This window comes from Streptomyces shinuiensis (assembly GCF_043660855.1).
Classification (GTDB): Bacteria; Actinomycetota; Actinomycetes; order Streptomycetales; family Streptomycetaceae; genus Streptomyces.
Genome location: NZ_JBIHML010000001.1, coordinates 4,388,212 through 4,618,052 on the forward strand (window position 1 = coordinate 4,388,212; position 229,841 = coordinate 4,618,052).

General features: G+C 73.7%; 191 protein-coding genes, 1 pseudogene and 1 riboswitch (1 of these 193 running past the window's edge). Of the genes and pseudogenes, 114 read left to right on the forward strand and 78 right to left on the reverse strand.

The window, feature by feature from the left end; all coding sequences use genetic code 11:
* Window positions 1–220: 220 nt before the first annotated feature.
* On the forward strand, window positions 221–442 hold the full coding sequence (locus ACGRHY_RS19940) for a hypothetical protein (RefSeq protein WP_394636680.1): 222 nt from the start codon (window positions 221–223) through the stop codon (window positions 440–442).
* Here the strand turns inward: ACGRHY_RS19940 and ACGRHY_RS19945 are convergent.
* The 3 genes from ACGRHY_RS19945 to panB form a co-directional block, all read right to left on the reverse strand.
* A complete protein-coding gene (locus ACGRHY_RS19945; protein WP_394636681.1) occupies window positions 429–1,205 on the reverse strand; it encodes a site-2 protease family protein in 777 nt (258 codons plus the stop codon). The genes ACGRHY_RS19940 and ACGRHY_RS19945 overlap by 14 nt on opposite strands.
* A 62-nt stretch (window positions 1,206–1,267) precedes the next feature.
* Entirely contained in the window at window positions 1,268–1,729 is a 462-nt protein-coding gene (locus ACGRHY_RS19950) for an Hsp20/alpha crystallin family protein (protein ID WP_394638127.1), read from the reverse strand.
* 168 nt (window positions 1,730–1,897) lie between these two features.
* Window positions 1,898–2,758, reverse strand: a complete 861-nt coding sequence (panB, locus tag ACGRHY_RS19955; RefSeq protein WP_394636682.1) for a 3-methyl-2-oxobutanoate hydroxymethyltransferase — start codon at window positions 2,756–2,758, stop codon at window positions 1,898–1,900.
* Window positions 2,759–2,929: 171 nt separating this feature from the next.
* Between panB and ACGRHY_RS19960 the strand changes: the two genes are divergently transcribed.
* The 4 genes from ACGRHY_RS19960 to ACGRHY_RS19975 all read left to right on the forward strand — a co-directional run bounded on the left by ACGRHY_RS19960 (window position 2,930) and on the right by ACGRHY_RS19975 (window position 8,095).
* Complete coding sequence (locus ACGRHY_RS19960) at window positions 2,930–4,630, forward strand: MFS transporter (RefSeq protein WP_394636683.1); 1,701 nt, start codon at window positions 2,930–2,932, stop codon at window positions 4,628–4,630.
* The gene (locus ACGRHY_RS19965) at window positions 4,627–5,229 is read left to right on the forward strand and encodes a TetR/AcrR family transcriptional regulator (protein ID WP_394636684.1); all 603 of its coding nucleotides are present in this window, start codon (window positions 4,627–4,629) and stop codon (window positions 5,227–5,229) included. Before ACGRHY_RS19960 ends, ACGRHY_RS19965 begins: the two co-directional genes overlap by 4 nt.
* A 309-nt stretch (window positions 5,230–5,538) precedes the next feature.
* Window positions 5,539–6,585, forward strand: a complete 1,047-nt coding sequence (locus ACGRHY_RS19970) for an endonuclease/exonuclease/phosphatase family protein (protein ID WP_394636685.1) — start codon at window positions 5,539–5,541, stop codon at window positions 6,583–6,585.
* A 187-nt stretch (window positions 6,586–6,772) separates the two neighbouring features.
* Entirely contained in the window at window positions 6,773–8,095 is a 1,323-nt protein-coding gene (locus tag ACGRHY_RS19975) for an MFS transporter (RefSeq protein ID WP_394636686.1), read from the forward strand.
* 386 nt (window positions 8,096–8,481) lie between these two features.
* Here ACGRHY_RS19975 and ACGRHY_RS19980 read toward each other — a convergent pair whose 3' ends face one another.
* Window positions 8,482–10,236, reverse strand: coding sequence for an NAD+ synthase (locus ACGRHY_RS19980; RefSeq protein WP_394636687.1), 1,755 nt, complete (start codon window positions 10,234–10,236; stop codon window positions 8,482–8,484).
* A gap of 385 nt (window positions 10,237–10,621) precedes the next feature.
* Here ACGRHY_RS19980 and ACGRHY_RS19985 point away from each other — a divergent pair, with 385 nt between their 5' ends.
* The 4 genes from ACGRHY_RS19985 (at window position 10,622) to ACGRHY_RS20000 (ending at window position 16,949) form a co-directional block, all read left to right on the forward strand.
* Window positions 10,622–11,602 (forward strand): zinc metalloprotease, encoded by a 981-nt coding sequence (locus ACGRHY_RS19985; RefSeq protein WP_394636688.1) that lies wholly within the window; start codon window positions 10,622–10,624, stop codon window positions 11,600–11,602.
* Window positions 11,603–11,731: 129 nt separating this feature from the next.
* Window positions 11,732–12,361, forward strand: coding sequence for a GNAT family N-acetyltransferase (locus ACGRHY_RS19990; RefSeq protein WP_394636689.1), 630 nt, complete (start codon window positions 11,732–11,734; stop codon window positions 12,359–12,361).
* Window positions 12,362–12,457: 96 nt separating this feature from the next.
* The gene (glnA, locus tag ACGRHY_RS19995; protein WP_093852419.1) at window positions 12,458–13,819 is read left to right on the forward strand and encodes a type I glutamate--ammonia ligase; all 1,362 of its coding nucleotides are present in this window, start codon (window positions 12,458–12,460) and stop codon (window positions 13,817–13,819) included.
* Window positions 13,820–13,874: 55 nt separating this feature from the next.
* Window positions 13,875–16,949, forward strand: a complete 3,075-nt coding sequence (locus tag ACGRHY_RS20000) for a bifunctional [glutamine synthetase] adenylyltransferase/[glutamine synthetase]-adenylyl-L-tyrosine phosphorylase (RefSeq protein WP_394636690.1) — start codon at window positions 13,875–13,877, stop codon at window positions 16,947–16,949.
* Window positions 16,950–16,980: 31 nt separating this feature from the next.
* On the opposite strand, the gene ACGRHY_RS20005 is transcribed toward ACGRHY_RS20000, so the two are convergent.
* The 3 genes from ACGRHY_RS20005 to ACGRHY_RS20015 form a co-directional block, all read right to left on the reverse strand.
* The gene (locus ACGRHY_RS20005; RefSeq protein ID WP_394636691.1) at window positions 16,981–17,826 is read right to left on the reverse strand and encodes a phosphatase PAP2 family protein; all 846 of its coding nucleotides are present in this window, start codon (window positions 17,824–17,826) and stop codon (window positions 16,981–16,983) included.
* A 36-nt stretch (window positions 17,827–17,862) separates the two neighbouring features.
* The gene (locus ACGRHY_RS20010) at window positions 17,863–18,933 is read right to left on the reverse strand and encodes a LacI family DNA-binding transcriptional regulator (protein ID WP_394636692.1); all 1,071 of its coding nucleotides are present in this window, start codon (window positions 18,931–18,933) and stop codon (window positions 17,863–17,865) included.
* 117 nt (window positions 18,934–19,050) lie between these two features.
* The gene (locus ACGRHY_RS20015; RefSeq protein WP_394636693.1) at window positions 19,051–20,391 is read right to left on the reverse strand and encodes an extracellular solute-binding protein; all 1,341 of its coding nucleotides are present in this window, start codon (window positions 20,389–20,391) and stop codon (window positions 19,051–19,053) included.
* A 239-nt stretch (window positions 20,392–20,630) separates the two neighbouring features.
* On the opposite strand from ACGRHY_RS20015, the gene ACGRHY_RS20020 reads away from it, so the two are divergent.
* The 7 genes from ACGRHY_RS20020 to pulA all read left to right on the forward strand — a co-directional run bounded on the left by ACGRHY_RS20020 (window position 20,631) and on the right by pulA (window position 34,093).
* Window positions 20,631–21,911 carry an extracellular solute-binding protein gene (locus ACGRHY_RS20020; protein ID WP_394636694.1) on the forward strand — a complete coding sequence of 427 codons (1,281 nt, stop codon included), beginning with the start codon at window positions 20,631–20,633 and terminating at the stop codon, window positions 21,909–21,911.
* A 38-nt stretch (window positions 21,912–21,949) separates the two neighbouring features.
* Window positions 21,950–22,969 carry a carbohydrate ABC transporter permease gene (locus ACGRHY_RS20025; RefSeq protein WP_394636695.1) on the forward strand — a complete coding sequence of 340 codons (1,020 nt, stop codon included), beginning with the start codon at window positions 21,950–21,952 and terminating at the stop codon, window positions 22,967–22,969.
* 5 nt (window positions 22,970–22,974) lie between these two features.
* Window positions 22,975–23,916, forward strand: coding sequence for a sugar ABC transporter permease (locus ACGRHY_RS20030; RefSeq protein WP_394636696.1), 942 nt, complete (start codon window positions 22,975–22,977; stop codon window positions 23,914–23,916).
* A 58-nt stretch (window positions 23,917–23,974) separates the two neighbouring features.
* Window positions 23,975–25,630: a glycoside hydrolase family 13 protein gene (locus tag ACGRHY_RS20035; protein ID WP_394636697.1), complete on the forward strand. Its 1,656-nt coding sequence runs from the start codon at window positions 23,975–23,977 to the stop codon at window positions 25,628–25,630.
* Window positions 25,627–26,721 carry a LacI family DNA-binding transcriptional regulator gene (locus tag ACGRHY_RS20040; protein ID WP_394636698.1) on the forward strand — a complete coding sequence of 365 codons (1,095 nt, stop codon included), beginning with the start codon at window positions 25,627–25,629 and terminating at the stop codon, window positions 26,719–26,721. Before ACGRHY_RS20035 ends, ACGRHY_RS20040 begins: the two co-directional genes overlap by 4 nt.
* Before the next feature lie 449 nt (window positions 26,722–27,170).
* A complete protein-coding gene (locus ACGRHY_RS20045) occupies window positions 27,171–28,550 on the forward strand; it encodes an alpha-amylase (protein WP_394636699.1) in 1,380 nt (459 codons plus the stop codon).
* A 149-nt stretch (window positions 28,551–28,699) separates the two neighbouring features.
* The gene (gene pulA, locus ACGRHY_RS20050) at window positions 28,700–34,093 is read left to right on the forward strand and encodes a pullulanase-type alpha-1,6-glucosidase (RefSeq protein WP_394636700.1); all 5,394 of its coding nucleotides are present in this window, start codon (window positions 28,700–28,702) and stop codon (window positions 34,091–34,093) included.
* Between the two features lie 133 nt (window positions 34,094–34,226).
* Here the strand turns inward: pulA and ACGRHY_RS20055 are convergent, their stop codons facing one another.
* The 9 genes and pseudogenes from ACGRHY_RS20055 to ACGRHY_RS20095 all read right to left on the reverse strand — a co-directional run bounded on the left by ACGRHY_RS20055 (window position 34,227) and on the right by ACGRHY_RS20095 (window position 45,227).
* Entirely contained in the window at window positions 34,227–35,069 is an 843-nt protein-coding gene (locus ACGRHY_RS20055; protein WP_394636701.1) for a DUF4253 domain-containing protein, read from the reverse strand.
* 10 nt (window positions 35,070–35,079) lie between these two features.
* A complete protein-coding gene (locus ACGRHY_RS20060; protein WP_394636702.1) occupies window positions 35,080–35,775 on the reverse strand; it encodes a TetR/AcrR family transcriptional regulator in 696 nt (231 codons plus the stop codon).
* 139 nt (window positions 35,776–35,914) lie between these two features.
* The gene (locus ACGRHY_RS20065; protein ID WP_394636703.1) at window positions 35,915–39,100 is read right to left on the reverse strand and encodes an alpha-N-acetylglucosaminidase; all 3,186 of its coding nucleotides are present in this window, start codon (window positions 39,098–39,100) and stop codon (window positions 35,915–35,917) included.
* A gap of 205 nt (window positions 39,101–39,305) precedes the next feature.
* A complete protein-coding gene (locus ACGRHY_RS20070) occupies window positions 39,306–40,349 on the reverse strand; it encodes a phosphatidylinositol-specific phospholipase C domain-containing protein (RefSeq protein ID WP_394636704.1) in 1,044 nt (347 codons plus the stop codon).
* Between the two features lie 164 nt (window positions 40,350–40,513).
* Window positions 40,514–41,574, reverse strand: a pseudogene (locus tag ACGRHY_RS20075) (alkaline phosphatase PhoX).
* Window positions 41,575–41,809: 235 nt separating this feature from the next.
* Complete coding sequence (locus ACGRHY_RS20080) at window positions 41,810–42,253, reverse strand: subtilase-type protease inhibitor (RefSeq protein WP_394636705.1); 444 nt, start codon at window positions 42,251–42,253, stop codon at window positions 41,810–41,812.
* A gap of 346 nt (window positions 42,254–42,599) precedes the next feature.
* Window positions 42,600–44,243, reverse strand: a complete 1,644-nt coding sequence (locus ACGRHY_RS20085) for a phytoene desaturase family protein (RefSeq protein WP_394636706.1) — start codon at window positions 44,241–44,243, stop codon at window positions 42,600–42,602.
* A gap of 55 nt (window positions 44,244–44,298) precedes the next feature.
* Window positions 44,299–44,763: a hypothetical protein gene (locus tag ACGRHY_RS20090; RefSeq protein WP_394636707.1), complete on the reverse strand. Its 465-nt coding sequence runs from the start codon at window positions 44,761–44,763 to the stop codon at window positions 44,299–44,301.
* Window positions 44,760–45,227, reverse strand: coding sequence for an SRPBCC family protein (locus ACGRHY_RS20095; RefSeq protein WP_394636708.1), 468 nt, complete (start codon window positions 45,225–45,227; stop codon window positions 44,760–44,762). Before ACGRHY_RS20095 ends, ACGRHY_RS20090 begins: the two co-directional genes overlap by 4 nt.
* Window positions 45,228–45,444: 217 nt before the next feature.
* Here ACGRHY_RS20095 and ACGRHY_RS20100 point away from each other — a divergent pair, with 217 nt between their 5' ends.
* Window positions 45,445–46,365: a Gfo/Idh/MocA family protein gene (locus ACGRHY_RS20100; RefSeq protein ID WP_394636709.1), complete on the forward strand. Its 921-nt coding sequence runs from the start codon at window positions 45,445–45,447 to the stop codon at window positions 46,363–46,365.
* On the opposite strand, the gene ACGRHY_RS20105 is transcribed toward ACGRHY_RS20100, so the two are convergent.
* Window positions 46,346–46,897, reverse strand: coding sequence for a hypothetical protein (locus ACGRHY_RS20105; protein ID WP_394636710.1), 552 nt, complete (start codon window positions 46,895–46,897; stop codon window positions 46,346–46,348). The genes ACGRHY_RS20100 and ACGRHY_RS20105 overlap by 20 nt on opposite strands.
* Window positions 46,898–47,477: 580 nt before the next feature.
* On the opposite strand from ACGRHY_RS20105, the gene ACGRHY_RS20110 reads away from it, so the two are divergent.
* Window positions 47,478–48,680 carry an ATP-binding protein gene (locus tag ACGRHY_RS20110; protein WP_394636711.1) on the forward strand — a complete coding sequence of 401 codons (1,203 nt, stop codon included), beginning with the start codon at window positions 47,478–47,480 and terminating at the stop codon, window positions 48,678–48,680.
* 184 nt (window positions 48,681–48,864) lie between these two features.
* On the opposite strand, the gene ACGRHY_RS20115 is transcribed toward ACGRHY_RS20110, so the two are convergent.
* Window positions 48,865–49,233: an arsenate reductase family protein gene (locus ACGRHY_RS20115; RefSeq protein WP_394636712.1), complete on the reverse strand. Its 369-nt coding sequence runs from the start codon at window positions 49,231–49,233 to the stop codon at window positions 48,865–48,867.
* A gap of 86 nt (window positions 49,234–49,319) precedes the next feature.
* Entirely contained in the window at window positions 49,320–50,780 is a 1,461-nt protein-coding gene (locus ACGRHY_RS20120; protein WP_394636713.1) for an MFS transporter, read from the reverse strand.
* A 1,698-nt stretch (window positions 50,781–52,478) separates the two neighbouring features.
* Between ACGRHY_RS20120 and ACGRHY_RS20125 the strand changes: the two genes are divergently transcribed.
* From ACGRHY_RS20125 to ACGRHY_RS20135, 3 genes are all read left to right on the forward strand, one after another.
* Window positions 52,479–54,431 (forward strand): CoA transferase, encoded by a 1,953-nt coding sequence (locus ACGRHY_RS20125; RefSeq protein ID WP_394636714.1) that lies wholly within the window; start codon window positions 52,479–52,481, stop codon window positions 54,429–54,431.
* Window positions 54,428–56,080, forward strand: a complete 1,653-nt coding sequence (locus tag ACGRHY_RS20130; RefSeq protein WP_394636715.1) for a class I adenylate-forming enzyme family protein — start codon at window positions 54,428–54,430, stop codon at window positions 56,078–56,080. The genes ACGRHY_RS20125 and ACGRHY_RS20130 overlap by 4 nt, the downstream gene beginning before the upstream one ends.
* Before the next feature lie 129 nt (window positions 56,081–56,209).
* Entirely contained in the window at window positions 56,210–57,448 is a 1,239-nt protein-coding gene (locus ACGRHY_RS20135) for an acyl-CoA dehydrogenase family protein (RefSeq protein WP_394636716.1), read from the forward strand.
* A gap of 68 nt (window positions 57,449–57,516) precedes the next feature.
* Here the strand turns inward: ACGRHY_RS20135 and ACGRHY_RS20140 are convergent, their stop codons facing one another.
* Complete coding sequence (locus ACGRHY_RS20140) at window positions 57,517–58,659, reverse strand: sugar ABC transporter permease (RefSeq protein ID WP_394636717.1); 1,143 nt, start codon at window positions 58,657–58,659, stop codon at window positions 57,517–57,519.
* Between the two features lie 519 nt (window positions 58,660–59,178).
* Window positions 59,179–60,375: an MFS transporter gene (locus tag ACGRHY_RS20145; RefSeq protein ID WP_394636718.1), complete on the reverse strand. Its 1,197-nt coding sequence runs from the start codon at window positions 60,373–60,375 to the stop codon at window positions 59,179–59,181.
* A gap of 61 nt (window positions 60,376–60,436) precedes the next feature.
* On the opposite strand from ACGRHY_RS20145, the gene ACGRHY_RS20150 reads away from it, so the two are divergent.
* The 6 genes from ACGRHY_RS20150 (at window position 60,437) to ACGRHY_RS20175 (ending at window position 71,079) form a co-directional block, all read left to right on the forward strand.
* Window positions 60,437–61,090 (forward strand): TetR/AcrR family transcriptional regulator, encoded by a 654-nt coding sequence (locus ACGRHY_RS20150; protein WP_394636719.1) that lies wholly within the window; start codon window positions 60,437–60,439, stop codon window positions 61,088–61,090.
* Between the two features lie 149 nt (window positions 61,091–61,239).
* Entirely contained in the window at window positions 61,240–63,498 is a 2,259-nt protein-coding gene (locus ACGRHY_RS20155) for an MMPL family transporter (RefSeq protein WP_394636720.1), read from the forward strand.
* Between the two features lie 759 nt (window positions 63,499–64,257).
* Window positions 64,258–66,747 carry a hypothetical protein gene (locus ACGRHY_RS20160; protein ID WP_394636721.1) on the forward strand — a complete coding sequence of 830 codons (2,490 nt, stop codon included), beginning with the start codon at window positions 64,258–64,260 and terminating at the stop codon, window positions 66,745–66,747.
* A 93-nt stretch (window positions 66,748–66,840) separates the two neighbouring features.
* Entirely contained in the window at window positions 66,841–69,441 is a 2,601-nt protein-coding gene (gene pigE / locus ACGRHY_RS20165) for a prodigiosin MAP biosynthesis aminotransferase PigE (RefSeq protein ID WP_394636722.1), read from the forward strand.
* Window positions 69,442–69,577: 136 nt separating this feature from the next.
* A complete protein-coding gene (locus ACGRHY_RS20170; RefSeq protein WP_394636723.1) occupies window positions 69,578–69,838 on the forward strand; it encodes an acyl carrier protein in 261 nt (86 codons plus the stop codon).
* Window positions 69,835–71,079 (forward strand): beta-ketoacyl-[acyl-carrier-protein] synthase family protein, encoded by a 1,245-nt coding sequence (locus ACGRHY_RS20175; protein WP_394636724.1) that lies wholly within the window; start codon window positions 69,835–69,837, stop codon window positions 71,077–71,079. Before ACGRHY_RS20170 ends, ACGRHY_RS20175 begins: the two co-directional genes overlap by 4 nt.
* A 393-nt stretch (window positions 71,080–71,472) precedes the next feature.
* Here ACGRHY_RS20175 and glnA (ACGRHY_RS20180) read toward each other — a convergent pair whose 3' ends face one another.
* Entirely contained in the window at window positions 71,473–72,882 is a 1,410-nt protein-coding gene (gene glnA, locus ACGRHY_RS20180; protein WP_394636725.1) for a type I glutamate--ammonia ligase, read from the reverse strand.
* Between the two features lie 263 nt (window positions 72,883–73,145).
* On the opposite strand from glnA (ACGRHY_RS20180), the gene ACGRHY_RS20185 reads away from it, so the two are divergent.
* Window positions 73,146–73,613 carry an RDD family protein gene (locus ACGRHY_RS20185; protein ID WP_394636726.1) on the forward strand — a complete coding sequence of 156 codons (468 nt, stop codon included), beginning with the start codon at window positions 73,146–73,148 and terminating at the stop codon, window positions 73,611–73,613.
* 105 nt (window positions 73,614–73,718) lie between these two features.
* On the opposite strand, the gene ACGRHY_RS20190 is transcribed toward ACGRHY_RS20185, so the two are convergent.
* From ACGRHY_RS20190 to lipB, 3 genes are all read right to left on the reverse strand, one after another.
* Window positions 73,719–74,408: a DUF4191 domain-containing protein gene (locus tag ACGRHY_RS20190; protein WP_394636727.1), complete on the reverse strand. Its 690-nt coding sequence runs from the start codon at window positions 74,406–74,408 to the stop codon at window positions 73,719–73,721.
* A gap of 117 nt (window positions 74,409–74,525) precedes the next feature.
* Window positions 74,526–75,464, reverse strand: coding sequence for a lipoyl synthase (gene lipA / locus ACGRHY_RS20195; RefSeq protein ID WP_394636728.1), 939 nt, complete (start codon window positions 75,462–75,464; stop codon window positions 74,526–74,528).
* A 74-nt stretch (window positions 75,465–75,538) separates the two neighbouring features.
* Complete coding sequence (gene lipB, locus ACGRHY_RS20200; protein WP_394636729.1) at window positions 75,539–76,336, reverse strand: lipoyl(octanoyl) transferase LipB; 798 nt, start codon at window positions 76,334–76,336, stop codon at window positions 75,539–75,541.
* 297 nt (window positions 76,337–76,633) lie between these two features.
* Here lipB and ACGRHY_RS20205 point away from each other — a divergent pair, with 297 nt between their 5' ends.
* Window positions 76,634–78,127, forward strand: coding sequence for an NsdA family TPR-like regulatory protein (locus tag ACGRHY_RS20205; protein WP_394636730.1), 1,494 nt, complete (start codon window positions 76,634–76,636; stop codon window positions 78,125–78,127).
* A 63-nt stretch (window positions 78,128–78,190) separates the two neighbouring features.
* Here the strand turns inward: ACGRHY_RS20205 and ACGRHY_RS20210 are convergent, their stop codons facing one another.
* Together ACGRHY_RS20210 and ACGRHY_RS20215 are read right to left on the reverse strand one after the other, a co-directional pair.
* Window positions 78,191–79,576: an FAD-dependent oxidoreductase gene (locus ACGRHY_RS20210; RefSeq protein WP_394636731.1), complete on the reverse strand. Its 1,386-nt coding sequence runs from the start codon at window positions 79,574–79,576 to the stop codon at window positions 78,191–78,193.
* A gap of 291 nt (window positions 79,577–79,867) precedes the next feature.
* Entirely contained in the window at window positions 79,868–80,758 is an 891-nt protein-coding gene (locus ACGRHY_RS20215; RefSeq protein WP_394636732.1) for a TIGR01777 family oxidoreductase, read from the reverse strand.
* 50 nt (window positions 80,759–80,808) lie between these two features.
* Between ACGRHY_RS20215 and ACGRHY_RS20220 the strand changes: the two genes are divergently transcribed.
* A complete protein-coding gene (locus tag ACGRHY_RS20220) occupies window positions 80,809–81,333 on the forward strand; it encodes a GNAT family N-acetyltransferase (RefSeq protein ID WP_394636733.1) in 525 nt (174 codons plus the stop codon).
* Window positions 81,334–81,387: 54 nt separating this feature from the next.
* On the opposite strand, the gene ACGRHY_RS20225 is transcribed toward ACGRHY_RS20220, so the two are convergent.
* Window positions 81,388–81,915, reverse strand: coding sequence for a DUF4240 domain-containing protein (locus ACGRHY_RS20225; RefSeq protein WP_394638128.1), 528 nt, complete (start codon window positions 81,913–81,915; stop codon window positions 81,388–81,390).
* Window positions 81,916–82,117: 202 nt separating this feature from the next.
* Here ACGRHY_RS20225 and ACGRHY_RS20230 point away from each other — a divergent pair, with 202 nt between their 5' ends.
* Window positions 82,118–83,053 (forward strand): SDR family oxidoreductase, encoded by a 936-nt coding sequence (locus tag ACGRHY_RS20230; protein WP_394636734.1) that lies wholly within the window; start codon window positions 82,118–82,120, stop codon window positions 83,051–83,053.
* Window positions 83,054–83,071: 18 nt separating this feature from the next.
* Here the strand turns inward: ACGRHY_RS20230 and ACGRHY_RS20235 are convergent, their stop codons facing one another.
* Window positions 83,072–84,037, reverse strand: coding sequence for a helix-turn-helix transcriptional regulator (locus ACGRHY_RS20235; protein WP_394636735.1), 966 nt, complete (start codon window positions 84,035–84,037; stop codon window positions 83,072–83,074).
* Between the two features lie 90 nt (window positions 84,038–84,127).
* Here ACGRHY_RS20235 and ACGRHY_RS20240 point away from each other — a divergent pair, with 90 nt between their 5' ends.
* Window positions 84,128–85,717 carry a sodium-dependent transporter gene (locus tag ACGRHY_RS20240; RefSeq protein WP_394636736.1) on the forward strand — a complete coding sequence of 530 codons (1,590 nt, stop codon included), beginning with the start codon at window positions 84,128–84,130 and terminating at the stop codon, window positions 85,715–85,717.
* Window positions 85,717–85,821 carry a methionine/alanine import family NSS transporter small subunit gene (locus ACGRHY_RS20245; RefSeq protein ID WP_107436737.1) on the forward strand — a complete coding sequence of 35 codons (105 nt, stop codon included), beginning with the start codon at window positions 85,717–85,719 and terminating at the stop codon, window positions 85,819–85,821. The genes ACGRHY_RS20240 and ACGRHY_RS20245 overlap by 1 nt, the downstream gene beginning before the upstream one ends.
* Before the next feature lie 115 nt (window positions 85,822–85,936).
* On the opposite strand, the gene aceE is transcribed toward ACGRHY_RS20245, so the two are convergent.
* The 8 genes from aceE to ACGRHY_RS20285 form a co-directional block, all read right to left on the reverse strand.
* The gene (gene aceE, locus ACGRHY_RS20250) at window positions 85,937–88,618 is read right to left on the reverse strand and encodes a pyruvate dehydrogenase (acetyl-transferring), homodimeric type (RefSeq protein ID WP_394636737.1); all 2,682 of its coding nucleotides are present in this window, start codon (window positions 88,616–88,618) and stop codon (window positions 85,937–85,939) included.
* A 147-nt stretch (window positions 88,619–88,765) separates the two neighbouring features.
* Window positions 88,766–89,389 (reverse strand): GntR family transcriptional regulator, encoded by a 624-nt coding sequence (locus ACGRHY_RS20255; protein WP_394636738.1) that lies wholly within the window; start codon window positions 89,387–89,389, stop codon window positions 88,766–88,768.
* Window positions 89,390–89,506: 117 nt separating this feature from the next.
* A complete protein-coding gene (gene sucB, locus ACGRHY_RS20260) occupies window positions 89,507–91,294 on the reverse strand; it encodes a 2-oxoglutarate dehydrogenase, E2 component, dihydrolipoamide succinyltransferase (protein ID WP_394636739.1) in 1,788 nt (595 codons plus the stop codon).
* A 59-nt stretch (window positions 91,295–91,353) separates the two neighbouring features.
* A complete protein-coding gene (gene lpdA, locus ACGRHY_RS20265) occupies window positions 91,354–92,742 on the reverse strand; it encodes a dihydrolipoyl dehydrogenase (RefSeq protein ID WP_394636740.1) in 1,389 nt (462 codons plus the stop codon).
* Window positions 92,743–93,152: 410 nt separating this feature from the next.
* Entirely contained in the window at window positions 93,153–94,712 is a 1,560-nt protein-coding gene (locus ACGRHY_RS20270; protein ID WP_394636741.1) for a leucyl aminopeptidase, read from the reverse strand.
* A 188-nt stretch (window positions 94,713–94,900) separates the two neighbouring features.
* Window positions 94,901–95,731 carry an adenosylcobinamide-GDP ribazoletransferase gene (locus ACGRHY_RS20275; protein ID WP_394636742.1) on the reverse strand — a complete coding sequence of 277 codons (831 nt, stop codon included), beginning with the start codon at window positions 95,729–95,731 and terminating at the stop codon, window positions 94,901–94,903.
* 112 nt (window positions 95,732–95,843) lie between these two features.
* On the reverse strand, window positions 95,844–96,971 hold the full coding sequence (locus ACGRHY_RS20280; RefSeq protein ID WP_394636743.1) for a nicotinate-nucleotide--dimethylbenzimidazole phosphoribosyltransferase: 1,128 nt from the start codon (window positions 96,969–96,971) through the stop codon (window positions 95,844–95,846).
* Window positions 96,972–97,012: 41 nt separating this feature from the next.
* On the reverse strand, window positions 97,013–98,224 hold the full coding sequence (locus ACGRHY_RS20285) for a bifunctional adenosylcobinamide kinase/adenosylcobinamide-phosphate guanylyltransferase (RefSeq protein ID WP_394636744.1): 1,212 nt from the start codon (window positions 98,222–98,224) through the stop codon (window positions 97,013–97,015).
* Between the two features lie 191 nt (window positions 98,225–98,415).
* Here ACGRHY_RS20285 and ACGRHY_RS20290 point away from each other — a divergent pair, with 191 nt between their 5' ends.
* Window positions 98,416–98,628: a hypothetical protein gene (locus tag ACGRHY_RS20290; RefSeq protein WP_394636745.1), complete on the forward strand. Its 213-nt coding sequence runs from the start codon at window positions 98,416–98,418 to the stop codon at window positions 98,626–98,628.
* Between the two features lie 57 nt (window positions 98,629–98,685).
* Here the strand turns inward: ACGRHY_RS20290 and ACGRHY_RS20295 are convergent, their stop codons facing one another.
* The 3 genes from ACGRHY_RS20295 to ACGRHY_RS20305 form a co-directional block, all read right to left on the reverse strand.
* The gene (locus tag ACGRHY_RS20295; protein ID WP_394636746.1) at window positions 98,686–99,750 is read right to left on the reverse strand and encodes a S1C family serine protease; all 1,065 of its coding nucleotides are present in this window, start codon (window positions 99,748–99,750) and stop codon (window positions 98,686–98,688) included.
* Between the two features lie 155 nt (window positions 99,751–99,905).
* Window positions 99,906–100,673: a class I SAM-dependent methyltransferase gene (locus tag ACGRHY_RS20300; RefSeq protein ID WP_394636747.1), complete on the reverse strand. Its 768-nt coding sequence runs from the start codon at window positions 100,671–100,673 to the stop codon at window positions 99,906–99,908.
* Between the two features lie 61 nt (window positions 100,674–100,734).
* Window positions 100,735–101,337 carry a DUF3043 domain-containing protein gene (locus ACGRHY_RS20305; protein ID WP_394636748.1) on the reverse strand — a complete coding sequence of 201 codons (603 nt, stop codon included), beginning with the start codon at window positions 101,335–101,337 and terminating at the stop codon, window positions 100,735–100,737.
* Window positions 101,338–101,595: 258 nt separating this feature from the next.
* Between ACGRHY_RS20305 and ACGRHY_RS20310 the strand changes: the two genes are divergently transcribed.
* On the forward strand, window positions 101,596–102,393 hold the full coding sequence (locus ACGRHY_RS20310; RefSeq protein ID WP_394638129.1) for a PspA/IM30 family protein: 798 nt from the start codon (window positions 101,596–101,598) through the stop codon (window positions 102,391–102,393).
* A gap of 76 nt (window positions 102,394–102,469) precedes the next feature.
* The gene (gene pspAA, locus ACGRHY_RS20315; protein ID WP_394636749.1) at window positions 102,470–102,760 is read left to right on the forward strand and encodes a PspA-associated protein PspAA; all 291 of its coding nucleotides are present in this window, start codon (window positions 102,470–102,472) and stop codon (window positions 102,758–102,760) included.
* Window positions 102,761–102,789: 29 nt separating this feature from the next.
* On the opposite strand, the gene ACGRHY_RS20320 is transcribed toward pspAA, so the two are convergent.
* Window positions 102,790–103,704: a GNAT family N-acetyltransferase gene (locus ACGRHY_RS20320; RefSeq protein ID WP_394636750.1), complete on the reverse strand. Its 915-nt coding sequence runs from the start codon at window positions 103,702–103,704 to the stop codon at window positions 102,790–102,792.
* 62 nt (window positions 103,705–103,766) lie between these two features.
* Window positions 103,767–104,987 (reverse strand): quinolinate synthase NadA, encoded by a 1,221-nt coding sequence (nadA, locus tag ACGRHY_RS20325; protein WP_394636751.1) that lies wholly within the window; start codon window positions 104,985–104,987, stop codon window positions 103,767–103,769.
* Between the two features lie 244 nt (window positions 104,988–105,231).
* Between nadA and erpA the strand changes: the two genes are divergently transcribed.
* On the forward strand, window positions 105,232–105,588 hold the full coding sequence (erpA, locus tag ACGRHY_RS20330; protein WP_394636752.1) for an iron-sulfur cluster insertion protein ErpA: 357 nt from the start codon (window positions 105,232–105,234) through the stop codon (window positions 105,586–105,588).
* A 177-nt stretch (window positions 105,589–105,765) separates the two neighbouring features.
* On the opposite strand, the gene ACGRHY_RS20335 is transcribed toward erpA, so the two are convergent.
* Window positions 105,766–107,241, reverse strand: coding sequence for a hypothetical protein (locus tag ACGRHY_RS20335; protein WP_394636753.1), 1,476 nt, complete (start codon window positions 107,239–107,241; stop codon window positions 105,766–105,768).
* Between the two features lie 214 nt (window positions 107,242–107,455).
* Here ACGRHY_RS20335 and ACGRHY_RS20340 point away from each other — a divergent pair, with 214 nt between their 5' ends.
* Window positions 107,456–108,430, forward strand: coding sequence for a carbohydrate kinase family protein (locus tag ACGRHY_RS20340; protein WP_394636754.1), 975 nt, complete (start codon window positions 107,456–107,458; stop codon window positions 108,428–108,430).
* 42 nt (window positions 108,431–108,472) lie between these two features.
* Here the strand turns inward: ACGRHY_RS20340 and ACGRHY_RS20345 are convergent, their stop codons facing one another.
* Window positions 108,473–109,933, reverse strand: coding sequence for a cysteine desulfurase/sulfurtransferase TusA family protein (locus tag ACGRHY_RS20345; protein WP_394636755.1), 1,461 nt, complete (start codon window positions 109,931–109,933; stop codon window positions 108,473–108,475).
* A gap of 332 nt (window positions 109,934–110,265) precedes the next feature.
* Here ACGRHY_RS20345 and ctaC point away from each other — a divergent pair, with 332 nt between their 5' ends.
* The 4 genes from ctaC to ACGRHY_RS20365 all read left to right on the forward strand — a co-directional run bounded on the left by ctaC (window position 110,266) and on the right by ACGRHY_RS20365 (window position 114,667).
* Complete coding sequence (ctaC, locus tag ACGRHY_RS20350; RefSeq protein WP_394636756.1) at window positions 110,266–111,210, forward strand: aa3-type cytochrome oxidase subunit II; 945 nt, start codon at window positions 110,266–110,268, stop codon at window positions 111,208–111,210.
* A 3-nt stretch (window positions 111,211–111,213) separates the two neighbouring features.
* On the forward strand, window positions 111,214–112,956 hold the full coding sequence (gene ctaD / locus ACGRHY_RS20355) for an aa3-type cytochrome oxidase subunit I (protein WP_394636757.1): 1,743 nt from the start codon (window positions 111,214–111,216) through the stop codon (window positions 112,954–112,956).
* The gene (locus ACGRHY_RS20360) at window positions 112,953–113,351 is read left to right on the forward strand and encodes a cytochrome c oxidase subunit 4 (protein WP_394636758.1); all 399 of its coding nucleotides are present in this window, start codon (window positions 112,953–112,955) and stop codon (window positions 113,349–113,351) included. The genes ctaD and ACGRHY_RS20360 overlap by 4 nt, the downstream gene beginning before the upstream one ends.
* Before the next feature lie 122 nt (window positions 113,352–113,473).
* Window positions 113,474–114,667, forward strand: coding sequence for a L,D-transpeptidase (locus ACGRHY_RS20365; RefSeq protein WP_394636759.1), 1,194 nt, complete (start codon window positions 113,474–113,476; stop codon window positions 114,665–114,667).
* 104 nt (window positions 114,668–114,771) lie between these two features.
* On the opposite strand, the gene ACGRHY_RS20370 is transcribed toward ACGRHY_RS20365, so the two are convergent.
* Window positions 114,772–115,173, reverse strand: a complete 402-nt coding sequence (locus tag ACGRHY_RS20370) for a hypothetical protein (RefSeq protein ID WP_394636760.1) — start codon at window positions 115,171–115,173, stop codon at window positions 114,772–114,774.
* Window positions 115,174–115,419: 246 nt separating this feature from the next.
* Here ACGRHY_RS20370 and ctaE point away from each other — a divergent pair, with 246 nt between their 5' ends.
* The 5 genes from ctaE to trpD all read left to right on the forward strand — a co-directional run bounded on the left by ctaE (window position 115,420) and on the right by trpD (window position 120,874).
* Window positions 115,420–116,028 carry an aa3-type cytochrome oxidase subunit III gene (ctaE, locus tag ACGRHY_RS20375; RefSeq protein ID WP_206346386.1) on the forward strand — a complete coding sequence of 203 codons (609 nt, stop codon included), beginning with the start codon at window positions 115,420–115,422 and terminating at the stop codon, window positions 116,026–116,028.
* 55 nt (window positions 116,029–116,083) lie between these two features.
* On the forward strand, window positions 116,084–116,902 hold the full coding sequence (qcrC, locus tag ACGRHY_RS20380; protein ID WP_394636761.1) for a cytochrome bc1 complex diheme cytochrome c subunit: 819 nt from the start codon (window positions 116,084–116,086) through the stop codon (window positions 116,900–116,902).
* A complete protein-coding gene (qcrA, locus tag ACGRHY_RS20385) occupies window positions 116,899–117,966 on the forward strand; it encodes a cytochrome bc1 complex Rieske iron-sulfur subunit (RefSeq protein ID WP_394636762.1) in 1,068 nt (355 codons plus the stop codon). The genes qcrC and qcrA overlap by 4 nt, the downstream gene beginning before the upstream one ends.
* Window positions 117,963–119,606 carry a cytochrome bc1 complex cytochrome b subunit gene (qcrB, locus tag ACGRHY_RS20390; RefSeq protein ID WP_394636763.1) on the forward strand — a complete coding sequence of 548 codons (1,644 nt, stop codon included), beginning with the start codon at window positions 117,963–117,965 and terminating at the stop codon, window positions 119,604–119,606. The genes qcrA and qcrB overlap by 4 nt, the downstream gene beginning before the upstream one ends.
* Before the next feature lie 203 nt (window positions 119,607–119,809).
* Window positions 119,810–120,874 carry an anthranilate phosphoribosyltransferase gene (trpD, locus tag ACGRHY_RS20395; protein WP_394636764.1) on the forward strand — a complete coding sequence of 355 codons (1,065 nt, stop codon included), beginning with the start codon at window positions 119,810–119,812 and terminating at the stop codon, window positions 120,872–120,874.
* A 150-nt stretch (window positions 120,875–121,024) separates the two neighbouring features.
* Here trpD and ACGRHY_RS20400 read toward each other — a convergent pair whose 3' ends face one another.
* Entirely contained in the window at window positions 121,025–121,306 is a 282-nt protein-coding gene (locus tag ACGRHY_RS20400) for an Lrp/AsnC family transcriptional regulator (RefSeq protein WP_093848456.1), read from the reverse strand.
* A gap of 427 nt (window positions 121,307–121,733) precedes the next feature.
* Here ACGRHY_RS20400 and ACGRHY_RS20405 point away from each other — a divergent pair, with 427 nt between their 5' ends.
* The 5 genes from ACGRHY_RS20405 (at window position 121,734) to ACGRHY_RS20425 (ending at window position 127,458) form a co-directional block, all read left to right on the forward strand.
* Complete coding sequence (locus ACGRHY_RS20405; RefSeq protein WP_093655134.1) at window positions 121,734–121,979, forward strand: hypothetical protein; 246 nt, start codon at window positions 121,734–121,736, stop codon at window positions 121,977–121,979.
* 22 nt (window positions 121,980–122,001) lie between these two features.
* Entirely contained in the window at window positions 122,002–123,354 is a 1,353-nt protein-coding gene (locus tag ACGRHY_RS20410; protein WP_394638130.1) for an NYN domain-containing protein, read from the forward strand.
* A 331-nt stretch (window positions 123,355–123,685) separates the two neighbouring features.
* Window positions 123,686–124,711: a C40 family peptidase gene (locus ACGRHY_RS20415; protein ID WP_394636765.1), complete on the forward strand. Its 1,026-nt coding sequence runs from the start codon at window positions 123,686–123,688 to the stop codon at window positions 124,709–124,711.
* Between the two features lie 267 nt (window positions 124,712–124,978).
* A complete protein-coding gene (locus tag ACGRHY_RS20420; protein ID WP_394636766.1) occupies window positions 124,979–126,046 on the forward strand; it encodes a C40 family peptidase in 1,068 nt (355 codons plus the stop codon).
* Window positions 126,047–126,168: 122 nt separating this feature from the next.
* Entirely contained in the window at window positions 126,169–127,458 is a 1,290-nt protein-coding gene (locus tag ACGRHY_RS20425; protein ID WP_394636767.1) for a hypothetical protein, read from the forward strand.
* 39 nt (window positions 127,459–127,497) lie between these two features.
* Here ACGRHY_RS20425 and ACGRHY_RS20430 read toward each other — a convergent pair whose 3' ends face one another.
* Entirely contained in the window at window positions 127,498–128,775 is a 1,278-nt protein-coding gene (locus ACGRHY_RS20430; RefSeq protein ID WP_394636768.1) for a glycosyltransferase 87 family protein, read from the reverse strand.
* Between the two features lie 60 nt (window positions 128,776–128,835).
* On the opposite strand from ACGRHY_RS20430, the gene ACGRHY_RS20435 reads away from it, so the two are divergent.
* The gene (locus ACGRHY_RS20435; protein WP_394636769.1) at window positions 128,836–129,993 is read left to right on the forward strand and encodes a glycosyltransferase family 4 protein; all 1,158 of its coding nucleotides are present in this window, start codon (window positions 128,836–128,838) and stop codon (window positions 129,991–129,993) included.
* Between the two features lie 145 nt (window positions 129,994–130,138).
* Here the strand turns inward: ACGRHY_RS20435 and ACGRHY_RS20440 are convergent, their stop codons facing one another.
* A complete protein-coding gene (locus tag ACGRHY_RS20440; protein WP_394636770.1) occupies window positions 130,139–131,932 on the reverse strand; it encodes an AMP-dependent synthetase/ligase in 1,794 nt (597 codons plus the stop codon).
* Between the two features lie 280 nt (window positions 131,933–132,212).
* On the opposite strand from ACGRHY_RS20440, the gene ACGRHY_RS20445 reads away from it, so the two are divergent.
* From ACGRHY_RS20445 to ACGRHY_RS20470, 6 genes are all read left to right on the forward strand, one after another.
* The gene (locus ACGRHY_RS20445; RefSeq protein ID WP_394636771.1) at window positions 132,213–132,974 is read left to right on the forward strand and encodes a metallophosphoesterase family protein; all 762 of its coding nucleotides are present in this window, start codon (window positions 132,213–132,215) and stop codon (window positions 132,972–132,974) included.
* A 136-nt stretch (window positions 132,975–133,110) separates the two neighbouring features.
* The gene (locus ACGRHY_RS20450) at window positions 133,111–133,560 is read left to right on the forward strand and encodes an SRPBCC family protein (RefSeq protein WP_394636772.1); all 450 of its coding nucleotides are present in this window, start codon (window positions 133,111–133,113) and stop codon (window positions 133,558–133,560) included.
* A 29-nt stretch (window positions 133,561–133,589) separates the two neighbouring features.
* A complete protein-coding gene (locus tag ACGRHY_RS20455; RefSeq protein ID WP_394638131.1) occupies window positions 133,590–134,867 on the forward strand; it encodes an ArsA family ATPase in 1,278 nt (425 codons plus the stop codon).
* 138 nt (window positions 134,868–135,005) lie between these two features.
* Window positions 135,006–135,551, forward strand: coding sequence for a DUF5304 family protein (locus ACGRHY_RS20460; protein WP_394636773.1), 546 nt, complete (start codon window positions 135,006–135,008; stop codon window positions 135,549–135,551).
* 185 nt (window positions 135,552–135,736) lie between these two features.
* Window positions 135,737–136,678, forward strand: a complete 942-nt coding sequence (locus ACGRHY_RS20465) for an ROK family glucokinase (RefSeq protein ID WP_394636774.1) — start codon at window positions 135,737–135,739, stop codon at window positions 136,676–136,678.
* 143 nt (window positions 136,679–136,821) lie between these two features.
* Window positions 136,822–137,514 (forward strand): endonuclease/exonuclease/phosphatase family protein, encoded by a 693-nt coding sequence (locus tag ACGRHY_RS20470; protein ID WP_394638132.1) that lies wholly within the window; start codon window positions 136,822–136,824, stop codon window positions 137,512–137,514.
* Between the two features lie 51 nt (window positions 137,515–137,565).
* Here ACGRHY_RS20470 and ACGRHY_RS20475 read toward each other — a convergent pair whose 3' ends face one another.
* Both ACGRHY_RS20475 and ACGRHY_RS20480 read right to left on the reverse strand, forming a co-directional pair.
* Window positions 137,566–138,135 (reverse strand): hypothetical protein, encoded by a 570-nt coding sequence (locus ACGRHY_RS20475; protein WP_394636775.1) that lies wholly within the window; start codon window positions 138,133–138,135, stop codon window positions 137,566–137,568.
* Complete coding sequence (locus ACGRHY_RS20480) at window positions 138,122–138,892, reverse strand: alpha/beta hydrolase (RefSeq protein WP_394636776.1); 771 nt, start codon at window positions 138,890–138,892, stop codon at window positions 138,122–138,124. The genes ACGRHY_RS20475 and ACGRHY_RS20480 overlap by 14 nt, the downstream gene beginning before the upstream one ends.
* Before the next feature lie 197 nt (window positions 138,893–139,089).
* On the opposite strand from ACGRHY_RS20480, the gene ACGRHY_RS20485 reads away from it, so the two are divergent.
* From ACGRHY_RS20485 to ACGRHY_RS20500, 4 genes are all read left to right on the forward strand, one after another.
* Entirely contained in the window at window positions 139,090–139,908 is an 819-nt protein-coding gene (locus ACGRHY_RS20485; RefSeq protein ID WP_394636777.1) for a lysophospholipid acyltransferase family protein, read from the forward strand.
* 31 nt (window positions 139,909–139,939) lie between these two features.
* Window positions 139,940–141,178, forward strand: a complete 1,239-nt coding sequence (gene macS / locus ACGRHY_RS20490) for a MacS family sensor histidine kinase (RefSeq protein WP_394638133.1) — start codon at window positions 139,940–139,942, stop codon at window positions 141,176–141,178.
* Window positions 141,178–141,891, forward strand: a complete 714-nt coding sequence (locus tag ACGRHY_RS20495; protein WP_394636778.1) for a response regulator — start codon at window positions 141,178–141,180, stop codon at window positions 141,889–141,891. The genes macS and ACGRHY_RS20495 overlap by 1 nt, the downstream gene beginning before the upstream one ends.
* Window positions 141,892–142,062: 171 nt before the next feature.
* Window positions 142,063–143,100, forward strand: a complete 1,038-nt coding sequence (locus tag ACGRHY_RS20500) for a 6-phosphofructokinase (RefSeq protein ID WP_394636779.1) — start codon at window positions 142,063–142,065, stop codon at window positions 143,098–143,100.
* A gap of 91 nt (window positions 143,101–143,191) precedes the next feature.
* Here the strand turns inward: ACGRHY_RS20500 and ACGRHY_RS20505 are convergent, their stop codons facing one another.
* Window positions 143,192–145,123 carry an anthranilate synthase family protein gene (locus ACGRHY_RS20505; protein ID WP_394638134.1) on the reverse strand — a complete coding sequence of 644 codons (1,932 nt, stop codon included), beginning with the start codon at window positions 145,121–145,123 and terminating at the stop codon, window positions 143,192–143,194.
* A gap of 353 nt (window positions 145,124–145,476) precedes the next feature.
* Between ACGRHY_RS20505 and ACGRHY_RS20510 the strand changes: the two genes are divergently transcribed.
* Both ACGRHY_RS20510 and ACGRHY_RS20515 read left to right on the forward strand, forming a co-directional pair.
* Entirely contained in the window at window positions 145,477–146,826 is a 1,350-nt protein-coding gene (locus ACGRHY_RS20510; RefSeq protein WP_394636780.1) for a class II 3-deoxy-7-phosphoheptulonate synthase, read from the forward strand.
* A 240-nt stretch (window positions 146,827–147,066) separates the two neighbouring features.
* Complete coding sequence (locus ACGRHY_RS20515) at window positions 147,067–147,690, forward strand: sulfite oxidase-like oxidoreductase (protein ID WP_394636781.1); 624 nt, start codon at window positions 147,067–147,069, stop codon at window positions 147,688–147,690.
* A gap of 48 nt (window positions 147,691–147,738) precedes the next feature.
* Here the strand turns inward: ACGRHY_RS20515 and ACGRHY_RS20520 are convergent, their stop codons facing one another.
* The 6 genes from ACGRHY_RS20520 to thiO form a co-directional block, all read right to left on the reverse strand.
* Window positions 147,739–148,689, reverse strand: a complete 951-nt coding sequence (locus ACGRHY_RS20520) for a deoxyribonuclease IV (RefSeq protein ID WP_394636782.1) — start codon at window positions 148,687–148,689, stop codon at window positions 147,739–147,741.
* A 93-nt stretch (window positions 148,690–148,782) separates the two neighbouring features.
* On the reverse strand, window positions 148,783–149,622 hold the full coding sequence (locus ACGRHY_RS20525) for a transglycosylase SLT domain-containing protein (RefSeq protein WP_394636783.1): 840 nt from the start codon (window positions 149,620–149,622) through the stop codon (window positions 148,783–148,785).
* 363 nt (window positions 149,623–149,985) lie between these two features.
* Window positions 149,986–151,965: a Stk1 family PASTA domain-containing Ser/Thr kinase gene (gene pknB, locus ACGRHY_RS20530; protein WP_394636784.1), complete on the reverse strand. Its 1,980-nt coding sequence runs from the start codon at window positions 151,963–151,965 to the stop codon at window positions 149,986–149,988.
* Between the two features lie 138 nt (window positions 151,966–152,103).
* Window positions 152,104–152,901, reverse strand: coding sequence for a thiazole synthase (locus ACGRHY_RS20535; RefSeq protein ID WP_394636785.1), 798 nt, complete (start codon window positions 152,899–152,901; stop codon window positions 152,104–152,106).
* Window positions 152,902–152,909: 8 nt separating this feature from the next.
* Entirely contained in the window at window positions 152,910–153,143 is a 234-nt protein-coding gene (gene thiS, locus ACGRHY_RS20540; RefSeq protein WP_394636786.1) for a sulfur carrier protein ThiS, read from the reverse strand.
* Window positions 153,140–154,285 carry a glycine oxidase ThiO gene (gene thiO / locus ACGRHY_RS20545; protein ID WP_394636787.1) on the reverse strand — a complete coding sequence of 382 codons (1,146 nt, stop codon included), beginning with the start codon at window positions 154,283–154,285 and terminating at the stop codon, window positions 153,140–153,142. The genes thiS and thiO overlap by 4 nt, the downstream gene beginning before the upstream one ends.
* A gap of 13 nt (window positions 154,286–154,298) precedes the next feature.
* A riboswitch (TPP riboswitch) is annotated at window positions 154,299–154,386 on the reverse strand.
* Between the two features lie 242 nt (window positions 154,387–154,628).
* Between thiO and ACGRHY_RS20550 the strand changes: the two genes are divergently transcribed.
* The 5 genes from ACGRHY_RS20550 to ACGRHY_RS20570 all read left to right on the forward strand — a co-directional run bounded on the left by ACGRHY_RS20550 (window position 154,629) and on the right by ACGRHY_RS20570 (window position 158,982).
* Window positions 154,629–155,822, forward strand: coding sequence for an NAD(P)/FAD-dependent oxidoreductase (locus ACGRHY_RS20550; RefSeq protein WP_394638135.1), 1,194 nt, complete (start codon window positions 154,629–154,631; stop codon window positions 155,820–155,822).
* 33 nt (window positions 155,823–155,855) lie between these two features.
* A complete protein-coding gene (locus tag ACGRHY_RS20555) occupies window positions 155,856–156,221 on the forward strand; it encodes an Rv2175c family DNA-binding protein (protein ID WP_394636788.1) in 366 nt (121 codons plus the stop codon).
* 137 nt (window positions 156,222–156,358) lie between these two features.
* Entirely contained in the window at window positions 156,359–157,006 is a 648-nt protein-coding gene (gene thiE, locus ACGRHY_RS20560) for a thiamine phosphate synthase (protein WP_394636789.1), read from the forward strand.
* A gap of 109 nt (window positions 157,007–157,115) precedes the next feature.
* Window positions 157,116–158,033: a methylenetetrahydrofolate reductase [NAD(P)H] gene (gene metF, locus ACGRHY_RS20565; RefSeq protein WP_394636790.1), complete on the forward strand. Its 918-nt coding sequence runs from the start codon at window positions 157,116–157,118 to the stop codon at window positions 158,031–158,033.
* Window positions 158,034–158,055: 22 nt separating this feature from the next.
* On the forward strand, window positions 158,056–158,982 hold the full coding sequence (locus ACGRHY_RS20570) for a chromosomal replication initiator protein DnaA (RefSeq protein ID WP_394636791.1): 927 nt from the start codon (window positions 158,056–158,058) through the stop codon (window positions 158,980–158,982).
* Window positions 158,983–159,058: 76 nt separating this feature from the next.
* Here the strand turns inward: ACGRHY_RS20570 and ACGRHY_RS20575 are convergent, their stop codons facing one another.
* On the reverse strand, window positions 159,059–160,570 hold the full coding sequence (locus ACGRHY_RS20575) for a phytoene desaturase family protein (protein ID WP_394636792.1): 1,512 nt from the start codon (window positions 160,568–160,570) through the stop codon (window positions 159,059–159,061).
* Window positions 160,571–161,141: 571 nt separating this feature from the next.
* Between ACGRHY_RS20575 and ACGRHY_RS20580 the strand changes: the two genes are divergently transcribed.
* From ACGRHY_RS20580 to ACGRHY_RS20590, 3 genes are all read left to right on the forward strand, one after another.
* Window positions 161,142–161,651: an SAV_6107 family HEPN domain-containing protein gene (locus ACGRHY_RS20580; protein WP_394636793.1), complete on the forward strand. Its 510-nt coding sequence runs from the start codon at window positions 161,142–161,144 to the stop codon at window positions 161,649–161,651.
* A gap of 99 nt (window positions 161,652–161,750) precedes the next feature.
* Entirely contained in the window at window positions 161,751–162,533 is a 783-nt protein-coding gene (locus tag ACGRHY_RS20585) for a methyltransferase (RefSeq protein ID WP_394636794.1), read from the forward strand.
* A 222-nt stretch (window positions 162,534–162,755) separates the two neighbouring features.
* On the forward strand, window positions 162,756–163,166 hold the full coding sequence (locus tag ACGRHY_RS20590; protein WP_394636795.1) for an SCO2097 family morphological protein: 411 nt from the start codon (window positions 162,756–162,758) through the stop codon (window positions 163,164–163,166).
* Between the two features lie 118 nt (window positions 163,167–163,284).
* Here the strand turns inward: ACGRHY_RS20590 and ACGRHY_RS20595 are convergent, their stop codons facing one another.
* From ACGRHY_RS20595 to ACGRHY_RS20610, 4 genes are all read right to left on the reverse strand, one after another.
* Window positions 163,285–165,660, reverse strand: a complete 2,376-nt coding sequence (locus ACGRHY_RS20595; RefSeq protein WP_394636796.1) for a transglutaminaseTgpA domain-containing protein — start codon at window positions 165,658–165,660, stop codon at window positions 163,285–163,287.
* A complete protein-coding gene (locus ACGRHY_RS20600) occupies window positions 165,657–167,018 on the reverse strand; it encodes a DUF58 domain-containing protein (protein ID WP_394636797.1) in 1,362 nt (453 codons plus the stop codon). The genes ACGRHY_RS20595 and ACGRHY_RS20600 overlap by 4 nt, the downstream gene beginning before the upstream one ends.
* Window positions 167,018–168,043, reverse strand: a complete 1,026-nt coding sequence (locus tag ACGRHY_RS20605) for an AAA family ATPase (RefSeq protein ID WP_394636798.1) — start codon at window positions 168,041–168,043, stop codon at window positions 167,018–167,020. The genes ACGRHY_RS20600 and ACGRHY_RS20605 overlap by 1 nt, the downstream gene beginning before the upstream one ends.
* 142 nt (window positions 168,044–168,185) lie before the next feature.
* Window positions 168,186–168,716 (reverse strand): beta-class carbonic anhydrase, encoded by a 531-nt coding sequence (locus ACGRHY_RS20610; RefSeq protein ID WP_394636799.1) that lies wholly within the window; start codon window positions 168,714–168,716, stop codon window positions 168,186–168,188.
* Between the two features lie 419 nt (window positions 168,717–169,135).
* Here ACGRHY_RS20610 and rsmH point away from each other — a divergent pair, with 419 nt between their 5' ends.
* The 16 genes from rsmH to ACGRHY_RS20690 all read left to right on the forward strand — a co-directional run bounded on the left by rsmH (window position 169,136) and on the right by ACGRHY_RS20690 (window position 187,235).
* A complete protein-coding gene (gene rsmH, locus ACGRHY_RS20615; protein ID WP_394636800.1) occupies window positions 169,136–170,092 on the forward strand; it encodes a 16S rRNA (cytosine(1402)-N(4))-methyltransferase RsmH in 957 nt (318 codons plus the stop codon).
* A gap of 137 nt (window positions 170,093–170,229) precedes the next feature.
* Window positions 170,230–170,523: a cell division protein FtsL gene (gene ftsL / locus ACGRHY_RS20620; protein ID WP_394636801.1), complete on the forward strand. Its 294-nt coding sequence runs from the start codon at window positions 170,230–170,232 to the stop codon at window positions 170,521–170,523.
* Window positions 170,520–172,463: a peptidoglycan D,D-transpeptidase FtsI family protein gene (locus ACGRHY_RS20625; RefSeq protein ID WP_394636802.1), complete on the forward strand. Its 1,944-nt coding sequence runs from the start codon at window positions 170,520–170,522 to the stop codon at window positions 172,461–172,463. The genes ftsL and ACGRHY_RS20625 overlap by 4 nt, the downstream gene beginning before the upstream one ends.
* 34 nt (window positions 172,464–172,497) lie before the next feature.
* Window positions 172,498–174,210, forward strand: coding sequence for a UDP-N-acetylmuramoyl-L-alanyl-D-glutamate--2,6-diaminopimelate ligase (locus tag ACGRHY_RS20630; protein ID WP_394638136.1), 1,713 nt, complete (start codon window positions 172,498–172,500; stop codon window positions 174,208–174,210).
* Window positions 174,207–175,610, forward strand: a complete 1,404-nt coding sequence (locus tag ACGRHY_RS20635) for a UDP-N-acetylmuramoyl-tripeptide--D-alanyl-D-alanine ligase (RefSeq protein WP_394636803.1) — start codon at window positions 174,207–174,209, stop codon at window positions 175,608–175,610. Before ACGRHY_RS20630 ends, ACGRHY_RS20635 begins: the two co-directional genes overlap by 4 nt.
* Window positions 175,610–176,668 carry a phospho-N-acetylmuramoyl-pentapeptide-transferase gene (mraY, locus tag ACGRHY_RS20640; protein ID WP_394638137.1) on the forward strand — a complete coding sequence of 353 codons (1,059 nt, stop codon included), beginning with the start codon at window positions 175,610–175,612 and terminating at the stop codon, window positions 176,666–176,668. Before ACGRHY_RS20635 ends, mraY begins: the two co-directional genes overlap by 1 nt.
* Window positions 176,665–178,110 (forward strand): UDP-N-acetylmuramoyl-L-alanine--D-glutamate ligase, encoded by a 1,446-nt coding sequence (gene murD / locus ACGRHY_RS20645; RefSeq protein ID WP_394636804.1) that lies wholly within the window; start codon window positions 176,665–176,667, stop codon window positions 178,108–178,110. Before mraY ends, murD begins: the two co-directional genes overlap by 4 nt.
* A 52-nt stretch (window positions 178,111–178,162) precedes the next feature.
* Entirely contained in the window at window positions 178,163–179,749 is a 1,587-nt protein-coding gene (gene ftsW / locus ACGRHY_RS20650; protein WP_394636805.1) for a putative lipid II flippase FtsW, read from the forward strand.
* Window positions 179,750–179,755: 6 nt separating this feature from the next.
* Window positions 179,756–180,850 (forward strand): undecaprenyldiphospho-muramoylpentapeptide beta-N-acetylglucosaminyltransferase, encoded by a 1,095-nt coding sequence (gene murG / locus ACGRHY_RS20655; RefSeq protein ID WP_394636806.1) that lies wholly within the window; start codon window positions 179,756–179,758, stop codon window positions 180,848–180,850.
* 32 nt (window positions 180,851–180,882) lie between these two features.
* Window positions 180,883–181,779, forward strand: a complete 897-nt coding sequence (locus ACGRHY_RS20660; protein WP_394636807.1) for a cell division protein FtsQ/DivIB — start codon at window positions 180,883–180,885, stop codon at window positions 181,777–181,779.
* A 276-nt stretch (window positions 181,780–182,055) separates the two neighbouring features.
* Entirely contained in the window at window positions 182,056–183,315 is a 1,260-nt protein-coding gene (gene ftsZ / locus ACGRHY_RS20665; RefSeq protein ID WP_394636808.1) for a cell division protein FtsZ, read from the forward strand.
* An 11-nt stretch (window positions 183,316–183,326) separates the two neighbouring features.
* Window positions 183,327–184,100 carry a peptidoglycan editing factor PgeF gene (pgeF, locus tag ACGRHY_RS20670; protein WP_394636809.1) on the forward strand — a complete coding sequence of 258 codons (774 nt, stop codon included), beginning with the start codon at window positions 183,327–183,329 and terminating at the stop codon, window positions 184,098–184,100.
* Window positions 184,097–184,840, forward strand: coding sequence for a YggS family pyridoxal phosphate-dependent enzyme (locus ACGRHY_RS20675; protein WP_394636810.1), 744 nt, complete (start codon window positions 184,097–184,099; stop codon window positions 184,838–184,840). The genes pgeF and ACGRHY_RS20675 overlap by 4 nt, the downstream gene beginning before the upstream one ends.
* 216 nt (window positions 184,841–185,056) lie before the next feature.
* Complete coding sequence (locus ACGRHY_RS20680) at window positions 185,057–185,701, forward strand: cell division protein SepF (protein WP_394636811.1); 645 nt, start codon at window positions 185,057–185,059, stop codon at window positions 185,699–185,701.
* A 67-nt stretch (window positions 185,702–185,768) separates the two neighbouring features.
* Entirely contained in the window at window positions 185,769–186,053 is a 285-nt protein-coding gene (locus ACGRHY_RS20685) for a YggT family protein (RefSeq protein WP_241718398.1), read from the forward strand.
* A 48-nt stretch (window positions 186,054–186,101) separates the two neighbouring features.
* Complete coding sequence (locus tag ACGRHY_RS20690; RefSeq protein ID WP_394636812.1) at window positions 186,102–187,235, forward strand: DivIVA domain-containing protein; 1,134 nt, start codon at window positions 186,102–186,104, stop codon at window positions 187,233–187,235.
* A gap of 193 nt (window positions 187,236–187,428) precedes the next feature.
* Here ACGRHY_RS20690 and ileS read toward each other — a convergent pair whose 3' ends face one another.
* The gene (gene ileS, locus ACGRHY_RS20695) at window positions 187,429–190,578 is read right to left on the reverse strand and encodes an isoleucine--tRNA ligase (protein WP_394636813.1); all 3,150 of its coding nucleotides are present in this window, start codon (window positions 190,576–190,578) and stop codon (window positions 187,429–187,431) included.
* Window positions 190,579–191,287: 709 nt separating this feature from the next.
* On the opposite strand from ileS, the gene ACGRHY_RS20700 reads away from it, so the two are divergent.
* The 3 genes from ACGRHY_RS20700 to ACGRHY_RS20710 all read left to right on the forward strand — a co-directional run bounded on the left by ACGRHY_RS20700 (window position 191,288) and on the right by ACGRHY_RS20710 (window position 193,481).
* Complete coding sequence (locus tag ACGRHY_RS20700; protein ID WP_394636814.1) at window positions 191,288–191,773, forward strand: TraR/DksA family transcriptional regulator; 486 nt, start codon at window positions 191,288–191,290, stop codon at window positions 191,771–191,773.
* A gap of 41 nt (window positions 191,774–191,814) precedes the next feature.
* The gene (gene lspA, locus ACGRHY_RS20705) at window positions 191,815–192,429 is read left to right on the forward strand and encodes a signal peptidase II (protein WP_394636815.1); all 615 of its coding nucleotides are present in this window, start codon (window positions 191,815–191,817) and stop codon (window positions 192,427–192,429) included.
* A 110-nt stretch (window positions 192,430–192,539) separates the two neighbouring features.
* On the forward strand, window positions 192,540–193,481 hold the full coding sequence (locus ACGRHY_RS20710; RefSeq protein ID WP_394636816.1) for an RluA family pseudouridine synthase: 942 nt from the start codon (window positions 192,540–192,542) through the stop codon (window positions 193,479–193,481).
* Between the two features lie 29 nt (window positions 193,482–193,510).
* On the opposite strand, the gene ACGRHY_RS20715 is transcribed toward ACGRHY_RS20710, so the two are convergent.
* A complete protein-coding gene (locus ACGRHY_RS20715; RefSeq protein ID WP_394636817.1) occupies window positions 193,511–194,641 on the reverse strand; it encodes a mechanosensitive ion channel family protein in 1,131 nt (376 codons plus the stop codon).
* 140 nt (window positions 194,642–194,781) lie between these two features.
* On the opposite strand from ACGRHY_RS20715, the gene ACGRHY_RS20720 reads away from it, so the two are divergent.
* Complete coding sequence (locus tag ACGRHY_RS20720) at window positions 194,782–195,372, forward strand: dienelactone hydrolase family protein (RefSeq protein ID WP_394636818.1); 591 nt, start codon at window positions 194,782–194,784, stop codon at window positions 195,370–195,372.
* A 48-nt stretch (window positions 195,373–195,420) separates the two neighbouring features.
* Here ACGRHY_RS20720 and ACGRHY_RS20725 read toward each other — a convergent pair whose 3' ends face one another.
* The 3 genes from ACGRHY_RS20725 to ACGRHY_RS20735 all read right to left on the reverse strand — a co-directional run bounded on the left by ACGRHY_RS20725 (window position 195,421) and on the right by ACGRHY_RS20735 (window position 198,852).
* Window positions 195,421–197,079: an alkaline phosphatase D family protein gene (locus ACGRHY_RS20725; RefSeq protein WP_394636819.1), complete on the reverse strand. Its 1,659-nt coding sequence runs from the start codon at window positions 197,077–197,079 to the stop codon at window positions 195,421–195,423.
* Between the two features lie 241 nt (window positions 197,080–197,320).
* The gene (locus tag ACGRHY_RS20730) at window positions 197,321–198,112 is read right to left on the reverse strand and encodes a thioredoxin domain-containing protein (RefSeq protein ID WP_394636820.1); all 792 of its coding nucleotides are present in this window, start codon (window positions 198,110–198,112) and stop codon (window positions 197,321–197,323) included.
* Window positions 198,113–198,159: 47 nt separating this feature from the next.
* Window positions 198,160–198,852, reverse strand: a complete 693-nt coding sequence (locus ACGRHY_RS20735) for a hypothetical protein (RefSeq protein WP_394636821.1) — start codon at window positions 198,850–198,852, stop codon at window positions 198,160–198,162.
* Between the two features lie 220 nt (window positions 198,853–199,072).
* Here ACGRHY_RS20735 and dnaE point away from each other — a divergent pair, with 220 nt between their 5' ends.
* On the forward strand, window positions 199,073–202,615 hold the full coding sequence (gene dnaE, locus ACGRHY_RS20740) for a DNA polymerase III subunit alpha (RefSeq protein ID WP_394636822.1): 3,543 nt from the start codon (window positions 199,073–199,075) through the stop codon (window positions 202,613–202,615).
* Window positions 202,616–202,762: 147 nt separating this feature from the next.
* Here dnaE and ACGRHY_RS20745 read toward each other — a convergent pair whose 3' ends face one another.
* Window positions 202,763–202,936, reverse strand: coding sequence for a hypothetical protein (locus ACGRHY_RS20745; RefSeq protein ID WP_394636823.1), 174 nt, complete (start codon window positions 202,934–202,936; stop codon window positions 202,763–202,765).
* Between the two features lie 308 nt (window positions 202,937–203,244).
* Between ACGRHY_RS20745 and ACGRHY_RS20750 the strand changes: the two genes are divergently transcribed.
* The 4 genes from ACGRHY_RS20750 to ACGRHY_RS20765 all read left to right on the forward strand — a co-directional run bounded on the left by ACGRHY_RS20750 (window position 203,245) and on the right by ACGRHY_RS20765 (window position 207,300).
* Window positions 203,245–204,612, forward strand: coding sequence for an NYN domain-containing protein (locus ACGRHY_RS20750; RefSeq protein WP_394636824.1), 1,368 nt, complete (start codon window positions 203,245–203,247; stop codon window positions 204,610–204,612).
* Between the two features lie 30 nt (window positions 204,613–204,642).
* Window positions 204,643–205,680, forward strand: a complete 1,038-nt coding sequence (locus ACGRHY_RS20755; RefSeq protein WP_394636825.1) for an ABC transporter ATP-binding protein — start codon at window positions 204,643–204,645, stop codon at window positions 205,678–205,680.
* Window positions 205,677–206,543 carry an ABC transporter permease gene (locus tag ACGRHY_RS20760; RefSeq protein ID WP_394636826.1) on the forward strand — a complete coding sequence of 289 codons (867 nt, stop codon included), beginning with the start codon at window positions 205,677–205,679 and terminating at the stop codon, window positions 206,541–206,543. Before ACGRHY_RS20755 ends, ACGRHY_RS20760 begins: the two co-directional genes overlap by 4 nt.
* 79 nt (window positions 206,544–206,622) lie before the next feature.
* Window positions 206,623–207,300, forward strand: a complete 678-nt coding sequence (locus tag ACGRHY_RS20765) for a hypothetical protein (RefSeq protein ID WP_394636827.1) — start codon at window positions 206,623–206,625, stop codon at window positions 207,298–207,300.
* A gap of 73 nt (window positions 207,301–207,373) precedes the next feature.
* Here the strand turns inward: ACGRHY_RS20765 and ybaK are convergent, their stop codons facing one another.
* The 3 genes from ybaK to ACGRHY_RS20780 form a co-directional block, all read right to left on the reverse strand.
* Window positions 207,374–207,877, reverse strand: a complete 504-nt coding sequence (gene ybaK, locus ACGRHY_RS20770; RefSeq protein WP_394636828.1) for a Cys-tRNA(Pro) deacylase — start codon at window positions 207,875–207,877, stop codon at window positions 207,374–207,376.
* 75 nt (window positions 207,878–207,952) lie between these two features.
* Entirely contained in the window at window positions 207,953–208,735 is a 783-nt protein-coding gene (locus ACGRHY_RS20775) for an LON peptidase substrate-binding domain-containing protein (RefSeq protein WP_394636829.1), read from the reverse strand.
* A gap of 80 nt (window positions 208,736–208,815) precedes the next feature.
* The gene (locus tag ACGRHY_RS20780; protein WP_394636830.1) at window positions 208,816–210,435 is read right to left on the reverse strand and encodes an oxidoreductase; all 1,620 of its coding nucleotides are present in this window, start codon (window positions 210,433–210,435) and stop codon (window positions 208,816–208,818) included.
* 174 nt (window positions 210,436–210,609) lie between these two features.
* Here ACGRHY_RS20780 and hisD point away from each other — a divergent pair, with 174 nt between their 5' ends.
* The 8 genes from hisD (at window position 210,610) to hisF (ending at window position 216,557) form a co-directional block, all read left to right on the forward strand.
* A complete protein-coding gene (hisD, locus tag ACGRHY_RS20785; RefSeq protein ID WP_394636831.1) occupies window positions 210,610–211,944 on the forward strand; it encodes a histidinol dehydrogenase in 1,335 nt (444 codons plus the stop codon).
* Complete coding sequence (locus ACGRHY_RS20790; RefSeq protein ID WP_394636832.1) at window positions 211,941–213,056, forward strand: histidinol-phosphate transaminase; 1,116 nt, start codon at window positions 211,941–211,943, stop codon at window positions 213,054–213,056. The genes hisD and ACGRHY_RS20790 overlap by 4 nt, the downstream gene beginning before the upstream one ends.
* Window positions 213,053–213,643, forward strand: coding sequence for an imidazoleglycerol-phosphate dehydratase HisB (hisB, locus tag ACGRHY_RS20795; RefSeq protein WP_394636833.1), 591 nt, complete (start codon window positions 213,053–213,055; stop codon window positions 213,641–213,643). Before ACGRHY_RS20790 ends, hisB begins: the two co-directional genes overlap by 4 nt.
* Before the next feature lie 103 nt (window positions 213,644–213,746).
* On the forward strand, window positions 213,747–213,911 hold the full coding sequence (locus ACGRHY_RS20800; protein ID WP_394636834.1) for a hypothetical protein: 165 nt from the start codon (window positions 213,747–213,749) through the stop codon (window positions 213,909–213,911).
* A complete protein-coding gene (hisH, locus tag ACGRHY_RS20805; protein ID WP_394636835.1) occupies window positions 213,908–214,549 on the forward strand; it encodes an imidazole glycerol phosphate synthase subunit HisH in 642 nt (213 codons plus the stop codon). Before ACGRHY_RS20800 ends, hisH begins: the two co-directional genes overlap by 4 nt.
* 47 nt (window positions 214,550–214,596) lie before the next feature.
* Window positions 214,597–215,328 (forward strand): bifunctional 1-(5-phosphoribosyl)-5-((5-phosphoribosylamino)methylideneamino)imidazole-4-carboxamide isomerase/phosphoribosylanthranilate isomerase PriA, encoded by a 732-nt coding sequence (gene priA, locus ACGRHY_RS20810; RefSeq protein ID WP_394636836.1) that lies wholly within the window; start codon window positions 214,597–214,599, stop codon window positions 215,326–215,328.
* The gene (locus ACGRHY_RS20815) at window positions 215,325–215,786 is read left to right on the forward strand and encodes a RidA family protein (RefSeq protein WP_394636837.1); all 462 of its coding nucleotides are present in this window, start codon (window positions 215,325–215,327) and stop codon (window positions 215,784–215,786) included. The genes priA and ACGRHY_RS20815 overlap by 4 nt, the downstream gene beginning before the upstream one ends.
* Window positions 215,787–216,557: an imidazole glycerol phosphate synthase subunit HisF gene (hisF, locus tag ACGRHY_RS20820; protein WP_394636838.1), complete on the forward strand. Its 771-nt coding sequence runs from the start codon at window positions 215,787–215,789 to the stop codon at window positions 216,555–216,557.
* A gap of 68 nt (window positions 216,558–216,625) precedes the next feature.
* Here the strand turns inward: hisF and ACGRHY_RS20825 are convergent, their stop codons facing one another.
* On the reverse strand, window positions 216,626–217,258 hold the full coding sequence (locus tag ACGRHY_RS20825; RefSeq protein ID WP_394636839.1) for a TIGR03085 family metal-binding protein: 633 nt from the start codon (window positions 217,256–217,258) through the stop codon (window positions 216,626–216,628).
* A gap of 50 nt (window positions 217,259–217,308) precedes the next feature.
* The gene (locus ACGRHY_RS20830) at window positions 217,309–218,124 is read right to left on the reverse strand and encodes a hypothetical protein (RefSeq protein ID WP_394636840.1); all 816 of its coding nucleotides are present in this window, start codon (window positions 218,122–218,124) and stop codon (window positions 217,309–217,311) included.
* A gap of 156 nt (window positions 218,125–218,280) precedes the next feature.
* Here ACGRHY_RS20830 and hisI point away from each other — a divergent pair, with 156 nt between their 5' ends.
* The 8 genes from hisI to trpA all read left to right on the forward strand — a co-directional run bounded on the left by hisI (window position 218,281) and on the right by trpA (window position 224,618).
* Complete coding sequence (gene hisI / locus ACGRHY_RS20835) at window positions 218,281–218,664, forward strand: phosphoribosyl-AMP cyclohydrolase (protein WP_394636841.1); 384 nt, start codon at window positions 218,281–218,283, stop codon at window positions 218,662–218,664.
* Window positions 218,661–220,184, forward strand: a complete 1,524-nt coding sequence (locus ACGRHY_RS20840) for an anthranilate synthase component I (RefSeq protein WP_394636842.1) — start codon at window positions 218,661–218,663, stop codon at window positions 220,182–220,184. The genes hisI and ACGRHY_RS20840 overlap by 4 nt, the downstream gene beginning before the upstream one ends.
* A complete protein-coding gene (locus ACGRHY_RS20845; protein WP_394636843.1) occupies window positions 220,181–220,849 on the forward strand; it encodes a TIGR02234 family membrane protein in 669 nt (222 codons plus the stop codon). Before ACGRHY_RS20840 ends, ACGRHY_RS20845 begins: the two co-directional genes overlap by 4 nt.
* 48 nt (window positions 220,850–220,897) lie before the next feature.
* Entirely contained in the window at window positions 220,898–221,140 is a 243-nt protein-coding gene (locus tag ACGRHY_RS20850) for an HGxxPAAW family protein (protein ID WP_394636844.1), read from the forward strand.
* 234 nt (window positions 221,141–221,374) lie between these two features.
* Entirely contained in the window at window positions 221,375–222,181 is an 807-nt protein-coding gene (gene trpC / locus ACGRHY_RS20855) for an indole-3-glycerol phosphate synthase TrpC (protein ID WP_394636845.1), read from the forward strand.
* Window positions 222,182–222,197: 16 nt separating this feature from the next.
* Window positions 222,198–222,350: a tryptophan biosynthesis modulator TrpM gene (gene trpM, locus ACGRHY_RS20860; RefSeq protein WP_394636846.1), complete on the forward strand. Its 153-nt coding sequence runs from the start codon at window positions 222,198–222,200 to the stop codon at window positions 222,348–222,350.
* A 199-nt stretch (window positions 222,351–222,549) separates the two neighbouring features.
* Window positions 222,550–223,800, forward strand: a complete 1,251-nt coding sequence (trpB, locus tag ACGRHY_RS20865; RefSeq protein ID WP_394636847.1) for a tryptophan synthase subunit beta — start codon at window positions 222,550–222,552, stop codon at window positions 223,798–223,800.
* Window positions 223,800–224,618, forward strand: coding sequence for a tryptophan synthase subunit alpha (trpA, locus tag ACGRHY_RS20870; RefSeq protein WP_394636848.1), 819 nt, complete (start codon window positions 223,800–223,802; stop codon window positions 224,616–224,618). Before trpB ends, trpA begins: the two co-directional genes overlap by 1 nt.
* 86 nt (window positions 224,619–224,704) lie before the next feature.
* Here the strand turns inward: trpA and ACGRHY_RS20875 are convergent, their stop codons facing one another.
* From ACGRHY_RS20875 to ACGRHY_RS20895, 5 genes are all read right to left on the reverse strand, one after another.
* Entirely contained in the window at window positions 224,705–226,177 is a 1,473-nt protein-coding gene (locus ACGRHY_RS20875) for a sodium/solute symporter (RefSeq protein WP_394636849.1), read from the reverse strand.
* A complete protein-coding gene (locus tag ACGRHY_RS20880) occupies window positions 226,174–226,593 on the reverse strand; it encodes a hypothetical protein (protein ID WP_394636850.1) in 420 nt (139 codons plus the stop codon). The genes ACGRHY_RS20875 and ACGRHY_RS20880 overlap by 4 nt, the downstream gene beginning before the upstream one ends.
* Window positions 226,590–227,378 carry a LytR/AlgR family response regulator transcription factor gene (locus ACGRHY_RS20885; protein WP_394636851.1) on the reverse strand — a complete coding sequence of 263 codons (789 nt, stop codon included), beginning with the start codon at window positions 227,376–227,378 and terminating at the stop codon, window positions 226,590–226,592. Before ACGRHY_RS20885 ends, ACGRHY_RS20880 begins: the two co-directional genes overlap by 4 nt.
* Entirely contained in the window at window positions 227,375–228,481 is a 1,107-nt protein-coding gene (locus tag ACGRHY_RS20890; protein WP_394636852.1) for a sensor histidine kinase, read from the reverse strand. The genes ACGRHY_RS20885 and ACGRHY_RS20890 overlap by 4 nt, the downstream gene beginning before the upstream one ends.
* A 184-nt stretch (window positions 228,482–228,665) precedes the next feature.
* Window positions 228,666–229,841 carry the 3' portion of a monocarboxylic acid transporter gene (locus tag ACGRHY_RS20895; protein ID WP_394636853.1) on the reverse strand. The gene runs 525 nt beyond the window's last position, so only the last 1,176 of its 1,701 coding nucleotides appear in the window; the start codon falls outside the window, past its right edge; it ends in the stop codon at window positions 228,666–228,668.

Below are 229,841 nucleotides of genomic sequence, written 5' to 3' on the forward strand. Positions count from 1 at the left end.
ACGCTTTAGTGTCCGGAACGTCCGCCCCTCCCCGTCCCCTCCCGCCGTCGCCCGGCTGCGGGCGGAACAGTGGCGCGCCCCGGGTGCGGGCCTGTGGCCCGCACAGGCGCGGTGGCGGGTCACGCCGGTGGGCGGAGGCGGCCCCGGCGCGGGGGGTGCGGGGGCGGATGGGGGACAATGGGGACCGTCGTAGATGCCGCAACTCCAGGAGCCCGACCTCATGGCCCCCTCGTCCCCGACCCGCCGACTCCCTCTGTTCGCCCTGGTCGTCTGCGGCCTCGCCGTCGTCGCGGCGGTGGTGTCCTTCGCGCAGGGGGCCTGGCCGGTGGGGATCGTCTGGGTCCTGCTGGCCGGGCTGGCGTCCAACATGGCCTGGTACTACGTGCGCCGCGCCAGGCTGGAGCGGGCCGCGACCGAGGCGGGCGGCGTCAGTAGGGGATGAAGACGTCCTGGGGCTCGCCCTCCCAGAAGCGGAAGTACCGCAGCCCGTGGGCGACCTCCTGCCAGGAGACGCCCAGAGCCGCCATCACGGCGTCGACGCCGTCCCAGAAGACGGCGTTGACCTCCGGGATCCACAGGCAGGCGAAGACCGCGAGGAGACCGAAGGGCGCGAAGGGCTCCACCTGGCGGCGGGCCCTGTGCGAGAGCCACGGTTCGATGACGCCGTAGCCGTCCAGGCCGGGGACGGGCAGGAAGTTGAGGATCGCGGCCGTGACCTGGAGCATCGCCAGGAAGGCCAGCGCGCAGCGGAACGCGACCGGTGCGCCGTCCAGCAGGCCCAGCAGGAAGGGCGCGACCAGCGCGAGGGCGAGGGCGGCGTTGACCAGGGGGCCGGCCGCCGAGATCAGACTGTGCTTCAGCCGCCCGCGGACGCGGTCGCGCTCGATGAAGACCGCGCCGCCGGGGAGGCCGATGCCGCCCATGATCACGAAGACCACGGGCAGGACGATGCTCAGCATCGCGTGGGTGTACTTGAGGGGGTTGAGGGTGAGGTAGCCCTTGGCCCCGACGGATATGTCGCCGCCGTGCAGCGCGGTGCGCGCGTGCGCGTACTCGTGCAGGCACAGGGAGACGATCCAGGCCGAGACGACGAAGAGGAACACCGCGAGGCCGGTGTTCACCGCGTACTCCGCCCACACGCCCCAGGCCGACACCCCCATGACGGTGACGAGCCCCAGGAACACGGGGCTGACCTGTCTGTTCATGGGGCCAGACCGTACCCGGCGCGGTTGCCGGGGCACGAGCCGGGGCCCGTGCCCCGGTCGGCCTACTGCGCGCTGATGTCGATCGTGCGCCGCTTGCCCTGGGGCGACTTCGGGACGCGCACGGTGAGCACCCCGTCGGCCAGGTCGGCCGAGACCGCCTCGTCGTCGATGTCGTGCGGGACCATGGTGCGGTAGGAGAACCTGCCGGTGCGGTGGCCGAGCACCTTCCCGTGGTGCTCCTCCTCGAGCTCGCCGGTGATGTGCAGCTCGTTGGCGTCCAACTCCACCGAGACGTTCTCGCGCGGAATGCCGGGCAGCTCGGCCCGCACCAGATAGGAGTCCTCGGTCTCCTCCTCCTCGACCAGCGGCACCCAGGGCCGCTCACCGGTGGGCGTGGTGCCCTGCTGGAAGAACCGGCCCACCTCGGACCACAGGTTCTCGAACTCGCTGCGCGGGTCGCGCCAGCCCCAGCCCGGCTGCTGCCGTGCCGGACGCTGCGTGCCCTCTCCGCGCCGTACTGGCATCTTCACGGGAGTGCCTCCCTCCTCGTCGCCTGTCCGTGCGCTGTGGCGGGTATCCGGGCATGGCCGAACATAACGGGCGGCCCGCCGACAGGGCCGGTGGAAGGCCGTCGGCGGGCCGCCGCGGGGAGCCGGTGGCGGGCCGGTGGGGGAGGGCCGGCCCGCCACCGGTCAGTGGAAGGTGTGCTCCTCGGCGGGGAAGGCGGAGCCGACCACGTCCTGGGCGAACCCGCGCGCCGCGTCGCCGAGCGTCTCGCGCAGCCGCGCGTACTGCTTGACGAAGCGCGGCATCCGGCCCGACGTCATGCCGGCCATGTCCGTCCAGACCAGCACCTGGGCGTCGCAGTCCGGGCCTGCGCCGATGCCGATGGTCGGGATGCTCAGGCAGCGGGTGACCTCGGCGGCCAGTTCGGCCGGCACCATCTCCATGACGAGGGCGAAGGCGCCGGCGTCCTGGGCGGCCTTGGCGTCGCGCAGGAGCCGGTGGGCGGCCTCGTCGCCGCGGCCCTGGACGTAGTAGCCGCCCATCGCGTTGACCGACTGCGGGGTCAGGCCCAGGTGGGACATCACGGGGATGCCGGACCGCACGAGCAGTTCGGTCTGGGCCAGCGAGCGTTCGCCGCCCTCCAGCTTCACCGCGCCGGCGCCGGCCTCCTTCACCAGCCGGGTGGCGTTGCGCAGGGCCTGGACGGGGCCCTCCTGGTACGAGCCGAAGGGGAGGTCGGCGACGACCATCGCCCGCCGGGTGCCGCGTACGACGGCGGCGGACATCATGGCCATCTGCTCCATGGTGACGGGCACCGTGGTGTCGTAGCCGAGGTGGCAGTTGCCCGCCGAGTCCCCGACGAGCAGGACGGGGATGCCCGCCTCGTCGAAGACGGACGCGGTCATCGCGTCGTACGCGGTGAGCATGGGCCACTTCTCGCCGCGCTCCTTGGCGGCGGCCAGGTCCCTCACGGTGATGCGTCGCTGCTGCGTTCCGCCGTACAGCGCCTTGCTGCTGCCGTCGGCCGCCTGCTGGGCATGCGTCATTGAGCCGGCTCCTGTGTTCGTCGTCTCGAGGCGCCCTCACGGCGTCCCCGGATCCGCGTCCATGGTGGCACCACCGCAGGGCGGGAGGGAAGGGGGCCGCTGTGGTGCGACACGGGGGAGCGCGTAACGATACGAGACGGGATCGTATCGTAAATGTCCTAATCTGTGCCGATGGGTACAGTAAGTTCCGAAGTGCCACCGAATCCGGCGGTCCCGGAGGCCGTGCACCGCAGACGCTGGGCGATCCTGGCCGTCCTGATGCTCGGTCTGCTGATCGTCGTACTGGACAACTCGATCCTCAACGTCGCGATGAAGACCATCGCGACCCCGCCCCCCACCGGCCTCGGCGCCACCCACAGTCAGCTGGAATGGGCGGTGAACTCCTACACGCTCGTCTTCGCGGGGCTGCTGTTCACCTCGGGCCTGCTCGGGGACCGCTACGGGCGCAAACGGGTGCTGCTGGCGGGCCTGGTGCTGTTCGGCGCCGGCTCGGTGCTGGCCGGGCTGTCCGACTCGCCCGGCGAGCTGATCGCCTTCCGCGCGCTGATGGGCGTCGGCGGCGCCCTCGTGATGCCCTCCACGCTCGCCGTCCTGATGAACGTCTTCGAACGCGACGAGCAGCCCAGGGCCATGGGGATCTGGACCGGGGGCGTCGGCGTGGCCATCGCCGTGGGGCCGGCCACCGGCGGTGTGCTGCTGGAGCACTTCTGGTGGGGCTCGGTCTTCATGGTCAACGTGCCCATCGTGATCGCCGCGCTGATCGCGATGGCCCTACTGGTCCCCGACTCCAGGGACCCCGCGCCCGGCCGCCCCGACCTCCCGGGCGTACTGCTGTCGGTCGTCGGCCTGGTGCTGCTGGTGTACGGCATCATCAAGGGCGGGCAGCTCGCCGACTTCACCGACCCCGAGGTGCTGCTCACGGTGGGCGGCGGCCTCGTCGTCCTGGCCGGCTTCGTGCTCCACGAGAGGCGCAGCCGGCACCCGGCCCTGGACGTCCGGTACTTCCGCGAGCCCGCCTTCTCGGCCGCCGTCACCGCCGTGGCGCTGGTGTTCTTCGCGCTGATGGGCGTGACGTTCTTCATGGTCTTCTACACCCAGAGCGTGCGCGGCTACACCCCCTTCCAGACCGGCCTGCTGCTGCTCCCGCTCGCCGCCTCGCAACTGTTCTTCGCCCCCCGGGCCGAGCTGGCCGTAAGACGCTTCGGCGCCCGGGCCACGTGCACGGCCGGCCTGCTGGCGGTCGCCGCGACCATGGCGGCGTTCCTGCTGCTCGGCACCGACACCCCGATCTGGGTCCTGGAGGTCCTCTTCGTCGTCCAGGGCGCCGGGATGGCGCACGTCACACCGCCCGTCACGGTCACGATCATGCAGTCGCTGCCGCGCGGGAAGGCCGGTTCCGGCTCGGCGGTCAACAACATCTTCCGGCAGGTCGGAGGTGCGCTGGGCGTCGCGGTGCTCGGCTCGCTGCTCTCGGCGGTCTACCGGGGCCGGATCGACGGTGAGCTTGCCGGGGTGCCGGGACTGTCGGAGGGTGCCCGGCACGCGGCGGGCGAGTCCATCGAGGCCACCCGGGCACTGGCCGAGCGGATGGGCGCGGCGGGCCGGACGCTGACCGAGCGGGCCGACGAGGCGTTCGTCCACGCCATGCACATCACGGTCGTGGCCTCCGCCGCCGTCGCTCTGGCCGGTGCGGTCGTCGTCGCGCTGTTCATGCCCGGCAGGCGGAGCGCGCCGGGCGGCCCGGACGCGGAGCGGGGGCCGCGGGAGCAGGGCGGGAAGGGCGAGGGGGAGGGGCGCGGAGAGCCGGAGGGGGCCGGCGTGCCCGGTCCGGGGCGTGAGCGGGGTGCCCTGGAGGCAGGGGCGGAGCGGTGAGGGAGGAGGGGGCCGGGGTGGTGCGCGGCAGGCCGCGCAGCGCGGCCGCGCACCGGGCGATCATCGCGGCCGCCCTGCGGCTGCTGGAGCGCGGGGCCGGCGTCGGCGCGCTGTCCGTGGAGGGGATCGCCCGTGAGGCGGGCGTGGGCAAGGCGACCGTCTACCGCCGCTGGCCGGGCAGGGACGAACTGCTGCTGGACGTCATGCGGGCCCTGGACGAGCCCCAGGTCGCGGTGCGCGGCCACTGCGTGCGGGAGGACCTGGTGGAGATCCTGGAGGGGCTGCGGCGCAAGGGCCTGGCCAAGCGGGACTCGGCGCTGCTGCGCACCATGATGAGCCACTTCCACAGCCATCCGAGGCTGTGGCAGGAGTACCACGGCACCGTGATCCGCGCCCGGCGCGAGACGCTGCACGCGGTGCTGCGGCGCGGCGTGGCCGAGGGCGGGATCCGCGCGGACCTGGACGTCGAACTGCTGGGGGAGCTGTTCGTCGGGCCGATGCTGTCGCGGGCCCTGCTGCACGAGTGGAGGGAGTTGCCCGAGGGGCTGTCCGAGCAGATCGTGGACGGGGTGCTGGACGGTGCCCGGCCGCGCGGCTGAGCGGGCCGGGTCCGGCTTTCCGGGGGAGCGCCGGGGTGCCGGGAGCCGGGGTGTTCCCGGTGGTTCCGCGTGCGGGCGGGTGTGCGTGCATGCGGGCCTGTGCGCCGTGCCGGAATGTGCGTGTTTCGTTACAGTGGCGGGTGCTGCCGAAAGGTCAGGAACCCGCCACAGGACCGCGTTCGTCCTGGCAGACGTACAGGTGTACGGGCCGCCCGGTGCGGCCGGCACGCCCAGCAAGCAAGACCGGCCGCCGCCCGGGACGCCGGACCGGGGCGGCGGCCTCGCGATGACGGCAAGTGAGGACGGCGGATGGCACGGGCGTACATGACCGAGGCGGAGTCGGAGACGACGCGGGGCGCGGTGGACGGACGCCCCGGCCCCGCCCCCTCCGCCGCCGCCCGGCTCCGGCGCGCGATCGCCCGGGCGGGCGGCGAGGGCCGGTGGCGCCGCGGCCTGCTGCTGGCCGTGCTGGCCGTGCTGGCCGCGATGGTGATGGCGCTGCACTCCCGGGTGCCCAACCGGGTCGGCAACCTGGGCAGCCTGCTGGAGACCTTCCTGCCGTGGGCCGGTCTGGCGATCCCCCTGCTGCTCCTGGCCGCGCTGCTGCGCCGTTCGGCCACCGCGCTGGTGGCGCTGCTGCTGCCCGCGGTGGTCTGGGCGGACATGTTCGGCGGTCTGGTCACCGACAAGCGCGCCACCGGCGGGGACCTGACGGTGGTCACCCACAACGTCAACGCCGACAACCCCGACCCCGCCGGTACGGCGCGGCAGTTGGCGCGCAGCGGCGCCGAGGTGCTGTCCCTCCAGGAGCTGCCGGGCCGGTCGGTGGCACAGTACGAGAAGGCGCTGGCGGACGCCTACCCCCACCACGCGGTGCTGGGCACGGTCGGGCTGTGGAGCAAGTACCCGATCGACGACGCCCGGCCGGTGGACATCGGGATCGGCTGGACCCGGGCGATGCGTGCCACCGTCGCCACGCCGAGGGGGGACGTCGCCGTGTACGGCGCGCACCTGCCGTCGGTGCGGGTGAGGTTCGAGGCGGGGTTCACCGCCCGCCAGCGCGATGTCGCCTCCGACCTGCTGGGCGAGGCCATCGTGGCGGAGCCCGTCGGACGGGTGGTGCTGCTGGGCGACCTCAACGGGACGATGAACGACCGGGCGCTGGCGTCCGTCACCTCCCAGATGCGCTCCACGCAGGGTGCGGCGGGTGACGGGTTCGGGTTCAGCTGGCCCGCGTCGTTCCCGATGACCCGGATCGACCAGATCATGGTGAAGGGGGTCGAGCCGGTGTCGTCGTGGGCGCTGCCACCGACCGGCAGTGACCATCTGCCGCTGGCGGCGTCGGTGAGCTGGTAGGGCCCGCGGGTCCCGGAGGACGGCCCGCCCCGTGCGGGGGCGGGCCGTCCGCTGTTCGTGGCACGGCCGTCACCTATTTGTTTTGCGCCGGAACAAAAAGCTGCGAGACTTGCCCGTGTCCGGGGCGGACCGGTTCCGCCTCCCGCGTCCCGCTGCGCGTACACCCTCCGCGTCGAAAGGCTCTCCCATGCCCCTGGCCCTGCTCGCCCTCGCGGTCGCGGCCTTCGGGATCGGCACCACCGAGTTCGTGATGATGGGCCTGCTGCCCAACGTCGCGGACGACCTGGGCGTCTCCGTGCCCACCGCCGGCCATCTCGTCTCCGCCTACGCCATCGGCGTCGTCATCGGCGCCCCGCTCCTGGCCGCCGTCGGGGTCCGCGTCCCGCGCAGGCGGATGCTGATCGCCCTGATGGGCCTGTTCACCCTCGGCAACCTCGCGTCCGCCCTCGCTCCCGGATACGGCACGCTGCTGGCCGGACGGGTGCTGGCCGGGCTGCCGCACGGCGCGTTCTTCGGCGTCGGCGCGGTCGTCGCCGCCCGCCTGGTGCGGGAGGGCCGGCAGGCGCGGGCCGTGGCCACGATGTTCCTGGGGCTGACCGTGGCCAACATCGTCGGTGTGCCCGGTGGTACGGCGCTGGGCCAGCAACTGGGGTGGCGTGCGACGTTCCTGGTCGTCACCGTGATCGGGCTGGCCGCGATGGGGGCGCTGGCGGCGCTGGTGCCGTACCTGCCGCTGGAGCGGCCAGGCGGTGGTGCGGGGGATGCCGGTGGCGGTGCCGGTGCCGGTGCCGGTGGCGGTGGCGTGGTGCGTGAGCTGCGCCGTGAGGTGCGGGCGCTGGGGGACCGGCAGGTGCTCCTCGGGCTGCTGACGGCCGTCTTCGGGTTCGCGGGCGTCTTCGCCCTCTACAGCTACCTCGCCTCGATGGTCACCGAGGTCACGGGGATGGCCGAGTCGTCGGTGACGGTCGTGCTGGCTCTCTTCGGCGTCGGCATGACGCTGGGTGCGCTGGCCGCGGGGCCGCTGACCGACCGTGCGCTGCGGCCCACGCTGTACGGGGCGCTGGGTGCGCTGGCGCTGGTGCTGGTGGCGTTCCGGTTCACCGTCCACGTGCCGTGGGCGGCGATGGCGACCGTGGTGGTGATCGGTGCGGTGGGGTTCATGACCACCACACCGCTGCAGATGCTCGTGATGGAGAAGGCGCGCCACGCGCCGACGCTCGCCGCGGCCTCCAACCACTCCGCGTTCAACCTGGCGAACGCGGGCGGTGCGTGGGCCGGTGGCACGGCCATCGCGGCGGGCTGGGGGTGGACGTCCCCGGCGCTGGTGGGCGCGGGCCTGGCGGTGGTGGGTCTGGCGATCGCCGTGGTGGCGGGGGTGCTGGACCGGGGGGCGTCATCCGGGCGGCGGTCGCGGGTGGTGGCCCGCGGGGCGGGCGCGCGTGAGGCGGGTGCGCGCGGGGTCGGTTCGCGGGAGGAGGCGGCTGGCCGGGGTGGGGCCGGGGTTCGCTGAGGGCGGGTTCCGCCGGGGGCGGCGGGGCGTGCGGGTGCGGGGGCGGGTGCGTGCGGGGGTCGAGGCCGGTCCGGGGCGGACGTTCCGGACGGCATGATTTACGGCCGTTGCCGTGCACCGCTGGCTGAAGCGCCTATTGGCCACAAATCACGCTTGAGTGTCCGGAACATCCGCCCCTTCCCGTCCCCTCCCGCCGTCGCCCGGGTGCGGGTGGGCGGCCTCTGCCCGGTTCTCTTCCGTCGTCGTTCGGGTGCGGGTGGACAGCCCCTTCCCGTTCCCTCCGGCGGTCGGCCGTCCGGCGGCCGGGTCCTCGCTGGGGCGGAACGGGCGGGGTCCGGAGTCCGTTGTTCTCCGGCGGCGGGCGTCCGGCGTGGTGGGGGCCGGGGTCAGCCGGTCTCGCGCCAGCGGTTGGTGATCGGCAGGCGGCGGTCCTTGCCGAAGCCCTTCGCGGAGATCTTCGTGCCCGGCGGGTACTGCCGCCGCTTGTACTCGGCGGTGTCCGTCATGCGCAGGACGCGGGTGACGGTCCTCTCGTCGAAGCCCTCGGCGATGATCTCCTCCCGCCCCCGGTCCAGGTCCACGTACAGCTCCAGGATCCGGTCCAGGACGTCGTAGTCGGGGAGGGAGTCGGTGTCCACCTGGCCCGGGCGCAGTTCCGCACTCGGCGGCTTGGAGATGGAGTTCTCCGGGATCGGCGGGGCCTGGCCGCGCTCGGCCGCGGCCTTGTTGCGCCAGCGGGCGAGGCGGAAGACGGTGGTCTTGTAGACGTCCTTGATCGGGCCGTACGCGCCGACCGAGTCGCCGTAGAGGGTCGAGTAGCCGACCGCCAGTTCGGACTTGTTGCCCGGCGCGAGCACGATGTGGCCCTCCTGGTTGGACAGGCCCATCAGCAGGGTGCCGCGCAGCCGGGCCTGGAGGTTCTCCTCCGCCAGGCCGGTGAGGTGGAGCGAGTCCATGTACGCGTCGAACATCGGGGCGATCGGCACGGTGCGGAAGTTGAGGCCGGTGCGGCGGGCCGTCTCCGCCGCGTCGTCCTTGGAGTGCTCCGAGGAGTAGCGCGAGGGCATGGAGACGCCGTACACGTTCTCCGGGCCGACCGCGTCGCAGGCGATGGCGGCGGTGAGGGCGGAGTCGATGCCACCGGACAGCCCGATGAGCACCGAGCGGAAACCGTTCTTCAGGACGTAGGCGCGCAGGCCCGTGACGAGGGCGGTGTAGACCTCCTCGTCGTCGTCCATGCGGGGGGCCTCCGCGCCGGTGACCTGCGGCTCGTACGCGGGGAGGGGGGCGGCGGAGAGGGTGCGGTGGTCGATGCGCAGGCCGTCGGAGACGTTGCCGGAGGGGGGTTCGGGCGCGGCGGCGGGCAGGTCGAGGTCGAGGACGACGCAGCCCTCCTCGAACTGCGGGGCCCGCGCGATGACCTCGCCGCCGGCGGAGACGACGATCGAGTCGCCGTCGAAGACCAGGTCGTCCTGGGCGCCGACCATGGCGAGGTAGGCGGTGGTGCAGCCGGCCTCGCGGGCCCGGCGGCGTACCAGGTCCAGGCGGGTGTCGTCCTTGTTCCGCTCGTAGGGGGAGGCGTTGACGGACAGCAGCAGGCCCGCCCCGGCGGCACGGGCGGCGGGCACCCGGCCGCCGTCCTGCCACAGGTCCTCGCAGATCGCCAGGGCCACGTCGACGCCGTGCACCCGGACCATGGGCAGGGTCTCGCCGGGAACGAAGTAGCGGAACTCGTCGAAGACCCCGTAGTTGGGGAGGTGGTGCTTGGCGTAGGTCAGCACGACCTCGCCACCGTGGAGGACGGCCGCGGCGTTCCGGGGCGCTCCGGCGGGCTGGCCGTAGCGGGGCTGGGCCTCCTCCGCCCGGTCGAGGTAGCCGACGACCACGGGGATTTCGCCGAGCCCCTCGCCGGCCAGGCGGGCGGCGAGGGCGGTGAGGGCGGACCGGCTGGCCCGGACGAAGGACGGGCGCAGGGCCAGGTCCTCGACGGGGTAGCCGGTGAGCACCATCTCGGGGAAGGCCACGAGGTGCGCTCCCTGCTCGGCCGAGTGCCGCGTCCAGCGGACGACCGCGTCCGCGTTTCCGGCGAGGTCGCCGACGGTGGAGTCGATCTGGTTCAGGGCGAGTCGTAGCTGAGGCACGCGGTCAGTCTAATCGTCTTAGTGACGTTATCCGGAGGAGCCTGTTTCGCGGTCTTCACCGGGGCAAGGGTTCGGCGGACGCACGGGTGTACGAGGGCGGGCAAGGCCGGAACCGGCCGTTCTCCGCCGGGGCCGCGACGGAGGGGGCGAGCGGCGCGAACACGCTTCCGCAGTCCGGTCCGGCATGCGAGGACGCCGGCGGCATGGGGATCCCCGGGCGTTCGGGAGGCGGAGAACCTCACGAGAAGTCCTGAGTGTCCCCGCCGTGATCGGGCTTGATCGCGTCTCGCCCGCTCTTGTCATGTACCCATAACCTCTCGCCGCGGCCGGAGGAAACGCCTCCTGGCCGCCTCCGGGAGGATCACCGATGCGCTCGTTCGTCCGTATGTCCAGGCGAGTCACCACTCGTTTCCTCGGCATCGCGGTCGTGGCCGGAACCATGGCCTTCGCCCCGATGTCCCCGTCCGCCGCCGGCACCGCCGAGGTCTCCGCCGCGCCGCACTCCGAGGAGTGCGTCGAAACAGCAGGCGGCGCCCCCGCCTCCGCCCGCGTCGTCCGGCCGCACGGCGGCGAGGGCCCGGCCCATGAGCCGAACGACGTCAGCCCCGAACAGGCCCGCAGGATGGACGCCGACCTGGAGCGCAAGCTCAAGGAGCTGGGCGGCCACAGACGTCTGGGAGCGGCCGCCTCCGTCACCGTCCCGGTCTACTTCCACGTGATCCACGACGGCGACACCGGCAAACTCACCGCCACGGACGTCTCCCGGCAGATCGACGTCCTGAACGACGCCTTCGGCGGCCAGGGCACGGACAACGCCCCCACGCCCTACACGTTCAGCCTCGCCGGAACCACCTACACCGACAACGCCTCCTGGTACCGCGGTCTGGAGCCCGGGTCGGCCGAGGAGAGGGCGATGAAGTCCTCCCTGCGCCAGGGCGGGGCCGGAACGCTCAACTTCTACACCGCCAGCCTGGGCCAGGGCCTGCTCGGCTGGGCCACCTTCCCCAGCTCGTACCGGAGCAACCCGGCCGACGACGGCGTCGTGGTGCTGGACACCTCGCTGCCGGGCGGCTCCACGGCCAACTACAACGAAGGCGACACGGCCACGCACGAGGTCGGCCACTGGATGGGCCTCTACCACACCTTCCAGGGCGGCTGCAACGGCAAGGGCGACTACGTCTCGGACACCCCGGCCGAGGCGAGCCCGGCCTACGCCTGCCCCGAAGGGCGGGACTCCTGCACCCGTTCGTCCGGCCTCGACCCGATCCACAACTTCATGGACTACACCTACGACTCCTGCATGGACCGCTTCTCCACCGGCCAGGTGGCGCGGATGAACGACCACTGGGCCGCGTACCGCGGCTGACCCGTGACCCGCATCGGCCCGCACCCCGCCCCGGGTGCGGGCCGACGCGGGCGGAAACGGTTGCCGCGGGGGCGGGGAGCAGTCAGTATGGGAGCGCTCCCAGCGTGAGCGGGCGGAAGGAGGGGCGTGGTGACGGAGGGCGGCGGGCCGTTCGTACGGCCCTACCGGCCGCAGGACCGGGAGGCGGTGTACGACGTGTGCGTGCGCACCGCCGACGCGGGCGGCGACGCGCGGGGGATCTACCGGAACCCGGACCTGATGGGCGACCTCTTCGCCGGGCCGTACCTGTGGCTCGAACCGCGTCTGGCCTTCGTGCTGGACGACGGCGGGCGCGCGGCCGGGTACGCGATCGGCACCGCCGACACCGCCGCGTTCGCCGGGGCGTTCCGCCGTGAGTGGCTGCCCCGGGTGACCGGCGGGTACCCGAGGGCGCGGCGGCCGGCCACACCGGACGAGTGGATGACCGAGCTACTGTACACGCCCGAGCGGATGGTGCTGCCCGAACTCGCCGGCCACCCGGCGCACCTCCACATCGACATCCTCCCCGAGCACCAGCGCGCGGGGCACGGGAGGGCGCTGATGTGCACGCTGCTGGACGCCCTGCGCCGGGAGGGGGCCGGGCACGTCCATCTGGGCATGCTGACGGTGAACACCGGCGCACGGCGCTTCTACGACCGCCTCGGCTTCCGCGAGCTGGCGGTGCCCGACGCCGGGCCGCTCACCTATCTGGGAAGGTCCACGGACACCGGGTCGGCGTAATGTGACGGTAACCCCTCACCGTGATACTGGTGTGCGGGCCGCTCCTTCCCCGGGCGGTACGGGGAAGGGCCGTCTGACCAGCGAGGATGGGTGACCATGGACAAGCAGCAGGAATTCGTGCTCAGGACGCTCGAAGAGCGCGACATCCGGTTCGTCCGGCTGTGGTTCACCGACGTGCTCGGCTTTCTGAAGTCCGTCGCCGTCGCGCCGGCGGAGCTGGAGCAGGCCTTCGACGAGGGCATGGGGTTCGACGGGTCCGCGATCGAGGGCTTCGCCCGCGTCTACGAGTCCGACATGATCGCCAAGCCCGACCCGAGCACGTTCCAGATCCTGCCCTGGCGCGCCGAGGCCCCCGGCACCGCGCGGATGTTCTGCGACATCCTGATGCCGGACGGCTCCCCCTCCTACGCCGACCCCCGCTACGTCCTCAAGCGGGCCCTGAACAAGACCTCCGACCTGGGCTTCACCTTCTACACCCACCCCGAGATCGAGTTCTTCCTGCTCAAGGACAAGCCGGTGGACGGCACCCGGCCCACCCCGGCCGACTCCTCCGGCTACTTCGACCACACCCCGCAGCACGTCGGCCAGGACTTCCGCCGCCAGGCGATCACCATGCTGGAGTCGATGGGCATCTCGGTGGAGTTCTCCCACCACGAGGGCGCTCCGGGGCAGCAGGAGATCGACCTGCGGTACGCCGACGCCCTGTCGACGGCCGACAACATCATGACGTTCCGGCTGGTGATGAAGCAGGTCGCGCTGGAGCAGGGGGTGCAGGCGACCTTCATGCCCAAGCCGTTCTCGGAGTTCCCCGGCTCCGGGATGCACACCCACCTGTCGCTGTTCGAGGGCGACCGCAACGCCTTCCACGAGTCGGGCGCCGAGTACCAGCTCTCCAAGGTCGGCCGCTCCTTCATCGCCGGGCTGCTCAGGCACGCAGGGGAGATCTCCGCCGTCACCAACCAGTGGGTCAACTCCTACAAGCGCATCTGGGGCGGGGCCCAGCGCACCGCGGGCGCCGGCGGCGAGGCGCCCTCCTACATCTGCTGGGGGCACAACAACCGCTCCGCGCTGATCCGCGTGCCGATGTACAAGCCGGGCAAGATGGGCTCCACCCGCATCGAGGTGCGCTCCCTGGACTCCGGCGCCAACCCCTACCTGGCCTACGCGGTGCTGCTCGCGGCCGGGCTGAAGGGCATCGAGGAGGGCTACGAGCTCCCGGCCGGCGCCGAGGACGACGTGTGGGCGCTGTCGGACGCCGAGCGCCGCGCGATGGGCATCGAGCCGCTGCCGCAGAACCTGGGCGAGGCGATCGCGCTGATGGAGCGCAGCGAGCTGGTCGCCGAGACCCTGGGCGAGCACGTCTTCGACTTCTTCCTGCGCAACAAGAAGCAGGAGTGGGAGGAATACCGCTCGGAGGTCACCGCCTTCGAGCTGCGCAAGTCCCTGCCGGTGCTGTAGCGGGACGGCGGTACGGCGGGTCGGTACGGCGGCAGCGGCGAGAGGCAAGGCCACGGTGGTGCAGGGCGGTCGGCGGGACAGCCGGTTCGGACGGTTCGTACGGCACGGGTTCACCGATCCGGGGGCGGCCGGCCGCCTGCTGGACTCGCCCGCCCTGGCCCGGGTGCGCGACGACGCGGTGCTGCTCGACGCGCTCGGCGCCACCGCCGACCCCGACCAGGCGCTGCTGTCCTTCGTCCGGCTGGTGGAGGCCCAGCCGGACGACGCCGGGCGGCAGACGCTGCTGGGCACCGTGCTGGCCGCCAAGCCGCTGCGCGACCGGCTGCTGGGCGTGCTGGGCGCATCCGAGGCGCTCGGCGACCATCTCGCGGGCCACCCGGACGACTGGCAGGTCCTCCACTCCTACGAGACGGCCGATCTGCACCCGGGCGTCGAGGAGTTCGAGGCCGCGCTCGCCGGTGCGGACGGTCCCGACGGACTGCGCGTCGCCTACCGCCGGGCCCTGCTCACCATCGCCGCCCGTGACGTCCGCGGCACCACGACGGTCGACGAGACCGCCGCCGAACTCGCCGACCTGGCCACCGCCACCCTGCGGGCCGCCCTGGCGATGGCCGGGCGCGAGGAGCCGGGGGACGCGCGGGCGTGCCGGCTGGCCGTCATCGGGATGGGCAAGTGCGGCGGCCGCGAGCTCAACTACGTCTCGGACGTGGACGTCGTCTTCGTCGCCGAGCCGGCGAGGGAGGCCGGCGGGGAGACCGGGGACGGCGGCGACGGGGAGAGCGAGGCGCTGCGCGCGGCGACCCGGCTCGCCGCGCGGATGATGCGGATCTGCTCCGACACCACCGCCGAGGGCACCATCTGGCCGGTGGACGCCAACCTGCGGCCCGAGGGGCGCAACGGCCCGCTGGTGCGCACCCTGTCCAGCCATCTGGCGTACTACCGGCGCTGGGCCAAGACCTGGGAGTTCCAGGCCCTGCTCAAGGCCCGCCCGGTGGCCGGCGACCCGGCACTCGGCCGTGAGTACCTGGAGGCCGTGGCTCCGATGGTGTGGCAGGCCGCCGAGCGGGAGAACTTCGTCACCGACGTGCAGCAGATGCGCCGCCGCGTGGTCGCCGGGATCCCCGCGGCGCAGCTCGACCGCGAACTCAAGCTCGGCCCCGGGGGGCTGCGCGACGTGGAGTTCGCCGTCCAGCTCCTCCAGCTCGTCCACGGGCGCAGCGACAGCGCCCTGCGCAGTCCCACCACGCTGGCCGCGCTCGACGACCTCGCGGCGGGCGGGTACGTGGGCCGCCAGGACGCCGCCGCGCTCGGTGACGCGTACCGCTTCCTGCGCGTCCTGGAGCACCGCATCCAGCTCCAGAAGCTGCGCCGCACCCATCTGATGCCGCGGGACGGGACCGAACTGCGCCGTCTGGGCCGCTGTCTGGGCTTCCGCCAGGACCCGGTGGCCGAACTGACCCGCGCCTGGAAGCGGCACGCGGCCGTGGTGCGGCGGCTGCACGAGAAGATCTTCTACCGGCCGCTGCTGGACGCCGTCGCCCAGCTCGCGCCCGGCGAGATCCGGCTGTCGGCCAGCGCCGCCGGGCAGCGCCTGGAGGCGCTGGGCTACGCGGACCCGGCCGCCGCCCTGCGCCATCTGGAGGCGCTGACCTCCGGGGTCAGCCGCAAGGCCGCCATCCAGCGCACCCTGCTGCCGGTGCTGCTGGGCTGGTTCGCCGACTCCGCCGACCCCGACGCCGGGCTGCTGGGCTTCCGCAAGGTCTCCGACGCGCTCGGCCAGACCCCGTGGTACCTGCGGCTGCTGCGGGACGAGGGGGCCGCCGCGGAGAACCTGGCCCGGGTGCTGTCGGCCGGGCGGCTCGCCCCCGACCTGCTGTTGCGTGCCCCCGAGGCCGTCGCCCTGCTCGGCGATCCCGGCGGGCTGCGGCCGCGCGGCCGGGAGTCGCTGACCCAGGAGGCGCTGGCGGCCGTCGGCCGGGCCGACGGGCCCGAGCAGGCCGTCACCGCCGTCCGCGGGGTGCGGCGCCGCGAGCTGTTCCGTACCGCCGCCGCCGATGTCATCGGCGCGTACAAGTCGGGGGGCGGGGGTGTGGAGGGTGGTCCGGAGGCCGGCTCCGGGGGCGGTTCCGGTAGTGGTGCGCAGGACGCCGACGGCGTCGCGGCCGCCGTGGACCGGGTGGGGGAGGCGCTGTCCGGCCTGAACGCCGCGACCGTCGCCGGTGCCCTGCGGGCGGCGGTGGACGCCCGCTGGGGCGACACCCTGCCCACCCGCTTCGCGATCATCGGCATGGGCCGCTTCGGGGGCCGCGAGCTGAACTACGGCTCCGACGCGGACGTGCTGTTCGTCCACGAACCGCGCGAGGGCGTGGACGAACGGGAGGCCGGCGAGGCGGCCCTCGCCGTCGCGGTCGAGATGCGCCGCCTCCTGCAGCTCCCCAGCTCCGACCCGCCGCTGCTCATCGACGCCGACCTGCGGCCGGAGGGCAGAAGCGGCCCGCTGGTGCGCACGCTGGCCTCCTACGGGACCTACTACCGCCGCTGGTCGCAGGTGTGGGAGCGGCACGCGCTGCTGCGCGCCGAACCGGTGGCGGGCGACACGGGCCTGGGCCGCCGCTTCGTCGAGCTGATCGACCCCCTGCGCTATCCGGAGGACGGTCTGGAGGAGGACGCGGTGCGGGAGATCCGCCGCCTCAAGGCGCGGATGGAGAGCGAGCGGCTGCCGCGCGGCGCCGATCCCACCACCCACACCAAGCTGGGCAGGGGCGGGCTGTCGGACGTGGAGTGGACGGTCCAGTTGGCGCAGTTGCGCCACGGCGCCCGGGTGCCGGGGCTGCGCACCACCCGTACCCGTGCCGCGCTGGCCGCCGCGCGGGAGGCCGCACTGATCGGTGAGGAGGACGCCGCGATCCTGGACGAGGCGTGGCTGCTGGCCACCCGGGTGCGCAACGCGGTGATGCTGGTGCGCGGCCGTCCCGGCGACACCTTCCCCTCCGAGCCGCGCGAGCTGGCCGCCGTCGGCCGCTACCTGGGCTACGAGCCCGGGCACGTGGGCGAGATGCTGGAGGACTACCGGCGCATCACGCGCCGCGCCCGTGCGGTGGTGGACCGGTTGTTCTACGGGGTGGAGTGAGGGGTTCCGCCGTCGTCCGGGCGCGGGGCGGCTACGGCGAGGCGGGGACCAGGCGGGGGAGGCGGTGGGCCGGGGCGCCGTACCAGGCGCAGGAGACCGCGAAGCCTATGCCCAGGCAGACCAGCCCGCCGACCGCGTCCAGCCAGAAGTGGTTGGCGGTGCACACGATGACCACCAGGGTGAGGGCCGGGTAGAGCCAGCCGAGGATCTTCACCCACAGCGGCGCCGCCAGCAGGGCGAGGGTGATGCCGCACCACACCGACCAGCCGATGTGCATCGACGGCATGGCCGCGTACTGGTTGGAGACGTTGGCCATGTTGCCCGAGGCCATCGAGCCCCAGGTGCCGTGGACCTTGACGGTGTCGACGAAGTGCACGCTCTCCATCAGCCGCGGCGGGGCCAGGGGGTAGAGGTAGTAGCCGAGCAGGGCGACGGCCGTGGTGGCGAACAGGACCGTACGGGTGGCGGCGTAGCGGCCCGGGTGTCTGCGGTAGAGCCAGACCAGGACGCCGACGGTGACGATGAAGTGCAGCGTGGCGTAGTAGTAGTTCATCGTCACGATCAGCCAGGTGACGCCGTTGACCGCGTGGTTGAGGGACTGTTCGACGGCGATGCCGAGGGCGTGCTCGACCTCCCACAGCCAGTCGGCGTTCCGCAGGGCCTGCGCCTCCTGCTCCGGCACGGCGTTGCGGATCATGGAGTACGTCCAGTAGCTGACCGCGATCAGCGTGATCTCGAACCAGATCCGGGGCCGGCGGGGCGCGCGGACGCGCTGGGAGACGGTGCGGCGCGGAGCCGGAACAGCCGTGTGTTCATCCACCGGAGCGACAGTGGTCACTCTGGTTTCTTCTGTCGTCCTCGCGATCGGAGCCCCCATGGTGCGCCAGTCTGCCAGAATCCGGAACCCGACCGATCATCCTCCGGTCCGGTCCCGGTCGCCCTCGGTCCTCCCCGAGACGGACCCCCGGCCCTGAGGAGCCGAGGCGGTGGATCCGCGGACGACCAGCTCGGGCAGGAAGACGAACTCGCTGTGCGGGGCGGGGGTGCCGCCGATCTCCTCCATCAGCGCCCGTACCGCCGCCTGGCCCATCGCGGTCACCGGCTGGCGGATGGTGGTCAGGGGCGGGTCGGTGAAGGCGATCAGCGGGGAGTCGTCGAAGCCGATGACCGAGACGTCGCCGGGAACGGCCAGGCCGCGCTGCCGGGCGGCCCGGATGGCGCCGAGCGCCATCATGTCGCTGGCGCAGACCACGGCGGTGCAGCCGCGGTCGATCAGGGAGCCGGCCGCCGCCTGGCCGCCCTCCAGGGTGTACAGCGAGTGCTGGACCATCCCCTCCGCCTCGCCCCGCGAGAGCCCGAGCTGCTCCTGGAGGCTGGTGGTGAAGCCCTCCGTCTTGCGCTGGACGGGTACGAACCGGGCCGGGCCCAGGGCCAGTCCGATGCGCTCGTGGCCGAGTGAGGCGAGGTGGGTGACGGCCAGTCGCATCGCGGCCCGGTCGTCCGGCGAGACGAAGGGTGCGCGGACCTTGGGGGAGAAGCCGTTGACCATCACGAACGGCACGCCCTTGCCGCGCAGATGCTCGTAGCGGTGCGTGTCGGCGGTGGTGTCGGCGTGCAGTCCGGAGACGAAGATGATGCCCGCGACGCCCCGGTCCACGAGCATCTCGGTCAGCTCGTCCTCCGTCGAGCCGCCGGGGGTCTGGGTGGCCAGTACGGGGGTGTAGCCCTGACGGGTCAGCGCCTGTCCGATGACCTGGGCGAACGCCGGGAAGATCGGGTTCTCCAGTTCGGGGGTGATCAGTCCGACCAGCCCCGCGCTGCGCTGGCGCAGGCGCATGGGTCTTTCGTATCCCAGCAGGTCCAGTGCGGCGAGGACGGACTCGCGGGTGGCCGGGGAAACGCCGGGCTTGCCGTTGAGGACGCGGCTGACCGTCGCTTCGCTGACCCCCGCCTGGGCTGCGATGTCAGCTAGCCGTGCGGTCACAGCACCGGACTGTACCGGTCATGTGTCCGACTGCCCACCGTACCCGGGAGTTCGCCCGGACAGGTGCGGTTTCGCCCCCCGGGGCCGGCCCCCGGGAGGCGAAACCGGGGACGGGTCTCACCGTTCGACGCGGTAGCCGGGCAGCAGCCCGTCACTCCACTCCTCGGCGGTGCGGGCCAGTCCCTCGCGCGCGGTCTCCTCGCCGCGCAGGATGGCCGTGTAGTGGGGCTGGAGGGCGACGAAGAGCTGTCCGCCCTCGGGGAGGGAGGGCCGGGCCACGGCCTTGGTCAGTGCCAGGTAGAAGGAGTTGCGCACCGGGTCGGACAGCACCTTCCCGGTGTAGGCGGCCGTACGGGTCGGCAGCAGCCCCAGGGCGAGGGCGGTGCTCTCCTGCTGCTTGGCGTCGGTCATGTACTTGACGAAGAGGTACGAGGCGCCGGGGTTCTCCGTCTCCGCCGAGACCACGAGGTTGTGGCCGCCGGTGGGGGAGCCCGCGGTGCCCGACCCGCCGCCCGGGACGGCGGCGATGCCCAGGTTGTCGCGGTCCTCGAACTCGGGGGAGGAGAAGATGTCGGCGGTCGCCCAGGGACCGTTGATCATCATGGCCGCCTCGCCGCTCGTGAAGGCGTTCTGCATGGCGGCGTAGGCGTCCTTCTCCGGGGGCTTGGGCGCGGCGCCGGAGGAGACCAGGTCGGCGGCGGTGGCCACGCCCCGGACCGAGTCGGGGGAGGCGACGGTGATCGTACGGGAGCCGACGTCGACCAGGTCGCTCCCCTCGCCGTACAGGAACGGCAGGGAGAAGAAGGGGTCGGGGTTGAGGGCGATGCCCTCGGCCCCCGTCTTCTCCCTGATCTCCAGCGCGACGTCCTTCAGGTCCTTCCAGGTGGACGGGGGACGGCTGATCCCGGCCTCCTCGAAGATCCTGCGGTTGTAGAGCAGGGCGAGGGTGTCGGTCACCTGGGGGACGCCGTAGATGCCGCCGTCCTCCAGCGTCACGCTCGCGGTGGTGGTCGGCAGGAAGCCGGACATGTCGGCTTCCAGGGCGGGGGTGCCGGTGAGGTCGGCGAGGTGGCCCTCGGCGGCGAAGCCGATCGTCCAGCCGACGTCCGCGCGCAGCACGTCGGGCACGCCCCGGCCGGACTCCACGGCGTCCAGGAACTTCTGCTGGGCCTGGTCGAAGGGGACGGAGACGTGCTCGACGTCGACCTCCGGGTACTTCTCCTCGAAGGCCGCGACGAGCTCGGCGAAGTGCGGGGCCTCGGCCTCACCCGAGGTGTCCCACCAGGTGACGCTGCCGGACACGGCGGAGGTCTCGTCCTCCGCGGAGCCGCCGAGGACGCCGCAGGCGGTGGCCGTCAGGGCCAGGGAGACGGCGGCGGCCAGGGCGGCGGCGGTCCTGCGGCGCCGGCGGGCCCGTCCGGCCGAACCGGACGCCCCGGGGTGTATGTGACTTTCCATCGTGATCTTCCCGTCTGTCCTCAAGCGGAGGATCCGCAGTGGAACGCGGAGGAAGGTAGCAGGGGTGCAACTTCTTGCGGAAGACGTTGCAGACTCGTTTGCAGAAAGTTGCCGCAAGGTCTTTCTAAAAGATTGCCCCGCTGTTACGTTCCTGGTCAGCCCGGCGCCGCGACCGCGCGGCCCGCGCGGAGTACGCCAGTGCCCCCGCGAGACGGGCACCGGATCATGGAGGAATTCACATGCGGCGTGGCATAGGGACCACCGCACTGGTCGCGGCCATCGCGCTCGCGGCCACCGCCTGCGGAGGCAGCGACAGCGGTGACGGTGAGAAGAAGAACGCCAACGGCGAACTGTCGGGCACCGTCGAGTTCTGGGACACGTCGGGCGACGCCGAGAAGGGCTTCTACAAGAAGGTCGCCGAGGAGTTCGAGGACAAGCACCCCGGCGTCGACGTCAAGTACGTCAACGTCCCCTTCGGCGAGGCCAGCAACAAGTTCAAGAACGCCGCGGGCGGCGGCTCCGGCGCCCCCGACGTGATGCGCACCGAGGTCGCCTGGGTGGCCGACTTCGCCAGCCTGGGCTACCTCGCCCCGCTGGACGACACCGCCGCGGTCGACGACAAGGACGACTACCTGCCGCAGGCCTGGGGCAGCACCCAGTACGACGGCAAGACCTACGCCGTGCCGCAGGTCATCGACACCCTGGCCCTCTTCTACAACAAGGGTCTGCTGGAGAAGGCCGGCGTCGAGGTGCCGCAGTCGGTCGAGGACATCAAGGAATCCACCGACGCGTTCAAGAAGAACGACGTCACCCCGTTCTACCTGCGCGGTGACGACCCGTACTGGTTCCTGCCCTTCCTCTACGGCGAGGGCGGCGACATGCTCGACGCCGGGGCGAAGAAGATCACCATCGACGACGAGCCCGGCGCGAAGGCGTTCGAGGTGATCAAGGACCTGGTGGACTCCAAGGCCGCGACCACGGACACCACCAACGGCTGGGAGAACATGCAGAAGTCCTTCAAGGACGGCAAGGTCGCGATGATGATCAATGGCCCCTGGGCCATCGAGGACACCCTCGCGGGCAAGCAGTTCAAGGACGACGAGGACAACCTCGGTGTCGCCGCGGTCCCGGCCGGCAGCGCCGGCCAGGGCGCCCCGCAGGGCGGTCACAACTACTCCGTCTACGCCGGCTCCGACAACCTCGACGCCTCCTACGAGTTCGTCAAGTACATGAGCTCCGCCGAGGTCCAGAAGCGCACCACCGAGGAGCTGAGCCTCCTGCCGACGCGCACCTCGGTGTACGGGGAGAAGGTCGTCGAGGACAACCAGATGGTCCAGTTCTTCAAGCCCGCCGTGGACAAGGCCGTCGAGCGTCCCTGGATCGCCGAGGGCAACTCCCTCTTCGAGCCGCTGCGCGTCCAGATGGCCGATGTGCTGACCGGCAAGACCAAGCCGGAGGCCGCCGCCGAGAAGGCCGGCGAGGAGTACGCCAAGCTCCTCAAGGACGGGGACTGGAAGTAAGGGACCGGGAAAGCTCAGGGAGAGGCTGACCGACGACCATGGCTGTCGAGACCGGCCAGTCGGTGGCACCGGCCGCGGGCGGAGACGCCCGCGGCCGCGGCCGCGGAACTGGCGAGAAGTCCAAGGAGGCCCCCGGACCACTGCGCCGCGCACTGGCGACGCACTGGTACGCGTGGGCCATGGTGGCCCCCGTGGTGATCGTCATCGGGGTGATCATCGGCTATCCGCTGTTCCGGGGCATCTGGCTGTCCCTGACGGACGCGGACGAGGCCAGTGTCGCCCGCACCATCGGCGTCAACGAGATCGAGGCCACCTACGAGTTCATCGGTCTCGAGAACTACCTGGCCATCCTCACCGACAACGTCTTCTGGGACCGGCTCGGCTGGACGGTGCTGTGGACGGTCGGCTGTGTCTCCGTGACCTTCCTGCTGGGCCTGGTGCTGGCCACCATGCTCAACCGGAAGCTGCGCGGCCGGGCGGTGTACCGCATCGCGATCATCCTGCCCTGGGGCATCCCCGCCTTCGTCTCCGTCTTCGCCTGGCAGATGCTGTTCAACGAGAAGAACGGCATCCTCAACAGGGTCCTGGAGGGCGGGGGCATCGAGGGCGTCCCCTGGCTGGGCGACCCCACCTGGGCGAAGATCTCCGTCATCGCGGTGAACGTCTGGCTGGGTGTGCCGTTCATGCTCGTCGCCCTGCTGGGTGCCCTCCAGTCCATCCCCTCGGAGCTGCTGGAGGCCGCCGAGGTGGACGGCGCGAACGCCTGGCAGCGCTTTCGCAACGTCACCCTGCCGGGCATCCGCTCGGTCAGCAGCACAGTGGTCCTGCTGAGCACCATCTGGACGTTCAACATGTTCCCGGTGATCTACCTGCTCACCCGGGGCGGGCCGGGCGACTCCACCGAGATCCTGGTGACCTACGCCTACCGGCTGTCCTTCCTCAACAGCCCGCGAGACTTCGCCACCTCCGCGGCCTGGGGCGTGCTGATCCTGCTGCTCCTGATGTTCTTCGCGGTGTTCTACCGCCGTTCGCTCCGCAAGCAGGGAGAGGTGTGGTGACGACGATGAACACCACGGAAACCACCACCGCGACCACGACCCCCGACCCCGCCACCACCGCGCCCGTACCGCCGGCCGGCGGCGGTCGGCCCGGTCGGCCCGGGCGGGTGCGCGGGCGCGGGCGCGGCGAGCGCGGACCGCTGGCCTCCGTCGCCCTGCACGCGGGCCTGCTGACCGCGGCCGTGGCCGCGGTCTTCCCGCCGTTCTGGCTGCTGGTGACGTCCTTCAAGCCCAAGACGGAGACCTTCACCACCTCGCTGGTGCAGAACTTCACGCTGGAGAACTACACCCACGTCCTGGGCGAGACCTACTTCCTGACCTGGTTCTGGAACTCGGTGGTGGTCGTGGCGGTGACCACGCTGCTCGGCGTGTTCATCTCCGCCACCACCGGCTACGCCGTCAGCCGCTTCCGCTTCCCCGGGATGCGCCCGCTGATGTGGACCCTGCTGATAACGCAGATGTTCCCGATGGCGATCCTGATCGTGCCGCTGTACAACCTGATGGCGCAGCTCGGCCTGCTCAACCAGCCCGTCGGGCTGATCATCACCTACCTCACCATCGCGGTGCCGTTCTGCGCCTGGATGATGAAGGGCTTCTTCGACACCATCCCCGTCTCCATCGACGAGTCGGGGCGCGTGGACGGCCTCAACCCCTTCGGCACCTTCTGGCGGCTGATCCTGCCGCTGGCCAAGCCGGGGCTGGCCGTCACCGGCTTCTACAGCTTCGTGACGGCCTGGGCCGAGGTCGCCTACGCGTCGGCCTTCATGACCGGGGAGGAGAACCTCACCCTCGCCGGTGGCCTGCAGACCTTCGTCAACCAGTACGTCGGCGACTGGGGCTCGATGACCGCCGCCGCGGTGATCATCGCCGTCCCGGCCGCGATCGTCTTCGGCATCGCCCAGCGGCACCTCGTCGCCGGCCTGACCTCCGGCGCCGTCAAGTCCTGACCCGCCGCCCCACCCGTCCGGCACCTCGCGTCCCCCCACTCACGACACCAGGGATGACATGACCCAGCACTCATCAGCCCCCGCCACCGGCACGGCCCCGGCCATCCGCACGGACGCCTCGGGAGAGCCGGCCGGCTGGTGGCGCGACGCGGTGATCTACCAGGTCTACCCCCGCTCCTTCGCCGACGGGAACGGCGACGGCATGGGGGATCTGGCGGGCGTCCGCGCGCGGCTGCCCTACCTGGCCGACCTGGGCGTCGACGCCGTCTGGCTCAGCCCCTTCTACGCCTCCCCGCAGGCCGACGCCGGCTACGACGTCGCCGACTACCGCGCCATCGACCCGATGTTCGGTGATCTGCACGACGCCGACGCGCTGATCCGCGACGCCCACGAGCTGGGGCTGCGGATCATCGTGGACCTGGTACCCAACCACTCCTCCGACCACCACGAGTGGTTCCAGCGCGCCCTGCGCGAGGGCCCCGGCTCGCCGCTGCGCGACCGATACCACTTCCGCCCCGGCCGCGGCCCGAAGGGCGAGGAGCCCCCGAACGACTGGGAGTCCATCTTCGGCGGCCCGGCCTGGACCCGCACCGAGAACCCCGACGGCACCCCGGGGGAGTGGTACCTGCACCTGTTCGCCCCCGAGCAGCCCGACTTCAACTGGGAGAACGAGGCCGTGCGGGACGAGTTCCGCTCGGTGCTGCGCTTCTGGCTGGACATGGGGGTGGACGGCTTCCGCATCGACGTCGCCCACGGACTGGTCAAGGCCGCGGGGCTGCCCGACATGGGCCGGGCCGGACAGCTGAGGCTGCTGGGCAACCAGGTGCTGCCCTTCTTCGACCAGGACGGCGTCCACGAGATCTACCGCTCCTGGCGGCGCGTCCTCGACGAGTACCCCGGCGAGCGCATCGGCGTCGCCGAGGCCTGGACGCCCAGCCCCGAGCGCACCGCTCTCTACCTGCGTGCCGACGAGCTGCACCAGGCGTTCAACTTCCACTACCTGAACACCGCGTGGAACGCCGAGGCGCTGCGGGCGGTCGTCGACCAGTCGCTGGACTCCATGCGCCCGGTCGGCGCCCCCACCACCTGGGTGCTGTCCAACCACGACGTGGTGCGCCACCGCACCCGGCTCGGCGGCGGCCTGGCCCGCGCCCGCGCGGCCTCGCTGCTGATGCTGGCGCTGCCCGGCTCGGCCTACGTCTACCAGGGCGAGGAGCTGGGCCTGCCGGAGGTCGCCGACCTGCCCGACGAGGTGCGCCAGGACCCGTCCTTCTTCAAGGACAACGGCCAGGACGGGCTGCGCGACGGCTGCCGCGTGCCCATCCCGTGGACGCCGGCCGGCCCCAGCTACGGCTTCGGCACCGGCGGAAGCTGGCTGCCCCAGCCCGAGCAGTGGGCCGAGCTGTCGGTCGAGGAGCAGACCGGCGACCCCACCTCCACGCTGGAGCTGTACCGCAGTGCGCTGGCGGTGCGCCGCGAGCACCCGGCGCTGGGCGCGGGCGAGAGAGTGGAGTGGCTGGAGGACTTCCCCGCCGGTGTGCTGGCCTTCCGCCGCCGGGCGGCCGACGGCTCCGGCCGCGGCGTCGTCTGCACGGCCAACACCACCGACCGGCCCGTCGAGCTGTCCGCGGCGCCCGGCCGGGTGCTGCTGGCCAGCGGCGAGTACGAAGGCGGTGCGATCCCGGCCGACACCACCGTCTGGTGGGAGGTATGACCGAGACCGGTACGGTGCCCGCGGCGGTCCCCCCGCAGGGTGGTCCGGCCGCGGGCACCGTCCCCGGCACCGCCCGGCTGGCCGACATCGCGGCCCAGGCCTCGGTCAGCGAGGCCACGGTCAGCCGCGTGCTCAACGGCAAGGCGGGCGTGGCGGCCGGCACCCGGCAGAAGGTGCTGGCGGCCCTGGACGTGCTGGGGTACGAGCGGCCGGTGCGGCTGCGGCAGCGCAGCGCCGGGCTGATCGGGCTGGTCATCCCGGAGCTGACCAACCCGATCTTCCCGGCTTTCGCCCAGGTCATCGAGCAGGTCCTGGCAGGGCACGGCTACACCCCGGTGCTGTGCACCCAGATGCCGGGCGGCGCCACCGAGGACGAGCTGGTCGACCAGCTCGTCGAGCGCGGTGTCAACGGCATCGTCTTCCTCTCCGGGCTGCACGCCGACACCGCCGCGGACCCGGGCCGCTATGTGCGGCTGTCCGGGCGGGGTGTGCCGTTCGTGCTCATCAACGGATTCAACGAGCACGTCAGCGCCCCCTTCGTGTCGCCCGACGACCGGGCGGCGGCCCGGATGGCGGTACGCCATCTGGCCGACCTGGGCCACGATCCGCGGCGGATCGGCCTGGCGGTCGGCCCCATCAGGTACGTCCCCGTGCGGCGGAAGGCGGAGGGTTTCACGGCGGCGCTGATCGAGCAGGGCGTGCCCGCGGCGCGGGTGCGCGAGCAGGTCCAGCACACGCTGTTCACCCTGGAGGGCGGCCACGCCGCGGCGGGCGCGCTGATCAGCGCCGGCTGCACGGGGGTGGTCTGCGGCAGCGACCTGATGGCGCTGGGCGTGGTGCGGGCGGCCCGGCAGCGCGGGCTGGAGGTCCCGCGCGAGCTGTCGGTGGTCGGCTTCGACGACTCCGAGCTGATCGCCTTCACCGATCCGCCGCTGACGACCGTGCGCCAGCCGGTCAAGGCCATGGCGAGCGCGGCGGTGAACGCCCTGCTGGAGGAGATCGGGGGGAACCCCGTCCAGCACTCGGAGTTCGTCTTCCAGCCCGAGCTGGTGGTGAGGGGCTCCACGGCCCCGCCGTCGCAGCCGTCGTAGGACCCCACACGTGCCGCCGGGCGCCGGCGGGCGCCCGGCGGTGTGTGACCTGACAGCCCGCCGCCGGGCGCCCGGCGGTGCCCGGCGGCGGGTGGCGTGCGTGTGGCGGAACACCGTGTGCCGCGGGCGGGACGCGCGCACCCGGCCCGGCCGGCCGGGCGCGTGGGGGCCATGTGTCTGGTCCCCCGGCCGACCGGACCGGGAGTGTGGCCGAACGTAGCACTGTGCAATCCCTTGCGAAAGAGTTTGCACAGAGACGACGGCTGTGTTTCCCGGGGATGTCCAAAGTCTTGACGCCCCCCCAGGGCCCGTCTACGTTCTCCTGCGCGAAGACTTTCACGCTCTTTCAGTCTTCTTGCAGCAAGAGCATTCACTGCTCCACCGCCTTACGGGCGCGGCGCGTTGCCCCCAGGCAGGCACTCGCATCTGCTTCCCCCACAGGAGGAAACGTGGCCAGGAGATCCGCAGCCGCCACACTCGCGCTTGTCGCGGGCATGGCAGGCTCTCTCATCGCCGTTCCCGGACCGGCGCAGGCGGCGCCGCCCGGGACCAAGGACGTCACCGCCGTTCTGTTCGAGTGGAACTTCGACTCGATCGCCCGTGAGTGCACCAGCAGGCTCGGCCCGGCCGGCTACGGCTTCGTCCAGGTCTCCCCGCCCCAGGAGCACATCCAGGGCGGTCAGTGGTGGACCTCCTACCAGCCGGTCAGCTACAAGATCGCCGGACGTCTCGGCAACCGCTCGCAGTTCCGGAACATGGTCAACACCTGCCACTCGGCCGGCGTGAAGGTCGTCGTCGACACGGTGATCAACCACATGTCGGCGGGCAGCGGTACCGGCACCGGCGGCTCGTCGTACTCCAAGTACAACTACCCCGGCATCTACAGCGGCGCCGACATGGACGACTGCCGGTACCAGATCAACAACTACCAGGACCGGTACAACGTCCAGCACTGCGAACTGGTGGGCCTCGCCGACCTCGACACCGGCGAGTCCTACGTCCGCAGCCGGATCGCGGCCTACATGAACGACCTGCTCTCGCTCGGCGTGGACGGCTTCCGGATCGACGCCGCCAAGCACATGCCGGCGGCCGACCTGGCGGCCATCAAGTCCCGGCTGAACAACCCGAACGTCTACTGGAAGCAGGAGGCGATCCACGGCGCGGGCGAGGCCGTCTCGCCCACCGAGTACCTCAACAACGGCGACGTGCAGGAGTTCCGCTACGCCCGGGACCTCAAGCGGGTGTTCATGAACGAGAAGCTCGCCTACCTGAACAACTACGGTGAGGGCTGGGGCTACATGAGCTCCGGCAAGTCCGGTGTCTTCGTGGACAACCACGACACCGAGCGCGGCGGCGACACCATGAACTACAAGTACGGCTCCGCCTACACCCTGGCCAACGTCTTCATGCTGGCCTGGCCGTACGGTGCCCCGGACGTCCACTCCGGGTACGAGTGGAGCAACTACGACGCCGGCCCGCCCAACGGGGGTCACGTGAACGCCTGCTGGCAGGACGGCTGGAAGTGCCAGCACGCCTGGCCCGAGATCTCCTCCATGGTCGCCTTCCGCAACGAGACGCGCGGGCAGGCCGTCGTCAACTGGTGGGACAACGGCAACGACGCCATCGCCTTCGGCCGCGGGAACAAGGGCTACGTCGCCATCAACCACGAGACGTACCCGATCTCCCGCACCTTCCAGACCTCGCTGCCGGGTGGCACCTACTGCAACCTCCAGAACGGCGGCAAGGTCAGCGTGAACGGCTCCGGCCAGTTCACCGCCACCCTCCACCCGGGCACCGCCATAGCCCTGCGCAACGGCTCCCGCTGCTAGCACGTCCGGCACTCCGGCGCCACGCGTGACGGCTCCGGAAACCGGCCGCCCGGCTCCTGCTCCTCCCCCGCCGCAGGGCCGGGCGGCCCCGGGCCTCCCCGAAGGCCCACGCACCACGCACCGATCACAGCACCCTAGGAGAGCGACCCGTGACAGGTCCCCTGGCGCGCAGAGGAGCGGCCGCGAGCATCGCGGCCGCGCTCCTGGCGACGCTCATCACCGCGGCGGCCCCCGCCAAGGCCGCACCACCGCCGCCGTCCGACGCGAAACTGGCCGCCGAGCCCACCCGGCACGACCTGACGCGGGAGCAGTTCTACTTCGTCCTGCCCGACCGCTTCGCCGACGGAGACCGCTCCAACAACCGCGGCGGGCTGAAGGGCGACCGCCTGACCACGGGCTACGACCCCACCCACAAGGGCTTCTACCAGGGCGGCGACCTCAAGGGCCTGACGAAGAAGCTCGACTACATCAAGGGCCTGGGCACCACCGCCATCTGGATGGCCCCCATCTTCAAGAACAAGCCGGTCCAGGGCGAGGGGGAGAACACCTCCGCCGGCTACCACGGCTACTGGATCACCGACTTCACCCAGGTCGACCCGCACTTCGGCACCAACGACGACCTGCGGAAGCTGATCGACGCCGCCCACGACAAGGGCATGAAGGTCTTCTTCGACGTCATCACCAACCACACCGCCGACGTGGTGAACTACGAGGAGAAGTCCTACTCCTACCTGTCCAAGGGCGCCTTCCCCTACCTCACCAAGGACGGCAGGCCCTTCGACGACTCCGACTACGCCGACCGCACCGCCGGGGGGAAGTTCCCGGAGACCGACCGGGACTCCTTCCCGCGCACCCCGACGGTCCCGGCCGCCGAGAAGGACGTGAAGGTCCCCGGCTGGCTCAACGACCCGGAGATGTACCACAACCGGGGCGACTCCACCTTCGCCGGCGAGAGCTCGCGGTACGGCGACTTCTACGGCCTGGACGACCTGTGGACCGAGCGTCCCGAGGTCGTCGAGGGCATGAAGAAGATCTACCAGCGGTGGGTGAAGGACTTCCGGATCGACGGCTTCCGCATCGACACGGTCAAGCACGTCAACATGGAGTTCTGGACCCAGTGGGCCACCGCCCTGGACGCCTACGCCGCGAAGAAGGGCCGCGACGACTTCTTCATGTTCGGCGAGGTCTACTCCTCCGACCCCGCCCAGATGGCCCCCTACGTCACCCGGGGCAAGCTGGACGCCACCCTCGACTTCGGCTTCCAGGAGGCGGCCCGCTCCTACGCCTCCCAGGGCGGACCGGCGGCCAGGCTGTCGGACCTGTTCGCCCAGGACTACCGCTACACCACCGGCCGCTCCAACGCGTACGAGCAGGTCACCTTCACCGGCAACCACGACATGGGCCGCATCGGCGCCTTCCTGCGCCAGGACAACCCCGGCGCCGACGACGCCGAACTGCTCAGCCGTGCGGAGCTCGCCAACGAGCTGATGTTCCTCAGCCGCGGCAATCCGGTGATCTACTACGGTGACGAGCAGGGCTTCACCGGCGCCGGCGGCGACCAGGACGCCCGCCAGACCCTCTTCGCCTCCAAGGTGCCCTCCTACCTGGACGAGGAGGAGAACGACCGGATCGGCACCGACGGCACCCATGCCGAGGACGCCTACGACACCTCCCACCCCCTCTACCGCTCCATCGCCGCCCTGTCGAAGCTGACCCGCGAGCACCCCGCCCTGCGCGACGGCGTCCAGACCGAGCGGTACGCGCACAGCGGTGACGGCCCCGGCGTGTACGCCTTCACCCGCACCGACGCCGAGCAGCGCACCGAGTACCTCGTCGCCGCCAACAACGGCGAGAAGGCCCGCACGGTCGAGATCCCCACCGGCTCGCCGGACACCGCGTTCCGCCAGGTCCACGGCGGCGACGCCACCGTGCGCACCGGCTCGGAAGCGAAGCTGACCGTCACCGTCCCGGCCCTGTCCACCGCGGTGTTCAAGGCGGCGAAGCCGCTGCCCGCCCCCGCCGCCGCGCCCACCGTCGAGCTGAAGGCCCCCGCGGCGGGCGCCACCGGCACCGTCGAGATCACCGCGAACGTCGACGGCGGCGGGCTGAACCGCGTCGTCTTCGCCGCCCGGACCGGCGACGGCAAGTGGCACACCCTCGGCACCGCCGACCACGCCCCCTACAGGGTCACCCAGTACATCGGCCGGGACGTGAAGGCCGGAACGCCGCTGCGCTACAAGGCCGTCGTGGTCGACGCCAGGGGCCGCACCGCGTCCGACACCGCCTCCTCGGCCGCCGGCCAGGCCCCGCCGCCGGAGAAGCCCTCGGCCGTCGAGCGGGACTGGGCCGTCGTCCACTACCAGCGTGCCGACGGCGACTACGACGGCTGGAAGCTGGTCGCCGGAGACCGCACCGCCGACTTCACCGGCCGTGACGCCTACGGCGCCTTCGCCTGGGTCAAGCCGGCCGACGGCGAGGGCAAGGTGTCCTTCACCGTCACCAGGGACGGCGTGAACGACGGACCCGAGCGCACCGTCGACCTGGCGAGGACCGGCGAGGTGTGGGTCGAGCAGGGCAGCGACGAGACGCTCTCCGAGCGGCCCGAGGGCGTCTATCCGCCGCAGGACGGGAAGAAGGCCGTACTGCACTACCACCGCGCCGACGGCGACTACGACGGCTGGGGCCTGCACACCTGGACCGGCGCCGCCGAGCCCACCGACTGGTCCAAGCCGCTGATGCCGGTGAAGGAGGACGCCTTCGGCGCCACCTTCGAGGTGCCGCTCGCCGAGGGCGCGACCTCGCTGAGCTACATCATCCACAAGGGCGACACCAAGGACGAGAACGCCGACCAGTCGCTGGACTTCGCCACCCACGGCCGCGAGGTCTGGAAGCTGTCCGCCACCCCCGGCTACCTGCTGCCCACCACCGGCAGCGCGCCCGACCTGGACCTGGGCAGGGCCGAGGCCCAGTGGATCGACCGGGACACCGTCGCCTGGAAGGTCAAGGCCACCGACGCCACCAGCCAGCAGCTCGCCCACGACACCCGCGGCACCATCGCGGTCGAGGACGGCGCCCTGACCCACGAGGGCCGCTGGCTGCGGCTGAACCCCGTGCCCGGCGGGCTGACCGACGCGCAGAAGGAGAAGTACCCGCACCTGAAGGACCACCAGGCCTTCCGCATCGACCCCCGAGACCGCGACCGGGTGCGCACCGCCCTGCGCGGCCAGATCGTCGCCACCCAGCGCAACACCGAGGGCGCGCTGCTGGCGGCGACCGGGGTGCAGATCCCCGGCGTGCTGGACGACCTCTACGGCACGAAGGCGGCCGAGGCCGACCTCGGCCCGGTATTCGACCGCAAGGGACGCCCCACCCTGTCGGTGTGGGCGCCGACCGCGCAAAAGGTCTCCCTCGAACTGGACGGCCGCACCGTGCGGATGCGCCGCGACGACGCCACCGGCGTGTGGAGCGCGCGCGGCAACCGGAGCTGGACGGGCAAGCCGTACCGCTACCACGTGACGGTCTGGGCGCCCTCGGCGGGCAAGCTGGTCACCAACAAGGTCACCGACCCCTACTCCACCGCCCTGACCACCGACTCGGGCAAGAGCCTGGTCGTCGACCTGTCCGACCCGAAGCTGGCTCCCAGGGGCTGGAAGGGGCTGGACAAGCCCGACCCGACGCCGCTGCGCGACGCGCAGATCCAGGAGCTGCACATCCGCGACTTCTCCGTCGCCGACCCCACGGTGAGCGAGAGGCACCGCGGCGGCTACCTGGCCTTCACCGAGACTTCCGCGGACGGCATGAAGCACCTGCGGAAGCTGGCGGACGCGGGCACCTCGTACGTCCACCTGCTGCCCTCGTACGACATCGCCTCCATCCCCGAGCGCGCCGCCGACCGGGCCGAACCCGCCTGCGACCTGGCGGCCCTGCCCGCCGACTCCGCGAAGCAGCAGGAGTGCATCGGGAAGATCCGCGACAAGGACGCCTACAACTGGGGCTACGACCCGCTGCACTACACCGTGCCCGAGGGTTCGTACGCCACCGACGCCGAGGGCACCACCCGCACCGTCGAGTACCGGAAGATGGTCAAGAGCCTCAACGAGGCCGGGGTACGGGTCGTGCTCGACGTGGTCTACAACCACACCATGGCCGCCGGGCAGGACGACAAGTCCGTCCTGGACCGCATCGTGCCCGGCTACTACCACCGCCTGCTGGAGGACGGCACGGTGGCCACCTCCACCTGCTGCGCCAACACCGCGCCCGAGCACACCATGATGGGCAAGCTCACGGTCGACTCCGTCGTCACCTGGGCCAGGCAGTACAAGGTGGACGGCTTCCGCTTCGACCTGATGGGCCACCACCCCAAGGCCAACATCCTGGCCGTCCGCGAGGCGCTGGACGCCCTGACGCCGAAGAAGGACGGGGTCGACGGCAAGAGCATCATCCTCTACGGCGAGGGCTGGAACTTCGGCGAGGTCGCCGACGACGCCCGCTTCGTCCAGGCCACGCAGAAGAACATGGCCGGTACCGGCATCGCCACCTTCTCCGACCGGGCCCGCGACGCGGTGCGCGGCGGCGGCCCCTTCGACGCCGACCCCGGCGTCCAGGGCTTCGCCAGCGGCCTGTACACCGACCCCAACTCCTCGGACGCCAACGGCAGCCGGGCCGAGCAGAAGGAGCGGCTGCTGCACTACCAGGACCTGATCAAGGTCGGGCTGTCCGGCAACCTCGCCGGCTACACCTTCACCGACACCTCCGGGAAGCGGGTCACCGGCTCGCAGGTCGACTACAACGGTTCACCGGCCGGATACGCCGGCGCCCCCGGCGAGGCACTGGCCTACGCCGACGCCCACGACAACGAGACCCTCTACGACGCCCTGGCGTTCAAGCTGCCCGAGGACACCCCGGCCGCCGACCGGGCCCGTATGCAGGTGATCGCCATGGCCACCGCCGCCCTCTCCCAGGGGCCGGCCCTCAGCCAGGCGGGCAGCGATCTGCTGCGCTCGAAGTCGCTGGACCGCAACTCCTACAACTCCGGCGACTGGTACAACGCCATCCACTGGAACTGCGAGGCCGGCAACGGCTTCGGCCGCGGTCTGCCCCCCGCCTGGGACAACGAGGACAAGTGGCCGTACGCCGAGCCGCTGCTGACCCTGGCCGACCTCTCCCCGTCCTGCGGGGAGATCGAGGGCGCCTCCGCCGCCTACCGCGACCTGCTGGAGATCCGCTCCACCGAGAAGGTCTTCAGCCAGTCCACGGCGGCCGGGGTCCAGCGGGCGCTGTCCTTCCCGCTGTCGGGGAAGGAGGAGACCCCGGGTGTGATCACCATGCGCGCGGCGGACGGCGACCGCGATCTGGTGGTCGTCTTCAACGCCACCCCCGAGCGGCAGAGGCAGACCGTCTCCTCGCTCGCCGGCGCCTCCTACGGCCTGCACCCGGTGCAGGCGAAGGGCTCCGACGCGGTGGTCAGGAGCGCCGCCTTCGACAGCGGCGAGGGCGCCTTCACGGTGCCGCCGCGCACGGTGGCGGTGTTCGCCGCGCGGTGACCCGCGCGGGGTAGAGGAAGGGAAACGCTTCGGGGCGGGGCCGGTGGAGACGGCACCGCCCCGAAGCGCGTGCCCCGTCCCGCTCGCCCGCCCTGCCTCCCCGCCCCGCTTCCCGCTGCCGTCGCGATCCGGCTCAGTCCCACCAGAACGACCACAGACTCCGGCCGGTCAGCCACTTGTCCGCGTAGCGCGAGACCGATCCGGCGCCCTGCCGCACCACCGAGGGGCAGAACGCGTAGTGCTCGGCCGCCACCGGCAGGGCCTGGGCCGCGGTGCGGGGCGGGTCCGGCACCGACAGGTGCAGCACGTCCGGCTCCAGCGCCACCACCCGTGTGCCGAAACGCTCCTCCCAGGAGCGCAGCACAGCGCCGTACCCCTCGAACTCCTCGCCGGACGCCAGAGTGCCCGCCCAGCCGATCGCGGCGGGTATGTCCGCGCTCCGTGCCGCCGGGACCAGGGCCACCCGCGGGCGGCGCAGGGTGCCGTGAGCGACCAGCGCACGGGCCGCCCCGGCCGCCGCCGCGTCCGGGTCGCCGCCCGCGCGGAAGGGGCGCGCGAGCTCGGGCGGGCGTCTGCCGTACGGCCGCAGCGCCGGTATCTCCCCGGCTCCGCGGCCGCCCGGCTCCCGCGCGGCGTGCCGCTTCCACCAGGCAGCCAGCACACCGGCGGCCCCGGTACCGGCCGCGGCGCCCGCCCCGCCCCCGTCATGCGGCGGGGGCAGCAGATCGTCCTCCACAGCGGTGCCGCGGACGTGCGCGCCCAGCAGCACGGGCCACAGCCCGGTGGTGTCCCGCACCGGGAGCATCCGCTCCCAGCCGTCCGGCGCGGCGGGTTCGTCGGCGCGCCACAGCAGCGGCTCGGGCAGCCCGCCGAGCACCGTCCGGCCGACCAGCGTGCCCGGCGGCAGCGCCGCCGAGGCCACGAGGGAGCGCAGGCGCGGTGCTCTGGTGCCCGGCCCAGGGGTCGCATGAGTCACGGCATCGAAACTACCCGCCGTCGGCCTTCCCGGGAACGAGTGCCAGCAGCCTGGTCACCAGCTCCGCGAACGGGCCGTCGGCGGGCTCCTGTTCCACGACGCGGCGGAGCACCCCGGCCGTCTCCTCGTCGAACGCGGCCGTCACCGCGGCCAGCGCCAGCAGATCGTGGACGAGCTGCCGTTCCAGCTCCTGGCGAGGTATCGAGCGGTCGGCCAGCCAGCTGAGCGCCGTGGTCTCGGCGACACCGACCCAGGTGCGGATCACCAGGGACATGCGGGGCCCGGGGTCGGTGAGCTCCAGATGGGCCAGGAGCTGGTCGTAGGCGGTCTGCCGCACCTCCTCGACCACGGCCTCGCTGCGCACCGAACCGCCGCGCAGCAGCGTCGAGAAGCCCGGCGCGTGCTCCTCGGCGAAGTCGAAGTAACGCCCCATCACCAGCAGCAGCCGCAGACTGAACGGGCCCTCGTGCGGTACGTGGAAACGGGTGGACAGCTCGTCGGCCGCCCGCCGTACCGCCGCCTCGTAGAGGCTGTACTTGCCCGGGAAGTAGTGGTAGACCAGCGGCCTCGATATCCCCGCCGCTGTGGCGATGTCGTCTATGGAGACGTCCTCGGGAGGACGGTCGCTGAATAACCTCAGTGCGACGTCTATCAGTTGCTGCCGACGCTTCTCGACACCCATCCTGCGGCGTACCCCGGTGGTCATGGGAACACCCTAGCGAGCGCCGCACGCCTCCGGCCGCCATCCGCGTGCGGAGGCGGCCGGAGGAGGGGCGGAAGGCGGCCGGAGAGGGCCGGCGGGGGCCGGCGGGGGCGCTCGGCCCGGGGTCTCCGGCCGCCCGGTGTCAGGCGGTCCGCCACCCGGAGAACTCCACCGTGCCCGCCGTGCCGCCCGCCGCGGTCATGCCCAGCCCGGCGTCCTGCCGTCCGGCCGCGCCCGGCACCCGCACCGTCGCCACCGTGCGCCAGCTCGCGCCGCCGTCGTCGGACAGCTCGCCGGTGTACTCGGCGCCCGCGCGCCGCAGCCGCAGCAGCACCGGGGCCTTCACCCCGGTGATCCGGCGGTAGGAGTCCAGTGTGCCGCCGCCGCTGGAGTCGTACGACAGCACCACCCCGTTGGCCGGGGTCACCGACAGGTTGACGAAGCCCGGTGAGCCGGCCCGCGACAGGCCGTCGCGGACGATGATCCCCGCCCTCGCCCACGGCCCGGTCTCCGCCTGGGAGTCGACCCGCACCGTCACCGAGCCCCGCTCGCCGAGCCCGCCCGGCCGGTACACGGCGCCGAACTCCGCGGTGCCCTTCCACAGGTCCGCGCCCCCGCCGTGCACGGCGTACCGCTCACCGAGCCGGCCGAAGACCGCCTCGTTGGTGGAGACCGTGCGCAGCCCCGCCGGCAGCGGCCCGGCCAGGAACAGCGAGCCGCCGCGGACCGCGCGCACCCGGCGCCCGCCCTCGGGCCCGTACCGCGCCGCCAGGCCGTACGACAGCTCCCTCAGCGGCGCGGTCAGCGGCCGGTCGGGTGCGGTCACCCGCCAGCGGGCCCGGGTCCGGCCGCCGGGCGGCACGCGGTCCGCGGTGGTGGGGTCCAGCGGCACCGCCTGCAGGCCGGTGGAGCCGGTGGACAGGGCGAACTCGACCGGGCCCGCGGCCCGCAGCCCGTTGGTGTTGGTGAAGGACGCGGTCAGCAGCCCGCGCCCGCCCGGTTCCAGCGCCCCCGGTTCCAGCGCGGCCTCCAGCCGCCCCTGGTAGGGCGCGCGGGCGAGACTGTCGCGCACGCGCAGCGCGGTGGCGTACGGATCGCCCGACGGTCGCAGCGGATATTCCCGGCACTCCCGCGTCCAGGGCTCCTCGACCGCGTACCAGTCGATCGGCGCGGGCCGCCGGCCCGAGGCCAGCGCGGCGTCCAGCTCGTCCAGCAGCAGCCGCCAGCGCGGCAGGTGGAAGTCGCCCGTCAGCCCGTGCCAGTCGCGGTTGGCGTAGTCGTGCAGTTTTCCGGCGTCCGAGGTGTCCCGGTCGCCCCACACCGTCAGCAAGGCCCTGGCGGTGCGCTCCAGCTCCGCCTCCTCCCCGGGGGAGGAGGCCATGCGGCGGGCGGCGTCCGTCCACGGGCCCAGCAGGAACGTCCGGTGGGTTGCGGCCAGTTCGTCGGTGAGCGTCATCAGCCGCAGCCACAGCGCCGACAGCTCCCGGAAGGCCCTCAGGTCGCCGCCCTCGTAGGCGGTGCGCAGCTGGGGCAGCAGCACCCGGCTCCGGTTGGCCAGGGCCTGCCGGGCGACGTCCACCAGGTCGTGACGGTAGGCGTCGCCGCCGCGCAGGGCGGGGGCCGCCTCCAGCAGCCCGTCCAGGGCGGCGTCGAAGCGTGCCGGGTCGTAGGTCAGCTCCGTGGGGCCGTACTGCCCGGCCCGGGTGGCGGCCAGATCGGGGCGGGCGGCGAAGAGGCTGTCGTGGGCGAAGCCGTAGAGCCCGGCGTGGTGCCGGTAGGCGGTGTCGTGCAGCGCCCGCCAGGCGTCCCGCGCCCGCGGGTCGGCGCCGCCGTAGCGGTATCCGGCGTACCGGGCGAACCAGCCGGGCAGATCCACCGGGGCGTCGCGCCAGGCCAGTTCGGAGAAGAAGTCGAAGGCGGCCGGGTCGCGGTCGGCGGCCTCCGGCAGGTACGCGGTGCCCGCCAGGGCGCTGCCGGGCTTGTCGCGCCAGGCGTGGAAGCGCTCGTTCCACACATGGGTCTTCGCCCCCAGCGTCGTGCGCCCGCCGAAGTTGGGGATCGCGCCGAAGCAGTAGGGGGTCCCGTTCCAGTCGGCCTCGCGGTCGTGGACGGTCTCGGTGCGCTCGGAGAGGCCGTCGACGATGAGCATCCGGCTCTTGTCCACGGCGTCCACCAGCTCGCGCCGCGGGTTGTCCTGCCACCCCAGGATCACCCACACCGCCTCCGGGTGGGCCCCGCGCAGTGCCCTCTCCACCCCGCGCGCGGCGTCGGCCACCGGCACGTCCCCGGCGCTCCCGCCCTCGTGCAGCAGGTCCATCTTGAAGTGCGACGCGCTGCCGAACATCTCCCGCTGGTGCCGGTAGAAGGCGGCGGCGACGTCGGCGAAGACGGAGGTGCGCGGGTCGAGCCAGTCGGGCCGGGCGAAGCCGTGCCAGGTGCCCTGCGCGACGGTGCGGGCGCCGGGGACTCGCCCGGCGAAGTCCCTGGGCACCGAGCCGTAGTAGCCGGGCAGTACCGGGTGCATGCCCAGCTCCCGCAGCCGGGCGGTGATGCGCCGGCCCAGCTCCACGCGCCGCCCGATCAGCTCCGGGCTCATCGGGCCGCCGTAGCCGCTGAGGTTCTGCAGGTGCCACCAGGGCTGGTGGGAGGGGGCGGGCAGCCAGCGGCGGGCCTCGGCGTCGGAGTAGCCGAAGTCCCGCAGCAGCCGGTGGTAGACGGCCTCCTGTCCGGCGATGACCATCACCTGGTTGCAGCCGTGCAGGGCGAGCACGTCGATCAGCCGCTCCCAGTGGGGCCAGTCGGCGTACGGGTGGGTGTAGCCGTCGTTGGTGTCGTTGAGCGCGAAGCGGTTGGGCAGCGCGGTGGAGCGCTCCAGGGGGCGCTCGGGCGCGGGCAGGGTGTCGGGCAGGCCGAGTTCGCGCCCGGCCCAGGAGATGTGCGCGGAGCAGACCTCCTTGAGGTACCAGTGGACCCCGGTGAGCAGGACGGCCGGGCTGGTGCCGGACACCTCCACCCGCCCGGCCGCGCCCGCGACCCGGAACCGCTCGGTGCCGTCCGGCGCGTCCAGCGCGGCCAGCCGGAACTGCGCGGCGTGGTCCGGCAGCAGGCGGCGCAGCGCCGCGGCGGCGGGCTCGGCCGGGAAGGGCGGCACGGCCGCCGCCGCCCAGCCACCGCCCACCGTCAGGCCCGGGCCGACCGCGGCGGCGAGGGACGCCGCCACCGTCCCGGCGCCCAGCACCGTGCGCCGGGTGAGCCCTCCGCCGCCCGTGCCCTCCACCGCCTGCGCCACCTCGGCCGCTTCCGGCCGCCCCTGAGCCAACAGTTTCATGGAACACCTTTCGGAGAAGGGAATCCGCCCTCGCCCGCCCTCGCCGCCGCGGCCTCCAAAGCCGTACGCCTGGGGCAGCCGTACCAGGACGCCGCGCGGCGGAAACGGTTCCCGGGCGAGGACGACACGCACGGTGACCGCCCCTCGCCGCACCGGGCGGTCCCGGACTCCCGCCGGGGCCGCCCGGTGCGGCGGCCAAACCCCGTCAGCCGCGCGGCAGTACGGTGGACAGCACGGACGGCAGCCGGGTCCAGTCGGAGGTGACCACGCTCGCCCGTTCGGCCGCCAGCAGCGCCACCCGGTCGCGCGCCTGATCCTCCGTCGGGCCGGTGGGGCTGATGGCGGGGGCGACGGCGTGGGCGTCGGTCATGACCAGCAGGTAGCCGTGCCGGGAGTACCAGGCGGTGTCGATGCCGCCGGAGACGTAGGCCGAGGCGTCGCCGTCGAAGACCACGAACCAGGGGCGCAGCGAGGTGTCCGCGTAGCGGGTGCGCGGGTCCCCGGCCGCGGCGCGGTGCACGGCGGGGAAGGCGGTGGCCTCGCCCAGCCGCCCGGCGGCGGCCAGGCCGCGCAGGTGGGCGGCGTACTCGCGGTCGGTCCACAGGGTGTCGAAGGGGTTGGACTCCTCGACGGTGCCGGGGATGAGGTGGATCAGGAACTTCCCCGCCAGCGCGTTTCGGGCGGGCCAGCCCCCGCTCCGTGCGGCGTCGTCGAGGGTGGCGTGGCCGGCGGCGAGGTCGCCGGGCCGGTAGAGCGCGTCGCCCAGCTCCCGGGACACCAGGGCGTCGAACTGCGCGGGCCCGCGGCCGCGGTCGCCGGCGAAGCCGTCCTTCATCTCGATCTTGATCAGGACCGGCCGGTGTCCGGGGTTGGCGTCGTGCCAGGCCCGCATGTCGGCCAGGCAGCCGGCCAGGCTCTGGTTGCGGGGTCTGGAGCGCAGTTCGGCGGGGGAGGAGGCGTTCTCGCAGTTGTTGTCGTCGACCAGCGGGCCGTCGTGGGCCACACGCCAGCCGCCCGAGTACTTGGCCCACACGTCCAGCTCCAGCAGCGAGGCGCCGGAGTCCAGGGCGTCGGCGAAGTAGGTGTACTTGTCCTTCTCGTAGGCGTTGTGCACTCCGACGGAGGTGGTGCCGGAGTACGGCAGCGCGCCGGTGTCCGCCGCTCCGGCCGGCACAGCCGCCACGAGCACCGTACCGATCCCGGCCGCCGCCACCGCCGTCGCCAGCCGGTCTCTCCACTGCTGTGCCATCTGCGCCGCCTTCCGTACGTGGGGGGTGGGTCAAATCGCGGTCACAGTAGGGGAGTTGAGCCGACCGGGGGAGGGGGTGCACATGGCTCGCGGGCGAACGGCGGGCGTACGGCCGTCCCGCGCCCCGCAGGCCGGCGGGGCGCGGGGGGCGCGGACGGGCGCGGTCAGCGCCGGAAGGGGCCGGACACCTCGAACGTCATGCCGCCCAGCCCGGCCGGATCGCCCGGGGTGCCGCGCTGGGAGGAGAGGTACAGCCGGGAGCCGTCCGGGGAGAAGGCCGGACCGGTGATCTCGGAGTCGCCGTGGCCGTCGAGCCGGATCACCGGGGCCACCGCGCCCTCGGGCGTGATCACGTTGGTCTCCATGTTGCCGCCGTCCTCCGCCACGTACAGGTCGCCGCCGGGGGTGCCGGTGATGTTGTCGACCCCGTCCAGCAGGTCCCGTCCGCGTAGTGACAGCCCTCGCCGCCGTCGAAATGGCGGGCGGCACCGACCTGGTGGCGTGTCTGCCGGCCGAACAGCGGCGCGGACGGGTCCGGGACCTCGCGCCACTCCACACCGCCGCCGGCCGACTCGCACAGCACGTCCAGCCGTCCGCGCGACAGGTCGCCCCAGACCTCGGGGACGTAGCGGTAGAAGCAGCCGTCCGACTCGTCCTCGGTCAGGTAGACCACGCGCCGGTCCGGGTCGCACGCGGCGGCCTCGTGCTTGAAGCGGCCCATCGCCCTGTGCACGACCGCCTCGCGCCGCCCGTACGGGTCGGTCTCGAAGACCCGGCCGCGCCAGGTCTCCTCGCACGACAGCCAGGTCCGCCACGGGGTCGCCCCGCCCGCGCAGTTGAGGCTGGTGCCCTCCAGGACGCGGTACGCCCGGTCGACCGAGCCGTCGGGGCGGAAGCGGATCGCCGAGGCGCCGCCGACCAGGGGGACCTCGGAGTTGGAGACGTAGATCCAGCCTCCCCCGTCGTCCGGGTAGCAGGCGCCGCCGTCGGGCGCCGGGTGCCACAGGATCCCGCCGACCGGCAGGCTGGAGCGGGCCACGATCCGGCTGCGGAAACCCTCCGGCAGCGCCACCCCGTTGGCGTCGGGCGCCCGCAGCGGTCCGTACGGGCCGGTCCCCGCGGCGGACGTGGCGGCCGCGGTGGCGGCGCCCTGCCACAGGGCGCCGGAGAAGGCGACGGCCCCCGCGCCGGCGGAGGCGGTCCTCAGGAAGGTGCGTCGCTGCATACGGACTCCTGGCGTGTGAGGGAACGTGTGAGGAGCGTGTACACGTCGCCATCGCGCGCCGTCGGCGTCGGGCGAAGGGAGCCGGGGGAGAAGGTCCGGTGAACAGCCGTTCGCGCGGGTGTGATCCGCTGTGACCCGCCGACGGGGCGGCGGCCGCGCCGCACGCACGCCGGCCCCCGGGCGCCCGCAGCACCCGGGGGCCGGTGGCCGTGGTCGCGGCCTCGCCGCGTCGGCGTCAGAAGGAGAAGACCGGGCCCGTGGCGCCCTCCATGACGCAGGAGTTGGCGAAGGTGCGCTCGTAGGAGACCTCGCTGCCCTCCCAGACGCCCTTGGCCGTGATCGTGACCGGGTCCCAGATCATCGGGCAGATCCGGTCGGTGCCGGCCTCGACCAGCGCGCCGACCTCGCCGTCCACCGAGCGCAGCGCGGCGCAGGCCCGCCCCGGGGCCGGGTGGGTGCCCCCGGGGCCCGGCGGGCAGGTGAGCACGGCGCTCCGCCGCTCGGGGGCCGTCGCCGGATCCTCGCCCTCGGCGACGGTGAGCACCAGGACCGAGGGCCCGGACGGCCTGTCGGCCCCGGAGGGGCCCGCGGGGGCGGCGGTCGCGGTGGCCGCGGACCCCGCCAGGCAGGCCGCGGTCAGCGCGGCGCCCAGGCACAGGCCCTTGGTGGCGTACCGCATGTCGAACACTCCTCGGGTCTATCGGGAACAGGTTCCGGACGAACGGCTTGCCGAAGTTCATATCGGGACACATGCGGGCGATCGAATCCGGTCACCTGCCGCCGCACCGCGCTCCGCGGCGCGGCATCCGCCCTGGCCGCAGGCGTGCCGGCGGCTCCGGCCAGGGGTCAGGGGCCGGGCGGAGGCCGGGCGGGGGGCATATGACGCCCCGATGACGTGCGGATCCTCGTCCCGACGTCACCCGCCTCGCCTCCGACTCGGCCGGAAGGCGACGTTCCCGGGCGCCGGGCGGACTGTTCGCGCGCCGGGATCCCGGGCCTCGCCCCGGGCCGTGTTCCGGGAAGCGTCAGCCGAGACGGCCCCGCGTACGCATGGCCGCGCGCTGGGCGGCGGCCTGGGCCGGGCCCGCGACGTAGTGGGCCAGGGGGCGGGCGGCGGCCAGGGCCGCGCGGGCCGCGTTGGAGCCGCAGGCGCCGTGGACGCCGCCGCCCGGATGGGCGGACGCGGAGGCGAGGTAGAGGCCGCGCACCGGGGTGGCGGGACGGCCGGTACCGGGGACGGGCCGGAAGAGGAGCTGCTGGTGGACGGCCGCGGTCCCGCCGTTCAGCGCCCCGCCGACCAGGCTCTCGTCGCGCGCCTGGAGGTCCGGCGGGGCCATGACGCGGCGCTCCTTGACCAGTTCCCGGAAGCCCGGGGCGCGGCGCTCCACCTCCTCCTCCATCCGGTCGGCCATGGCCTCCCGCTCGCCCGGCCCCCAGCGCCCCGTGATGCCGTCGCCGCCCGCGTCGCCGCGCACCCGCTGGGGCAGGTGGGTGTAGGCCCAGGCCGACTCGGTGCCCCTCGGGGAGCGGGTGGGGTCGGCGGTGGTCATCTGGCCCAGCAGGCAGAACGGCCGGTCCGGCACCAGACCGGTGGCCAGTTGGGCGCTGTGGCGGGTGAGGTGGTCCATGCCGTCGGCCAGATGGACGGTGCCCGCGCCGGCGGCCCCGGGGGCGGACCAGGGGATGGGCCCGGACAGCGCCCAGTCCACCTTGAACGTCGAGGTGTCCCACTGGAAGCGGCGGATGTCGTCCTGGAGCCGCGGGGGCAGGTGCTCCCAGTCGACCAGCCCGCCGTACAGCGACGGGGCGGGGACGTCGGCCAGGACCGCCCGCCGCGCCCGTACGGCGTCGCCGCCGGCGGTCCGCACGCCGAGCGCGCGCCCGCCGCGGACCACCACCCGCACCACCCGGGCGTCGCAGCGCACCGTCCCGCCCCGCGACCGCAGCCGGCCCACCAGGGCCGCGGTGAGCGAGCCGGCGCCGCCGACGGGCACCGGCCAGCCGTACTGCTGGCCCAGCATCGCCAGCAGCCAGCCGTAGACCGCGCCGGCGGTGGACTCCGGGAAGAGGTCGGTGTGCAGAGCGCACCCCGCCAGCAGCATCGGCCCGCCCTGGCCGCCGAACTCCTCCTCGCCCAGACGCCGCACCGGCAGCAGCAGCGTGCGCAGCAGGCGCAGCCCCCCGGCCGCGCGCAGCCGGGCCAGCATCGACAGCGCGGGGCGCACCGGCGGGAAGGGGTTGAGGAGCGCGTCGAGGAGATCCGGGCCGAGCCTGTCCCACAGGCGCGTCAGCCGCAGGTACGCCTCCCCGTCGCCGGGCGCGAAGGCCTCCAGGCCCGCGGCGGTGTCCTCCCGTTCCCGGTGCAGTACGGGGCAGCGACCGTCGGGCAGCGGATGGGCGAGGACGGACGGGGCGTGGCTCCACCCGAGGCCCCAGCGCTCCAGCTCCAGGGAGCGGATGACGGGCGAGGCCGCGGCCAGCGGGTGGAAGGAACTGAACAGGTCGCTGACGTAGTCGGGGTGGACGCCGCGGTCGCTGCGCACCGCGCCGCCGGGCTCGGGCTGGGACTCCAGGACCAGCACCCGCCAGCCCGCGTCGGCCAGCAGGTTCGCGGCCACCAGCCCGTTGGGGCCGGCTCCGACCACGACGGCGTCGTAGGCCTCGGACATCTGCGGGCAGCCTCCTGTCGGACGGCGGGTGTACGGGAGCGGGGCGGTGCGGCGGTCAGGCCCCGGGCGGGGTGGTGTCGGGGCGGGCGGTGTGGGCGGAATGGCCGTGGGTGCGCCGGGCCTCCTTCATCTCCGCCTCGTACAGGTGCTTCAGGCCATCCGTCAGCCGGTCGCGCACCCGCTCCTCGAGCCGCGCGAACGGCTTGTAGTAGTGCGAGTCGTAGCCCTCGACGATCTGGAACGTCCAGTGGCCCGGGATCACGTTGCGGCCCAGGACCTCGGTCTCCAGCAGCTCCGCCTCCTCGGCGTGCCCGGCCTCGCGCAGCAGTTCCACCGCCTCGCCCAGCAGCAGGTCGGAGCGGCCGGTCATCTGGTGGAAGGAGTACAGGTGGCCGCGCGCCCGCTCGGTCGCCTCCAGCGCCTCGGTGACCTTGCCGACGGCCTCGACCGTGGCGTCGTCCACGCCCGGCGGGCGGCGGTGCGCCCGGTCGGGCCGGTCCTCGGTGTGTCCGTCCGTCACGTGTGCCTCCCCGCTTCCCGGTCCGCCCCGCTCCGCCCGGACTCCACCACTTTCCGCAGGCGCGACAGCATCAGCCGGTGCCGCAGCTGGAGCACCGCGTCCAGGGGCGCGGTGTGCAGCTGGGCCACCGCGCCGCGCAGGGGATGCTCGTCCATGGTGATCAGCGAGCCCTCGCCCCACGGCTTCACCGAGACGGCGATGCGGGCCGTGCCCAGCCGCCCCGCCGACGCCTCCAGCTCCAGGAGCCCGGGCGGCTCACAGACGCGCACGATCGTATGACCGCGCTCGGTCAGCGGGCCCACGCCGATCGTGTAGCGCAGGGTCGTGCCCACCTCGGGCCAGCGGCCCTCCGACTCATGGGTCTCCCGGGTGCCCACGACCCATTTCTGGTACTGCTCGGCGTCGCCGAGGACGCTCCACACCCTCTCGGACTTCCTGTTCACCCACACATGTCGCACTGCCATGCGAGGCCGGGTACCCGCTTTCGCGCGGAGCACCGCCGGGGTGAGGCGGCCGCCCCCCTTACGGACGAGCCCGCCGTCTGCCCGCGCCCCGCAGCCCCCCGGCCGGAGCGGGGTGCCGCGCACCGGCGGGCGTCTGGCATGGTTGGCGGCGCCCCTCCCTTCTTTACCGGTACAGCGACCGATACGGCGGCCCGCACAGCCAAGGAGACACCGCGACATGAGATTCGGCCTGCTCGGCACCGGCCCCTGGGCGCGACTCGCCCACGGCCCCGCACTGCTCGCCCACCCCGACGCCGAGCTGGCGGGGGTGTGGGGCCGCCGCCCGGAGGCGGCGGCGGACATCGCCGAGCGGTTCGGCGGCCGGCCCTACGGCGACGTGGACGCGCTGCTGGAGGACTGCGACGCGGTCGCCGTGGCGCTCCCCCCGGACGTACAGGCGCCCCTGGCCGTACGGGCCGCCTCGGCCGGCCGCCATCTGCTGCTGGACAAGCCGGTGGCCACCACCGTCCCCGGCGCCCGCGAGACGGCCGGCGCGGCCGAGGCGGCGGGGGTGGCCTCGGTGGTCTTCTTCACCCTGCGCTTCCGTCCCGATACGGCGGCGTGGCTGGAGGAGCAGAAGCGGACGGGCGGCTGGCAGCTCGGCCGCGCCGACTGGCTCGGCGGCATCTTCGCCGAGGGCGCCGAGCCCGGTCCGTTCGCCGACTCGCCCTGGCGGCGGGAGAGGGGCGGACTGTGGGACGTCGGTCCGCACGCCCTGTCCATGCTGCTGCCGGTGCTCGGCGACGTGGCCGACCTCGACGGGTCGGTGGCCGCCGTCCGCGGTGCCGGGCAGACCGTCCAGCTCGCCCTGCGCCACGCCTCGGGCGCCTCCAGCACCTGCGCGCTCGGCCTCGCCGTCGCGCCCGCGGCGTCCGTGACCCGGGTGGAACTGCGCGGCACCGCGGGCGCGGTGGAACTGCCGGACGGGGAGACGGACGCGGTCGCAGCCCTCGGTCACGCCGTGGACGCCCTGATCGCCTCGGCCCGCACCGGTGAGCCGCACCCGTGCGACATACGGTTCGGGGCGCGGGTGACCGAGATCCTCGCGGCGGCGGAGGCCCGGCTCGGCGGGACCCCGCTCACGTCCGGCCGAGACTGACCCCGCAGCCCGCGCACAGCGTGTACGTCCAGTAGCCGTCGCGCCACAGCTCGGTGCCGGCCGGCCCGGCGCACACCCAGCACACCGGCGGGCCGCCCGGCTCCGGCCCGCCGGACGGCCGGGCGCACAGCACACGGCGCACCACCACCGGCAGCGGCTCGGCGGGGTGGCGCCGGGGGTCGGGGCAGTAGGCCAGACCGTGCCACCGGCGCCGCTCCGCCCGCCAGGCCTCGGCGCGGCCGGGCCGCCGCCTGCCCGCGCGCTTCTCGCGCACCCGGCGCCCGGCGTACGCGGCCTCGGCGGCCAGCCACACCTGCCGGGCCGCGTGGAGCTCCTCGACGGCCCGCACCAGCGAATCCGGGTCCTTCTCGGGTCTGCCCGGTATGCCCGCGCTCCCGCGCAGATGGTGGTACGTCGCCCGGAAGCCGTACGGAGCGAAGTGCTGCAGGCACGTCCGCAGATCGCTCAGCCGGCGGTGAGCGGGCCGTGCCGCGTCGTGCACACGGGCCCGGTGCGTACCGAAACTGCTCATCCTCGCCCCCCTGTCGTCCCACGGAGAGGATGACCGCACCCTGCCCCATCCGACACCTCCGGCGGGGCCGCTTTCCGCACTTTCCCGCGTTTTCCCGTACTGCCCCGGAGGCCGCGGACCGCGAGGCGGTCATCCCGGCGGGTGATGGAACGGACGCCCGGCCTTGGCCGAGGCCCTTCGGGGCGTGCGCCCGCCCAAAGCGGAACGAACGCGCAGGCTCGGGCCGCAACGCCCGCACGGTCACCCAGTGTGTCGCCGCATATTCAAAAGGTGTTTGTCAAGTCTCCGCGAGGGCTCGCCGGATGCCCCTATGCTCCCTGTCACACAGCGAGGCGCGGCCGTCACGGCGTGTCGCCGCCGCGTGCGGTGCCCTGGTGCCGCCATGCCCGGAGCGGGGCGGCGCCGGGGGCCGGCGGGGCCGGACGTCCCCTCTCCGCGAGCGGCGTATGCCGGAGGCCCTGCCCAGGGCGTGTCCTCCGCGCCGCGTCCGCAGCCCCGCCGCACAGCACAGCCGTCCCGAAGCACCGTCCGTCCCGCACCCCGTCCCACCGTCCCCCCTGAAAAACGCCAGAGGATGCCCATGGAGCCCGCCGGCTCGTTGACGGGAGGCCGACGCCCCTCTCCCGGGGGCCTGTGGCTCGCCTCTCCCGTACTGGTGGCCGCCTGCGCGGCCCTGGCCGCGCTCTTCGTCACCGCCTCCGCCCGTGCCGCGGTCGCCTGTTGCGGAGCCGTGGCGACGCTCGCGGTGGCCGCGGCCGCCTGCGAGGCGGTGCGCCGGGGCCGCGAGGGCGCCGCCGCCCGGCAGCGCGCGGAACGCCAGCTCGCCGACCTGGAGCACTACTGCCTGGAGGTCATGCCGCCCGTCGTCGAGGCCGTGCGGCGCGGCGAGGCACCCGGCGACGTACTGCCCCCCTCACTGCATCCCGCCGACTCCGACCCGCGGCTGGTGACCGCCCACGAGAAGCTGACCGACACCGTCGTGAGGGCGGTCCGGGACCGCGAGCTCCAGCGCGACTCCGCCCGCCGCGCGATCGTCGGCATCGCCTGCCGCCTCCAGGCAGAGATCCACCGCCTCCGGGCCGACCTGCGCAGGATGCGGTTCGAGCACCCGGCCCCCGAGGTCCTGGGCGATCTGATGCACCTGGAGCACGGCGTCGACGTCGCCGGCCGCGTGGCCGCCGGTCTGGCCGTCCTCGGCGGCGGCAGCCCGGCGCGCCAGTGGCAGAAGCCCGTCTCCCTCCACGACGTGCTGCGCGCGGGCAGCGCCCCCATCGCCGAGTACCTGCGCATCGAACTGCACCGCATCGCCGAGGTCGCGGTGCCCGGCCCGGCGGTCGAGCCGCTGAGCCTGGTCTTCAGCGAACTGATGGACAACGCCACCCGCTACTCGCCGCCCAGCACCAAGGTGGTCGTCGACACCGAGGAGGTGGCCTCGGGCATCGAGGTCTCCATCGAGGACAAGGGCGTCGGTCTGACCGAGGAGACCCGGCGGCACGCCGAGTTCCTGCTCACCCGGGCGCAGAACGGGCTGGACCTGGAGGACCTCGGCGAGACGGCCCGTATGGGCCTGCGCGTGGCGGGCGTCCTGGCGGGCCGCCTCGGACTGCGGGTCTCCCTGCGGCCCTCGGCCTGCGACGGGGTGCGCGCGGTCGTCCTCGTCCCGCACGACCTGCTCACCGCGCTGCCCGTGGAGGCCTGCGCCCGGGGCGGCGGCCGTCCCTCCGAACCGGTGACCCGGCGGCAGGCCGTGTCCGGACCGCCCCGTCCGCGCCTTCGGCGGTGAGGCCGGCCGCGGCCCGGTACCCCGGTACGCGGCCGGGGTGGACGCGGGCGGCACGGGGACCCCGGGCGGCAGGTCCGGTGTGTCCGGGGCGCGGAGCGGCCTGTGGCGGCACCTGCGGGGCCGCGTACAGCCGGGCCGACGGCGGGGATGGCGGCCGCAGGACGCGATACGGACGCCGCGCAGGTCAGCTCGGCCGGCGGGAGAGCGCCTCGCGTACGGCCTCCTCGCTGCGCCCCACGACCGCCGAGCCGTCGTCGGAGGTGATGATCGGCCGCTGGATCAGCCGCGGGTGCTCCGCCAGCGCGGCGATCCAGCGGGCGCGCTCGGTGGTCTCCTTCGGCCAGGACCTCAGACCGAGCTCCTTCGCCTCGGTCTCCTGCGTCCGCGTGATGTCCCACGGCTCCAGGCCGAGCCGCTCCAGCACCGCGCGCAGCTCGCCCTCGGTCGGCGGATCCTCCAGGTAGCGGCGGACGGTGTACCCGGCACCCTCCGCCTCCAGCAGCTTCACCGCGCTGCGGCACTTCGAGCACGCGGGGTTGATCCAGATCTCCATGCGCCTCACGGTAGCGGCCTCGCGGCAGGGGCGTGAGCCGGCGGCCGCCGGGAGCGGTCGGCGGGTCGGGCGTGCGGGTCCGGGAGTCACGCGTCCGCGGGCTTCATCGGGCGGTCGCCCGCCCCGCCCGCACGCTCCGTGTGCGGGCGGCGGCCGCGCCGGACCAGCCACAGGCCGATGGCCACACCCACCGTGGCGAGCAGGGCGGCCCCCAGGAAGGTGAGCTGGTACCCCTCATTGAGCGCCGCGGTGTCCTCGGGGCCGCCGACGGACTCGGTACGGGCTCCGGCCAGAGCGGCCAGGACGGCGACGCCCAGGCCCGCGCCGATGCGCTGCGCGGTGTTGACGACGGCGGAGATGACGCCGGTCTCGTGCTCCGCCACCGCCTTCACCGCCGGTACCGTCGAGCCGACGAACACCGCGGGCAGGCCGGCGGCGAAGACGATCGCGGCGGGCAGGTAGTCCGTCACGAAGTCGAGGCCGACCGGGAGGCGGCTCATCAGCGCCAGTCCGGCGGCCAGGAACGCCATGCCCAGCGCCAGCACCACGCGCGGCCCCCAGTTCGCCAGCAGCGGCGGGACGACGGTGCGGGACACCACCAGGTTGACGATGGCGACGGGCAGGACGGCCAGCCCGCTCTCCAGGGCCGAGTACTCCTGAACCTCCTGGAAGTACAGGGCCAGGAAGACGAAGGCCGGCACGTGCGCCGCGCCGACGATCAGGCTCGCCAGCGTGGCGCCGGTGATGTCGGCGTTCCTGAAGAACCGGAAGGGCAGCAGCGGATCGGCCGAGTGCAGCTCCACCACGACGAAGGCGGCACCGAGCGCCAGTCCCGCCAGCGCAAGCAGGCCGGTGTACGCGTCCACTTCGCCCTCGGCCGCGACGGTGACCACGTACACCAGCAGCAGGAGGGACGCGGTACCCGTGGTGATGCCGGGCAGGTCGAGCCGCTCACGCACCCGTGCCGCGGGGGGTGCCGCGTCCGGCGGCAGCAGCCGTCCGCTCAGCAGTAGTCCGGCCAGCCCGATCGGCACGTTGATCAGGAAGATCCAGGGCCAGCTCAGCAGCTCGACGATGAGGCCGCCGAGCACCACCCCGCCGGCGGCTCCCACCGCTCCCATGGCGCTCCACCAGCCGAACGCCCTCCGGTGCGCGGCGGGTTCGGTGAACATCACAGTCAGCAGGGACAGTTCGGCGGGGACGAGGATCGCCGCTCCGACACCCTGGAGCGCCCGTGCCGTGATCAGCATCCAGGGCTCGGCCGCGAGTCCGGCGAACAGGGAGCCGAGTGTGAAGACGGCCAGCCCCGCGCGGAAAAGCCGCCGCCGCCCCAGTACGTCCGTCGCCCGGCCGGCGCCCAGCTGGAAACCGCCGAAGGTCACCTGGTAGGCGGTGCCCACCCAGGCCAGGCCCACGACCGTCAGGCCGAGGGCGGCCCCCATGGCCGGCAGTGCCACGTTGACGATCGAAACGTCCAGGAACACCACGAGTTCCACGGAGGTGAGCAGTAAGAGGGCAGCCCTCTTCCCCTTCAGCGCACTCGCCATGACCTGGCTCCTCTCATAGATGTCATTCTCAAACTAGAGCCTGACTCTATATGAGGACTACAGCGAGAAGGCTGTGTGGTGTTTCGCCAGGTCGCGGGCCTTTCGGGGACTATCCTTGACTAGAGTCGAACGCTAGATTAAACATATAAACATTCTCACAAGAGACCTGGGCACGATGGGCGCACGTCCGCGTGAACTGTCACGCTACGCGCGTCACTGTCTGCCTTGAACGGCGTCTCGAGCGCAGCGGGGGAGTCTTATGAGGTGGGAAGGCGGCGCCGTCCACGAACCGGACGCGTCCGAGGACTGTTCGCCGGTAAGCGACGCCCCTCCGGCGCCGTGCAGGAGGCCTCGTCACCGGGTCGTCCGGACGATCACCGCAGCCGCCGTGTCGCGGCGGCCGGCCGACGGAACGGCGCATGTCCGCGTCGGTGAGGTCCGCCGGGGCCGCGTGGCCGTGCCGGCCGGTCTTCCGCCGGAGGGGGTGGCCCACGCGGCCACCGCGATCCTGGTCACCGCGCCCACCGGGGAGGCGCATCCGCCCGGGGACGGCCGCCCGGAGGCCCTCGACCGGCCGGACGGGACCACAGGGCCGCGCACCGGCCGCACCGAGCGCCAGGCGGCACGGCTGACCACGGCCTTACGCCACGGCTACCGGTCCTCGCCCCTCCTCCGAGAGGTCCCCGAGCGCTGCCCGGCCGACGAGGCGGACCTGGCGGCGTGGGAACACGACACGGCGGACTCCCGCGCCGGGAAACCCGCACAGGCGCGGCCCCCTGCCCATGACGCGCGGGTCTTTGCCACCGCGTCCCGCACCCGCCGTGTCGGCCGGCCACCGCGCGGGGTCGCTGTCCGCGTCCCGCCCCGGGAACACACCCGCGTCCGTGCGATGCGGTGGGCCTTCCCGAGCGGCGGCACCCTCCACCGGCACGGTCCGAACGGCACGCACGCACACCGGCGGGCCGTCCGGTACCTCGCGCGCGACAGGGACGTCGTCGCCCCGTCCGGCCACGGGCAGCACCGGTGGGCGCCGAGTGCGCCGGGCGCGCCCCCGGCACCGGTCCGCGCACCGTCGTGCCGAACGGCGGACCCCGCATCCCGGGCCCGGCGTGTCCGCGCTTCTCCCGGATGCCGGCCGCCCGGCTCCGTGCCGAGTCCGGCGCCGACGGGCGGCCGCTGCCCCGGACCGTCCGGGAACCCGGCCCGGCCGACGGTGAGCCGGGCCTCCCGCCGGACGCCGGGCGGCCCGCACCCGACGTCCGGGTGCGGATCCCGGGCGGGCCGGGACCACGCTCGCTGCCGCGCTCCGGTCGCCGGGTCGGGCTGAGCACGGACGGCTCACCGGAGCCGCCGGGCCTGCCCGCCCCGGGCACGGCCTCCGTGTCCGCGTCCCTCCCCTGATACCGGGCACCACGTTCCCTGAGCCTCCCGCACGCCCCTGCGGGCCCGCGGCACCGACACCTCTCCCGCCGGAAGGAGAGCCCGGCACCGCGGTGCCGAGCTCTCCTTCCGGCGCCCTCAAGACATCCACCGCTCTCGCCGACCTCGCCGGATCCGTCCACACCGGCCGCCCGGTGACGGCTGACGTGCCGTCGCGCCCGGCCGTGCCCTCACCCCCGGTCCCTGGCCCCCGGGGGCCGGTCCCCCTGGCCTGCCCGTGTACCCGCGGGCAGGCGGAGCACCCCGGAGGAGAACACCTTGCGTACCACTGCCACACCCACCGTGGAGTCCCCCGACCCGTCCGCGCCGGAGGCGGAGTGCCACGTCCGGGACGACTCCGGTCCCCTGGCGGGATACACGGCCCTGTACACCGGCCGCATACCGGCCGCCGACGTGGCCCTGCGCCATCTGTCCTGTCTGGGTGCCTCCCTGCGGAGACACCCGGATGAGGAGGCCGGCGGCGGGACGCTGCACATCACACCGCCCGGCGCCGCGGATCCCGTCCTCACCTGCCGCATCGACTGGTCCTGCCGGGACGGGCAGGATGTCGCCGACGAGACCGCCGTACAGGCCGTCACCGGGATGATGTCCGTCCACGGCAGGCGCCGCGGCGCCCCCACCCGCCTCCCGGTCGACTACGCGTCGGCCTGCGCCGGGGTCCTGGCCGTCCACGGCGTGCTGGCCTCGCTCATCGCCGGGGAGCGGGGCACCGCCGTCTCCCGGACCGGCACCTCCGTGACCCACGCGGCGCTGCTGACGGTCTCGCAGTACCTGGCGGCGGCCACCGCGGACGAGGACGAGGTCCTGCCGGAGGACTCACCCGAGGCAGGGCCGCCCTTCCGCAGCCGGGACGGAGTGTGGTTCGAGATCGAGGCACTGGACCCGGCGCCCTGGAAGACGTTCTGGACCGAACTGGAAGTGCCCCGGGAAGACATCCGCCGCGCCTGGCAACCCTTCGTTCTGCGCTACCCCAAGGCCGTCTGCCCCCTGCCCCCCTCGCTCTCGGCCGCCGTCGGAACCAGGGACTTCGCCGACCTCACCGAGACCGCCGACAGGGCCGGCATGAGCGTGTGCCGGGTGCGCACGCTCGACGAGCGCCGCGGTGACCGCGACGCGCTCGTGGACGGGAGGGCGGTACCGCCGTGGAGGTTCACCGGGACCGGCCCGCGCCCCGGCGCCCCGGCCGGGCCCGCTCCCGGCGCCGTCGTGCCTCCCGCGCCGGACGCGCCGCTGCGGGGACTGACCGTGGTGGAGGCCGGACGGCGCATCCAGGCTCCGATGGCCGCGCACGTACTGAGCCTGCTGGGCGCCCGCGTCGTGCGGATCGAGCCGCTGGACGGCGACCCGCTGCGAGGCATGCCCCCGATGGCCGGTGACTGCTCGGCGCGCTTCGTCGCCCTGAACAAGGGCAAGGAGGTCGTGCACGTTGACCTGAAGTCACCCCAGGGCCGCGCCGCGGTGCTCGAACTGGCCCGGGAAGCCGACGCCTTCCTCCACAACTGGGCCCCGGGGAAGGCCGCCGTGTTCGGGCTGGACTCCGGGGACCTGCTGGCTGTCAACCCCCGCCTGGTGTACGCCTACTCCTCCGGCTGGGGCGACGCCCTGGGTGAGAATCCGCCCCTGGGCACCGACTTCATGACCCAGGCGTACTCAGGCCTCGCCGACATGATGGCGGTCGACGGCTCCCCCCGGCCCTCGCTGATGACGATCACCGACGTGCTGGGCGGCCTGGTCGCAGCCGAGGGCCTGCTGGCCGGGCTCCTGCGACGGGAGCGCACCGGCCGGGGGCTGCGCGTCGACACCTCTCTGCTGTCCGCGTCGACCGTTCTGCAGTACCCGGCGCTCGAACACCCTCAGAACCGTTTCGCCCACGGCTGCGGCACGGCCCCCCCGCCCGTGCTCGACGGACCGTGGGAGACGTCCCGGGGATGGCTGGCCCTCTCGGCCCGCTCCCACACCGCGGTCGGGCGGCTGTGCCGGCTGTTCGGTCTGGAGCCCTCGGCACCCGAGTCCGTCCTGCGCGCCCAGCTGGCTGCCCGGTTCACGCACCGGCCCGCCTCCGAATGGGCCGGGGTGCTGGCCGACGCCGGGGTCTCCTCGGCGGGCGTGGTCACCGATCCGCGGCTGCTGGACCGTTCGCCGGCAACCCGTCACGCCCTCACCCGTGACGAGTGCGTACTCGTCACCGCTCCCTGGAGGTTCGAAGCATGACCACCGTCTTCCACGACCTGGTGCCCGTCTCCCTGCGCAAGGGCTGGGCGCAGGAGGGTCTCTACCCGGACAGGTCACTGTTCGCCCTCTTCGAGGAGCACGCGGCACGCCGGCCGGACGCGCCCGCCGTCCTGGACCACCAGGGCACCGTCACCTACGCCGGACTGCGGCGCACGGCGCTCGGCCTGGCCCGGGCGTTCGCCGACGCCGGCGTCCGGCCCGGGGACGTGGTGGCGGTGAACCTGGCCAACGGGCGCCTCGCCTGTGCCGTCGACCTCGCCGTCGCCGCCCTCGGGGCGGTCTGCCTGCCCTACCCCGTCGGCCGCCGGCGCCAGGACACCCTCGCCATGCTCCGCCGTTCCGGCGCGACGACCGCGGTGATCACCCGCCGGATCGGCGGGACGGACTACGGCGAGCTGCTGCGCGAACTGACCCCCGAGCTCCCCGAACTGCGCCAGGTGTTCGTACTGGGCGAACCGCTGCCCGGCACGCGCTCCCTCGACGCCCTGCTGGCCGGCCCGCCCGAGCCGCTGGAGCCCGTGGTGGAGCCCGACCCGGACTCGGCCGCGCGCATCCTGGTCTCCTCCGGCTCGGAGGCGGAACCGAAGATGGTCGCCTACTCGCACAACGCGCTGGCCGGCGGCCGGGGGGCGTTCATGCGGTCGCTGGTCCGCGGGGACGACCCGCCGAGGATCATGTTCATGGTCCCGCTGGCCTCCTCGTTCGGCTCCACGGGGACCTCGGTCACCGTGGCGGTCCTCGGCGGCACCCTGGTGCTGATGCCCCGGTTCGACGCCTCCGAGGCCGTACGGCTGATCGGGGAGCACAGACCCACGCACATCATGGGCGTGCCGACGATGTTCCAGGAGATGCTGGAGGACCCACGGCTGCGCCCCGACGCCGCGGACCGGGTCGACACCTCCTCCCTGACCGCTCTGGTGTGCGGCGGCGCGGGGGTGGACCCGCAGACCGTGGAGGAGTGCGTACGCGCCTTCGGCTGCGCCTTCGTCAACCTCTACGGGTCCGCGGACGGCGTCAACTGCCACACCCAGATCGAGGACGACCTGGCCACCGTGCAGACCACGGCCGGACGTCCCAACCCGAAGGTGACGGCCATCCGCATCACCGGGGAGGACGGCGGGGAGGCGCCGCACGGCGAGGTCGGCGAGGTCTGGTCGCGCGGCCCCATGAGCCCGCTGTGCTACGTCAACGCCCCCGAGCTGGACGCGCGGTACCGCACGGAGGAGGGCTGGGTCCGCACCGGTGACCTGGGCCGGATCGACGGCGACGGACGGCTGAACATCGTCGGCCGGAAGAAGGAGATCATCATCCGCGCCGGCTTCAACATCAGCCCGGCCGAGGTCGAGGCGCTGGTGAACACCCACCCCGCGGTCAAGCACGCAGTCTGCCTGGGAGTTCCGGACCAGCGGCTGGGCGAGCGGGTCTGCGTGTGGGTGGTGCCCCGGCCGGACCGGGCGGTAGTGGACCTGGAGGAGCTGCGGCGCCACCTGTTCGAGAACCACGGCCTCGAGCGGGCCAAGCTGCCCGAACTGCTGAAGGTCATCGACGAGCTGCCGATCAGCCCGGCCGGGAAGATCGACAAGCACGCCCTGCGCGCTTCGGTGACCCCCTCGTCCCTCACCCGGTGAAACCCGCCGGGCCCGAGCCCCCGCCGAGCCCCCGCCGAGCCCCGGCGAGGGGCGCGGGACCGGCTCCCCTCCCAACCACTCCGCCGACGCGCACGCGCCGGGCGGGCGGCCCGAAGGACGGAATTCGAGATGAACGCTCCAGTGGAGAACGACACGCGGGGACCTGCCGTCGCCCATGACCCCTTCTCGCCCCCGGAGACCGTGCGGGACCTGCGGGACCGGGTCCGGGGCTTCGTACGCGGCGAGGTGATCCCCGCCGAGCCCGTGCTCGCCTCCGGTGGCGAGGCGGCGCGCGAGACGCTGCGCGCGCTGCGGGACAAGGCCCGCGCCAACGGCCTGTGGGCCCTGCCCCACCCCCGGGAACTCGGTGGGCGCGGGCTCTCCCTCGGCGAGTTCGTGCACATCGGGGAGGCCGAGGGCGAGTCCGAGTACGGTCCCGCCGTCATGGGATCCGAGCACCTCCTGGACGCCCTGATGCTGCACCGCCATGCGAGCGGGGCCGTGCGCGACCACTACCTGCCCGGACTCGTCGCGGGCGAGGTGGTGCCGTGCTACGGGATGTCCGAACCCGGGCGTTCCGGCTCGGACCCCTCCCTGATGACGACCAGGGCCGAGCCGCGGGAAGGGAGCTGGACGATCCGCGGCGGCAAGTGGTTCTGCCGTGCGGCGGACGCGGACTTCATCACCGCCATGTGCCGGACCGAGCCGCTGGGCATGCCCAACGGGCGGGCCTTCACCATGTTCGTCGTCCCCACGGACGCCCCCGGCTTCGAGATCGTCCGCGAACTGCCCGTGCTGGGCACCGGCGGCGCCCATCGCGAGGTCCGTTTCAACGGTGTGCGGGTACCCGGCGAGAACATGATCGGCACCCGCGGCGGCGGTTTCGCCGTGGCCGGCGAGCGGCTCGACCTGGGCCGCACACTGCGTGCGGTCCAGTGGCTCGGGCAGGCCCGGCGTGCCTTCGACCTGATGTGCCGCCGGCTGCACGGGCGGACGGCGTTCGGGGAGAAGCTGGCGGCCAAGCAGCTGATGCAGCAGCACGTCTTCGACTCCTACACCGAGATCCAGTCGGCGCGGTCGCAGGTGCTGCGCGCCGCCGCGGCGGTGGACGCCGGCCGGCAGGCGTACGCGGAGGTCGCCACCGCCAAGGTGCTGGCCTCGCGCGCCCTGTGCCAGGTGCTGGACCGGGCGGTGCAGGTGTACGGCGCGGAGGGGCTGACCGACGACACACCGCTGAGCCGGATGTTCCGCCGGGCCCGGGCGACCCGCATCTACGACGGTCCGGACGAGCTGCACGCCCACACCGTGGCCAAGCGGCTCCTCAAGCGCTACGCGGCGGGTTCCGACACAGCGGTGGAGGTGTTCTGACCCGCCCCGGCGCACTCCGGTACGGCCGCCCGCCCCGGTCCCCCTCCGCGGCGGGCGGCTCCCGCGGCTCAGCCGTCCTCCAGGCGCAGGAGCGCCGAGAGGAGGAAGTGGTCACCCCAGACCAGTTCGTGCGCCACCGCTGTACCGGAGGCCATGTCGTAGCAGCCGTCCAGCAGCATTCCGGCCGGCGGCGCGCCGGTGTCCGCGCCCGGCCGCGTGAGGTGGCGTTCAACCAGCTCGTGCAGGAGTTCCACGGCCGCGTCGCGGTAGGTCCCGCCCCGCGGCCCTCCCAGGGCCCCGGCCAGCACCAGCATGGCCTCGGCCGCGATGGCCGCCGCGGAGGTGTCCCGCGGGCCGTCCGGATCCTCGTGGCTCCACGGCGGTACGCTCCCGGCCGTACGGTCCAGCCACCAGTCGGCGGTGCGGCTCGCCGCGGCGGCGAGGTCCCCCGCCGCCGCGGCACCTCCGGAGCCGGACGCCCCGGTGTCCGCCGCGGTGGCGAGGGCGAGCATCCCCCAGGCCTGCCCGCGGGACCAGCGGCCGGCGCCGGGCAGGTCGGCGGCGCCGTCCCCGGGCACGGCGATCGGGCGTACCGCGCCGTCGCCGTCCAGGCAGTGCTCGGCGACCGCGGTGGCGTGCTGCCGCGCGAGCATCCTCCAGTCCGGGCGGCCCTCGGTCCGTCCGGCCCACGTCAGCAGGGCGGTCACGGCGGCCGCCGCGTCCACGCTGAGCGTCGACGCCCCTCGCGAACCGCGTCCCAGGGCGGTGCCCGCCGGGACGAACCCACCGCGTGCGCCGAGGGGACGCCGGGAGGCGGCCAGTGCCGCCGCTCCCTCCAGGGCGGCCCGCGCGGCGCCTTCGTCTCCGCACAGCCGGTGGCCGGCCGCGGCGCCGTACCAGAAGATCATGGCCCGGGCGTCGGTGTCGTCCCGTGCCCTGGGCCGTAGCCGGGCGGTGCACGCCGCCGCGCGCTCGCGGTCGTCCGGGGAGCCGGAGCGGGCGGCCGTCAGCCACAGCAGGCCCGCCCAGAAGCCACCGGTCCACGACCCCCGGCGGCTGGTCGTCCAGCGGCCGGTGGCCGGGTCGGCGTACAGGGGGAAGCGGTCACCGGCCTCCTCGGCGGTGGCACGGGCACGCCGGACCAGCAGTTCCGCGGCGGTTCCGGCGCCGGGGAAAGCGGAGGCCGGCGGCGCGTCGAACGCTGCTGTCATCTCGTCACTCCTCGTCGGTCAGCAGGGTCTGGGCCGCCGAGCCGAAGGGCCCGTCCGAGTCCGGCGGTACCGTCTCCGCCGTGCCCCGCCGCCGGTTCCGGGACGGGTGCGGGCCCGCGGCGCGAACCGCCCGCCGGCGGGCGGCCGTTCGGGGCGGACCGTCAGGTCGGCGTTCGGCCGGCGGTAGCGGTTGGGCGGCAGCACGGCGCCGATGCCGTGGGCCGGGGGCCGACGCCGCCGCGGCGAGTCCGCCGCTCGGGGAGCGCCCAGCGCCCTCGACGACGACGATGGCGCCGGCGGCCGGTCCTCGCCGGAGACCTCCGGGGTCCGTGCGGCCGTCAGCACGGCGCCGGGCACCACCGCGGAGGTGCCCGGCGACCCGGGGCCCGATGACGCCCGCGTACGGCAGGTGGCGTCCGCCGGCGGCCCGGAAGAGTGCGCCGGGCACGTCGTGGGAGCCGGACGCGCCCGGGGCGCCGCGTCGCCCCGCCGCCTCACCGGTGGGCACGGCGTACTCCCTCATGAGCGCACCACCCTGCGCATCCGAGCCCCGCACAGGACGGATGCGAGGAAGGCGGCACCGACCATGGTCCAGCCGGCGCCGTAGCCGCCCGTGCCGTCCGCCAGCAGCCCGAAAGCCAGCGGCCCGACGACGAAGCCGCCGAAGAAGCCCATCGACACCAGGGCCGAGGCGTGCCCGGTGGCGCCGAACCCCGGGCCGCGTACCACGGCGACCATCGAGACCGCGTTGGCCGCCACCGCCGACCCGCCCAGGCCGATGGCCCCGATCCACACCAGCGGCGTCAGCGCGCCGGCGGCCAGCATCAGGACCACGAAGCACGCGGCGGTTCCCGCCAGGGCCAGCAGGGGGACGGAGATGTCGGTGAACCTCCCGCTGACGCGGGTCCACAGCACGCGGGCCACGATGCCCGCCGCGCCGAGCGTCGCGATGAGCGCGCCGGACGCCCGCTCCCCCATGCCGAGCTCCTCGTGCGCGTAGAGCGGGAGGTAGGTGTTGAGGGACGCCAGACCCGCGCCGACGCCGAGTGAGTAGACGATGAGCCAGCGGGCGGCGGCGTTGGGCGCCTTGGGAAGCAGCCCGCCCGTACGCCGCCCGGCCCGCGGACGGTCGGCCGGGAGCCGCAGGGCCAGGAGTGCGGCGGCCAGCGCCACCGGGACCACCAGGGCCAGAGCCGCGCGCCAGGAGAGCGCCGACGCCAGCGAGGGCAGCAGCAGGCCTGCGGCGAACGCCCCGATCTGGACGCCCGACTGCTTGACGCCCACGGCCGCGGCCCGCCGTTCGGGCGCCAGATGGGCGGCAATCAGCCGGTTCGTCGCCGGGTTGGCGAACGCCTGCGCGGCTCCCGCGAGCAGCAGGGCGAGGAGCAGCCAGACGTAGGCGCCCCCCAGCGCGAGGACCGTGAAGGCCGCCGCCACGGTGATCAGGAGCGCAACCAGGGTCCACCGGCCTCCCAGGAGGTCGGTGACGTGGCCGGTGTAGAGCGACAGTACGGAGGCGGTGCCGAAGGCCAGCGCCGTCAGGGCGCCGAACTGGGAGCGCGAGATGCCGAGCTCGTGAAGGAGCGAGGGCCCCAGCGAGCCGAGCGCGAAGAGCACGAACATCGCCAGTCCCATACCCGTCGTGAGCAGGGGCACCAGCCCTCCGGGCACCTCCGGGGCCCGGTCGCCCGCCCGCGGTCTCGGCTGCGTGGTCATGCGCGTCCCCCTGCACCGGTCCGAAAAGTTGCGTGTAGTATCACTCTAGATACTAGCTCCAATGAATGGAACGGACGGTGCCAAGGTGAAGGCCAAGCCCGGCATCAGGCAGCAGCGGGCCCAGGAGACGAGGAGGCGCATGCTGGAAGCGGCACTTCGGCTCTTCACCGCTCACGGCTACGACGGGACGACGATCGACTCCATCGCCCGGGAGGCCAAGGTCGCGGTCCAGACCATCTACTTCAGTTTCGGGAACAAGCAGACGATCCTCAAGGAACTCGTCGATGTCCGCGTCGCCGGGGACGACGAGCCGGTCCCGACGCTGGAACGCCGGTGGGTGCTGGACGCCGTGGCCGCCGAGGACTCCGAAACCCAGCTGTGCCGCCAGGTGGCGGGCGCCCGCGAGATCTACGAGCGGGTCGGCGAACTGCTGGAGGTGCTGCGCAACGCGGCGGCGTCGAACGAGGACGTCGCCCCGCTGTGGGAGCGCAACAAGCGGCAGCGCATGGAGGTCCAGAAGCACCTGGTGAAGGCCCTGGCGGAGAAGAGCCCGCTGCCCCGGTCCCTCACCTTCGACCGCGCCGTGGACATCAGCTACAGCCTGCTGGGTCCCGAGATCTACCACCTGCTGGTCACCGAGCGGGGCTGGACGCCGCAGCAGTGGGCCGCCTGGGTCCACTCCTCCCTGTGCCACCACCTCGTCGGGCAGGAGTGAGGCCGCGGGGGGAGCCGGCCGCGCGGTGCCCACCGGGGTCGGGCCGCCCCGTAGGAACATCCACGGCGCCGGGTGGCCCGACACCCGGTGCGTCCGATCGCGGCGGGAGCGGTGACGTGCCCGTGCGGAAAGCATCTGGGGGGATTCCCGTGGCTCTCTCGACGCAGGAGCAGTCCGGTCACGACACCGGGAGACCGTCGACATCACCGCAGCGCAGCCGGCTCGCGGCCCTCGCCCGGTCGCTGGCCCGGCGCAGGGTGCCGGTCTTCCTGCTGGTCGCGGCCTTCTCCGTGGCCGCCGCCCTGTTCGGAGGCGGGGTCGCCGAGCACCTCTCCAGTGGCGGCTACACGCCCGAGGACTCCGAGTCCGCCCGCGCCGAGAGGGTGCTCGCCGAACACTTCGGGGCCGGGTCCCCCAACATGGTCCTGCTCCTCGAAGCCGACGCTCCCGTGGACCGGCCGGAACTGGCCGAGGCGGGCCGGAAGTTCACCGAGCGCGTCCGCGGCTCCTCCTCCGTGGTGTTCGCGGAGTCGTTCTGGACCGCCCAGGACCCCTCAATGCGCTCGGGGGACGGACGGTCCGCCCTGGTGCTGGTCAAGCTCGCCGGTGACGAGGACGAGGCCACCGGGGCGGCGCAGGACCTGGTGCCGGAGGTCACCGGCGAGCAGGGGCCGTTCACCGTGACCGCCACCGGCGAGGCCCCGGTCAACGACCTGCTGGAGAAGCAGAGCCAGGAGGACCTCACCCGTGCCGAACTCCTCGCGGCGCCGCTGACGCTGCTCATCCTGCTGGCCGCCTTCGGCTCCCTGGTGGCCGCGTCCCTGCCGATGCTGGTGGGCGTCGTGTCGGTCGTGGGCACCCTCGCCGCGCTGCGCCTGATGGCGGAGTTCACCGACGTGTCGCTCTTCGCGATGAACATCACCACGGCCCTGGGCTTCGGTCTCGCCGTCGACTACAGCCTCTTCATCGTCACCCGCTACCGGGAGGAACTGGGCCGGGGCCTGGACGTGCACGGGGCGATCGCCGAGAGCATGCGCACCGCCGGGCGAACGGTGCTGTTCTCCGCGCTCACCGTGGCGCTCTCGCTCGCCGCGATGTTGGTCTTCCCCGTGTACTTCCTGCAGTCCCTGGCATACGCCGGAATCGCGGTGGTGGTCCTCGCGGCGGCGGCGTCCCTGGTGATCCTGCCCGCGGCGCTCGCGCTGATCGGCCGGCGGATCGACCGGCTCGACGTCTTCGCGGGCCTGCGCCGCCGGCTGCCGGGCCCCCGGCGCGACGGCGCCGGCTTCTGGCACTGGCTGGTGAGCGGGGTGATGCGCCGGCCGGTGCTGGCCGGCGGGGCCGTGGCCGTGCTCCTGATTCTCCTCGCGCTGCCCTTCGGCCATGCCAGGTTCGGCCTCACCGACGACCGGATCCTCCCGGAGGGCAGCAGCGCCCAGGTCGCCTCCGACACCATCCGCGAGGACTTCGCCGACGCATCCACCTCCCCGGTGACGGTCGTCCTGCCGGGCCTGGACCCCGTCGACCGGCGCGAGGACCTGGAGCGGTACGCCCGCGACCTCTCACGGGCCGAGGGCACCGCCCGGGTGGACGGTGCGGCCGGGAGCTGGGCCGGGGGCCGGCTCGTCGCGCCTCCCGGGCCGGCCTCCGCCGCCTACGCGGACGGCGGCGGGACCTGGCTGTCGGTGGTCTCCTCCGCCGGCCCCAACTCGGCGGAGGGCGAGGAGCACGTCCGGGCCGTGCGCGCGGTGGACACGCCGTCACCCGCGCTGGTCGGCGGGCAGGCCGCGGCCCTGGTGGACACCAAGTCCTCGCTCGGCGAACGCATCCCCTGGGCCGGCGCGGTGATCGCGCTGAGCATGTTCGTCCTTCTCTTCCTTTTCTCGGGCAGCCTGGTGGTCCCCTTGAAGGCCCTTGTGCTCAACGTACTCAGCCTCACGGCCTCCTTCGGCGCGATGGTCCACATCTTCCAGGACGGCCATCTCAAGTGGCTCGTGGGCGACTTCGTCCACACCGGGCAACTCGAGGTGACCGTGCCGCTGCTGATGTTCTGCGTAGCGTTCGGCCTGTCCATGGACTACAGCGTGTTCCTGCTCTCCCGCATCCGCGAGGAGTACCTGGCCACCGGGGACAACACCCGCGCGGTGGTCTTCGGGATCGACCACACCGGCAGGCTGATCACGGCCGCCGCCCTGGTCGTCGCCACGGTCCTGGCCGCGCTCGCGACCTCGCAGCTGAGTCTGCTCAAACTCCTGGGCGCGGGGCTGGCCCTCGCGGTGATCGTGGACGCCACCCTGGTGCGCGGCATCCTCGTGCCCGCCGGCATGAAACTGCTCGGACACGTCAACTGGTGGGCTCCGAGGCCGATGCGGAAGCTGCATGAGAAGGCCGGTCTGCGCGATGCGTGACCGGGCCCGGGCCGGCGCCCGGACCGGACACGGAACGGGTTCGGAGGAGACCTGAACCGCACCCGACCGGCATCTGGGCGGGCCCGCGGCCGCGGTGGATCCAGCTTGACTGGAGTGTGAGACTAGAGTAAAGATACATCCAGCCACCCGCCATGCGCTCGGCCTCGCGTACCGCGGGGGTGAGGGGGGTCGCCTCTCCACAGGACGGAGAGGTCCGGCCCTGCGGGTGTGTCCGTGGCCGGGGGTGGCCGTCCTCCGCCAAGACAATCGGGCCATACGTCATCACGGCGGGGCGAACGTGTGTACGACTCGCCGTCGTTGGCCGACGGGGGGATACGATTGCCTGATACAAGGGCTTTCTCGCGCGTTCAGGGCGATGCAGGGCGTTTCGCCGCACGCAGCCCCGTGTTCCGGATCCACCGCGACGCCCGAGCTCCGGGGAGCAGGCGGGAGCCGATCCCGTACCTCACGCGCGTCCGCGCCTGACGCACCCCCGGTCTCCCGCGACGGCAGACCGATTTCCAGCCCCCGTCGTCACGGTGGAGGCCGCTCCCCGCGTACCTCCCTCTCCGGCACGCGCTGACGCGTCCCGCCGGACGGAAGGACGGGCCCGGCACACCACCCGGGGAGCGCCGTCGTCCCCCTGTGCGGCCACTGCGGTCCATGCCCGGAGGAAGAGCCCCACTCCCCCTCTGCCGTCCCCCATGCGGTCTGAGGAGCACCGCCTCATGCGCTGAAAGGCCGAACGGAGTTCCGAACATGAGCACTGCAGCAACGGCCAGTTCCTCCCACCGCTTCCTCATCCTGTCCATCGGCAAACGAACCTCCTTCCACAACGCCGTGCTCAGCGCGCTCACCGACCTCACCGAGGGATCGCGGCGCCCACTGACCGGTCCCCACGCCCGTGCGCCCCACCCGGAGCCCGGCCCCCCGCGCGCCTCCCGGCCGCCCTCGTACGCACAGGTTCTGAGCAAGGCGCGCCGTCTCCTCGACGGCGCCCTGCCCACGGCCGAACTGTGCCTGGTCGCCGCCGACACCCCGGCCCAGGCGGCCCGCGCGGTGGGCGGGCTGCCGCCCGCCGCCGGCACCGAACCCGTGCCCCTGGTCCTGGTCGACGCGGCCGGTGCGGGCCTGAGCACCGCACCGTTCGAGACGTCCGTCGCCGAGGCCCTGGGCGAACTGGCCGCGGAACTGCCCGGGCACCTGGGCACCGGCATGGGCGCACGCCACGCCGCCGTCTACACCGAGGACACCGGGGAGAGTGTCCGGGTGGCACGGCCCTACCCGCTGCGGCACCTGCCGGCCGACCCGCACACCCTCGCCGCCGACGTGGTCCGCCTCCTCGGCGACCACGTGCAGCGGTGGCTCAACGACTCCGCGGCCAAGGTCGCCTCCCGCGGCCGCTCCACGGCCCTGGCGGACGCCCTGCACGACTTCCTCACCGAACGGGCGGGATCCGCCTGGGGCCTGCACTACTACACCGGCTCGGTCGTCTCCGGCGTCATCGAGGACCTCGACCGCATGGCCGAGAGGTCCGGCAACCCCGTGCTGCGCGGACCGAGCGAACACAGCCTCGCCTGCGGAGCGCTGGCCCGCTGGCAACTGGACGAGGCCCCGTTCCTCATCGTTGTGACCAGCGGCATGGTCGACGAGTTCCGCGGCACCCTGGCCAACCTCAGGGATGCCCGCGCACGCGGCTTCATCGTCTGTGCCGACTCCCCGTCCTCCGCCTGGTACCCCTTCCAGGGGACCGTCCACGGCGCTGAGGACTCGCGCGCGGTGCTCTCCGCCCGGGGCATCCCCCACGTGTACCTGGACGACCCGGAGCGGCTGCCCGCGGATCTCGGCAAGGCGTACGCGGCGTACCACGAGGGCCGCGGCCCCGTCGTCCTCCTCGCCACCCCCGCCGTCCTCCGGGCCGAAGGCCCCGCGCCGGTCCTCCCGGTGTCCGGCGCCGGGCACGACCGCCCGCGGACCGCCTCGCTCCAGGTTCGCGAGGACCAGCTCGCCCCGGTCGCGGACATCGTCAACCACGGCCCCGCCCGGCTGCTGTGGCAGGTCGGCCGGCTGGACGGAGAGGAGGCGGACCTGGTGCACGACGTCGCCCGGCGGGCGGGCATCGCCCTGGCCGACTCGCTGACCCGGCCCGGCAACGTCTCCCGGTACCGTGACGGGCACGTGGTGAAGGAGTACCTGGGAACCCTGGGGCTGTACGGCTTCTCCTGGCGCGTCCACTCCTACCTGCACCGCAGGGGCCGGCTGCGCCCCCGCTCCGAGCAGTGCCTGCTTTTCCTCAAGAGCCGCCTGGCCGAGGCCGCCACCCCCTTCTCGCCCCGCGTCCTGCAGCGTTCCCTGCGCGTCGCCCAGGTCACCCGGGAACCCGGGCATCTCGCCCCCTTCACCGACCACCCCGTGCTCGCCGACGCCCGTGCCTTCCTGCGTGCCCTGCGCGAGCGGCTGGAAGTGGACCCGGGAGTCCTCGCGGACCGGACCGAGGCCATCGCCGCCGCCCGGGAGAGCCCCTCCGACGCGGTGCACGAACTGCCGGTGCTGCCGATGAGCGCCAACTACTTCTTCCGGCAGGTCAGGCAGGTGCTCGACGACCTCATCACCACCGAGGGCTACACCTACACCGGTGTGTACGACGTGGGCCGCGGCGGCCTGTCCGCCATCCGCAACCTGCCCAGGACGGGGCCGGGCTTCTCCGGCTGGTACGGCCGCGCGCTGATGGGCGACGCCCTCCAGGCCGTTCCCGCCCTCGCGCTCACCCGCGACGACAACGTGCTCGCCTTCGTCGGCGACGGCGCCGCAGCGCTGGTGCCGGACATCGTGCCCGCGCTCGTCCAGCAGGTGTGCCTCCACGGGCACCGGTTGCGGCGCAACGTCACGGTCTTCCGGCTGGTCGACGGCGGGCACTCGGTCATCCGCACCTACCACGAGGGCCGCTCGGACGCGGAGATGAGCCGCCAGAACCAAATCGTGAGCCTGCTCGACGACGAGTGGTCCCGGTCCTTCGGGCCGCTGACCGTCCACCACCGGCACCTCACCGATCCGGCCCGCTCCGGCCTGCGCGACTGGCTGCGGCAGCCGGCCACCGTCAACATCTGCTCGGTGCCGCTGTCCCACAACAACGAGGGGGACGGCCTGAGCCTGCTGTCCTCGCACGGCTGGCAGCGCGATGAACTGTCCGACCTGACCTCGTCGATGATCCGGGCCGCGAGAAACCGCTACGGCTCCTCCGGAGCCTGACAGATCGCAGATCCGCCCGTTCCGATCCACGGGCCGGACCCCGCCGGGCACGCGCCACGGACCGGAACGGCCCTCTCCCACGGAGGCGTTTCCTTGTCCCCCGACACACCGGGTCCCGCCGGCCGTTCCCAGGACACCGGTTCCACGACGGCGTTCGGCTTCCTCGCCCACCCGATCAGCCCTGGGCACCGCAACCAGATACGCGGGCTCGACCTGTTCTCCCGTCTGCTGGACGAGCACCGCGACGCCCCGCGCCCGCCGGGGACGCGCTACAGCCTCCCGGTCCCGCTGTTCGAGACGGTCACCTCGGCCACCGGGGCGCGTTGCTCCGGCGAGGTGCGCTACCTGCCGTACACCGCCGACCAGATGCTGCGCCGCCCCGCCACGGCCAGGAGCATGGTGGCCGCCGAGGCGGCCGGGCTGCGCGACCGCGGGGCGCGGCTGGTGGGGCTCGGCGGCGCCACCTCCATCGTCGGCGACCGCGGCCTGTGGACGGCCCGTGAGGTGGGCGTCCCGGTCACCAGCGGCAACTCCCTGACCGTTTACGCCGCGCACCGGGAACTGCTGCACGTCGTCCGGCTCCTCGGCCTGGCGCCGGAGCGGACCCGGGTCGCGGTGGTGGGGTACCCCGGTTCGATCGGCCTGGCCGTGGCGAAACTCCTGCTGGAGGACGGCTTCCCGCTCGATCTGGTGTGCCGCCGCGGCAGCCGGTCGCCGCATGCACTGCTGCGGCACCTGGACGCGGCCCACCACGACCGGGTGCGGCTCGTCGACGACATCGGGCAGTGCTCGGAGGAGACCCGGCTGTTCGTCTGCGCGTCCTCCGCCGGCGGGCTGGTGGACCCCGAGCGGCTCAGACCCGGCTCCGTGGTGGTCGATGTGGCACTGCCCCGCGATGTCGCCGCACGGCCGCGCGACGGCCACGACGTGCTGGTCGTCGACGGCGGGCTGGTCAGCGCGGGCGACGGCGTCACCGTCGGGGGCGGCTCCCTGCCCAGCCCGACGCAGCAGCTCAACGGCTGCCTGGCCGAGACGGTGGTGCTGGCCCTGGAGGGGCGCGCCGAGTCGTTCTCCCTGGGCCGTGAGCTGGATCTGGGGCGGGTGCGCGCCATCGGCGCGCTGGCGGTCCGGCACGGCTTCGCCCCCGTCCCGCTCGCCTCCTTCGGCAGGCCGGTGGCGGACGAGGAGATCCTCAGGCTCGCCCGGTACTTCCGGCGTACGGACGCTCCGTCGGCCGCACCGCGGCCCGGTGCCGCCGCCTCCGCGGAGGGCGAGGACACCGCCCAGGCCACCAGGCGGCACTTCCGCAACCGTGTGAACCCGCCGATGGCCCGGCTGTTCGAGGCGCACGGCATGGACCGGGTGTTCACGCACGGCGCCGGGTGCACGCTGACCACCACCGACGGAACCGAGTACCTGGATTTCGTCGCAGGCTACGGCTGCCTCAACCTCGGCCACAACCATCCGGCGGTCACCGAGCGGCTGCGGCACTTCCTGGACCGGGGCACGCCCACCTTCGTCCAGTACGTCTCCATGCCCCTGCACACCGCCGAACTGGCCGAGCGCCTCAGCTCGGTGGCGCCCGGGCGGCCGGAGCGCGTCTTCTTCAGCAACTCCGGCACGGAGGCGGTGGAGGCGGCGCTCAAGGTCGCCCGGGCCGGCACCGGGCGCACCCGGCTGGTCCACACCGACAACAGCTACCACGGCAAGACGCTCGGCGCGCTGTCGGTGACCGGCCGGGCCCGGCACCGGACGCCGTTCGAGCCGCTGCTGCCCGACACCGTCTCCGTCCCCTACGGCGACCTGGACGCGCTCCGGGCGGTGATCGACGGGGCCGCGGCGTTCATCGTCGAGCCCGTGCAGGGCGAGGGCGGCGTGGTCCTGCCCCCCGAGGGCTATCTGAAGCAGGCACGCGAGCTGTGCCGCCGTGCCGGGGCGGCGTTCGTCCTGGACGAGATACAGACCGGTCTCGGTCGCACCGGCGCCCTCTTCGCCGCCGACCACGACGGCCTGGACCCGGACGTACTGTGCTTGGCCAAATCGCTCTCCGGCGGCCTGGTCCCCATCGCGGCGACGCTGTGCGGGGGCGATCTGTGGGACGCCGCGTACGGCAGCACCGACCGCTCGATGCTGCACTCCTCGACCTTCGGCGGCGGCAACTTCGCCGCGGCGGCCGGTCTGGCCACCCTGGACGTCCTGGCCGACGAGGACCTGCCGCGGCGCGCGCGCGAGGTCGGCGAGTACCTGCGCCGGGCGCTGCGCAAGACGTGTGAGCCGTACCGGTTCGTCAGGGAGGTGCGCGGAATCGGGCTCATGACGGCCATCGAGTTCGACGGCGACTTCTCCGGCGCGGTCAGGTCGATGGCGGACGAGCTGCTCACCCGGCTCCCCGGCGACCTGCACACCCTCGCCGACTGGCTGCCCGAGGACCTGCGCTCCGCCCTGTCCCGGGCAGGCTCCGCCCTGGAGTCCACGATGGGCGACCTGATGTGCCTGCGCTTCGTCGGCGGTCTGGCCCGCGACCACCGCATCCTCACCTTCGTCACGGCGAACCGCAACCGGGTCATGCGGATCCAGCCGCCGCTCGTCCTGACCACCGCCGAGGCGGACCGCTTCGTCACCGGCGTGGAGGCCGTCTGCCGCGACCTGGCGCTCCACTCCGACCTGGAGGCCTGGCTGCCGCCCGAGGTCTGACGGCACACCGCTGTCGCACCCGGAGGCGGGCCCGTCCCCGCACCCGGCCCACCACCCCCCTCGCACGCCGAGTCCACACACCGAATCCACGTACGGGCCCACGCGCCGGCACGGGCCCGGCAGGAAGAGAGACGAGATGAGCATCGACGACCCCAGGCAGAAGATCATCGGCTACATGGTGGAGCGGCTCGGCCTGGAACCCGGGGAGATCACCGACACCGCCCGGTTCAAGGAGGACTTGGAGCTGGACTCGCTGGACATGGTCGAGCTGGTCACCATCCTGGAGGGAGAGGCCGGCGTGCAGCTGGACGACGACGCGATCGGTTCCCTGGCGACCCTCGGCGACGTCGTCGCGTTCATCGAGTCCCGCAGCATCTCCGACAGGAGCCCGGCGTGACCGCCCGCCGCGTCGTCGTCACCGGTCTGGGGCCGGTGACATCGGCGGGGGTCGGAGCCAGGGAGTTCCACCGGAACCTGCTCGACGGGCTCAGCGCCGTACGGACCGTCAGACGCTTCGACCCGGCGGGCCTCCCGGTGCGGATAGCGGCCGAGGTGGACCTGCCGGAGCACCTGGCACCGTCCCGGCGGGACGCGGTCTCCACCGACCGGTTCGCCCATCTCGCGGACGCGGCGGCGAGGCTGGCCCTGGAGGACAGCGGCCTGGACCTGGAGGCGGAGGACCGCGACCGGATCGCCGTGTCCCTGGGCACCGGCTGCGGCGGTGCGGAGAGCGTCGAGAACAGTCACCGTGCCTTTACCGAGTGCGGCCCCGGGGCGGTACCGGCACGCTCCGTCCCCATGTCCATGGCCAACAGCGCTGCGGCGTGGATCTCTATCCGGTACGGCCTCACCGGGCCGTGCACCACGTCCGTGACCGCCTGCGCCGGCGGCGCCGACGCGCTGGTGGCGGCCCACCAGATGATCGTCTCGGGCGAGGCCGACGTGGTGCTGGCCGGCGGCGCGGAGGCGCCGGTCACCCCCGTGATCGTCAGCGGGTTCGCCCGGACGGGGGCGCTGTCCGGGAGGAACGGCGAACCGGAGCGGGCCAGCCGCCCGTTCAGTGCCGACCGCGACGGCTTCGTGCTCGGCGAGGGCGCGGCCGTCCTGATCCTGGAGGAGGCGGGGCACGCGGCGGCGCGCGGGGCCGTGCCCCTGGCGGAGTTCCGCGGCTACGGGCGCTCCGGCGACGCCCACCACATCGTCGCACCCCGTCCGGACGGCGCCGCCGCCGCGCGGGCGGTGACCCGGGCCCTGCGCTCGGCCGGGCTCACGCCCGAGGACATCTCCTACGTCAACGCGCACGGCACGGGCACCCCCTTCAACGACGCATCGGAGGCCCGCGCCCTGGGGATCGCACTGGGACCGGCCGCCACGCGGATACCGGTCTCGGCCACCAAGTCGATGACCGGTCACACCCTGGGCGCGGCGGGCGCGATCGAGGCCGTCGTCAGTGTGCAGGCCGTCGCCAACGGCATCCTGCCGCCCACGGCCAACCTGGACGTGCCAGACCCCGGGCTGGACCTCGACCTCATCGGCCGACGGCCGCGTGAGGCCGCTGTCGCCGCCGTGCTGTCCAACTCGTTCGCCTTCGGCGGGCACAACGTCGTCCTCGCCTTCACCCGCCCGGAGCCGGCATGACGGGCCCGGCCTCCCGGCACCGCGACCGGGGAACGGGCACCATGGGGACCGGACCCGGACGTGACCGCCCCGGGGAGCACAGCTCGCGGACGCCACCGACGCCCGCGGGCTGTGCTCCCCGGGGCGGCGGGTGCTGCTGCGGAGGCAGGGGACAGGACCGGCGGACGTACCGGACCGACGAGTTCACCGGCTGGCGGACCGAGCCGGGCGGGGCACGGACCCACCGGAACCAGCCGCACGTCCGGGCGGAGCCGACCCGCTTCCCGTCCCGCGCGGACGTACGGGACGGCGCTGCCGCCGACGCGATCTTCGCCCGGCCCCGGGCCGGATGCCGCTGCCCCCTGCCCGGCCTGTCTTCCCGCGGGCCGGGCAGGGGGCAGCGGCATCGGTCGATCAGAGGTCGAAGTACATCTCGAACTCGTGCGGGTGCGGGCGGAGCTGGATCGGGGCGATCTCGTTGGTGCGCTTGTAGTCGATCCAGGTCTCGATCAGGTCGGCGGTGAAGACGCCGCCGGCCTGCAGGTACTCGTTGTCCTCCTCCAGGGCCTCCAGGACGGCCGGCAGGGAGGTCGGCACCTGCGCGACGTTCGCGTGCTCCTCCGGAGCCAGCTCGTAGAGGTCCTTGTCGATCGGCTCGGCCGGCTCGATCTTGTTCTTGACGCCGTCCAGACCGGCCAGCAGCAGGGCCGAGAAGGCCAGGTACGGGTTGGAGGACGGGTCGGGGGCGCGGAACTCCACGCGCTTGGCCTTGGGGTTGGAGCCGGTGATCGGGATGCGCATCGCGGCGGAGCGGTTGCGCTGCGAGTACACCAGGTTCACCGGGGCCTCGAAGCCGGGCACCAGGCGGTGGTAGGAGTTCACCGTCGGGTTGGTGAAGGCCAGCAGCGACGGGGCGTGCCTGAGGATGCCGCCGATGTAGTAGCGGGCGGTTTCCGACAGGCCCGCGTAGCCCTGCTCGTCGTAGAACAGCGGCTCGCCGCCGGACCACAGCGACTGGTGGACGTGCATGCCCGAGCCGTTGTCACCGAAGATCGGCTTCGGCATGAAGGTGGCGGTCTTGCCGTTGCGCCAGGCGACGTTCTTGATGATGTACTTGAACAGCATCAGGTCGTCCGCGGCCGCGAGCAGCGTGTTGAACCTGTAGTTGATCTCCGCCTGGCCGGCGGTGCCGACCTCGTGGTGCTGGCGCTCGACCTTCAGGCCCACCCGCTCCAGCTCCAGCGACATCTCGGCGCGCAGGTCGGCGAAGTGGTCCACCGGCGGGGTCGGGAAGTAGCCGCCCTTGTAGCGGACCTTGTAGCCGCGGTTGTCCTCCAGCGCGCCGGTGTTCCAGGCGCCGGCCTCGGAGTCGATGTGGTAGAAGGACTCGTTCGCGCTGGTCTGGAAGCGGACGCTGTCGAAGACGTAGAACTCGGCCTCGGGCCCGAAGAAGGCGGTGTCCGCGATGCCGGAGGAGGCGAGGTAGGCCTCGGCCTTCTTCGCCACGTTGCGCGGGTCCCGGCTGTACTGCTCGCCGGTGATCGGGTCGTGGATGAAGAAGTTGATGTTGAGCGTCTTGTCGCGGCGGAACGGGTCCAGACGGGCGGTGGACAGGTCCGGCAGCAGCGCCATGTCGGACTCGTGGATCGCCTGGAAGCCGCGGATCGAGGACCCGTCGAAGGCCTGCATCTCGGACGGGTCGAACGTCGAGGCCGGGATCGTGAAGTGCTGCATGATGCCCGGCAGGTCGCAGAAGCGGATGTCGACGAACTTCACGTCGTTGTCCGCGATGTACTTCTTTGCCTCGTCGGCGTTCTGGAACATCCAAGTCCTCCTAGTCCCGCCGCGAGGGGACGGGGTGGCAGCTCGAGTGGCAGTCCAGTGCGATGTCCTGCTGTCGCCCGACCTTAGATTTGCGGGATTTCTCAAGCATGACCCATTTGTTTCGGTGATGTTAACCGGACGAGTGTGCGGACAGCCGCCTCCGGCACCGTCCTCGGCGCAGTCCCCGGTACCGCCCTCGCGGCCGTGTACGCCCCCCGCGGCCCGGCCGGGTACCCGGGAACGCCGCGCGTTACCGTTGACGGGTGGACAACAGGCAAGCAATCGGATCCTGGCTCTCCGGCCCCAGGGCCGCGGCCGAGCAGATGGGCGCGGACTTCGGCTACCGGGGCGAACGGCTGGGGCTGCCCCAGGACGGACCGGGATCGATCGCCCCGCTGGGACGCCGGTTCGGCGCGATCTTCATCGACTGGGGCCTGTGCGTGCTGATCGCATACGGTCTGCTCACGGGCGGCGACCTGCGATCGGCGGGCAACTGGGCCCTGCTGGTCTTCGCGGTGCTCGGCGTCCTCACCGTCGGCACGGTCGGCTTCACGCCGGGCAAGCGGCTGCTGGGCCTGCGGGTGGTCTCCGCGGGCGGCGGGCGGCTCACCCTGCCCCGCGCCGTGGCGCGCACGGGGCTGCTGGTGCTCGCCGTGCCGGCGCTCGTGTGGGACCGCGACTCGCGCGGCCTGCACGACCGGCTCTCCGGCGCCGTGCAGGTACGGATCTGAGCCCGCGCAGCGGACGTGGAACGGACATCGGGGAGGCCCGGAACTTGAAGAGTTCCGGGCCTCCCCGATGTCCGTTCCGCCCTGTCCGCCGGGCACGTGGGCGCCTCAGCGGCGGGTCGGGCCCTTCGGCATCCGCATGCCGCGGGGCATCGGCCCCTTGGGCATCGGCAGGTTGTTCATCAGATCGCCCATGGCCCGCAGCCGGTCGTTGGTCTCCGTGACCTGGGGCCCCTGGAGCACCCGGGGGAACTTCAGCAGTTTGGAGCGGAGCTTCTTCAGCTCCGTCTGGCCCTCGCCGGTGCCCACGACCACGTCGTGGACCGGGACGCCGCTGACGATGCGCGCCATGCGCTTCTTCTCGGAGGCGATCAGGGAACGCACCCGGTTCGGGTTCCCCTCGCCGACCAGCACGATGCCCGCCTTGCCCACGGCCCGGTGGACGACGTCCTGCTGCCGGTTCATGGCGACGGCCGGGGTGACCGTCCAGCCGCGGCCGATGTTGTCCAGGACGGCGGCCGCCGCACCCGGCTGGCCCTCCATCTGGCTGAACGCCGCCCGCTCGGCCCGGCGGCCGAAGACGATCGCCATCGCGAGGAAAGCCAGCAGGAAGCCCAGGATGCCCAGGTAGACGGGGTGGCCGACCCAGAAGCCGATCGCGAGGAGAACACCGAAGGTGACGAGCCCCACGCCCGCGAGGACGAAGCCGATCGACTTGTCGACGCGCCGCGTCATCTTGTACGTCAGGGCGATCTGCTTGAGCCGCCCCGGATTCTCGGATGTTTCCTTCCTCGCCATACAGCGAAGTCTACGTCGCCCGCCCGCACCGGGTCGCCGCGGCCTCCGGGACCGCCGCGGCCTCCCACCGTGCCCGTGCCCGCGCCCGGCGGCGGCCTCCGGGACCGCCGCCGGGCGTCAGGCCGCGGTGGCGCCCCGGCGCTCGACCGCCTGCCGGTACAGGCGCCCGGCGCGGTAGGAGGAGCGGACCAGCGGGCCGGACATGACACCGGCGAAGCCGATCTCGTCCGCCTCGTCCTTCAGCTCCACGAACTCCTGCGGCTTCACCCAGCGCTCCACCGGGTGGTGCCGCGGCGAGGGACGCAGGTACTGGGTGATGGTGATCAGCTCGCAGCCGGCCTCGTGCAGGTCGCGCAGGGCCCGGCTGACCTCCTCACGGGTCTCGCCCATCCCCAGGATCAGGTTGGACTTGGTGACCAGCCCCTCCTCGCGGGCCCGGGTGATCACCTCCAGCGACCGCTCGTAGCGGAAGGCGGGACGGATGCGCTTGAAGATCCGCGGGACCGTCTCGACGTTGTGCGCCAGCACCTCCGGGCGAGAGGAGAAGACCTCGGCGAGCTGCTCGGGCACCGCGTTGAAGTCCGGGATCAGCAGCTCGACGCCGGTGTCCGGCATCAGGGCGTGGATCTGGCGGACGGTCTCGGCGTACAGCCAGGCGCCGCCGTCGGGCAGGTCGTCGCGCGCGACGCCGGTGACCGTGGCGTAGCGCAGCTCCATCTGCTGGACGGACTCCGCCACGCGGCGCGGCTCGTCGCGGTCGAACTCGGCGGGCCTGCCGGTGTCGATCTGGCAGAAGTCGCAGCGCCGGGTGCACTGCTCGCCTCCGATGAGGAAGGTGGCCTCGCGGTCCTCCCAGCACTCGAAGATGTTGGGACAGCCGGCCTCCTGGCACACCGTGTGCAGGCCCTCGCGCTTGACCAGGGACTGCAGTGCGTTGTACTCGGGGCCCATCTTCGCCCGGGTCTTGATCCACTCGGGCTTGCGCTCGATGGGGGTCTGGCTGTTCCGGACCTCCAGGCGCAGCAGCTTCCTACCGTCGGGTGCGACAGCGGACACGTCCGGCACTCCCCTTTGTGTTGGTGGCCTTTGAATCTTCGGCGCACACAAGGGTACGCCTTGGCTTGTTCGGGTCAGACGGCGCGGGGCAGTGGTTCCGTGGACTCCAGCACCGCACGCAGATGCTTCTCCATCACGGGCAGCACCTCGGCGACGGTCACCGGTCTGCCCAGCTCCTGCGAGAGCGAGGTGACCCCGGCGTCCCGGATGCCGCACGGCACGATGCGGTCGTACCCGGTGTTGTCGGAGTCGCAGTTCAGCGCGAAACCGTGCATGGTGACGCCCTTGGCCACCCGGATGCCGATGGCGGCGAGCTTGCGGTCGTCGCCGCGCTGGCCGGCGTTGGAGGGCGCGTACTCGGGCCCGCGCAGCCTCGGGTCGTACTCCTCGTCGTGGAGCACGGGGTCGAAGTCCAGCTCCAGGCCGCCCGGCGCTGCCTCGTTCCCGGGCTTCCCGGGCTTCCCGGCATCACCCAGCACCCACACCCCGCTGCGCCCCTCGACCCGGGTGGTCTCCAGGCCGAATTCCGCGCAGGCGCGGATCAGCGCCTCCTCCAGCCGCCGTACATGGGCGACGACGTCCACCGGGCGGGGCAGCTTCAGGATCGGGTAGCCGACGAGCTGGCCCGGGCCGTGCCAGGTGATCTTGCCGCCGCGGTCCACGTCCACCACGGGGGTGCCGTCCAGGGGGCGCTCGCCGTCCTCGGTGCGGCGGCCGGCCGTGTACACCGGCTGGTGCTCCAGCAGCAGGCAGGTGTCGGGGATCTCGTCGGCGAGGCGGGCCGAGTGGACCTCGCGCTGCCTGCGCCATGCCTCCAGATACTCCACGGCGTCCTCGCCGAAGCCCAGATGGACAAAGCGCAGCTCGCTCACGGCGGCTCCTCCTCCGGTCGTCTCGGGCCGCGGCCCACGTCGTCGCGCGCCCCGGCAGCCACTGTACGGCTCCGGGGCCGGGGAACGGCGGGTCGGTGGCGGCCGGCGGCGGTCGGTGACGGGCCGCGACGGAGAGTCGCCGAACGGTTCCGCTCCCCGCGCCCACTCACACGTATGGATGAAACCCGTGCGCAGACCCCCGGAGGGGCGGAGCGGACGGCTAAATTCGCGCCGTTCCAGCAGGGCGCCCCGGCGTCTGTCGTACCCCAAGCCGTGAGGCAGGAGACCGCAAAGCCGATGTCGACGGAACGACCTGGGAAATCCTCCCAGCGCACCCCCAACCGCCAGCTCGCCGCACTCATCGCCGAGGCCGGGTTCTCCAACGCCGGACTCGCCCGGCGGGTCGACCAGCTCGGGCTGGAGCACGGACTGGACCTCCGGTACGACAAGACCTCGGTGACGCGCTGGCTGCGCGGACAGCAGCCGCGCGGCACGACGCCGGCGCTGATCGCCGAGGTCTTCACCCGCCGCCTGGGCCGCAGACTCACCGCCCAGGACCTGGGCCTGGACGCGTGCGCGCCGGTCTACGCCGGGCTGGAGTTCGCGGCCACACCGGGCGAGGCGGTGGACATCGTCGGCGGCCTGTGGCGCAAGGACACCGGGAACCACGCCGAGCTGCGCAAGATCGCCTTCACTCCGGCCGGGCTGGTGGTGCCCAGCCGGGACTGGCTGATCGGCCGCCCCGACGAGCGCGTGGCGCGCGGCGAACCGGTGCCGGAGGCCGCGCGGGTGCCCTCCCAGGCCCGCGGGCCCCTGTCGCCCGCCGCCGTACCGCCGCCCCGGGTGGGGCAGGTGGCCCGCCTCGAACGGGTGGAGCGGGGCCCCGGCCAGCGGGTCACCGCCGGGGACGTCGCCGCACTGCGCTCGGTCGGCGAGCTGTTCCGCGCCCTCGACCACGCCTACGGCGGCGGCCACGCCCGGCAGGCGCTGGTGCGCTACCTGGAGCACGAGGCCGAGCCGATGCTGCGCGGCGCCTACGGGGAGCAGACCGGGCGCCGGCTGTTCGCCGCGGTGGCCGACCTGACCCGCCTGGCGGGGTGGACGGCGTACGACATCGCCGCGCACGGGCTGGCGCAGCGCTACTTCGTCCAGGCGCTGCGGCTGGCCCAGGCCGCGGGGGACCGGGCGTACGGCAGCTATGTGCTGGTGACGATGAGCAGGCAGGCGGTGTACCTCGGGCACGGCCGCGAGGCGGTGCAGCTCGCGCGGGTCGCCCAGCAGGGCGTCGGCTCCTCGGTACCGCCGGCCGTCCAGGCGCTGCTGCACGCCGTGGAGGCGCGCGGGCACGGGGTGCTGGGGGAGGTGCGGGCGTGCACGGCGTCGCTGGCCCGCGCCGAGCGGGCGCTGGAGCAGGCGCGGCCGGGCGACGAGGTGCCGCACTGGGTGCGGTTCTTCGACGAGGCGCAGCTCGCCGACGAGTTCGGGCACTGCCACCGGGACCTCCAGCAGTACCGGGCGGCGGCCCAGCACGCCGAGCGCTCCCTGCAACTGCGGGGCCCGGGCTATGTGCGCAGCCGGCTGTTCTGCCGGATGGTGCTGGCCACGGCCCGGCTGGGACTGGGCGACGTGGAGCAGGCGTGCGTCCTGGCCGCGGAGTCGGCGCAGCAGGCGGCGGAGATGCGGTCGGTGCGGGCGCACGAGTACGTCAAGGACTTCGAGCGCCGCCTGGAGCCGTACCGGGACGCCACGCCGGTGCGCACCTACCGCGAGCGGGTCGCCGCCCTCGTCTGATCCTTCCGGGGCCTTCCGCCCCCACCGGCCGACCGTGCCGGGCTCCTTCCGTCCGGGGTCTCCTCAGGCCGCGGCGGGCAGGACCGGCCCCCGCGAGCACGGCCGGATGCCGAAGTCGCGGCGGACGGCGTCCGCGGCGCGGCGGGCCGAGCGCAGCGCGCCCTGGGCGTCGGCGGTGTCGCGGTGGTCGCCGCAGACGTACAGGCCGTACAGCACCCGGACCGGGCGCCGCGGATCGTGCGGCGCGGGCGTCGCGGGCACGGCCAGCGGGTCGTGGTGGACGGCCAGCGGCTCCCAGCGGCCGGTCGGGACGCCGTACAGCCCGGCGAGCTGGGCGCGCGCGGCCCGGTCCAGCACGGCGGCCGGCTCGGACGCGGCGGAGCCCAGCACCACGGAGGTGACCAGTGTGCGGCCCGGCCGGGCGCGGGAGGGGTCCACGGCGCTGGCGACGGTGGTGTACGCCACCGGGCCGCGCCGGTCGGCGTCGAGGACGAGCAGCGGCTCGTTCGCCGGTGCCGGGCCGTCCACCGCGTGGTGCAGCACGGTCACCGGGTGGAAGTCCGGCACCCGCAGGCCCGGCAGCAGCTCGGCCGCCTCGCGGGCCCCGGTGGCGATGAGCACCGCGCGGCAGCGGATCGTGCCGTGGTCGCGCGTCACCACGGCGTTGGCGGCCACGGACAGCACGCGCACCCCGGTGCGGACGGTGCCTGGCGGCAGCCCGTCCGCCAGGGCCCGGGGCACGGACGCCGCGCCACCCGCGGGCAGGCACAGCCCGCCGCGGGCGAAGTCGCGCAGCGCCAGATCGCCGATCCGGCTGGAGGTCGTCAGTTCCGGGTCGCACAGCAGCGCGCCGAGCAGGGGGCGCAGCAGGCCCTCGGCCGCCCGGGAGGGCAGGGCGCGGGCGGCCAGGGCCTGGGCGGCGGGGAGCTCGGGGCGGGTGTTCAACCGCTCGGCGGGGGTGGAGGCGAGCCGGGCGAGCTGCGCGCGCAGCCGGGCCTGGTCCAGGGTGGTTCCCAGCGTGGTGCCGAGGGCGCCGCCCGGGGGGCGCCGGGCACCGGCCAGGGCGCTCACCGCGGCGCGCGCGCCCCGGGAGCCGCGGGCGGTACGGGTGGTGCGGGGCGCGCCGACGCGCAGTCCGCGGTCGCCGCTGCGGATCAGCACCCCGGAGGTGAAGGGGCGCAGGTCGAGCCCGGCCAGGCCGGGGCAGCGGCGCAGCTCGGGCCAGCCGGACGACAGCGGCCGGCCGCCGCGGTCCAGCCGGTAGCCGTCGATCTCCTCGGTCGCCATCCGGCCCCCGACGGCGTCGGCGGCCTCCAGCACGGTGACGTGCAGCCCGGCGCCGGTCAGATGGTGCGCGGCGGCCAGGCCCGCCAGGCCCGCGCCGACGACGGCGACGTCGGTGGTCTCCCGGCCTCTGCCGGGGCTGGGACGGAGTGCGCTGCCGGGCATGGGACCTCCCGTGGTCGACACTGCGGCGCGAGCGGACGTCCGGGGGCCTGCCCTCCGGGGACGCGGTCGACGCGCGCTTTCAAGCCGACCCTAGGCAGGCATGCGATCACGGACAGTCGCGCACGCACCGGGCACGGACGCACACCGGTCGCGCACAGGTGTACGGCGGTCGCACATCGGTCGGGTGCGGCTCGTGCGTCACCCGCTCACCACCCGTACGCCCCACCCGTACGCCCCGCCCGTACGCCTCGGCGGAGCGCGTCCTGCCGGAAGGCGTCCCGCGGGCGGGGGTCAGCGCAGCGCCGCCCGGATGGCGTCCTCGATGCCGGGGAAGGCGAAGACGAAACCGGACTCCAGTAGCCGCCGGGGCAGCACCCGCTGGCTGCCGAGCACATCCGTGGAGAACTCGCCCAGCACCGCGCGCAGCACGGGCGCGGGCACGGGCAGCACCGCCGGCCGGTGCAGCACCCGGCCCATCGCGGCGGCCACCTCCCGCTGGGTGACCGGCTCGGGCGCGGTCAGGTTGACCGGCCCGGACAGCTCCCCGGCGTCCAGCAGGTGCCGGAGCGCGGCGATGTGGTCGTGCAGCGCGATGTGGCTCCAGTACTGCCGGCCGCCGCCCAGCGGACCGCCCAGCCCGGCCTTGAAGACCGGGAACAGCCGCCCCCACGCCCCGCCGGTGCGGGAGACCACCAGCCCGGTACGGGCGTACACGGTGCGGATCCCCGCCTCCTCGGCCGGCGCGGCGGCCTCCTCCCACTGCCGGCAGACGTCGGCGAGGAAGCCGCGCCCGGGCGGCGCGTCCTCGTCCACGGCGCGGTCGCCGGTGTCGCCGTAGTAGCCGACGGCGCTGCCGACCACCAGAGTGCGCGGCGGGGTGTCGAGCGAGGCCAGGGCCTCGGCGACGGCGGCCGTCCCCAGGACCCGGCTGTCGCGGATCTCCCGCTTGTACTCCTCGGTCCAGCGGTGGTCGCCGACGCCCGCGCCGGCCAGATGCACCACCGCCTCGCAGCCCACCAGCCCGGCCGCGTCCACGTACTGGCTCCTCGGATCCCACTCCACCTCCTCGCCCGTCCGGGCCGGACGCCGCACCAGGCGCAGCACCTCGTGCCCGTCGGCGCGCAGGGAGTCCACAAGAGCCCGGCCGATGAGGCCGGATGAGCCGGTGACCGCGATACGCATGGGGCAATCCTGATGGACGGCCGGTCCGATGGCGAGGCAGAGTGACCGGCATGTCCGCATCTTCGGCGTCCCCGGCCTCCTCGCGCCCCCTCATACGCCCCGCCGCCGACGAGGACGGCGAGGCGCTGGGGGAACTGGACCGGCTCACCTGGTCGCCGGTGCACGCGGTCACCCCCAGGCCGCGGCCGCCGTACGACCCGTTCTTCCACGACGGCAACCGGCCCCGGGGGTTCCTCGTCGCCGAACTGGAGGGGAGACCGGTGGGATACGTCAAGCTGGCGCGGCCCACCCCGCTCGCGAGCAACGGCCACGTCCGCCAGATCCAGGGGCTGGTGGTGGACGGCACGGCGCGCGGCCGAGGCGTGGGCAGGGCGCTGCTGCGCGCGGCGATGGCCGGGGCGAGGCGGCAGGGCGCCTCGCGGATCACCCTGCGGGTGCTGGGCCACAACGCGCCCGCGCGGGCGCTGTACGCCTCCGAGGGCTTCGCGGTGGAGGGCGTGCTGCCGGGTGAGTTCCTGCTGGAGAGCGGTTACGCGGACGATGTGCTGATGGGGCGCTCGCTGGCCCCCGCCTGATTCGGCCCCGGCCCTCCGCTCCGGGGACGCCCGGTCGGCCGCCCTCCGGCCGGATCACCCCTCCGGTGGCCCGAACCGCTCCCACAGCCGGGGGAAGGCCGAGGCCAGGGCCCGGTCGTCCCCGAAGTCCGGCGGTGTGCCCTCCGGCTCCCGGGGCGGGTCGGGCAGGCCGAGATCGGGCAGTTCCAGACCGGTGAGCCGCTCGTAGGCCTCGTCCGCGGCGCCGCCGATGTCCTCGCCCTCGCCGTCCACCTGCGGGTCGAAGTCCTCCAGCAGGCCGGCGAGCGAGTCCGGGTCGTGCAGCGTCCCCTCGAACACCTTCCTGCCCCGGCCGACCAGCCAGCAGCGGAAGGAGTCGAAGACGTCGTCGCCCGCCCCTTCCAGCAGCACCCGGGCCGCCCCCCGCACGTCCCAGCGCCAGGCCCGGTTCACCCGGGCCTCGAAGTGGCGGGCGAAATCCACGACGGTGTCCGGGTCGAGCCGCGTAAGCCGGTCGACGAGCAGTTCGGCGTGGTCGACCGGATCGCCCCCGGCGGCCTCGCGGGTGCTGTCGACCAGCTCCCAGAACTCCGTCTCGTGCATCGTCACGGGACCAAGGATCCGCCCTGCCGGCGCCGCCCGCACGCCGGTCCGGGCCGGCCGGTGCGGCGCCGGCCCGGACCGGTGGGGAAACCCGACAGGAGACGTCCGGTATCGGTGGCAGCGTGCCCGGTGCGCACAGAGTGCGGGCCAGGTGCCGGTCGGGTGCCGGGCGGGCGTCACGGATACACGGAAGGACACACACGTGGACACGGCAGCGGTGTCGGGGAAAAGCCTGGAGGGCAGGGTCGCCCTGGTGGCGGGGGCCACCAGGGGCGCGGGCCGGGCCATGGCCGTGGAGCTGGGCCGGGCGGGAGCGACGGTGTACGCCACCGGCCGCACCACACGCGAGAGCGTCAGCGAGGTGGGCCGCCCCACCGAGACGATCGAGGAGACCGCCGAACTGGTCACGGCGGCCGGGGGCACCGGCGTCGCGGTGCCGGTCGACCACCTGGAGCCGGAGGAGGTCCGCGCCCTGGCGGAGCGGATCGACCGCGACCACGGGCGTCTGGACGTCCTGGTCAACGACGTCTGGGGCGGCGACCACCTGCTCGACTTCGACACGAAGGTGTGGGAGGTCGAGCCGGCCAGGGGTCTGCGGATGCTGCGGCTGGGAGTGGAGACCCATCTGGTCACCAGCCATTTCGCCCTGCCCCTGCTGATCCGGCGGCCGGGCGGGCTGGTGGTGGAGGTCACCGACGGCACCGCCGAGTACAACGGCCCCAGGTACCGCGGCAACCTCTTCTTCGACCTGGCGAAGAACGCCCCGATCCGGGCGGCCTTCGGCCTCGCCGAGGAACTGAAGGGGTACGGCTGCACGGCGGTCTGCCTCTCCCCGGGCTTCCTGCGCTCGGAGGAGATGCTCGACGCCCTCGGGGTGCGGGAGGAGAACTGGCGCGACGCGGTCGCACGGGAACCGCACTTCGCCATCGCCGAGTCGCCCGCCTACATCGGCCGGGCGGTGGCGGCGCTGGCGTGCGACCCGGACGCGGCCCGCTGGAACGGGCAGTCCCTGTCCAGCGGGCAGCTCGCCGCCGAGTACGGCTTCACCGACACCGACGGCTCGCGGCCGGACGGCTGGCGGTACTTCATCGAGGTCGTCCACGGCGGCAGGGAGGCGGCCGCCGAGGACTACCGGTAGGCGGCTGCCGGTGGACGGTCACCGGTAGAGCCCGGCCGTACACTCGGCCGCCCGTGCCATGCGCTCGCGCAGCTCGGGCGGGCCGAGCACCTCGCACTCGGGGCCGAGGGCGAGCAGCTGGCCGTAGGCGACGTCCAGGGACTCCACGGGCAGGGTGACGGTGGTCAGTCCCTTCCCGTCGGTCTTCCCCAGCGCCAGCGCGTCCTCGGCCGCCACCCGGTCGGTGGCGTACCGCAGCGCGCGCACCCCGGCCTCCGTCAGCCGCACCACGGCGGTCTCGCGCAGGATCGAGCGGGCGAAGGCCGCGGCCCGCTCCTCCCAGAAGCCGGGCAGGTCGAAGTCCCCGTCCCGCTCGAACCGCCCGTCGAGCGGGGTGACGGGGCCGAAGCGGTCCACCCGGTAGACCCGCGGGTCGCCGTCGGCGCGGGCGACGAGGTACCACACGCCGGCCTTGAGCACCAGGCCGTACGGCTCCAGCGTCCGCTCCGCCCGGGAACCGTCCCGGCGGCGGTAACGCGCGGCGACCAGCCGGTCGTCCCACACGGCCTCGGCCAGCACCGGCAGCGCCTCCGGGGTCTCGGTGGGCTGCCACCACCCCGGGGCGTCCAGATGGAACCGCTGCGCCGCGCTGCGCGGGGCGTCCGCCAGCTCGGGCGTGAGCGCCGCGGCCACCTTCAGCCGGGCGGCCGAGGCCGCGTCAGCCAGCCCCATCTCCCGCAGCGCGGAGGGCACCCCGGACAGGAACAGCGCCTCCGCCTCGTCGCGCCCCAGACCCGTCAGCCGGGTGCGGTAGCCGCCGACCAGCCGGTAACCGCCGGCCCGCCCCCGGTCGGCGTAGACGGGGACCCCCGCCTCCGACAGGGCCAGCACATCGCGGGCGACGGTGCGCTCGGAGACCTCCAGGCGCTCGGCCAGTTCGGCGGCGGTCATCGACCGCCGCGTCTGGAGCAGCAACACCATTTTGATCAGCCGGGCAGCACGCATGCGCCCATCATCCCCGCCGGGGCGCGCGGCGCGGCGCGCGCTGTTAACGTGCTGACAACCCACAGGGACAGAAGCCGAGGAACGTCGCATATGGCTACAGAATCCAGCAGCACTCCGACGACTCCGCCGCCCCGCGCCCAGTGGGGGACCCGCACAGGCTTCCTGCTGGCGGCGATCGGCTCGGCCATCGGGCTCGGCAACATCTGGCGCTTCCCCTCCGAGGCCTACAAGAACGGCGGCGGGGCGTTCCTGCTGCCCTATCTGATCGCCCTCCTGACGGCTGGGCTCCCGCTGCTGATCCTGGAGTACACACTCGGCCGCCGCTACCGGAAGTCCCCGCCGGGCGCGTTCCGCCGGATGTCCGGCCCGGCGCAGGCGATCGGCTGGTGGCAGGTGGCGGTCTCCTTCGCCATCGCCGCCTACTACGCCGTGATCCTGGCCTGGGCCGTGCGGTACGTGGGATTCTCGGTGGGCGAGCAGTGGGGCGACGACCCGAACGCCTACTTCTTCGGCGACTTCCTGCGCACCGCCGAGCAGCCCGGCTGGATCTCCTCCTACGTCGGCGGCGTGTTCTGGCCGCTGCTGGTCATCTGGATCGTGGTCCTGACCGTTCTGGCCCTGGGGGTGAGGCGCGGCATCGAGATGGCCAACCGGATCTTCATCCCGCTGCTGGTGGTCTTCTTCCTCGTCCTGGTGGTCCGCGCGGTCACCCTGGACGGCGCCGGGACCGGCCTCGACGCGCTGTTCTCACCCGACTGGGGCGCGCTGGCCGAGGGCGGTGTCTGGGTCGCCGCCTACGGGCAGATCTTCTTCTCCCTCTCGGTCGGCTTCGGCATCATGATCACCTACGCCTCCTACCTGCGCCGCCGCGCCGACCTCACCGGATCCGCGCTGGTCGCCGGGTTCGCCAACAGCTCCTTCGAGCTCCTGGCGGGCATCGGGGTCTTCGCCACCCTCGGCTTCCTGTCCGCCGCCAGCGGCACACCGGTGGGGGAGACCGTCACCGACGGCATCGGCCTGGCGTTCATCGCCTTCCCGACGATCATCTCCAACATGCCGCTGGGGACCCTGTTCGGACTGCTGTTCTTCGGATCCCTGGTGATCGCCGGCTTCACCTCGCTGATCTCCATCGTGGAGGTGGTGGTCGCCTCGGTGCAGGACAAGACCGGCATCGGGCGCGTCCCGGCCGTGCTCGGCGCCGGCGGTCTGACGGCCCTGGTCTCCATCCTGCTCTTCCCCACCGACAGCGGGCTGTACCTGCTGGACTCCGCCGACCACTTCATCAACCGCTACGGCATCGCCCTGGCCTCCCTGGTCGCGGTGATCGTCATCGCCTGGGTGCTGCGCAGGCTGCCGGTGCTCCAGCGGGACGCGGACGCCACCTCCGCCGTCCGGCTGGGCGTGTGGTGGCGCCTGGCCCTGGGGGTCGTCACCCCGCTGGTGCTGGGCTGGATGATGGTGGACAGCCTGCGTTCGGAGTTCGACGAGAACTACGGGGGATACCCGTCCGGCTTCCTGTTCTGGTCCGGGTGGGCGGTCGCCCTGGGCGCGCCGGTCTTCGCCGTGCTGGCCTCCCTGCTCCCCTGGCCGCGCGGTACGGAGCCGGCGGGCACGGAACCCTCGGGGCCGGCCGGCCCCGTGGAGAGCGCCCCGGGCGCGCCCGGGGAAGGGAGGTACTGATGTCGGCGGGTGCCGTCGTGATGATGATCGTCGCCATGGTCGTGGTGTGGGGCGGACTGCTCGCGGCCATCCTCAAACTCCGCGGTCACACCGAGGAGCCCTGAAGGCCCGGCCCGGCCGGCAGGGCCGGGCGCGCCTCCCGGCAGGTGGGAGGAGACGCGCCCGGCCGACAGGGGACGCCCGGTGGCACGGGGGGAGGGCCGCGGCGGCCGGGCGCCGTCAGGCCAGGCCGTACCGTCCGGCCGCCGCGCGCACCGTCTCCCGCTTGACCTCGCCGCGCCGGGCCAGCCGGTCCAGGGCCGCCACCGCGACCGACTCGGCGTCCACCCCGAAGTGGCGGCGGGCCGCCTCGCGGGTGTCCGACAGGCCGAAGCCGTCGGTGCCCAGCGAGGACCAGTCCTGCTCCACCCACGGGGAGATCTGGTCCGGTACCGCCCGCATCCAGTCGCTGACCGCGAGGACCGGGCCGGGCGCGCCGCACAGCGCACGGGTGACGTACGGAACGCGGTCCTCGCCGTTGAGCTGCGCCGCGTCGCAGGACAGGGCATCGCGGCGCAGCTCGCTCCAGGAGGTGGCGGACCACACGTCGGCGGTCACGCCCCAGTCGTCGGCGAGTAGGCGCTGGGCGTCCAGCGCCCAGTGGATGGCGGTTCCCGAGGCCAGCAGCTGGATCCGGGGCGAGTCCGGGGAGGCGGGGGTCCCCTCGCGGAAGCGGTACAGCCCCTTGAGGACGCCCTCCTCCACGCCCTCGGGCATGGACGGCTGGACCTTCGGCTCGTTGTAGACGGTCAGGTAGTAGAAGACGTCCTCCGGCTCCGGCCCGTACATCCGGCGCAGACCGTCGCGCACGATCACCGCGATCTCGTAGGCGAACGCCGGGTCGTAGTTGAGCGAGGCCGGGTTGGTGGCCGCGATCAGATGTGAGTGGCCGTCGGCGTGCTGCAGGCCCTCGCCGGTCAGCGTGGTGCGGCCGGCGGTGGCGCCGACGACGAAGCCGCGGCCGAGCTGGTCGGCGAGCTGCCAGAACTGGTCGCCGGTGCGCTGCCAGCCGAACATCGAGTAGAAGATGTAGAACGGGATCACCGGCTCGCCGTGCGTGGCGTACGAGGTGGCGGCGGCGATGAAGTCGGCCATGGCGCCGGCCTCGGTGATCCCCTCGTTGAGGATCTGCCCGTCGGCCGCCTCCTTGTAGTACATGAGCTGGTCGCGGTCGACCGGCTCGTACGTCTGGCCCCTGGGCGAGTAGATGCCGGCCGAGGGGAACAGCGACTCCATGCCGAAGGTACGGGCCTCGTCGGGGACGATCGGCACCCAGCGCCCGCCGGTCTCCGGATCCCGCATCAGTTCCTTGAGCAGGCGTACGAACGCCATGGTCGTGGCCGTCTCCTGCTTGCCCGACCCCTTCTCCAGGGACCGGAAGACGCGCTCGGGCGGCTCGGGCAGCGCCGGGACCGGGTGGGTGCGGCGGGCCGGGGCGGGGCCGCCGAGGGCGGCGCGGCGCTCGGCGAGGTAGCGCACCTCGGGGGAGTCGGGGCCGGGGTGGCCGTAGGGCACCGGGCCGTCGCCGAGGGCGCTGTCGGGGATGGGCAGGCCGAGCAGGTCGCGCATGTCCCTGAACTCGCCGGCCGTCAGCTTCTTCATCTGGTGGTTGGCGTTCTTGGACTCGAAGCCCCGGCCGAGGGTATGGCCCTTGACGGTCTGCGCCAGGATCACCGTCGGCGCGCCCCTGTGCGCGAGCGCGGCCCGGTAGGCGGCGTACACCTTGCGGGGCTCGTGGCCGCCGCGCGAGGTGTGGAAGCACCCGACGATCTTCGCGTCGGTCAGCACCCGCGCCATTCCGGCCAGCGCCGGGTCGGCGCCGAAGAAGTGCTCGCGGATGTAGGCGGCGTCGCGGGTGGCGTAGGTCTGGAACTGGGCGTCGGGCACCTCGCGCAGCCGCCTGACCAGGGCGCCGGTGGTGTCCAGGGCGAGCAGCTCGTCCCAGGCGGAGCCCCACAGCGACTTGACGACGTTCCAGCCGGCGGCGCGGAACTGGGCCTCCAGCTCCTGCACGACCCTGAAGTTGGCGCGGACCGGGCCGTCCAGCCGCTGGAGGTTGCAGTTGACGACGAAGGTGAGGTTGTCCAGCCCCTCGCGTCCGGCCAGGGCGAGGGCGGCGGTCGACTCGGGCTCGTCCATCTCGCCGTCGCCGAGGAAGGCCCACACACGGCTGCCGGAGGTGTCCTTGATGCCGCGGCCGGTGAGGTATCGGTTGAAGCGGGCCTGGTAGATCGCCGAGAGCGGGCCCAGGCCCATGGAGACGGTCGGGAACTCCCACAGCCAGGGCAGCCGGCGCGGGTGCGGGTAGGAGGGCAGCCCGCCGCCGCCGGCCTCCCGGCGGAAGTTGTCGAGCTGCGCCTCGGTCAGCCGCCCGTCGAGGAAGGCGCGGGCGTAGATGCCGGGGGAGGCGTGGCCCTGGATGTAGAGCTGGTCGCCGGAACCGGGGGCCTCGGGGGAGGACTTGCCGCGGAAGAAGTGGTTGAAGCCGGTCTCGTAGAGCCAGGCGGCGGAGGCGAAGGTGGCGATGTGGCCGCCGACGCCGAAGCGGGAGCCGCGGGTGACCATGGCGGCGGCGTTCCAGCGGTTCCAGGCGGCGATCCGCCGCTCCATCTCCTCGTCGCCGGGGAAGGCGGGCTCGGCGGCGGTGGGGACGGTGTTGACGTAGTCCGTCTCCGGCAGCGGGGGGAGACCGATTCCGGTGCGGCCGGCGTGCTCCAGGGTGCGCCGCATCAGGTACGCCGCCCGGTGCGGACCGGCCTCGCGGGCGACGGCGTCCAGGGACGCGGCCCACTCGGCGGTCTCCTCGGGGTCGCGGTCGACGAGCTGGTCGAGCTCGCTGGGGACGCGTTCGGCGTCGGTCATGGTGTGGCCGCCTTCCGGACAGGACGGGAGATGGGGGTGGGGGGTGTCACACCCACTGCCGGACTGTACGCCTACGATCGATGATCGATCAAAGGATGGGAGCCGGGAAAGTACCGGAAGAACGAAATTGACATTCAGTGCCGCGAATCAGGCACGGGGTGCACATCCCAGGACGTGTTCCTTGACCAGCTCGCCGATGCGCGGATCGCGCCCGCGGAACGCCTCCACGACCGCCTCGTGCTCCTCGGCGTACGACTGCTGCCGGGTGCCCAGCCAGCGGATGGCGAGCGTGGTCCACACCCCGATGCCCAGCGACTCCCAGGTGTGCAGCAGCACGCTGTTCCCGGCCGCGCGCACCAGCTCGCGGTGGAAGGCGACCGTGTGCCGCACCTGCGCCTCGCCGTCCCCGGCCCGGTCCGCCTCGTACAGCCGCGCCACATGCTCCTCCAGCACCGAGACGTCCTCGGCCAGGCGGCCGGCGGCCAGCTCGGCGGCGATCTGCTCCAGCCCGGCGCGCACCGGGTAGATCTCCTCCAGATCGGCCGCCGTCAGGTTCCGCACCCGTACGCCCTTGTTCGGCGCCGACTCGATCAGCCGCAGCGCCTCCAGCTCGCGCAGCGCCTCGCGCACGGGCGTCTGACTGACCTCCAGCTCCACGGCGATCCGCCGCTCCACGATGCGCTCGCCCGGCTTCCAGCGCCCGCGGACGATGCCCTCCACGATGTGCTCGCGGATCTGCTCGCGCAGGGAGTGGACGACGGGCGGGGCCATGGGCGCTCCTTGTCTGCCTTCTTCACGGGGAGGACAACGACGATACGGGCCCCGCCCGCACGGCGGCGCCCCCGCCCGGAACGGGTCCGGGCGGGGGCGCCGCCGTGCGGGGAGCGGTCAGAGACCCAGCTCGCCCTCGAACTCGCCGGCCTCCAGGCGGGCCTTGACGTCCGTCAGGTAGCGGGCGGCGTCCGCGCCGTCGACCAGCTGGTGGTCGTAGGACAGGGTCAGGTAGACCATGTCCCGGATGGCGATGGTCTCGCCGAGCTCCGGGTGGTCCACCACGACCGGGCGGCGCACGGTGGCACCGATGCCCAGCTCGGCCACCTGCGGGTAGTTCACGATGATCGTGTCGAACAGCGCACCGCGCGAGCCGGTGTTGCTGATCGTGAACGTGCCGCCGGACATGTCGTCCGGGCTGAGCTTGCCGGTGCGGACCCTGCCCGCCAGCTCCGCGGTCTTCTTGGCGATGCCGGCCAGGTTCAGGTCGCCCGCGCCCTTGATGACCGGGACCATCAGACCCTTCTCCGAGTCCACCGCGATGCCGATGTTCTCGACGTCGTGGTAGGTCACGGTCCCGTCGTCGTTGATCTTGGCGTTGACCGACGGGTGGGCCTTCAGCGCCTCGGCGGCGGCCTTGACGAAGAACGGCATCGGGGAGAGCTTGACGCCCTCGCGGGCCAGGAAGTCCTCCTTGGCCCGGGCCCGCAGCCGCATGATCCGTGTGACGTCCACCTCGACCACGGTGGAAAGCTGCGCCTGGTTGTGCAGCGCCTTCATCATGTTCTCGGCGATGACCTTGCGGATGCGGGTCATCGGCACCGTCTGGCCGCGCAGCGGCGACGGCTCGGCCTTGGCCGGGCCGCGGCCCGCCGGTGCGGCGGCCGGGGCCGAAGCGGCCCGCGCCCTGGCCGCTTCGGCCGCGGCCACGACGTCCTGCTTGCGGATACGGCCGCCGACGCCGGTGCCCTTGACGGCGGACAGGTCGACGCCGTTCTCGGCGGCGAGCTTGCGCACCAGCGGTGTCACGTAGGCGCCCTCGCCGCCGCCGCCGGCCGGTGCCGGTGCCGGTGCCGGTTCCTGCGCCGGGGCGGGCGCGGGAGCCGGAGCGGCGGGCGCCTGCTGCGCCGGAGCGGGGGCGGGCTCGGGCTGCGCCTGCGGCTCGGGCTTCGGCTCGGGTGCCGGGGCGGGGGCCTCGGCCTGCGGCTCGGGCCGGGCCGGAGCGGGGGTCTGCGCCGGAGCGGCACCGGCGGCACCGATCACGGCCAGCTTCGCGCCGACCTCCGCCGTCTCGTCCTCGCCCACCACGATCTCCAGCAGGGTGCCGGAGGCGGGGGAGGGGATCTCGGTGTCCACCTTGTCGGTCGACACCTCCAGCAGCGGCTCGTCGGCCTCGACCTCCTCGCCGACCGACTTCAGCCAGCGGGTGACGGTGCCCTCGGTGACGGACTCGCCGAGCGCCGGCAGCACCACATCGGTGCCCTCCGCCGCACCGCCGGAGGGGGCGGCCTGCTGCTGCGCCGGAGCGGGGGCGGGCTCGGGCTGCGCCTGCGGCTCGGGCCGGGCCTGTGCCGGGGCGGCCTGCGGCTCGGGAGCCGGGGCGGGGGCCTCGGCCTGCGGCTCGGGCTGCGGCTCGGCCTGGGCCTGGGCCTGGGCGGGAGCGCCGGAGCCATCGTCGATCACGGCCAGCTCGGCGCCGACCTCGACCGTCTCGTCCTCGGCGACCTTGATGGAGGACAGGGTGCCGGAGGCGGGGGAGGGGATCTCGGTGTCGACCTTGTCGGTCGACACCTCCAGCAGGGGTTCGTCGGCCTCGACGTGCTCACCCTCGGCCTTCAGCCAGCGGGTGACGGTGCCCTCGGTGACGCTCTCGCCGAGCGCCGGCAGGGTTACGGAAACCGCCATGGTTTCGGTTGCTCCTAACGAAAAGTGCGAATGGCGTGGTGCTCTCGCGCCCGGGAGGGTCAGTCGTGGGAGTGCAGCGGCTTGCCGGCCAGGGCCAGGTGGGCCTCGCCGAGGGCCTCGTTCTGCGTCGGGTGCGCGTGGAGGAGCTGCGCTACCTCGGCGGGCAGAGCCTCCCAGTTGTAGACGAGCTGGGCCTCGCCGACCTGCTCGCCCATCCGGTCACCGACCATGTGGACGCCGACCACGGCACCGTCGCGGACCTGGACGAGCTTGATCTCGCCCTGCGTCTTGAGGATCTTGCTCTTGCCGTTGCCGCCCAGGTTGTACTTCAGCGTCACGACCTTGTCCGCGCCGTGGATCTCCTTGGCCCTGGCCTCGGTCAGACCGACGGAGGCGACCTCCGGGTGGCTGTAGGTCACGCGCGGCACGCCGTCGTAGTCGATGGGCACGACGTCCATACCGGCCAGCCGCTCGGCCACCAGGATGCCCTCGGCGAAGCCGACGTGGGCGAGCTGGAGGGTCGGGACGAGGTCGCCGACGGCCGAGACGGTGGGCACGTTGGTGCGGCAGTACTCGTCCACCAGGACGTAGCCGCGGTCCATGTTCACCCCGGCCTCCTCGTAGCCCAGGCCCTGCGAGACCGGGCCGCGGCCGATGGCGACGAGCAGCAGCTCGGCCTCGTACTCCTTGCCGTTGGCCAGGGAGACCTTCACGCCGTTCCCGGTGTACTCCGCCTTCTCGAAGAAGGAGCCGAGCGAGAACTTGATGCCGCGCTTGCGGAAGGCGCGCTCCAGCAGCTTGGAGCTGTTCTCGTCCTCGGCCGGCACCAGGTGGGGCAGGCCCTCGACGATGGTGACGTCGGTGCCGAAGGACTTCCACGCGGAGGCGAACTCGCAGCCGATGACGCCGCCGCCCAGGATGACGACGGACTGCGGCACGCGGTCCAGCTTCAGCGCGTGGTCGGAGCTGATGATCCGGTTGCCGTCGATCTCCAGACCCGGGATCGACTTCGGCACCGAGCCGGTGGCCAGCAGGATGTGCCGGCCCTCGTAGCGCTGCCCGTTCACGTCCACCGAGGTCGGGGAGGAGAGGCGGCCCTCGCCCTCCACGTAGGTGATCTTGCGGGAGGCGATCAGCCCCTGCAGGCCCTTGTACAGACCCGAGATCACGCCGTCCTTGTACTTGTGGACGGCCGGCATGTCGATGCCCTCGAAGGTGGCCTTGACTCCGAAGCCGGCGCTCTCGCGCGCGGAGTCGGCCACCTCGCCGGCGTGCAGCAGGGCCTTCGTCGGGATGCAGCCGTAGTGCAGACAGGTACCGCCGACCTTGTCCTTCTCGATCAGGGCGACGTCCAGACCCAGCTGCGAAGCCCGCAGGGCAGCGGCATAACCGCCGCTACCGCCTCCGAGGATCACTAGGTCGAAAACGGTGCTGGCGTCGTTCGCCACGTCACGTCCTCCATGCATGGGTACGCCGGAGCCGGTCCGTCGGAGACCGGGCGGCTGTATGTTCGGCCGCTTCTTGCTCGGCCCTGTGGGTTGAGCGGGCCCTGTCCTGCCGAGACAACATCTTTGCACTTGTCGGCGGACAGTGGGACGCCGGGCCGGTGTCCCAGCCCCTCATACCCGGATGAACTGGAGGATTGCGAGCGGGTACGCGTGTCTACCGGAGAGTAGGCCGGCGGGGATCGCTCACAGCGAACGCGGCCCGGCCGGAACGGGCCGGGGCCGGCCGCGACGACCGCCGGGGCTCCGGAGGCTTTCCGCCTCCGGAGCCCCGGCGGAAGGACGGCGCGCGGGCCGCCCCGGCCGGGCCGCCGCGGTCACCGGGCGGCCGCCGGGCGGCCGCCGGGCGACCGTCAGAGAACGTCCCCCGCCGCGGCGCGCTCGGCGAGGCGGACGAGGGTGCGCACCGCGCAGCCGGTGCCGCCCTTGGGGGTGTAGCCGAAGGGGCCGGACTCGTTGAAGGCCGGACCGGCGATGTCCAGGTGCGCCCAGGCGGTGCCCTCGGCGACGAACTCCTTCAGGAACAGGCCGGCCACCAGGCCGCCGCCCATCCGCTCGCCGATGTTGGCGATGTCGGCGATCGGCGAGTCCATGCCCTTGCGCAGATGGCCGGGGAGCGGCATCGGCCACGACGGCTCGCCCACCTCGGCCGCGCTGTCGTGGACGACCGTGCGGAAGGCGTCGTCGTTGGCCATCACGCCGAACGTGCGGCCGCCCAGCGCCAGCATCATCGCGCCGGTCAGGGTCGCCACGTCCACCACCGCGTCCGGCTTCTCCTCGCACGCCCGGGTCAGGGCGTCGGCCAGCACCAGGCGGCCCTCGGCGTCGGTGTTGAGCACCTCGACCGTCTTGCCGCTGTACATGGTCAAAACATCGCCCGGCCGGGTCGCCGTGCCCGACGGCATGTTCTCCGCCAGCGCCAGCCAGCCGGTGACGTTCACCCGCAGGCCGAGACGGGCGGCGGCGACCACGGCGGCGAAGACGGCGGCGGCGCCGCTCATGTCGCACTTCATGGTCTCGTTGTGGCCGGCCGGCTTGAGCGAGATGCCGCCCGAGTCGTAGGTGATGCCCTTGCCGACCAGGGCCAGGGTCTTCTTCGCCTTGGAGTGGGTGTAGGACAGGCGAACCAGGCGCGGGGGTTTCGCCGAGCCCTGCCCGACACCGAGGATGCCGCCGTAACCGCCCTTGGCCAGGGCCTTCTCGTCCAGCACCTCCACCGTCAGCCCGTGCTCCTTGGCCGCGCTCTGCACAGCGGAGGCGAAGGACTTCGGGAACAGGTCGTTGGAGGGGGTGTTGATCAGGTCGCGGGCGCGGTTGACCTCCGCGGCCAGCACCTCGGCCCGCTCGGCGGCGGCCTTGTGGGCCTTGTCGCGGGACCCGGCGCCGAGCACGGTGACCTCGGCGAGCGGGGCGCTCCCGTCGCCGCCCCTGCCGTCCTTCTTCCCCTTGGCAGCGCTCTTGCCGCCCTTGTCGTCCTTGCCGCGGTACTCGGTGAAGGAGTAGGCACCCAGCAGCGCGCCCTCGCAGACGGCGGCCAGGGACGCGTCGTCCCCGGCCGGCAGGGCGAAGCCGGCCTTCTTCCGGCCGGCCAGCGCGCGGGCGGCCGCACCGGCCGCGCGGCGCAGCGCCTCCGGGTCGTACGGTCCGTCCCCGTCCGGGGCGTCACCGAGTCCGACCGCCAGCACCAGATCGGCCTTCACTCCGTCCGGGGCCGGCAGCTTGGTGACCTCCCCCTCGCCGCCCGACGCGCCGAGGGTCTCCAGAACGCCGGCCAGCCTGCCGTCGAACGCCTGGTCCAGGGGCTCGCCGCCCGGGGCGACCACGGGCCCGTCCGGGCCCTTGGTCACACCGACGACGACGGCGTCCGCGCGCAGCGTCGCGGCGGACGAGGAACTGAGAGTGAGAGCAGACACAGTGGTGGGAATCCCTCTTCCGATGGGCAAGCCGAGTGGATGTGCACGGCTTCGGGCACGGGCCGAGCCTACGTCGCGGCCCGAAGCACCCCGCCGTCGGCTCCGGACGGTGGGTTCCGCCGCCGTCCGGAGCCGGTGGCGGAGCGTGACGGGGACACGGACCGTCCCGCGGAATTCTCCGAGGGGCGCTAACCCTGCGCAAGCACCACCAGGCAGGTGGTCAGCGCGGTTTCGCCCACCGCGCCGAACACGTCACCGGTCACCCCGCCCAGTCTGCGGCGGCAGCGGGCCAGCAGCAGGTGCGCCGCGCCCAGCGCCAGGACGACCGCCGCGGCGCACCGCAAGGCCCCGTACGGCCCCCACACCGCCCCCGCGCCCGCCGCCGCCAAGGCCACCGCCGCGCAGGTCGCGGCGGCGGCCCGGAGGGGCACCGCCCCGGCGACCGCCGCGCCCAGCCCCCCGGGACGGGCCGCGGGGACGCCCTCGCGGGCGGCGAGCGTCAGCGCGGCGCGCGCGGTCACCGCCGAGACGGTCACCGCGACCGCGCCCCACACCCAGCCGGCGGCGTACGCCCCGGCCACCGCCGCGACCTGGGCCAGCAGTACCAGCAGCAGGGTGACCACCCCGAACGGGCCGATGTCGGAGCGCTTCATCACCTCCAGCGCGCCCTCGGCGGGACGGCCGCTGCCCAGACCGTCGGCGACGTCCGCGAGCCCGTCCAGATGCAGACCGCGCGTCAGCACGGCGGGTACCGCGACGGTGGCGACCGCCGCGAGCAGCGGTGAGGCGCCCAGCAGCAGCGCGGCGCCCCCGGCGGCGGCCGCGCACAGCCCTGCCACCAGGCCCACCAGCGGGGCGCACACCATGCCCGCGCGGGCCGCGGCCCGGTCCCAGCGGGCCCCGGAGACCGGCAGCACGGTGAGCGTGCCGAAGGCGAAGCGCACCCCGTCCCGTACGCCGGCGGGCGGCGGGGCGGCGGGCGGGTGCGGGTCCTGCGACGGCTGCGGGGCGGTGTCCACGGGCTCTCCTGCGTTCTGCCCGCGCGAGGCCGGCCTCGCGCGGGCGGTGGGGCCGTCCCCGGCGGGGCCGGTGTTCGGCGGCCGTACGCACACGGGCGGTCGGCGTACGGGCTCAGGTGGCGTCGAGCATCCGCGCGGCGCCGGTCCGGTCCGCGTCCGGCGCCGCGGTGTCCTCCCGTTCCTCCCGCTCACGGCGCACCGGCAGTTCCGCCGCCAGCGCGGCCGCGGCCCGGACCAGGGGGAGGGCGAGCAGCGCGCCGGTGCCCTCGCCCGCGGTGACGCCGTGGTCCAGCAGGGGGTCGAGCGCCATCCGGTCCAGCGCCTTGGCCTGTGCGGGCTCCCCGCTCGCCGACCCGGCCAGCCACCAGTCCGGCGCCCGGAACGCCACGCGCTGGGCGACCAGCGCGCACGCGGCGGAGACCACGCCGTCGAGGATCACGGGAGTGCGGCGCACAGCCGACTGGAGCAGGAAGCCGGTGATCGCGGTCAGGTCCGCCCCGCCGACGGTCGCCAGCAGCCTGAGCTGGTCCCCCAGGACGGGCCGGGCGCGGCGCAGCCCGTCGCGGATCGCCGCGCACTTGCGCATCCAGGCGAGGTCGTCGATGCGCCCGCCGCCGCGGCCGGTGACCACGGAGGCGTCGGTGCCGCACAGGGCGGCGACCAGCACCCCGGCCGCCGTGGTGCCGCCGACGGAGATGTCGCCCAGGACCACCAGATCGGTCCCGGCGTCGGCCTCCTCGTCGGCGACGGCCATCCCGGCCCGGAAGGCGCGCTCGGCCTCCTCGGCGGTCAGGGCGTCCTCGGTGTCCAGGCGTCCGCCGGAGCGCCGCACCCGGTGGCGGGTGACCTCCCCGGGCAGCTCGCCCGGGTCGCAGTCCAGCGACATGTCGACGATCCGCAGCGGCACGCCGAAACGGCGTGACAGCACCGCCGCCGGACTCGTGCCGTCCAGGGCGGCGCGCACCAGGGCGTGCGCGCCCCCGGCGGGCCGGGCGGAGACACCCAGCTCCGCCACCCCGTGGTCCCCGGCGAACAGCACGGCCCTCGGCCGTGAGACCGGCTCCACGGGAACGCGGCCCTGCGCCGCCGCCAGCCACTCGCCCAGTTCGTCCAGCCGCCCCAGCGCCCCGGCCGGCAGGCCGGTCCGGGCGCGCCGCTCCTCGGCATCCCGGCGGACGCCGCTGTCGGGACGTTCGATGAGGTCGCCGAAGTCGTCGAGATTCAGGCTGCCGTCGCTCATGGGGCGACACTACCGTCCCCCGTACGGTCCCCGGCCGGCGCTCAGCCGCGCAGCGGCAGGGCCGTACCCGCCGTGACCAGCAGGACGTGCTCGCACTCGGCCGCCACCGCCGCGTTCAGCCGGCCCAGCTCGTCGCGGAAGCGGCGGCCGGCGGCGGTGGCGGGCACCACGCCCGAGCCGACCTCGTTGCTGACCGCCACCACCGTGCGGGAGGCGGCGCGGAAGGCCGAGACCAGGGCGCCGGTCCGCCCGGCCAGCGCGCGGGGGGCCTCGCCGCCGCCCCAGCGGTCGTCGTCCCAGGCGCCGGCGCGGTCCATCGCGTCGGTCAGCCACAGGGCCAGGCAGTCGACCAGTACCGGCGGGGCGTCCTCGGCGGTGAGCAGCGGCACCAGATCGCAGGTCTCGGCGGTGCGCCAGGAGGGCGGGCGGCGCTCCCGGTGGGCGGCCACCCGCGCCGCCCACTCCCGGTCGCCGTCCCGGGTGCCGCCCGTGGCGACGTAGAGCACGTCCGGGAAGGCCGCCAGCCGTCGCTCGGCCTCGGCGGACTTGCCCGAGCGCGCGCCGCCCAGGACCAGCGTGCGCCGGGGTGGATCGGGTACCGCCCGGTAGTCGCCGACCACCACCGTGGTGCCGTCCGGCTCGGTACGGGCCCCCGCGGCGGCCAGCCGCCGGTGCAGCTCCGGGCCGGGCGGCACGTCGTGGTCGATGTGGACGGCCAGCACGTCCGTGGTCGGGCCCACGGCCCCGGCCGCCCGCAGCCGGGCGAGCGCGTCGGGACGGCCCAGGACGTCCATCAGCACCAGGGCGTACGGGGTGCGGGAGCCGCCCGGCGGCTCCTGCGCGAGCCCGGCCCCCGGCGGCAGGTACAGCAGGCGCTCGCCGTCGGGCCCGCCGATCTCGTACCCGGTGCCCGGCGCGTCCAGCGCCACCGCCCGCACCCGGTGGCCGCTGATCAGCGTCAGCCTCCGCCCGTCCGGCACCCGCACCGGCACGGGCAGCCCGGCCGGGACCTCCGGGGCCGGCCCCCCGTGGGGGTGGGACAGCAGCACCTGCCGCACACCGTGCAGCGAGCTGCCCGCGCGGGCGGCCGCCAGAGCGGGGCCGGGGGTCAGGTCGAGCAGCAGGACGCCGTCCACGAGCAGCGCGGTCGCCGCCCGCGCCTTCGCACGGGCGGAGGTGGCACAGGCCGCGCAGGGACAGCCGGGCCGGGGGAGGCCGGCGGGGGCGCCGGTGCCGAGCAGAGTCAGTTCCACGGCACGATCGTCTCGCGCCCGCCGGGCCGCCGCGCGAGGGGGGGGCGGGGCCGGTCCGCGCGGATCGGCCGGGCAGGGCCTACTCTGCGGACAGCGGGACAGGATCTGTGGAACGTGAGGCCGCACCCGGCGCGGTACGGCACGGGGACGAGCCGCGGACAAGGCACGGACAAGGGACAGGGGAGGCGCACATGGCGTGGACGTGGCGGTTCGAGAAGGCCGACGGCACGGAGACGGAACCGGCCGTCCGGCCCGAGGAGTTCTCCACCCAGGGAGACGCGGAGAGCTGGATCGGCGAGACCTGGAGGGAACTGCTGGAGGGCGGCGTCGAGCAGGTGAGACTGCTGGAGGACGGCACCGAGATCTACGGGCCCATGAGTCTGGGCGCGGCCGGGGGGGCCTGAGGGACCGGGACCGGCGGGGACCGGCCCTCCCGGGCCGGTCCCGGGGCTCCGGGACCGTCAGCGCTCACCGAGGGTGACCGCGACGGTCCGCTCCTCGCCGTCGCGCCGGTAGACGATCTTCACCTCGTCGCCCGGCTCGCGGGAGGCCAGCGCCTCCGCCAGCGCGGTGGTGTCCGGGGTCTGCTCGCCGCCGAGCCCGACGATCACGTCGCCCGCCCGGAGCCCGGCCTCGTCCGCCGCGCCGCCTTCCCGGACCTCCACGATCGCGACCCCGGCGGGCCGGTAGTCGTCGCCCAGGACGGTGCGCACCGTCGCCTCGATCGCGGCCTCGTCGGAGTCGACCACCTCGCCGTGCTCGATCATCTGGTCGGCCAGGTGCCGGACGGTGTCGGAGGGGATGGCGAAACCCAGGCCCGGCGCCGTGCCGCCGTCCCCGCCGGGGGAGCGGGCGGCCAGAGTGGGTACGCCGATGACGCGGCCGGAGAGATCGACCAGCGCACCGCCGCTGTTGCCCGGGTTGATCGGGGCCGATGTCTGGATCAGGTTGCCGATGGTGGCCTCGGCGCTGCCCTCGCTGATGGCGCGGCCGGTGGCCGAGATGATCCCCTCGGTGACGCTTGAGGACAGCCCCAGCGGGTTTCCCATGGCCAGGACGATCTGGCCGACTTCCACCTCACCGGAGTCCCCGAAGGTCGCCGGGCGCAGGCCGCGGGGCGGGTCGGTGAGTTTCACCACCGCCAGGTCCTCCTCCGGGTAGCTGGCGACCAGCTCCGCGTCCAGCTCGTCCCGCCCGGTGGCCATGGTGATCCGGAACCGCTCGGTGTCCCCCACCACATGGGCGTTGGTGACGATATGGCCCTCGTCGTCGTAGACCACGCCCGAACCCAGCCCCTCCCGGGTGGTGACCTGGACGACGGACGGCAGGACCTGGTCCACCACCTTCTGGAAGGACTCCTGCAGATCGCCGGCCGCGGTCGGCACGGGAACGGTTGCGCTGGGGGAGGGCGAGGCGTCGGCGCCGCCGGAGGATTCCGAGCCGGTGCAGCCGGCGAGCAGCGCGGCGGCCGCGCACAGGGCGGCGGCGCCCGTGCGGCGCCCGCCGCGCAGTGGGGAACGGGTCATGGGAACGAGCGCCCCTTCGCTGGTCCTGCGCTGGTCTCCGCAGCCGGGTGCGACCGGACCGCGGAGCGTCCGCGTTCCCCCGGGAAGCCGCCGGAAACCGCGACGCGTCCGGCGGACGCGCGGAGCGCGCGGGGCGCGCGCGGGACCGGGGGCGCTCAGCCGCGCACGGCGCACAGGTGCAGCAGCGCCGCCACCGCACGGTACGGATCCGCGCTCCCGGCCCGCTCCTCGGCGGACAGCAGCCGCCGACCGGCCTCGCCGCCGGGCAGGGCACCGCCCTCACCGGTGAAGACCCGCACCCCGTACCACCGGTGCACCGGAGTGCTCATTCCGGCCAGGGTGGCGGTCAACGCCTCGCGGCGCAGGGCGCGCTCGGCCGGGTCGGGCGGGGCGAGGCGGGCGAGGGCACCGGACCAGTCGCCGGCCAGCCCCGGCCGCATGGCCGCCGCCTCGGTGTTGGGCACCAGCAGCGACAGCAGCCCGCCGGGGGCCAGTACCCGGCCCAGCCCGGCCAGCAGCGGGCCCACCTCGTCGCCGGGAGCCAGCACCCCGTGGCAGAGCACCACGTCGAAGGAGCCGGGCAGGAAGTGCGCGCCGGTGCTGCGGCTGTCGCCCGGGACGACGCGCGTCCGCTCCCGTATGCCCGCCGGCTCCCCCTCCAGGCACCGGCGTACGGCGTCCGCCCGCCCGGGGTCGGGCTCCAGCCCGGTCACCTCGTGCCCGGCGCGGGCCAGCGCCAGCGCCTGCGACCCGTCGCGCAGCGCCACGTCCAGGACACGCAGCCGCCGCCCCACGGGGAAGCGCGAGGTGATCTGCTCCTCGAGCTGCCGGGCGACCAGCGCCTGCCCCACGGCGTCGTCGTGGCGCAGACCGTCGCGGGGTGCGTCCGCGTGGTGCTCGTCGTGTCGTACGGCTGTGTCCATCGATGGGTCCGTCGGTGGTCCTCGGTGCTCCGCCGGGGCCGGGGTTCCGCCCCGTGCCCCGTCAGCGGCGCGGGGCCTCGCCGCGGGCGATCTGCGGCTTGGGCAGCCGCATACGGCGCATCTGGAGGGTGCGCATCAGCGCGTACGCCACCGAGCCCCGCCGGTTCTCGTCGGGGAAGCGCTCGGCCAGGGCCTTCTTCAGCCGGAAGCCGGTGAGGACGGAGTCGACGACGATCATCACGATGACGCCCAGCCACAGCAGCAGGGAGGCGTTCTTCACCTGCATCGACGGCATCATGCTCAGGATCAGGATGACCACGGCCAGCGGCAGGAAGAACTCCGCGACATGCCACTTGGCGTCGACGAAGTCACGGGCGTAGCGCCGCACCGGGCCGCGGTCGCGGGCCGGCAGGTAGCGCTCGTCGCCGCCGGCCAGGGCCTCGCGCTGCCGCGCCAGCTCGGCGCGGCGGGCCTCGCGGGCGCGCCGGGCGGCCTCCTTGCGGTCGGCCGGAGGTTTGGCCACGGCACGGCGCAGTGCCTCGGCCTCGCTGCGCTTGGGCGTGGGGCGGCCCTTGGGGGCCTGCGGGTCACGGCGCTGCCCGGTCGGCTCCGCGGCCTGGCCGGGAGATGCGGTCTGCTCATCACGAGAACGGCTTCGGAACACACCGCCAAGAGTACGGGGCGACCAGGTGTGACCCCCACCCCCACGGGGAACGATCCGGCAACGGCGGGTCGCCGTACCCCCTGCTACTTCCTGGGCGGGAGAAACACCGTTCGCCGATCGTCCTGGAGGAGGAGCACATCCGGGTCCGAACAGTGCGGTAATGGGAGCAGGGCCCGTAGGGTGGGACCTGTCGGTGTGCGAGGTTCAGTCCGTCTTCGAAGGGGGCGCGCGAAGCCCATGAGCGGTGTTATGAAGCGTATGGGGATGATCTTCCGCGCGAAGACCAACAAGGCCCTGGACCGGGCCGAGGATCCGCGCGAGACGCTCGACTACTCGTACCAGAAGCAGCTCGAACTGCTGCAGAAGGTGCGCCGCGGGGTCGCCGACGTGGCGACCTCCCGCAAGCGGCTGGAGCTCCAGCTCAACCAGCTCCAGGGCCAGTCCGCCAAGCTGGAGGAGCAGGGCCGCAAGGCGCTCGCCCTCGGCCGCGAGGACCTGGCGCGCGAGGCGCTCTCCCGCCGCGCCGCCCTCCAGCAGCAGGTGACCGATCTGGAGCAGCAGCACCAGACGCTCCAGGGCGAGGAGGAGAAGCTCACCCTCGCCGCCCAGCGCCTCCAGGCCAAGGTGGACGCCTTCCGCACCAAGAAGGAGACCATCAAGGCCACCTACACCGCCGCCCAGGCCCAGACCCGCATCGGCGAGGCCTTCTCCGGCATCTCGGAGGAGATGGGCGACGTCGGCCTGGCCGTCCAGCGGGCCGAGGACAAGACCGCGCAGCTCCAGGCCCGGGCCGGGGCGATCGACGAACTGCTCGCCTCGGGAGCCCTGGACGACTCCAGCGGACTGGCCAAGGACGACATCGCGGCCGAGCTGGACCGCATCTCCGGCGGCTCCGACGTGGAGCTGGAGCTCCAGCGCATGAAGGCCGAGCTGGCGGGCGGCACGGGCGGCGACCGGCAGGCCATCGAGGGCGGGCAGGACCAGGCCGCGCAGCCTCAGCAGCAGCCCCAGCAGGCACCGCGGTCCCAGGACACCCCCCGTTTCGACAAGCAGTAGCAGCAGCGGTACGCCGGGGGCATCACCCCCGGCGTACCGGGCACCCGTCCTCCGGGAAGCCCGGAAGGAGATCGCCGTGATCGTACGGATCATGGGTGAGGGGCAGGTCAGGCTGGACGACAGCCATCTGCCCGGCCTGAACGCACTGGACGACGAGCTGCTCCACGAGATGGAGCACGGTGACGATGCGGGCTTCCGCCGCACCTTCGACGCCCTGCTGGACGCCGTGCGCTCGCTGGGCGCGCCCCTGCCGGACGACGCACTGGAGTCCTCGGACCTGATCCTGCCCGAGCCCGGCGCCACGCTGGAAGAGGTGCGCGCCATGCTGGGCGAGGACGGCCTGTTCCCCGCCGACGCCCCCGCCTGAGGGGCCGGGAGCCCTCGCGGCGGCGGCCGCTACGGGAAGGCGGCGCAGGGGACGTACGGCGACGGCGGCCGCATCCCGCGCAGCCCCACCCAGCCCGCGGTGCCCGGCTCCAGTCCCGCGGCCAGACCGACGTCCAGCGCCCACTGCTGCTCGGCGGTCAGGCCCTCGATCCGCACCCGGCGGCCCTCGCCCGCCGCACCCAGGGCGGCGGTCAGCAGCCGGGTGGCCAGCCGTCGTGAGGTCGCGCCCAGCAGCTCCACCCGGACCTCGGAGCCCTCAGTGCCCCCGGTGCCCCCGGTGCCCCCGGAGAGGTAGCAGTAGCCGCTGCCGGCGAAGTCGTCGGTGACCAGCAGCCTGGCGTGGCGCGGCAGCTCCTCGTGGTCCGGCCCGTGGGCGCCGCCGCGCAGCCGCCGGTCCACCGAGTCCATCAGGTCGCGGTCTTTTGGGCCGCCCCCGGCCACCGCGCCGTCGGGGGCGGGTAGGGAGGCGGTCGAGACCTTCCCCGTCAGCCGGGTGGCCGGGTGCAGCTCCAGCCCCGCACGGCGGCAGACGCGGGCCGCGACCGGGTGGGGCGGCACCAGGGCGATCCCGCGCAGGCAGCCGCGGCCGTACTCCAGCGCACGCCCCAGCAGGGCCCCGCCCACGCCCCGGCCCCGAGCCTCGGGCAGCACGGCGAGCAGCGACAGCCCCCAGGTGCCCTCCCGGCGGGTGGACAGCACGACCCCGACGGGGCGCCCGGCGGCGTCCTCGGCCAGCCAGCAGCCGCCGGGATCGGTACGGGCCAGATGGCGGGCGTGGTGCGGGCGGCGGACGGCCGGGGCGGGCAGCGGCGCGTCCCCGTGCGGCCCGCCGCACGGGGACGCGGGTGCCGGAAGGGCGGCGTCCGCGACGAACCGCACGGCCTGGGCGTCGTCCTCGCGGTCGCGTACCGGGCGCAGCAGCATGACGGCCATCCTGGCCGACCGCGCCGCGCCCGGTCACGCGCGTCGCGCGGAACGCCCGGGCATCACGGCAGGGCGAGCATCCGCTCCAGGGCCAGCTTGGCGAACTTCTCGGTCTCCGTGTCGACCTGGATGCGGTTGACGACCTTGCCGTCGGCCAGCGACTCCAGGGCCCACACCAGGTGGGGCAGGTCGATCCGGTTCATGGTCGAGCAGAAGCAGACCGTCCGGTCCAGGAAGACGACCTCCTTGCCGTCGGGGGCGAAGCGGTTCGCCAGCCGGCGCACCAGGTTCAGCTCGGTGCCGATCGCCCACTTGGAGCCGGCCGGGGCCGCTTCCAGGGTCTTGATGATGTGCTCGGTGGAGCCGACGTGGTCGGCCGCCGCGACGACCTCGTGGCGGCACTCGGGGTGCACCAGCACGTTGATGCCGGGGACGCGCTCGCGCACGTCGTTCACCGAGTCCAGCGTGAAGCGCCCGTGCACCGAGCAGTGGCCGCGCCACAGGATCATCCTCGCCGCCCGAAGCTCCCCGGCGGTCAGACCGCCGTTCGGCTTGTGCGGGTTGTAGACGACGCAGTCCTCCAGGGACATCCCCATGTCCCGCACGGCGGTGTTGCGGCCCAGGTGCTGGTCGGGCAGGAACAGCACCTTCTCCCCCTGCCCGAAGGCCCAGTCCAGCGCCCGCCCGGCGTTGGAGGAGGTGCAGATGGTGCCGCCGTGCCGGCCGGTGAAGGCCTTGATGTCGGCCGAGGAGTTCATGTAGGAGACCGGGACGGTGGTGTCGGCGACGCCCGCCTCGGTCAGTACGTCCCAGCACTCGGCGACCTGCTCGGCGGTGGCCATGTCCGCCATGGAGCAGCCCGCGGCCAGGTCGGGCAGGACGACCTGCTGCCGGTCGGAGGTGAGGATGTCGGCGGACTCGGCCATGAAGTGCACGCCGCAGAAGACGATGTACTCCGCCTCCGGGCGGGCGGCGGCGTCCCGGGCGAGCTTGAAGGAGTCGCCGGTGACGTCGGCGAACTGGATGACCTCGTCGCGCTGGTAGTGGTGGCCGAGCACGAAGACCTTCTCGCCCAGCCGCTCCTTCGCCGCGCGGGCGCGCTCGATCAGGCCGGGGTCCGACGGGGAGGGCAGGTCGCCGGGGCACTCCACTCCGCGCTCGCTCCTCGGGTCGGAGTCGCGGCCGAGGAGGAGCAGGGCCAGCGGGGTCGGCTGGACATCCAGGGCGTCCCCGGGGGTGGCCGGGACGGGGGCGGAAGGCGGGGCGGTGTTCACGGCACGCACCCTTTCATCGGCTCAGCGGGTCTTTTCGTCGGATTGACGCTATCTATCATAACCCCTTCACGTCATATTGACGATGCCGATCGCGTCAGTGTGACGCATCCCCGCCCGTGCGCGCGGGAGTGACCGCCGGGCGCCGGGTATGCGAGCATGAAAGACGCAAAGACGCGCCCGGCCTGGAATGAAACCGGGAAGCCGCCTGTTGAGCAGGCGGCAGAGCAGTCCGTACAACCCGGGAGAGAAGCAGATGTCCGTATCGGACGAGACCGCTGTGACGACTGACGGAATCATCCTGTCCGACGCCGCCGCGGCGAAGGTCAAGAACCTGCTCGAACAGGAGGGCCGCGAGGACCTGGCCCTGCGCGTCGCCGTTCAGCCCGGCGGCTGCTCCGGCCTGCGGTACCAGCTCTTCTTCGACGAGCGGTCGCTGGACGGCGACGTCGTCAAGGAGTTCGACGGTGTCCGCGTCGTGACCGACCGGATGAGCGCCCCGTACCTGGGCGGCGCCTCCATCGACTTCGTCGACACCATCGAGAAGCAGGGCTTCACCATCGACAACCCGAACGCCACGGGCTCCTGCGCCTGCGGCGACTCCTTCAGCTGAGCCGCTCCGGCCGAGCTGCCCGCCGGTACCGGCGTACACGGCATGCCGAAGGCGGCGGCCCCCCGACCGGGGGGCCGCCGCCTTCGGCATGCCGTTTCCGGCACGTCGCACGTCATGCGGGGAAGGAGAGGCGGAGGGCGCGGGCCGGGCGGGCGGCGGGGCCCTCCCCCTCGCTCCTCACTCCCGCGGAGCGCCCTCGGGAAGCCGCTCGCCCTCCTCGTCCAGGAGCTCGCGGTCGCCGACCGGCTCGTCGAGCCCCACCTCCACGGTCATGTCCTTGGCGATCATCACACAGGCCTTGCCCGGCTCCCGGGGCTCGCCGGTGATCCGCACCGTCACCTTCCCGGCGCCCTCCTCGGCGCTCGCGCTGTACTCGTCGCACACCCCGCCCCAGAAGTGGACCGTGAGCGTGCGGTCCTTCGGCCCGTACTCCTCGACGTAGGTGGCGGTCCTGATCCGCTCCTCGGGACGCGGGCCCGGCGCACCCGGCGCGGACGTGGGGGTGTCGCCGTCCCCGGAGGAGGGCGGCGCCAGGAACTCCGGCTCCACCGCCGGGTGGGCCACCGTGTGCGTCCCCCCGCCCGTCGGCGCCACCTCGAACAGCCAGGACGGAACGAGCAGTTCGCGCCCCTGCGAGGAGTACGCCGACAGCCCGAACGCCGCCCCCGTCACCTCCACCGGCTCGCTGTCCCCGGCCGGGCCGCAGGGCTCGGGACCACCCGCGCCGCCAGGCCGCTCCGGATCGCCGTCGGCGGGCGGGACGTCTCCCGGCCCCCCGGCCCCCGGCCCGGCGCTCCCCGGCTCCGCCTTCGGCCCGCCCTTCTCCGGCGGCCCGGAGCACTTCAGGCCCAGGTCCACCCGGCCGCCGCGCTCGTTGAGCGCGGCCAGGGCCTCCCCGGCGTCCATGACCGGATACTCGGCGCCACCGTCCGCCTTCGCCAGCGCGGCCGCCCGCCCGCTGCCGCTCGCCAGCGCGCCCCCGTGGCCGACACCGATCTCGGTCGTCCAGCCGTGGACGGGCAGCCCGTCCTGCCGGGGCTCGACGCGGACGATCCGCAGCCCGCCCCGCTCCTGCCCGGCGTCCACCTCGGCGCCCTCCAGGCCGAGGGCCTCCACCACGGGCCGGGCCGCCTCCTTCGCCTCCTTCTCGGAGATCTCCCCGGCCTTCAGCGGCACCGCGCCGGTGAACGACCAGGCGCCCGAGGCGGTGTCCACGGTCAGGCGCCTGTCCTCGCCGCCGACCGTCCAGGAGCCGTCCTTCCCGCGGACCTCGCCGCGCACCTCCAGCGCCTTCGCCAGCTCGGCCACCTCGTCCTCGCCGACCTTCCCGGCGGGCCGGTAGACCGGGGCCGAGGCGGGGCCGTCGGGCAGGGGAACGGACGCCTTGTAGACCGGGCCGCCGGGGGCCGGCTCGCCGGGCGCGATCCCGCGCTCCGGCGCGGCGGCGCGGGCCTGCCCGTAGCCGTCCAGGACCAGCGGCGCGGGCCTGTCCCGGTCGCTCTGCCGGGCCGCGTCCGAGGCCCCGCCGCTCCCGGCGGTCGAGGCCCAGTACGCGCCGCCGCCTCCGGCCAGCAGGACGGCGAGGGCCACCGAGACGGTCGTCAGCCCGCGTCGCCGGGTTCGGGTGGATTCCGGGGTGTGGTCGGCGCTCACCGCATCGCTCCTTCGGGTTCCGTGCACCGTGTGCCCGCATGCCGCGCGTCCCCGGTGCCCTGTCTTCCAGCCGTGCGCCGATGTGACGGGAGCGGGCCGCGGACGGTTCCACCGGCGCGCGGCCGTGGGGGAAAGTGACGCAGGGGGTGGGCGGGAGCAGCCGAGGAAGTAGCGTGGTGCATCCGCAGTCCCGCCTCCCCAGGAGCAGCCCGCCGTGCGTATCGCAGTCACCGGCTCCATCGCCACCGACCATCTGATGACCTTCCCCGGCCGCTTCGCCGACCAGCTCGTCGGCGACCGGCTCCACACGGTGTCACTGTCCTTCCTGGCCGACGCGCTCAACATCCGGCGCGGCGGCGTCGGCGCGAACATCAGCTTCGGCATGGGCCAGCTCGGGGTGCGCCCGATCCTCGTGGGAGCGGCGGGCGCCGACTTCGAGGAGTACCGCGCCTGGCTGGAGCGGCACGGCGTGGACACCGCGTCGGTGCGCATCTCCGAGATCCTGCACACCGCGCGCTTCGTGTGCACCACCGACACCGACCACAACCAGATCGGCACCTTCTACACCGGCGCCATGAGCGAGGCCCGGCTGATCGAGCTCAAGACGGTCGCCGACCGGGTCGGCGGGCTGGACCTGGTCCACATCGGAGCGGACGACCCCGAGGCGATGATGCGCCACACCGAGGAGTGCCGCACCCGCTCCATCCCCTTCGCCGCCGACTACTCCCAGCAGCTCGCCCGGATGGAGGGGGAGGAGATCCGCGGACTCACCGAGGGCGCGGCCTACCTGTTCACCAACGAGTACGAGGCCGGGCTGGTGGAGTCCAAGACCGGCTGGAGCGCGCAGGACATCCTCGACCGGGTCGGCGTCCGTGTCACCACACTGGGTGCCAGAGGGGTCCGCATCGAGCGGGCGGGCCGGGAGGCTCTCACCGTCCCCTGCCCCGACGAGGAGGCCAAGGTCGATCCGACGGGCGTCGGCGACGCCTTCCGGGCCGGCTTCCTGTCGGGCCTGGCCTGGGACCTCGGGCTGGAACGCGCCGCACAGATCGGCTGCATGCTCGCCACGCTGGTGATCGAGACGCTGGGCACCCAGGAGTACGAGCTGAAGCGCTCCCACTTCCTGGAGCGCTTCACCAAGACCTACGGCGAGGACGCCGCGGCCGAGGTGCGGGTCCGCCTGTCCTGAGCGGCCCCCGGGCCCCGGCGGGGACCGGGGCGCGGGGGATCATCAGGCGGTGCGGCGCACCCGGTAGGTGTGGCCCCGTACGCCCAGGTACTCGTGACCGCGCATCTCGCACCAGGCCGGGACGTCCAGCCGGGCCGCCTCGTCGTCGGCGAGCAGCAGGACCGTGCCGCCCACCGGCACCCGGTCGATCACCTTCGCCAGCTCGATCACCGGGATCGGGCAGCGCTTGCCCCGGGAGTCGACGGTGAGCGCCGCCTCCCGGCCGGGGGCCGCGGCCTTTGGTCCGCCGTTCCCCTCACCCTCCCCGCCGCCGCCCTGCCCGCCGCCCGCCCCGGCCCTCCCGGCCGGGGCGGAGGAGGGCGCCCGGAGCCCGTCGCGCACCTCCCGCACCGCTTCCGGCAGCACCGCCAGGAAGGCGTCGACGTCCGTCTCGGCCGTGCCCGGCGGCAGCGAGACCCGGACGTTGCCCTCCGAGAGCACCCCCATCGCGCGCAGCACATGACTGGGGGTCAGCGTGCCGGAGGTGCACGAGGAGCCGGAGGAGACCGAGAACCCCGTCCGGTCCAGGGCGTGGAGCAGCGCCTCACCGTCCACGTACAGGCAGGAGAACGTCACCACGTGCGGCAGCCGGCGCACCGGATCACCCACCACCTCCACGTCCGGCACCAAGGCGGGCACCTCGGCGCGTACGCGGTCCACCAGGGCGCGCAGCCGTGCCGCCTCGGTGTCCGCCCCCGCCCGCACCGCCCGCAGCGAGGCCGCCGCCGCCACGATCGCGGGGAGGTCGGCGAAGCCGGGGGAGCGACCCGACTCCCGCTCGTCCGCCGGGGCCGGGGGGGCGAACCGCGCCCCCTTGCGCACCGCCAGCAGACCGACCCCGCCCGGGCCGCCCCACTTGTGCGCACTGGCCGCCAGCAGCGACCACCGCCCGGGCACCGGGCCCCACGCCAGCGACTGGGCGGCGTCCACCAGCAGCGGCACCCCGGCATCGGCGCAGGCCCCGGCCACCTCCTCCACCGGCTGCTCGGTGCCCACCTCGTGGTTGGCGGACTGCAGGCAGGCCAGCGCGGTCCCTCCCTCCGGGGAGCCGCTCTCCCGCAGCGCCGCGCCGAAGGCCGCCGCGTCCACCCGCCCCGTGCGGTCCACCGGCACCCGGACCACCGTCCCGCCGCCGGCCTCGTGGGCCCCGGCGGCGTGGAGCACGGCGGAGTGCTCCACCGCGGAGACCACCAGGGCGCGGCCGGCCCGCCGCCTCCCGGCGAGCGCGCCCGCGATGCCGGTGTGCAGGGAGCGGGTGCCCGACGGGGTGAAGACCAGTTCGTCCGGGCGGCATCCCACCGCCTCGGCCGCCGCCTCGCGCGCCGCGTCCAGCAGCAGCCGGGCCCGCCGTCCCTCCCGGTGCAGCCGGGCGGGATCGGCCCAGCCCTCGTCGAGCGCGGCGAGCAGTGCCTGGCGGGCGACGGGGTGGAGGGGGAGCGAGGAGGCTGCGTCGAAGTAGGGCACACCGGCACGCTAACGCGCCCGACGCGCCGCGTGCCGCCGGGGCCGTACGGGTCGTGGAGGCGGTTGCTCCGTCTTTGGTCCCGCCCCCGTTCTGCCCCCGTTCCGCCCCCGTTCCGCCCCCGTTCCGCCCCGTCCCGGGCCGGTCCCGCCCCGATCCCACCCCATCGGAGGGCCGCGCGGCGCGTTGGGCACCCTCCCCGCGCGACCCCAAAAAGCGTCCAGTAGGGTTTGCTCCGCATAAACATCCAAACCCCTGCCCGCGCCAGGGCCGGCGCCCGACCACACACGGCCGAGCCCGGGCCGAGCGGGCGAGACTCTCGGGAAGGCGCTACGTGAGTCCCAACGGCTCCGACCGCTCGTCGCGGCGCCCGATGCGGCGGAAGCTGCCGCAGGCGCTTGCTGCGGGCCTGGTCCTGGCGACCGCCACCGGTTGCACATACAAGGACTTCCCCCGCCTCGGCATGCCCACCCCGGTCACGGAGGAGGCGCCGCGGATCCTCTCCCTGTGGCAGGGCTCGTGGGCGGCAGCGCTCGCGGTGGGCGTCCTGGTGTGGGGCCTGATCCTGTGGTGCGTCATCGTCTACCGGCGCACCAGGACCAAGGTCGAGGTACCTCCGCAGACCCGGTACAACATGCCCATCGAGGCGTTGTACACGGTGGTTCCGCTCATCATCGTCTCGGTGCTCTTCTACTTCACGGCCCGTGACGAGACCAAGCTCCTGGAGCTTTCCGAGAAGCCGGACCACGTGATCAACGTGGTCGGCTACCAGTGGAGCTGGGGCTTCAACTACCTGGAGGACGTGGACGGCGACACCTCCACGTCCAACGCGGACGCCGACGAGCTCTCCGGCATCCCCGCCGAGATGCTCGAGGCCGTCCCCGAGGGCGCCGAGGGCGTCTACACGGTGGGCACGCCGGGCGACCGGAACCCGCAGACCGGCAACCCCGGCCCGACGCTGTGGCTGCCCAAGGGCGAGAAGGTCCGGTTCATCCTGACCTCGCGCGACGTCATCCACTCCTTCTGGGTCGTGCCGTTCCTGTTCAAGCAGGACGTCATCCCCGGTCACACCAACCAGTTCGAGGTGACCCCCGAGAAGGAGGGCACCTTCCTGGGCAAGTGCGCCGAGCTGTGCGGCACGGACCACGCCCGGATGCTGTTCAACGTGAAGGTCGTCTCCCCGGAGCGCTACCAGCAGCACCTGGAGGAACTGGCGGAGAAGGGCCAGACCGGCTACATCCCGGCGGGCGGAGCCCGCCAAGAACGAGAAGGCCAGTAACCCGTGAGCATCCTCAACGAATCCCAGGGTGCCGCCGCGACGTCGGACCAGCCGGCGGCGACCCCCGCGCCCCCGCGCCGCAGCCGGCGCGGCAACCGTGTGATCCAGTGGCTGACCACCACCGACCACAAGACGATCGGCACGCTCTACCTGGTCACCTCGTTCTTCTTCTTCTGCGTCGGCGGCGTGCTGGCACTGGTCATGCGTGCCGAGCTGGCCCGTCCGGGCCTGCAGGTCATGTCGAACGAGCAGTTCAACCAGGCGTTCACCATGCATGGCACGATCATGCTGCTGATGTTCGCCACCCCGCTGTTCGCCGGCTTCGCGAACTGGATCATGCCGCTGCAGATCGGCGCGCCCGACGTGGCGTTCCCGCGGCTGAACATGTTCGCCTACTGGCTGTACCTCTTCGGTTCGCTGATCGCGGTGGGCGGCTTCCTCACCCCCGACGGCGCCGCGAGCTTCGGCTGGTTCGCCTACACCCCGCTGAGCGACGTGGTCCACAGCCCGGGCGTCGGCGGCGACATGTGGATCATGGGTCTGACCTTCTCCGGCTTCGGCACGATCCTGGGTTCGGTCAACTTCATCACCACGATCATCTGCATGCGCGCACCCGGCATGACGATGTTCCGGATGCCGATCTTCACCTGGAACGTGCTGCTGACCGGTGTGCTGGTCCTGCTGGCCTTCCCGGTGCTGGCCGCGGCGCTGTTCGCGCTCGAGGCCGACCGCAAGTTCGGCTCGCACATCTTCGACCCGTCCAACGGCGGCGCGCTGCTGTGGCAGCACCTGTTCTGGTTCTTCGGCCACCCCGAGGTCTACATCATCGCGCTGCCGTTCTTCGGCATCGTCTCCGAGGTCATCCCGGTCTTCAGCCGCAAGCCGATCTTCGGCTACATCGGCCTGGTGGCCGCGACGATCGCGATCGCGGGTCTGTCGATCACCGTGTGGGCGCACCACATGTACGTCACCGGCGGTGTGCTGCTGCCGTTCTTCTCCTTCATGACGTTCCTGATCGCGGTGCCCACCGGCGTGAAGTTCTTCAACTGGCTGGGCACGATGTGGAAGGGCTCGCTGAGCTTCGAGACGCCGATGCTCTGGACGATCGGCTTCCTGGTCACCTTCCTCTTCGGCGGTCTGACCGGCGTCATCCTGGCCTCCCCGCCGCTGGACTTCCACGTCTCCGACAGCTACTTCGTGGTGGCGCACTTCCACTACGTGGTCTTCGGCACGGTCGTCTTCGCGATGTTCGCCGGCTTCCACTTCTGGTGGCCGAAGTTCACCGGGAAGATGCTCGACGAACGGCTGGGCAAGATCACCTTCTGGACGCTGTTCATCGGTTTCCACGGCACCTTCCTGGTCCAGCACTGGCTGGGCGCGGAGGGCATGCCGCGCCGGTACGCCGACTACCTGGCGGCCGACGGCTACACCGCGCTGAACACCTTCTCGACGATCAGCTCGTTCCTGCTGGGCATGTCGGTCCTGCCGTTCTTCTACAACGTCTGGAAGACGGCGAAGTACGCGCCGAAGATCACCGTGGACGACCCGTGGGGCTACGGCCGCTCGCTGGAGTGGGCGACCTCCTGCCCGCCGCCGCGGCACAACTTCGTCTCCATGCCGCGGATCCGCTCCGAATCCCCGGCGTTCGACCTGCACCACCCGGAGATCGCGGCCCTCGACCAGCTCGAGAACACCGAAGGTCCCGAGGGCCCGGCCCTCTCCGGTGCCAAGGAGGCCGGCAAGTGAAGATCCAGGGACGCATGTTCATCTGGCTGTCGGTCTTCATCCTGGCCGTCGCCGTCATCTACGGCTTCTGGGCCAAGGAGCCGGTCGGCACCACCGCGCTCTTCATGTCCTTCGGCCTGTCGATCATGGTCGGCTACTACCTGGCCTTCACCGCCCGGCGAGTGGACACCGGGGCGCAGGACAACAAGGACGCGGACGTCGCCGACGACGCCGGCGAGCTGGGCTTCTTCAGCCCGCACAGCTGGCAGCCGCTCGTCCTGGCCGCGGGCGGCGCGTTCGCCTTCCTCGGCGTGGCCATCGGCTGGTGGCTGGTCTACATCTCCGCGCCGCTGCTGCTCATCGGCCTGTTCGGCTGGGTCCTCGAGTACTACCACGGCGAGAACCAGAACCAGTGAAACGGTAGGGAGCCAGAAGCCCTACCCCCTCACGCACGGGTCATCTCCGGACACACTCCGGAGATGACCCGTTCGTACGTATCCGGCTCGTCCGTTCCGAGCAGCGTTCCTACCGTGGCAGCATGAGTCGTGGATCACGCAGGACGGCAATGACCTGCTTCCTGATACTCGTTCCGCTCACGGTGGGACCCGCCGCGTGCAGCAGCGGTGAGCGGCCTCAGGACGCGGCCCCCTACGACGCCACCGCGCACGTCTCGCTGAACACCGGCGAGGACGGCCGTGCCGCGGACCCGGACGAGCCCCTTGAGATCACCACCCGCGACGACAGCCGCATCACGGACGTCCGCGCGGTCGACACGGTGGGCCGCCGCCTGAAGGGCGCGCTGACCGCCGACGGCTCCCGCTGGCGCAGTGACACCCCGCTGGCCGGCGCCATGCGCTACACCGTCGTCGTCAGCACCGAGCGCGACGACGGCTCCCCGGGCCGCCGCACCGCCGAACTCACCACCCGGCCGGCGACCGGTGGCAAGAGGCTGGAGGTGGACCTCGGGCCGCAGAACGGCACCTACGGCGTCGGCCAGCCGATCACCGCCGAACTCAGCCGGCCGGTCAGGGACGCCCGGCAGCGCGCGATCGTGGAACGCGCGCTGACGGTGGAGTCCTCGCCAGCCGTCGAGGGCTCCTGGCGCTGGATGGACGACCACACGCTCCACTACCGCCCGCGCTCCTACTGGCCCGCGCACGCCACCGTCGAGGTGCGCGGCAGCCTGGAGGGCGTGTGGATCAGGGACGGGCTGCGTGGCGGGAAGGCGGAGCCGGTGCGCATCCGGACCGGCGACCGCGTCGAGGCCGTCGTCGACATCGACGGGACGGAGATGACCGTCCGGAAGAACGGCGAGGTCGTCCGGACCGTCCCGGTCACCACCGGCAAGCCCGGATTCCGCACCCGCGAGGGCGTCAAGGTGGTGCTCGGCCGGCAGGCCGCCGTACGTATGACCGGCACCAGCATCGGCATCCCGGCGGGCAGCGCCGAATCCTACGACCTGGACGTCCAGTGGGCCGTGCAGCTCACCGACAGCGGTGAGTTCGTCCACGCCGCGCCCTGGTCGGCGGCGCACCACGGCAGGGGCAACGTCAGCCACGGCTGCACCGGCATGAGCACCGACAACGCCCGCTGGTTCTTCGACAACGTCCGCCAGGGCGACATCGTCCGGCATGTGGGAGGGGACGGGCCGAGGATGCCGGCCTTCGGCAACGGCCTCGGCGACTGGAACCTCTCCTGGGAGCAGTGGCGCAGGGGCAGTGCCCTGAGCTGACCGGCCGACCGGCCCCGGAAGAAGCAGAGGTCGCCCGAACGAGTCAAGGGCCGCCGCCGGCACCCCGGGGTGCCGGCGGCGGCCCTTCGTCCGTGAGCGGACTGTCAGGCGGCCGCGTGCTCGTCGCGGCGCAGCAGCCCGGCCAGGGCGTCGGCCAGGAGCACCGGGTCCACCGGGTGCGCAACGGCTGCCTCCGCCCGGCTCCAGGTGGCCAGCCAGGCGTCCTGCGGGCGGCCGATCAGCAGCAGGACGGGCGGGCAGTCGAAGATCTCGTCCTTGATCTGGCGGCACACGCCCATCCCGCCGGCGGGCACCGCCTCGCCGTCCAGGACGCAGACGTCGATGCCGCCCTCCTCCAGGGCCGCGAGCACGGCGGGAAGCGTGGCGCACTCCACGTACCGGACCGGCGGTACGTCGGCGGCCGGTCGGCGCCCGGCGGCCAGCCGCACCTGCTCGCGGGTGTTGGCGTCGTCACTGTAGACCAGCACCGTGGCGGTCGGCTGCATGGTTCCTCCGTGTCCTCGGGGACGTCCCTCGGGGCGTCTCGGGGTGTCTCAAAGGTCCACGGGCCCGTGGAGCACGGACCCCCGGGCCGCGTATGCCGTCGTTGGCGGATGCTACTCCCTCCCGGCCTCCCGCGTCAGGGATCCGGAAGGCCCGGAGATGGGTCGTCTGAGCAGGACGTGGGCGGTTGACACACCGAACAGGACCCCCGGGGCGAGGGCCGGATAAGCGACCGACATAATGTCGGCGTGGCGACAGCAACAGCAGTAGATACCGGGCACGCGCACCCGTCGGTCAACAGGCCGAACCTCACCAGCGTCGGAACCATCATCTGGTTGAGTTCCGAGCTGATGTTCTTCGCGGCCCTCTTCGCGATGTACTTCACCCTCCGGTCGGTGACGGGAGCCGAATACTGGACGGAACGGGCGGACATCCTGAACCTCCCGTTCGCGGCGACGAACACCACGATCCTGGTGCTCTCCTCCCTGACCTGCCAGCTCGGTGTCTTCGCCGCCGAGCGCGGTGACGTGAAGAGGCTGCGCCTGTGGTTCGTCATCACGTTCGTCATGGGTGCGATCTTCATCGGCGGCCAGGTCTTCGAGTACACCGAGCTGGTCCACGAGGGCGTCTCCATCTCCTCGGGGCCGTACGGGTCGGCGTTCTACCTGACCACCGGCTTCCACGGCCTCCACGTGACGGGCGGCCTGATCGCCTTCCTGTTCGTCCTCGGCCGGACGTACATGGCACGGCGCTTCACGCACCACCAGGCCACCGCGGCCATCGTGGTGTCCTATTACTGGCACTTCGTCGATGTCGTCTGGATCGGCCTCTTCGCCACCATCTACCTGATCAAGTGATCAGGCAGTACAGCCAGAAGCATCGACGCAGAAGATCCTGACACCGGGGTAATCCGTGAAAAAGCTCTCCGCACGACGGCGCCATCCGCTGGCGGCGCTCGTCGTCCTAATCTTCGCGCTGGCGGTCACCGGGGGGCTGTACGCCGCGTTCGCCCCCGCGGACGAGGCGAAGGCCGACACCTCGGCCGCGTCCTCGCAGTCTCTCGCCATCGAGGAGGGTGAGAAGCTCTACGCCACCGGCTGCTCCAGTTGCCACGGAACCGGCGGCCAGGGCACGAGTGACGGTCCCAGCCTCGTGGGCGTCGGTGCCGCCGCCGTGGACTTCCAGGTGGGCACCGGCCGCATGCCGGCCCAGTCCCCGGGTGCCCAGGCACCCAAGAAGCCGCAGGTCTACACGCAGGCGCAGATCGACCAGCTCGCGGCGTACGTCGCCTCGCTGGGCCCCGGTCCGAGCATCCCGACCGAGGAGCAGTACGACCCCGCGGGCGCCGACAGCGCCGCGGGCGGCGAGCTGTTCCGCACCAACTGCTCGCAGTGCCACAACTTCACCGGTGAGGGCGGCGCCCTCACCAACGGCAAGTACGCTCCCTCGCTCGACGGCGTCTCCGACAAGCACATCTACGAGGCGATGCTGACCGGCCCGCAGAACATGCCCGCCTTCCCCGACTCGGTGCTGCCGGAGAAGGAGAAGAGGGAGATCATCGCCTACGTCAACGACGTCCAGGGCGAGGACGAGAAGTCCCCCGGCGGCTTCAAGCTGGGCGGTTTCGGCCCGGTCGCCGAAGGCATGTTCGCGTGGACGATCGTCCTCGCTCTTCTGATCGGCGTCGCCGTGTGGGTCGCGGCGCGTACCGCCAAGGCCAGGAAGTCATGAGTAGCCACACCGGATCCCACGACGTGCCAGACGAGAACCTGCCGGAAGGGCGCGAGGGCGCCCACGGCAAGGAGGCGGCCAGGGCGGAGAACCCGTTCGCCGACCCCGGGCTGCCACCCCACGAGCCGCGTGTCCAGGACATCGACGAGCGGGCCGCCAAGCGCTCCGAGCGCACCGTCGCCCTGCTGTTCACGGTCTCCATCCTGGCCACCATCGGCTTCATCGCCTCCTATGTGATCTTCCCGATCGACCAGTACGTCTTCATCTGGCCGCTCGGTGAGATCAGCGCCCTGAACTTCTCACTGGGCATGACGCTGGGCGTCGCCCTGTTCTGCATCGGCGCCGGCGCGGTCCACTGGGCCCGCACGCTGATGTCGGACCACGAGCTGATCGGCGAGCGCCACCCGGTCGAGGCGGACGAGCCGACCCGTACGCAGGTCCTCGCCGACTTCTCCCAGGGCGCCAAGGAGTCGCAGCTCGGCCGACGCAAGCTGATCCGCAACACCATGTTCGGCGCGCTGGCCGTGGTGCCGCTCTCCGGCGTGGTGCTGCTGCGCGACCTCGGTCCGCTGCCCGAGGACAAGCTGCGCCACACTGCCTGGGCGAGGGGCAAGCTGCTCGTCAACCAGAACACCGACGAGCCGCTGCGTCCCGAGGACATCACCGTCGGCTCCCTGGTCTTCGCCAAGCCCGAGGGCCTGGAGGAGGGCACCCACGAGTTCATGGCGGAGATCGCCAAGGCCGCGGTCATGCTCGTCCGCCTGGAGCCGAAGGACATCAAGGACAGGCAGGAACTGGACTGGTCCCACGAGGGCATCGTGGCCTACTCCAGGATCTGCACCCACGTCGGCTGCCCGGTCACCCTGTACGAGCAGCAGACCCACCACGTGCTGTGCCCGTGCCACCAGTCGACGTTCGACCTGGCCGACGGCGCGCGTGTGATCTTCGGCCCGGCCGGCCACCCCCTGCCGCAGCTGCGGATCAGTGTCAACGAAGACGGCTACCTCGAGGCGCAGGGCGACTTCGCGGAGCCCGTCGGCCCGAGCTTCTGGGAGCGCGGATGAGTACTGCAGGCGACGCCCCGGAGCGCCGGGGCAAGGCGCCCGCCGGTGAGCGGGTAGCGGACTGGGCCGACGGCCGGCTGGGTGTCTACAGCCTGGCCAAGGCCAACATGCGGAAGATCTTTCCGGACCACTGGTCCTTCATGCTCGGAGAGGTCTGCCTCTACACCTTCATCATCCTCCTTCTGACCGGTGTCTACCTGACGCTGTTCTTCAACCCGAGCATGGGCGAGGTGGAGTACCACGGCGCCTACGTGCCCATGCAGGGCGTGCACATGTCGGAGGCCTACGCCTCGACCCTGGACATCAGCTTCGACGTCCGCGGCGGTCTGCTCATGCGGCAGATCCACCACTGGTCCGCGCTGATGTTCCTGGTGGGCATCTTCGTCCACATGATGCGCGTCTTCTTCACCGGCGCGTTCCGCAAGCCGCGTGAGATCAACTGGCTGTTCGGCTTCCTGCTGCTGGTGCTGGCCATGTTCACCGGCTTCACCGGCTACTCCCTGCCGGACGACCTGCTCTCGGGAACCGGTGTCCGCTTCATGGAGGGCGCGGTCCTGTCCGTGCCGGTGGTCGGCACCTACCTCTCCTTCTTCCTCTTCGGAGGGGAGTTCCCGGGAACGGACATCATCCCGCGGTTCTACGTGGCCCACATCCTGCTGCTGCCCGGCATCATGCTGGCTCTGGTGGTGGCCCACCTGATCCTGGTCTTCTACCACAAGCACACCCAGTTCGCCGGTCCCGGACGGACCGAGAAGAACGTCGTCGGCATGCCGCTGCTGCCGGTCTACATGGCCAAGGCGGGAGGCTTCTTCTTCCTGGTCTTCGGTGTCATCTCGGTCATCGCCGCGACGTTCACCATCAACCCGGTCTGGGTGCTGGGCCCGTACCGGCCGGACCAGGTGTCCACCAACGCGCAGCCCGACTGGTACATGGGCTTCTCCGAGGGACTGATCCGCGCGATGCCCGCGTGGGAGATGGTGCTGCCCGGCGGCTACACCCTCAACCTGGGCGTGGCCATCCCGCTGGTGATCATCTTCCCGCTGGTCCTGACGTCGATCGCGGTGTACCCGTTCATCGAGTCCTGGATCACCGGCGACAAGCGCGAGCACCACATCCTGGACCGCCCGCGCAACGCCCCGACGCGCACCGGGTTCGGCGCGGCCTGGATCAGCCTGTACTTCCTGCTGCTGGTCGGTGGCGGCAACGACCTGTGGGCGACCCACTTCAACCTGTCGATCAACGCCATCACCTGGTTCGTCCGGATCGGCTTCTTCGTGGTGCCCGTGGTCGTCTTCATCGTCACCAAGCGGATCTGCCTGGGACTGCAGCGGCGCGACCGGGAGAAGGTGCTGCACGGCCGCGAGAGCGGCATCATCAAGCGGCTGCCGCACGGTGAGTTCGTCGAGGTGCACGAGCCGCTCTCCCAGGAGCAGCTGCACACGCTCACCGCGCACGAGCAGCCCAAGCCGCTGGAGATCGGCCCGGAGACGGACGAGAACGGCGTGCGGCGCAAGGTCGGTCCCGTCGAGAAGCTCCGCGCCAGGCTCAGCCGGGGCTACTACGGCGAGGGCAGCCAGATCCCCAAGCCGACCGCGGAGGAGTTCAAGGAGCTCACCAGCGGCCACAGCCACGGCCACTGAGCCACGGCCGCCGAGTCCGGTACCGGGTGTCGCCACACCCCGGGCCCCGGTCCTCCTCCGGGAGGGCCGGGGCCCTCGGCGTTCCGGGGGCTGTCCGGACTGCGGGCAGCGGCCGTGGACGCCGCGGCGCGCCGTTAGGCTGGCTGCGGGCCGCCGAGCCGATCCGGCCGCCCCCGCATCCGACCACGCCAGGAGTGATTCCCATGAGCGCTGCTACGACCACCGGAGGCGACACCGTGGCGGCGCGCACCTGGCCGGACGTGCTGAGCGCCCTGCTGGCCGGCGAGGACCTGCCCGCCGGGAGCACCGCCTGGGCGATGGACCGGATCATGCGCGGCGAGGCGACCGACGCCCAGATCGCCGGGTTCGCGGTGGCGCTGCGCGCCAAGGGCGAGACGGTCGACGAGGTCACCGGGCTGGTCCGCGCGATGTACGGGCACGCCAACGTGATCGAGGTGCCCGGCCCGTCGGTCGACATCGTCGGTACCGGCGGCGACCGGGCCGGAACGGTGAACATCTCGACGATGTCCTCGATCGTGGTGGCCGGGACGGGCGCGCGCGTCGTCAAGCACGGCAACCGCGCGGCCTCCAGCGCGTCCGGCTCCTCGGACGTGCTGGAGAAGCTGGGCGTCAACCTGGACCTCGGCCCCGAGCGGGTCGCCGAGGTCGCGCAGGAGGCCGGGATCACCTTCTGCTTCGCGGTGAGGTTCCATCCCGCGCTGCGCCATGTGGCCGCGGCCCGGAAGGAACTGGGCGTCGCGACCACCTTCAACTTCCTCGGCCCCCTGACCAACCCGGCCCGGGTGGAGGCGCAGGCCACAGGTGTGGCCGACGCCCGGATGGCGCCGATCATGGCGGGTGTGCTCGCCGAGCGGGGGACGTCCGCGCTGGTCTTCCGCGGCGACGACGGCCTGGACGAGCTGACGGTGACGGGCACCTCGACGGTGTGGGTGGTCCAGGGCGGCGAGGTCCGCACCGAGACCTTCGACCCGCGCGACGTCGGCATCCCCCTGGTCCCGCTGGAGGCGCTGCGCGGTGCGGACGCCGCCCACAACGCGGACGTGGCCCGGCGGCTGCTGGAGGGGGAGAGGGGGCCGGTACGGGACGCCGTCCTGCTGAACTCCGCGGCCGCCCTGGCCGCACTGGAGCCCACCGGGGCGCCGCTGGCCGAGCAGATCGCCGCGGGCATGGAGCGGGCCGCCCGGTCCATCGACTCCGGCGCGGCCAAGGCGGTGCTGGAGCGCTGGGTGGCGGTCAGCAACGCCTGAGGGGCCCGCGGCCCCGGAGGCCGCGCGAGCCCGTACGGAGCCCGGTGAGGGTCTTGCGGGAGGCCGCCGGGAGGACCGCACGACACGGCCCCGGCACACGCGGTGTGCCGGGGCCTGCCCTTGCCGGCCGCCTCCGGCGGCCCGCGGGTCTCAGGAGTCGAGCCCGATGGCGAAGGCGGCCTCCAGGTCGTGCTGGGAGTAGGTCCGGAAGGCGATGTGGGTCTCGGTGGACTCCACCCCGGGGACCTTGCTGATGCGGCCCGGGATGACCTCCGCGAGATCATCGTGCCGGGCCACCCGCACCATGGCGATCAGGTCGTGGGCGCCGGTCACCGAGTAGACCTCGCTGACCCCCTCCAGCGCGGCGATCTGCTCGGCGATCTCCGGGATGCGGTCGGTGCTGGTCCTGATGAGCACGATCGAGGTGATCACGGTTTTCCCTTCTTCGGGGGAGGGGCCGCGGCGGCGCCTCGGCGGGCCTTTCGCTCTCGTGGTCCCACCACCGGCGGAACTGGCCCGTTCACTGTAGCCCGCGCCGACGGCGGGTCCACGGGCGCTGGGAAGGGCGGGAGCGCCGCGGGGAACAGGGGGCGGTCCGGTCCCGCGGACGGTGCCGGCCCGGATACGGCCCCCGCCGCGGCGCGCCCGGTGGCCGCCAGGCCGTAGGGTTGCGGGGATACCCCCGGCCGGGTGCCGGGGCGCGCGCACCACAAAGGCGTCTTCCGGTGTCCGGGACACCCGGGCACCGGAGCGCCGAAGGCGGCGGAACGGCAGGACGACGGCAGGACCGAGAGAAGACGCGGCAGTGGACGCGGCGCCGGCACCGGCGGCGCGGGAGGATTGAGGAGAGGACAGGATGATGCCGGTTCCCCGACCGAACGAAGGATCGCGGTGGCGCTGCACGATGTGCGGCAACCTCACCCGCTTCGATGTGACGCGCTCCAGCAAGGTGGTGGAGTACGTCCATCTGGACCTGGCCGGGGAGCCGAGGGTCGAGGAGCGCGAGGTGCTCAGTGAGACGATCGAGTCGGTGCGCTGTCGCTGGTGCAACGCTGTGGACCAGGTCGAGCTGGTGGACCGACCCGGCTCCGGCGCGCAGGTGTGACGACGGGCAGGTGTGAACCGTGGTGGAACGGACGGGTGGTGAGCGCGGACCGGATGAACCCGGCGAGGAGGCGCTCGACCGCCCGCTGCCCGAGAAGGTGCGCCGCCGTGTGGTGGCGCTGACGGGTGACGCGCTCGGCGGCCTCACCGTCGCCGAACTCCCCGTCCCCCTGAGGCAGTACGCCCGTTTCACCCCCCAGCGGCGGGTCAGGTTCGCGGGCAACGCGATGGCCGCCGCCCTGGAGAGCGACCCGGCCTTCCGCCGGCGCATCGCCGACCGGCTGTGCGAGGCGCTGCCGGAGCTGGCCGCGTCCGTCCGGGGCGGGACGCTCCCGGCCGCCGCCGACCCCGTGGACGTGGCCGCGGTCGCCTACGTGCTGCGGCCGGAGGGCTGGGCCAAGCTCGTCGCCGCCGCGAGCGAGGAGGCCCAGCGGACACAGGCCGAACGCGCCGGTGAGGAGGCCGAACGGGAACTGGCCCGGCTCCGTGAGGAACTGGCGCAGGCCCGGGCGGCCGGGCGCACCCACGCCGAGGGGCTCCGCGCGGAGCTGGACGCCGCCCGCAAGGAGGCCGACTCCCTGCACCGCAGACTGCGCAGCGCGCTCAGCGACGTCAGGCGCGGCGAGGCCGCGGTGCGCAAGGCGCGGGCCGAGCTGGAGGAGGTGCGGGCCGCGGCCGCCGCGGAGAAGGCCGCCGCCGAGGGCGAGGCACGCCGGCTGCGGTCGCGGCTGGCGGAGGCGGAGGCGGCCCTGGAGGCCGGCCGCCGCGCGGTGCGCGAGGGGCGCAGTGTGGAGGACATGCGTCTGCGGCTGCTGCTGGACACGGTGCTGGACGCCGCCCAGGGGCTGCGGCGCGAACTCGCCCTGCCGCCGGTCACGCACCGCCCGGCCGAGACCGTGGACGCGGTCGAGCCGGGCCGGATGACCCCCAAGGACATCGCCCGGCGCGCCCTGTCCGAGGAGGACCCCGCACTGCTCGACCAGTTGCTGGCACTGCCCCAGGCGCATCTGGTGGTGGACGGCTACAACGTCACCAAGACCGGCTATCCCTCGCTGCCCCTGGAGAAGCAGCGGCTGCGGCTGCTGGGCGGACTGGCGGGGCTGGCGGCCCAGACCGGCGCCGAGGTGACCTGTGTCTTCGACGGGGCGGAGCTGGCGGCTCCGGTACTGCTGGCACCGCCGCGGGGGGTGCGGGTGCTGTTCAGCAAGCCCGGGCAGACCGCCGACGAGCTGATCCGGCGTCTGGTGCGCGCCGAGCCGCCCGGCCGTCCGGTGGTCGTCGTCTCCGCCGACCGGGAGGTGGCCGACGGCGTGGCCGCGGCCGGAGCCCGTCCGGTGGCGTCGGTACTGCTGCTGCGGAGGCTGGGCCGTACCTGAGCCGCCCCCGACGTGCCGCCCGGCCCCGCGTCCGACGCCGCGTCATCTTCCCGCTCCTGCCCGGAATGTCCGCCGGATACGGCACTGAGCGTCAGAATGCGGTAGCCGACAGTGGGGCGATGGTAAAGGATGTGGCCGACGGGCGAGATTTTTCCTATGAGGATTTGAAGCGATCACCGTGCATGGCTAGTGTCTGGCCCGAACCTCTGCGCAGTTGATCGCCCAACCGGGGCGGCAGCGGAGGAACCGCCGAATCCGCGGCGCTCATCGCGGAGCCGGGTGGCCCCCGGTCACTCCCGGCAGGCGGCTGAGGAAGAAGGAGCTCGCCCCAGTGGCGTCCCACCGTCGACCCAAGCAGCCGAACCGCGCACGTGTGACCGTGCTCACCGCGACCGCAGCAGCGGCGGTCGCGCTGACCTCCCAGACGGCCCAGGCCGAACCCGAGCCCACCAAGGACGAGGTCAAGGCCAAGGTCGACAAGCTCTACGAAGAGGCCGAGCACGCCACGGAGAAGTACAACGGCGCCAAGGAGAAGCAGGAGAAGCTGCAGAAGCAGGTCGGCAACCTCCAGGACAGCGTCGCAAGCGGCCAGGGGGAGCTGAACGACCTGCGCGACAGCCTCGGTTCGATGGCCACGGCCCAGTACCGCAGCGGCGGCCTCGACCCGTCCCTGCAGCTGTTCCTCTCCTCCGACCCCGACAGCTACCTCGCCAAGGCCTCCGCGCTCGACCAGCTCAGCAGCAAGCAGGCCGGCGCGCTGAAGAAGATCCGTGCCAAGCAGCGGACCCTCTCGCAGCAGCGCGAGGAGGCCTCCGAGAAGCTGAAGGACCTGGAGGACACCCGCAAGGAACTCGGCGACAAGAAGAAGAAGATCCAGGGCAAGCTCGCCGAGGCCCAGCGGCTGCTGAACACCCTCACCGCGCAGGAGCGCGCCGAGCTCGCCAGGGAGGAGGAACGCGCCAACCGCGCCTCCTCGGCCCGCGTGGACCTCGGCAGCTCGGCCTCCGTCACGCAGCGCGCCTCGGCCGCCCTCAACGCGGCCAAGTCCAAGCTCGGCTCCCCCTACGTGTGGGGCGCGACCGGCCCGAGCTCCTTCGACTGCTCCGGGCTGACCTCCTGGGCCTACAGCCAGGCCGGCGTCTCCCTGCCGCGCACCTCGCAGTCCCAGGCCAACGTGGGCACCCGCATCTCCCAGAGCCAGCTCGCCCCCGGCGACCTGGTCTTCTTCTACAACGATCTGCACCACGTCGGCCTCTACGCGGGCAACGGGCAGATCCTGCACGCCCCGAAGCCCGGCGCCAACGTGCGCTACGAGTCGATCAACAACATGCCGTTCATGTTCGGCGTGCGCGTCTGACCGGCTGTCACCCCGCTTCCCGGCCTCCTCCGTACGGGTGAATCCCGGCGGGGGAGGCTTTTCGCCGCCCTCTGCCGCCTCCCGCCGCCGGCCCCGCCCTGACCTGCTCTTGACCTGCTCCTGGCCCGGTCCTGGCCCGTGCTCCCCTTCCGCGCCGGGAGAGGGACACCGCGCACCGGGCGGTGCGGCGGTCCGTGAACGGAGTGTGTCCGTACCGCTACTGTCGGCGGCCACCGTCCTCGAAGCGGAAGGGAGAGCGGTTCCGCCGTGGTCTCGCAGCCTTCGCCCCGACACGCCCCCCGCCGTCCCGGCTCCCGCCGGCGCGCCTCCCCTTCCGGCCTGTCCGGGCTGGGCACCAGGGTCACCGCGCTGTCCGCCGCCGCGGGCGCGGCGGCGGTGCTGACGGCGGCCCCGGCGGGAGCCGATCCCGCGGACGGTCCGGCCCCCGCCGCGCTGGGCGCGCGCGTGGACCGGCTCTACGCCGACGCGGAGCGGGCCACCGAGCGCTACAACACCGTTTCCGAACGCGTGGAGGATCTGCGCGAGCAGGTCGAGCGGGCCCAGGACGGAGCCGCCCGCGACCAGGCCAGGGTCAACCGGATGCGCGGGGACCTGGGCTCCCTGGCGAGCGCGCAGTACCGCTCCGGCGGCATCGACCCGGCCCTCGCGCTGCTCCTGTCCGAGGGGCCGGAGGAGTACCTCGCCAAGGCCGCCACCCTCGACCGGATCAACAGCCGCCAGGCGGCCAAGCTCAAGGCGTTCCGCAGCGCGGTGCGCGCGCTGGAGCAGCAGCGCACCGAGGCCGGCGGGAAACTCGCCGAACTGCGGCGCCAGCGCGAGGCACTGGGCGAGCACCGCGAGACCGTGCAGCGCAAGCTCGGAGCCGCCCAGCGGCTGCTCAACCGGCTCCCGCCCGGGGAGCGTGCCGCCCGCGGGCACGCCTCGCGCGGCGCCGGACGTCCCGCCGCGCCGATGGAACCGGCTCCCTCGTCACGGGCCGCCGCGGCGGTCGCCGCGGCCCGCGGGGCGGTCGGCGCGCCGTACGCCTGGGGCCAGGCCGGCCCCCACGCCTTCGACTGCTCGGGCCTGACCTCCTGGGCGTACGCCCGGGCCGGGGTCTTCCTGCCGCGCACCTCGCAGGGACAGCTGCACGCCGGGCGGCACGTACCGCTGGAGCGGGCGCTCCCCGGCGACCTGGTCGTCTACCGCTCGGACGCCAGCCACGTGGGGATGTACGTCGGTGGCGGACAGGTCCTCCACGCCCCGCGCCCCGGGGCGCGGGTGCGGTACGACCCGGTCGGGATGATGCCGGTCGCCGCCGTGGTCCGCCCCTGACCCCGACCCCGCCCCTGACCCCGGGCCCGCTTCTCCGTTCCCGGCCCCCGGCCTCCCCGCTCCCGGGCCTCCGCGCTCCCGGTTCTCCGCGCACCCGGGGCCGGGACCGTACGATCAGCGGTGTGACACGGAGGTGGCGGAGGGCGTCGGCGGTACCGGCCGTACTGGTGGCCGGGCTGCTGGCGTTCCAGCCGGGCTGCGTGGAACGGGCGGAGGAGGGCGCCGCGGAGCGCGGACTGCTCCAGGCGGTGCTGGACCGCCAGGCCGAGGCGGTGCTCACCGGTGACCGCGAGGCCTACCTGGCCACCGTCGATCCCCGCGCGGACGGCTACCGGGACGCCCAGCGCACGGTGTTCGGCAACCTCGCCCGGCTGCCGGTCGACCACTGGGCCTACCGCGTCACCGCCACCGGCGACGACGCCTTCCCGCTGCCGCGCGACGCGGGCGGGCAGGACGCCGGGGACCGGGGAGCCGGCCCCCGGCGGATCGCGGTCCGGGCCGAACTGCGCTACCGGCTCGAGGGCCACGACCCCGCACCGGTGCGGGACGTGGAGTACCTGACCCTCACCGAGCGGAAGGGCCGCTGGTACGTCTCCTCCGACGGCGACGGCGCGTCCGGCGGCCGTCGCAGTACCCAGCAGCTCTGGGAACAGGGGGAGATGACCGTCGTGCGCGGCGAGCGGAGCCTGGTGCTGGGGGTCGGCCGCCCGGAGTTCGACCTGCGCGCGCTGGCGGACGACGCCGACCGCGCGGTCCCCGGCGCCGACGCCGTCTGGCCGCGCGACTGGCCGCGCCGGGTGCTGGTCCAGGCCCCAGCCACACTGGAGCGGATGGCCGGGCTCCTGGACGGCCCGCCCTCCTCCTACCGGGGCATCGCCGCCGTCACCACCGGAGAGGCGGGCGGACGGGGCGGAGCGCCCGCCGGGCGGATCGTGGTCAACCCGGAGGCCTACTGGCTGCTGGGCGAGGAGGGGCGGCGGATCGTCATGACCCACGAGGTCACCCATGTGGCCACCCGCGAGCACACCACCGAGTCCACCCCGATGTGGCTGTCGGAGGGCTTCGCCGACTGGGCCGCCTACCGGGGAGTGGACCGGTCGCCCGACCGGATCGCCCCCCTGCTGGCCGGCGCCGTCCGCGAGGGCGAGGTGCCCCGGAGACTGCCGACGGACGAGGAGTTCGCCTTCGCCGGGGACGCCGACCGGCTCGCCCGCTCCTACGAGAGCGGCTGGCTGCTGTGCCGGATGGTGGCACAGCGGTGGGGCGAGGAGAAACTGGTCGAGCTGTATCTGGCGGCGGGCGGATCCGGCGGCGGCATGGACCCGGTGGTCCGCGAGGTGCTCGGCACCGGTATGGACGGGCTCACCACGCGCTGGCGCGAGTACGTACGGCGGGAGCTGGGCGCACGGTAGCGCGTACGGCCGCGCCGCGGGGGCGCCGCACGGGGTGCCTCACCGGGAGACCAGCCCGCCCTCCGGCTCCGGCGCTCTTGCGCCCTTCCCCCGCTCGTCCCCGTCCCCGCCGTCCCCGGGGACCCCCTCCGCACGGCGCAGGGGGTCGGTCACCGTCGTGCGCCACAGCCGGGCGCAGGCCAGCACCGCGGCGGCGACCAGCAGCCCGTTGCGCACCACCAGCAGGGTGATGCCCAGCGCGTCACTGGCCACCACGCTGCCGAAGTTGAGGGGGAACTCCAGCAGCGTCACCCCCGCCGCCACGACCACCAGCAGTGCGGGAAGCCCCTGCCGGCCGGTGCGCAGCGTCACGCACACCGCCGCCAGACCCACCAGCCAGACCATGTACTGCGGGCTGATGACCCGGCTGGTGACGGTGAACAGCAGCACCGCGGCGAACGCGGCGTCCGCCGCGGTGCTGGCCGTCCACTCCACCGCGCGCAGCCGCCACCGCAGCAGCCAGCCGAAGGCGGCGGCGGTGCACAGCAGCGCCGCGGTGCTCACCAGGTCCACGTACGGACCCAGGAACTCCACCGAGCCGTAGTTCAGCAGCACCCGGCCCTCCCAGCCGAAGTGCCGCGCCACATGGAAGACCAGGGCGCCCACCGACTCGACCTCGGTGCCGCGGTCGCGCTGGTGGGTGAGGAAGTCCAGCGCGCCGGGCATGGCGGCGGCGAAGGCGGCGGTCAGCACCAGAGCCGCCGCCACGGCCGAGCCCCACACGGCGCGGGTGACGCGCCCGCGCGGCGTGCCCACCAGCAGCAGCGCGGGCCACACCTTCAGCAGCGCCCCGAAGGCCGCCAGCGCCCCGGCCGTGCGCGGGCTGCGGGACAGCGCCAGCAGCGCGGCGACCGCGACGGCGGTGACCATCAGGTCGTAGCGGGCGTACACCGTCGGCCCCAGCAGCGGCACCCCGGCCACCCACACCCACACGCCCGCGCGGCCGCGGCCCGGCTCCCGCCGCCCGCCGCGCCGGGAGGCGTACAGCAGCAGCGCGAACGCGGCGGCGTCGGCGGCGCAGGCCAGCACGTAGAACGCGGCCGGGTACTCCAGGAAGGGCAGCAGCGCGGGGGAGAGGATCGCCAGCGCCGCGGCGGGCGGGTACTGCCAGGTGACGTCGTCCGGCGGGAAGACACCCGTGCTCAGCACCCGGTACCAGCCCTGGTAGATCACCGAGACGTCGCTGGTGACGTCCGGCCCCGGCACCGTGATCACCTTGAACACGCACAGGAGCACCACGGTCCGGGTGGCGGCCCAGGCCGCGACGAGAAGGCGCATGGACCGACCGTACCGGGTGCAGCCCCGGTGCCCCGGGGGCAGCGGGTACTGTCGGCGGCGATGGACAAGACCCTGATCGTCACCAACGACTTCCCGCCCCGCCCCGGCGGCATCCAGGCCTTCCTGCACAGCATGGCGCTGCGGCTGGACCCGGAGCGGGTCGTCGTCTACGCCTCGACCTGGAAGCGCGGCCGGGAGGGCGCCGAGGCCACCGCGCGCTTCGACGCGGAGCAGCCTTTCACCGTCGTGCGCGACTCCACGACCATGCTGCTGCCGACCCCGCGCGTGACGCGCCGCGCGACCTCGCTCCTGCGCGAGCACGGCTGCACGTCGGTGTGGTTCGGGGCGGCGGCACCGCTGGGGCTGATGGCCCCCGCCCTGCGCCGGGCGGGGGCGCGGCGGCTGGTGGCGACCACCCACGGCCACGAGGCCGGCTGGGCCCGGCTGCCGGCCGCCCGGCAGTTGCTGCGGCGCATCGGCGAGGGCACCGACACCCTCACCTACCTCGGCGAGTACACCCGCTCCCGGATAGCCGCCGCGCTCACCGGCGGGGCGGCTGCGCGGATGGTCCATCTGCCGCCGGGCGTCGACGAGAAGACCTTCCACCCCGGCTCCGGCGGCGACGCCGTACGGGAGCGGCTGGGCCTGGCCGGCCGGCCGGTCGTGGTGTGCGTCTCGCGGCTGGTGCCGCGCAAGGGCCAGGACACCCTCGTCCGTGCCATGCCGCGGATCCTGGCCGAGGTGCCCGAGGCGGTGCTGCTGATCGTCGGCGGCGGGCCGTACGGGCCGGCGCTGCGGAAGCTGGCGCAGGAGACCGGTGTGGCCGGCTCGGTCCGCTTCACCGGCGCGGTGCCCTGGGAGGAACTGCCCGCCCACTACGGCGCGGGCGACGTCTTCGCCATGCCCTGCCGCACCCGCCGCGGCGGGCTCGACGTGGAGGGGCTCGGCATCGTCTACCTGGAGGCGTCGGCGACCGGGCTGCCGGTCGTCGCCGGCGACTCCGGCGGCGCCCCCGACGCCGTGCTGGACGGGGAGACCGGCTGGGTGGTGCGCGGTGGCGCTCCCGGCGGCGGGGCGGCCGCGGAGACGGCCGACCGCATCGTGAACCTGCTGAAGGACTCCGCGCTGCGCCGCCGGATGGGCGAGCGCGGCCGTGAGTGGGTCGAGGAGCGCTGGCGCTGGGACCTGCTGGCCGAGCGGCTGCGGGCACTGCTCTAGCGCGCCGCCGCGCGGGCTTTCCGGGCCCGTCCGGAGGGGGGGGCGAACGCCGGACCGGCCCGGCCCGGACGGGATCCCGTCCGGACCGGGCCGGTCCTCGCTCGTTCCGGCAGAGCCGGGCCAAGGGCGTGCGGCGGGCGCCGCGTTACGCGTAGAGCGCCTCGATCTCCGGCGCGAAGTCCTTGGCGACCACACCGCGCTTGAGCTTCATCGAGGGCGTCAGATGGCCCGAGTCCTCGGTGAACTGGGTCGCCAGGAGGCGGAACTTGCGCACCGACTCCGCACGGGAGACGGCCGCGTTGCCGTCGTCCACCGCCTGCTGGACGGCCGCCAGCAGCTCGGGGTCCTCCAGCAACCGCTTCCCGGACAGGCCGGACTTGCCGTGCTCCTCGGCCCAGCGGGGCAGGAACTCCTCGTCCAGCGTGATCAGCGCGGCGACGAACGGGCGGCCGTCGCCGACCACCATGCACTCGGCGACCAGGGCGTGGGCCCGGATGCGGTCCTCGATGACGGCCGGGGCGACGTTCTTGCCGCCCGCCGTCACCAGGATCTCCTTCTTGCGGCCGGTGATGGTGAGGTAGCCGTCCTCGTCGAGGGTGCCGATGTCGCCGGTGTGGAACCAGCCGTCCTCCATCGCCTCGGCGGTGGCGGCCTCGTTGTTCCAGTAGCCGCTGAACAGGTGCTCACCGCGCAGCAGCACCTCGCCGTCGTCGCCGATGCGGACCGTCGAGCCCGGCAGCGGCTGCCCGACCGTGCCGACCTTCGGGCGGTCGTAGGGGTTGAAGGCGGTGGGCGCGCAGGACTCGGTCAGGCCGTAGCCCTCCAGCACGGTGAAGCCGATGCCGCGGTAGAAGTGCCCCAGCCGCTCGCCCAGTGCCGCGCCGCCGGAGATGGCGTGGGTGGCCCGGCCGCCGAGGACCGCGCGCAGCTTGCCGTAGACCAGCTTGTCGAAGAGTCTGTGCTTCAGCCTCAGGCCCAGCGAGGGGCCCGAGGCGGTGTCCAGCGCGCGGCTGTAGGCGATCGCGGTGTCGGCGGCCCGGTCGAAGACCCTGCCCTTGCCCTCGCCCTGGGCCTTGGCCCGCGCCGAGTTGTAGACCTTCTCGAACACCCGCGGCACGCCCAGGACCAGCGTCGGGCGGAAGCCGGCCAGGTCGTCGGTGAGCCGCTTGATGTCGGGGCTCAGCCCGAGCCGGATCGGCGCCATGACGGCCGCGATCTGCACCATGCGGCCGAAGACGTGGGCGACCGGCAGGAAGAGCAGCACCGAGCCCTCACCGGGGGTGAACAGCGGCTTGAGCCGCTCGACCACGTTGCCGCAGTCGGCGAAGAACGCCCGGTGGGACAGGACGCAGCCCTTGGGGCGGCCGGTGGTGCCGGAGGTGTAGACGATGGTGGCCGGGGCGTCGGCGTCGGCGGCGCCGCTGTGCTCCTCCAGGACCGCGTCGGCCACCTGCGTCCCGGAGTCGGCCAGTTTCCGCACCGCGCCTTCGTCGATGGTCCACAGGTCCGCCAGCCGGGGCAGCCGGTCGCGCACGGACTCCACCGCGGCGGCGTGGGCGCCGGTCTCCACGACGCAGCCGACCGCACCGGAGTCGGACAGGATCCACTGGATCTGCTCCGGCGAGCTGGTCTCGTAGATGGGCACGGTCACCGCGCCGGCGCTCCAGACGGCGAAGTCCAGCAGCGTCCACTCGTAACGGGTGCGCGACATCAGGCCGATCCGGTCACCGGGGCGCACGCCCGCCGCGATCAGGCCCTTGGCGGTGGCCCGCACCTCCGCCAGGAACTCCCGGGCGGTCAGGTCCTCCCAGCCGCCCTCGGCGTTCCTGCGGGCGATGACGGGGAGGCCGGGGTGCTGTGTGGCGTTGCGGCGGATGAGATCGGTCAGATTTCCGTCCGCGGGCACCTCGTACAGGGCCGGAAGGCTGAACTCGCGCAAAACTGATGCTCCTCATCGGCGCCGCCGCGGATCCGCCGGGAAACGGACCTCCGTCGGCTCTGGCCCAAGACAGACGTCTTGAGGGTGGACGGCCACGGACGTTACCCACCGGTACGGTGCTCGGGATAGGGGGTGGCGCCGAGATGTTCGGTGCGTCACACACCACGGGACTGTCACCAGCAGGGTAGTCCACACACCCGGCGGCCACGAAGGAGACGCAGGTCCAAGGGGGTGCGCGCGGGCCCTCCGCGCGCCGGGGCACGGGTTCTAGGGTGGCCTCATGCGAGTCCATGTGGTGAGCGACGTACACGGCAACAGCCGGGACCTGGCCGCGGCCGGCGAGGGCGCGGACGCACTGGTCTGCCTGGGCGACCTCGTGCTGTTCATCGACTACGCCGACCACACCCGCGGCATCTTCCCCGACCTCTTCGGAGCGGAGAACACCACCCGGTACGTCGGGCTGCGCACCGCGCGCCGCTTCGACGAGGCCCGCGAGCTGTCGGCCCGGCTCTGGGCCGACGTCGACAAGGCGGGGGCGGTGGAGGCGGCCGTGCGCCGCCAGTACGCCGAGCTGTTCGCAGCCTTCCCCGCCCCCACGTACGCCACCTACGGCAACGTGGACATCCCCGCGCTGTGGCCCGAGTACGCCCGTGAGGGCATCACCGTCCTGGACGGGCGGACGGCCGACATCGGCGGCCTGCGCTTCGGCTTCGTCGGCGGCGGGCTGCCCAGCCCGATGCGCACGCCCTTCGAGGTCGACGAGGAGACGTACGCGGCCAAGGTCGCCGCTCTCGGCGAGGTCGACGTACTGTGCTCCCACATCCCGCCCCTGGTGCCCGAGCTGTGCTACGACACCGTCGCCCGCCGCTTCGAGCGCGGCAGCGAGGCGCTGCTGGAGGCCGTCCACGCGGTGCGGCCCCGGTACGCGCTCTTCGGCCACGTCCACCAGCCCCTGGTGCGGCGCACGCGGATCGGCCGGACCGAGTGCGTGAACGTCGGCCACTTCAACGCCACCGGCAGGCCCTGGGCCCTGGAGTGGTGACGGCGCCGGGCGGAGGGGAGCAGGGGTGCACGGGGAGGCGGGGGCGGGCGGGCCCCCGCGTCCGCGCGCGGTAGCCTTCCCCCGCAGACGGCGGCGGACCACGAGCCGGGCGCAGCAACGCGGAGGAGCCACAGGGATGGCCGAGCACACCAGGTCGAGCATCATCGTCGAGGCGGCACCGGCCGAGGTGATGGAAGTGATCGCCGACTTCGAGCGCTACCCGGAGTGGACCGGCGAGGTCAAGGAGGCCGAGGTGCTCTCCACCGACGACCGCGGCCGGGCCGGGCAGGTGCGGCTGCTGCTCGACGCCGGGGCCATCCGGGACGAGCACACCCTCGCCTACGAGTGGACCGGTCCCGAGGAGGTCCGCTGGTCCCTGGTGAGGTCGCAGATGCTGCGCACCCTGGACGGCGTGTACCGCCTGCGGGCCCTCGACGGCGGCAGCCGCACCGAGGTGACCTACCAGCTCACCGTGGACGTGAAGATCCCCATGCTCGGCATGATCAAGCGCAAGGCCGAGAAGGTCATCATCGACCGCGCCCTGGACGGGCTGAAGAAGCGGGTCGAGAGCGGAGCCAAGCCCTGAGCGCGGAGGGCGACCGGACGCGCACGGTCCTGGTCACCGGCATCGGGGGCGGCGGCCGCACCACCGTCGCCGCCGCCACCGCGCTGGCGGCGGCCCGCAGCGGCCGCCGCACGCTGCTGCTCAGCGCCGAGGATCCGGCCCTGCTGGGGGCGCTGTTCGGCACAGGCGGTACGGACGGGGAGGAAGCGCCCCGCGAGGTCGCGCCCGGCCTGGTCCTGTCCCGCCTCGACTCCGGCGCCGACTTCCGGTCCCGCGCCGTCGCCCTCCAGGAACGCGCCCGCTCCGCCCTGGACCTGCTGGGCGCCGAGCCGCTGGACGACGACGAGCTGGCCGAGCCGCCCGGGGCCGACGCCTTCGCCCTGCTGCGCGCCCTGCGCGCGGCGCACGACCCGGCCGCGCACGACCCGGCCGCGCACGACCCGGCCGCGCACGACCGCGCGGGGGACGGCCCGTACGACCTGGTCGTGGCCGACATGCCGCCGGTCGGGCGGGCCCTGCGCACCCTGGCCCTGCCCGAGCACACCCGGCGCTGGCTGCGACGGCTGCTGCCGCCCGAGCGCCAGGCCGCCCGCGCGCTGCGGCCGGTTCTGGCCCAGCTCGCAGGGGTGCCGATGCCCGCCCGCTCGCTCTACGGGGCCGCCGGCCGGCTGGACCGCGAACTCGCCGCCGTGCAGGCGGTGGTCGAGTCGCCGGGGACGACCGTGCGGCTGGTCGTCGAGCCCGGCCCCGCCGCCGTCCGCGCGCTGCGCGCCGCCCGGGCCGGACTCGCGCTGCACGGCCTGGAACTGGACGCCGTGGTCGCCAACCGGCTGCTGCCCACCGCCTCGCCCGATCCCTGGCTGGCGGGCCTGGCGTCCCGGCAGCGGAAGGCGCTCAAGGAGCTGCTGGACGACTGCCCGGCCGGCCCGGCGGCCGTGTGCGAACTGCCGCACCTGGGACGGGAGCCGCAGGGCCCGGCCGACCTCGGCGAACTGGCCGAGCGGATCCCGCCCCCCGGCCCCCGGCCCGGCCCGCCGTCCGGAACCGCCCCGGACGGGGACCGGGCCGGGGGGCCGTGGACGGTGGAGGACCGGCTGGCGGACGAGGGCGTCCTGCTGTGGCGGCTGCCGCTGCCCGGCGCCGTCCGCGAGACGTTGTCCCTGGTGCGCCGCGGCGACGAGGTCGTCGTCACCACCGGCCCGTTCCGCAGGGTGCTGCCGCTGCCCGCCGCGCTGTGCCGCTGCGCGGTGGCCGGCGCCCGGCTGGCCGACGGCGAGCTGACGGTGCGCTTCGAGCCCGAGCACGGTCTGTGGCCCGTGGGGGACTGAGGGAGCCGGTCCGGGGCACCCGGCGCCGCCGGGGCGTTCGGGTAACGTCGAAGAGGAGGGCCCGCCCGCCGGGCGGTCCTCCGCCACACGCCGCGGACCGACGCGGTCCCATCGCAGCCACCGCCCCAGGAGCCCGCCATGAGCGATGCCACCGAGCGCCCCTTCCACGCAGACCCCGGCGCCGATTCCGACGCCTGGGCCACCGCCTGCGAGGAGGACCTCGCAGCCGAGCGCGAGCGCCGCCGCGAGCGGTACGGGACTGAGCCGGGGAGCGCCGCCGAGGAGCTGCTCAAGCTGGCCGAGGCGGTCACGGGGAAGCTCACCGAACTCGGAGGGCCGCTGGCCGGTCCCGCCGCCCGGGGCGCGGTGCGGCAGTTCGCCCAGTTCGCCGACCGTGCCAGAGCGGCGGTGGAACCCGTCGTCGAACGCAACCCGGAGGTCTTCGACCACCTCGCCGCCGCGGGCGGCGAGCTGCTGGCCGCCTACCGCGCCGCGGTGACGGACCAGGAGGGGCGCTGGACCCGCCAGGGAGCGGGCGGCGGCGCGGCGGAGGACGGCGCCGGCCGGGCCGGGCGGGAAGAGGACCGCGGCGCGGCCGGGAACGGGCAGGAGGGGAAGGACGGTAAGGGCGGGGGCGGCGGGGAAGAGGGTCCGACCGGGTCCCAGCGGATCGACCTCGACTGACCTGAGCTCCGGCTCCCGCCCAGGCCGCAACGCCTTCGGGCAGCGCCCGGGCGGTATTGGGACAGCGTTCGGACAGTGTTCAGGCCTTGTACGGACCGGGTTCGGTTTCGCAGTCGGTCCGTTCAAGCCTCCGCCCTCCGGTACGGTTGTGCACAGCGGGGATCGACCGAGTAACTGAGGGACACATGGGACTCACCATCGGCGTCGACATCGGCGGTACGAAGATCGCGGCCGGCGTGGTCGACGAAGAGGGCGCGATCCTCGAAACCAGCACGGTGCCCACCCCGTCCACCGCCGAGGGCGTCATCGACGCCATAGCGGAGGCGGTCCGCACCGTCAGCACCGGGCACGAGATCGAGGCGGTCGGCATCGGCGCCGCCGGCTACGTCGACGACAAGCGGGCCACCGTCCTGTTCGCCCCCAACATCAAGTGGCGCAACGAGCCGCTCAAGGACGAGGTGGAGCAGCGCGTCGGCCTCCCGGTCGTCGTCGAGAACGACGCCAACGCAGCGGCCTGGGGCGAGTACCGCTTCGGCGCCGGCCAGGGCCACGACGACGTCGTGTGCATCACGCTCGGCACCGGACTGGGCGGCGGCATCATCATCGGGGGGAAGCTCCACCGCGGACGGTTCGGCGTCGCGGCCGAGTTCGGCCACGTCCGGGTCGTCCCCGACGGCCTGCTGTGCGGCTGCGGCAGCCAGGGCTGCTGGGAGCAGTACGCCTCGGGCCGCGCCCTGGTCCGCTACGCCCGCCAGCGTGCCAACGCCACCCCCGAGAACGCGAAGATCCTGCTCGCCCTGGGCGACGGGACCCCGGAGGGCATCGAGGGCCGGCACATCAGCCAGGCCGCCCGGCAGGGCTGCCCGGTGGCCGTCGACTCCTTCCGTGAGCTGGCCCGCTGGGCCGGGGCGGGACTGGCCGACCTGGCCTCCCTCTTCGACCCCTCCGCGTTCATCGTCGGCGGCGGCGTCTCGGACGAGGGCGACCTCGTCCTCGAACCGATCCGCAAGTCCTTCCGCCGCTGGCTGGTGGGCGGTCAGTGGCGCCCGCACGCCCAGGTGCTCGCCGCCCAGCTCGGAGGCAGGGCCGGTCTGGTGGGCGCGGCCGACCTGGCCCGCCAGGGCTGACGGCACAGGGGACGCGGGTGAGCGAGGCCGCCGGGAACGGAGACCTCTCCGGGACCGGAACCGGACCTGAGCCCGGGCGCACGGCGCCCGGGGGCCTGCCCGCGTCCCGCACCGAACCCGACGGCTCGGCCGTCGTCCGGCTGATGAGCTACAACATCCGCTCCATGCGCGACGACACGGACGCGCTGGCCCGGGTCGTCCGGGCCTGCGCGCCCGACGTCCTCTGCGCCCAGGAGGCGCCCCGCTTCTTCCGCTGGCGCAAGTACGCGGCCCGCCTCGCCCGGGAGACGGGCCTGGTGTACGTCACCGGAGGGGCGACCGCCACCGGACCGATGATCCTGTCCTCGCTCCGCGCCCACGTGGAGCGCAGCGAGGACGTACTGCTGCCGCGCACCCCCGGCCTGCACCGCCGCGGCCTGGCCACGGCGGTGCTTCGCTTCGGCCCCTCCGCCCGGCTGGCGGTGGTCTGCTGCCACCTCAGCCTGGCCGAGAAGGAGCGGTACGCCCAGGCCGGGATGGTCCTGGACCGCCTGGCGGGCATGGGAGCGGACGCCGGGGTGGTGGCCGGCGACCTCAACGACGAGCCGGACGGCCGGGCCTTCCGCCGTCTGGCCGCCGGCCTCCAGGACGGCTGGGCCACCAGGGCGTGGGGCGGCGAACTCACCTCGACCGCGGCCGGGCCCCGCAAGCGCATCGACGCCGTGCTGGCCACCGGGGCGGTGGAGGTGCTGGGCTGCGGCGTGCCCGCCGGCCTCCCGGGTGTCGCCGACGCGGACCTGAGGGCGGCCACCGACCACCTGCCGGTCCTGGCCGCCCTGCGCGTCCCCGCCGCGTAGGTCCGGCCCCTCCCGCCCAGCGCGGGCCCCTCCACCGGCCCGGCCGGCCCGTCAGACCACGGCGCCGCGCCCCGGATCCTCGAAGTCGTCGTCCTCGTCGTCGCGCATCCGCGCCACCAGCGCCGCGAAACCGCCCAGGAACCCGCCGATGCCCAGGGTGGCGATCCACCACGTCACCGGCTGCTGGAACAGGATGGTCAGCATCAGCAGCAGCGGACCGCCCAGGACCGCCAGCCAGGCGAAGCGGCTCGCGGGGTCCCCCTTGGGCAGCGGCGGGGGCTCGGGCGGCACGAAGTGGCCCTCGTCGTCCTCGCCGAGGTCGCCCTCGGACGGCTCGGCCGGGCTCCAGTCGCGCGGTCCGGAACCGGCCGCGTACACGGTGAAGCCGCGCACCGGGGAGTCGCCGGCCTCCGGCCCGGAGCGCTCGCCGCCCCCCTCGACGGTCCCGCCCCCCTCGGCGGTCCCGCCTTCCTCGCCGGGCTCCCCGGCCCCGCCGCCGCGCCGCTCCCGGTTCGGAGGGCTCTCGGGCTCCTTCCCGTAGGCGGCCACGATCTGGGCCCAGGCGGCCTCCTCGTCCAGGGGCTCCGGGCCCTCGCCGCGACCCTGCTCACGATCCGTCACGTGCCGTCTTCCTCGCTGCGAGGCGGGTGATGAATCCGTAGGAGTCCGCGAAGATCCGCTCCGCGTCGTGGTCCAGCGTGGCCACGTGCAGGCTCCGCTCCAGCACCGTCTCGGTGACGTCGCGAGAGGAGACCCGCTCGAGGATCAGCGCGGAGTCGGAGGGGGGGACGACGTGGTCCACCCGGCTGTGCAGGAGCAGCAGCGGCCGGGTGACCCGGGGCAGTTCCCCGCGCACCGTCCGCAGCAGCTCGTGCAGGGAGTGGGCGGCGTGCAGCGGCACCCGGTCGTAGCCGACCTCGACCGCGCCCTCCCTGGCGATGTCGCCGGTGACGCCCCTGGTGGAGGGGACCAGATGGCGCAGGAAGGGCAGCGCGTACCCCTGGATCCGCGGGAGGGTGGCCGCCGGGTTGACCACCACGACCCCGCTGACCGCGTCGCCGTGCAGGGCGGCCAGCCGCAGCGCGAGCGCCCCGCCCATCGACAGGCCGCAGACGAAGACCTGCTCACAGCGCTCGCGCAGCCGGCGCAGTTCGAGCTCGACGGTCGCGTACCAGTCCTGCCAGCCGGTGACCGCCAGGTCCTGCCAGCGCGTGCCGTGGCCGGGCAGCAGCGGCAGCGAGACGGTCAGGTCCCTGTCGGCCAGATGGCGGGCCCAGGGGCGCATCGACTGCGGGCAGCCGGTGAAACCGTGGCACAGCAGGACGCCGACCTCGCCGCCGTCGTGGCGCAGCGGTTCGGCACCGGGGAGCAGGGACACCGTGGATCTCCGTTCGGTGGTCGACTCGGTGGGGCGCCCGGCGGGGGCGGGCGGGGGTGCTGCCACCCTACGCGTGCGGGCGGTGACCGGGTAGGCCGGACGGCCCGCGCGGGAGCGGAACGGGGAGGGAAGCCGGTGCCGGCGGGATATGGTCTTACCGGCAGACACAGGAGGTTCCTCGGTTGTTGTACGGCGTCATGAAGCTCTCCCTCGGGAACGGGCTCAGGCTCGCGTTCCGTCCCTGGGTGGAGGGCCTGGAGAACATCCCGGCCGAGGGGCCGGCCATCCTCGCGAGCAACCACCTGTCGTTCTCGGACTCCTTCTTCCTGCCCGCGGTCCTGGACCGCAAGGTCACCTTCATCGCCAAGGCGGAGTACTTCACCACCCCGGGCGTCAAGGGCCGGCTGACGGCGGCGTTCTTCAAGGGCATCGGCCAGCTCCCGGTGGACCGTTCGGGCGGACGGGGCGCGGGCGAGGCCGCGGTCCGCAGTGGCATCCAGGTGCTGGAGCGCGGTGAGCTGTTCGGCATCTACCCCGAGGGCACCCGGTCCCCGGACGGCCGCCTCTACCGCGGCAAGCCGGGCGGGCTGGCCCGGGTGGCACTGGCCACCGGCGCGCCCGTCGTCCCCATCGCGATGATCGACACCGAGAAGATCCAGCCGCCGGGCAAGGTCGTCCCGAAGCTGATGCGGCCCGGCATCCGGATCGGCAGGCCCCTGGACTTCAGCCGCTACCAGGGCATGGACGGCGACCGCTTCGTCCTGCGGTCGATCACCGACGAGGTCATGTACGAGATCATGAAGCTGTCCGGCCAGGAGTACGTCGACATGTACGCCACGGCCGCCAAGCGGCAGATCACGGAGCGGGAGAAGGCGGAGAAGGCCGGGCGTGCCGCGCGGCACAGGGCCGGGAAGGCGTGCGTGGGCGACAAGACCCGGCAGGACGGGGAGCCCGGGGGAGCCGGGGGGCCCGGGAAGGCAGCCGGGGGCGGTGGGGGCGACGACAGAGCGGCCTAGGAGCCGCCGGGGGAGGTGCGGGGGCGTGGCGATGGCCGCGGGGATGTCCGTCGAGCAGCCGCTGTGGAGGGCGCTGACGGCCTACCGGGTGCTCACCATGGGGTACGCGCTGGCGCTGTACGCCCACGCCTACGGCGAGTACGTCCATCCGCTGGGCGCGGGCGCCTACCTCGCCGTCCTGGCGGTGTGGACGCTGGCGACCGTCCGCCGGGTCTCCTCGGCCGAGCGCTGCACACCGCCCTTCCTGGCGGTGGAGCTGGCCGTCGCGCTCGCCGGCATCCTGCTGACACCGGTGGTGGACACCCAGGCGCGCATCGACGCCGGCGGCCCGACCCTGCCGTCGATATGGACGGCAGGCGCGGTGCTCGGCTTCGCGATCAAGAAGGGCTGGCGCCGGGCCGCCGGGGCCTCGCTGCTGGTAGGCGCCGCGAACGTGGCCGCGGCGGGGGGCTTCGCGCAGGACACCGTGCACAACGTGCTGCTGGTGTGCATCGCGAGCACCGCCATCGGCTACGTCGTCGAGGTGGCGCGCGCCAGCGAGCGCACCCTGGCGCGCGCGCTCCGGATCGAGGCGGCCACCCGCGAGCGGGAGCGCCTGGCCCGGGACATCCACGACAGCGTGCTCCAGGTGCTGGCCATGGTGCAGCGCCGCGGCACCGCCGTCGGCGGCGAGGCGGCCGAGCTGGGGCGGCTGGCGGGGGAGCAGGAGGCGGCGCTGCGCACGCTGGTCTCCAGCGGTGTGGTGCCCGAGGTCTCCGAGTCCCGCGCCGCCGGGGGCCCCGCTCCGGTTTCCCCGGCCTCTCCGGCTTCCCCGGTCTCCACGGCCGCCGTGCCGCCGCAGGGCAGGGGCGCGGGGCGCGGGGAGGACGGCGGGGACCGCGACGTGCGCGCGCTGCTGTCCGCGTACGCCGGGAGCAGGGTCTCCTTCGCCGAGCCCGGCGCCCCGGTGCCGCTGCCCGCGGCAGCCGCCCGGGAACTGGCCGCGGCGGTCGGCGCCGCCCTGGACAATGTGCGCACACACGCGCGGGGCCCGTCGGGCGAGGAGGCGCAGGCGTGGATCCTGCTGGAGGACGAGCCGGACGCCGTGGTGGTGACCGTACGGGACGACGGGCCCGGCATCCCGCCCGGACGGCTGGAGGACGCGGAGGCCGAGGGCCGTATGGGCGTGGCGCTGTCCATCCGCGGCCGGCTGCGGGACCTGGGCGGCGGCGCGGAGCTGCTGTCGGTGCCGGGACAGGGGACGGAAGTCGAGCTGAGGGTGCCCAAGTGATGACGAGTGCGACCGGTGGGAACGGCGGGCGCGGCGACGGGGCCGTAAGGGTGATGGTCGTCGACGACCACCCGATGTGGCGGGACGCGGTCGCCCGCGACCTGGCCGAGGCGGGCTTCGACGTGGTGGCCACCGCCGGGGACGGCCCCCAGGCGGTGCGCCGGGCACGGGCCGCCGGGCCGGACGTCCTCGTCCTCGACCTCAACCTGCCCGGACTGCCGGGCGTCGAGGTGTGCAGGCAGCTCGTCGGCTCCAAACCCGCCGGCGGGTCCGCCGGCCCCCGGGTGCTGGTGCTCTCCGCGAGCGGTGAGCACGCGGACGTGCTGGAGGCGGTGAAGTCCGGGGCGACGGGCTATCTGGTGAAGTCGGCGAGCACGCAGGAGCTGCTGGAGGCCGTGCGCCGCACGGCGGAGGGGGATCCGGTGTTCACGCCGGGGCTGGCCGGGCTGGTGCTCGGCGAGTACCGGCGGCTGGCCGGCGACCCCGCGCCGCGCGGACGCGACGAGCCCGGCGCGCCCCGGCTGACCGAGCGGGAGACCGAGGTGCTGCGGCTGGTCGCCAAGGGGCTGTCGTACAAGCAGATCGCCGAGCGGCTGGTCATCTCGCACCGCACCGTGCAGAACCATGTGCAGAACACCCTGGGCAAGCTCCAGCTCCACAACCGGGTGGAGTTGGTGCGCTACGCGATCGAACGGGGCCTGGACGACGCCTGAGCCGCCCGCCGCCCGCCGCCCGCCGCCCGCCGTCCGTTCCGGCGTTCCGCCGCACCCGCCGCCCGTACCGCCGCTAGCGTGGCCGGGGCGGCCGGCCGGTGGTTCCGCCGGATCGGGGGAACCCGCCGAAGGAGGCCGGAAACCGGGAAACCAGGCGGTGAAGGGAGACTCATGCGGGTCGGAGTGCTGACCGGCGGCAGCGACTGCCCCGGACTCAACGCGGTGCTGCGCGCGATCGTCCGCAAGGGGGTGCAGGAGTACGGCGACGAGTTCACCGGGTTCCGCGACGGCTGGCGCGGTGTGCTGCGGGACGAGACCGTGCCGCTCGACATCCGGGCCGTGCGCGGCACCCTGCCGCGCGGCGGCACCATCCTCGGCTCCTCGCGCACCAACCCCCTGACGGAGGGCGAGGGGGCCGACAGGGTGCTGGGCACCCTCGCCCGGCACCGGCTGGACGCCCTGATCGTGGTCGGCGGGACCGCCACGCTCGGCGTCGCGGCCCGGCTCGCCGAGGACCACGGCGTCCCCCTGGTGGGCGTGCCCAAGACCATCGACAACGACATCCCCCTCACCGACTACACCGTCGGCTTCGACACCGCCGTCGGTGTCGCCACCCAGGCCATCGACCGGCTGCACACCACCGCCGAGTCGCACAAACGGGTGCTGGTGGTGGAGGTGATGGGGCGCAGCGCCGGATGGATCGCCCTGCACTCGGGCCTGGCGGGCGGGGCCAACTGCATCCTCATCCCCGAGCAGCCCTTCGACGTGGAGCAGGTGTGCGAGTGGGTCGAGTCCCGCTTCCGGGCCACCTACGCCCCGATCGTCGTCATCGCCGACAGCGCCCTGCCCGAGTCGGGCGAGATCACCCTGCGCCGCGGCACCACACCGCTGCCGGGCGCGGACCCCCGCGCCCGGCTCTCCGGGGTGGGCGAGTGGCTGGGCAGGGAGATCGAGCGGCGCACCGGCAAGGAGTCCCGCACCACCGTGCTCGGCCACCTCCAGCGCGGCGGCGCCCCCAGCCCGTTCGACCGCTGGCTGGCCACCCGCTTCGGCCTGCACGCGATCGACGCGGTGCACCAGGGCGACTGGGGCTCGATGACGGCGCTTCAGGGCACCCGGATCACCCGCGTTCGGCTGGCGGAGGCGACCTCCGCGCTGAAGACGGTCGATCCGTCGCTGTACGAGGAGGCCGGCGTCTTCTTCGGCTGATCCCCGCACCGGGGCGGCTGCCGGTGCCGGCCTCCGGACCGGGACGGCCCGGTTCTGGGGCCGCCCGGCGCGGGGCCCGGCCGGAGGACCCTCAGACCAGGACGGCGGCCAGCAGATCGGCCGTGATCCGCGCCCCCTCCAGCGTCAGCACCGACTCGGGATGGAACTGCACCCCGGCGAAGTGCGCCCCGCGCAGCGCGTGCACGTCCCCGCAGGCCGGGTCGCGGCTCAGCTCCACCCCCTCCGAGGCCAGCTCCCGCGCCCGCTCCGCGTCGCAGCGGGCGGTGTAGGAGTTGTAGAAGCCGACGGTCCGCTCCGTGCCGAACAGGTCGATCCGCTCCTGCGCGCCCTGGTACGGCTCGTCCTTGCGGACCAGCTCCAGGCCCAGCCCGGCGGCGATCAGCTCATGTCCCAGGCAGACCCCCAGCAGTCCGTGCCGGTGGCCGTGCAGCAGTTCGGCGGCGAGCGGGCGCAGCACCCGCATCTTCGGGTCGGCGCGGTCGCGCGGATCGCCGGGGCCGGGGCCGAGCACCACCGGGCCCGGATGGGCGAGCGCCGCCTCGCGCAGACCCGGCTCGTCGTACCGCCGCACCGCCACCTCCAGCCCGGTGGAGCGCAGCAGGTGGGCCAGCATCGCGGTGAAGGAGTCCTCGCCGTCCACCACCAGCGCCCGGCCGCGCACCGCGCCGCGCCCGGCGCCGGGGGAGGACGTCCGCATCCGCAGCCAGAACGGGGCCAGGTCCGCGCGCCGCGCGTCGAGCGCGGCCCGCACCCGCGGGTCGTCCGCCAGGCGCGGCCGTGCGGTCTGCCCGGTCTGCCCGGCCGCGCCGGCGGTCCCCGCGGCCGTCCCCGCCGTCCCCGCCGGACGGGCCGGGCCGGTCCGCACGCCCAGCGCGGCCAGCACCCCGGCGGCCTTGGCATGGGTCTCGGCGACCTCGCTCGCCGGGTCCGAGGCGCGCACCAGCGTGGCGCCCACCGGAACCCGCACCTCGCCGGTGGCCGCGTCGATGTCCGCGGTGCGGATGAGGATGGGGGAGTCCATCGTCTGCGCGCCGCCGCCGTCCCGGCCGAGCAGCGCCAGCGCGCCCGCGTAGTAGCCGCGCCCGCCCTCCTCGTGGCGCCGGATCACCCGGCAGGCGTTCTCCACCGGACTGCCGGTGACGGTCGCGGCGAACATCGTCTCGCGCAGCACCTCGCGGACGTCCCAGGTGCTGCGGCCGCGCAGCTCGTACTCGGTGTGCGCCAGATGGGCCATCTCCCGCAGCCGCGGTCCGACCACCACACCGCCCATGTCACCGACGGCGCACATCATCTTCAGCTCCTCGTCGACCACCATCGACAGCTCCTCGGTCTCCTTGCGGTCGCCGAGGAACTCCAGCAGGCCCTCCGCGGACGGTCCCTGGGCCGGATAGCGGTAGGTGCCGCTGATCGGGTTCATCACCACCGTTCCGCCGCTCATCCGGACGTGGACCTCGGGGCTGGCCCCCACCAGGGTGCGCTCGCCGGTGTGCACGGCGTACGTCCAGTACGCACCGCGCTCCCCGGCCAGCAGCCGCCGGAACAGCGCCAGCGCGTCGGCCCTGCCGTAGCCCTCGACCACGCCCCGGTAGGTGCGGCGGACGACGAAGTTGGCGCCCTCGCCGGAGCCGATCTCGTCCTCGACCACCCGGCGCACGATCTCCTCGTACGCGCCGTCGCTCACGTCGAAGCCTCCGCCGGTGACGCGGACCGCGTGGCCGGGCAGCGCAGCCGCCAGGGCGTCCAGGGGCACCTCGTGGATCTCGTCGGGGACGAGCACCGACAGCGGGGTCCCGTCGTCGGTCGCCTCGAAGCCGCGTTCGCGGATCTGCCGGAACGGCACCAGGGCGAGGGCACCCGGCCCGTCGGCGGGGACGTCGGCCAGCCGCTCCACCTCGCCGACCGGTCCGAGCAGCACCTCGACGGTGCGCCCGTCCCGGCCGGGGGTGCGGCGCAGCAGCAGGGCGAAGGGCGGGCAGTCGTCGGCCAGCAGGCGTTCCACCAGGGCGCTCGCGCCGGTGCCGGGGTCAGGGGCGCCGGGGGTCCCGGGGGTGCTCGTGCGGTCTCTCACAGCGGGTTCGTTCCTTCCTGTCGGGGAGGGAACGGCCCGCGCGCCGGCTGCCGGCGCGAAACGGCGAAGGCCGCCCCTCGGGCGGCCTTCGCGTCGTACGGATCAGTGCGCGCGTCGGCGGGCCGCCGAGGAGGCGGGCCACCACCAGGCTGCGGCCGTCACGGCCGGCACCGTCGTCTGCGCGCGCATGCCCGCACCCTACCCCCGCCCCCTCCGTCCCCGCAGGCTCCGTCTCACCCATCGGTCAGGCGCGCGGAGCGGCTGACCCCACCCCGTAACCTGGACGCGTGACCGTGAACGCCAAACCCGACGCCGGTGCCCGCACCTGGCGAGACCTACCCGCGGCGCAGCAGCCCGAATGGCCGGACTCCGAGGCTCTGCGCGATGTGATCGCCGAGCTCGAGTCCTATCCGCCGCTCGTCTTCGCGGGCGAGTGCGACCAGCTGCGCGCCCGCCTGGCGTCCGTCGCCAAGGGCGAGGCGTTCCTGCTCCAGGGGGGCGACTGCGCCGAGGCCTTCGACGCCGTCTCCGCCGAGCAGATCAGGAACAAGCTCAAGACGCTGCTCCAGATGGGGGCCGTGCTCACCTACGCCGGGTCCGTCCCGGTGGTGAAGGTGGGCCGGATCGCCGGTCAGTACAGCAAGCCGCGCTCGAAGCCGACCGAGACCCGCGACGGGGTGACCCTGCCCTCCTACCGGGGCGACTCCGTCAACGGCTTCGAGTTCACCTCCGAGGCCCGCACCCCGGACCCGCAGCGGCTCAAGCGGATGTACCACGCGTCCTCGGCGACGCTGAACCTGGTGCGCGCCTTCACCACCGGCGGTTACGCCGACCTGCGCCAGGTGCACGCCTGGAACCAGGACTTCGTGAAGAACTCCCCCTCCGGCCAGCGCTACGAGGCACTGGCCCGGGAGATCGACCGGGCGCTGAACTTCATGAACGCCTGCGGGGTGGACCCGGAGGAGTTCAAGACGGTGGAGTTCTACGCCTCGCACGAGGCGCTGATCCTCGACTACGAGTCGGCGCTGACCCGGGTGGACTCCCGCACGGGGAACCTGTACGACGTCTCCGGCCACATGGTGTGGATCGGTGAGCGGACCCGCCAGCTGGAGGGCGCGCACATCGAGTTCGCCTCCCGCGTCCGCAACCCGATCGGGGTCAAGCTCGGGCCGACCACCACGCCCGAGGACGCCCTGACGCTGATCGACCGGCTGGACCCGGACCGCGAGCCGGGCCGGCTGACCTTCATCACCCGGATGGGGGCGGACAAGATCCGCGACAGGCTCCCCACCCTGGTGGAGAAGGTCACGGCCTCCGGCGCGCGGCCGGTGTGGGTGTGCGACCCGATGCACGGCAACACCTTCGAGGCGGCCAGCGGGCACAAGACGCGGCGCTTCGACGACGTGCTGGACGAGGTCAAGGGCTTCTTCGAGGTCCACAAGAGTCTGGGCACCCACCCGGGCGGCATCCACGTGGAGCTGACCGGCGACGACGTCACCGAGTGCGTGGGCGGCGGCGACGAGATCTTCGTCGACGACCTGCACCAGCGCTACGAGACCGCCTGCGACCCGCGGCTGAACCGCAGCCAGTCGCTGGATCTGGCGTTCCTGGTGGCGGAGATGTACCGCGACCAGTGAACGGCGGACACCCCGGCGCACCGGCGCGTACCGGCACGCGCTGAGACGCACCGGCACACAGCGGCGCCGTGGGGCGCGGATCACAGCGATCCGCGCCCCACGGCGCCGTCGCGCCCGCCGCACGCGGACCCGGTCCGGCAAGCGGTCACCCGCCGCCTGTACCGGTGCGGCCCGCTCCCCGCACGGGCCGTGGTAAGGGCGCGGTCACGGGCATCTCCGGTGGTCTGTCACCATGGAGGCATGGTTCAGCCGGAAAGCCGCGAAGGGGAGCGCCTGAAGCTTCCGCCGGGGCAGCGGCTCCAGCGCGGCTGGCCGGTGACGCACTACGGCCCTGTTCCCAGGTTCCGGCCCGAACGCTGGGAGTTCCGCGTCTTCGGGGCTACCGCCGACGGGGGCACGCACGGCTGGAGGCACGAGGAGTTCTCGGCGCTGCCCCACGAGACGGTGGTCGCCGACCTGCACTGCGTCACCCGGTTCAGCATGCTGGGCGTCGAGTGGGGCGGGGTGCGCACCCGCACCCTCCTCGGACTCGTACCGCCCGCGCCGGAGGTCACCCATGTGATGGTGTGGGCCGAGTACGGCTACAGCGCCAACCTGCGGCTGGCGGACTTCGCCGCCGAGCACACGCTCTTCGCCACCCACCGCGCCGGCGAGCCGCTCACGGCCGAGCACGGCTTCCCGGTGCGGCTGGTCGTACCCCATCTGTACGCCTGGAAGGGGCCCAAGTGGGTGCGGGGCGTGGAGTACATGACCGCCGACCGCCGGGGTTTCTGGGAGGAGCGGGGCTACCACAACATCGGCGACCCCTGGCACGAGCAGCGCTACTCCTACCAGGAGGAGCCGGGGGACGGCCCCGGACCGTAACCGGCCCCGCAGCCCCCCACACGGCCCCTCCCGCCGTCCGAGAGCGCGTCAGCCCCTGAGCTCCTTCAGCCGGGCCACATCCGCCGCGTGCCCCTCCCCGCCGCCCGGGGTCTCGATGACCAGGGGCACGCCCCCGGTCGCCGGATGGCGGAACAGCTCGCGGAACGGCTCGGCGCCGATGCGGCCCGCGCCGATGTTCGCGTGGCGGTCCTTGCGGGCGCCGGCGACGTCCTTGGAGTCGTTGGCGTGGACCAGCCGCAGCCGCCCCTCGCCGGCCACCGCCACCACCTCGTCCAGCAGCGCCTTCATGCCGCCCTCGGCCGCCGTGTCGTGCCCGGCGGCGAATGCGTGGCAGGTGTCCAGGCAGATCCCGAGCCGGGGGTGCCGTTCCAGGGCGTCGAGGTAGGGGCCCAGCTCCGCGGCCCGTGCGCACAGCGAGGCGCCCTGGCCGGCCGTCGGCTCCAGCAGCAGCCACGGGTCCTGTGATCCCTCGCCGGGGTCCAGTTCCCCAAGCAGTGGCAGCATCCGCTCGCGCACCTGGGCCAGCGCCGTGGCGCGGTCGCGCCCGCCGGTGGCCGAGCCGGTGTGGACGACCACGCCCAGGGCGCCGATGTGCCGGGCGCGCCGCAGCGAGTGGCGCAGGGAGACCACGGACAGCTCGGCCGTGGCCTCGGTGTGCGAACCGAAGTTGATCAGATAGGGCGCGTGGACGTAGGCCGGGATCCCCTCGTCCGCGCAGGCCGTGCGGAAGGCCTCGTCCTGCCTCGGGTCGCCCGCCGGGGTGGCCCAGCCGCGCGGGTTGGCGACGAAGACCTGCACGGCCTCGGCGCCGATCTCACGGGCGTACGCCAGGCCCTTGGCGGCGAGTCCGCCGGCGACGGCGACATGGCTGCCGACGGGGTTGCGGGCGCGGCGGGACGCGGAGGCGGCCCCGCCCGGTTCCGCGGGGGAAGGGGAGGGGGAGGCCAGGGTGTCGTGCGGGGAAGGCGCGGTGCTCACACACCGAGGGTGCCAGGCCCCCGCGTCGGACGGCCCGGCGGCCCGCTCGTGGTGAGCGGGCCGCCGGGCCGCACGGAGGAGGCCCTCGGCCGGTCAGTAGGCCGAGTCGACGTTGTCCATGGAGCCGTACCGGTCGGCGGCGTAGTTGCACGCGGCGACGATGTTGGCCACCGGGTCGTACAGGTCGTACTTGGTGCCCTCGACGTGGTAGGCGTCGAAGGTGGGCTGGATCACCTGGAGCAGTCCCTTGGAGGGTATGCCGTTGCGGGCGTTGACGTCCCAGTTGTTGATCGCGTTCGGGTTGCCGCTGGACTCGCGCATGATGTTGCGGTGGATGCCCTCGTAGGTGCCGGGGATGCCCTCGCGCTCCATGATGGCCAGGGCCTGGCGGATCCACCCGTCGAGGTTGTCCGGGTAGGAGGCGGTGTCGCGCCGCTCGTGCTCGTACGCCTGCTCCAGGGCCTTCCCGTCGCGCTCGCCCCAGTTGCCGCGCTCGCCCCAGCCGCCGCGGTCGTGCGAGCGGCCGGCGGCCTTCTCGCGGGTGGAGCCGCGTTCGGCGGCGGCCTCGCGTTCGGCCTTCCCCTCGGCCCGGGCGGCGGCCTTCCCGGCCTCGCGCTCCTTCTCGGCGGCGGCCTCACGGGCGTCGGCCTGGGCCTGCTGGTAGGAGCCGGAGAACTGCGCCCGCAGGCCGCCCTGCCCGGCTGCGAGGTCCTCGGTCTGGGCGGCCGGCTCCACCGGGAGCGGGACCGGCGCGGAAGCGGGCTTCCCCTCGGGCGGGGTGGTGGCCTGCTCGGCGTCCGCCGGGGCGAGGCCGAGCGCCAGGGTGGCGGCGCCGGTGGCCGCGACGACGCCGATGGCGGAGAACTTGTGGGTGCCGGTCATGCGGGCGGTGCCGGACACGCGGAACCGGTCGAGAACGCGGAACACGGACATGGGGGAGGGGGACCTCTTCCGATCGCTTGCGTCGCGGAGCCGGGCCGGCCGGGCCGGTCATGGGACCGAGCGGGGTTGCGCCGGGTTCCTCTCCTCGGCGCTGGCGACCGTTGCATTGTTAGCGTCCGGAACTTATGAAGACAAAAGCGTGAAGTACTACCCGAGGTAGTGGATATTCTGCGGAAAGGGTCTTCAGGGGCCGATCGGAGCCGCTCGAGACCACCCGGGCCGCCGTGATGTCCACTACGCGGCTTCGTAGGTGATCTGGACCCTATGGGGTGCTTCACAACGGATGCCCGTTCAAGCAACCCTCCGCGCCCGTTCGGTGACACGCGGGGCGGCCCGGCCGGGCCGCCCCGCGTGTCACCGAACCCAGACGGTGATCTCCGAGCCGCGCGGGGCCCGCTCGCCGGCGGCGACGGACTGGTCGAAGACGGTGCCGGTGAAGAAGACCCTGCGGACCTTCACCTCGAAGCCCGCCTTCTCCAGGGCCCGCCGGGCCTCGTCCTCCCCCAGTCCCTCCACATCCGGGACCCCGACCATCTCCGGGCCCCTGGAGACGGTCAGCGTCACGGTGTCGCCCTCGGCTGCGACCGCGCCCTCGCGGGGCGACTGCCGGGCGACCATGCCCTCGTCCTCCTGGGAGAAGACCCGCTCCGGGGCCGTCCCCACCTTCAGTCCGGACTCCTCCAGCCGCTGCCGGGCCGTTCCCTCGTCCTCACCGACGACACCGGGCACCTCGACCCGCGCGCCCTTGGAGAGCACGAGCGCCACGGCCGTGCCCGGACGGCGGACACTGCCCGCCCCGGGCTCGGTGCGGGCCACCGAGCCCCGCTCCACCTTCCCCGAGAACTCCCTGGTCACCATGCCGGGCTCCAGCCCGGCGGCTTTGATCTTCGAGCGCGCCTCGCCCGGGGTGTCGCCCGTCACATCGGGTACCTCGACCCGCTCCGGGCCCTGGGAGACGGTGATGGTCACCGTGCCGTTGCCGCGGATGCGCTCACCACGGCCCGGGTCGGTGCCGATGACATGGCCCCGCTCCACGGTGTCGCTGTAGTCCCGGACGATCCGCCACTCCAGCCCGGCCTCCTCGACCGTCCGCTTGGCCCGGCCCTCGGTCATGTCGAGCACCCCGGGGGTCCTGGTGAACTGCCCGGAGTTGATGTACCAGACGCCCAGCACCGCGCCGAGGACCAGCAGGGCGGCGGTGATCAGCGCCGGCGCCGAACGCCCGGGCCCGCGGCCCGCCCCCCGCCGTCGGCGCGCACCCGGTCCGGGCGGGCCCGGGTCCCGGGACTGCGTGCGCACGGCGGCCGGCCGGGGCAGGACGGAGGTGCGGTTCAGGGCCTCCACGCCCCCCTCCGGACCGGGGCCGCCCGCGGGGGCCCCCGGCGTGCTGCCGCGCGGGAGGACGGCCGTGCTGTCCTCGGAGCCGGCGGGAACGGGGGAGCCGTCCCGGCCGGCGGCGGCCGGGGGCAGCGCGTCGAGCTGCTCACGGGTCAGCGCCTCCCGCACGGCCCCGACCTCGGCGAGCAGCTCAACGGCGTCGGCCGGCCGCAGTCCCGGATCGCGGGCGGCGGTGCGGGCCACCAGGTCGTCCAGGGCGGGGGCGAGGCCGGGCACGGCGGCCGAGGGGGCCGGGACGTCCTCCTGGAGGTGCTGGTAGAGCACCTGGGCCGGGGTGCCGCCGGCGTGCGGCTTGGAGCCGGTCAGCATCTCGTACAGCACCACGCCGCAGGCGTAGACGTCCGCGCGGGCGTCGGCGGTGCCGTGCTCGATCTGCTCGGGCGCCAGGTAGGAGACGGTGCCCAGCACCGATCCGGTGGAGGCGGACGTCCGGGAGCCCACGGCCCGCACCAGACCGAAGTCGGCCACCTTGACCCGCCCGTCGTCCCCTATCAGGACGTTCTCCGGCTTCACGTCGCGGTGCACCAGACCGGCCAGATGGGCGGCGCCCAGCGCGGCGAGCACGGCCTCCAGGACGTCCAGCGCGGCGCGCGGCTGGAGCGCCCCGCGCTCGCGCAGCACGTCGCGCAGCGTGCAGCCCTGGACGTACTCCATGGCGAGGTAGACGTAGCCGCCGTCCTCGCCCTGGTCGAAGACCCCCACCACGTTCGGGTGGGCCAGACGGGCCGCGGACTTGGCCTCCCGGATGAACCGTTCGACGAACGAGGCGTCGGCCGCGAGGGAGGGGTGCATCACCTTCAGGGCGAGCTCCCGGTCCAGCCGGGTGTCCGTCGCCCGGTAGACCGTTGCCATGCCGCCGACGGCGATCCGCGCCTCCACGCGGTACCGGCCGTCGAGCACGTGCCCGATCAACGGGTCCCGAAGGGTCGTGTCCACGTCGCAGAGTCTACGAGCCGCCGCCCGCACGGCCGACCGCACCGGCGCAGACGCACCGGAGTGCGGCGCAACGGTGACGAAACCGCCGCCGCGCCGCGACATCGGTACGGCCTTCGGGGGACGGCCCCCGAAGGCCGGTCACCCGAAGGCCGGCCGCTCCGGGTCGAGGTCCGCCGTCCCCTCCGCCGGCGAGGAGGCCAGCGCGAAGTGTCGGCGCGGGATCCGGCCCGCCCGGTACGCCAGCCGCCCCGCCTCCACCGCGTGCCGCATCGCCTCGGCCATCAGCGCCGGCTCCTGGGCGCGGGTGACGGCGGAGGCCAGCATCACCGCCGCGCAGCCCAGCTCCATGGCGAGGGCGGCGTCCGAGGCGGTGCCCGCGCCCGCGTCCAGGACGACCGGGACGGACGCCCGCTCGGTGATCAGCCGGAAGTTGTGCGGGTTGCGGATGCCCAGTCCGGAGCCGATGGGCGAGCCCAGCGGCATGATCGCCGCGCAGCCCACGTCCTCCAGCCGCCGCGCCAGCACCGGGTCGTCGCTGGTGTACGGCAGGACGGTGAAGCCGTCGTCGACCAGCGTCTCGGCGGCCTCCAGCAGCTCCACCGGGTCGGGCAGCAGGGTGCGTTCGTCGGCGACGACCTCCAGCTTGATCCAGTCGGTGCCCAGCGCCTCGCGGGCCAGCCGGGCGGTGAGCACGGCCTCCCCGGCGGTGAAGCAGCCGGCGGTGTTGGGCAGTACGCGGATGCCGTGCCGCTTCAGCACCGACAGCACCGAACCGGAGACGGTCGGATCCAGGCGCCGCATCGCCACGGTGGTCAGTTCGGTGCCCGAGGCGAGCAGCGCCCGCTCCAGCACCTCCAGGCTGGGCGCGCCGCCCGTGCCCATGATGAGGCGGGAGGTGAAGGCGGTGCCGCCGATGGTGAGGGTGTCGTCCGCCATGGCCGCCGTCAGCCCCCCTGCACCGCGGTCAGGACCTCGACCCGGTCGCCGTCGGCCAGCGGGGTCGCCGGCCACTGCCCGCGCGGCACGACGGTCTCGTTGACGGCCGCGGCGACACCGGCCGAGGCGGTGGTCAGGGACGCCACGACCGCGTCCAGGGCGAGACCGGCCGCGATCTCGCGCGGCTCGCCGTTGACATGGACGGTGACGGTCGCGGCGGTACGGGGTGCGCCGGTGTTCACAGAGGACTCTCCTGAAGCGTGCGGTCGAAGCGCCGGGGGGTGAACGGGCGTGCCTCCTCGGGGAGTTCGCCGGTGGCCAGGGCCTGGGCCAGGGCGTCGCCGGTGACCGGGGCGAGCAGCACCCCGTTGCGGTGGTGGCCGGTGGCCAGGTGCAGGCCGGGCAGGGCGCTCGGGCCGAGCAGCGGGGCGTTGTCGGGGGAGCCGGGGCGCAGCCCCGCGCGGGTCTCCACCAGCGGCAGCTCGGTGATGCCGGGCACCAGCTCGTGCGCGTCGCGCAGCAGCTCGTAGACGCCGCCGGCCGTCACGGTGGTGTCCCAGCCCTGCTCCTCGCTGGTCGCGCCCAGCACCAGCTCACCGTCGGCCCGCGGCACCAGGTAGACGTGGCCGCCGCGCACCAGGGCCCGCACGGTGCGCGAGAGGAACGGGGCGTACGTGCCGGGGATCCGCAGCCGCAGGATCTGGCCCTTGACCGGGCGCACCGGCGGCAGGACCTCCTCGGGCACCCCCGCCAGCCGGCCGCTGTCGCTGCCCGCCGCCAGCACCACCTGGTCGGCCCCGACCGCGGTGCCGTCGGCCAGCCGCACCCCGGCCGCCCGGCCGCCGGACAGGGACAACCGCCCGGCCCGCTGCCGCACGAAGCGGACCCCGGCCCGCTCGCAGGCGGCCAGCAGCGCGGCCGTCAGTCGGCGCGGATCGGTCTGGTGGTCGCCGTCCACGCGCAGTCCGCCGCGTACCCCGGGGGCGAGCATCGGCTCCAGGCGGCGGCACTCGCGGCCGGTCAGCCACGCCGACTCCAGCCCGCAGCGCCGGTGCAGCGCGTGCAGTTCCCGCAGATGGGCCCGGTCGTCGGCGTCCAGCGCGACGGCCAGTGTGCCGCAGGCGCGGTAGCCGGTCCCCAGGCCCGAGGCCTCCTCCAGCTCGGCCGTGAAGGCCGGATAGCGGCGCGCCGAGGCCAGGTTGAGGGCGAGCAGGGGCTCCTCGCCGTAGTGCAGCTCGGTGACGGCCGCCAGCATCCCGGCCGCCACCCGGGCGGCGCCGCCGCCCGGCGCCGGATCGGCGACCGTGACCCGCGCCCCCCGCTGCGCGGTCCGCCAGGCCGTGACCAGCCCGATGACGCCACCGCCGATGATCAGCACATGCATGGGTGCGGTGCCCCTCCCTTCGCCGGAATGACCCGGATCAGGTTCGTACGGTCGGAGGCCGCGCAAGCCTCCCTCTCAGCCCGGTGCGCCGGGCTCCCGCGCTTTCTCGTTCGCCGGTTCGCTCCGGGGCTCCTTCTCGTCCCCGGACGCCGACCACCCTATCCGCGCGCCCGCCGGGGCTGAAGGGGAGCCGGGGCGCCGGCGCCCCGGCGGCTGTGGCAGGGCTCTCACCGGGCTCTGCGGCCAAGCCGCCCGGCGGGCCGCCCCGACCTCCTACAGTGATCGCGTGAGCGTGCGAACCGAGCAGCAGAGCAGGCAGCGGATCCTCGTCGTCGGCGCCGGGATGGCCGGGGTGCAGACCGCCGTGCAACTGCGCGAGCAGGGCTGGCCGGGGCGGATCGCCCTGGCCGGCGAGGAGCCCCACCGGCCGTACGACCGGCCGCCGCTGTCCAAGGCCGTGCTGCTGGGCAGGGCGGCCGGGTCCGCCTTCGAGGTCGACTTCGGCGCGCTGGAGGTGGACCTGCGCCTGGGCACGGCCGCCACCGGGCTGCGCACCGGCGACCGGGAGGTGGACACCGCCGCCGGCCCGCTGCCCTACGACCACCTGGTCGTCGCCACCGGCGCCGAGCCGGTCCTCCTGCCCGGCACCGGGGGCGTCCCCGGGGTGTATCCGCTGCGCACCCTCGACGACGCCGAGCGGCTGAGGCCGGTGCTCGCCGGGCGCCGGGAGGTGGTGGTCGTCGGAGCGGGCTGGATCGGCGCGGAGTTCGCCACGGCGGCCCGCGAGGCCGGCTGCCGGGTGACCGTGGTGGAGGCCGCGGACCAGCCGCTGGCGGGGGCGCTGCCGCCGCCCGTCGCGGCCCGGATGCGCGCCTGGTACGAGGAGGCGGGCGCCGAGCTTCGCACCGGGTGCGCCGTCACCGCCGTCGCCGCGGCCGGCACGCCGAAGGACCCGGTGTGCGAGGTGGAGCTGTCCGACGGCTCGGTGCTGACCGCGGGCGCGGTCGTCACCGGGATCGGCGCGCGCCCGGCCACCGGCTGGCTGGCGGGCTCCGGCGTGGCGCTGGGCGAGGACGGCTCGGTCCTCGCCGACGAGCGGCTGCGCGCCTCCGTCCCCGGCGTCCACGCCGTCGGGGACTGCGCCTCCTATCCGTCGGCCCGCTACGGCCGCCGCCTGCTGGTCCACCACTGGGACAACGCGCTCCAGGGGCCGCGCACGGTCGCCTCGGGCCTGGTGGCCGGAGAGGCCGAGACGCCGGTGTACGACCCGGTGCCGTACTTCTGGTCCGAGCAGTTCGGCCGCTTCGTCCAGTACGCGGGCCACCACACCGGCGGCGACGAGATGCTGTGGCGCGGTGATCCGGCGGACGCGGCCTGGTCGGTGTGCTGGCTGCGCGGCGGTGTGCTGCGCGCCCTGCTGGCCGTGGGCCGCCCGCGCGACCTGACCCAGGGGCGGAAGCTGATCGAGCGCGGCACGGCCCTGGACCCGCTGCGGGCCGCCGACCCGTCCGTCCCCCTGAAGAGCACGGCCCGCTAGTGACTGTCGGTGGCAGATGGCAGGCTGGTTCCCGTGAACGAGATTGACGCGAAGACCGATGCTCTCGTCCCGGCCTGGCTCACCCTCCCCGACGTCGCCGACAGGCTCGGCGTCGAGGTGACGCGTGTGCGGCAGCTGGTCAGGGAGGGCCAGCTCATCGCGGTGCGCCGCGGTGAGAACCGGGTGCTCCAGGTGCCCGCCGACTTCATCGGCGAGGGCCGGGTGGTGAAGGGCCTGACCGGGACCATCACGCTGCTCAGGGACGACGGCTTCAGTGACGAGGAGATGCTGGAGTGGCTGTTCACGCCCGATGACACCCTGCCCGGCACCCCGGCGCGGGCCCTGCGGGAGAATCGCGGCACCGAGGTGAAGCGGCGCGCCCAGGCGATGGCCGTCTGAGCGGCGCGCTCACCGCGGACGAACCGGCCCGGCAGGGCCGGACACAGCGAACCGTACGACCGATCACCGGCGTGCGGGTTCCGGCGCCCGCCCGGGCGCCCGGGCCCGCACGCCTCGTCCCGGGGGGGGATTCCCGCATGGCAGCGACCGCACGCGAGCGGCTCGGCGACGCCCGTCTGTACCTGTGCACGGACGCGCGCCGGGAGCGCGGCGACCTGGCGGACTTCCTGGACGCCGTGCTCTCCTGCGGCGTCGACGTCGTGCAGTTGCGCGACAAGTCCCTGGAGGCGGCCGAGGAACTGGAGCACCTGGCCACCCTCGCCGACGCCTGCCGCCGCCACGGGAAGCTGATGGCGGTCAACGACCGGGCGGACGTCGCCCACGCCGCCGGCCCGGACGTGCTGCACCTGGGGCAGGGCGACCTGCCGGTGCCGGCCGCCCGCGCGATCCTGGGCGACGGCGTCCTGATCGGCCGCTCCACCCACACCGAGGCCGAGGTGGACGCGGCGCTGGCCGAGCCGGGCGTGGACTACTTCTGCACCGGCCCCTGCTGGCCCACCCCCACCAAGCCCGGCCGCCCCGCCCCGGGGCTCTCCCTGGTGCGGTACGCCGCGCGGCTGCGGCCCGGACGGCCCTGGTTCGCCATCGGCGGGATCGACGCCTCCAACCTGGAGCAGGCGCTGGAGGCCGGGGCGCGGCGGGTCGTGGTGGTCCGCGCGATCACCGAGGCGGAGGACCCGGGGGCCGCCGCCGCGGACCTCGCCGCGCGGCTGCGGTCGGTCTGAGGCGGCCCCTTCCGGGGCGAGTGTCCACCCACTGGACGACAAGCTGGCCAAACGGGCATATCGCCCCGGTGATGCGGTGTGCGGCCGGGCCGCCGGTTAGCCTGCCGACATGGCCCTCGGTACCCCTTCCACCAGGACGGATCGCGCGCGCACCGTCCGCGAGCTGCTCGCTTCCGGTGAGCGCTCGTACTCCTTCGAGTTCTACGCGCCCAAGACGGAGAAGGGCGAGCGTACCCTCTGGAACGCCATCCGCCGTGTCGAGGCCGTCGCCCCCACCTTCGTGTCGGTGACCTACGGCGCCGGAGGCTCCTCCCGGGAAGGCACCGTGCGCGCCACCGAGCGGATCGCCACCGAGACGACCCTCACCCCCGTCGCCCACCTCACCGCGGTGGACCACTCGGTGGCCGAGCTGCGCAACGTCATCGGCCAGTACGCGGACGCCGGCATCCGCAACATGTTCGCCGTCCGCGGCGACCCGCCCGGCGACCCCACCGGCGAGTGGGTACCGCATCCGCGGGGCATCACCTACGCCGCCGAGCTCGTCCGGCTCATCAAGGAGTCGGGGGACTTCTGCGTCGGTGTGGCCGCCTTCCCCGAGATGCACCCGCGCTCGGCGGACTGGGACAGCGACATCCGCCACTTCGTCGACAAGTGCCGGGCCGGCGCCGACTACGCCATCACGCAGATGTTCTTTTACGCGGACGACTACCTGCGGCTGCGCGACAAGGTGGCCGCGGCGGGTTGCGACGTCCCGATCATTCCGGAGATCATGCCCGTCACGAGCGTGCGGCAGATCGAGCGGTTCGCGAAGCTGAGCAACGCGACCTTCCCTCCGGACCTGGCCGAACGCATCCTCGCGGTGGAGCACGATCCGGCCGCTGTACGCTCACTGGGAATCGAGTACGCCACGGAGCTGTGCGCGAGGCTGATGTCCGAGGACGTCCCCGGACTCCACTTCATCACCCTCAACCACTCCACGGCGACGCTGGAGATCTACGAGAATCTGGGCCTGCACCGGCGGGGCTAGAAGACGGGGTGGGAGGACGTACATGGGGTGGACGCTCCTCTACATCGCGTTCGGTATCGTCGCGGTCTGGCTGCTGGCCGAGGTGCTGCTGCAGTACAAGGCGAGGCTGCGCTGGCGGCTGCTGGCCTTCGGCGGGTTCGCCATGGTGGTCCTCGGGGTGGTGGCGATCTCCCCGGTGCCGCTGTCGCTGACGGTCATCTCGCTCGGCGGAGCGGCCTTCACGGTCGGCCAGACCTTCGTCACCCTCTCCTACCGGCGCGGCTTCACCGCGGGCTGGGCGCTGGGCGGCATGCCCGGCACCAGCAGGCGCCGCCGTGAGGTGCGCCCCATGCCACCCCAGGACGCCGACCCGCACCTGGAGGTCTCCGGGCTGGAGGTCCACGAGCCGGAGCCCCCCGCTTACAGCCTGGAGCCGCTGCCCGACGACACCGGCGGTTACGGCGTCTACGAGCGGGACGCCTCCTCCGAGCAGCCGGGGGAGCGGTACGGCGAGCAGGAGCGGTACGGCGAGCAGGAGCAGTACCCCGCCCACTCCGCCCCGTACACCACCGGTGACTACACGGGCTATCCCGGTTACGAACAGGCCGGCCAGTACGCCGGATCGTACGACTACGGCTACGGCGCGGGGGACGGGCAGCAGTACGCCGCCTACTCCGACCCGTACGCCGCCTCCGACCGGCCCTCCTACGACGCGCAGGGCGACCAGGGCAACCAGGGTTACGCCTCCGACCCCTCCTACGCCGACGGGTACGGCACCGGCCACCCCGCCGACCCGTACGCCGGGCAGACCCCGCCCGGCGGGGCGTGGGTGCCGCAGCAGCGCGGCTCCGAGCCGCAGCCCGGACAGTACGCCGAGGGCGGCGGGCACGGCGGGTACGGATACGGCGAGGGCGGGTACGACCCGGCTCCCGGAGCCGCGCACCCCTACGGCGAGCAGCCCCGCCACTGAGCCGCACGGTCGTCCCGTCCCGCCCGTCCCGCCCGTTCCGCCCAGGCGCCGCCCGCCCCGGCTGCGCCCGGCCGTGTCACCGGGAGCCGCGCCAGTCGTCCCCCTCGACGATCAGCCCGGCGGCCAGCGCCCCCGACATCCCGGCGTGCGCCAGCCCGCCTCCCGGGTGGGCCGAGCCGCCCACCCGGTACAGCCCGGCCGTACCCGTGGAGTTGGCCGCCCGCAGAAAGGCCCCGCCCGCCCCCGCCAGAGCGGGGGCGGGCACCGCGCCGCCGGGGGCCCCGGTCTCCCGCTCGGTGTCGGCGGGGGTGCGCACCTCGCGCCACAGCACCCGCCCGCCCAGGCCGAGCCCGGCGGCGTCCGCGGCGGCCAGCGCCTCGTCCGCGGCCCGCCCGGCCGCGCCCGGCGCCGTCCAGTCCACGGCCCCGCCGTCCTCGCCACCCGCGCCGGTCCCGCCGGCCGGCGGCCCGTCCGCCCCCGCGCGGTGCGGCGGAACGGTCACCGACAGCACCGCCGACTCGTGGTCCGCGTCGGGGACCAGCGCCGGGTCGCCGGGCCGCAGCACGGTGACGGTGCGCGTCCTGCCGCCCGGCCCCCCGGTGTGCACCACCGTGCGGTGGACGGTGTCCCCGGGCCGGGATCCGCGCAGCGCGAGCAGCACGGTCAGCCGTCCCGCCGCGTAGCCGGGACCGCCGTCCGCCGCACTGGCCCGGCCGCCGTACATCGGCCGGGGATCGGCTCCGCAGACCACGGTGCCGGCGGCCACCCGTGTCCCGTCGGCCAGCTCCACCCCGGCGGCCCGGCCGCCCTCCACCGTGATTCCGGACACCGCCGTGCCGAACCGGAACCCGACCCCGCGGGCCAGGCACCGCTCGTACACCGCGTCCGCCAGCGCGCGCATCCCCCCGCCGGCGTACCAGGTGCCGAAGGTCTGCTCCAGATACGGCAGGACGGCGGCGCTCGCCGGGGCGCGGCGCGGGTCGAGGCCGTGGGCGAGCGCATGGCTCTCCAGCAGCGCCACCAGCCGCGGATCGCGCAGCTCGGCGCGGGCGACCTCGGACAGGAAGGGGGCGCGGCGGCGCAGCAGCCCGCGCCGCGGCGCCGGGTACGGGTCGGTGCCGAGCCGGGCGCGGTCGCCGGCGTCGGTCAGCGGCTCCTCCAGCAGCGGTCTGCGGGTGGCCTCCCAGGTCCGGCGGCCCCGGCCCAGCAGTTCGCTCCACCGCTCTCCCGCGCCCGCGCCCAGGGCCGCGTCCAGGGCGTCGACCGTGCCCGCCCGGGACCCGCCGGGCAGGAGGACGGACGTGCCGTCGGCGAAGACGTGGCGGACGGCCGGGTCCACCTCGGTCAGCGCGACGCACTCCTCCAGCGGCTCACGGCCGGTCTTGACGAAGAGGTCCCGCCAGACGGCGGGCAGGTACAGCAGCCCGGGGCCGGTGTCGAAAGCGAACCCGTCCCGCTCCAGGCGGCGCACCGCGCCGCCGTGGGTCCGCGCCCGCTCGTACACCGTCACCCGGTGGCCCGCCACGGCCAGCCTGGCGGCGGCGGCCATGGCGCCCATACCGGCGCCGATCACCACAGTCCGTGCCATGACCAGGCACTCTAACCGGGGTGCGGTAACAGCTTCGAAGGGCCGTACGCAGTAGATGAGTAGAAGTACCTGAGTCCGGTTCTGAGTAGCCGTACGGATGGGCTTCACCAGGCGTGGACGGCAGAGTCGGAGACGACGGGAAACGCGGCGCCGCACCGCCGGCACGGGGCGGCGGAACGGCGCGGCGGCCGTCCGTAGGGGGAACGCTCGGGGGACACGGGGGACGGGAGCGGGCGGTACGGCGGATCAGCCGGGCCGCCCGCTCCCGCCGATCCCCCGGCTCGGCAGCCGCGCCGGCGCGCCGAGGACCTCCTCCGGCAACCTCTCCGGCCGGAGTATCGCCCAGCCCGGTGCCGCCCCGGCCCCGCGCGGTCTGCCGGGCGCTGTCCCCCGGTACGCCGGACGAGCCCGGACAGGGGGCGTTTGCCCAGGTCGGGGCCGATTGTCAGTGGCATGCGCAACGATGTTCCCATCGCGATCGCCGGTCGCGACCCGCGCGTGCGGACAGCACGGCGGACAGCACGCGAACAGCACAGTCGTGACGGTCATGACGATGACAGGAGGTTCGCAGATGAACGGGCCCCCGGAGGATGTCCACCCCGTGCTGCGCAGGGCATCGGCCCCGCCCGCCGCACTCGACCTGCTCGCCCAGGCACGGCGCGGCCTCGACGAGGCGGCGGAGCTGGAGCACCCCAACGACCGGTACGCCACCGCACACCTCGCCGCCCTGCGCACCGCCGCCGCGGTGCTCGCGGTACGCGGCCGCCCCGAGTCCACCGCACGCGCCAGACGGCGCATACGCAGCGCCTGGGAGGTGCTGCCCGAGGTGGCGCCCGAGCTGGACGAGTGGTGCAGGCTGTTCGCCGCCGGGGCGGCCAAGCGCGCCCGCGCCGAGGCCGGCATCGCCGGTGCGGCCAGCCGGCGCGACTGCGACGACCTGATACGCGATGCGGGGATGTTCCTGCGCATCGTCGAGCAGATGCTGGTGAGGCAGCCCGTGCTGCCGCTTCCCAGGGGCGTGGAGGGGCCGGGGGAGCGCGGCGGCCCGGCGGGCGAGGGGTCGCGGCTGCGGGCGGGCTGAGGCCGGGCGGGGGTCTCCCCGCCGCCCGGCCGGCCGTGCCGCCGCGGCGACGCAATAGGCTTGGGCCAGCCACGTCCGAGCCGCCTAGGAGCGTCCGCCATGTCCCGCCCCCACGCACACTTCCGCACCGCCGTGGTCTGGGAGGTCCTGCGGGAAGCACTCGACGACCGGGCCGAGACCGCGGGCCGGGAGACGCTCGAGGTACTGGACACCGGCGGCGGCACCGGCAACTTCGCCGTGCCCGTGGCCCGGCTCGGCCACCGCGTCACCGTGGTGGACCCCAGCCCCGACGCGCTGTTCGCCCTGGAGCGCCGCGCGACGGAGGAGGGAGTGGCCGACCGGGTGCGCGGCGTGCAGGGCGACGCGCACGGGCTGTTCGACGTGGCCGAGCGCGGCGGCTACGACGTGGTGCTCTGTCACGGGGTCCTGGAGTACGTCGACGACCCGGCCGAGGGACTGCGCAACGTCGCGGCCGCGCTGCGCCCCGGAGGCGGCACCCTGAGCGTGCTCGCCGCCGGACTGGGCGGCGCGGTGCTCGCCCGCGCCCTGGCGGGGCACTTCACCGAGGCCCGCCGGGCGCTGAGCGACCCCGACGGCCGGTGGGGCGGCGGGGACCCGGTGCCCCGGCGCTTCACCCCCGAGCGGCTCAGGTCCCTGGTGGCCGCCAGCGGACTGGAGGTCGGCGCGGTCCACGGCGTGCGGGTCTTCGCGGACCTGGTGCCGGGTGCGCTGCTGGACGCCGAGCCCGGTGCCACGGAGGCCCTGGCCGGGCTGGAGGAGGCGGTGGCCGAGTTGCCCGCCTTCCAGTCCGTCGCGGCGCACCTCCACGTACTCGCGCGTACCCGGCAGGGTTCCGCGCCCTCCGCCGGCGGGGTGCGGTAGGCCACGGGCGACCCGAACGGCGGCTACCCGCCGTATGATCGAAGCACACCGATCGGCATGACGGCGTGACGGCGGGGGAATGAGAAGCCCGACACCGCCACCCGGTCCCGGTCCCGGTGGCACGAACTGGCGTAGAGGGGCGGGTTTCACGGGGGCGAATCCCTGCCTATCCTTGAAGGGTCGCATCCGGTCGCCCCCGCGACCGACGAGTAGGAGGACTCCGTGCCGCTCTCTGAGCACGAGCAGCGGATGCTCGAGCAGATGGAGCGAGCGCTGTACGCCGAAGACCCCAAGTTCGCGACAGCGCTCGAGGGAAGCGAGCTGCGCACGTACACCCGGCGACGGGTCTACCAGGCGGTCGCGGGCTTTCTGGTGGGCGTCGCGCTCCTCATGGCCGGGATGGTCGCGAAGCTGGTCATCGTCAGTGTGCTGGGCTTCCTGGTGATGCTCGGCTGCGCCGTCCTCGCGGTGACGGGCTGGCGCAAGACGCCCAAGCCGGGGGAGCAGCCCCCCGCCGACCAGGGCCACGACGCGGGAGGCCGTCCGCATCCGCGAAGGCAGGGCAGGCCGCGCCGCTCGATGATGAACCGCATCGAGAACCGCTGGCAGCGCCGCCGGGACGACCAGCAGTAACGGCCCGCTCACACACTGCCGCCGTGCCCGCCCGCCGACGGGCGGTGCACGGCCACCGCGACCCGACAGCACCCTCGCACCGCCCCCGCACGACCGGCCGCCCCCGGCCCGCCGGGCCTCAGACCCGCTGTCGCGACGGCCTGATCCGCGCGAGTGCCCGCCGCACCGAGCCGCTCCACCGCCCGGTCACCGCCGACCAGCGCTCCGAGACGGCCCACACCGCGCGTACGGCCGACCGCGGCAGCAGCAGGGCCCGCAGCCGAGCGCCGCGTCCGGCGGCCGCCCACAGCCCGGCCCGCACCCGCCGCACATCCTCGGCCAGCCCCCGCGCCGACTGCGGCTCGGGGGCGTAGAGCGCCTGCTCGACCGCCGTGGCCAGCCGGTGCACGGCCTCGGTGGCCTCGCCCTCCAGCTTCCCCAGCCGTACGACACGCGCCGCGGCCGTCCGCACAGTGGCCGACTCCTGCGGGAGCAGGCCCAGGTCCCAGGCGGAGTCGGTCGCCTCCCGCCAGGCGGCGATCGTACGGTCGCCCGGGCCCCCGCCGCCCTCCAGCCGCCGGGACCGGACCCTGCTCCGCCACAGGGCCGGCAGCGCCAGGATCCCCGCGGCGAGCAGCACCGGTGCCGCCACCAGCAGGGTCCTGCCCACCGGGAAGCCGCCGCCGGCGGCGGCCCCGCCGTCCCGCGGGACGCCCGCCGCGCCGCAGTCCTCCGTGCCCCGCCCCGGAACGCACTCCCCGGACTCCGAGGGCTCGGGAAGCGGCTGCGCGCTGTCGTCCGGCCGCGGTTCGGGAACGTCCGGCCGATCGGGGGAGGGCAGGTCGGGCTGGGTGTACTCCGGCACGCTGCCCCGGCTCGGAGTGGGCTCGAAGCGGGTCCAGCCCACGCCCTCGAAGTACAGCTCCGGCCAGGCGTGCGCGTCCTGCAGCCCCACCGTCATCCCGCCGCTGCCGTCGGCGGACCCGGCCGTGAAACCCACCGCGACCCGCGCCGGGATGTCCAGGGTGCGGGCCATGGCGGCCATGGAGAAGGCGAAGTGGACGCAGAAGCCCTCCCGGTCCTCCAGGAAGCGGGCGATGGCCGCGCTGCCGCTGCCGGCCTTCACCCGGGTGTCGTAGCGGAAGCCGCCCTGGGAGGAGAACCAGTCCTGGAGCCTCACGGCCCGCTCGTAGGAGCCGGCCGCCCCCTCGGTGACGTTCCGCGCCGTCTCGGCCACCACGGACGGCAGCGACTCCGGTACGCCGGTGTACTCCTCCATGATCTGCGGTGAGGGCGCCGGGGCGTTCGACAACTGCCGCGCGGTCGGCCGTACCACCAGGCTGTCCACCTCGTACCGCACGCCCCGGGTGGTCTGCCCGCGGTCGCCGACGAGAGTGCGGCCCTCCGGCTCGAAGCGCCACCGGCCGTCGATGCGCACCTCGGCGGCCGGATACGGCATGGGCAGCCAGTTCTGGGCGTACCAGCCGGCGGCCCGGAACGAGGTGGTGACGCGCTCGGTGCCGACGGACGGCGACAGCCCGGGCACCGGCGGAAGCGGACGTGGAAGATCGGTGATCCGGCGCTCCGACGGCTTCCAGGACGTGCCGTCGAACCGGTCCAGTGCCACGATCCGCAGATACATGTCCGAGGTGCTCTCGGCGTCGGTGGTGTACGTCAGCACCGTGCGGTTGTCCGGCTGGTTCAGACTGTCCTGCAGCGCGACCAGCGGGTTGACCGCCGAGACCGTGCCGCCGCCGTTCCCCGTGCCCCGCCCCTGGCGCGCGGCGTCCAGCAGCCCGCCGCCCAGTGACGGCAGCACCGCGGGCACCACCAGTGCGATGCCCAGTGCCACCGCGCCGATCCGCCGCCCGGTGCGCACCGGCGGCGGTGCCGTACCGCCGGACCGCGCGGCACCGGCCCCGCCGTCGAGCGCCCGGCCCCACCGCGACAGCCGGTCCCGGCCCTCCGCCAGGAGCAGCAGCAGGTAGCCGGCCGCCGCGCACAGGAACCACAGCCGGCTCCCCCCTTCCGGGGACAGCCCGGCCGCGACCGAATACAGCGCCAGCAGCGGCAGCCCGGCGGGGGCCGCGGCACGGTATGTCACCGCGAGCATGTCCACCAGCAGGCCGATGACGACCACGCCGCCCACCAGCAGCAGCCGGATGCCGTCGGTGCCCGGGGCCGGGATCGAGAACCGGCCGACGTCCGCGGTGCCCTGCGCCAGCAGCGCGCCGAAGGCCTCGACGGCCTCCGGACCCGGCAGCACCCCGAGCACGGCGTCACCGCGGACGAAGACGAAGGTGAGCAGCAGCAGCGACACCACCGCCTGCGCCGCCACCGCCGGCGGTCCGGCCGGTGTCGTACGCCGCATCACCGTGCCCACCGCGCCCTGGACGCCCAGCAGCAGGCCGGCCTGGAACAGCCAGCCCGCCGGGGCGACCAGCGGCAGCAGCGCGCACGCCGACGCCAGGGTGGCCGCCCAGGCGCAGAACGCCAGCCGGGCCTGTCCGCTCATGGCCGTCCACTCCTCGCCGTCCGCCCGGGTGCCCCGCCCGCGGACCGGTCCGCCTGCCGCCACAGAGCGGGCAGCGCCTCTCCGGGCGTGTACGGCAGCACCGTCCAGCCCGCCTCGCGCAGCAGCCGCTCACTCTCCTCCTGCACGCCCGGCTCGCGGAACCCGCGGGGCAGGAGGGCCACCGCACCCCCCGCGCGCTGCCGCATCCGGCCGGCCAGCGCCGTCTGCCGGCCGTCCAGCGAACCGAGGAAGGCCACCAGCAGCCCCTCGTGCCCGCCGCCACCGCCGCGCAGCACCTCGTACGCCCGCGCCAGGCCCGGCTCGCCGGAACGCTCCAACACCGCGAGGGTGTCCAGGATCAGCCCGGCGGTGTCGAAGGCTGCGATGTCCGTACCGCCGCCGTCCGGTCCGGGCACCGGTGCGCCGGTGTCGGTCAGCAGCCGTACCGCGTAGCCGCGCTCCAGCAGGTGCACGGCGACCGAGGCGGCCCCCGAGACCGCCCACTCGAACGCCGCCTCCGGACCGGAGCCGGCCCAGGCCGCCCGGCGGGTGTCCAGCAGCACGGTGCAGCGCGGCCTCTGCGGCTGCTCCTCGCGGCGCACCATCAGCTCCCCGTGGCGCGCGGTGGAGCGCCAGTGCACCCGGCGCAGGTCGTCGCCGTGGCGGTAACCGCGCGGGATCACGTCGTCGTCCCCGGCCATGGCCGGGGAGCGATGCCGTCCCTCGCCCAGGCCGGCAGCCTCCCCGGCCAGCCGCACGGGGGGCAGTTCCTCGGTCCGCGGCACGACGGTGAGGGTGTCGTGGGAGCTGAAGGACCGGGTCAGCTCCACCATGCCGAACGGGTCCGTCAGCCGCAGTTGCAGCGGACCTATCGGATAGCGGCCCCGCAGGTCGGAGCGGACCCGGTAGGAGACCTCGCGCCTACCGCCCGGCTCCACCCGGTCCAGGACGAAGCGCGGTCTCGGGCCCAGGACGTAGGGGACCTGGTCCTGGAGCATCAGCAGGGAGGTCGGCAGCCGCGAGACGTTGTCCAGCCGCAGGTGCACGAGGGCCTCCTCCCGGGCGGGCACGCGGACCGGGGACAGCCGCCGGGAGGCCGCCACGCGGTGGCGGGTGCGGTGCAGCACGACCACGCAGACCAGGGGCAGTGCGGCCAGCAGTACCCCCACCCGCAGCAGATCGCCCTGGCCCAGCACGTAGGCGCACACCATCGCGGCCGCCCCCGCGGCCAGGAACGAGCGCCCCCTGGTGGTGAGCCCGGCGAGCGCGGCGCGCGGCGAACCCCGGCGTTCCTCCACCCGCAGGCCCCCGTCCGCGCCCCCGCCGGTGTCCGGGGCGGCTGTGCCGGGGCCGTCCATCACGGCCTCCGCGGGGAGGGCCGGCCGTACAGCGGGGGCTGCGAGGCCGCCTCCCGGTAGTTGGACGCGGGCACGGGGACGCGCCGCACGATGTCGAGGACGATCTGCTCCGAGACGCGTCCGCCGAGCTGGGCCTGGGCGGTGGGCAGCAGCCGGTGCGCCAGCACGGGCACGGCCAGTGCCTGCACGTCGTCGGGCAGCACGAAGTTCCGGCCGGCCAGGGCCGCCGCCGCCTTCGACGCCCGCAGCAGGTGCAGGGTGGCCCGGGGCGAGGCGCCCAGCCGCAGTTCGGGGTGGCTGCGGGTGCCGGCGACCAGGTCGACGGCGTACCGGCGGACCGGCTCGGAGACGTGCACGCCGCGCACCGCCTCCACCAGCTTGGCGATCTCGTGCGCGTGGGCGACCGGCTGGAGGTCGTCCAGCGGAGAGGTCCCGCCGTGCACGTCGAGCATCCGCAGCTCGGCCTCGGCGCTGGGGTAGCCGATCGACACCCGCACCATGAAGCGGTCGCGCTGGGCCTCGGGCAGCGGGTAGGTGCCCTCCATCTCGACCGGGTTCTGGGTCGCCACGACCATGAACGGGTCGGGCAGCTCGTAGCTGCGCCCGTCGACGGTGACCTGCCGCTCCTCCATCGACTCCAGCAGGGCCGACTGGGTCTTGGGGGAGGCCCGGTTGATCTCGTCCCCGATCACGACCTGGGCGAAGATGGCGCCCGGCTTGAACTCGAACTCCTGGTGCTGCTGGTCGTAGACGCTCACCCCCGTGATGTCGGAGGGCAGCAGGTCGGGGGTGAACTGGATCCTGCGGACCGAGCAGTCCACGGATCTGGCCAGCGCCTTGGCGAGCATGGTCTTCCCCACGCCCGGTACGTCCTCGATCAGCAGGTGCCCCTCGGCCAGCAGCACGGTCAGCGAGAGCCGTACGACCTCCGGCTTGCCCTCGATCACGCTCTCCACCGACCGGCGCACCCGGTCCGCCGTGGCGGTCAGATCGCTGAGATCAGCTCGTTCGTCATAGGTCGTCACCCGGCCCTCCTCGGCCCGCTCACGGGCCGGTCCGCCCCGCGGCGGGCCGGCCCATCCCCGAACAACCGGCGCATCCCCCGCGGGAAGTACCCGCGGGGGAAGGCCGTCACTCAGGCATTCTTCACTTAGACAGCCCCATGCGTCACGATTCCGGGCCGTTCGCCGGGTCGATCTCCCGGAGCAGACCTGTGGTGACGTCGAAGACGAAGCCCCGCACGTCGCCGCTGTGCAGCAGGAACGGTGAGGTACGTACCCGCTCCATCGACTGTCGCACGTCCTGGTCGGCGTCCTTGAAGGACTCGACGGCCCACGACGGCCGCTGGCCGACCTCCATCTCCAGCTCGTGCCGGAAGTCCTCGGTCAGGTTCAGCAGGCCGCAGCCGGTGTGGTGGATCAGCACGACGGAGCGCGTGCCCAGGGCGCGCTGGCTGATGGTCAGCGAGCGGATGACGTCGTCGGTGACCACGCCGCCGGCGTTGCGGATGGTGTGGCAGTCGCCGAGTTCGAGGCCGAGGGCGGCGTGGAGGTCCAGCCGGGCGTCCATACAGGCGACGACGGCGACCTTCAGAACCGGCCGGGCGTCCATTCCCGGGTCGGTGAACTCGGCTGCGTAACGCTGGTTGGCTGCGACGAGGCGGTCGGTGACCGGCCCTTCGGAGGAAGACGATGGCATGCCTATGACCGTAACCGTCCCGTCCGGGGCCGGCCCGGTGTGGGGCAGGGCAAAGCCGGTCAACGCGCATGCTGTGTGAGGTAACCCACACAGGCGGTGGGTGGTCCCCCGCACGGGTGGAACCGGCCGCGGGGAATCCGCGGCGCGTCCGCGCGGGGAAGCGGCCGGGACGCGCCTGACCAGTTGGTTGACCGGGGGGACGAGTGGACTAAAGTGACGCGAAGCGGGAGCCGGGCAAGCGCCGGGCTCCCCTGCCGAACCCCGAGATCCCATGTGCGCGGGCGCGCGTACGGCCGCGTACGGTCCGGCCTCCTCCCGCTCCCGGCCGGCCGGCGCACCTTCCCCGGTGCCGACCGCCGGCCCTCCCCTTCGCGAGCGGGCGGGGACCAGGCCGTGCGGGCCCGCTCAAGGAGAGTCCAGTGAGCACCAACGAGCGGCACGTCCCGGTCATGCTCGGGCGCTGCCTGGACCTGCTCGCCCCCGCCCTGCGCGAGCCCGGCGCCACCGTCGTGGACTGCACCCTCGGACTGGGCGGGCACAGCGAGGCGATGCTGTCCCGTTTCCCGGACGTCCGGCTGGTCGGCCTGGACCGGGACCCGGCCGCGCTGGAACTGGCCGGCGGGCGCCTGGCCCGCTTCGGCGACCGGGCCACCCTGGTGCACGCCGTCTACGACGAACTGCCCGGGGTGCTGAGGCGGCTCGGCGTGCCGCGCGTCCAGGGGGTCCTGTTCGACCTCGGCGTGTCCTCCATGCAGCTCGACGAGGCCGAGCGCGGCTTCGCGTACTCCAGGGACGCGCCGCTGGACATGCGGATGGACCAGAGCAGGGGCGTCAGCGCCGCGGAGGTCCTCAACACCTACCCGCCCGGCGAGCTGGTGCGCCTCCTGCGCGCCTACGGCGAGGAGAAGCAGGCCAGGCGGATCGTCTCCGCGATCGTGCGCGAGCGCGAGAAGGAGCCGTTCGACGGCAGCGCCCGGCTGGTCGAGCTGATCCGCGAGGCGCTGCCGCAGGCGGCCAAGCGGACCGGAGGCAACCCCGCCAAGCGCACCTTCCAGGCGCTGCGCATCGAGGTCAACGGCGAACTGACCGTGCTGGAGAGGGCGTTGCCGGCGGCCGTCGCCGCGCTGGCGGTGGGCGGCCGGATCGCCGTCCTGTCCTACCACTCACTGGAGGACCGCCTGGTCAAGCAGGTGCTCGCCGCGGGCGCCACCAGCACCGCGCCGCCGGGGCTGCCGGTGGTACCCGAGCGCTACCAGCCCCGGCTGAAACTGCTGACCCGGGGCGCGGAACTCCCCGCCGAGGAAGAGGTCGCCGAGAACCGCCGCGCCGCCCCCGCCCGGCTGCGCGGCGCCGAGCGCATCCGGGAGGAGCCCTGAAGGCCGCACCGAAGGCCGCACCCGGGGCCACCGGGAAAACGGCCTCCCCGACGCCCCAGCAGCGGCTGGCGCGGCTGGCGCGGCTGGTCCCCGCGGGCGCCCCCTCCGCACCGGCCCGCGCCCCCTTCGTACTGCTGGTGGTCCTGCTGCTCGGCTCCGGGCTGCTGGCCCTGCTGCTGCTCAACGCGTCCGTCAACCAGGGGTCCTTCGAACTGCGGGAGCTGGAGAGGCGGGCCGGGGAGCTGGCCGACGAGGAACAGGCGCTCCAGCAGGAGCTGGACTCCTTCTCCGCTCCGGACGCACTGGCCGAACGGGCCCGGGAGCTGGACATGGTGCCCGGCGGAAGTCCCGCCTTCATCCTCCCGGACGGCACCGTCCGGGGCGTGCCCGAACCGGCCCCCGCCGCGCCCGGGGGAGAGGACGCCCCGTGAGCGAGCCTCCCCGCCGACCCCAGCGCCCCCGCCGTACGCAGCCCGCCCCGCGTTCGGCCGCGTCCCGCTCCGCCCGCGCGCCCCGGCCCGCCGCCCGCGCGCCCCGCCCGAGGCCGGGCACCGTACGGCTGGGCAGCTCCCGGCCCCGGCTGAGGCTGTTCGGCGTCCTGCTGACCCTGGTGATGCTGGCCTTCACCGTACGGCTGCTCCAGGTGCAGGCCGTGGACGCGAGCACCTACGCCGCCAAGGCCGACGTCAACCGCTACATCACCGTCCCGCTCGCCGCCGAGCGCGGCACCGTCACCGACCGCGAAGGCGTCGCCCTGGCCACCACGGTCGACGCGTACGACATCACCGCCGACCCCTACCTGTTCACCCCCGAGCAGACGAAGGTCCCCGACGCGCCGGCCCAGGCGGCCGAACTGCTCGCCCCCGTCCTCGGCGTGGACGAGGAGACGCTCACCGAGCGGCTCTCCCGGAAGGAGACCCGCTACGTCCTCCTGGCCCGGCAGCAGTCCCCGCAGGTCTGGCGGCAGATCACCGACCTCAAGCGCGTGCTGGCCGGACGGCAGCGCCCCGGCGGGGGCCACCACGTGCTGGCCGGGGTGTACTCCGAGGAGCACGCCAAACGGGTCTACCCGGGAGGGGAGCTCGCGGCCGCCGTGCTCGGCTTCGTCAACTCGGAGGGCAGGGGCCGCGGCGGCCTGGAGGCGAAGTTCGACAAGGTGCTGGCCGGGAAGGACGGCAAGATCACCTACGCCCAGTCCGGCGGCCGCCAGGTGCCCACCGCCGGCGAGCACGAGCAGCCCGCGCGCCCCGGCTCGGACGTGGAGCTGACCCTCGACCGCGACATCCAGTGGGCCGCGCAGAGCGCCATCGAGAAGCAGGTCGAGAAGTCCGACGCGGACAGCGGCTACGTGATCGTCCAGGACGTCCGCACCGGTGAGATCCTCGCCATGGCCGACGTGCCCGGCTACGACCCGGGCGACCTGTCCACGGCCAGCGCCTCGGCACTGCGCAACGGCGCGGTGGAGGACGCCTACGAGCCCGGCTCCACCAGCAAGGTGATGTCCATGGCCGCGGTCCTGGAGGAGGGCGTGGCCACCCCGGGCACCCACGTCGTGGTGCCCAACCGGCTGCCGCGCGCGGACCGCAGCTTCGCCGACGACGTCGACCACCCCACCTGGTACCTCACCCTCAACGGGGTCCTCGCCAAGTCCAGCAACATCGGCACCATCCTGGCCGCCGAGCAGCTCGGCGACACCCAGGCGGAGGCCAACCGGGTCCTCCACTCCTACCTGCGCAAGTTCGGAATCGGGCAGAGGAGCGGGCTGGACTTCCCCGGCGAGACCCCCGGCATCCTCGCCGGCCCCGGGGACTGGAACGCCTCGCAGCAGTACACCATCCCCTTCGGACAGGGCCTGTCGCTCAACGCCGTCCAGGCGGCCTCGGTCTACTCCACCATCGCGGGCGGGGGCGTGCGCGTCGAACCGTCCCTGGTGCGCGGCACCACCGGGCCCGACGGGGACTGGAAGCCCGCGCCGGAGCCGCAGCGGACCCGCGTCATCAGCGAGAAGACCGCCACGACGCTCGCCACCATGCTGGAGTCGGTGGTGGCGGACATGGAGGGCACCGGCACCACCGCGCGCATCCCCGGCTACCGGGTGGCGGGCAAGACCGGCACGGCCAACCGGGTGGACCCCGAAACGGGCCGCTACAGGGGCTACACCTCCTCCTTCGCCGGATTCGCCCCCGCCGACGCACCCCGCGTCACCGTCTACTGCGCCGTGCAGAACCCCAAGAGGGGCAGCTACTTCGGCAGCCAGGTGTGCGGCCCGGTGTACCAGCAGGTCATGAAGTACGCGCTCAAGGCACTTCGGATCCCCCCGACCGGCGCCGAGCCCCCGCGTCTGCCCGTCACCTTCGACCCCCGGGACTGACCCGGGAAACGACCGGAAAGCGACCGTGAGAAGCATCGACGACCTCCCCCGCAACAGCCCCGGCGCCACCGGCGGCGCGCCCGGCACACCCGGCCCCTCGCTTAGCGGCGGGCCCGGCACGGCGGGTACGCTCACCGCCGTGCCACACGCTGATCAGACCCCATCCCTGCCCTCCCCGCCCCGCCCGGAGCGGGTCCGTCCCGTGCCGCTTGCGGAGCTGGCCCGGCGGCTGGGGGTCGCGGCCCCCGAGGGCGACGCGGCCGTCACCGGCATCACCCACGACTCGCGCGCCGTACGCCCCGGCGACATCTACATCGCACGTCCGGGCGCCCGTTTCCACGGCGCGGACTTCGCCGTCCAGGCGGCCCGCCTGGGCGCCGTCGCGGTGCTCACCGACCCGACGGGCACCGAGCGGGCCGCCGCCACCGGTCTGCCGGTGCTGACGGTGGCCGAGCCGCGCGAGGTGACGGGCGACCTGGCCGCCGCCATCTACGGCGAACCGGGCCGGGACCTGCTGCAGATCGGCATCACCGGAACCTCCGGCAAGACCACCACCGCCTATCTCATCGAGGGCGGGCTGCGCGCGGCGGCGAAGGAGGGAGAGCCGACCGGGCTGATCGGCACGGTCGAGTCCCGCATCGGTGACGAGCGGATCAAATCCGAGCGCACCACCCCCGAGGCCACCGAGCTCCAGGCACTGTTCGCCGTGATGCGCGAGCGCGGGGTGCGCTCCGTGGCCATGGAGGTCTCCAGCCACGCGCTGGTGCTGGGCCGGGTGGACGGCTGCGTCTTCGACATCGCCGTCTTCAACAACCTCAGCCCCGAGCACCTGGACTTCCACCCGGACATGGAGGACTACTTCCGGGCGAAGGCGCAGCTGTTCACAAAGGCCCGCTCCCGCGCCGGCGTGGTCAACCTCGACGACGAGTACGGGCAGCGGCTGGCCGCCGGCGTCAGCGAGGTCCCCGTCACCACCTTCTCCGCCGAGGGCCACCCGGACGCCGACTGGCGCGCGAGCGACGTGGAGGTCGGCCCGCTCGGCTCCACCTTCACCGTCGTCGGGCCGGACGGCGAGACGGTCCGCGCCAGTGCCCCCCTGCCCGGCCCGTTCAACGTCGCCAACGCGCTCGCGGCCATCACCGCCCTGGTCGCCGCCGGGATCGACCTGAAGACCGCGGCCGAGGGCGTCGCCGCGGTGCCCGGCGTGCCGGGCCGCCTGGAGCGTGTGGACGCCGGCCAGCCGTACCTGGCGGTCGTGGACTACGCGCACAAGCCCGACGCCGTCGACTCCGTGCTGCGCGCCCTGCGCAAGGTCACCGAGGGCCGGGTGCACGCGGTGCTCGGCTGCGGCGGCGACCGCGACCCGCACAAGCGCCCCGCCATGGGCGCCGCGCTGGCCCGGCTGGCCGACACCGCCGTCCTGACCTCCGACAACCCGCGCTCGGAGGATCCGCTGGCCATTCTCGCCGCCATGCTCGCGGGCGCGGCCGAGGTCCCGATCCACGAGCGCGGCACCGTGCTGCTGGAGGAGGACCGGGCCGCCGCCATCGCGGCGGCCGTCGCCCGGGCCGAGCCCGGGGACACGGTGCTGGTGGCCGGCAAGGGCCACGAACTGGGCCAGGACATCGCCGGGGTGGTCCGCCCCTTCGACGACCGCGAGGTGCTGCGCGAGGCCGTCGGGCGCGCCATGGCCGCCCGGCGGGACGCGGGGCGGAACGCCGTGGGCGACGGGGAGAGCGCGTCGTGATCCCGCTGAGCCCCGCAGAGATCGCCGGCATCGTCTCCGGACGGGTCCACGACATACCGGACCCGGAGCCGGCCGTCACCGGCCCCGTGGTCAAGGACTCCCGGGAGGTGCGCCCCGGCGCGCTGTTCGTCGCCTTCGGCGGGGCCAGGGTGGACGGCCACGACTTCGCCGCCCGCGCCGTCGCCGACGGCGCGGCGGCCGTGCTGGCCGCCCGGCCCGTCGGCGTGCCCGCGATCGTCGTCGACGACGTGGAGGCGGCCCTGGGAGCCCTGGCCCGCCATGTGGTGCGGCGGCTGGGCACCACCGTCGTCGCCCTCACCGGCTCCGCCGGCAAGACCAGCACCAAGGACCTGATCGCCCAGCTCCTGCGGCGGCTGGGCCCGACCGTCTTCACCCCCGGCTCGCTCAACAACGAGATCGGCCTGCCGCTGACCGCGCTGAGCGCCGAGGAGGGCACCCGCCACCTCGTGCTGGAGATGGGCGCCCGCGGTATCGGCCACATCCGCTACCTGACCGAACTGACCCCGCCGCGCGTCGGCGTGGTCCTCAACGTCGGGTCCGCGCACATCGGCGAGTTCGGCGGCCGGGAGCAGATCGCCCTGGCCAAGGGCGAGCTGGTGGAGTCCCTCCCCCCGGCGGACGAGGGCGGCGTCGCCGTCCTCAACGCCGACGACCCCCTGGTGCGCGCCATGCGCGCCCGCACCGAGGCACGCGTCCTCCTCTTCGGCGAGGCCGAGGAGGCCGACATCCGTGCCGAGAATGTCCGTCTCACCCCGAAGGGGCAGCCCGCCTTCACCCTCCACACCCCCACCGGGTGCAGCGATGTGACCATGCGCCTGTACGGTGAGCATCACGTGTCGAACGCGCTCGCCGCGGCCGCCGTAGCCCACGAGTTGGGCATGCCCGCCGACGGGATCGCCACCGCGCTCTCCGAGGCCGGCACGCTCTCCCGCTGGCGTATGGAGGTCACCGAGCGCTCGGACGGCGTGACCGTCGTCAACGACGCCTACAACGCGAACCCCGAATCCATGCGGGCTGCGCTCCGCGCGCTCGCCGCCATGGGCAAGGGGCGTCGCACGTGGGCGGTGCTCGGCGAGATGGCCGAGCTCGGCGAGGAGTCGCTCGCCGAGCACGACGCGGTCGGACGGATGGCCGTCCGGCTCAACGTCAGCAAGCTCGTGGCGGTCGGCGGCCGGGAGGCCCGCTGGCTCGACATGGGCGCCAAGAACGAGGGTTCGTGGGGTGAGGAGTCGGTGCACGTGTCCGACGCGCAGGCGGCAATCGACCTGTTGCGCGACGATCTGCGGCCGGGGGATGTCGTGCTGGTGAAGGCCTCCAGGTCGGCCGGCCTGGAGAAGGTGGCGCTCGCGCTGGTCGAGGGCGAGGTCGCCGGCCGATGATGAGGCAGATCCTCTTCTCCGGGGTCATCGGGCTCTTCCTGACCCTGATCGGCACTCCGCTGCTGATCAAACTGCTGGCCCGCAAGGGCTACGGGCAGTACATCCGCGACGACGGCCCGCGGGACCACCACAGCAAGCGCGGCACCCCCACCATGGGCGGCATCGCCTTCATCCTGGCCACGCTGATCGCCTACGCGCTCACCAAGGTCGTCACCGGCGAGCAGCCGTCGTTCTCCGGCGTGCTGGTGCTCTTCCTGATGGCCGGCATGGGCCTGGTCGGCTTCCTCGACGACTACATCAAGATCGTCAAGCAGCGCAGCCTGGGCCTGCGGGCCAAGGCCAAGATGCTCGGCCAGCTCGTCGTCGGCATCGCCTTCGCGGTCCTGTCGCTCAACTTCGCCGACTCCCGCGGTCAGACCCCGGCCTCCACCAAGCTCTCCTTCACCCAGGACTTCGGCTGGTCGATCGGTCCGGTGCTCTTCGTGATCTGGGCACTGTTCATGATCCTGGCGATGTCCAACGGCGTGAACCTCACCGACGGCCTCGACGGCCTGGCCACCGGCGCCTCGGTGATGGTCTTCGGCGCCTACACCTTCATCGGGGTGTGGCAGTACCAGGACTCCTGCGCGCTGACCGGCAGCCCGAGCTGCTTCGAGGTGCGCGATCCACTGGACCTGGCGGTCGTTGCCTCGGCCCTGATGGGCGCCTGCTTCGGCTTCCTGTGGTGGAACACCTCACCCGCCAAGATCTTCATGGGGGACACCGGCTCGCTGGCCCTGGGCGGCGCGCTGGCCGGCCTGGCCATCGTCTCCCGCACCGAACTGCTGCTCGCCCTGCTCGGCGGCCTGTTCGTCCTCATCACCATGTCCGTCGTCATCCAGGTCGGCTCGTTCCGGCTGACGGGCAAGCGGGTCTTCAGAATGGCGCCGCTCCAGCACCACTTCGAGCTCAAGGGCTGGAGCGAGGTGCTGGTCGTGGTCCGCTTCTGGATCATCCAGGGCATGTGCGTGATCGTCGGAATCGGTCTGTTCTACGCCGGCTGGGCGGCAGGGAAATGACGCGTGGCCCCGTCGGCGAGGAGTTCGCCGGGAAGCGCGTCACCGTCGCCGGCCTCGGCGTCTCCGGAATCCCCGCCGCGCGCGTACTGCGGTCCCTGGGCGCCCGGGTGACGGTCGTCGCCGACGGCGACGACGAGCGCGCCCGGCGGCAGGCCGCCGAACTGGAGGAGCTGGGGGCCGCGGTGCGCCTCGGCGACGGGGCCACCCTCCCCGAGGGCACCGAACTGGTCGTCACCACGCCCGGCTGGCGGCCGGACAAGCCGTTGTTCGCGGCGGCCGGGGCCGCGGGCGTACCGGTGTGGGGCGACGTGGAGCTGGCCTGGCGGCTGCGCGGTCCCGGCGCCGCGCCCTGGCTGGCCGTCACCGGCACCAACGGCAAGACCACCACGGTGCGGATGCTCGCCTCCATCCTGGAGGCCGCCGGGCTGCGCACCGCGGCGGTCGGCAACATCGGCGTCTCGCTGCTGGACGCGGTCCTCGGCGGCGAACCGTACGACGTGCTCGCGGTGGAGCTGTCCAGCTACCAGCTCCACTGGTCCTCCTCGGTGCGCCCCCACTCGGCCGCGGTGCTCAACCTGGCGCCCGACCACCTCGACTGGCACGGCTCGATGGAGGCGTACGCCGCGGACAAGGGCCGGATCTACGAGGGCAACGAGGTCGCCTGTGTCTACAACACCGCCGACCCCCTCACCGAGGAACTGGTGCGCCGCGCCGACGTGGTGGAGGGCTGCCGGGCGATCGGCTTCACCCTCGGCGCCCCCGCGCCGTCCCAACTCGGCGTCGTGGACGGCGTACTGGTGGACCGCGCCTTCGTCCCCGACCGGAGCAGACAGGCGCAGGAGCTGGCCGAGGCCGCGGACGTCGACCCGCCGGCCCCGCACAACATCGCCAACGCCCTGGCCGCCGCGGCCCTGGCCCGGGCCTTCGGCGTGGAGCCGGGGGCGGTACGCGACGGCCTGCGCGCCTTCCGGCCGGACCCGCACCGAATCGAGCACGTCGCCGACGTGGACGGCGTGACCTACGTCGACGACTCCAAGGCCACCAACACCCATGCCGCCGAGGCGTCGCTGAACGCCTACGACCCGGTGGTGTGGATCGCCGGAGGGCTGGCCAAGGGGGCCGTCTTCGACGAGCTGGCCGCGGGGGCCGCCGAGCGGCTGCGTGCGGCGGTGCTGATCGGCGCGGACCGCCGCCTGATCCGTGAAGCGCTGGCGCGACACGCCCCGGATGTCCCGGTCGTCGATCTCGACCGGGCCGACACTGGGGCGATGGCGGCGGCGGTCGGCGAGGCCGCCCGGCTGGCCCGCCCCGGGGACACCGTCCTGCTGGCTCCGGCCTGCGCCTCGATGGACATGTTCACCAACTACCACGCGCGCGGGGATGCCTTCGCCGCCGCGGTCCGCGACCTGGCCGCGGACCGCCCCGCGGCGCGGGACCGATAACCCGCCGGCCCCCGCGCCGCGGACCGGCGGCCGGGGAGACAGGAGGGGACGGATGAGGGTCGAGCGACCCGTACCGCCCGCGGTGGCGACCACCGCGGGCCTGGCGGGCCGCGTACTGGCGGCCGTCGCCGCGGTCTTGCCGGCCGTGCCCGCCCGGCCCGTCCCGGCGGCGGGTACGGCCGGCGCGTTGCCGCCGGCGCCGCCGTCGCGTCCGGGGCACGGCGCCGCGCTGCGAGAGGCCCAGCGCTCCCGTCCCGGCCCCCGCACGGCGCGCCCGGACGCTCCGCGCGCCCGGCGTCCCGCCGCGCCCCGGGCGCCCGGCCCCGGGCGCCCCGCGCCCCGGAGCGCCCCCGGGCGCCCGGGGCGCGGCCCGCGCCGTGCCGCGGACGGGGTCCGCGGGCTGTACCTGCGGGCGAAGCGCGCCTGGGACCGGCCGCTGACCGCCTACTACCTGATCCTCGGCGGCAGCCTGATGATCCTCGGCCTCGGCCTGGTGATGGTCTTCTCCGCCTCGCAGATCGAGGCGCTGGGCTCCGGCCTGCCCTCCGCCTACTACTTCCGCAAACAGCTGCTGGCCGCCGTCCTGGGCGGCGTTCTGCTGCTGGCGGCCGCCCGGATGCCGGTGGCCCTCCAGCGCGGGCTGGCGTACCCGCTGCTGGCCGTCTCCGTCTTCCTGCTCTGCCTGGTCCAGGTGCCGGGGATCGGGCAGGAGGTCAAGGGCAACCAGAACTGGATCCAGCTCGGCGGCCCCTTCCAGTTCCAGCCCAGCGAGTTCGCCAAGCTCGCCCTGGTGCTTTGGGGGGCGGACCTGCTGGCGCGCAAGGGCGACAGACGGCTGCTGAACCATTGGAAGCACATGCTGGTGCCGCTCGTCCCGGTGGCCTTCCTGCTGCTCGGCCTGATCATGCTGGGCCGGGACATGGGCACCTCGCTCATCCTCGCCGCGATCCTCGTGGGACTGCTCTGGCTGGCCGGCGCGCCGCTGCGGCTGTTCGCCGGGGTGCTCGCCGTCGCGGGGGCGCTGGGAGCCGCCCTGATCGCGACCAGCGGCAACCGGATGGCCCGGTTCGCCTGCCTGGGCGCCACCGACCCCGGCCCGAACGACCAGTGCTGGCAGGCCGTCCACGGCATCTACGCCCTGGCGTCGGGCGGATGGTTCGGCTCGGGGCTGGGCGACAGCATGGAGAAATGGGGACAACTGCCCGAACCGCACACCGACTTCATCTTCGCCGTGACGGGGGAGGAACTCGGCCTGGCGGGGACGCTGCCGGTGCTCGCCCTTTTCGCCGCTCTAGGCTATGCGGGTATCCGCGTGGCCGGACGCACGGAGGACCCCTTCGTCAGGTACGCCGCGGGAGGTGTGACCACCTGGATCACGGCCCAGGCCGTGGTCAACATCGGTGCGGTGCTCGGCCTGCTGCCGATCGCCGGTGTCCCGCTCCCGCTGTTCTCCTACGGGGGTTCCGCCCTGCTGCCGACGATGTTCGCCGTCGGGCTGCTGATCTCCGCCGCGAGATCGGAACCCGCCGCGAAGGCGGCACTGGCCATGCGGCAGCCTGCTGTGAGAAAGAAGCTGGCTGGGGTGAGACGGAAGACGATGAGACGGAGTGCCGTACGGCGCCCGTCCGGAGAGCGGTGAAATTCGGTGCATGTCGTACTCGCCGGTGGGGGGACCGCCGGCCACATCGAGCCCGCGCTCGCCCTCGCGGACGCCCTGCGCAGGCAGGACCCGGCCGTGGGGATCACGGCACTCGGCACGGAGCGCGGACTCGAGACCCGGCTCGTCCCGGAGAGGGGCTACGAGCTGGAGCTGATCCCGGCCGTGCCCCTGCCGCGCAAACCCACTCCCGAGCTGATCACCGTGCCGGGGAGGCTGCGCGGCACCATCAAGGCCGCGGAGCAGATCCTGGAACGGACCAAGGCCGACTGCGTGGTCGGCTTCGGCGGCTACGTGGCGCTGCCCGGCTACCTCGCGGCCAAGCGGCTCGGAGTGCCGATCGTCATCCACGAGGCCAACGCCCGCCCGGGCCTGGCCAACAAGATCGGCTCCCGCTACACCGGCTACGTGGCCGTCTCCACCCCGGACAGCAAGCTGCGCAACGCCCGCTACGTCGGCATCCCGCTGCGCCGCTCGATCGCCACCCTGGACCGGGCGGCGATGCGAGCCGAGGGGCGGGCCGCCTTCGGCCTCGACCCGGGCCTGCCCACCCTGCTGGTCACCGGCGGCTCCCAGGGCGCCCGGCGGCTCAACGAGGTCGTCCAGGCCATCGCCCCGACCCTCCAGCGCTCCGGCGTCCAGATCCTGCACGCGGTCGGCCCGAAGAACGAGCTGCCGAGGGTGGACAACATGCCCGGGATGCCACCCTACGTCCCGGTGCCGTATCTGGACCGGATGGACCTGGCGTACGCCGCGGCCGACATGATGCTCTGCCGCGCGGGCGCGATGACGGTCGCCGAACTGTCCGCCGTCGGACTGCCGGCCGCCTACGTCCCGCTGCCGATCGGCAACGGCGAACAGCGGCTGAACGCCCAGCCTGTGGTCAAGGCGGGCGGCGGACTCCTCGTCGACGACGCCGAGCTGTCGCCGGAGTGGATCCAGTCCAGCGTCCTGCCGGTGCTCACCGACCCGCACCGGCTGTACGACATGTCGCGGGCCGCCGCCGAGTTCGGGCGCCGGGACGCCGACGAACTGCTGGTCGGCATGGTGTACGAGGCGATCGCGGCACACCGCCGGGGCTGAGGCCGCAGGCGGGGCGCGGGAGAGCAGGGAGCGTGGCCGGACGGACGGCGGCCGCCGGGCGAGGCGGCCGCGACCAGCGTGACCCCCGCGGACCCAGAGCGGGCTCGGGACCTCCGCCGGCCCCGCCGGCGGGCCGGTGGCCCGGGCGTTACCGCGCGCCCCGCCTTCCGGAGGGCCGAGGACGCCGCCGTCTGCTGCTCGCCCTCGCCCTCGGCCCGGCGCTGCTGATCGGTGGCCTCGCCCTGTGGCTGCTCTACGGCTCCGCGTGGCTGCGGGTGGAGAGCGTCATGGTCGACGGCGAGAGCGCCCTGACGGAACGGCAGGTCCTCGACGCCGCCGGTGTCCCCCTCGGTGACCCCCTGGTCTCGGTCGATCCCGGCGAGGTGGAGCGGCGGCTGCTGGAGGCGCTGCCGCGGATCGGCTCCGTGGAGGCGGCCCGTTCCTGGCCGCACGGCGTGGAGCTGACGGTCAGGGAGAGAAAAGCCGTGGTCGTGATGGTGCAGGACGCTCAGAACGGGGAAGGCGGAGGAGACGAGGACGGCACGAGGGGGCGGCGCTATGCCGAGGTGGACGACGAGGGGGTGCTGTTCGGCACGGTCGCCGAACGGCCCGCGGGCGTCCCTCTCCTCGCTCTGGACCTCGCCGGATCCCCCAGCGGGCACCGCTTCGGACCCGGGAGGATGCGTCAGGAGGCGGTCGGGGTCGCCGCGGCCCTCCCCGATCGGGTGCGCCGCGACACCCGGACCATCCGGGTCCGCTCCTACGACTCCATCACCCTGGAGATGAGCGGCGGGCGCACGGTGGTGTGGGGGAGCGGCGAGGACAGCGACGCGAAGGCCAGATCGCTCACCCTGCTGATGAAGGCCGCCGACGGCGCGCAGAGATTCGACGTGAGCGTTCCCGGCACACCGGCGGCCTCAGGGAGTTGACGTACGTACGCGCAGGCCAGCACCCTGGTTGGCTACCACGTCGCCTGATCACATAGGGTGAGAAGAAAAACGGGAGGTTCGGCGTGTTCATTGAACGCGAACCACTTGTCGACCTAGTGTCCGTTCCAGAGAATCCGAGGAACGACAGACATTGGTAACCCTAAACTTGAACGTTAGGGTTCGGGTCGGCGTCCGGACCGTCCCACTCGGCATAGGTCGGCGCACCGCAACCATCGTGGAGCGGCGACACGTAACTCGAGGCGAGAGGCCTTCGACGTGGCAGCACCGCAGAACTACCTCGCAGTCATCAAGGTCGTCGGTATCGGCGGCGGTGGCGTCAACGCCATCAACCGGATGATCGAGGTCGGTCTCAAGGGCGTCGAGTTCATCGCGATCAACACCGACGCACAGGCCCTGCTGATGAGCGACGCCGACGTCAAGCTCGACGTCGGCCGCGAGCTCACCCGCGGCCTCGGCGCCGGCGCCAACCCCGACGTCGGCCGCAAGGCAGCCGAGGACCACCGGGAGGAGATCGAGGAGGTCCTCAAGGGGGCCGACATGGTCTTCGTCACCGCCGGCGAGGGCGGCGGCACCGGCACCGGCGGCGCGCCCGTCGTCGCGAACATCGCACGTTCTCTCGGCGCCCTCACCATCGGCGTCGTCACCCGCCCGTTCACCTTCGAGGGCCGCCGCCGGGCCAACCAGGCCGAGGACGGCATCGCGGCCCTGCGCGACGAGGTCGACACCCTCATCGTCATCCCCAACGACCGGCTGCTGTCCATCTCGGACCGCCAGGTGAGCGTGCTCGACGCGTTCAAGTCCGCGGACCAGGTGCTGCTGTCGGGTGTCCAGGGCATCACCGACCTCATCACCACCCCCGGCCTGATCAACCTGGACTTCGCGGACGTCAAGTCCGTGATGTCCGAGGCCGGCTCGGCACTCATGGGCATCGGCTCGGCGCGCGGCGACGACCGCGCGGTGGCCGCCGCCGAGATGGCGATCTCCTCGCCACTGCTGGAGGCCTCCATCGACGGCGCCCGCGGTGTGCTGCTGTCCATCTCCGGCGGCTCCGACCTCGGCCTGTTCGAGATCAACGAGGCCGCCCAGCTGGTGAGCGAGGCCGCGCACCCCGAGGCGAACATCATCTTCGGCGCGGTCATCGACGACGCCCTCGGCGACGAGGTCCGGGTCACCGTCATCGCGGCGGGCTTCGACGGCGGCCAGCCGCCGTCGAAGAACCGCGACAAGGTGCTCGGTTCGTACGCCGGAGGAAAGGAGGAGGCGCCGGCCGCTCATCGCCCGGCGCCCTCCGAGCCCGACCGCCCGTCCTTCGGCGGGCTCGGCTCGGTCACCCCGCGCGAGGAGGAGCCGTCCCCGGCCGTCCCGCTGGCGGACTCCCCGTCCGCCTACGGCGCGGGTTCCTCCTCGCCGCTGTCCGGCGAGACCGGCCCGTCCGCCGCTCCGCAGGTCCCCCCGGCCCGCCCCTACCAGGACGGTTCGGCCGAGGAGCTCGACGTGCCCGACTTCCTCAAGTAGGCACCACGAGCGTGATAGGACAGCACGACATCGTGAGCGGCGCGCACTTCGCCACCACCGACAGGCGGGGCGGGGTGAGCGCCGCTCCGTATGACCAACTCAACCTCGGCGGCGCGGTCGGGGACGACCCCGGCGCCGTACGGGCCAACCGGGGACTGGCTGCGAGGTCGCTCGGCCTCGACCCGGCCGCGGTGGTCTGGATGAACCAGGTGCACGGGCGCGACGCGGCCGTCGTCACCGGGCCGTGGCGCAGCGGCGAAGCGCCGTGCGTGGACGCGGTCGTGACCGCCCGTCGGGGCCTGGCCCTGGCCGTGCTGACCGCCGACTGCGTCCCCGTGCTCCTCGCCGACCCCGTCGCCGGGGTGGCGGGGGCCGCGCACGCCGGGCGGCCCGGGCTGGTCGCCGGGGTCGTCCCCTCGGTGGTCGAGGCGATGGGTTCCCTCGGTGCGGACCCGGCCCGCACGGTCGTCCGCATCGGCCCCTCGGTGTGCGGGGGCTGCTACGAGGTGCCGGAGCGGATGCGCGAGGAGGTCGCGGCCGCGGTGCCCGAGGCGTACGCCACCACGACGCTGGGCACCCCGGCGGTCGACGTCGCGGCCGGGGTGCGCGCCCAACTGGCCGGGCTCGGGGTGCCGGAGCCGCCGGCGCAGCCGGTCTGCACGATGGAGTCCCCGGACCACTACTCGTACCGCCGGGAGAGGACCACCGGACGGCTGGCCGGCTATGTGTGGCTGGAGGATCCCGCCGGCGGAGCGGGAGAGGCTGACGGGGGGACCGCCGCATGACCGATCGCAGTGCTGACCGCAGTGCTGACCGCAGGGCCGAACTGGCCGCGAACCTCGCCCGGGTGGAGGAGCGCATCACCCGCGCTTGTGTCACCGCGGGGCGCGCGCGCGAGGACGTGACCCTGGTCGTCGTCACCAAGACCCGCCCCGCCGACGATGTGCGGCTGCTGGCCGGGCTCGGGGTGCGGCACGTGGCGGAGAACCGGGACCAGGAGGCGGCGCCCAAGGCCGACGCCTGCGCGGACCTCCCCCTCACCTGGCACTTCGTGGGGCAGTTGCAGACCAACAAGGTCCGCTCCGTCGCCCGTTACGCCGACTTCGTGCACTCGGTCGACCGGCCCCGGCTGGTCGGCGCGCTGTCCTCGGCGGCCGAGAGCGAGGGCCGGCGGATCGGCTGCCTGCTGCAGGTCGCGCTCGACCGGGAGGCGGGCGTGACCGGGGGGCGCGGCGGCGCGTCGCCCGAGGAGGTGGGGGAGTTGGCGGACGAGGTGGCCGCCGCCCCCGGCCTCCGGCTCGCGGGTGTGATGACGGTCGCACCCCTGTCCGGACCGTACGCCGGGAGACCGGGCGCCGCTTTCGAGCGGCTGGGGGAGATCTCAGCCGCCCTGCGGGCGAATCACCCCGCTGCGAGCATGGTCTCGGCGGGGATGAGCGGGGATCTCGAAGAGGCGGTGGCGGCCGGGGCGACACATGTGCGTATCGGCAGTGCGGTACTCGGAGTACGAGCCGTGCTCCGGTAACGTCGCCAAGCAAGTCGGACCACAGCAGAAAATATGGTCATTCCCGCCCAGTGTGGATGACCGCGTGGGCTCAGGGGTACCGGTGGCGGAGTCTTGGGTTTTGGGGCCTCCCCGCCGGAGGCGCCGGAGGCAGAATGGGGTCTCCCAGCCGCAGGCGGGGGACGGGGCCTCCCAGCCGATGGCCGGGGAACCACCACAGAGCGGAGGACGCAGAGAATGGCCGGCGCGATGCGCAAGATGGCGGTCTACCTCGGCCTCGTGGAGGACGATGGGTACGACGGCCCGGGGTTCGACCCCGACGACGAGTTCGAGCCCGAGCCGGAGCCCGACAGGGACCGGCGGCACCAGGCGCACCAGCCCGTGGCGGCTCCCGCGGCGAAGTCCGACGGGGAGCAGGAGCCCGAGGAGCCGGTGCGGGTCGTCCACCACCCTGCCCACCGGGAGCGGGAGCAGGCTCCTGCGATCGCCGCCGAAAACGGACGGCACGGGAGGATTGCCCCCGTGTCATCCATCACACCCGAACGCCAGAACCTGGAGAAGAACGCACCGGTGATCATGCCCAAGGTCGTGTCCGAGAGGGAGCCCTACCGGATCACCACACTGCACCCCCGGACGTACAACGAAGCCCGTACCATCGGGGAACACTTCCGGGAGGGCACTCCGGTGATCATGAATCTGACCGAGATGGACGACACGGACGCGAAGCGTCTGGTCGACTTCGCGGCGGGTTTGGTGTTCGGTCTCCATGGGAGTATCGAGCGGGTGACACAGAAGGTCTTCCTCCTGTCTCCTGCTAACGTCGATGTCACGGCGGAGGACAAGGCCCGCATCGCAGAGGGCGGGTTCTTCAACCAGAGCTGAGAGTCAGTGCAACCGGACGGACCGGCCGACGGGCCGGACGCGACCAAAGGGGAGAGGGAAGCGCACGATGGGCGTCGTACAGCAGGTGGTCCTCATCGTGTTGCAGGTCTTCCTGGCCGTACTGATCTTCCGCCTGGTGATGGACTACGTCTTCATGTTCGCCCGCTCATGGCAGCCCGGCAAGGCGATGGTGGTCGTCCTGGAGGCCACCTACACTGTCACTGATCCGCCACTCAAGCTGCTGCGGAGGTTCATACCGCCGCTGCGCTTCGGGGGCGTGGCGCTCGACCTGTCCTTCTTCGTACTGATGATCATCGTCTACATCCTGATCAGTGTCGTGGCCAGGCTGTGAGCGATACGGTCTTGCCGATATGCCGATGACTTACGTTGAGGTGAAGAGATGCCGCTGACCCCCGAGGACGTGCGGAACAAGCAGTTCACAACCGTCCGCCTGCGAGAGGGCTACGACGAGGACGAGGTCGATGCCTTCCTCGACGAGGTCGAGGCCGAACTGACGCGTCTGCTCCGGGAGAACGAGGATCTGCGCGCCAAGCTTGCCGCCGCGACACGGGCCGCTGCGCAGAACCAGCAGCAGGGCATGCGCAAACCCGAGCCCCAGCAGCAGGAACGACCTGGTCCCGTCCCCGCCGCCATATCGGGACCGCAGCCGGTCCCGCCGGGGCAGATGGGCGGTCCGCCCCAGCTGCCCGGCGGTGCGCCGCAGCTGCCGGCAGGTCCCGGCGGGCACGGCCCGCAGGGTGGTCCGATGGGTCCCGGTCCGATGGGCCCCGGCGGTCCGGGCGGGCACGGTGGCCCCGGTCCGATGGGCGGTCACGGTGGTCCCGGCGGTCACGGTGGTCCCGGCGGTCCCGGCATGCACCAGCAGGGCCAGGGGCCGGGCGGCGACAGCGCGGCCCGCGTGCTGTCGCTGGCGCAGCAGACCGCGGACCAGGCGATCGCGGAGGCCCGCTCGGAGGCCAACAAGATCGTCGGTGAGGCGCGCAGCCGCGCAGAGGGTCTGGAGCGGGACGCCCGCGCCAAGGCCGACGCGCTGGAGCGGGACGCACAGGAGAAGCACCGCGTCGCGATGGGCTCGCTGGAGTCCGCCCGCGCCACGCTGGAGCGCAAGGTCGAGGACCTGCGCGGCTTCGAGCGCGAGTACCGCACCCGCCTGAAGTCGTACCTGGAGAGCCAGCTCCGCCAGCTGGAGAACCAGGCCGACGACTCCCTGGCCCCGCCGCGCAACCCGGCCACGGCCTCGCTGCCGCCGTCCCCCTCGATGGCATCGGCGGGCGCACCGGGCGGCGGCACCATGGGCGGTCACCAGTCCATGGGCGGCGGCCAGTCGATGGGCGGCCCGGGCGGCGGCCACGGCGGTCACAACCAGGGCGGTGGTCAGACCTACGGCGGGCAGCAGCAGATGTCCCCGGCGATGACCCAGCCGATGGCCCCCGTACGGCCGCAGGGTCCGCAGCCGATGCAGCAGGCGCCCTCGCCGATGCGCGGCTTCCTCATCGACGAGGACGACAACTGACGCAGCCGCCGTAGGCGGCGGGCGAATCGGATCGGCATATCGCAGAGGGCCGGGCCCGGGATCGAAGATCCCGGGCCCGGCCCTCTGGTGTGCCCGTCTCATCCGGCCCATCCGTCCGGTCCGCCGGGCGCACCCGGTGGTGTTCCGGGCGGCCGTCTGCCCGGCGGACCGGAACACCGTCAGCGGCGGGTGGTCACACGCGGCGCAGCCGGAAGACCAGGGACAGCGACTCGTCCTCGAACCGCTCGCCGAAGGAGTCGTCTCCCGCGCCCTCCGCGTAGTCCGTGGCCAGGACCTCGTCCGCGATCAGGGCCTGGTGCTCGGCCAGCGCCCGGGCGACCTCCTCGTCGTCCGACCGCCACCGCAGGGCGATCCGGTCGGCGACGTCCAGGCCGCTGTTCTTGCGCGCCTCCTGGATCAGCCGGATCGCGTCACGGGCGAGCCCCGCCCGCCGCAACTCCGGGGTGATCTCCAGGTCCAGGGCGACCGTGGCGCCGGTGTCGGAGGCCACCGACCAGCCCTCGCGCGGGGTCTCGGTGATGATGACCTCCTCCGGGGAGAGCGCGATGGTCTCGCCGTCGACCTCCACCGCCGCCGTACCGGCGCGCAGCGCCGCCGACAGGGCCGCCGCGTCCGCCTCGGCGATGGCCTTGGCGACCGGCTGGGTGCGCTTGCCGAACCGCCGGCCCAGCGCCCGGAAGTTGGCCTTGGCGGTGGTGTCCACCAGGGAGTCGCCGACCTCGGACAGGGAGGCGAGCGAGGTGACGTTCAGCTCCTCGGCGATCTGCTCGCGCAGGTCGTCGCTGAGCAGTTCGAATCCCTGCGCCGCCAGCAGCGCACGGGACAGCGGCTGCCGGGTCTTGACCCCCGACTCCGCGCGCGTGGCCCGGCCCAGCTCCACCAGCCGCCGCACCAGCAGCATGTCGCGGGACAGATCCGGGTCGACGGCGGACAGATCGGCCTGGGGCCAGCCGGCCAGGTGCACGGAGTCCGGCGCACCGGGGGTGACGGGGACGACCAGGTCCTGCCAGACCCGCTCGGTGACGAACGGCACCAGCGGGGCCATCAGCAGGGTGACGGTCTCCAGTACGTCGTGCAGGGTGCGCAGCGCCGCGGCGTCGCCCTGCCAGAAGCGGCGCCGGGAGCGGCGCACGTACCAGTTGGACAGGTCGTCCACGAAGGTGGACAGCAGCTTGCCGGTGCGCTGGGTGTCGTAGGCCTCCATGGCCTGGGTGCACTGGTCGACCAGTGCGTGCAGTTCGCTGAGCAGCCAGCGGTCCAGCAGCGGGCGGTCGGCGGGCGCCGGGTCGGAATCCGACGGCGCCCAGCCGCAGGTGCGGGCGTACAGCGCCTGGAAGGCGACGGTGTTCCAGTAGGTCAGCAGGGTCTTGCGGACGACCTCCTGGATCGTTCCGTGTCCGACGCGCCGCGCGCTCCACGGGGAGCCGCCGGCGGCCATGAACCAGCGCACCGCGTCCGCGCCGTGCCGGTCCATCAGCGGGATGGGCTCCAGGGTGTTGCCCAGGTGCTTGGACATCTTCCGGCCGTCCTCGGCGAGGATGTGGCCCAGGCAGACGACGTTCTCGTAGGCCGAGCGGTCGAAGACGAGCGTGCCGACCGCCATCAGGGTGTAGAACCAGCCGCGGGTCTGGTCGATGGCCTCGGAGATGAACTGCGCCGGATAGCACTTCTCGAAGACGTCCTTGTTGCGGTACGGGTAGCCCCACTGGGCGAAGGGCATCGAGCCCGAGTCGTACCAGGCGTCGATGACCTCCGGAACGCGGACGGCCGTCAGCGAGCAGCCCTCGGCGGTGCAGCCGAAGACGACGTCGTCGATGTACGGGCGGTGCGGGTCCAGGCCGGACTGGTCGGTACCGGTCAGTTCCGACAGCTCCGCCAGCGAGCCGACGCAGGTGAGGTGCCCCTCCTCGCAGCGCCAGACGGGCAGCGGGGTGCCCCAGTAGCGGTTGCGGGACAGGGCCCAGTCGATGTTGTTGTCCAGCCAGTCGCCGTAGCGGCCGTGCTTGACCGACTCGGGGAACCAGTTGGTCCGCCCGTTCTCCCGAAGCAGCTCGTCCTTGATCGCGGTGGTGCGGATGTACCAGGACGGCTGGGCGTAGTAGAGCAGCGCGGTGTGGCAGCGCCAGCAGTGCGGGTAGCTGTGCTCGTAGGGCAGATGGCGCAAGAGCAGGCCGCGGGCGTCGAGGTCGGTGACCAGCGCCTCGTCGGCCTTCTTGAAGAACTGCCCGCCGACCAGCTCCAGACCCTCCTCGAAGGTGCCGTCGGGCCGGACGGGGTTGACCACCGGAAGCCCGTAGGCCCGGCAGGTGAGCAGGTCGTCCTCACCGAAGGCGGGGGACTGGTGGACCAGACCGGTGCCGTCCTCGGTGGTGACGTACCCGGCGTTGAGGACGAAGTGGGCGCCCTCGATCTCCACCAGCTCGAACGGGCGGCGGTAGGCCCAGCGCTCCATCTCGCGGCCGGTGAAGGTCTGCCCGGTCGCGCTCCAGCCCTCACCCAGCGCCTTCTCCAGCAGCGGCTCGGCCACCACCAGCCTCTCGGCGCCGTCGGTGGCCACCGCGTAGGTGACGTCGGGGTGGGCGGCCACGGCGGTGTTGGACACCAGGGTCCAGGGCGTGGTCGTCCACACCAGCAGCGAGGCCTCGCCGGCCAGCGGGCCGGAGGTCAGCGGGAAGCGGACGTAGACCGAGGGGTCCACGACGGTCTCGTAGCCCTGCGCCAGCTCGTGGTCGGACAGGCCGGTGCCGCAGCGCGGGCACCAGGGTGCCACGCGGTGGTCCTGGACGAGCAGGCCCTTGCCGAAGATCTCCTTCAGCGACCACCACACGGACTCGATGTAGCCCGGGTCCATCGTCCGGTAGGCGTCGTCCATGTCGACCCAGTAGCCCATCCGGGTCGTCAGCTCGGCGAACGCGTCGGTGTGCCGGGTCACCGACTCGCGGCACTTGGCGTTGAACTCCGCGATGCCGTAAGCCTCGATGTCCTGCTTGCCGCTGAAGCCCAGCTCCTTCTCCACCGCCAGCTCCACGGGCAGGCCGTGGCAGTCCCAGCCGGCCTTGCGCGCCACGTGGTAGCCGCGCATGGTGCGGAAGCGGGGGAAGACGTCCTTGAAGACGCGGGCCTCGATGTGGTGGGCGCCGGGCATGCCGTTCGCGGTCGGCGGGCCCTCGTAGAACACCCACTCGGGGCGGCCCTCGGACTGCTCCAGGCTACGGGCGAAGACCTTGTTCTCGCGCCAGAAGTCCAGCACGGCGCGCTCCAGGGCGGGGAGATCGACCTGGGCGGGCACCGGACGGTACCGGGGCGGGGGCTGCGGGCTCATGGTGAGCTTCCTCCAACGGACGTGGTGACTTCCGCCGGAGGGACGAGACCGCCGCCAGTCGGCGCCGGTGCCCGCGGTACCACCCTCCTTGGCGCCGGACGCGTACGCGGGTACGTGTCCACCGCCCTCTCATTGGTGCGGCGATGCCGGTTCTACTCGCCGCCCGTCGCACCGCGTGCTGTCGCCGCACGTGCGCGGGGGCTTTCTTCCGGCGGCTCCGGGGTGATCTTCACGCCGCGCTCGCCCCCGGGCTCACACCGTCCCCGGGTCGCTCGTGGCCGCGTACGGACGCTACTCGTCCCCTTCGACGCCTCTCGCTCAGCCCAAGTGTAAGGGTGCCTCCCAATGGGGGCCGACCGGTTTTCGGCCCGTAGCGCCGGGCAGAACGCTTCGCGAGGGCGTGGCGCCGCACTTCGGGAAGCGGGAGCGGACCGGCGTGCCCTGTTGCCGCACGATCGGTGCCGATTTATCGTTCCGGTCACGATTCATGCACAAGATCACAATATGTGAAGGGGTCGCGGCCATGGTGGCGAGGGAGTCCGCAGCGAGGAGGGCGCGAGCCGCGCGGGAGCCCGCCGGGGATTCCGCGAACGCCGGGACCGCCGAGAGCGCCGGGAAGAAGCACTCCGGAGGGAAGTCCGCCGCGAAGAGGGCGGCGGCGAGCGCGGGCGCCGGAAGGGCGGCCGGCAGGAAGACAGGAGCCGAGACGGTGGTTGCCAAGAAGTCCACGACGGGAGCGCGGGCCGCCGGGCACGCCCCCCCGGTCCCCCCGGCGCGTACGGCCGCGGCCACCGTCGCCCCCGACGAGCTGGTCGTACGGCCCGGGGAGGAGCCCTGGACCGCGCAGGAGGTGGAGGAGGCGCGCGCGGAGCTGTCCTCGGAGTCCGAGCGGCTGCGCGTGGAGATCCATGCCGCGGAGGAGGCACTCAACGGCCTGATGCGGGACTCGGCCGACGGAGCCGGGGACGACCAGGCCGACACGGGGACGAAGAACATCACGCGTGAGCACGAGATGGCCCTGGCGGAGAACGCCCGCGAGATGCTCTACCAGACCGAGCGAGCCCTGGACCGCCTGGAGGCCGGGACGTACGGCGTCTGCGAGAACTGCGGCAAGCCGATCGGCAAGGCGCGGATGCAGGCGTTCTCCCGGGCCACGCTCTGCGTCGAGTGCAAGCAGCGGCAGGAACGCCGCTGACCGCTGCCGCCGCCGCCCGGGCGTGACGTACCCTGCATCACGTGACAGAGGTGGAACGGGCCGGCGAGCAGCCGGGCGAGGCGCAGACCGAGACCGTGGACACAGCCGCCGGCCGGGCCGCGACCGGGGCCGGCGGCGGGTCCGTGAGTGATGCCGGACCGGCTCCCCGCGGACGGCGGCGGACCGTGGAGCTCGCCATCGTGGCGGCCGTCGCCTACGCCCTGGACCTGATCACCAAGATCATCGTGGTCGAGAAGCTGGAGGGCCACGACCCGATCGAGGTGATCGGCACCTGGCTGCGGTTCCAGGCCGTGCGCAACCCGGGCGCGGCCTTCGGTATCGGCGAGGCCCTCACCATCGTCTTCACCGTCATCGCGGCGGCCGTGATCGTGGTGATCGCGCGGATCGCCCGCAAGCTCTACAGCACACCCTGGGCCATCGCGCTCGGACTGCTGCTGGGCGGGGCCCTGGGCAACCTCACCGACCGGGTCTTCCGCTCGCCCGGGGTCTTCCAGGGCCACGTGGTGGACTTCATCGCGCCCGCCCACTTCGCCGTCTTCAACCTGGCCGACTCGGCGATCGTCTGCGGCGGGGTGCTGATCGTGCTGCTGTCCTTCCGGGGCCTGGACCCCGACGGCACCGTCCACCGGGACTGACCGGAGTCGGCCGGGGCCGGCCGGGGCCGGCCCGCGGGGACCGGCCCCACCGGATGCGTTCCCCTGCCCGCCGGGCGGGGGCACCGGGCGCTTCCGGCATACTCGATCGGGTGAGCCAGTTTCCCGAGATCCGCACCCTGCCCGTACCCGACGGCCTGGAGGGCGAGCGTATAGACGCGGCCCTGGCCAGGATGTTCGGCTTCTCCCGTACGAAGGCGGCCGAGCTGGCCGCCACGGGGAAGGTCCTGCTCGACGGCGGCGAGGTCGGCAAGTCCGAGCGGGTGCGCGGTGGGGCCTGGATCGAGGTCGAGATGCCCGCGCCGCCCGCACCGGTCCAGGTGGTGGCCGAGCCCGTGGAGGGCATGGAGATCGTGCACGACGACGACGACATCGTGGTCGTCGCCAAGCCGATCGGCGTGGCCGCCCACCCCAGCCCCGGCTGGAGTGGCCCCACCGTGATCGGCGGGCTGGCCGCCGCGGGCTTCCGCGTCTCCACCTCGGGCGCGGCCGAGCGGCAGGGCATCGTGCACCGGCTGGACGTGGGGACGTCCGGCCTGATGGTGGTCGCCAAGTCCGAACGCGCCTACGCCCTGCTCAAGCAGCAGTTCCGCGAGCGCACGGTCGACAAGCGCTACCACGCGCTCGTCCAGGGCCACCCCGACCCGCTCAGCGGCACGATCGACGCGCCCATCGGACGGCACCCCGTCCACGACTACAAGTGGGCCGTCACCGCCGACGGCAAGCCGTCGGTCACCCACTACGACCTCGTCGAGGCGTTCCGGGCCGCCAGTCTGCTCGACATCAAGCTGGAGACCGGCCGCACCCACCAGATCCGCGTCCACATGGCCGCCCACCGGCACCCGTGCGTCGGCGACACCACCTACGGAGCCGATCCGACGCTGGCGAAGCGCCTGGGGCTGACCCGGCAGTGGCTGCACGCGGTGCGGCTGGGCTTCGAGCATCCGGCGGACGGCCGCTGGACGGAGTTCTCCAGCGACTACCCCGACGACCTGCAGACCGCCCTGGACAGGATCCGGGCCGAGAGCGCGTAGGACGCGGGCCGGCCGCTCTGGTGCGTGTTCTAGCCCGGCTTCCGCGCGTCCGGTATCCCCGGCCGCACGCTGTTCGCCCGGCTTTTCGCGCCCGGGTCCTCCACCCCCGGCTCCCGCCCGAAGGCCGGGGCCGGGGCCGCCTGCGCGGTGGTGACGCGGGGCAGGGCGTAGGGGTGCTCCCGGTGGAGCCAGGTGATCAGCCCCTCGCGGACCTCGCAGCGCAGCGTCCAGATGTCGTCGGGGGTGCGCGCCGTCATCGTCGCGCGGACCTCGACCGTGGTGGGCGTGGAGTCGGTCACCACCAGGCCCCAGTTGCGGCCGTCCCAGAAGTCGCTGGCGCGCACGATCTCCTCCGTCCTGCGCCGGATCTCGGCGATCGGCGCCGAGTGGTCGAGGTGGAGGTAAACGGTGCCGGTCATCTGCGGGTTGCCGCGGGTCCAGTTCTCGAAGGGCTTGCTGGTGAAGTAGGACACCGGCATGGTGATCCTGCGCTCGTCCCAGGTGAGGACCACCAGATAGGAGGTGGTGATCTCCTCGACCGTCCCCCACTCGCCGTCCACGATCACCGTGTCGCCGATGCGCACCATGTCGCCGAAGGCGATCTGCAGGCCGGCGAAGAGGTTGCCCAGCGTGGACTGGGCGGCGATGCCGGCGACGATGCCCAGCACACCGGCGGAGGCCAGCATGGAGGCGCCCAGCTTCTCCATCGCGGGGAACTGCAGCAGCATCGCCGCGGCGGCGATCACCGTGACCACCGCCGTGGCCAGCCGCTTGATCAGCGTCAGCTGGGTGCGCACCCGCCGCACCCGCGCCGCGTCGTGGGCGATCCCGGCGTACCGGGAGTAGGCCGTCTCCACGACGGCGGTCAGCACCCGCAGCATCAGCCACGCGGCGGCCCCGATCAGTATCAGGTTCAGCCACAGGTCGACGGCCTTCTGGTGGTTCCTGGCCAGGTGCGTCTCGTCGGAGAAGGCGTTGAGCAGCCCGACGAAGATCACCGCCTGAAGCGGGACCCGGCCACTGCGCAGCAGACCCCACAGCGGGGTCTCCGGATGCCGGGCGTCCATGCGCCGCAGCGCGCGGTCCACCGCCCAGCCGACGGCGAGCGCCAGGATGATGGCGCCGCCGAAGACGATCAGCGGCCGCAGCACGTTCTCCATGGTGGTGTGAACTCCTCGCGAGACTCCTGGGGGCGGAAAAAGGACCCCACCGACCGTACCTGGCACCATGGGGGGACTCCGCCTCCCGGCGCGGCGCCGTGACGTGGATCATCAGGCTGACCTGCTAAGGAAGTGACACCGTGCCCACCGTTGTGATGTTCCACTCCGCCTACGGGCCGCGTCCCGCCGTCGAGGAGGCGGCCGGGAGGCTGAGGGAGGCCGGGCACGAGGTCCACACCCCCGACCTGTACGGCGGGCGGACGGCCCGGACGGTCGAGGAGAGCATGGCGATCAAGGACGGGATCGGCCGCGACGAACTGCTGAGGAGGGCCGTCGCCGCCACCGCCGCGTTCTCGGAGCGCGGGGTGGTGTACGCCGGGTTCTCCCTGGGCGGCGCGATCGCCCAGAACCTCGCGCTCGCCGACACCCGCGCCCGCGGACTGCTGCTCCTGCACGGCACCTCCGACATCCCAGAGGACGCGGCCGTCGACGACCTGCCCGTGCAGCTCCACGTCGCCGACCCCGACCCCTTCGAGCCGCACGACTGGCTGAACGCCTGGTACCTGCGGATGCGGCGGGCGGGCGCGGATGTCGAGGTGCACCGCTACCCCGGGGCCGGACACCTGTTCACCGACCCCGGCCTGCCGGACCACGACAAGGAGGCGGCCGAGCGGACCTGGCGGACCGCACTCGGCTTCCTGGCGGAGCTGGCGGAGCCGGCGGGCCTCTGAACCCCGTGCGGGAGGCCCGGGGCGCGGGCCTCCCGCACGCGGGGAGTCTCAGCGCACGGGGTCCTCCGCGCGCTCCACCCGCTGCGTGCCCGAGCGGGTCCGGTAGGAGCGCACACGGGCGGCGGACGCCCGCGGATCGGTCTTGTCCGACAGCGCGTAGTAGTCCATCTGGGTACGCTCGGCGTCCACGTCGAGGACGCCGTAGCCGTGCGAGTCCATGTCGAGCCACCTGGTGTGCCGGTTGGCGGCGCGTATGGCGGTCTCCGCGACGGAGGAGACGGTGTGCGGCGGCACCTTCAGGATGTCGTCGATGTTGTCGGAGGTGACGGAGGCGACCACGAACTCCGTGGCGACCGGCCGCTGGAGCGGATAGGTCGCGGCCCGGACGGGGACGTCGTTGGCGAAGGCCATGTGGATGTCGCCGGTGAGGAAGACGGTGTTGCCGATGCCGTGGTCGCGCAGGTGCGTCAGCAGCTCGCGGCGGTCGTCGGTGTAGCCGTCCCACTGGTCGACGTTGACGGCCAGACCCTCGCGGGGCACGCCGAGCAGCTCGGCCAGCGGCCCGAGCAGGTACGCCGGCACGGAGCCGAAGGCCATCGGGGAGATCATCACCGAGGTGCCCACCAGATGCCACCGGGCGCCGGAGGAGGCCAGGGAGGACTTCAGCCAGTCCAGCTGCGCGCGGCCGGTGATGGTGCGGTCGGGGTCGTCCACGTCGCCGCTGCCGATGCCCGCCTGGCGGTCGCGGAAGGACCGCAGGTCGAGCAGGTGGAGGTCGGCGAGGTCGCCGAAGCGCAGCCGCCGGTAGACGGTGCCCTCGGTGGAGGGGCGGACCGGCATCCACTCGAAGTACGCCCGGCGCGCGGCTGCGGCCCGCGCCGCCCAGTCGCCCTCCGCGCCGGGAGTGTGGTTCTCCGCGCCGCCGGACCAGGCGTCGTTGGCCGTCTCGTGGTCGTCCCAGATCGCGATCACCGGATGCGCGGCGTGCAGCGCCCGGAGGTCCGGATCGCCCTTGTAGTGGGCGTGGCGCTGCCGGTAGTCGGCCAGGGTGAGCGTCTCGTGGACGGGACGCGTCTCGCGGGCGACCCCGTCCTTGAGCGGGTATTCGCCCTTTCCGTACTCGTAGATGTAGTCGCCCAGGTGGAGGACGGCATCGAGGTCGGCACGGTCGGCGAGGTGGCGGTAGGCGGAGAAGAAGCCGCTCTCGTAGTGGGAGCAGGAGACCACCCCGAAACGGACGCGGTCCGCGGCCGTGCCGTCGGCGGGCGCGGTGCGGGTGCGGCCGGCGGGGGAGAGGACGCCCCCGGCCGAGAAGCGGTAGTGGTACCCGGTGGCCGGGCGCAGCCCGCGCACATCGGCCTTGACGGTGTGGTCGGCCTCCGCGCTGGCGGTGGTACGGCCGGAGGCGACGACACGGGTGAAGGCGCGGTCCTCGGCGACCTCCCAGGAGACCTCCACGGGCGCGCCCAGCCCGGAGCCGGGGGTCGCGTCGGGGGTGGGGGTGACCCGGGTCCACAGCAGGACGCCGTCGGGCAGCGGGTCGCCGGAGGCGACTCCGTGGGCGAAGGCCGGGCCCGCCGCGGCCCGGGCGCGCTGCGGGGTGCCCAGCGGCAGCAGCGTGGCGCCGGCGGCGGTCGCGGCGGTGGCCGCGACGACCGTGCGCCGCGTGGGGGCAGGGGTGTGGGATGCGGTGTGGGTGTCGGTCACGGCCGCAGATGCTACGTGCCGGTAGAGCTACGGGACAGGGCGCCGGAAAGTGTTCGCCCACCCGTCGAACGGTGTTGTCCTGAAAGCGCTGTGAGCCGGACCGCGCAGGATCGCACCGCACCCGGCCGCACCGCGCCGGACGGGACCGGCCCGCCGGTACGCCGCGGAGGACGGGTACCGGCGGGCCGGTGCGGCACGGCGCCGGCGGCACCGGGACCGGTGCCGCCGGGCTGTCGGCCGGTCACTTGACGCCGAGCTTCTCCAGTTCGGCGGGCAGCGTGCTGACCTCGACGTCCTTGCCGTCGATCCGGACGGTCGGGGTGCCCTGGACGCCGGCCTCGTTGAAGCTGTCGATCATCTCGAGCGCCCACTTGTCGTAGGTGCCCTTCTCGACGGCCGCCTCGAACTCCTTGTTGTCCTTGAGCGCGTCGACGTCCTCGGCGACCTTCAGCAGGTAGTCGTTGTCGGCGAACTTGTCCTGGTTCTCCGGCGGGTGGTGCTCGGCCGAGTACAGCAGGGAGTGGTACTCGCTGAACGCCTCGGTGCTCACGTCGAGCGCGGCGCCCAGGGCGCTGGCGGCGTTCTTGGAGCCGTCGCCGCCGAAGTTGCCGTCGATGATGCTGCCGAGGTGGATCTGCAGCTTGTACTTGCCGTCCTCCGCGCCCTTCTTGACCGTCTCGCCGAGGGCCTGCTCGAAGTTGGCACAGGCGGGGCAGCGCATGTCCTCGTACACGTCGATCGTCTTCTTGGCGTCCTTGTCGCCGATGAGGACGATCGTGCCGTTCTTCCCGGCGGAGTTGGCCGGCTTCACCAGCTTCTTGTCCGCCGCGTCGGCCCAGGACTTCTCGCTGCCGCCGTCGTCCATGTTGGCGACGGCGAAGCCGACGCCGCCCGCGACCGCGAGGATCGCCAGCACCGAGCCGCCGACGATCGCCTGGCGGCGCAGCTTGTCCTTCCTGGCCTGCTTCTCCCGTTCGGCCCGCAGCCGCTCGCGGGCGGCGCGCTTGGCTTCCTGGCTGTTGCGCTTGCTCATGGGTGTGTTCTCCGTGTCCGGTGCGTGACTGGTGGGGAAGGCGGTGCTCAGGCGGCGAGGGCCGCGGAGCACGGAGGTCCGCGCCGTACGACGGAGTGGGTCAGCAGGGGGAGCGCGCGGCGCGCGCGGGTGCGGTGGGCGGGGCGGAGCAGGCGGCCGGGTGCGCCGCCGGCGGCGCACCGGGCGCCTGCGGCCAGCAGCAGCGGCCGGAAGACGGCCGCCGCGGCGGCGCGCAGCAGCCGGGCGAGTGCCGCGTCGCCCCGGTGCAGCCACGCGGCCGCCGTCAGGCCGACGGCCACGTGCGCGGCCAGCAGCAGCCACGGGGCGGCCGGGTGGGCGGCCACGGACAGCGGGGACGTGCCGGAGGCGGTCACCCGCGCCAGCGGCGTACCGAAGTCGCCGCCCGCGCACAGCAGGTCCAGGCCGACCGCGCGCAGCGGTCCGGCCACCGGGCCGCCGGCCTGCCCGTAGCAGGCGTGCTGGCCGGTGGTGAAGACGGTGTCGGCGGCCAGTTCCAGCGGGACCAGCAGCGCGGCGATCGCCCCGAAGCCCCGCCGGCGTCCGGCGAAGGCGAAGGCGATCGCGAACACCGCCGCGCCGACCGCCAGGAGCGGCGGGTACGGCACGGGGTTCGCCGAGAGCAGCACATGGGCGCCCGCGGACAGCACGAGGCACACCGCGGTGAAGACCGCGGCGCGCACCGCCCGGATGCCTGTGTCGGGAAAGCCGATCCTGCCCATCGCAGCCGAGTGTGCCACGGGCGCCGCTAAGAAGTGCCTAAAGAGCGGGTGCGGGGTGAGGATCGCAACACGACCGATGCCCGCGGCCGGGGGTGTGAGCGGTGTGACCTGTGTGGCACCGGAGATCCCGCGCCGGGCGGCGGCTCCCCGTCGGCCCCGGGACGTAGACTTCGAAGCCGTCCGGAACTGCCGCAAGCCCGCTCGTTGGAGGTCCTCCGCCGTGGCCAAACCGCCGTTCACACACCTGCACGTACACACGCAGTACTCACTGCTGGACGGTGCGGCGCGGCTGAAGGACATGTTCGAGGCGTGTCAGGAGATGGGCATGACGCACATCGCCATGACCGACCACGGCAACCTCCACGGGGCCTACGACTTCTTCCAGCACGCCACCAAGGCCGGCGTCACGCCGATCATCGGCATCGAGGCGTACGTCGCCCCGCAGTCGCGGCGGTACAAGCGGCGCGTCCAGTGGGGCCAGCCCCACCAGAAGCGCGACGACGTCTCCGGCTCCGGCGGCTACACCCACAAGACGATCTGGGCCTCGAACAGGGCCGGCCTGCACAACCTCTTCCGGCTCTCCTCGGACGCCTACATGGAGGGCTTCTTCGTCAAGTGGCCCAGGAGCGACCGGGAGATGATCGCCGAGTTCTCCGAGGGCCTGATCGCCTCCACCGGCTGCCCCTCGGGCGAGGTGCAGACCAGGCTGCGGCTCGGCCAGTTCGACGAGGCGCTCAAGGCCGCCTCCGACTACCAGGACATCTTCGGCAGGGGCCGCTACTTCCTGGAGCTGATGGACCACGGCATCGAGATCGAGCGCCGGGTCCGCGACGGGCTGCTGGAGATCGGGAAGAAGCTGGGCATCCCCCCGCTGGTCACCAACGACAGCCACTACACCTACTCCCACGAGTCCGAGGCGCACGACGCGCTGCTGTGCATCCAGACCGGCAAGAACCTCTCCGACCCCGACCGCTTCCGGTTCGACGGCTCGGGCTACTACCTGAAGTCCACGGAGGAGATGTACGCCATCGACTCCTCCGACGCCTGGCAGGAGGGCTGCCGCAACACCCTCCTGGTCGCCGAGCAGATCGACACCGCCGGATGGTTCGAGAAGCGGGACCTGATGCCCCGCTTCCCCGTCCCGGAGGGCCACACCGAGGAGTCCTGGTTCCGCGAGGAGGTCCGCCGCGGCATGGCCCGCCGGTACCACGGCGACGTCCCCGAGGACCGGCAGAAGCAGGCCGACTACGAGATGGACGTCATCGTCCAGATGGGCTTCCCCGGCTACTTCCTGGTCGTCGCCGACTTCATCATGTGGGCCAAGAACAACGGCATCGCCGTCGGCCCCGGCCGCGGCTCCGCGGCCGGCTCGATCGTGGCGTACGCCATGGGCATCACCGACCTCGACCCGATCGAGCACGGGCTGATCTTCGAGCGGTTCCTCAACCCCGAGCGCGTCTCCATGCCCGACGTCGACATCGACTTCGACGAGCGCAGGCGCGGCGAGGTCATCCGCTACGTGACCGAGAAGTACGGTGCCGACAAGGTCGCCCAGATCGGCACCTACGGCACCATCAAGGCGAAGGCCGCGATCAAGGACTCCGCCCGCGTGCTGGGCTACCCGTACGCCATGGGCGACCGCATCACCAAGGCGATGCCCGCCGACGTCCTGGGCAAGGGCATCCCCCTGTCGGGCATCACCGACCCCAAGCACCCCCGCTACAACGAGGCGGGCGAGATCCGGGGGATGTACGAGAACGAGCCGGACGTGAAGAAGGTCATCGACGCCGCGCGCGGCATCGAGGGCCTGGTGCGGCAGATGGGCGTGCACGCCGCGGGCGTGATCATGTCGAGTGAGCCGCTGATCGACCACGTGCCGGTCTTCAGCCCCAAGAACGACGGCTCGGTGGTCACCCAGTGGGACTACCCCACCTGCGAGTCGCTCGGCCTGCTGAAGATGGACTTCCTGGGCCTGCGCAACCTCACGATCATGGACGACGCCGTCAAGCTGGTGAAGGCCAACAAGGGCATCGACATCACCCTGCTCGACCTCACGCTGGACGATCCCAAGACCTTCGAGCTGCTCCAGCGCGGCGACACCCTGGGTGTCTTCCAGTTCGACGGCGGTCCCATGCGCTCCCTGCTGCGCATGATGAAGCCCGACAACTTCGAGGACATCTCCGCGGTCTCGGCCCTGTACCGGCCCGGCCCGATGGGCATGAACTCCCACATCAACTACGCGCTGCGCAAGAACGGGCAGCAGGAGATCACCCCGATCCACCCGGAGCTGGAGGAGCCTCTCAAGGAGGTCCTCGACATCACCTACGGCCTGATCGTCTACCAGGAGCAGGTGCAGAAGGCCGCCCAGGTGCTCGCCGGGTACAGCCTCGGACAGGCCGACCTGCTGCGCCGGGCGATGGGCAAGAAGAAGAAGGAGGTCCTGGACGCCGAGTTCGTCAACTTCCAGAAGGGCGCCAGGGAGAAGGGCTACTCCGACGAGGCCGTCCAGGCCGTGTGGGACGTGCTGGTGCCCTTCGCCGGATACGCCTTCAACAAGGCGCACTCCTCGGCGTACGGACTGGTCTCCTACTGGACGGCCTACCTCAAGGCGAACTACCCGGCCGAGTACATGGCCGCCCTGCTGACCTCGGTCCGCGACGACAAGGACAAGTCGGCCGTCTACCTCAACGAGTGCCGCCGCATGGGCATCAAGGTGCTGCCGCCGGACGTCAACGAGTCCGAGGCGAACTTCACCCCGCGCGGCGACGACACGATCGTCTTCGGGCTGACCGCCGTGCGCAACGTCGGCCAGAACGTGGTGGACTCGATCGTCGCCTGCCGCAAGGCCAAGGGGAAGTACACCTCCTTCCCCGACTTCCTCGACAAGGTCGACGCCGTGGTGTGCAACAAGCGCACCGTCGAGTCGCTGATCAAGGCCGGCGCCTTCGACGAGCTGGGCCACGCCCGCAAGGGCCTGACCGCGCACTTCGAGACGATGATCGACAACGTGGTGCAGGTCAAGCGCAAGGAGGCCGAGGGGCAGTTCGACCTCTTCGGCGGGATGGGGGAGGAGTCCTCCGACAGCAGCCCCGGCTTCGGCATGGACGTGGAGTTCTCGCCGGAGGAGTGGGACAAGAGCTACCTGCTCGCCCAGGAGCGGGAGATGCTCGGCCTCTACGTCTCCGACCACCCGCTGTTCGGTCTGGAGCACGTGCTGTCCGACAAGACGGACGCGGCGATCTCCCAGCTCACCGGCGGCGACTTCTCCGACGGCTCGATCGTCACCATCGGCGGGATCATCTCCGGGCTCCAGCGGAAGATGACCAAGCAGGGCAACGCCTGGGCGATCGCCACCGTGGAGGATCTGGCGGGCTCGATCGACTGCATGTTCTTCCCCGCCACCTACCAGCTCGTCTCCACCCAGCTCGTGGAGGACGCGGTGGTCTTCGTCAAGGGACGCCTGGACAAGCGCGAGGACGTCCCCCGGCTGGTGGCCATGGAGCTGATGGTCCCCGACCTGTCGGAGGCCGCATCCGACGCGCCCGTCACCATCACCATCCCCACGGTCAAGGTCACCCCGCCGCTGGTGGAGAAGCTGGGGGAGGTGCTCACCCACCACCGCGGCTCCACCGAGGTGAGGGTCAGGCTCCAGGGCAGCCGCAAGACGACGGTGCTGCGCCTGGACCGGCACCGGGTCACCGCCGACCCCGCGCTCTTCGGCGACCTCAAGGCGCTGCTCGGCCCCTCCTGCCTGGCCGGCTGAGGCGGGGCCTGGCCGGGGCCGACGGGGGGCGGCGGTCCGGCCCGGCCGGAAGGCGCCCCGGCGCGGGCGTACGCACGACGGGGCGCCCCGGAAGGACCGGGGCGCCCCGTGCGGTGGCCGCCGCTGTGCCGTGCGCGGCGGCCGGTGTCAGTTGTGGCCGAAGCGCTTGCGGTGCTTGCGCGCCACGTCCGCGGGGGTGCCCTGCGCGGCCGGCTGCGTCCGCGCCATCCGCTCGGCTGTGGCCTTCGACTGCTCCTGCGTCTCCTCGGCGACGGTGTGCCCGCCGCGCCGCTCCCGATCGTCCTTCTTGCGCTTGCCCATGGTCGCCTCCTGTGCGGATCTCGGAACGATGGGCCGTGCCCAGCGTCGCACGCGTCCGCACAGCTCGCATGTCGGGCAATCGCCCTCGGTAGTCGCCCCTTCCGGCCCGAAGGAGCCTCCCGCACTGTGGACACCGGCCTCCCGCCACGCCGAAGATCGAGCCGGAACCTATAAGCCCTGTACGGTCGGGCAGACTCGAAACAGGCTCGAAGGAGCGGGGCCGGGTCGAACGCGCCGCGGCCGTGCGAGACGTCACCGGCCCCGGCGGCCGTACCGGTCGTGCCGGTCGTACCGAGAGTGGGTGGAGCGTGGACCGCTGCGTCGTCCTGGTGGACGCCGGGTATCTGCTGGGCGCCGCCGCGAGTCTCCTGGCGGGCGAGCCCGCGCGCTCCCGGATCACCGTGGACCACTCCGTGCTCATCCAGGGGCTGCGCGAGCGTGCCGAGCAGGACACCGGCTGCCGTCTGCTGCGCATCTACTGGTTCGACGGCGCCCCCGACCGGGTGCCCCAGCCCGAGCACCGGCGGCTGCGGGTGATGCCGCGCGTGACGGTGCGGCTGGGCGCCCTCACCCGCAGCGAGGGGCGGTGGGCGCAGAAGGGCGTGGACGCCGCCATGCACGCCGAGCTGACGGAGCTGGCCCGCAACCGCGCCTGCTCCGACATCGTGCTGGTCACCGGGGACGGCGACCTGCTCCCCGGCCTGATGTCCGCCAAGGAGCACGGCGTAGCCGTCCACCTGTGGGCGGTCCAGGCCGCCGACGGCGACTACAACCAGTCCGAGGACCTGGTCGCCGAGGCCGACGAGCGCCGCGTTCTGGACCGCGCCTGGATCACCCGCGCCGTACGGGCCAGGGACCTCACCGGCGTCTGCCCGCCCCAGCAGCCCGAGATCGCCGCCATCCTCTCCGCACCGCTGCCCGAACCCGCCCCCTCCGGCGGCGGGAACACCCCGGTCACCGCCCCCGGTGGTACGGGCGTCCCCGCGCCGGACACCGCGAGCACCCCGGAGGCCGCGGGCGCCGGGAACAGGACCGCTCCGGCTCCGGCCCCGGCCCCGGCCTCCGGCGGGAACGGCGTCGCGACCCCCGTCTCCGGGGAGTTCGGCGAGGAGGCGGCCCAGGAACCCGCGGGAGGGCTCGCGGGGAGGGAGGAACGGACCGACACCGGCCACGGCCGGGGCGTGCCCACCCCCAAGGACCTCGCCGGACTCGGCCGGCCCGCCGTGCACCCCCACAACGCCTCCCCCGCACCCGCCGGCGCCACCCTGCGCTGGTCCTCCGACAAGGGCTGGGTCGAACGGGGCGCCGCCCCCGAGTCCTCCGAGGCCGCCGCCCTGCCGATGCTGGCCCAGCTCACCTCCGCCGAGCAGCGGTGGGCCGACCGGGAGGAGGACATCACCACCGTCAGCGGCGACCCCTTCGAGGTCGGCCAGGTCTTCGCCCGCCGCTGGATCGAGCGGCTGGCGACCACCGCCCATCTGAGGACGCTGTCGGGGGAGTACCCCCGCATCCCGCACCGCATCGACGGCGAGCTGCTGCGCTACGCCGCCCGCTTCGGTCTGCTGGCTCACAAGGACGACCAGATCGACGAGCAGGACCGCTACGCGATCCGCGCGGGCTTCTGGCGCGAGGTCGACGCCCGCACCGCGGGCGAGCGCGCACCCGCCGCGGAGTGAGCCACCGCCGGGCGCGTACCCTCGTAGCTCGTGAGCACGGGCACTGGGCAGGCGGTGGGCGACGCGGTGGACAGCGTGGAGACGCCGGCGTCGGCCGCCGTACGCGTCCACGACCTGGTCAAGACCTACCCTGCCCGGCGCGGCCGCCGCGGCGCCCCCGCCACCCCCGCCGTACGGGCCAGCGACGGCGTCAGCCTGACCGTCCGGCACGGCGAGGTCTTCGGTCTGCTCGGCCCGAACGGCGCCGGGAAGACCACCCTGGTGCGGCAGCTCACCGGGCTGCTGCGCCCCGACTCCGGGCGCGTCGGCGTCCTCGGCCACGATCTGGTCCGCCATCCGCGGCGTGCCGCGCGGCTGCTGGCCTACCTCGGTCAGGAGTCCACCGCGCTGGACGAGCTGACCGTGGCACTGGCCGCCGAGACCACCGGGCGGCTGCGCGGCCTGGACGCGGCGGCCGCCCGGCGCGAGAGCGGTGAGGTACTGGAGGAACTGGGGCTCGGCGCGATCGCCGGGCGCCCCCTGAAGCGGCTCTCCGGCGGCCAGCGGCGGCTGGCCTGTGTGGCGGCGGCGCTGGTGGGGGAGCGTCCCCTGCTGGTGCTGGACGAGCCGACCGCCGGTATGGACCCCGTCGCGCGGCGCGCGGTGTGGGCGGCGGTCGACCGGCGGCGGGCCGAGCGCGGGGCCACGGTGATCCTGGTGACCCACAACGTCATCGAGGCCGAGCTGGTCCTGGACCGGGTCGCGGTGATGGACCGCGGCCGGGCGGTCGCCTGCGGCACCCCGGCCGGTCTGAAGGCCATGGTCGGCGAGGACGTACGGCTGGAGCTGGTGTGGCGCGACCGGCCGCCGCTGGAGGTCCCGGAGGTCGCCGCGCTGCGCCCGGACGCCGCGGAGACGGGCCGCCGGTGGACGCTGCGGCTGCCCCCCGAGGAGGCGCGCGCGGCGGTCGCCGCCGTCACCGGCGGTCCGGCGTTCGCCGCGCTGGACGACTTCACCCTCGCCACGCCGAGTCTGGAGGACGTCTACCTGGCTCTGGGAGGACACACGGAAGGTCTGGTGAAGTCGTGAGTACGGCCGTGGCGAGGACCCGGCGGGAGGCGGCCGAGGCCGCTGAGGCCAATGAGGCCACTGGGACCGAGCGAGCCGGCGGGGGGGCGGAAGAGGCGGGAGCCGCCCCGCTCGCTCCGGGCGCGAGGCTGTGGCCCGCCCTGGGCGCCGTCTACCGGGCGCAGCTCTCCCGGGCGCGGGTGGCCCGCATCCCGCTGCTGTTCGTGGCGACCTTCCAGTCGGTCGGGATCATGGTCCTGATGCGCGGGGTCGTCGACGGCGGCCCCGGGCAGGAGGCGCGGGCGGTGGTGGCCGGCTCCAGCGTGCTGGTGGTCGCCTTCGTCGCGCTCAACCTCCTCGCCCAGTACTTCGGCCAGCTGCGCGCCTCCGGGGGCCTGGACCACTACGCCACCCTGCCGGTGCCGCCCGCCGCGGTGGTGCTGGGCACGGCGGGCGCGTACGCCTCCTTCACGGTGCCCGGCACGGCGGTCACCGCGGTGGCCGGCTGTCTGCTCTACGGGCTTCCGCTGGACGGGCTGTGGCTCCTGGTGGCGGTGGTGCCGCTGGCCGGAGCGGCGCTCGCCGGACTCGGCGCGGCCCTCGGCCTGCTCGCGCCCCGCCAGGAACTCGCCACGCTCTGCGGACAGCTGGGCATGTCCGCGGCCCTGCTGCTGGGCGTGCTCCCGGCCGGAGGTCTGCCGGAACCCGTCCGGCTGCTGCGGGACCTGCTGCCCTCGACGTACGGGGTGGAGGCGCTGGCCGCCGTCCTCGGGCCCCGGCCGCACTGGGACAGGGTGGTCCTCGACCTGGGGGTGTGCGCCGCCGTCGGAGCCGCGGCACTGGCCGCCGCGACCTGGGCGTACCGGCGGGCCGCGGTGCGCTGACCGCCGCCGCCTCGGCCGGGTGATCGCCTTGTGCGGTACCGCCCGGCGGGCCGGGGGCCGGACCTGGCACGATGGCAGGGTGACCGCACCGACGCCTCCCTCCCCGAACCACGGTCCGTCCCGGTCGGACCCGTCCTACGACCCGTGGGGGAGCGCCCCGCGCGGCAAGGACCCCGGCGAGGGCGGGGGCGGTGGCGCCCCGGCCGGGCGGGAGGTCCTCGAAGCCGCGGTGGTGGCGGTGGCCGTGGCGGTCCTGGGAGTGGCGCTCGGGCTGCTGTGGCTGTGGCTGGCCCCCAGGGTCCCGCTGATCTCCGACGGCACGGCCGTCTACCTCAAGGACTCGGAGGGCGAGGAGACGGTCGGGGCCGACGGCACGTTCGTCCTGCTGGCCCTGGGCGTCGGCGCGCTGAGCGGGGCCACGGTCTTCCTCGCCCGGCGCCGCGGCGGCGCCGGCGTCGTGATCGGCCTGGCGGCCGGCGCGCTGGCCGGCTCGCTGCTGGCCTGGTGGCTGGGCGTACAGCTCGGCCCGGACCAGGACGTGGTCGCCCGGGCCAGGGTGGTGGGCGAGGGCAGGGTCTTCGACGCCCCGCTGGAGCTCCACGCCAAGGGGGCGCTGCTGGCGTGGCCGCTGGCCGCGTTGGGGGTCCACCTGGCGCTCACGTCCCTGTTCGGTCCCCGGGACCCCGAGCCGACGCACCCGCTCCACCCCGGGTGGGGGCCGCCGCCGGGCGGCGCGGAGGACCGGCCGGGGGCGTGAGGCCCCGGTGGCCGGTGCGCCGCCACGGTCACCGCTTCGGCCCCGCGGCCGGAGCGGTCGCCGGGCCGCCGGGCTACCGGGAGCGGGCGATCGGCGCCGTCACCGCGCCGGTGAGCTTCACCAGATCGGCGGGGGCCAGCTCGATCTCCAGCCCGCGGCGCCCGGCCGAGACGCAGACCGTCGCGTGCTCCTGGGCCGAGGCGTCCACCACCGCCGGCAGCGCCCTGCGCTGGCCCAGCGGGGAGATCCCGCCGCGCACATAGCCGGTGGCGCGCTCGGCCGCGGCCGGGTCCGCCATCGCGGCCCGCTTGCCGCCGGCCGCCGCAGCCAGCGCCTTGAGGTCCAGCGAGCCGGAGACGGGGACGACCGCCACGGTCAGCGTGCCGTCGACGTCCGCGACGAGCGTCTTGAACACCCGCTCCGGGTCGAGCCCGAGAGCCTCGGCGGCCTCCTCCCCGTAGGAGGGGGCGGCCGGGTCGTGCTCGTAGGAGTGGAGGGTGAAGTCCACGCCGGCCTTCGCGGCGGCCACCGTCGCCGGGGTGCCTCCGGAACCCGCCTTCTGCTTCTTCCTGGCCATGCTCGCCGTGCCTCGCGTCGGTCGGTGCTGGTGTGCGGTCGGTGTTCCCGGCGGCGCGCCGGTTTCCGGGCCGTGTCAGTTCGGGCTGGTCGGCACGCGGGTGAGGTCCGCCGCGGGAACGGACGGGAGCCTACCGATCAGCGCCGTCTCGCGCCTGAGGATCCTCAGCTCCTCGGCCAGCCGCGTGGCGGTGTCCGGAGCCTGCAGGAGCCGCTGCCTGGTCGGGGTGTCCAGGACGGTGGCGGCGGCCACCAGGTACGACACCACCGACGGCTCGTCCGGCAGCTCCTGGCCGCCGGCCAGGGTCCTCTCCCGTGCGCCGGCGAGCTGCTTCTGGTAGGCGCGGAAGGCCCGCAGCACGCCGGAGGCGAGCGCGCCCGCCCCCTCGCCGCCGTCCTCCGCCAGCTCCTCGACCTCGCCGACCAGGTACGGCCCCGAGGCGTCGACGGACAGCAGCCGGAAGCGCGTGGTGCCGGTGGCGAGCACCTCGTAGCCGTCCCCGCCGTCCCGCTCCCCGTCCCCGTCGGCCTCCTCGCCGTCACCGGAGCGCTCACGGATGGACGTGGCGTCGGCGACGCAGCCCACCGTGTGGAAGGCGCGCATCGGGTCGGGACCGAAACCCGCGGCCGGCCCGGCCGCGGCCCGTGCCGTCGGGTCCGGCATCCCGACCGCGGTGGGAGCGACCTCACGGCCGTCCCGGATGGCGACCACCCCGAAGCGGCGCGGTGCGTCCTCGGGGATCTCCTGCAGGTCGCGCATCAGGGCGCGGTACCGCTGCTCGAAGATGTTCAGCGGCAGCACCAGCCCCGGGAACAGCACGGTGTTGAGAGGGAAGATCGGTAGGCGAATGGTGGTCACAGCCGCAGCCTACGGCCTCCCCGCGGCGGGCACCCCCGTCACCCGCCACCCGCCCGCCGCGCGCACCCGCCGGGGCGCGCTCACTGGCGTCTCAGCAGCCGGGTGGCCCCGGCCGCGACCGTGGTGGCCAGTACCCAGCCGAGCATGATCAGGGCCGCGGCCGTCCACTGGTAGGCCCCCGCGGGCTTCCAGTGGCTGTCCTGGCCCAGGTTGATCACCGGCAGCAGCAGGTCCAGGACGTACAGCGGGGCGTTCCAGTGCGGCGACTCCCCGGGCTTGAGCGGGTCCGGCGGCCGCCGGGCGAACAGCACCGCGCCCGAGGCCCACAGCACCGCCATCCACAGGGCGGCCTGGCCCGGCCGGTAGCCGTAGGCGACCGTCCAGTCCTGCAGATAGCCCCACAGCTTGGCGGCCAGCGGCAGCGTCTCGCGGCGGCGGCGCTGCTTGGCCAGCAGCACCGCGCGCGCGTCCGCGTCCTCCCCGCTGTTGCGCATCACCGCCGCGAGCTGCTCGTACGGCTCCGGGGCGTACTCCGGTGTCGCCGTCTCCAGCCACCGCAGCCGCTGGGCGAGGGTGAACCGGCCGCGCGGGATCAGGTTCTGGTAGGTGAACCCGGCCATCCACAACCCCTCGTCCACCGGCCAGCTCTCCACCCTGTCCACCAGGTTGTCCACGGTCGCCCCGGCGAGCACCACCCGGCCGCCGCCCGGCCGCTCCGGCGTGAAGCACAGCTCCGGGGTCTGGACGCGGCGCAGCGACAGCTCCTGGTCGCGCTGGAGGCTGAAGCGGGCGTCGTCCAGCACCAGCGAGTCCCCGAACCTCCCGTCGTCCAGCTTCACCCCGCCGGTGCACTCGAAGCGCTTGACGCGCCGCACCATGTGGCTGTGCTCGTCCGGAGGCGGCCAGGAGGTGCCGCCCGGCGGGGTCGTGCCGTGGACGACCGGCAGCTGGCGCGGCCCGGAGGAGGTGAAGTGGGCGAAGTGCTCCACGGTCATCTGCGGCGCGTACAGCGCGTACTGTCCGTTGCCGCTGCGCAGGACGCTGCCGTACATGAACAGCGAGCCGCCGATCTCCGCACCGCGCAGGCTCACCTCCCCCTGGGCGAGTATCAGGCTGGCCTGGAGGTCCTGGGCGACCTGGATGCCGTCGGCGGACAGCGACCGCACACGCTCCCCGCGACCGACCGTCATCTCGTTGAGCATCAGGTCCGTGCCTATGGAGGCGTCGGTGAGCCGGACGCCACCGGGAATGGTGCAGCGCGGCAGGTGGAGATCGCCCTCGGTGCTCATCCGGGCGGCCTCCAGCCTGGGTATGTGGCAGTCGATCATGCGGGCGGTGACCAGCCGGCACTCGTGCAGCAGCACCTCCTGCTCGAAGCGGCACTGCCGGAACTCGAAGTACGGCTCGACCGTCCCGCCGGACAGGTCCAGCCGCCCCGTCACGTACACACCGGTCAGCTGCAAGGACGCGACACGCCCGAGCAGCGGCGGCGGACCGTGCAGCAGGAGCAGGGCGACGACGCGGGCCCGCACCGTCCGCTGCGGCCCCCACTCGTGGTCGCCGTTGGGATCGTCCAGCTCCGCCTCGCCCGAGCGCAGATCGTGCTCGCTGCCGTTGCGGAAGGCCTGCCACATGCCCCACTCCGCGGTGGTCAGCCGGAGCCCGGGCGGTGGATCCCCGTTGTTCGGAACCTCACTCACGACGTGTCCCCCAAGTCACAGACGGCACTGTGTGACGACCGCGACGCTATCGGTCAGCACTGACATCTGGATGCCCCCTCCAGGCTCACCCGTACCGCGTATCACGCACTGATACGGAGCGCCGGGCACCGGATCGCGTCTGAGACACTGGGACACGTGCTTCGATCCGTATCCATGACCCGACTCGACCTGCGCGGACGCGACCTCGCCGCCGCCGGGGTCGAGCGGGAGCTGCTGCCCCGAGCCGAACTCGACGTCGAGGCCGCCCTGGAGAAGGTGCGGCCGATCTGCGACGCGGTGCACCATCGCGGCACGGCCGCGGTGATCGAGTACAACGAGCGCTTCGACGGCGTGCGGCTGGAGCGCGTACGGGTCCCGGCCGAGGCACTGGACAAGGCGCTGGCCGAGCTCGACCCGGCGGTGCGGGCGGCGCTGGAGGAGTCCGTCCGCCGCGCCCGGATCGTCCACCGCGACCAGCGGCGCACCGACTCCACCGTCCGCGTCGTCCCCGGCGGTACCGTCACCGAGCGGTGGGTGCCGGTCGAGCGGGTGGGCCTGTACGTGCCCGGCGGCCGGGCCGTCTACCCGTCGTCCGTGGTGATGAACGTCGTGCCCGCGCAGGAGGCCGGGGTCGGCTCGCTGGCCGTCGCCTCGCCGCCGCGGAAAGGCGTCCCCGGACACTGGGCGGCGGGGCTGCCGCACCCCACGATCCTGGCCGCCTGCGCCCTGCTGGGCGTCGACGAGGTGTACGCCGCCGGCGGCGCACAGGCCGTCGCCATGTTCGCCTACGGCACCGAGGAGTGCGCGCCCGTCCAGCTGGTCACCGGCCCCGGCAACATCTGGGTCGCCGCCGCCAAGCGCCTGCTCAAGGGCCGCATCGGCATCGACTCCGAGGCCGGCCCCACCGAGATCGCCGTCCTCGCCGACGACACCGCCGACGCCCGCCACGTCGCCGCCGACCTGATCAGCCAGGCCGAGCACGACACCCTGGCCGCCGCCGTCCTGGTCACCCCGTCCGAGGCGCTGGCCGACGCCGTCGACTCCGAGCTGACCTCCCAGGTGGCCTCCGCCAAGCACGCCGGGCGCATCGCCGAGGCGCTGGCCGGACGGCAGTCCGGCACCATCCTGGTGGACGACCTGGACCAGGGACTGGCGGTGGTGGACGCCTACGCCGCCGAGCACCTGGAGATCCAGACCGAGAACGCCGCCGAGGTCGCCGCCCGGGTCCGCAACGCGGGCGCGGTCTTCGTCGGCCCCTGGGCCCCGGTCTCGCTGGGCGACTACTGCGCCGGCTCCAACCACGTGCTGCCCACCGGCGGCTGCGCCTGCCACTCCTCCGGACTTTCCGTGCAGTCCTTCCTGCGCGGCATCCACGTCGTGGACTACACCCGCGACGCGCTGGCCGACGTGGCCCACCACGTGGTCACCCTGGCGGAGGCCGAGGACCTGCCCGCGCACGGGGCGGCCCTCAAGGCGAGGTTCGACTGGAAGGTGCCCCAGGGGAAGTGACCGGCATCGACGACCTGCCCATCCGGGACGAACTGCGCGGCAAGTCCCCCTACGGGGCGCCGCAGCTGGACGTGCCCGTACGGCTGAACACCAACGAGAACCCCCACCCGCTGCCCGAGCCGCTGGTGGCCCGCATCGCCGAGCGCGTCGCAGGGGCCGCCCGCGAGCTCAACCGCTATCCCGACCGCGACGCGGTGGAGCTGCGCGGCGAGCTGGCCCGCTACCTCACCCGCACCGCCGGGCACGAGGTCACCGCGGAGAACGTCTGGGCCGCCAACGGCTCCAACGAGGTGCTCCAGCAGCTCCTCCAGGCGTTCGGCGGCCCGGGGCGCACCGCGATCGGCTTCGAGCCCTCCTACTCGATGCACGCCCTGATCGCCCGCGGCACCGGCACCGGCTGGATCTCCGGGCCGCGCAACGGCGATTTCACCATCGACGTGGAGGCGGCGAAGGCGGTCATCGCCGAGCGCCGCCCGCACGTGGTCTTCGTCTGCTCGCCCAACAACCCCACCGGCACGGCCGTCGACGCCGGGACCGTGCTGGCCCTGTACGACGCCGCCCAGGCCGCCCGGCCCGCCATGGTGATCGTCGACGAGGCGTACGGCGAGTTCAGCCACCGGCCCTCGCTGCTGCCGCTGATCGACGGCCGTCCGAACCTGGTGGTCTCGCGCACCATGTCCAAGGCGTTCGGCGCCGCCGGGCTGCGGCTGGGCTACCTCGCCGCCCACCCGGCCGTCGTCGACGCCGTACAGCTGGTTCGCCTGCCCTACCACCTGTCCGCCGTCACCCAGGCCACCGCGCTCGCCGCGCTGGAACACACCGACACCCTCCTCGGTTACGTCCGGCAGCTCAAGGGTGAGCGGGACCGGCTGGTGGCCGAGCTGCGGGCGATGGGCTGCGAGGTCACCGACTCCGACGCCAACTTCGTGCAGTTCGGGAACTTCGACGGCCCCGGGGGCGCCCACGCGGCGTGGCAGGCGCTGCTGGAGCGGGGTGTGCTGGTCCGGGACAACGGAGTGCCGGGCCGGCTGCGGGTCACCGCCGGCACCCCGGCCGAGAACGACGCGTTCCTCGACGCGGTACGCGCAGTACTGAAGGAGAACAACCGATGAGCCGTGTGGGTCGCGTCGAGCGCACCACCAAGGAGACCTCCGTCGTCGTCGAGATCGACCTCGACGGCACCGGGAAGGTCGACGTGTCGACCGGGGTCGGCTTCTACGACCACATGCTCGACCAGCTCGGCCGCCACGGGCTGTTCGACCTCACGGTCAAGACCGAGGGCGACCTGCACATCGACAGCCACCACACCATCGAGGACAGCTCGCTGGCGCTCGGCGCCGCCTTCCGGCAGGCGCTGGGCGACAAGCGCGGCATCGTCCGCTTCGGACACGCCTCGGTGCCGCTGGACGAGTCCCTCGCCCAGGTGACCGTGGACCTGTCGGGGCGGCCGTACCTGGTGCACAGCGAGCCGGAGAACATGGCGCCGATGATCGGCAGCTACGACACCACGATGACCCGGCACATCCTGGAGTCCTTCGTCGCCCAGGCGCAGATCGCCCTGCACGTCCACGTCCCCTACGGGCGCAACGCGCACCACATCGTGGAGTGCCAGTTCAAGGCGCTGGCCCGCGCGCTGCGCTACGCCGGCGAGATCGACCCGCGCCAGACGGGAATCCCCTCCACCAAGGGCGCGCTGTGAGCGCCGTACGCGCCGTGCGCGCCGTGCGCGTGGCCGCCGGGCGGCCGCCGGCCGTGATGCGCGCGCGGTGCCGCGCGGGCGGAGAGGTTCGGGGAGGAACGCTGTGAACGGTGTCTCCATTCTGCTGATCTTCGTGGGGCTCTTCCTGCTCGGCGGCGCCATCTCCTTCTGGAAGCAGCGGATGCCCAAAGGGGTCGTCGCCCTGCTCGGCGTCGGCGCCGCCCTGTCCCTGATCGCCGGAATCCTGCGCCTGGAGGTGTGGTCGTGACGGATAGGAAGAAGGTCGTCGTCTTCGACTACGGCTTCGGCAACGTGCGCTCGGCCGAGCGCGCCCTGGCCCGGGCCGGCGCGGAGGTGGAGATCACCGGCGACTACGGCACCGCGATGAACGCCGACGGGCTGCTCGTGCCCGGCGTCGGCGCCTTCGCCGCCTGCATGACGGGTCTGCGGAAGGCCCGCGGCGACTGGGTCGTCGAGCGCCGGCTCGCCGGCGGGCGCCCGGTGATGGGCATCTGCGTCGGCATGCAGATCCTGTTCGGCCGGGGCATCGAGCACGGCGTCGAGGCCGAGGGCCTGGACGAGTGGCCCGGCACGGTCGGCCCGCTCAAGGCGGACGTCGTACCGCACATGGGCTGGAACACCGTCGAGGCGCCCGAGGACTCCAGGCTGTTCGCGGGCCTGCCCGCCGACGCCCGCTACTACTTCGTGCACTCCTACGCCGTGCACGACTGGGAGCTTCGGACCACCAGCCCCGCCATGGCGGCCCCCGAGGTCACCTGGGCCACCCACGGCGAGCGGTTCGTCGCCGCCGTGGAGAACGGCCCGCTGTGGGCCACCCAGTTCCACCCCGAGAAGTCCGGCGACGCCGGTGCGCAGCTGCTGACCAACTGGATCAGCACCCTCTAGTTCCACCCGCCCAACACCGATCCCCAGGACCTTAGGACCGCCAGCTGATGAGCACCCACCGTCTCGAACTCCTCCCCGCCGTCGACGTCCGCGACGGACAGGCCGTCCGCCTCGTCCACGGCGAGTCCGGCACCGAGACCTCCTACGGCGACCCGCTGGAGGCCGCCCTGGCCTGGCAGCGGGCGGGGGCGCAGTGGCTGCACCTGGTGGACCTGGACGCCGCGTTCGGCACCGGTGACAACCGCGAGCGGATCGCCGAGGTCGTCCGCACCATGGACATCAGGGTCGAGCTCTCCGGCGGTATCCGCGACGACGCCTCCCTGGCCGCCGCGCTGGCCACCGGCTGCACCCGGGTGAACCTGGGCACCGCGGCCCTGGAGAGCCCCGAGTGGGTCGCCAAGGTGATCGCCGAGCACGGTGACAAGATCGCCGTCGGCCTCGACGTGCGCGGCACCACCCTGCGCGGGCGCGGCTGGACCCGCGACGGCGGCGACCTCTACGAGACGCTGGAGCGCCTGAACTCCGAGGGCTGCGCCCGCTACGTCGTCACCGACATCGCCAAGGACGGCACCCTCAAGGGCCCCAACCTCCAGCTGCTCAAGGACGTCTGCACCGCCACCGACCGCCCGGTCGTCGCCTCCGGCGGCGTCTCCTCCCTTGACGACCTGCGCGCGATCGCCACCCTGGTACCCGAGGGCGTCGAGGGAGCCATCGTGGGCAAGGCCCTCTACGCCGAGGCGTTCACCCTGGAAGAGGCCCTGGAGGCAGTGTCCCGATGACGGAACACGCGGCGGCGGGACGAGACAGCGACGCGGACGGGGAGTCGGGCGGTGACGGCCGGCGGCTCCGGCGCGTGCGGAGCGACAGCCCCTGGGAGGAGACCATCGGCTTCGCCCGGGCCGTCGAGATCGGCGACCGGATCCTCGTCGCGGGCACGATGCCCCTGGCCGACGGGGCGATCCAGGGCGAGGGCGACCCGTACGTCCAGGCCAGGACCGCCTTCGAGCGCGCCGTGGCGGCGCTGGAGCCGTTCGGTCTGGACGTCCGGTCCGTCGTGCGCACCCGCATGTACATAACCCACGCGCGCGACGTGGAGGACGTGGGCCGCGCCCACCGCGAGGTCTTCGGCTCCGTCCGCCCCGTCGCGACGCTCGTGGTCGTCTCCGGCTTCGTCGACTCGCGCGTACTGGTCGAGGTGGAGATCGAAGCCTTCCGCACCCCGAAGGAGCACGCCTAAGTGTCCCTGGCCGTACGAGTCATCCCCTGCCTGGACGTGGACGGCGGCCGGGTCGTCAAGGGGGTCAACTTCCAGAACCTGCGCGACGCCGGCGACCCGGTCGAGATGGCCAAGGTGTACGACGCGGAGGGCGCCGACGAGCTGACCTTCCTCGACATCACCGCCTCCTCCGGCGACCGCGAGACCACCTACGACGTGGTGCGCCGCACCGCCGAGCAGGTCTTCATCCCGCTGACGGTGGGCGGCGGCGTGCGCACCACCGGGGACGTGGACAAACTGCTGCGCGCGGGCGCCGACAAGGTGGGCGTCAACACCGCCGCCATCGCCCGCCCGGAGCTGATCCGGGAGATCGCCGAGCGCTTCGGCAGCCAGGTGCTGGTGCTGTCGGTGGACGCCCGCCGCTGCCCGGAGGGGACGGTGACGCCCTCCGGCTTCGAGGTCACCACGCACGGCGGCCGGCGCGGCACCGGTATCGACGCGGTCCGGTGGGCGCACCGGGCCGCCGAGCTGGGGGCCGGGGAGATCCTGCTCAACTCCATGGACGCCGACGGCACCAAGGACGGCTACGACATCGCCATGGTCGGCGCCGTCCGCAAGCACGTCACCATCCCCGTCATCGCCTCCGGCGGAGCGGGGAAGCTCGCCGACTTCGCCCCGGCGGTGGAGGCGGGCGCGGACGCGGTGCTGGCCGCGAGCGTCTTCCACTTCGGCGACCTGCGCATCGGACAGGTCAAGGACGCCCTGCGCGAGGCCGGCCACCCGGTGCGCTGACCCGTCGGCCCGGCCGCCGCGCCGCGCCGTTCGCCGCCGGCTTGAACGGAGGAGAGCCCTCCGGGGCGTCAGAGGCCGAGCTTCGCCTCGCGTACGCGCGCCACGGATTTCTCGTCGCCCTCCAGCTCCACCCGCGCCGCGTCCTGCCGGCCGGAGACGAAGAGGAGCAGCTCGCCGGGCTCGCCGGTGACGGTGACCACCGGGGTGCCCTTGCGGGCCACCGCCACCTGGCCGTTGGGACGGCGCAGCACCAGGCCGACCGGGCACCGGCGGCCGTAGGCGCGGGCGGTGGTCTCCAGCCGCCGCCACAGGGCGTCGGCGAGGACCGGGTCGATCTCGCGCGGCGTCCAGTCCGGCCGGGCCCGCCGGACGTCCTCACCGTGGATGAAGAACTCCACGGTGTTGGCCGCCTCGTCCACCTGCTTGAGGGAGAAGGGCGACATCCGGGGCGGCCCGGTGCGGATGAGCTGGACCAGCTCCTCGTACGGCTTGGCCGCGAACTCCTGCTGCACCCGCTCCAGCCGGGGCTGCAGTGCCTTGACGAGTATTCCGCCGGCGGCGTCCGCGCGGCGCTCGCGCACCACGACGTGAGCCGCCAGCTCCCTGGTCCGCCACCCCTCGCACAGGGTGGGCGCCTCGGGTCCGTGGGTTTCCAACAGATCGGCGAGCAGAAGGCGTTCGCGCCTGGCGTGGGTCGACATACGGCCACCCTACGACCGTGTGCCCACCCATGCCACGCACCGCGCCCGGGTCAGCCCGGCAGCGGTGCGTCCAGCTCCGGGCCGTCCACCTCGTTGCTCAGCGTCAGGGAGCAGGTGACCTGGTCCTCACCGCGGCCGTACGTCAGGAGCGTCGGGTAGATGGCGTAGTAGTAGTAGGTCCTGTCCTGCGGCATCCGGGCCAGCCGCTTCTCCACGTCCGCCTTGCACAGCGACATGACCTCCTTCTGCAGCTCCGCCTGGGTGCCGAAGTCGCCGGTGATCGTCTCGTTGGCTATCACCTCGCCGTCGTGGGGCCCGTCGCAGGGCCGCTCCTCGACCTCGGTCACATCGCTGCTCAGCGACGGGTGGTCGAAGCAGGTGCCCGGGTCGAGCACCACATACAGCACGAGTTCGCTGGGCACCGCCGTCACGTCGGGCGTGGGCGCGTCCGTGGCCGGCGGGTCCGCCGGCTCGTCGCTCGCCCCGGGGGCGGCGGGGGAGGAGTCGGGGGAGGCCGGGGCGCCGGGCGTGCCGCCCGGCTTCGCCCGGTGGTCCTCACCGCTCCCGCCGTCGGCGGCCAGCAGCACGCCCCCGACGATCAGCCCCGCGACGACCACCGCGGCGATGATGATCGCGGCGATCTTCCCGCCGTTGCCCCCGCCGCCTCCGCCCGGCGGGGGCGGGTAGGGGCCGGGTGCGCCCGGGCCGCCGGGATACCCGTACCCGCCGGGCCCTCCCGGAGCCGGGTAGCCGTAACCGCCCGCGGGCGGACCGGGCTGCTCGGGCGGACCGAAGCCCTGCGGCGGACCGAAACCGCCGCCTGGGCCGGGGTTGTGCGCGCCGTCGGGCGGCGGTGGATAGCTCATGGCGGAAGGATGCCGCACCGCACGGACATGCCAAGTCCCGGGTGCGTCACAACACTGCCACAGCCGGGCGGCCCGCGGCCCGCCCGGCGAAACCGGCCCGTCCCGGCCATCGGGCGGGGTTCGCGGTGCGCGCCGCGGCGACGGCACAATGACCCCATGTCCCGATCCCCACTCGACCCCGCCGTCGCCGCCCGCCTCAAGCGCAACGCCGACGGCCTGGTGCCCGCCATCGCCCAGCAGTACGACACCGGTGAGGTGCTGATGCTCGGCTGGATGGACGACGAGGCCCTGCACCGCACCCTCACCACCGGCCGCTGCACCTACTGGAGCCGCAGCCGCGGCGAGTACTGGGCCAAGGGCGACACCTCCGGGCACGTCCAGCACGTGAAGTCCGTGGCCCTGGACTGCGACGGCGACACCGTGCTGGTGAAGGTGGACCAGGTGGGCGCCGCCTGCCACACCGGGGACCGCACCTGCTTCGACGCCCACGAGCTGCCGCTGGGCGGCCCCGCGGCAGCGCGGGAGGGGAGCCCGGCATGACCTCCCAGGCCGCCGCCCCCGACCCGGAGACCTTCCGTACGCTCGCCAAGGACCGCCGCGTCATCCCGGTCACCCGGCGCCTGCTCGCCGACGGCGACACCCCCATCGCGCTGTACCGCAAACTCGCCGCCGAGCGCCCCGGCACCTTCCTGCTGGAGTCCGCCGAGAACGGCCGCACATGGTCGCGCTACTCCTTCGTCGGCGTGCGCACCTCCGCCACCCTCACCGTCCGCGACGGGCGGGCCCACTGGCTGGGCGCCCCGCCGGTCGGCGTCCCCGCCGACGGGGACCCGCTGGACGTCCTGCGCGCCGCCGTCGAGGCCCTGCACACCCCCCGCGACCTGCACCGCGACACCGACCTGCCGCCCTTCACCGGCGGCATGGTCGGCTACCTCGGCTACGACGTCGTGCGGCGCCTGGAGCGCATCGGCGACAGCACCCGCGACGACCTGGAGCTGCCCGAGCTGACCATGATGCTCACCTCCGACCTCGCGGTGCTCGACCACCGCGACGGCACGGTGCTGCTGATCGCCAACGCCATCAACCACAACGACCTCGACACCGGGGTGGACGAGGCCTACGCCGACGCCGTGCGCCGCCTGGACGCCATGGCCGCCGACCTCGCCCGGCCCGCGCCCGCCATGGCCGCCCCGCTGCCGGCGCCGGAACTGCCCGGGTACGCGGCCCTGTGGGGCGGCGCGGCCTACCGGGATGCCGTGGAGGAGATCAAGGAGCGCATCCGCGCGGGCGAGGCGTTCCAGGTGGTGCCCTCGCAGCGCTTCCAGACGCCCTGCCCGGCGAGCGCGCTGGACGTCTACCGTGTGCTGCGCGCCACCAACCCCAGCCCGTACATGTACCTGCTGCGCCTGGACGGCTTCGACGTCGTCGGCTCCAGCCCCGAGGCCCTGGTGAAGGTCGAGGACGGGCACGCGATGATGCACCCCATCGCCGGGACCCGCCCGCGCGGCGCGACCCCGCAGGAGGACGCGGCCCTGGCCGAGGAGCTGCTGGCCGACTCCAAGGAGCGCGCCGAGCACCTGATGCTCGTCGACCTGGGCCGCAACGACCTGGGCCGGGTCTGCGAGCCCGGCAGCGTCGAGGTCGTGGACTTCATGTCCGTCGAGCGCTACAGCCATGTGATGCACATCGTCTCCACGGTCACCGGGCGGCTGGCCGGGGGCCGTACCGCCTTCGACGCGCTCACCGCCTGCTTCCCGGCCGGCACCCTCTCCGGTGCGCCCAAACCGCGCGCGATGCAGATCATCGAGGAGCTGGAGCCGACCCGGCGCGGTCTGTACGGCGGCTGCGTGGGCTATCTGGACTTCGCCGGCGACGCCGACACGGCCATCGCCATCCGCACCGCGCTGCTGCGCGACGGGACGGCGTACGTCCAGGCGGGAGCCGGGGTCGTGGCCGACTCCGACCCGGCGGCTGAGGACACCGAGTGCCGCAACAAGGCCGCGGCGGTGCTCAGGGCGGTGCACACCGCCGGGCGGCTCGGCGGTAGCGTGGTGGAGTGATTTTCCCGCACACGCCCCCTTCCTCCCCCGAGCCCGCCCCCTGTCCCGAGGACTCCCCGGGAGCGCGTCGCGCGCTCGGCGCCGCGCTGACCGCCGGCGCGCTGGGCGCCGCCGCGGTGCTCGTGGCCGCCGGACAGATCTGGGGCGAGGGCACCGCCGTCCTGGCGCGGGGCGAGGTGCCGGTCCGGGTCGAGGGTGGCGAGGTGACCGGGCTGCCCAGCGCCCTGGCACTGGTCGGCCTGGCCGCGCTGGTCGCCGTCTTCGCCGTACGCCGCACCGGCCGCGCGCTGGTCGCCGTGCTGCTGGCCCTGTGCGGCGCGGGCACCGTCGCCGCCGCCCTCCTGGGCGCGGGCGACCGAAGCGCGCTGGAGGCGAAGGCGGCCCAGGCCAGCGGGCTGACCCGGGGCGCGGTCGAGGCCGTCTCCTTCGGCCTGTGGCCCTATGTCGCAGCCCTGGGCGGCGCCGGGCTGCTGGCCGCCGGGCTGCTGGCCCTTCGCCACGGGAGCCGCTGGCCCGCGATGTCGGGCCGCCACGAGCGCGCGGGCGGCGCCGGACCGGCCGCGGACCGTCGGGCGGCCCCCGGCCCGGACCGCCCCGAGGAGCTGTGGAAGGCCCTGGACCGCGGAGAGGACCCCACCACCGGAAGCGGCGGAAACCGGCCCTGACACAATGGCCGGTGAGCGAGCCCAGATCGGACCTACGAGGAGCACTCAATGGCGGGCAACAACCACGGACACACCCCTGCCGCCTGGACCGGCGTCACCATCGCGTTCATCGGCTTCTGTGTCGCCTCGGTCTTCACCGTGCTGGCCGAGCCGGTGTGGTTCTGGGTCGGTGTGGTCATCACCCTCGTCGGCGGTGTCGTCGGTCTGGTCATGCGCTCGATGGGCATGGGCCAGCCGGAGGAGTCGCACGGCCGCCGTCCGGACCAGTCCAAGGAGCGGGTGGGGGCCTGACGGGGCCGCCCCGGGCGCCTCACCCCGGCGCGGTGCCGGCGAAGGCGGCACCGCGCTCTTCCGTGTCCGGCCGCCCCGGGTGGCACGGCGACACCGCCCGGTATGTGTGACCGGACCGCCCGGATGCGGGTTCCGCGTCCCGGGCCGGATACCATCGCAGTGCGTGACCGTGTGTCCGGACAAGCCCCGCGCCCGCCGCGGGGGCCCGAGCCAGCCAGGAAGGGGGCCGCTCGCGTGAGTGTGCTCGACGAGATCATCGACGGGGTCCGCGCCGACCTCGCCGAGCGGCAGGCGCGTGTGGGCCTCGACGAGCTCAAGGAACGCGCGGCCCGTGCGCCGCGCCCGCGCGACGGCGTGGCGGCCCTCAACGGCGAAGGCGTCAAGGTCATCTGCGAGGTCAAGCGCTCCAGCCCCTCCAAGGGGGCGCTGGCCGCCATCGCCGACCCGGCCGCCCTCGCCGCCGACTACGAGGCGGGCGGCGCCGCCGTCATCTCGGTGCTGACCGAGCAGCGGCGCTTCGGAGGCTCGCTGGCCGACCTGGAGGCGGTGCGCGCGCGGGTGGACGTCCCCGTGCTGCGCAAGGACTTCATCGTCACCTCCTACCAGCTGTGGGAGGCCCGGGCCCACGGCGCCGACCTCGTCCTGCTGATCGTCGCCGCACTCGACCAGGACGCGCTGGTGTCGCTGGTGGAGCGCGCCGAGTCCATCGGGCTGACCCCGCTGGTCGAGGTGCACGACGAGGAGGAGGCCGAACGCGCGGTGGACGCCGGGGCCAAGGTCATCGGTGTGAACGCGCGCAACCTCAGGACCCTGGAGGTCGACCGCGGCACCTTCGCCCGGGTCGCCCCCGAGATCCCCGAGGGTGTCGTGAGGGTCGCGGAGTCGGGCGTGCGCGGCCCGCACGACCTGATCGCCTACGCCAACGAGGGCGCCGACGCGGTGCTCGTCGGTGAATCCCTGGTCACCGGCAAGGACCCGAGGACGGCCGTCGCCGACCTGGTCGCAGCCGGCGCCCACCCCGCCCTGCGGCACGGGAACTGAGACGGGAACGACCGCGATGGCACTGTCCGCCCGCCTCGCCCCCGGCTGCCGCCCCCGCGGCTGCCGCGCGCCCGCGCGCCGGGTGCTGGGGCGGCGTGTGCGCTATCACATCGGCTGCGAGCCGGGTCAGGTCAACGGCAGGCGATGGCCTGCCCGGGCCGGGCGCTGAACGGCGTGACCCGCCCCGGCTTTCCGCCGGGCCGCCGGCCGTCGCCGGCCGCCGGGCGGGCCGCGCCCGCGCGCGGACCTTACCGGCTGCCGCGCGCACGCCCGGCCGCGCGCCGCACCCGCCCTCCGGGCCGGTGCGGCCCACCGTCTCCCGTGACCACCCCTTCCTGGGGCACGCGCCCCGACAAGGAGCATGTCGGATGTCTACCGACTTCTTCGTTCCCGACCCCGAGGGCCGGGTGCCGACCGCCGAGGGCTACTTCGGCGCCTTCGGCGGCAAGTTCATCCCGGAGGCGCTCGTCGCAGCCGTGGACGAGGTGGCCGCCGAGTACGAGAAGGCCAAGGCCGATCCCGCCTTCGCCGCCGAGCTGGAGGACCTGCTCGTCAACTACACCGGCCGGCCCAGCGCGCTGACCGAGGTGCGGCGGTTCGCCGAGCACGCGGGCGGCGCCCGGGTCTTCCTCAAGCGCGAGGACCTCAACCACACCGGCTCGCACAAGATCAACAACGTGCTGGGGCAGGCGCTGCTGACCCGGCGCATGGGCAAGCCCCGCGTCATCGCCGAGACCGGCGCGGGCCAGCACGGCGTCGCCACCGCGACCGCCTGCGCCCTGTTCGGGCTGGAGTGCACCGTCTACATGGGTGAGATCGACACCCAGCGCCAGGCGCTCAACGTCGCCCGGATGCGGATGCTGGGCGCCGAGGTCGTCCCCGTCACCTCCGGCAGCCGCACCCTGAAGGACGCCATCAACGAGGCGTTCCGCGACTGGGTCGCCAACGTCGACCGCACCCACTACCTCTTCGGCACCGTCGCCGGCCCCCACCCCTTCCCGGCGCTGGTGCGCGACTTCCACCGCGTCATCGGCGTCGAGGCCCGGCGACAGATCCTCCAGCGCACCGGGCGGCTGCCGGACGCCGCGCTGGCCTGCGTCGGCGGCGGCTCCAACGCCATCGGCCTGTTCCACGCCTTCGTCCCCGACACCTCCGTGCGCCTGATCGGCCTGGAGGCCGCCGGGCACGGTGTGGCCTCCGGCGAGCACGCGGCCACCCTGACGGCCGGCGAGCCGGGGATCCTGCACGGCTCGCGCTCCTACGTCCTCCAGGACGACGAGGGGCAGATCACCGAGCCGTACTCCATCTCCGCCGGACTGGACTACCCCGGCATCGGCCCCGAGCACTCCTACCTCAAGGACACCGGACGCGGCGAGTACCGCCCGGTCACCGACGACGAGGCGATGCGGGCACTGCGCCTGCTGTCGGAGACCGAGGGCATCATCCCGGCCATCGAGAGCGCGCACGCGCTGGCCGGCGCGCTGGAGGTCGGCCGCGAGCTGGGGCCGGACGGGCTGCTGCTGGTGAACCTCTCCGGCCGCGGCGACAAGGACATGGACACCGCCGCCCGCTACTTCGGGCTGTACGACGGTGCGGACACCGCGAAGGGGGCCGAGTGATGGCGGGCCGGGCGGAACTGCTGGGACGCGTCCTGGCCGGGGCGAAGGACGAGGGGCGGGCCGCGCTGGTGGGCTACCTGCCCGCGGGCTTCCCCACCGTGGACGGTGGCATCGCCGCCTGCACCGCCCTGCTGGAGGGCGGCTGCGACATCGTCGAGGTCGGGCTGCCGCACAGCGACCCGGTGCTGGACGGGCCGGTCATCCAGACCGCCGGCGACATCGCCCTGCGCGGCGGGGTGCGCATCGCGGACGTGCTGCGCACCGTGCGCGAGACGCACACGGCCACCGGCGCGCCGGTGCTGTGCATGACGTACTGGAACCCCGTCGACCGCTACGGCGCCGAGCGGTTCGCCGCCGAGCTCGCCGAGGCGGGCGGCGCCGGCTGCATCCTGCCCGACCTGCCGGTCGAGGAGTCCGAGGTGTGGCGCAAGGCCGCCGAGCAGCACGGTCTGGCGACCGTCTTCGTGGTCGCCCCCAGCAGCCGCGACGAGCGGCTGGCGAGGATCACCGAGGCCGGCAGCGGCTTCGTCTACGCGGCCTCCCTGATGGGCGTCACCGGCACCCGTGAGTCGGTGGGGCAGGAGGCGGAGGAACTGGTGCGCCGCACCCGCGCCACCACCGACCTGCCGGTCTGCGTCGGACTGGGCGTCTCCGACGCGCGGCAGGCGGCCGAGGTGGCGGCCTTCTCGGACGGCGTCATCGTCGGTTCGGCCTTCGTCAAGCGGCTGCTGGACCACGAGGGCGACCCGGACGCCGGCCTGGCCGCGGTCCGCGAACTCGCCGGCGAACTGGCCGAGGGCGTACGGCGCCGCGGCTGAGCGGGGCCGAACGGCATGGACCCGGGGGCGTACGGCGGACGGCCGTCCGCCCCCGGGCTCGCGTACTCCCCGGGCCCACGCGCCCGTCAGGGGGCGTGCAGCCGCAGCACGGCACGCTCGGACCAGTCGGCCGGAACGCCGCGCAGCGAGACCGCGATCATCGTGAGGAACGCCAGCGGAACGGTCCAGGCGGCGGGCTGGGCCAGCAGCACGGTCAGCCAGGCCGAAGACGGCTGCGTGACGGCGGACAGCACCGCGGCCCCCGTCGCCGTGACCACTCCGGCGGCCAGCCCGGCCGCCGCGCCCGCGACCGTCAGCCGCGTCCACCAGATGCCCAGCACCAGCAGCGGGCAGAACGTGGACGCCGCCACCGCGAACGCCCAGCCGACCACCACGTTGATGTCCAGGTGCGCGGCCGGCAGCGACAGCAGCACCGCCACCAGCGCCCCCGCCGCCACCGCCAGCCGCAGCCTGGTCACCCCGCCGCCGAACAGGTCGTGGGAGAGCCCGCCGGCCAGGGCCAGCAGCAGCCCGGAGGAGGTGGACAGGAACGCGGCGAACGCACCGGTGGCCACCAGCGCCGTCAGCACGCTCCCCAGCGTTCCCGGCACGGCCGCCCCCGGCAGGACGACGGAGACGGTGTCGGTGGCGTTGCTGTGCACCAGGTGCGGGGTCAGCACCCGCCCCAGCAGCCCGTAGACCGCCGGGAACAGGTAGAACAGACCCAGCAGGCCGATCACCAGCACGGCCACCCGGCGGGCCGCCCGGGCCGTGGGGCTGGTGTGGAAACGCATGATCACATGGGGCAGCCCGATGGCGCCCAGCGTGGTGGCCAGCAGCACCGACCAGGTGGACAGCAGCGGCAGTCCCGCCCCCTGGATGTCGATCAGCGGGCGGGTCCACTCCTCGGCGGCCGGACCCGCCTCCCGGACCGGCCGCAGCGCCTGGGCCCGCGTGTCCGCGCCGACGTGCACGACGAGGTAGATCGCCGGCACGGCGATGAAGGCCAGCTTGACCATGTAGTGGAACGCCTGGACGTAGGTGGCCGACCGCATGCCGCCCACCGCGATCGAGGCGCTCACCACCAGCCCGGCCAGCACCACGCCCACCCAGTACGGAGTACCGCTCACCAGGCTCAGGACCACCCCGGCGCCCTTGAACTGCGGCACCAGGTAGAGCCACATGATCACCAGCACGATCACCCCGCACAGCTTGCGGATCGCCGGCGAGCCCAGCCGGTACTCGGCGAAGTCGGGCACCGTGAACGCCCCCGAGCGCCGCATCGGCCCGGCCACCAGCGCCACCACCGCGACGTACCCGGCGGTGAAGCCGACGGCGTACCACATCGCCCCGACGCCGTCTTTCAGCATCAGCCCGGCCAGACCGAGCACCGAGGCGGCCGACACGTACTCCCCGGCGATCGCCATGGCGTTCCAGCCGGGGGCGATACGGCGGGAGGCGACGAGGAAGTCCGGGCTGGTGCGGGCCGCGTGGACGCCGTACAGGCCGATGGCCAGACTGGCGGTCAGGACCAGGCCGATCGCGGTCACGGCGGTCACGGGCCGCCCCCGGCGGCCGCTTCCGCGGCCGTGCCCGCGTCCGCGGAGCCCTCCGCCCGCTCGGCGCGGCGCACATGGCACAGGGCCAGCAGCAGCAGCACCGGGTAGGTGGCCACCACCAGCACCAGCCACGACACCGGCACGCCCGCCACATGGAGCCGGTCCAGCACCGGCAGTGCCGCGATCGTCCCGCTGGAGCCGAACAGCACCGCCCCCAGCAGGGCCACGGTCCGCAGCGCGGTACGCCGCTGCGCGGCGAACACGGCGCGGGCGGCCTCGGCGTCGGCCGGCGCGGGCAGCGGCAGCAACTGCGGATGGCGGCGGTGCCCGCGGGCCAGGGCGATACGGGTCTGCGGGCTGGTGACCTTCACCCGGCGCGGGCCGCCGAGCTGGCCCCCCTTGACCGGACTCTTCACCGGGCCGCCCTGCCCAGCCGGCCGCTGCGCGCCGCCTCCAGCAACTGCTCCTTCAGGCTCCGGGCATGCCGGCGGCTGACCGGCACGTCACCGGCCGGAGTACACGCCACCAGCCCCGACGAGCTGGTGACCCGCAGGTCGTGAACCCAGCCGACGGCCACCAGATAGCCGCGGTGCACCCGCACGAAGCCCGCCGGAGCCCATATCTCCTCCAGATACGACAGCGACAGCCGGATCAGATGCGTGCCGTGCCCGGTGTGCAGCCGTATGTAGTCGCCGTGCGCCTCCACGAACTGGACGTCGTCGCGCCGCACGAACACCGTCCGGCGGCCGTGGTCGATCTGCACGACCGCCAGTTCGTCGCGCGGCCCCTCCGCGTCGTCCGCGCCGCCGGACGACGCGGCCCGCCCTGTGGCGCCGATCCGGGCCACCGACTCGGCCAGCCGCTCGGGCCGGACGGGCTTGAGCAGGTAGTCCACCGCCCCGATGCCGAACGCCTCGATGGCGTGGGACTCCGAGGCGGTGACGAAGACGATGGAGGGCGGCGACGAGAGCTGGCTGATGACCCGGGCCACGTCCATGCCGTCCAGACCCGGCATGGAGATGTCCAGGAAGACGGCGTCGAAGGCGGTCGCGCCCAGCAGCTGTACCGCCCGGGCGCCGCTCTCGGCGGCGTACACCTCGCCGACCTCGGGTGTGTCCGCCAGGAGGTCGGCGAGCTCCTCGCGGGTGGACGCCTCGTCCTCGACGACGAGGACCTGAAGGTCCCGCGGCGCGCTGCTCATTGCGTAACCACTCCTCGCATGAATCGCGGCACCCTGATCGTCACCTTGGTGCCGTTGCCGGGCGCGGTCTCGATGACGAGGCCGTACTCCGGGCCGTACACGGTACGGAGCCGCCGGTCCACGTTGGCCAGACCGACGTTCTTCGCGGGAGGACCGACTCCGGCGAGGATCGCCCGTGCGAGTTCCGGCTCCATGCCCACGCCGTCGTCCTCGATCTCGATGACGCACAGCGGGCCCTCGCCGAACCCCGAGACGCCGATGTGTCCGGGTCCGGCCTTCCTCTCCAGACCGTGGCGCACGGCATTTTCCACTATGGGCTGGACGACGAGGAAGGGTATGGCGACGGGAAGAATCTCCGGCGCCATCCGGACGGTGATCTCCATCCGGTCGTCGAACCGGGCGCGCTGCAGCTCCAGGTACGTCTGGGTGGCCTGCAGCTCGTCGGCGACCGCCACGTAGTCGCCGGCCGTGGAGAAGCTGTAGCGCAGGTAGTCGGCGAAGTCGGTGAGCAGACGGCGGGCGCGGCCGGGATCGGTGCGGATGTGCGCGGCGATGACGGCCAGGGCGTTGTGGACGAAGTGCGGGGATATCTGGGCCCGCAGGGTGCGCAGGTCCGCCGCCGCGATCCGGGCGCGGGCGCTGCGCAGCTCGGTGTGGTCCAGCGCCTGCGACACCAGTTCGGCCACCTCGGCCACCTCGGCCTCGTCCAGCGCCCGCTCGTCCGCGGAACCGCTGACCACCAGGCAGCCCGTCAGCTCGTCCGCCACCAGCAGCGGGGCCGCGCACAGCGGAGGCTTGCGGAAGACGGTGCCGTGCTCGTACACCTGGGTGAGCACCGTGTCCAGATCGGTGCCCCCCGGCAGCACGCCGTGCCGGGCGACGGGCCCGTCGAGATCGGCGAGCACGACGGCCTCGGCACCCACCAGCCGCCGGATGCGGCGGGCCGCCGCCAGGGCCCGGCTGCCGTGCAGACCGTCCTGGAGGTCCGCGCCGATCAGCCGCACCTCCCGCAGGACGCCCACGGCCCCGGGCAGGCCGGATCCGGCCGGGCCTCCCCGGCCCGCCCGCCCGCGACGGGCGCCGATCCACGATCCTCTGGACACAGTGCGACCGTATAACGCGACAAATGGCGACGGGGAGTCCTTCGAACCTGCTTCGAAGGACTCCCCATGGCCCCCGGTGGCGGCCCGGCGCCATGATGTGGGGGTCACGCCGGCGGGGAAGCACCCGCCACCGGGGGCCCGAAGGGCCCGCCGGTGGGGGACGGCGGGCCCGGCCGGGATGCGGTCAGTGCTTGGCCGCGCCCTCGGCGCCGGCCCCGGTCAGGGCCCGCACCTGGAGTTCGGCGAAGCGCCGCGGGTTGCTCTCGGCCGAGGTCAGCGTGCCGATGATCGCGCACAGCAGGCCGAGCGGGATGGACACCAGGCCCGGGTTGGTCAGCGGGAACCAGGCGATGTCGATGCCCGGGATCAGCGCCTTCTCGGTGCCGGAGAACACCGGCGAGAAGATCACCAGACCCACCGCGCCGATCAGGCCGCCGTAGATGCCCGCTACCGCGCCCCGGGTGTTGAACCGCTTCCAGAACAGGCTCAGCAGCAGGGTCGGCAGGTTGGCCGAGGCGGCGATGGCGAAGGCCAGACCGACCAGGAAGGCCACGTTGAGGCTCTGGGCGAAGATCGCCAGGACGATCGACGCGGCGCCGATGCCGAAGGCCGACATGCGGGCGACCTTGATCTCCTCGTGCTCGGACGCCCGGCCCTTGCGCACCACGCTGTTGTAGAAGTCGTGCGCCAGTGACGAGGAGGAGGCGATGACCAGGCCGGCCACCGTGGACAGGATCGCCGCGAAGGCGACGGCCGCGATGACCGCCAGCATCACCGAGCCGAAGAACTCGCCGCCGAAGTGCTCACCGACCTCCCGGGCCAGCTGTGGCGCGGCGGTGTTGCCCGCGGCGTCCTGGGCGGTGATGGCCTCCTTGCCCACCAGGGCCGCGGCGCCGAAGCCCAGGATCAGGGTCATCAGGTAGAACGAGCCGATCAGGCCGATGCCCCAGTTGACGGACTTGCGGGCGGCCTTGGAGTCCGGGACGGTGTAGAAGCGGATCAGGATGTGCGGCAGACCCGCGGTGCCCAGCACCAGGGCCATGCCCAGACTGATCAGGTCCAGCTTGTTCCACATCGTCTGCAGGGCGTCACCGGGCACCTCGACGCCGAACCGCAGCCCCGGTTCCAGGAAGGACTGCCCGGCACCGCTGGCATTGGCGGCGTCGCTCATCAGCTCGCCGAAGTCGAAGCCGTAGATGGCCATCACCAGGGCGGCCAGGACGATGGTGCCGCCCATCAGCATGCCGGCCTTGATGATCTGCACCCAGGTGGTGCCCTTCATACCGCCGAAGGTCACGTACAGGGTCATCAGGACGCCGACGACGACGATGCCCGCGATCTTGGCGGTGCCGGCGTCCAT

What these genes read in the sequence shown, in the direction of transcription:
- ACGRHY_RS19940 (WP_394636680.1), top strand. Translation starts at nt 221, where the DNA reads ATGGCCCCCTCGTCCCCGACCCGCCGACTCCCTCTGTTCGCCCTGGTC.
- ACGRHY_RS19945 (WP_394636681.1), bottom strand. Translation starts at nt 1,205, where the DNA reads ATGAACAGACAGGTCAGCCCCGTGTTCCTGGGGCTCGTCACCGTCATG.
- ACGRHY_RS19950 (WP_394638127.1), bottom strand. Translation starts at nt 1,729, where the DNA reads ATGCCAGTACGGCGCGGAGAGGGCACGCAGCGTCCGGCACGGCAGCAG.
- panB (WP_394636682.1), bottom strand. Translation starts at nt 2,758, where the DNA reads ATGACGCATGCCCAGCAGGCGGCCGACGGCAGCAGCAAGGCGCTGTAC.
- ACGRHY_RS19960 (WP_394636683.1), top strand. Translation starts at nt 2,930, where the DNA reads ATGGGTACAGTAAGTTCCGAAGTGCCACCGAATCCGGCGGTCCCGGAG.
- ACGRHY_RS19970 (WP_394636685.1), top strand. Translation starts at nt 5,539, where the DNA reads ATGGCACGGGCGTACATGACCGAGGCGGAGTCGGAGACGACGCGGGGC.
- ACGRHY_RS19975 (WP_394636686.1), top strand. Translation starts at nt 6,773, where the DNA reads ATGCCCCTGGCCCTGCTCGCCCTCGCGGTCGCGGCCTTCGGGATCGGC.
- ACGRHY_RS19985 (WP_394636688.1), top strand. Translation starts at nt 10,622, where the DNA reads ATGTCCAGGCGAGTCACCACTCGTTTCCTCGGCATCGCGGTCGTGGCC.
- glnA (WP_093852419.1), top strand. Translation starts at nt 12,458, where the DNA reads ATGGACAAGCAGCAGGAATTCGTGCTCAGGACGCTCGAAGAGCGCGAC.
- ACGRHY_RS20005 (WP_394636691.1), bottom strand. Translation starts at nt 17,826, where the DNA reads ATGGGGGCTCCGATCGCGAGGACGACAGAAGAAACCAGAGTGACCACT.
- ACGRHY_RS20015 (WP_394636693.1), bottom strand. Translation starts at nt 20,391, where the DNA reads ATGGAAAGTCACATACACCCCGGGGCGTCCGGTTCGGCCGGACGGGCC.
- ACGRHY_RS20020 (WP_394636694.1), top strand. Translation starts at nt 20,631, where the DNA reads ATGCGGCGTGGCATAGGGACCACCGCACTGGTCGCGGCCATCGCGCTC.
- ACGRHY_RS20025 (WP_394636695.1), top strand. Translation starts at nt 21,950, where the DNA reads ATGGCTGTCGAGACCGGCCAGTCGGTGGCACCGGCCGCGGGCGGAGAC.
- ACGRHY_RS20030 (WP_394636696.1), top strand. Translation starts at nt 22,975, where the DNA reads ATGAACACCACGGAAACCACCACCGCGACCACGACCCCCGACCCCGCC.
- ACGRHY_RS20035 (WP_394636697.1), top strand. Translation starts at nt 23,975, where the DNA reads ATGACCCAGCACTCATCAGCCCCCGCCACCGGCACGGCCCCGGCCATC.
- ACGRHY_RS20040 (WP_394636698.1), top strand. Translation starts at nt 25,627, where the DNA reads ATGACCGAGACCGGTACGGTGCCCGCGGCGGTCCCCCCGCAGGGTGGT.
- ACGRHY_RS20060 (WP_394636702.1), bottom strand. Translation starts at nt 35,775, where the DNA reads ATGACCACCGGGGTACGCCGCAGGATGGGTGTCGAGAAGCGTCGGCAG.
- ACGRHY_RS20065 (WP_394636703.1), bottom strand. Translation starts at nt 39,100, where the DNA reads ATGAAACTGTTGGCTCAGGGGCGGCCGGAAGCGGCCGAGGTGGCGCAG.
- ACGRHY_RS20070 (WP_394636704.1), bottom strand. Translation starts at nt 40,349, where the DNA reads ATGGCACAGCAGTGGAGAGACCGGCTGGCGACGGCGGTGGCGGCGGCC.
- ACGRHY_RS20080 (WP_394636705.1), bottom strand. Translation starts at nt 42,253, where the DNA reads ATGCGGTACGCCACCAAGGGCCTGTGCCTGGGCGCCGCGCTGACCGCG.
- ACGRHY_RS20085 (WP_394636706.1), bottom strand. Translation starts at nt 44,243, where the DNA reads ATGTCCGAGGCCTACGACGCCGTCGTGGTCGGAGCCGGCCCCAACGGG.
- ACGRHY_RS20095 (WP_394636708.1), bottom strand. Translation starts at nt 45,227, where the DNA reads ATGGCAGTGCGACATGTGTGGGTGAACAGGAAGTCCGAGAGGGTGTGG.
- ACGRHY_RS20100 (WP_394636709.1), top strand. Translation starts at nt 45,445, where the DNA reads ATGAGATTCGGCCTGCTCGGCACCGGCCCCTGGGCGCGACTCGCCCAC.
- ACGRHY_RS20105 (WP_394636710.1), bottom strand. Translation starts at nt 46,897, where the DNA reads ATGAGCAGTTTCGGTACGCACCGGGCCCGTGTGCACGACGCGGCACGG.
- ACGRHY_RS20110 (WP_394636711.1), top strand. Translation starts at nt 47,478, where the DNA reads ATGGAGCCCGCCGGCTCGTTGACGGGAGGCCGACGCCCCTCTCCCGGG.
- ACGRHY_RS20115 (WP_394636712.1), bottom strand. Translation starts at nt 49,233, where the DNA reads ATGGAGATCTGGATCAACCCCGCGTGCTCGAAGTGCCGCAGCGCGGTG.
- ACGRHY_RS20120 (WP_394636713.1), bottom strand. Translation starts at nt 50,780, where the DNA reads ATGGCGAGTGCGCTGAAGGGGAAGAGGGCTGCCCTCTTACTGCTCACC.
- ACGRHY_RS20130 (WP_394636715.1), top strand. Translation starts at nt 54,428, where the DNA reads ATGACCACCGTCTTCCACGACCTGGTGCCCGTCTCCCTGCGCAAGGGC.
- ACGRHY_RS20135 (WP_394636716.1), top strand. Translation starts at nt 56,210, where the DNA reads ATGAACGCTCCAGTGGAGAACGACACGCGGGGACCTGCCGTCGCCCAT.
- ACGRHY_RS20140 (WP_394636717.1), bottom strand. Translation starts at nt 58,659, where the DNA reads ATGACAGCAGCGTTCGACGCGCCGCCGGCCTCCGCTTTCCCCGGCGCC.
- ACGRHY_RS20145 (WP_394636718.1), bottom strand. Translation starts at nt 60,375, where the DNA reads ATGACCACGCAGCCGAGACCGCGGGCGGGCGACCGGGCCCCGGAGGTG.
- ACGRHY_RS20150 (WP_394636719.1), top strand. Translation starts at nt 60,437, where the DNA reads ATGAATGGAACGGACGGTGCCAAGGTGAAGGCCAAGCCCGGCATCAGG.
- ACGRHY_RS20160 (WP_394636721.1), top strand. Translation starts at nt 64,258, where the DNA reads ATGAGCACTGCAGCAACGGCCAGTTCCTCCCACCGCTTCCTCATCCTG.
- ACGRHY_RS20170 (WP_394636723.1), top strand. Translation starts at nt 69,578, where the DNA reads ATGAGCATCGACGACCCCAGGCAGAAGATCATCGGCTACATGGTGGAG.
- glnA (WP_394636725.1), bottom strand. Translation starts at nt 72,882, where the DNA reads ATGTTCCAGAACGCCGACGAGGCAAAGAAGTACATCGCGGACAACGAC.
- ACGRHY_RS20190 (WP_394636727.1), bottom strand. Translation starts at nt 74,408, where the DNA reads ATGGCGAGGAAGGAAACATCCGAGAATCCGGGGCGGCTCAAGCAGATC.
- ACGRHY_RS20205 (WP_394636730.1), top strand. Translation starts at nt 76,634, where the DNA reads ATGTCGACGGAACGACCTGGGAAATCCTCCCAGCGCACCCCCAACCGC.
- ACGRHY_RS20210 (WP_394636731.1), bottom strand. Translation starts at nt 79,576, where the DNA reads ATGCCCGGCAGCGCACTCCGTCCCAGCCCCGGCAGAGGCCGGGAGACC.
- ACGRHY_RS20215 (WP_394636732.1), bottom strand. Translation starts at nt 80,758, where the DNA reads ATGCGTATCGCGGTCACCGGCTCATCCGGCCTCATCGGCCGGGCTCTT.
- ACGRHY_RS20220 (WP_394636733.1), top strand. Translation starts at nt 80,809, where the DNA reads ATGTCCGCATCTTCGGCGTCCCCGGCCTCCTCGCGCCCCCTCATACGC.
- ACGRHY_RS20225 (WP_394638128.1), bottom strand. Translation starts at nt 81,915, where the DNA reads ATGCACGAGACGGAGTTCTGGGAGCTGGTCGACAGCACCCGCGAGGCC.
- ACGRHY_RS20235 (WP_394636735.1), bottom strand. Translation starts at nt 84,037, where the DNA reads ATGCGTGCTGCCCGGCTGATCAAAATGGTGTTGCTGCTCCAGACGCGG.
- ACGRHY_RS20240 (WP_394636736.1), top strand. Translation starts at nt 84,128, where the DNA reads ATGGCTACAGAATCCAGCAGCACTCCGACGACTCCGCCGCCCCGCGCC.
- ACGRHY_RS20245 (WP_107436737.1), top strand. Translation starts at nt 85,717, where the DNA reads ATGTCGGCGGGTGCCGTCGTGATGATGATCGTCGCCATGGTCGTGGTG.
- aceE (WP_394636737.1), bottom strand. Translation starts at nt 88,618, where the DNA reads ATGACCGACGCCGAACGCGTCCCCAGCGAGCTCGACCAGCTCGTCGAC.
- ACGRHY_RS20255 (WP_394636738.1), bottom strand. Translation starts at nt 89,389, where the DNA reads ATGGCCCCGCCCGTCGTCCACTCCCTGCGCGAGCAGATCCGCGAGCAC.
- sucB (WP_394636739.1), bottom strand. Translation starts at nt 91,294, where the DNA reads ATGGCGGTTTCCGTAACCCTGCCGGCGCTCGGCGAGAGCGTCACCGAG.
- ACGRHY_RS20280 (WP_394636743.1), bottom strand. Translation starts at nt 96,971, where the DNA reads ATGAGCGACGGCAGCCTGAATCTCGACGACTTCGGCGACCTCATCGAA.
- ACGRHY_RS20290 (WP_394636745.1), top strand. Translation starts at nt 98,416, where the DNA reads ATGGCGTGGACGTGGCGGTTCGAGAAGGCCGACGGCACGGAGACGGAA.
- ACGRHY_RS20295 (WP_394636746.1), bottom strand. Translation starts at nt 99,750, where the DNA reads ATGACCCGTTCCCCACTGCGCGGCGGGCGCCGCACGGGCGCCGCCGCC.
- ACGRHY_RS20300 (WP_394636747.1), bottom strand. Translation starts at nt 100,673, where the DNA reads ATGGACACAGCCGTACGACACGACGAGCACCACGCGGACGCACCCCGC.
- ACGRHY_RS20310 (WP_394638129.1), top strand. Translation starts at nt 101,596, where the DNA reads ATGGGGATGATCTTCCGCGCGAAGACCAACAAGGCCCTGGACCGGGCC.
- ACGRHY_RS20320 (WP_394636750.1), bottom strand. Translation starts at nt 103,704, where the DNA reads ATGCTGCTGCGCCCGGTACGCGACCGCGAGGACGACGCCCAGGCCGTG.
- erpA (WP_394636752.1), top strand. Translation starts at nt 105,232, where the DNA reads ATGTCCGTATCGGACGAGACCGCTGTGACGACTGACGGAATCATCCTG.
- ACGRHY_RS20365 (WP_394636759.1), top strand. Translation starts at nt 113,474, where the DNA reads ATGAGTCGTGGATCACGCAGGACGGCAATGACCTGCTTCCTGATACTC.
- ACGRHY_RS20370 (WP_394636760.1), bottom strand. Translation starts at nt 115,173, where the DNA reads ATGCAGCCGACCGCCACGGTGCTGGTCTACAGTGACGACGCCAACACC.
- qcrA (WP_394636762.1), top strand. Translation starts at nt 116,899, where the DNA reads ATGAGTAGCCACACCGGATCCCACGACGTGCCAGACGAGAACCTGCCG.
- qcrB (WP_394636763.1), top strand. Translation starts at nt 117,963, where the DNA reads ATGAGTACTGCAGGCGACGCCCCGGAGCGCCGGGGCAAGGCGCCCGCC.
- trpD (WP_394636764.1), top strand. Translation starts at nt 119,810, where the DNA reads ATGAGCGCTGCTACGACCACCGGAGGCGACACCGTGGCGGCGCGCACC.
- ACGRHY_RS20405 (WP_093655134.1), top strand. Translation starts at nt 121,734, where the DNA reads ATGCCGGTTCCCCGACCGAACGAAGGATCGCGGTGGCGCTGCACGATG.
- ACGRHY_RS20430 (WP_394636768.1), bottom strand. Translation starts at nt 128,775, where the DNA reads ATGCGCCTTCTCGTCGCGGCCTGGGCCGCCACCCGGACCGTGGTGCTC.
- ACGRHY_RS20435 (WP_394636769.1), top strand. Translation starts at nt 128,836, where the DNA reads ATGGACAAGACCCTGATCGTCACCAACGACTTCCCGCCCCGCCCCGGC.
- ACGRHY_RS20445 (WP_394636771.1), top strand. Translation starts at nt 132,213, where the DNA reads ATGCGAGTCCATGTGGTGAGCGACGTACACGGCAACAGCCGGGACCTG.
- ACGRHY_RS20450 (WP_394636772.1), top strand. Translation starts at nt 133,111, where the DNA reads ATGGCCGAGCACACCAGGTCGAGCATCATCGTCGAGGCGGCACCGGCC.
- ACGRHY_RS20460 (WP_394636773.1), top strand. Translation starts at nt 135,006, where the DNA reads ATGAGCGATGCCACCGAGCGCCCCTTCCACGCAGACCCCGGCGCCGAT.
- ACGRHY_RS20465 (WP_394636774.1), top strand. Translation starts at nt 135,737, where the DNA reads ATGGGACTCACCATCGGCGTCGACATCGGCGGTACGAAGATCGCGGCC.
- ACGRHY_RS20470 (WP_394638132.1), top strand. Translation starts at nt 136,822, where the DNA reads ATGAGCTACAACATCCGCTCCATGCGCGACGACACGGACGCGCTGGCC.
- ACGRHY_RS20485 (WP_394636777.1), top strand. Translation starts at nt 139,090, where the DNA reads ATGAAGCTCTCCCTCGGGAACGGGCTCAGGCTCGCGTTCCGTCCCTGG.
- macS (WP_394638133.1), top strand. Translation starts at nt 139,940, where the DNA reads ATGGCCGCGGGGATGTCCGTCGAGCAGCCGCTGTGGAGGGCGCTGACG.
- ACGRHY_RS20495 (WP_394636778.1), top strand. Translation starts at nt 141,178, where the DNA reads ATGACGAGTGCGACCGGTGGGAACGGCGGGCGCGGCGACGGGGCCGTA.
- ACGRHY_RS20500 (WP_394636779.1), top strand. Translation starts at nt 142,063, where the DNA reads ATGCGGGTCGGAGTGCTGACCGGCGGCAGCGACTGCCCCGGACTCAAC.
- ACGRHY_RS20515 (WP_394636781.1), top strand. Translation starts at nt 147,067, where the DNA reads ATGGTTCAGCCGGAAAGCCGCGAAGGGGAGCGCCTGAAGCTTCCGCCG.
- ACGRHY_RS20525 (WP_394636783.1), bottom strand. Translation starts at nt 149,622, where the DNA reads ATGTCCGTGTTCCGCGTTCTCGACCGGTTCCGCGTGTCCGGCACCGCC.
- ACGRHY_RS20535 (WP_394636785.1), bottom strand. Translation starts at nt 152,901, where the DNA reads ATGGCGGACGACACCCTCACCATCGGCGGCACCGCCTTCACCTCCCGC.
- thiO (WP_394636787.1), bottom strand. Translation starts at nt 154,285, where the DNA reads ATGCATGTGCTGATCATCGGCGGTGGCGTCATCGGGCTGGTCACGGCC.
- ACGRHY_RS20550 (WP_394638135.1), top strand. Translation starts at nt 154,629, where the DNA reads ATGGCCGGGGTGCAGACCGCCGTGCAACTGCGCGAGCAGGGCTGGCCG.
- thiE (WP_394636789.1), top strand. Translation starts at nt 156,359, where the DNA reads ATGGCAGCGACCGCACGCGAGCGGCTCGGCGACGCCCGTCTGTACCTG.
- metF (WP_394636790.1), top strand. Translation starts at nt 157,116, where the DNA reads ATGGCCCTCGGTACCCCTTCCACCAGGACGGATCGCGCGCGCACCGTC.
- ACGRHY_RS20570 (WP_394636791.1), top strand. Translation starts at nt 158,056, where the DNA reads ATGGGGTGGACGCTCCTCTACATCGCGTTCGGTATCGTCGCGGTCTGG.
- ACGRHY_RS20575 (WP_394636792.1), bottom strand. Translation starts at nt 160,570, where the DNA reads ATGGCACGGACTGTGGTGATCGGCGCCGGTATGGGCGCCATGGCCGCC.
- ACGRHY_RS20580 (WP_394636793.1), top strand. Translation starts at nt 161,142, where the DNA reads ATGAACGGGCCCCCGGAGGATGTCCACCCCGTGCTGCGCAGGGCATCG.
- ACGRHY_RS20585 (WP_394636794.1), top strand. Translation starts at nt 161,751, where the DNA reads ATGTCCCGCCCCCACGCACACTTCCGCACCGCCGTGGTCTGGGAGGTC.
- ACGRHY_RS20595 (WP_394636796.1), bottom strand. Translation starts at nt 165,660, where the DNA reads ATGAGCGGACAGGCCCGGCTGGCGTTCTGCGCCTGGGCGGCCACCCTG.
- ACGRHY_RS20600 (WP_394636797.1), bottom strand. Translation starts at nt 167,018, where the DNA reads ATGGACGGCCCCGGCACAGCCGCCCCGGACACCGGCGGGGGCGCGGAC.
- ACGRHY_RS20610 (WP_394636799.1), bottom strand. Translation starts at nt 168,716, where the DNA reads ATGCCATCGTCTTCCTCCGAAGGGCCGGTCACCGACCGCCTCGTCGCA.
- mraY (WP_394638137.1), top strand. Translation starts at nt 175,610, where the DNA reads ATGAGGCAGATCCTCTTCTCCGGGGTCATCGGGCTCTTCCTGACCCTG.
- murD (WP_394636804.1), top strand. Translation starts at nt 176,665, where the DNA reads ATGACGCGTGGCCCCGTCGGCGAGGAGTTCGCCGGGAAGCGCGTCACC.
- ftsW (WP_394636805.1), top strand. Translation starts at nt 178,163, where the DNA reads ATGAGGGTCGAGCGACCCGTACCGCCCGCGGTGGCGACCACCGCGGGC.
- ACGRHY_RS20675 (WP_394636810.1), top strand. Translation starts at nt 184,097, where the DNA reads ATGACCGATCGCAGTGCTGACCGCAGTGCTGACCGCAGGGCCGAACTG.
- ACGRHY_RS20680 (WP_394636811.1), top strand. Translation starts at nt 185,057, where the DNA reads ATGGCCGGCGCGATGCGCAAGATGGCGGTCTACCTCGGCCTCGTGGAG.
- ACGRHY_RS20685 (WP_241718398.1), top strand. Translation starts at nt 185,769, where the DNA reads ATGGGCGTCGTACAGCAGGTGGTCCTCATCGTGTTGCAGGTCTTCCTG.
- ACGRHY_RS20690 (WP_394636812.1), top strand. Translation starts at nt 186,102, where the DNA reads ATGCCGCTGACCCCCGAGGACGTGCGGAACAAGCAGTTCACAACCGTC.
- ileS (WP_394636813.1), bottom strand. Translation starts at nt 190,578, where the DNA reads ATGAGCCCGCAGCCCCCGCCCCGGTACCGTCCGGTGCCCGCCCAGGTC.
- ACGRHY_RS20715 (WP_394636817.1), bottom strand. Translation starts at nt 194,641, where the DNA reads ATGGAGAACGTGCTGCGGCCGCTGATCGTCTTCGGCGGCGCCATCATC.
- ACGRHY_RS20730 (WP_394636820.1), bottom strand. Translation starts at nt 198,112, where the DNA reads ATGAGCAAGCGCAACAGCCAGGAAGCCAAGCGCGCCGCCCGCGAGCGG.
- ACGRHY_RS20735 (WP_394636821.1), bottom strand. Translation starts at nt 198,852, where the DNA reads ATGGGCAGGATCGGCTTTCCCGACACAGGCATCCGGGCGGTGCGCGCC.
- ACGRHY_RS20745 (WP_394636823.1), bottom strand. Translation starts at nt 202,936, where the DNA reads ATGGGCAAGCGCAAGAAGGACGATCGGGAGCGGCGCGGCGGGCACACC.
- ybaK (WP_394636828.1), bottom strand. Translation starts at nt 207,877, where the DNA reads ATGGCCAGGAAGAAGCAGAAGGCGGGTTCCGGAGGCACCCCGGCGACG.
- hisD (WP_394636831.1), top strand. Translation starts at nt 210,610, where the DNA reads ATGACCCGACTCGACCTGCGCGGACGCGACCTCGCCGCCGCCGGGGTC.
- hisB (WP_394636833.1), top strand. Translation starts at nt 213,053, where the DNA reads ATGAGCCGTGTGGGTCGCGTCGAGCGCACCACCAAGGAGACCTCCGTC.
- priA (WP_394636836.1), top strand. Translation starts at nt 214,597, where the DNA reads ATGAGCACCCACCGTCTCGAACTCCTCCCCGCCGTCGACGTCCGCGAC.
- ACGRHY_RS20815 (WP_394636837.1), top strand. Translation starts at nt 215,325, where the DNA reads ATGACGGAACACGCGGCGGCGGGACGAGACAGCGACGCGGACGGGGAG.
- ACGRHY_RS20825 (WP_394636839.1), bottom strand. Translation starts at nt 217,258, where the DNA reads ATGTCGACCCACGCCAGGCGCGAACGCCTTCTGCTCGCCGATCTGTTG.
- ACGRHY_RS20830 (WP_394636840.1), bottom strand. Translation starts at nt 218,124, where the DNA reads ATGAGCTATCCACCGCCGCCCGACGGCGCGCACAACCCCGGCCCAGGC.
- hisI (WP_394636841.1), top strand. Translation starts at nt 218,281, where the DNA reads ATGTCCCGATCCCCACTCGACCCCGCCGTCGCCGCCCGCCTCAAGCGC.
- ACGRHY_RS20840 (WP_394636842.1), top strand. Translation starts at nt 218,661, where the DNA reads ATGACCTCCCAGGCCGCCGCCCCCGACCCGGAGACCTTCCGTACGCTC.
- ACGRHY_RS20850 (WP_394636844.1), top strand. Translation starts at nt 220,898, where the DNA reads ATGGCGGGCAACAACCACGGACACACCCCTGCCGCCTGGACCGGCGTC.
- trpM (WP_394636846.1), top strand. Translation starts at nt 222,198, where the DNA reads ATGGCACTGTCCGCCCGCCTCGCCCCCGGCTGCCGCCCCCGCGGCTGC.
- trpB (WP_394636847.1), top strand. Translation starts at nt 222,550, where the DNA reads ATGTCTACCGACTTCTTCGTTCCCGACCCCGAGGGCCGGGTGCCGACC.
- trpA (WP_394636848.1), top strand. Translation starts at nt 223,800, where the DNA reads ATGGCGGGCCGGGCGGAACTGCTGGGACGCGTCCTGGCCGGGGCGAAG.
- ACGRHY_RS20885 (WP_394636851.1), bottom strand. Translation starts at nt 227,378, where the DNA reads ATGAGCAGCGCGCCGCGGGACCTTCAGGTCCTCGTCGTCGAGGACGAG.